The organism is Clostridioides sp. LIBA-7602, assembly GCF_056688945.1.
Genome location: NZ_CP196991.1, coordinates 1,672,471 through 1,903,156, shown reverse-complemented (window position 1 = coordinate 1,903,156; position 230,686 = coordinate 1,672,471). Strand labels below are relative to the sequence as shown.

Below are 230,686 nucleotides of genomic sequence, written 5' to 3'. Positions count from 1 at the left end.
TTGTCATAACCTCTCATCTTCTTTAACAACTTTAGTGTCTCTCTCCTAATTTTATCTGGATTAGAGCGTCCAAGAAGTTTTATTGGGTCTAAGTTACCAATCAATACTATATCTCTAGGAATCATTGGAGCAATTTCTTCATAGTCTAAAATTTGGTCTAAACTCACTGCATCTATATTACAATTTAACATATTGTCTAATAATTCTCTAGTATCTCCACATATATGCATACCTTTCCAACAATCAAGCTCATCATAGATTTTATTTAAATTTTTTACTATATACTCATCAAATCTATCTTTGCTTAAGGTCACTGATGTTGGTTCTGCTATTGAAATATATTTGGCTCCTGCTTTATTTGCAGCCACAGCATATCTTCTTACCAATTCAGTTGTAAATTCCAATAACTCTTCCACAAATTTTTTATCAGTTATTATACATCTCAAAAGTTGTGTAGCTCCAGCTAATTGACCTGCAAGTGTAAACGGACCTTGTATAGCCTCATATAATGGTTTTTTTATACTTTTTGATATAAGTGACAAACTTTCTATATTAAGTGGCATACGTCCACTCGTATAAGGGTCTGGAACTTCTAGCTTTCTTAATTTTTCCCTATCAGTTATAGTATGTGTTAATACACTTGGAAAATCATAATCTGGTCTTAGTGTCTCTAGACCTAAAGTCTCACAAAATGTAATACCATCACAGAATGAATATATAAAATCTGATTCAAAATACTTGTCCATAGTCTTTGCTAATTCTAGTTGTATATCTACACTATCATATACTTCATAGGCCTTTTTATTTATTAGAAATAATCCATTTGTCCCCATATCAGGAAGAAAAAAACCTCTATCTTCACTGTTTATATATTGAAGTAAAGTCATGTCTGAAAACATCTTAAACTTCACCTCCTATAAGTTTGTTTATTAATTTGACTGCTTTTGGAGCATTTGAGCTATATCCATCTGCTCCGATTTCTTCTGCAAACTCCATACTTACAGGACCTCCACCAATTATTACTTTAGGTTTTTTATCCATCTTAATCCTATTAAGCTCATTTATGACTGACTTCATGTTCTCCATGGTAGTTGTCATCATTGAAGATAAACCTATTATATCCACATTGTTTTTTATAGCTTCCTCTATTATATCTTCACTTTTTCTATTTACACCTAAATCAATAACCTTGTATCCAGTAGCTTCTACCATTACTTTTACAATGTTTTTTCCTATCTCATGGGTATCTCCTTCTACTACAGACATCAGAATTACTCCCTTTGATTTTTTCTTTACTTTTCCAGTTCCTTTCAAAAGATTAATTCCTTTATTTAATGCATCTGTACATACTATAACTTCTGAAAGATAGTATTCTTTGTTCTCAAATTTATCTAAAGCTCCTATCATACCTTTATTTAAGCCATATTCATAAATATCTTCTACATTAATGTTTTTATCTATTGCAATTTTAACTAGATTTTCTATATTGTCTACACCCATATTTAATATACATTCTGCTATATCATCAAGTATGTCCATATAATAATTTCATCCCTTCTAATATCTCACAAAATTTCTTTTTTTAACACTTTTTTAACATACACTAATTTATGTTATTTAATAAGAACTCTCTTTAGACATAATCCATTTTCATTGAATACAGTCGAAAAGCACACAATTATTGATAATTTAAATTTGCAGTCCATGGAAAATCTAAAGGAAATACCTTTGTTGCAAATTCATGTATATTTTTTAAATGTTTAAACTCATTGTATTGCTCTTCGTTTTTTTCAAAAAACAGTTTATTAAGTTTATCCAAACTTTCTATTACAAGTTCTTCTTCTTTATATTTAATGATATATTTATTTTCAAGTTGTTTAAATTCCATATATTTTAATATCTCAGAATCTACATATTGATTGAAATAACTTCTTAGGTTATCACACAATTTTACAAAATTTATTATTTTCATCGTTCCTTGTTGATAATCTAAAGTTTTTATTTCACTACCTTGTAATTGGTCTTTAAGATTTCTCACGTGTACTTTATAATCTAAGTATTCTAAACCAAATTTATTTGTAACATATTTCAATACATTTTCAACGTTTACAGAGTTTAAACCTATCTCAGCCACTTCTCCTACAATAGAATTTTCTTTTTTTATTGTTCTTATTATTAAATATCCTATAACATTATTATTTTCTTTTATAAATACTTTCTTGTAATCAATTGGTCCCCAAGCAATAGTTGCCGCATGTAATAATTTTTTGAACTCATCTTTTGTTCTTATGAATCTAGTGCTATTTTGATTATATAGTGCAACCATTTTATTTAAATCATCATCTTTTTCAAAATTAGTTTCATCAAATTCGACTATTTCATATGGTATTTTCACATTCTCAGGTTTTATTGTATATTTATAGAAACTTTTTACCAAACTACAATTTCTTCTACTGTATAAAGTTCTTGTTCCTGAAATGATTACAACATCTACACCATCATAAAACATTTTTTCTTCTACTTTATCCAATATCTTAGATGAATATCCCTTTTTTTCATAATCTGGATGGGTACACACTCCACCAATGGCTGCAACCTTCAGATTATTTCCTTGAATAGATACATATTGAATTAGATAGTTTACATCTGAAACTATTTTATTATCTTCTGATATTACAATCATATTTTCTACATTGTTTTTATTTAACAGGATAGGAAATTCCTCCATCATAGTTGGCTTATGATTTCTTGATACCCTAAATACATAGTTTATTAATTCTATTACTTTATCGAATTCTTCTAGTTTTGCACTTCTTGGTCTTAATTCCATCTATACTCCTCCAAATATTATTTAAAATACTTAAACTCTATTATCTATAATAAAACATTTATTACTACATTTCTAATTATATCTTTTTTCTTTGCAATTTTTAATTGTTTTTTTAGCAAATTTTTATAAAATATACATCTAATTCCCAGTTACACCTATAAAATGACCAGTTATGCAAAATATGTTGAAATATTTTATATATATTTATATGATTAATGTCTATAGGTCAATTGAAATAATCACTTTTTCGAGAAGGTTATAATTTTTTTATTACCTTCTTTTTTTATTATAAATTATAAATCAATAAATAGAAAATACTCTAAGTTGCTTTTAAATAATGACTTTATGGTTCAATTGTACTAAAATAGTATATGTAGGTTACAAATAATCTAATAAATATTAAAGCTTGGAGGTAATAGATATGGCAGATTGTAATTCATGTCCATCAAAGGGAAATTGTAATAGTCAATCAAATTGTTCTATTGAAAATAACCCTAACAATAAATTTGGAAAAATAATTGGTGTTATGAGTGGGAAAGGTGGGGTTGGAAAATCAACTGTAACTGCTTTACTTGCTAATAAACTAAACAAAATGGGATATAAGGTTGGTATATTAGATTCAGATATAACTGGACCAAGTATTCCTAGACTTATGGGTGTAAAAAATGTAAAAGCTTATTCTGATGGCTCTTATATTTATCCTGTAGAAAACTCAAATAACATAAAAGTAATGTCTATAAACCTTATGATAGATGATGAAAATGAACCTGTTGTATGGAGAGGACCTTTACTTGGAGGTGTTGTAAAACAATTTTATACTGATGTTCTTTGGGAGGAGTTAGACTATTTATTAATAGATATGCCTCCTGGTACTGGAGATGTTGCATTAACAGTTATGCAATCTATACCTATAAGTGGAATAGTTATGGTTTCAGTACCTCAAGACTTAGTGTCTATGATTGTATCAAAAGCTGTTAATATGGCTAAAAAAATGAACATAAATGTTCTTGGAGTTATTGAAAACATGAGTTATATCCAGTGCCCTGATTGTTCTAAAAAAATAAAATTATTTGATGGAGAATCTACTGAAACATTTTTAAATGATTTGGATTTAGAACTTTTAGGAGAACTTCCTATGACTAAAGAAATTATAGATATCACTCATAATGGAGTTACAGAAATTAGCAATGATTTAGACTCAATATTAACTAATGTTGTTGAAAAAATTAAATAAATAAAAACTTTATAGTTTTTATATTTACGATAAAAGAGGCTTGTCTTTATTTTTAAACAGTACAAATAAAGATATACCTCTTTTATATTTATCTATGTTTTAAGTACACAAAATACTCTTCTACTATATCTCCATTTTTTACTTTCACTAAGTATTCATTATAATGAGCGTTATATGGTTGTGTCATTTTACATTCTATTACATTTTCTATGTCTTCTAATTCTAAAAGTTCTACATCCTTTAAAAATTTTCTCTCTATGAGTTCCTTTAATCTTTCCATAACATATCCCCACTTCCCCTATAATTAAGATAAATTCTATATACTTTTAATTACAAAATTTACCTATTTATTATATTATATCCAATATCTTGGGGTTTCTAACACAACTCATAAGTTATTTTAATAAAACATGTATTCATTTTTAATAACTATATCCACAATAAACAATTTTGCATATTTTCTATGTATTTAGAGCTATATATTTAGTATTTTTTCGATTATATAAAGAATTCCCCTTAGACCTACAAATGGAGTATATGGATATATATTTACACTTTTTAGATTTGGATTACTTATTTGTATATCCAGTTTTGAATTGTGTTTCATATCTATACTAGCACCATCTGCAAGTAATACTAATAAGTCACTCTCCTTTAAATATTTACTTCTATCCAGTTCATCGTTTCCAATATAGACAGATTTATCATTACAATCTGCATTATGTAAGATGTTAACTCTATCAACTTCAAGACCTAATTCCTCTAACAAGTCTCTGAAACCCAAAGCAGTATCATAATCTCCAAATACAGCACATTTTTTACTTTCTTCATAAAAATAAAACTTTCTTTTTATATTAAATAAATATTTCTTTATACTAGAAACTTCATCTTCATAAGCATTTTTATCTAAATCCCATTTAGTTACTTTTTGTATTTCATTTATAAACTCTTCAGTATTTTTTATTCCATAAGGTTTCTTATATACATATGGTATATTGTACTTATCTTTCATAAAATCAGCTGCTTTTATACCTTCTTTTCTAAGAACTATATTTAAGCTTGATTTGGACGCATTTTCTATCTCATCTATTGATGTATATGATGTAAAAGTTGCATTTACTTCTTTTTTAAAAAACGTCTTCATCATCCTTTTAATTTCTTCACAATCTGATAAAAAATTAAATTGGTCTATAGTACATCCAATTATATTAAAACTATCAAATTTTTCATTACTATCTTTAACAACTTCTTTTGCTAATATATATAGAAGCTCTTCTACGCCTTGGTTATAATCATCTCTTAAACCACCTGTTGTAATTGGAATTAATTTACAACTTACAGACTCATTTAAAATGTTACATATCCCGATTATATCTGTACCTATAATTGAAGATACCGATGAAGCCATTACAAAAATATACTTGGGTCTGATATTATTATCTATTTCAATTATAGCTTTCTCTAATCTATCATAGTTTCCAAAAGTAACATCACTTTCACTCATATGAGTTGAATAGATTTTAGCCTTATCTTCGCCATTGAGACTTCCAATTGCTTCTACAGCATAATGAGTTGTGCCTGATGGTCCAAATTCTATGACACAAGCTTCATTTATTGATGATACTGTAAATATTATTCCCATTCTATCAGAAGGATTTGGAAAATATTTATATATTTCCATATTAAATCACTTCCTTTCTTGCCGATTTTTTTACATCGAATAGTTTTATTAAAGTTTCCATTATTCCTATAGGAAGCTCAAAACCTATTTTTTGTGCATGTTCATCTAATGTTATTTGTATAAGCCCTTTCTCTTTTAATAACATCGGGTTTTCATGCCCTATATAAATATCTGCATTTATAGTTTCATATAAATTTCTAAGTGGCGCTATATTTGCAATTCTACTTACATATGGATTATATCCTTTTTTTATTATGTTATCTTTAAATAAACTATCTTGTTCATAAAGCTCTCTCACTTGAATAAATTCTGGAACCAATCCTAACTCAGTTAAAAAATCAACTGTTTCAAATGCCATCATTGGTGTATTTCCATAAATTAATTTTTTACCCTCTAATAAAAACCTACATTCACTCAATAATGAATTGTATGTCTGTCTTTGCTTTGATAACTCATCTTGTACATCTATATCTAAAACTTTACAAAGTTTATTATAGTTTTCTATTATAATTGATTCTTTCATGTTTTTATCAAAATATATGTATTCTATCCCAAACTTATTTTTCATATCTTCTGCTAAATCCAAAGCTATCATGTCTGTCACTATGTTTAATTTAGCACTAGATGCACTTTTAATGTCTTTTATAGTACACTTAGATGGGATTACACAATTTATTTTTACATTTTCTTTTACAAGCAATTTTACAAGTTCTGTATCTTCTACATTCTCTTGTCTATGACCTAAAATATTAACTCCTTCTTTATTTTTATAACGCTCCATAACTGATGATAAACTTTTTAAAGCTCTAGTCATACCAAGTATATGGGAATTACAAGTATAATGCTCTGTATTAACCGTTAAGACAGGTATTCCAATCATATCTTCTAATTCACTAGACAAAACATTATAATCTTCGCCTATTAATTCTGGTACACATGTAGTTACTATCATTATTGCATCAAATTTTTCAGTTTCTGAAATATACTTTACAGCCTCTACTACTTTTTTTTCTGCTCCAAAAACTATATCTTTATCTTTTAATACTACTGAATAAACACTATCTCTGCCAAATTGTCTATGATATGCAAAATTTTTACTATAGTAAGTACATTCATTAGTTCCTACTATTACAAGGGCCATATTCTTTATATATGATGCAGTCAATACAACTCCAAACAATGGACAATGTGTTCCTGGGAATACAGCATATGATAAAGACTTTATATCTTTATCACAATCTATATCTTTTAATCTATTTAATACATCTAAAGTATACATATTTTTTCCTTTCTAATCTTACTACCCATGTAATTTTAAGATTATAAAACTACATGGACAGTAACTTTTTTTCTTTAATTATCAATTATTAAACTTTCATATACTGCTAGTTCTTCTACATAGCATTATTGGATGAATCCTAGGCTTTTTACTAATTGGGTCTACATCTATATCACATTTCACTTTATAGACATCTTTTATTATTTTTTCACTTATTACCTTGTTAGGATGACCATCTGCTACTATAGAACCTTTATTCATAATAATAAGTCTATCACTATATTTACTTGCTTGATTTATATCATGTAAAACCATAATTATAGTCATTTTAAATTTTTTATTTATATCTTTTACAAGTTCCATAAGTTCTAATTGATGAGATATATCTAAATATGTTGTTGGTTCATCTAATAAAAGTATATCTGGCTTTTGACAAAGAGCCATCGCTAACCATACCCTTTGCCTTTCACCTCCAGATAGATTACTCACCAATTTATCTTTATATGTTTCAAGACCTGTATTTCTCATCGCCCAAGTCACTATCTCATCATCGTTCTTATTTTTACCTTCAAAAAAACCTTTATGTGGTATTCTCCCATAGTATATTAAGTCTTTTACCTTTATATCTTTTAAAGAGACATTATGTTGAGCTAATAATGCAACTTGTCTTGAAATTTCTTTATTACTCATGACTTTCATATTTTTTTTACCAATATATATGTCACCTTGTTTGATTTTCAATATTCTAGACAATGATTTAAGAAGTGTAGACTTTCCTGAACCATTTGGTCCTAATATAGAGACTACTTCGCTTTTTTTTATGCTTACACTCAGGTTGTCTATGACAATTTTATCTTCATATCCTATTGTAATATCTTTTATATTAAACATTAATAACTGCCTCTCTTTCTTAATAAGTATAAGAAGAATGGACCTCCTATTATGGACATAATAACACCCACTGGAATCTCTATTGAGCCTCCTATTGTTCTTGCTAATGTGTCTGCAATTAATAAAACTATACTTCCTAAGATTATACTAAATGGGATTGTATATTTATGGTCACTACCAAGTAACATACGTGTTATATGTGGCACTATTAGACCTACAAAACTAATAACACCTACTATAGAAGTGGAAACTCCAGCTAGAAATATTGCTACTAATGATATTACAAATCTACTTCTATTTACATTAAAACCTAGATTTGTAGCTGCATCATCTCCTAATTGTAGTACATTTGCACTTCTGATAAGGAAAACCGCCCCTATAAGACCTGCAATAGAATGCCATATCAACATATTTACATCTAACCATGTTTTTGTTGCCAAACTCCCATTTAACCATAACATTGCACTTTGGATTCTTTCGCTATACATAGTTGATAAATATGATATTACACCACCTAATATAGTGTTTACTGCTACACCAGCTAGTATAATTCTCTCTGGTCTAAGACCATTTTTATATGCCATTAAATATACCACTGCACAAGATATAAGACCTCCTATAAAAGCAACTATTGGTAACATACTTGTGTATTGTGGAAATAGAAGCAGTATTATAATAGCAGCTACACTTGCTCCTGTTGATATACCTGTTATTCCAGGGTCTGCTAATGGGTTTTTCATAACAGCTTGTAACAACAGACCAGAAACAGCTAAATTCGCTCCAACTAATGCTGCTAATATATTTCTAGGTAATCTCATCTTATATACAATTGTAGTAACCATTGGATTATTTTCATTTATCAGTGCATCAAATATCTCTTTAAGACTTAAGTTTACACTGCCTATAGTAGAAAAAAGAATTAGCAAAACAATTACAGTTATCATGCCTGTAATTATTAATAAAATTTTTTTATTATCCATATTATTCACCTAAAATTTATTTATCTCCATACAAGATATCTCCTAATTTATTTATTGAATCTTTAACATATATATTTGCAGATACATTAAATATACTTGAATCTAAATCTACAACTTTCCCATTTTTTACTGCGTCTAATGTTGCCCATGCAGGATTTTTTTCAAAAGAGTCATCAAATGCTTTCTTAGTCTCTTCAATATTTCCATGTGCAAATCTAAGTATATAATCTGGATTTTCTTTTAAAATTTGTTCTAAACTAAACTGTATATAACCTGACTCTACATTATCTGTTAAATTATCAGCTATATTTTCAGCACCTACTGTTTTTATTAAATCTCCAAGATATGAGCTTTTTGTAGCTAACATAAAATTATTTCCACCACCAAATAATATTGCTACCTTTGGTTTTTTTGCTTGTTTTTTTGATTTTTCTACTACAGATTGTTCTACTCCTTCTAATTCATCAATAAGTTTTTTTGCTTCACTCTGTTTATTTATTTTTTCTCCTAAACTTTCTATACTTTTAAGAAATTTTGTATATGTACCAGTCTCAAAATAAAAGGTATCTAAGTTATATTCCTTCATGCTTTTTTCAACATTTTCTTTAAACATACTATCAACTACAAATACATCTGGTTTTAGAGATGCTACAATTTCTAAATCTGGATTCATAGCCTGTCCTACTTCTGGCAAATTTTTATATTTTTCAGGTAAATCAGATTTGGTTGTTGGTATTCCTACCAATGTAGCATCCAATTTATCTAGGACTTGTGTCGCTGCCACTGTAGCTGAAGCTACATTTACATTATTATTTGTCTCCTTAGATTCACTATCTGATGGTTTTGAGCACCCTGTTAATATTAATGAGCTAAGTAAAAATACTGAGCATAACTTTTTTAATTTCATAAAATTCCCTCCACAATAAACTTTATTTTAAACATATATTTTTTAATTATTTTGCATAATTTTATTTGCAAGATTTATATATACTTCTGACATTTCATTGTATTTATCTTCTTCTATAACAGTTCGTCCATTATTTTCAGACTGCTGTACAATTTTATTTCTTGGTATGTAATGAAAAACTTCACTTTTTATTTCATCTGCCAATTTTTCAACTAATTTCCTTTCATTTTCAACGTTCTTGGCATTTAATATAAGACCTTTTAAAGAGGCATATCCTCTGTTTTTAAATTGTTCTACAGCTAAAGATATATTACTTGCAGCGTACATTGACATCATTTCTCCAGAAGTTACTATGTACACTTCCTTTGCAAATCCATTTCTTATTGGCATTGAGAAACCTCCACAAACAACATCTCCTAGAACATCATAAATTACTACATCCGGATTATATATTTCAAATGCTTTTAATTCTTCTAATTTTTCAAAAGCTGCTATTATACCTCTTCCTGCACATCCTACACCTGGAGTCGGCCCTCCAGCCTCAATGCATAATACTCCTCCATATCCTTCAAACACTATGTCTTCAAGCTTTAGCTCTTCCTTTTTTTCTTTCATTACATCAAGTACTGTTGGTATAAATTTTCCTTTCATCAAATTTTTTGTTGAATCAGATTTTGGGTCACATCCTATTTGCATTACCTTATATCCTAAATGAGAAAGTGATGCTGATAAATTGGAAGTTGTTGTTGATTTTCCAATTCCTCCTTTCCCATAAATAGCTATTTTTTTCATTGACTTTCTACCTCTCTTACATCATAATATTATTTAACGAAATTAATTATCATTCGCAATAACTATTTTAATTGATATATGTTTTTAATTCTTAACTATATTTGTTTTTTTATAAAAATATTTGTATAAATTTAAAAGAGGTGATTTTTTGAAAGATTTTAAAGATGATATGGAACTTATCATTAACGATTTTTTTGACTGCTGTAATATTCCAACAAAAGCAGTTAGTAAGGATTTAAAAGACATTTGCAGTATTGGATATAACTCTACTTTAGAAATATATTTTTCAAGTTTAAATATATTTAAGAACATAAATAGTACAGATTTTATATCTAATAAAAATCTTTCCTATATAATGCTAAGTTTTTGTGATGACATACATATTTTAGTTATGCCCATACATAAGTTTGATGTCTCTAGTGGTTATTTTATTGTAGGTCCTTTTAAGTCTTGTATCAATGATGATATAGAGTTTGTAGACATTCCATTTAAACCTTTATCATGTTTAGATTATATATCCAATCTTTTATCAGAAATATGTCATGATAAAATGAAACATAAACCAGCTCTTAGCTTTTATGTAAAGAAAACTATAGATTATATTCATAAAAACTACTCAGAAGATATAACAGTAACCGATATATGTAATGACCTACAACTTAATAAAAGTTATTTTTGCTCTCTATTTAAAAAAGAAAGCGGATATACTTTTACTAATTTCCTCAATAAAGTTAGAGTTGAAAAAAGTAAAAAATACCTACTAAAAAAAGATTTATCTATTTTGGATGTTGCTGTACTCGTTGGATTCAATAGTCAAAACTACTATAGCATGGTTTTTAAAAAGTTTAATAATCTTACACCAATTGAATATAAGAATATTTATAATTAAAAAATATCATTCTAAAAAGGATGATATTTTTTACATGCTTTTTACAAATAGAGTTAATTCTTTGTTAAATCAACTATACATAAAATGACCTAAATATTAGTCCAAGTCTTTAAATTGCTATATATAGCAAATTTTCTTAAATTAACAACAACTTAAATATTTAACATTCTCTTAACGTATACTTAACAAAACATTAATATTTTTATTGACAAAATTTGTTATTCTATATTAAGGAAACAATAAATTTTAGTTAATAAAGTTTATAATTCAGATAAAAAATTTATTAATTTCTTAAGGGAGGAAATATCGTGAATATAGCAATTAGTCTTATCGGTGGGCTTGGACTTTTTCTTTATGGAATGAGTTTAATGGGAGAAGGTCTACAAAAATCGGCAGGAGACAAATTAAAGAAAATTATTGAACTCTTAACAAGTAATGTTGTTATGGGTGTACTGGTAGGTACAGTTGTTACAGGTATTATACAAAGTTCAAGTGCTACTACTGTTATGGTTGTAGGATTTGTAAATGCAGGAATAATGAATCTAAGTCAAGCTATTGGTGTAATAATGGGAGCAAATATCGGTACGACAGTTACTGCCCAATTAGTTTCATTTAATCTTGAAGGAATAGCACCAATTGCTCTTGGTGTAGGTATTGTATTCTATTTATTTACATCAAATCAAAAAACAAAACATTTATCTGAAATACTTATTGGCTTTGGTATATTGTTTACAGGAATGGAATTTATGAAAGATGCAGTGGCTCCACTTGCTGAGTACAAAGCATTTACTGATGTACTTTTATATTTTAGTAAAAACCCTGTATTGGGTATATTAGCAGGATTTGCTATAACTGGTATTATACAAAGTTCAAGTGCATCTATGGGTATGTTAATAGCCTTAGCTTCTCAAGGTATACTACCTCTATCAGCTGCTTTACCTATCCTTTATGGAGATAATATCGGTACTTGTGTTACTTCACTTTTATCAAGTGTTGGTGCAAGCAGAAATGCTAGACGTGCAGCTGTAATGCATCTAAGTTTTAATGTAATTGGTACAATCATATTTATGCTTGTTTTAAATAAACCTATATCAGCTATAGTTATTCATTTTGACCCAACTGATACGGCTAGACAAATAGCAAATGCACATACTTTATTTAACCTTACAAATGTTATAATATTATTACCATTTTCTAAATACATAGTTAAATTAGCAAGTAAACTTATACCTATTAGAGAAACTGAATCAGAAGTAGTAAATAATACTAAGTACTTAGATGAAAGAATGTTTAGTACTCCATCTATAGCACTTGGTAATACTGTACAAGAAGTTGTAAGAATGGGACATAAAGCTACAAATTCTTTAGAACATGCAATTGCAGGATTCTTAAATAAGAGTAGTGATGATATTAATAAAACTTTTGAATCAGAAAAAGTTGTCAATAAATTACAGAAAGATATACTGAATTATCTACTAAAACTTTCTAAAGAACCTCTTAGAGACGATGAACGTTTTAGAACAGATTTACTTTTTAACACTGTAAATGACATTGAAAGAGTATCTGACCACGCAGAAAATATAGCTGAATTAGCTATGAGTGTTAAAGAAATGAATGTTAATTTCTCTGATAGTGCAATAAAAGAAATCTATGAAATATACAATAAGACTATGACTAACTTTAAAGATGCTTTAATAGTTTTAGATGTTAAAGATTTTGAGTTAGCAAATAAAGTTTTAGAAGTCGAAAATGAAGTAAATTACTTAGAAAAAACTTTTAGAAATTCACACATGATTAGATTAAATAATGGAAATTGTACAATTGATGCTGGTGTGCTTTATCTTGATTTACTTACTAATTTAGAAAGAATTTCTGACCACTCAACAAATATCGTAAAACAAGTATTAAAACTTAAACAAAAAATATAGTGATTACTTTTATATGTAATCATGATCAATAAAAAATAAGAAGCTATAAATGATACTTATATTATTTATAGCTTCTTATTTTTTATACAAGATTAAAATTCTTATATTATCCTTTTGTTATAAAACAATTATTATCTAGATTATTTATAAGTATTTTGCTAAAAATTTAATATCCTAATTTAATAAGTTTATTTTATTTTTTAATATTATTACATTATCTAAATGTGTTATTATATATTTGGATATTTTCATATTTAATAGGAGGGGTTCTACAATGATAAATTATATGGTAGAAATTATATATAGCGAAAAAATAGACGAGGTAGAAAAGATATTGAAAAGTGAAGATATACAATATGAATTTACTTCTCGTGATGGTTTTATATTTTTTGGTTTTTATGAGATGACAGATACATACAGGTTTGAAACTTTATGTTCAGATGAAAAAATTCAATTTAAAAGAATATAATAAATTAAAAAAAGTACATATTTCTAGGCTATATGAAAAAACAGGGCGTCTTTGCCAGTAATTGGCTACCACGTCCCGTTTTTTTGTTATTCTTTCTTTACTATACTAATATAAGTCTTATGCCAAAAATAAGTATCATATCAATGTAAAAAATCATTTTTTTAAAGTAATGCTGTTATCTTCATCATACAGTCATCTGTACCCTTTAACCCTATCATTGGAATTGATAAATTCTCTTTTACAAGTTTTTCATAAAGTTCTGATATAAACAAACCCTTCCCATTGATTTCTTCATCATTGTCTGAAGTAGTATCAACTCCACAATTTGGAGAACGATTAGCACCTATAATACCTACTATTTTAAAACCATATTTGTTATATTCTAAGATTTGTTGCATCACATAATCAACTAATAATTGTAACTTTTTATATTTATCATCTTTTTGCATTTCTTTCCTAATCCTCGTATTTTCTTTTACTACATCTTCATTAGCACCATTTTTATTTCCCCTATCAATTCCCAAACAACAAAGTTCTGGACATGGTAATTGAACAATACCTACTTCTGCATTAATAAATAATTCAATTACATCCTTAAATGTTGCAGGATATATAGCAGTCCCATCTGAAATGGCATTTTGATTTAATAAGCAATGCGCTATAAAAACTACTTTCTTGCTTCTTCCATCTGTAAACATGTTTTCCTCCTCCACTTTTTCTCGTTCTGACCCTTTGGCTATAAAAAATACTCTCAATATTCTACCTAATAACACTGTATTCCTTAACTTGTTTTTTAACTTGGATTTATTTGATGACTTTACAAAGTAATATACTATTTATATTATACTATACAACATATATTTACATCTATTTCCAAAATTGTAATATTTTCATAATCTAAACATTTAAACTTTACATATAAAAAATACACATCTATAAATTATAAATGTGTATTATATGCTAACAATAAGCTAAACTTTCTTACTGATTCTCAATTAGTTATATTTTTTCAAAATAAAATTCATATAAATTAGTTCTATTGTATAATTGAAACCTTAATAATATCTCCATTTTTTCTCTCCAAATGAACTACTTCTCCAGTTAAGTCATAGTCAAATGCTTTGACTAATATTTCAGTAACCTTTTTACCATCAACTACATCATCTTTCCCATTAAATAAATCCAAAGCATTATTCTCAATCATTCTCTTTGCAAAATTCACAGGTAATTTTATATGTATTTTATCGCCTGTATGTGATAAAACTCTTATTCTCAAAAACTTTTCTAAATTATTTCTTGGTGTTTGTTTTGATGCCATGCTATTAAACCACTCTCCTTTATTTTTTATTTAATAATAAATTTTATTCTTAAAAATATCTTTATATGTATTTATTATGAAAGTAACACTATTATTTTCTGATTCTAATTTATATCTGTTCTTCTTTAATATCTATATTTGTTGAGTATCTATAATTTATAGTAATTGTATATTTTGAAATTTTATTTTACAATTATTGTATCCGAATTTAACAAGAGTACCTTATTGAAATATTTTAGTTAAATCAGAATTTGTTTATTATATATATCAAAATAAATTAGCATATTTGTTTTTGATATATTAGGAGGAAATACTTATGAATGAAATAATCAACAATATTTTAAATACTTGCAAACAGTATACATATATTTTGCCAAATAAATTGTTAAGACCATATATAGCACACTATACAATATCTATTCCAGATATAAATATTAAAGAAAATCTTACATTAATACCTGATGCTAGTGGATGTATGATATTTAAATTTGATAAGAAATGTATGGAGAGTGAATTTTGGGGAGCTACAACAAAAACTATTGTTGTAAAAAATGATATAGAAAGTGTACTCTTCAGGGTATTTGTTGAGTTTCGTCCAGGTGGAATGTATTATTTGACAGGTCTTTCTCAAAGAGAATCCACAGATTTAAAAATTAAACTTGAAGATTTTAATACATTATTTAGCTCAGAGATTAATTCTATTTTTGAAAAAACAAGTACTATAAAAGAATTAATAGAAGAATTAGATATGCTATTTTTATCATATTTATTCAAATCAGATATAGTAGATATGACTATCCCAATACTTGAAAATGCAAGAAAACAGGACTCTATTATGTCAGTTAAAAATATTTCTCAAATAAGTTGTTATAGTGAACGTCATTTAAACAGAATTTTTAATAATTCTCTTGGTATGAGTGTTAAATCATATCTAAGACTACTTCGTATAAATATTGTATTACAAGAAGTGCAAAATAATAGAATACCATTTACAACTTTAGCACAAGAGATTGGTTATTACGACCAATCCCATTTTATAAATGATTTTAAATCTATCTGTGGAGTTAATCCAACAACCTATATAAAAAATTTGTCCGATTTTTACAATGAAAAGTATAAATTTTGATGTACAATCATATAAAATTTATATTTAAGGAGTGAGTCAGAATGATAGAATCAAGATGTGGAATTTTGTGTTATGAATGTGAGTATAAAGAAAAGGTCAATTGCAAAGGATGTACATGCATTGACAAGCCTTTTTGGGGTGAAGAATGTCCTGTAAAATCATGTTGTGAAAATAAAAATCTTACACATTGTGGTCAATGTGATACATTTCCATGTGAGATGCTTAATCAATTTGCATATGACAAAGAACAAGGTGATGATGGAAAAAGAATTGCTCAGTGTAAAGAATGGGCTATTGCTAGCCTTATGAGTTAATATATATCATTTCTATATTATAAAGTAGCTCTTTTTAAACTGTTGTTGGTAATCTGCAACAGTTTTTATAATTGAATTTAAAGGTTATTAAGTTAATTTAATAGAATAGTAATTTATTGATAAAATCTAATTTATAAAATTAAAAGTATAAAATTTTAATATCTGTCTATTTTAAATATAGATTATATAATGGAATTAAAATAGACTTAAATTTTATTTTATGTTAAAATCTTTACAGTAATAAATAATTTTATTTTAAGGAGATAATTTTATGAATAATTACTTAAAATTTGCTACATATCAACTTATAGGCTTTACATCTTCTATACCTAGACTCATTAAAATTAAAAAAAATCCTGATAAATTTAGCTTAAAAGAAAAATTTGAATTTATGCAAAAACAAGCTAGAAAATCTTTAGATATAGTAAATATAGACCTTAACATAATTGGAAAAGATACACTACCAAAAGAACCACTTCTATTTGTTGTAAATCATTCTAGTATGCTCGATAGCTTCATATTAGCAGCAAGTGTAGAAAGACCAATTGGATGTGTAATTGCAGACGAACCAGTTTGGAGAAATATACCTATATTTAAAGAATGGGCAAAATTACTAAGATGTGTATATGTAAACAGAAAAAACAATCGAGAAGGAATAAAAAGTATTACTGAAGCCTCTCAAAATATACTTAAAGGTCAAAGTATGGCAATATTTCCAGAAGGAGATTTAACATGGATTAAAGAACCAAATTCACTAGTATCGGATTTTAGAAGTGGAGCTTTAAAAATAGCATATAAAGCAAAATGCCCTATTGTTCCACTAGTAATAAAAAATTCAAAAGATACTTATGAAGGGTATCAACCTATTGGTAAAATTAATTCTCTTCCAGTTGAAGTCGAATTTTTAGAGCCAATTTATGACCATATTAAAAACCCTAGACTAAAGTCTTCTATATTAGGTGAAAATATAAAAAATAACATGATAAATGCAATAGAAAATTTTAGAAAATCAAATAAAACCTTTAAAGAATTTTAATATTAAAATTTATTGACTAAAAAAAATTTTAATGTTAAAATTCTTTTTAAGAGGTGATTAACATGGCAAAAAACACAAAGCAAACAACGGTTCATATTGATGAAACATTACTCAAAGAAGTTAAAAGGATAGGAATTAATGAGAATAAGAGTATATCCCAGATAATAAATGAATCAATAATAAATTATGTATTAGTATATAGAGAAAATGAAGATAAAGAAAAAAATGAACATGATAAAAATTTAAATGAAACAATAAATGCGTTCAAAAAAGAAGAAGAAAAAAGAATACAAGCAAAAAGTGCTGCTAGAGCTATAGCAGAAGCAAAAAAACGAGTTCTTTACTAAAAAACAAAAATCGGTACAAATTAAGCACCGATTTTTTTATATTTAAAATAATTTTAAAAATAATTAAATTCTTCTTTAAATTAAATCACCAACAACTTTTACTTTTATAAGAAGTGCATTTCCAGGAAGGTATGCAAGTGGAACATCTTCTATGTTTAATACTTCTATAGTATCTTTTTTAGCACCAGCCTTTAGAGCTTTATTTACTGCCTCTTGTTTTGCATCTTCTATAGCATCTTCTCTAGACATTTTATCTAAACTATATACTTTTTCTACATCTCCACTTATTTGTCCTAATGCTGCACCAATAGCATTTGCAGCAGTATAATGAGGAGGTCTTATAACATTACTTATGCCTTTTAATTTTTCAGGAACAATTATACTCCCTCCACCTGTTAAAACTAACTCAACATCACCTTGGCTAGTTTTCATTTGGTCTACAGCATCCTCTAGTTTTAAAATTACCTTTTTATATACCTCATCACAATACTCTTTATCTAAATGTTCAACATTAGTTTTTCTATCTTCAAATGCCATATCTAACTTTGTCACAACATCTGATAAAGTTAAAGTATCTCCACCAAATATTATTGCATCTTCAGTTATTTTATATCCAACACTTTCAGGACCTATCTTTATATTATCTTTTTCACCTTTTACACATGTCCCACCAGCAAGACCAATAGTTAAAACATCTGGCATTCTAAAGTTTGTATGTACTCCTCCAATTGTAACAGGAATTGATGATTCTCTAGGGAATCCATTGTATAGTACACCTAGGTCACTTGTAGTACCTCCAACATCAAGTACTATTGCATTTTTTACTTCTGACAAGAAAGAAGCTCCTCTGATAGAATTTGTTATTCCACATCCAATTGTAAAAATTGGATATTTCATTGTATACTCTAAATTCATTAATGTTCCATCATTTTGACTAAAATAAATTTGTGCATCTATACCTAAATCTTTAAGTGCTTTTTCAAATCCTAAAGATACTGCTTTACCTACTTGAGATAATGCAGAATTTAAAATGGCTCCATTTTCTCTTTCTAGTATACCTATATTACCTATTTCATTTGATAAAGATATAGGAATATCACCTAAAATTTCTCTAACCCACTTTGCAACTTCCTCTTCTTGTTGTTTATTTACTGGAGCAAATACTCCACTTATTGCAACACTTTCCACTCTGTCTTTTATTTTATTACAAAATTCTACAACTTCTTCTTTGCAAAGTTCATTTATCTTTCTACCATCAAATTCATATCCACCAGATACCAGTATTGAATCTAGTTCTATTTTTTCTCTTAAATCTTCTGGCCAATCTATAAAAGGGAGAATAGCAGTGGTTGCTGGCTTTCCTATTCTTATCATTGCTACATTATTTAATCTTTTTCTTTCTACAATAGCATTTGTACAATGAGTTGTACCAAGCATAGCATACTTTATTAAAGAATGGTCAATTTCACTTTCATCTATAACTTTTTTTAAGGCATTATAAACACCAGTTTCAACATCTTTTGTAGTTGCTACTTTAACTGAATGAATTACTTTTAATTCCCCATCCAGTATACAAGCATCTGTATTTGTTCCTCCAACGTCAATTCCTACACGATACATCAAAATTTCCTCCTAAAATTTTATTTTCCTTGTAATTCTTCTACTGTTTTATATTCCACATCATATCCAAAGTATCCAGGTCCAACTGTCTCAATTCCTTTTTCTGTTCTCCATTTTTCATTACAAGGAAAAGCTACTACCATAACACGAGAACCGTATTTTATTCTTTCTGTAGTTATTGGAAATCCAGTTTCTAAATCTAACACTGCTATTAAATCTGGCGTAATACAAAGTGGTGTATCACCTTTTTTTGCAATTAAATTCTCATTTTGAAATAATATAGAATACTCTCCATCATATTCATTAATTCCGGCAAAAAAGGCGTGTCCTCTAGTAAATCCACCTTTCAATTCTCTCTTAATATCAATTACCTTTCCTTCAAACAATTTATATCCTTTTAATTCTTTTAATATATTCTCAACAGCACCTTTTGAATCAGATTTATTTTCAAGCAAAAATCCACCTATAGTTTCAGCTATTGTAAGTGTATTACCTATAGCAGCTTTTTTAACTTGAGCTCCACTTAAATTATAGTCACTAATAGAAGAACTTCCTCCCATTTCCACAGTTAGAGTTCTAGCTAGTCTTTCTGACCAAATTCCATCCACAGGATAAAGAATAGCAGAATTTCCTTTTTCATCAGACATTACAGCAGGTGATGCCTCATACCCTTCAAGATAAAAAGTTACCATTTGAGCTTCAGGAAAAGCTCTCCCCATAGAATCAGCATCCAAAATAGGTAGTCCTTTTTTTGCAGCAACTGCTATTGGCATAAGTGAGTTTATTCCACCTATTTCTATAGGAATTATAACATCTACTTTTCTGTTTATTAACTTCTCCATTATTTCTAAAGGTGTAGTTAATTCCACCTCAGAAAGTAATTTTTCTATTGTAATTACAGGAGAACCCATACCAGATACTGGAACTACTAGAGCATCATCATCAAGTTCATCTAAACTTATTACTTTTACAGGACCATATTTTTTAATTGCCTGTTTTGCAACCAATTTACCTACATATGGGTCACCTCCACCTCCAGTTCCAAGTACTGCTGCACCAACTGCTATTTTATCTACACTTTCTTCTGTTAAAAATCTCATGTTACTTTCTCCTCATATTTCAAATTTATTTTATACTTTATAAACAAATTTCATTATACTGCTTTATCTGTATTTTGCTTATTTTTTGCTGAACAAAGCACTTTTCCAATAATAGATTGTACTACAAACCCTGCTATAAATCCATCTAAAGGAGCTATAGTAGTAAGAGTTATAAATCCACATGTTGAAAGGTAAGTTATCAGTATCCCAATTACCCAAGATGCTATTGAACGTTTAACTATTGGTTTATATAGTACACCCTTATCAAAACCTTTAAGCTCTTGTTTTACTATGTAATATTCTGCTGTATATACACCACCAACAGGTGCAATTACAATTCCAAGTAAATTTAAAAATCCTATAAAACCTTCATATATTCCAAATACAGCTAATAATGTTGCTACAATACCAAGAACTATAGTTAATACTTTCTCAGGTGCTTTTTTAAGTACAAGTGCTATACTTAGTGATGCTGAATAAACATTACTTGTGTTTGTAGTCCATTGAGCTAAGGTAAGAACAATTATACCTGGTATAGCAATTCCCAATGTAATAAAAATTCTCATAATATCTGAAGTTCCCATACATTTTACTAGTATTATTGAAACTACTATCATAAAGGCATTTCCAAATTGTATTCCCAAGAAACTTGAAAGTGCACAATCTCTTCTACTTTTAGCCCAACGACTTATATCAGGAGATACTATTGCACCAACTATTATTATACTCATTGATAGAGAAACTCCTCCTGCAAATGTCATAGTAGATTTCATATTATCATCAACTGGAATTCCATTTGCTCTAAAAGCCAAAAATATAGTTAACATCATAAGAATTAATAAGAAAGGTACTGAATACACACTTAATTTTTCCATTGCCTTATATCCATAAATAGCTGTACTCATCATCAAGAGACCGCCTATGAGGCTTAGAATTTGCATACTAACATCTAGATTAAATATATCTTCTATTATTATTTGTGCATTTTGGGCAAAGAAACCTACTTGAACTCCAAACCACCCTAATAAAGAAACCCCTATAACTAGAGAAAATATTTTTGCTCCAGCTTCTCCAAACACATACTTTGTTATCATAGATGTAGATAGGCTTGTAGATGAACCAACCAAAGAGCATGTAGTATACAAAATTGCAGAAAAAAATGAACCAACAATTACTGATAATATTGCTTGTTTCATTGGCATACTCTGTGCCAATTCAGCCCCTAAAATAACAGATGATAAATCCACACCTATTGCTACTAAAACTGAAAACATGGCCACCCAACCACGTTTTTGATTCTCTGGAACCTGTTCCAGAGCATAGTTAATTTTTTCTTCTTCCATTTTCATCCCTCCATTTAAATCGTAAAGTCACTGAGTCTAGTATATTTTACAATTTTCTAATTTATAAATTTATTAACTATCATATATTTATATTTTTCATTTAATATATAGTTTTAAATTTTCTGAAATAATTTTATAATAAAAAACGCCTCTTGGAAAAATCCAAGAGACGAATATAAATCCGTGTTACCACTCTTATTAGTAAAAATTAATTTTACTCACTCATTTTCTTAAGGCGAATTAAACCACTATTATAACAGAATTATAACAGTATCCTCCAAAGTCCTTTTCACATAAATTCCAATATTAGTTCTCAGCCAAATCTAATTCTCTGTAAAATTCCTTTATGCTACTTTCTTCTTCTACGAATCTATAATATTTATTTATAGTTAATTTATGATTTATATCATAATATATATGCAATATTTTGTCAACTCAAAAAGTAAATTACTTGTATTTTTTAGTTTTATATGTAAATTTTTATATTATTACTATATTTATATAATGTATTTTTTAAAATTTCATCAAAATTTATATTATTTATACTTTATTATCTATAAATTTACAATATAAGCAATACAGCACAAAATAATTAATTTTTAGATAGATTATAATTCTAAGAGTATAGATAAAAAATATATCCCAAAAATTAAAAAATAAAAAGCTATGATTTTACATTCATAGCTTAATACAACTACTATTTTAATTTAGAAATAAAATATAACGACTAATTTTTATAAAAATTAGTCGTTATATTTTAAAATACATACTTACATATTAATAATGTTTTAATTTAAATATCTATTATACATATAACTATATTTTAATAGTAATTTTATTGAATTACATCTATTGAATCATTCACATTTATAATTCCTTCTTTTAGAACCTGTACAAAAATTCCTTCTCGTGGCATTACACAGTCTCCAGTTAATTTCTTAATTTCACACCCATTATGACATTTTTTGCCAATTTGGGTTACTTCAACTTCACAATTACCAATTCTAAGTTTTGTACCAACTGGTAATGAAAATACTTCTATCCCTTCTGTAGTTATATTCTCAGCAAAATCTCCATATTTTAATTGGTCAAAACCTTTCATTTTCATTTTATCTATACTTTCTTTTCCAAGTAAGCTTATCTGACGATGCCAGTTCCCAGCATGTGCATCTCCAACTATCCCATGATTTATTTTTAATTCTGCACATTGTACAGGAACCTTAATTACACCCTTTTTCTCACTTATATTTATTGACACTACCTTAGCCATATTTCCTCCAAATTTTCACCCATATAATATTAATTACTCAAATTTAAAGTCTCCTGATTTTCCACCAGACTTCTCCACAAGATGTATATTACTTATAACCATTTTTTTATCAACTGCTTTACACATATCATAAATTGTAAGTGCTGCTAAAGAACATGCACTTAAGGCTTCCATTTCTACTCCAGTCTTTCCAAGAGATTTACAAGTTGCATATATCTTAATAGCAGACATAGAATCATCTATATCAAATTCCAAATCACATCCAACTAATTTAATCTGATGACACATTGGTATATTTGAAGATGTATTTTTAGCTCCCATTATACCTGCAACTTGAGCCACAGACAACACATCTCCTTTTTTTATCTGGCCATTTTTTACTTTTTCTAAAGCTTCCTTACTAAGAGTAATGGTAGCTGTTGCCACGGCGATTCTTTTAGTATCATTTTTTTCACTTATATCCACCATCTTGGCATATCCCTTTTCATTTATGTGTGTTAACATTACTTATCCTCCAATTTCATACATACGTCTATTTGTATCACTACATTTATTTTCTATTAAATGATGCTTTTCTGGTTTCTGTTTTATTATATCTTTCATAGATTCTCTAAATAACAACGGTTTATGTAAAAATGGCTTTATATCTATTTCTTCTTTTGAATGTAGACACAATTTTATTGCACCACTAGAAGTAAGTCTAATGCGATTACATGTGTTGCAAAATGAACAACTTAATGGAGTTATAATTCCTATTCTTCCTTTAGCTCCTTTAAACATATAATATTCTGCTGTACTTTTCTCTTCATTTTTAACTTTATATAATCCATATATTTTTTCAACCATTTCTTTTACATTAAAATAACCCTTTTTATAAACTCTATTAGCTTCACCTAATGGCATAAGCTCTATAAATCTTACATCAATTGGTGATTTAACAGTTAAAAACATAAAATCTTTAAGTTCATCATCATTAAATCCACTTATAGCAACACAATTTAATTTTACTTTTATGCCTAAATTTAAACAAGATTCAATCGATTTTAAGACATCTTTTAAATTTCCGCCTCTTGTTACAGATTTATACTTATATTCCTTCAAAGAATCTAAACTTATATTAACTTTATTTAAACCACATTTTTCAAGCTCAAATATTCTATCAGAAAGCCCAATAGCATTAGTTGTCATTCCTATATTATTTATTCCACATTCTTCTTTTGTAAACTTTATAAGCTCATTCAATTTAGGATATAAAAGAGGCTCTCCTCCAGTAAACCTAACCTTGGTTATTCCTTGTTCTGACATAGCCTTTATAATAAATTTATAATCTTCAAAACTTAGATTTTCATTTATATAATTTTTATCAAATTTTACATCTGGTGGCATACAATAGACACACCTTAAATTACACTTATCTGTAAGTGAAATACGAAGGTAGTCTATTTTTCTCCCATACTTATCAATCATACTCTATCTACCTCTTTGTCTATTTTTTATCTATCTAAATTATATACTATTTATTTTTAGTGGCACATTCTGTAGCTTCTCCTCTTAAGATTTCTATACCATGGTCTAGAACATCAATTATAAAACTTAGATTTTCAACTGCACCTTTAGGACTCCCAGGTAAATTTATTATTATAGAATTATTTCTTATTCCACTTACACCCCTACTTAGTATAGCTTTTTTAGTAATTTCTGTAGATTTCATTCTCATATATTCGCTCAAACCTGGTATCTCTTTTTCTAATACCTCTTTAGTAGCTTCTGGAGTTATGTCTCTTTTTGAAAAACCAGTACCTCCATTAGTAAGAATTAAATCTATTTTATTACTATCACAAAGTTTTATAATATTTTCTTTTAACATTTCCTTGTCATCTTTTATCAATACATATTCAATGACTTTATAATCTCCTGTATTTTCAACAAACTCAGTTAATTTTTTCCCTGTTATATCTTCTCTTTTTCCTTCGTATCCTTTATCACTAAGTGTTATAATTGCAACATTAAACATATAATTTCACCCCTTTATACATTGATTAAATCCTTATAAATAAAAACTCAGTTAATAAAACTTACTCTATTTTATTTCCATTTTTCTCAGCAATATAACAATTATATCTACTTTTTTTATCATATAACCTATTAGTACATACATTTTTTATTATTCCAACGTTCGCAAAATAAAAGATATTGATTTATAACTATTCAAAATATAAAACTAGTATATATATAATCTATATAGCAAATGTACAATTACGTTCAATTTCTATAACTATTATAACATTATCCATATTTTTCTCTACTAATAAAAGTTTTTAAGTCTATACCATATATTATATAATATAATTTTATTTATTTATATAATATCATCCCATTTTATTATCATAACAATTAAAATTCTTTCTTATATCAGTTTTTTCAAATAAAAAAAGGCATCCATAAAATTTTTAAAAGATGCCTCTTTTTTAACTATTTATATTTTATTTTTCAAATGCATTATTACCATCTTCTAAAATAACTGCTGTTCCATAAGCAAGCATTTCTGCTGCACCTTGCATAACTGAAGCTGAAGATAGTCTAAATGCTATTATTGCATTTGCACCTTTAGCTTCTGCATCTTCAACCATTCTACCTATAGCAATTTGTCTTGCTTCAGTAAGCATTTCATTATATCCTGTAAGTTCTCCTCCAACAAGATTTTTAAAGCTTGCTCCTATATCTTTTCCAACATGTTTTGCTCTTATTGTACTTCCTCTAACTAGTCCTAGAACTTCTGATATTTTTTTGCCTTCAACTTTTTCTGTAGTCACTATTAACATAATATATCAACTCCTTTATATCCTATTTAATATATTATATCATGTAACTTATAACTTTTTTAACAAATATTGTAACTTAATGTTTCATTAGTTAATCTATACTATAAAATAATGTGTTTGGCTAACTAGTTATATCTTTTATTATTTAGTTAACTCATCATATAAATTTAAATTATATTCTACATTCAATTTTAAATCTTTAATCTTTTTAATCATCATTTCACTAAAGCTTCCTTTTTCAAACCAAATGTTTTGTATATCTAAAAGTTCTACTTCTTCTAAAATTACATCCATCTTAGGTTGTTTGTCAATAATAGCCACAACATCAATATTGTGTGGCACATCTTTTAAACACTCATATACATCTATACCTTCAATAGGTTTTTTTTCTTCATCTATAGCAACAACTTTGTACATATTCTTTTTAAGTTCATCTAGTATTTTATATGCTTTACTTCCTTCATCGCTATTATTTAATATTACTGCCCAAGAATCGCATTTAAGTAAATTCATAAACTCTCCTCCATATAAATCCTACTCTATTTTATAACTATAGCTAATTAAACTCCAGTTAATTTTTTATACTCATTAACAGTATTTACATTTAAAAATAAATCTTCATCATCAAAGTATATATAGCTTTTATCTATTTTGTCTATAAGGCTTCTGAGCTTTAAATCATTTCCCTCTATACATAAAGATACCTTATTTATTATACTCTTTTTATACCCAGAACACAATGGTTGTAACTTTCCATTTGTCACTGAAATCACACTTTTATCATCCATTTCATTAGCTATTCTTTCAACTATTTCATTATTTAGATATGGCATATCACAAGCAACTATAACTATATCATACTTTGCATATTCAAGAGCAGTATATATTCCCCCAATTGGGCCAATATTTTTTATTATATCACTATAAACTTTAATATTATATTTAGAATATAATTCTTCATTATTAGATATTATTATTACTTCATCAAAATTTTTAAATACTTCTATTGCAATTTCAATAAAAGGCTTTTCATGTAATTCTAGAAAAGCTTTATTTCTTCCCATTCTAGAATTTTTTCCCCCTGCCAAAATTACACCTGTTTTCTCTATACAAATCGCCTCCTTTAAAATACTTTTAATAAATTTATACATATTTGAAAAATGGCGCATTAGCGCCATTTCAACATTGATTGATTACTCAAAAATTTGAATAATTTTTTCTCTAAATGCGTTCATAAGCTTTTCTTTTTCTTCTAAATATTCACCATAGCATTCATATTCTCTACATATACAATTTATAATTTCACTTGATGTGAAATTTATTTTTTCAAGATTATAATTATACAAAATTTCAACACTATCAATCTCACTTATGCTATTGAATATACATTCATACATATCTTCAATTATAAATTGACTATTTTCTTCAAATTGACATAAAAGTTGTTCTCTATTTTCTTCTAGTAGTACATTTTCTTTTATAAACTCTACAAAATTTTCAAAGTCTTCTGTATTGTTACATGGCTCTATTTCAAACAATATTCTAAAAAATAGATTCCATGGGAATTCCGTATTTAATCTACTTCTAAAGTGATTTCCTAGGTCTTTACAAAATTTATCATCAAATGTTGGTTCTCTTTCAAACTCTATTTGCTCATTAAAATCTATATCCTTATTTACAATTTCATTTAATCTCGCAAACTCATCAAGCATAAAATTACCTAAAACTTCATCACTTATATCTTGTTTATTAAAAGAATAACTTAATATAGTCTCGCATGGCTTTTTAAAATCTACAACGAAACCTATACTTTTGTTCATCTTTTCAGAAAAAGCATCGTATACTAATTTTGCAAATAATTTTTCAATTTCCTTTTTACTTACTTTCATATTAAAAGACTTTCCTGAATGAAAGTTTTTGTAAATACTTAAAAGCTGATTATCAATCATAGTAAGATTATTCTTTATAGAGTCCATCATATCCTTTATAAATTTGTCAGCAAGTAAATATGTGTTATTTTTATAAATTATTTTATGTTCAATTTCACTCCAAAACACATTTACAAGAGATTTAATTTGAAGCTCAAATTTTACTTCTCTATCTAAATATGCAAAAACTCCATCTATTTTATATATTTCGAATCCATTTTTTTGTTTATTCGGTTGTCTCTCAGATAACTTTAATTTAATATTCTTATTTTCTTTATTATAGTAGTTTATTTTATCATCTGTTTTGTTAAAATATCTCCTTAAAAGTCTATATATCTTATTTTCATCCTCAATAAATCTGCACTCAATTCTTAAACCTATTAAGTCAGAGACATTGTGAATAAGGTTACTTGCTTCTCCATATTTTTTTAAATATCTATTTCTAATTATCTTTTCCCTTAAACTTGATTCTGATTTTATTCTAGAGGTTACATTTATATATTCTTGATTCTTTTCATCCAAGATATTTTCAAAATACTCTTCTATTTCATCTGATATAGTTTCTAACGTTGGAGACATTGTCCTCAACATATCAATAGACTCTTCAATAAAATCAAATTCTTTTAATCCCATAAATTTTTACACTCCTATATTTAATAACTGTTAGCTATTTCAGTTCTTTATATTTGATTACACTCTTATTTTAACATTTTTTACTACTATAAGTAAGTATTCTCCAAAAACCTTCATATATATTTCAAATTAGAATTAATTTATTTAGTTTTTTGACTTTTAATTTAATTTTATTTAGCTAATTTGACATAGAAAACAAGAGTAAGTAGATTAAATGTATACAATTTAAGAGATTTGAGGAGAAAATATAGATTTGTTAGGATATTTTGTCATTTATTATATAAAAAATAAATTGCCACTAAGTAATTTAGTGGCAATTTATTGAAAATCATATTTTTGGTTTTTTATATAATTTCTAAACATATTAAATTAAACTATCTTTAATTAAAATCCTATATATATACCTATTGTTAAGAAAACTAGAGATACAGCTGTTAAAATCAACAATATAGGCATTATAAATCTAACCCATTTTGAAAAAGGAATATGAGCTACTGCAAGTGCTCCCATCAATACCCCTGAAGTTGGAGTTATAAAGTTTGTAAGACCTACCCCAAATTGATAAGCGGTTACTATTACCTGAGCTGATATATTAACTAAATCACCAAGAGGAGCAAGTACAGGTACTGTAAGTGAAGCAAGACCTGAAGATGATGGAATTAAAAATGCCAATGCAGCTTCCAAGAAGAAAGATAAATATACAAATATAACTTTTGGAAGTCCGCCTAAAAAAGCTGCTGCGGAATTTAATATAGTATCTATTATAAATCCATTTTGAGCAATTATTACGATTCCACGAGCTAAGGCTATGGCAAGAGCAGCTGATGCTAAATCTTTTGCTCCATCTATAAAACTTTCTGAAATTTCAATTTGAGATAATCTACCAACCAAACCAGAAAGTACACCTATAGCAGCAAAACACATTGATATCTCTGGAATGTACCATCCTTGACTTAAAACACCCCAAATCATTATCGCCATACCTATTCCAAATATAGCAAGAACAGATACTTCTTTAAAAGTAAATTCTTTTATTTCTGTTGAAGTTTGATTAAGTATTGACTTGTTATTTTTATCTATTTCATACACTATTGAACTTTCAGGATTTTCTTTAACTTTCTTAGCATAATACATAACAAATGCTATACTTATTAATATATAAGCTATAAAAATAACTACTCTATATGCTACTCCTGAACCCGGTGCAAGTTGTGCTAGTGCCTGTGCAATACCAACCGAGAATGGGTTTATTGTTGAAGCTGCGGCTCCTGCTGCTGCTCCTATAAATACAATTGCTATGGCGGTTAGAGAATCATATCCTAAGGACGTCATAAGCGGAACAAATATCATATAAAATGGTAATGTTTCTTCTGCCATCCCAAACGTAGTACCTCCAAGTCCAAATAAAATCATTGATATTGGAATTATAAGAAGTTCTTTTCCTTTAAACTTAGATATAACTGATGCTATTCCTGCTTCTATAGCTCCAGTTCTATTTACAATACCAAAAGCACCTCCAACTATTAAGACAAATCCTACAACCTCTGCTGAATCAATAAAACCTTCTATTGGTGCTTTAAAAACATCTGCAAATCCTTGAGGATTACTTTCTACACTTTGATAAGTCCCTGGTACAACTACCATTCTACCTTCTACATCTTCTCTACTAAATTCACCACTTGGTACTATCCAAGTCAATATTGCCATTAAGACTATTAGTAAAAATATTATTGTAAAAGTGTGTGGTATAATAAATCGTTTCTTTTTACTGTCAGTCATTATAATGTCCTCCATACTTTACTAAATTTTAAATATTTTTAGGATATTGTTTAATCTCTCTGACTAAAGTTTTCCCTTTTTACAATTTTTTATTAGCAAAGATATAAAATAAAAAAGCTATCTTTTAAATTTTAAAAGATAGCTTTTTTATTTTTCTTTAAATTAACGATTCAATATACTATTTTAGTAATTCAATTTTTTCATTATAATTTGAGATTGTTTTTTTAATATCTTTAGATTTCATTATAGTTGACATTACAGCAAAATCATCACAGTATTTTAATGTTTCTTTGACATTAGATGGTAAAATTCCTCCTAGTGCAACTATCTTAATATCAGTAATCTTCTTAGCTTCCTTTAAAAACTCAATTCCCTTTGGATGTAGTTCTTCTTTACATTTAGTTTCATATATATGCGATAAAGTTATGTAATCTATTTTTATATTTTTATTTCTTATCAATTTTTCTAAATATTCTACTTCATCTATTTTATGTAAAGATAATCCTAGTATTTTATTTTTATTAAAACTGTAATTATTTTCAATTAAGTCCAAGAATACTTTAAAAGGAAGATGAATCCCTTGGCAATCTGTTTTTTCAAAAAATTCAATATTACTATTTATTATAAAGTTAACCTTAAGTTTATTAATACTTTCTTTCTGATTTGTACTAATCTTCAAGTTTTCATTTAATATTTGTTCTTTCAAATCTACATAATTGATTTTGGTTTTTATTTTCATATATAGTTTATTTAATTCTTCATATTCTAAGTCTTTTTCTCTTATTATAATGTTTTTTATACCACTCAATATAGATTCTTTAATAACATCTAAGTATCTTTCTTCACTATATACTAATTTTCTGTTTGTTATTAAATACATCTAAAATCTTTCCCAATCTTTAAATACATGTTGATATCCAATTGAGTTTAACATCTTCTCTACATCTGCAACAGTGCTTTCATCATTTATTTTAAATTGGGCAGTATCATGTTCATCTTGAGAATGTCCTCCTACATCAGTAGAGACACCTGCACTCAATTTAGTTACTCCTAGAGGTATTATATGACTTCTCATTTCTAAATTTTCTCTAGTTGATATATTTATTGCTGCATGAGGGTCAAATAATCTCATACATACCATAGCTTGAACTAAATCAGTATCACTTATATCTACTAATTCTTCAAAACATCCTTTAAAAGGTCTCATTCTTGGTGTTGAATATGAAAGCTCAATATGAGGATATTTTGTTTTTAAATATTTCCCATGCAATATTGTAAAAAAGGTTTCTTTTCTAAAATCATTTAGCCCTAAAAGTGCACCTATTGATAAAGTCCTCATCCCTGCTTTTGCCCCTCTTTCAGGAGCATCTAATCTGAATTTATAATTTGATTTTGGCCCTTTTATGTGAACTTTCTTGTATATTTCCTCATCATAAGTTTCTTGATATACTGTTAAACCTTCAACACCTTTATCTACAATATACTTATATTCTTCTACTTCCATTGGATAGACTTCTATACCTATAGATGGAAATTTCTCTCTTAATATTTCTATAGCTTCACCTATATACTCTACACTTGAATGAAAACTACTTTCTCCAGTCAAAACAAGCAAATGTTTAAAACCCTCTTTTGAAATTACATTTCCCTCTTGTCTAATTTCATCCATTGTTAATTTTTTTCTTTTTATTCCACTTTTTATATTATAGCTACAGTAAACACATTGATTGACACAATAATTTGCTATATACATTGGCGTATATAAACATACTGTTTTTCCAAAATATTGAACGCTTAATTTATGTGCTTTCTGTGCCATGGCTTCTAAATGTTTTACAGCAGTTTTAGAAAGCAAATTTAATATATCAAAATCTTCAAGCTTGTCCTTTGATAAACTTCTTAAAACATCATTATCTGTAACATTATTTAAATATCCATCAAAATCAAAATCTCTATATTTTTCTATTACATCATAAAAACTCATCACCAATCACCACTTTCTATAAATTGCCTAAAAAACCTGTTAAAGGAGAAGATGCGTTTGCAAATTCTGATACACTTCCTGTTTTTGCGAGATATGCTTCTCTTCCACCTTCTACAGCCAGTTTGAATGCCCTAGCCATCTGCACAGGATTTCCTGCTGAAGCTATTGCAGTGTTAACGAGTACAGCATCAGCTCCCATTTCCATAGCTTCCATAGCTTGAGATGGTTTCCCAATACCCGCATCGACTATTATTGGTATGTCTAATTCATCTATCATTATTCTTATCATTTCTTTCATTTGAAGACCTCTATTTGAACCAATTGGAGCTCCAAGAGGCATAACTGCTGCTGCATTTGCTTCTATAAGTCTTCTTCCAGCATAAAGGTCTGGTGTCATATATGGAAGAACTATAAAACCTTCGTCAGCAAGTATTTTTGTAGCTTTTATAGTTTCTTCATTATCAGGAAGTAAATATCTAGTATCCGATATTACTTCTATTTTTATAAAATCTCCACATCCCATTTTTCTAGATATTCTAGCTATTCTTACTGCTTCCTCTGCATTAGTAGCTCCTGATGTATTTGGAAGTATTGTCATTTCTTTTGGAATATATGTCAATATATTTTCTTGTTTGTTATCTAAATCTACTCTTCTAAGTGCCATCGTTATTATTTCACTTCCACTTTCTTTTATTACCTCAGGCAATATATTATTTGAACCATATTTACCTGTTCCAACCAATAATCTGCTACTGAATTCATGTCCACCAAGTACCAATTTATCCATATTATTTCCCTCCATGTGCAATTTTTTTAATATTCAATCTTTTTTATGTTTATTTTTAGTATTTACATATCTATAAGTATTTGTGTTGCCAAGTTTGCCATGTGGTTTGCACAGATAGCGACTCTTGGAGCCATAAGACCTTCACCAATTTTAGCTTCGTTTACAAAATCCCCACATATATAAAACTTGTCTTTTATCTTCTTAGTAGTTATTATATTTGAATCATAGTATCCTGCCATACCTGATGATGCTATTAGATATTTATCTTTTAAATTGATTAATACATAGTTACAAACCTGTGCCTTACATGAAGCATCATCAAATGCTTCAATTATCAAATCCGAATCTTTAATAGCATCCATATTATGTTTGTTTAAAAAAATATCTCGTTTACTTAATTTAATAAAAGGATTTATTTTTTTTATATTTTCTATCATAGCATCAGTTTTTAGTTTTCCAATATCATCAATAAAATACTGCTGTCTATTTAAATTAGACGGTTCTACAACATCATAGTCTATAAGTAAAAGTTCCCCCACTCCAATTCTTGCTAAAGAGATAGCTATATTGGAACCAAGTCCCCCTAACCCCAATATAGCAACCTTCCCTTTTTTTAACTTATTATGTGTATTAGGAGTATGTCTAGCAATCAACAAGCTTTCCAACTCATCAAATGATGGCTTGACTCCCTTTTGTATAAGTGTTAATTTATCGTTCTCACAAAGGGGAATATCTGTTTTAATTGGATATCCATTTAACACTAATACGTCACATTTATGATTGTAACTATCTCTAACTTTGTAGGCAGTTGTATTTTCTTCAACATCTGTTAATAATTCATTTACAAATATTTTTATTTTAACCACCTCCAATAAAGCTAATAAGTTCTATAATATCTTCATCTTTTAATACATATGTACTGTAGTTAGATTCTTCAATTATTTCTAGATTTACCTCGACTACAACTCTATCATTTTTTAAATTATATTTATTTAATAAATCTACTATAGTTAATTTTTCTTTAAATTCAATGTCCTTCCCATTAACCTTCACTAAATCACCTCCTCTTTTTAAATTTATTTTATTCTAGTCATAAATTATATTAAATTAAGCTCCTCATTGTTTAATATTTTCTTAACCGTTCTCATTGAACACATTTTTCCACACATAGTACAGCTATCTTCATGAGTAGGAGTTGATTCATCTCTATATCTCTTGGCTTTTTCAGGATCTATTGCAAGTCTAAACATCTCACACCAGTCTAAATCAGCTCTAGCCTTACTCATCTTATTATCCCATTCACGAGCACCTTTAACATTTTTAGCTATATCTCCTGCATGAGCAGCTATTTTTGCAGCTATTATGCCTTCTTTCATGTCATCTAAATTAGGTAATCTCAAGTGTTCTGCTGGAGTTACATAACATAAAAAGTCTACTCCTTTAGCACATGCTAAAGCTCCTCCTATTGCACTTGTTATATGGTCATAACCTGGTGCTATATCTGTAACTAATGGTCCAAGAACATAAAAAGGTGCTCCATGACACAATCTCTTTTCTAATACTACATTTGCTTCTATCTCATCAATAGCCATGTGACCAGGTCCTTCTATCATTACTTGTACATTTCTTTCCCATGCTCTCTTAGTAAGTTCACCTAATACTACAAGTTCTTGAATTTGAACACCATCAGTAGAATCTTTTATACAACCAGGTCTACAAGCATCTCCTAAACTCAATGTAACATCGTATTCCTCGCATATATCCAATATTTTATCAAAATTAGTGTAAATAGGATTTTCCTTATTATTCAATTCCATCCATGCAAATAACAGAGAACCACCACGAGATACTATATGAGTTAATCTTTCATGATTTTTTATCTTTTGGCAAACATTTCTTGTAAGACCTGCATGTATAGTAATAAAGTCAACTCCATCAATCGCATGCTGTTTTATTACATTTAAAAACTCTTCTTCTGTTATATCTTTTAATTCTTTCTCTAAATATCCCACTGCATCGTACATAGGTACTGAACCTATCATTGCAGGTGACATTTCAACCACTTTTTCTCTAAATTCTCTAGTTTTACCATAGTTACTCAAATCCATTATAGCTTCAGCTTTCATGTCTATTGCTACTCTAACTTTTTCAAGTTCTTTTTCTATATCCTTACAATCTCTTGAAATTCCTAGATTTACATTTATTTTTGTTCTTAAATTTTTACCTACACCTTCTGCACTTAAAGATTTATGATTTTTATTAGCAGGTATAACAACTTGTCCATTTGCTATTAATTCTCTTAATTCATTCACATCTACTTGCTCTTTTTGAGAAACGATTTCCATTTCTTTAGTTATTATGCCTTTTCTAGCAGCATCCATTTGTGTTGTATAATTCATATTACAATCCTCCAAGATTAAAGTTATAGTTTTTGAAAATAAAAAAAGTGCTTTTCCTTGTTTGGAAAGCACTCTTATAATCATATATACACTTAGACAAATTTTCCCTAAAATTAAATAATTTGTCTATTTATGTAACAAAATTATATTAAAAGCTTCCCTTCGCAAGCATTATCTTGATCAGGTTATTAGGGTTTGTAAGTTACGGCTTTATCTCTCAGCTAGCCAATTCTAGCGCCCCTAGCTCTAATTTTTCATTATTTTTACAAATTCAGTATAACACAGCAAAAATATTAGTTCAACACAATAATACAAATTTTATTTTTGAATATGTTAAAAATTACTCTGACATAATATCATTTTTTAAATTTTTAAGATAAGAATCAAGCATCACAGCTCTTATTTTTTCATACTTTATTGAATCTGGAAGTTTTCTTTTTATATTATTTAAATTATCATATCCCACTTTTTCACAAACTTCTAAAATCATTTTCTTTTCATCTTCATCATAGAAATTTTCTAATTCTAATTCAAATGTTATACTATTTCCATCCTTTACATAATCATGTACATATCCAATGATGGTTGATAATGAAACCTCTATTTCTTGACTAATACTTTGTATATCCTTTCCTTGATTTAATAAATCTAATGCTATTTCATTATTTTTTCTACTTTCTCCATCTAGTATTAGCTTCCTTTTACCCTTTTTATCCCAAATAACATTAATATCATTTTCTTTTACATATTGTTTGACTTCATCTAAAATACTAGCTCCATACTTTTCAATTTTTACCCCACCTATACCTGAAATATCTTTCAGTTGCTCTTCATCAAGCGGATATCTTCCACTTATTTCTTTCAAAGCCTTATTGGATAAAACCATATATGGAGGTAATTTTTCTTTTGTTGCATATTCTTCTCTAATGCTTAATAGTTTTTCATATAGAGCATTATCTGAATTAACCTCAAAGAATTCACTATTAACACTCTCTAAATCGACATTTTTTTCTTTATATTGTTTAGTTATATTATTTTTTTCGACATATTCTTTAATTGCTGTTTCAAAGTCTCTACCATATTTTTGATACTTAATTTCCCCTACTCCAGATATATCTAACATTTCTTCTTTATTAACTGGATAACTACTAGACATAGCCCTAAGTGTCCCATCTCCAAATACCATATATGGAGCTATTCTTTCTTCACTTGCAATTGAGTGTCTAAGCTCTCTTAATACACTATATAACTCATCTTCTACCTCTAATGATTTTGTAATCACAATTTCTTTAAATTCTACTTTCACTTGACCTTTTAAAACTTTCATAGACATATCATTCAATCTTATTGTTGGAAAACTTCCTCTATTTCCATTACCTAAAGTCTCAACCAAATCCAAGAAACCATGAGAAACCAATGTATTTATAAAGTTCTTTAAATCTTCACTTGAATAATCTCTCATAATATTATATGTAGATAAGGTGTTTAGTCCAAGTTGTAAAATCTTTTTATTTTTAGAACCTCTAAGTACATCTACAATAGTAGTAACGCCATAACTTCTTTTCATTCTAGCTACACATGAAATGACTTTTTGAGCATCTATAGTCTTATCTACTATTTCACCTTCTACTAAACAGTTACTACAATTATTACAATCTTCTATATAGTTTTCTCCAAAGTAATTCAATATTGTCCTTCTATAACATGAATTACTGTAAACCAAGTCAATCATATATTGAAGCTTCTTATGTTGAAACAATTTTCTTTCAGGATTCTCAACTCCAATATCGATTAAATATTTTTGTATATGTACATCTCCTGGAGAAAATAAAAGCACACATTCACTTTTTTCTCCATCTCTACCAGCTCTACCTATTTCTTGATAATAGTTTTCTATACTTTGGGGCATGTTGTAGTGTATAACCCATCTTATATTAGGTTTGTCAATACCCATTCCAAATGCGTTCGTTGCTATCATTATATCTACATCATCGTTTATAAAGTCTTCTTGATTTTTACTTCTTTCATTTTTAGATAAACCTGCATGATATTTTGACACAGATATATTTCTCTTAGATAATCCATTATGTATATTTTCAACTTCCTTTCTAGTTGCAACGTATATAATTCCAGACTCATTCTTATGATTTTTAATATAATCTAAAATATATTTATTTTTACTAGATGATTTTACTATATTTATTGATAAGTTATCTCTATCAAAACCTGTTATATAACAGTCTGGATTTTCTAAGCACAATAAATTTATTATATCAGCTCGTACCTCTTCTGAAGCTGTTGCTGTAAATGCTGTAATTATAGGTCTTTTAGGCAAATTCTTTATAAAATCGGAAATCCTTCTATAGCTCAACCTAAAATCATGTCCCCATTGAGATACACAATGCGCTTCATCTATTGCGATTTGACTTATGTTGTTATTATTTATTAGTTCAAGAAATTCCTGTGCATCTAATCTCTCTGGAGCTATATAGAGTATTTTATAATTATTTTTTCTAATGTTATTTAATATTTCATTGAATTCTTTGTTACTTAATGAACTATTTATAAAAGCTGCGTTAATTCCCATAGCCTTTAAAGCATCCACTTGGTCTTTCATAAGAGATATGAGTGGAGAAATTACTATTGTCATTCCATCTAATATCAACGCTGGAAGTTGATAACAGATGGATTTACCACCTCCAGTTGGCATTATAGCTAGTACATCTTTTTCGCTCAAAATAGAATTTATTATAGCTTCCTGACCTTTTCTAAAACTTGTATATCCATAGTATTTTGATAATATTTCTAAAGGTTTTTTATTCATATATTTCTCTCCTAATTTAAATTAATTAGACTTCTTTCCTGATTATGTTCAAATTTTTATTTTTATATTCACAATCGCATTATTCCAAAGTTTATAGACATTCTATATTATATATTAACATATTTTTTGAAAAAAATAGTTTGCAAAGTAAAATAATTTATGATACATTCTAAATATAAATTTAATACTTAATCTTCGGGGTAGGGTGAAATTCCCAATCGGCGGTACAGCCCGCGAGCCAAGGTAAAATTTGGTTGATTTGGTTAAATTCCAAAGCCGACAGTAAAGTCTGGATGGAAGAAGATATGTTTAATGAGTTTTTTTGTAGAGCAATTTTGTTGTACTCTTATTAAACATTTATTGTAGATTATTCTAAACCCTGAGTTAATTCTCAGGGTTTTTTGTTTAAAAATTATCTAATTAAACAGGAGGTGTACATATTTTGAATTTTGTAAATCAAAAAGAAAAAGACATTTATTATATGAAAAAAGCTATTGAATTGGCTAAAAAAGGAGAAGGTTTTACAAATCCAAACCCACTAGTTGGATGTGTAATTGTTAAAGATAGTGAGATAATAGGCAAAGGATATCATGAGAAATTTGGCTCTAATCATGCTGAAGTAAATGCTATAAACGATACTAAACAAAGCCTAAAAGACTCTACTCTTTATGTAAATTTAGAACCATGTTCTCATTATGGAAAAACACCTCCTTGTGTTGATAAAATTATTCAAAATAAGATTAAAAGAGTTGTCATATCTACACTAGACCCAAACCCGCTTGTTTGTGGTAATGGAGTAAAAAAATTAAAAGATAACAACATTGATGTTACTGTAGGAATATTAGAAGAAGAAGCAAGAGAATTAAATGAAATATTTTTTTATTACATAAAAAATAAAAGACCTCTTTGTATTGTAAAATCAGCAGTAAGTCTAGATGGTAAAATTGCTACAAAATCACTAGAATCAAAATGGATATCTAATGAGTCATCAAGGTACCTAACTCATAAATACAGAAATAAGTATCATAGTATAATGGTTGGCATAAACACAGTTTTAAATGATAATCCCTTACTAACTTGTAGACTTAATCAAGATGAAATATCTCACCCTACAAGAATAGTAATAGATACAAACCTAAAATTGCCAATTAATAGTAATTTGGTTGAGGATAAAACTAGTAAAACTATAGTTTTCACATGTTGTAAAGACAGTAAAAAATTATCAATATTAAGAGAAAATAATGTTGAAGTCATAATTTCTCCTCAGAAAAATAACTTAGTAGATTTGGAATTTGTAATGTATAAATTAGGAGAATTAAACATTGATTCTGTCCTAGTTGAGGGAGGCTCTACACTTAATGATAGTCTATTTAGAAATAAATTAGTTGATAAAGTCAAATTATTTTTATCCCCTAAAATTATAGGTGGTAAAGACGCACCTACATTCGTTTCTGGAGAAGGAGTAAATCATCTATCAGATTCAACACAATTAGTAATCAATAATGTAACTTTAATAGATGGAGATATTTTGATAGAATCTGATGTTTTAAATTAAATTTTATGAATATATGTATAAAGGAGGTCATAATGTTTACTGGCATAGTAGAAGAAGTTGGAATACTTAAAAGAATTACTTCCAATGGCAAAAGCGGACAAGTAACCATACTATCAAACAAAATATTAGATGGTACAAACCTTGGAGATAGTATTGCTGTAAATGGGGTTTGTCTAACTGTTTCAAACCTAGGAAAAAATGAGTTTACAGCAGATGTTATGATGGAGACAATTCGTTCTACAAATTTAGGTTCCTTAAATACAAATGACAAAGTAAACCTTGAAAGAGCTATGACCCTTTCCTCGAGATTTGGAGGTCATATAGTAACAGGCCACGTTGATTGTAAAGGTACTATTTGTAAGTTTGAAAAAGATGAAAATGCAGTTTTAGTAAGCATACGACCAGTTAAAAAACTTTTATCATCAATGATACTTAAAGGTTCTGTTGCCATTGATGGTGTAAGCTTAACTATATCATATTTAGATGATGAAATATTTAAAGTTTCTATTATACCTCATACTAAATTGAACACTACTCTCTTAACAAAAAATATTGGAGACTTTGTTAATTTAGAAAGTGATGTAATTGGAAAGTATGTTAATAGTTTTATGGTTAATAACTACAAGGAATTAAATTCCAATAGTATTAACTATAAATCAAATATAGATAAAGATTTTTTATTTAAAAATGGTTTTTAAAAATAATAAAGGAGTGAATTACATGTTTAATACTATTGAAGAAGCTATTAAGGATATAAAAAATGGGAAAATGGTAATCGTTGTTGATGATGAAGGTAGAGAAAATGAAGGAGATTTACTAATGGCAGCTGAGATGGCTACCCCTGAATCAATAAATTTTATGGCTACATATGGTAGAGGTTTAATTTGTCTACCTGCTACTGAAAAAAAATTTAAAAGTTTAAATATACCTCTTATGGTTAGAGAAAATACAGACACATTTCAAACAGCCTTTACTGTTACTATAGATGGTGCAGATACTCTAACTGGTATATCTGCATATGAGAGAGCTGAAACTGTAAAATTATTCTGTGATGAGAATTCTACAAGTAAAGATTTCAAAACTCCTGGTCACATTTTTCCTTTAATTGCAAAAACTGGTGGAGTTCTTGTCAGAGATGGGCATACAGAAGCTTCTCTAGACCTAGCTAGACTTGCAGGTTTTAAAGAAATTGGTCTTATTTGTGAAATAATGAAAGATGATGGTACAATGGCAAGAGTTGATGATTTAATGATTTTCAAAGAAAAACACAATTTGAAAATTATAACTATAAAAGACCTTATAGAATATCGTAAATTAAATGAAACTACTATAGAAAAGGTGTCTAGTGCTTTCCTTCCAACAAAATACGGTAATTTTGAAATCATAGGATATAAAGATACTTATTCAGACGAAGAACATATTGCACTTACTTATGGAGATATAAAGGAAGAAAATACTCTAGTTAGACTTCATTCCGAATGTTTAACAGGTGATGTGTTCCACTCTTTAAAATGTGATTGTGGATTGCAATTAGAATCTTCTATGAAGAAAATTGTAGAAAATGGAAATGGTGTTTTAATTTATATGAAACAAGAAGGTAGAGGTATTGGTCTTTTAAATAAAATTAAAGCTTATAAACTCCAAGAAGAAGGTTATGATACTGTGGAAGCAAATCTAATGCTTGGATTTGAAGAAGATATGAGAGATTTCTATATGGCTGCTCAAATATTAAAAAATTTAAATATAAAAAGCATAAGTCTTTTAAGTAATAATCCTGATAAAATAAATCAGTTAGAGAAATATGGAATAAAAATAGAAAATAGAGTCCCTATTAATGAAGAAATTAATGACTTTAACAAGTTATATCTAAAAACTAAAAAAGATAAAATGGGACATCTGTTGGATATTATATAGATAGTTATATAAAGATATTTTTCTACTAAGTAATTATTTGCAATTAATATTAAAAATATTTATAAATATAAATCTATAACATAAATAAAATTGGAGGAAATAAAAAATGATATATGAAGGAAAACTTATTGGAAAAGACTTAAAAATAGGAATAATAAATTCTCGTTTTAATGAATTTATAACATCAAAACTTTTATCAGGTGCTGAAGATTGCCTTTTGAGACACGATGTTTCTCCAGAAAATATAGAAATAGCTTGGGTACCTGGAGCTTTTGAAATTCCTCTTGTTGCTCAAAAAATGTCTAAAAGTGGTAAGTATGATGCTATAATTTGTTTAGGATGTGTTATAAGAGGAGCTACATCTCATTATGATTATGTATGTAGCGAAGTCTCTAAAGGGATAGCAAAAGTATCTTTAGATAATGAATTACCTGTTATATTTGGAATCGTAACTACAGAAAATATTGAACAGGCTATTGAAAGAGCAGGTACAAAAGCTGGAAATAAAGGTTATGATTGCGCTATGAGTGCATTGGAAATGGTAAATTTATTTAAATCTCTAGATTAAATAGTGTCATTAATTAAATGTTAAACCTGTATAAATAATATAAAATACTGAATACCAAAAGGACAAAATATCTTTGTTCTTTTGGTACTCAATAATTTCAAATATAATATATATCCAAGCTCTTACCTATTAAAGTATATAAAGCCGTATAATTTTAGATACTAACAATTCTATCTTTATGTGTTTTTTCAATATATAATTTTTTAAAATTATTTACAATACCATCTACCTGAACAATCTTACCAATATCTTCATAATTATTAGAAATTCCTATACTATTCACATATATTTTTAAATCAGAATATACACAATCATTATGTAAATTTTTAATAATATAAGATATATTCTTAACATCAAACTCATTGTAAGCAAAAAAATCTATTGATTCAGCTCCTCCACTTTTTACATACGAAATAGCAACTACTCTACTTGTAAATGATATTGAAATATAATCTTCCACACAATTACTTAAAAGGATATTTTGTTTAGAAAAAATTATTTTTCTACATCCTAACTGAATAAAAAATTCTTGTAATACTTTTATGTCTATACCTAATGCATCATCTGGAATTAATATGTACAAGGCTGATTTCTTAATAGAAACTTTTGTTTGTATATCTCTAATAAACTTTTCAGTTTCTCCTTCAAATAGATAATGATAAAAAGGCACATTTGGAATAGGTTGTATTGAAAATGATACACTCTCTTTTAAGCCATTATCTTTATTATAAAATACAAAACAATCACGGCATACTACAACAATATATTCCTTCTTACTGAACAATTTGCATCCCCCCTCAAAACCTCTAAAATATAAATTAATAATCAAGGTTACTTTAAAAATCTTAAAATAATTATAAATACGACTCTAAATATAAAATATCACAAAGATATATATATTACTATTAAAGCTATTGTTTTTATTTATAACACATATTAATAGTATACTAATTATCTATTTTATTATTTTTTTAATTTACCATACAATATAATTAAGAGTAAGCAACAATAAAATACTATGATTTAATAAGTACTTATTAAATATTTATGAGGAGAATAAATTATGAAAACATATTCAATAGAAGATTTAACACTAGATAAACGTAACCTTATAAAAAAATATTCTCTTACTTTAAATGAGAATTTAATTTGGGAGTTTAAACATGATAAATACCATACTATAAAATACTTCACACACAAGTTTGCAGTTAAAGAATCTGTACTGGCACTTTTGTTCAACATACACAAATTGTGCTATGCTAAAATAAAATACTTTGAGTCAAATTTTTCAAAATATGAACCTTATAAATACAGTTATCAAGATGGATTTGTTAAATGTGAAATATATGATATGAGTTTTATGTTGCATAAATATAGTAATATAATGATAGATTTAAGAAATTTACAAGAAATCAAAACTATAGAAGAGTTTAGAATGTTTTGTAATTACTTAGAAAGCTTTGAAGATGGTTTACAAGATTTAATTATATAGTAATTTTAGAAAAAATAAATTTCAGGATAAACTTTATAATAAATAAACTATTTTTAAAAGAAACTTTTAATAACACCTGAGTTATATAATAAAAAAATATTACTGGAATTAAAAATTCCAGTAATATAAACTAATTAAATATTATATTCATATAAATTATATAAACTCTAAACTCTCAAAATAGTTTCACAATTTTTTATCCTAAATGTTCCTCTGGCAATTCACTATGCCACTCTGATACATTTTCTAATCCTTCTATTTCATCTGCAATAAATACAGGGTCTTTTATTCCAGATTTTTTTTGTCTTGTATAGTCTTTTAAAGCAATGAATGCATACTTTCCTAAAAGCGATATTGCGATTAAGTTTATTATAGCCATCAATGCCATAAATAAGTCTGCTAGGTTCCAAACTACATCTACTTGAGTAAGAGAACCAAATAAAACCATACCTACAACGAAAACTCTAAATATATTAAGTTTAGTCTTACTTCCACTCATAAATTCCATATTTGACTCACCATAATAATAATTACCTACTATAGAACTAAATGCAAATAAGAATATACAAACTGCTATAAATATGTTCCCTATTGGCCCTATATGATGAGTTAAAGCTTCCTGAGCCAACTCAATTCCAGTTGCTCCACTACTAGCGTAATCTGAATACAATAATACCATGAATGCTGTACAACTACATATGATTATAGTATCAGTAAAAACACCTAAAGATTGAATTAGACCTTGTTTTACGGGATGAGTTACATGTGCTGTTGCAGCAGCATTAGGAGCACTACCCATACCTGCTTCATTAGAGAATAAACCTCTCTTCACTCCAGTCATTACAACTCCCATAAATGTACCAATTGCCATTCCTTTAAAATCAAACGCACTTTCTACTATTAGTGTTATAATTCTTGGTATCTCTGTTATATTCATTCCAACTATAGCTAAAGCAACCAATATATACAATCCTGCAAATACAGGAACTATTATCTCAGAAACTTTTGCAACTCTATGTACTCCACCAAAAATAACTATTGCAGTTAAAATCCCAAGACCTATTCCCATAGCCATTTTACTTACTCCAAATGCATTATTAAATGCAAGTGAAACAGTATTTGCTTGAACTGCGTTGAATACAAAACCATAACATATAGTTATAAGTATTGAAAATAAAACACCCATCCATTTCTTATTTAGACCTTGCTCCATATAATATGCTGGTCCACCTCTAAAAGCTTGACCATTTTTAACTTTGTAAATCTGAGCTAATGTACTCTCGACAAAACTTGAAGCAGAACCAATTAATGCTATAAGCCACATCCAAAATACAGCACCAGGACCACCTGCTACTACCGCAATTGCTATTCCAGCTATATTTCCAGTCCCAACTCTTGAAGATGTACTTATGCAAAAGGCTTGGAATGAAGATATTTTTCCTTCCTTTTTTGCATTTTTATTTGCTGTACCATCACCCAGAAGTCTAAACATTTCTATAAAATATCTGAATTGTACAAAATTTGTTTTAATAGTAAAGTAAATACCAATTACAACCAACATTATAATTAAGATATACGACCATAAGTAATTGTTCACAAATACTACTGCATTATTAATGCCTGTTAAAATACCATTTAAAAAATCCATTATATTAATTACCCCCTATTTAATTTTGTTTTCTTAATAAATCTTAAAATCAAAAAAATGAATAATTCCTTGTTAAAAATTCATTAATTTAATTATAATATTTATAAAATCAAATTACAAGGTTTGAAATGAATAATTTTTTTAATATATTGCAGTTTTATATTCAAAATCAAGTTTTTTTTATTACTTTTATAATATAGATATATTTAATATTTTATAATTACTATTAGATACAATAAATTCTATTTTTAAAGGTATATTTTTTTGTTTGTCGTTTAATATTATTAGTAGTGAGATTATTTTAAAATTTATTTAAATAGCAAAAATTTTCTTTAAATTCTGTCACTTTTCCAAAAACTTTGTTAAATAATATACTTTTAGACATCCATTGAAAAAACAATAAAAAAGTAATACTATATATAGTACTAGCATTAGACACAAAATAATACAAATGGAGGTACTTATATTATGGAATTTCAACAAATAATAGCTATATGTATATTTTTAATAGTTATGGCAGCTATTATTACAGAAAAAGTAAACCGCTCTGTAGCAGCTGTCGGTGGTGCACTATTAATGATAATATTCAATATACTTACACTTGATGAGGGATTGAGCCATATAGATTTCAACACTATTGGTGTATTAGTTGGTATGATGCTGTTTGTCGCTGTCGTCAAAAATTCAGGACTATTTGAATACATAGCTATCTGGACTGCAAAGAAAGCTAAAGGTGACCCGTGGAAGATAATGATTTGTTTTGCTATTATAACAGCTATTTTATCTGCTGTATTAGATAATGTTACCACTGTCTTACTTATTGGTCCAATGACTATAGTTATTACACAAATATTGGGACTTAATCCAGTTCCATTTTTAATAACACAAATTTTAGCTTCCAATATAGGAGGAACATCTACTCTTATAGGAGACCCTCCAAATATTATGATTGGTAGTGCCGCTAATCTTAGTTTTATGGATTTTGTAATAAATCTAGGTCCTGCTGTTATAGTAATACTTGCTATAACTATAGTATGCTTCAAATTTATTTATGGCAAAGAACTTACTGTAGATGAAAAAGCTAAGAATGCGATATTAAAACTCGATGAAAAAAAATCTGTCAAAGATAAACCCTTACTTATAAAAAGTCTTATATTAATAGCATTTATACTTTTTGGTTTTATGTTTCACAGTACAATCCACATAGACTCTTCTGTCGTTGCACTAGCAGGAGCATCTATAATGCTTCTTATAGGAAAACAAGATGTAGATGAAATTATGGCAGGTATTGAATGGTCTACAATTTTATTCTTTATGGGATTATTTGTAGTAGTTGGTGGATTAGTAGAAGTTGGCATAATAAACAAATTAGCTCAAGCGTTGATTGGACTTACAGAAGGACATCTTGTATTTACAATGTTATTAATATTATGGTTGTCAGCAATAGTTTCTTCTTTCTTAGATAATATTCCATTTGTTGCAACATTAATTCCACTTATTTTGACTATGCAAGCTGAAGGTATTGATGTCATGCCATTATGGTGGGCGACTTCACTTGGAGCTTGTCTTGGAGGAAATGGTACACTAATAGGAGCATCTGCTAATGTTGTATTAGCAGGTATAGGTAATAAACATGGGCATCCTATATCTTTTAAAGAGTATTTCAAGATAGGTTTTCCACTTATGATTATATCTATTATTATATCTACTGTTTATTTAATTATAAAATTTTAAAAAATATAGTATAATAATACTAAAGGGGATGTGTATATATGAATATTAATACTGTTCAAGGAGATTCAATTGAAGTTCTTTTAAGGCAACTTGGAGCAACAAAAATATCAAAAGTAAGTAGTACATTGTATTTTATCAAGTTTGATTTAGGAGACAATTGGGAAATATCTTATACTTATAATATTAATGCTAAAGATCAATATTTTTTACAAAGAATTGAACCATATCCTATTGGTAGAGGTCTGTTTAATGATGAATATGAAATAGTATCATTTATATCAAAGGATTTAAACAAATTTTTAAATGCTAAGAATAGTAGTAACTTTAAAACCTTTGTTGAAGTTACTAGAAAAGTTAATTCTATCATTGATAATGTAGAGGAACTATTTTTAAACTACAATGTAGATGGTGATGATTTAAAAACACTCAATAAAGAACTTAATGACATACTAAATGATATTAACTATATAGAACAACATACAAAAAAAATCTAAGTTAGTATACCTATAAATTTTAGACTCTACTAAAAATCATAAAAGCTTAAATTTGAGTATTGAAAATACAAAACTTTATTTATTAAAAAAATAAAATAGCTGATGAAGCCTGTGGCTTCATCAGCTATTTTGTTTTTAATGATGTCCACATCCATCATGTGAACAAGTATGATTTGATGGAAATTCTACTAATTTTCCATTTTTAAGTAAATCTAAATTAGCACTTATAGTATCGGCTTCTGCTCTATAAACTTTGATTCCCATGCCATTTAATTTAACTATAGCACCTTGTCCTATTCCCCCAACTACTACTGCATCTACAGCTGTACCTGATAATGCTTTTAGTGGTTGACACTTTCCATGCTCATGGTCTAAATCTCCATTATCTAAAGATTTAACTTCTCCACTTTCTAAATCACACACAACAAAAATTGGAGCAGAACCAAAATGACCATATGGTTTACTATCCAATCCTTTATTCTCTTCTACTGGTATACATACTTTCATTACTATTTCTCCCTTCTCTTACAACATTTTTTAATGGACTTACATTCTTTACTGCATCCTAAATGTATTGTATTTACATCAAATACATCTATAAAGCTTTCACTAGAATTGCTTAACATAGATTTTATAAAATCTACACATATATTAAATGATTCTTTATTAATATGATATAAAACATAGTACCCTTCTTTATATCCTGTTATTATACCAACATCTTTTAATATTTTTATATGTTGCGAAACAGCAGAATCTGAAATTCCTAGATATTTAGAAATTCCTTTTTGACATATATTTCTCTTAGATACTAATATAAGTATGTTAAGTCTAGTTTCATCACTCAATGCTTTAAATATTTTAACCAAGTTTTCCATAAGTACCTCTTTTTTGATTAAGTAATTACTTAATTAAATTATAGTACTCTTAATTAGTTTTTTCAACCATTATTTTAAAATTTTGGAATATATTATAAATAATTTAAATATTTTCTATTACAACTTTGAAAATTTTTATACTGAAGATACTTAAAAATATATTTTAAAATAATTTAAATAAGAATCATTTATAAATAAAAAACTGTCTTAAAATAACAAAATTATTTTAAGACAGTTTTTATAAATATGTTTAAAAAGTTACTCAATATAAATATTAAATTCTCTTTAATTTATCTAAATAGTAAACAGCGTTTAAAGCTGCTATTTGACCTTGCCCAGCTGCTTTTATATAAGAATATGGTTTTCCAACACAATCTCCAGCAGCAAAGCATCCATCTATACTAGTATTCATATTATTGTCAACTTTAATATGGATACCATCAATTTCTATTCCAGGAATCAATGCACTTGGAGCTGTACTATCTTTTATAACAAATACTCCATCAACTTCAATGTGGTTTTCTTTAAAAGATATTTTGTTTACAAGTTTATCTCCATCTATCTGTACTGGTCTATCGTGTATAACTTCAATAGAGTCATCTAAGTTATCTGAACCTCTCATAAGATTCTCTTTTTTGTACATAGGTATAAAATAAGTTTTTGAAGTTAATTCACTTAAAAAATTTGCTTCTTCCTTAGATTCTTCATTATATCCTATAACTGCCACCTTTTTATTTCTATAAAGTGGTGCATCACATGTAGCACAATACCCTACTCCTCTTCCTAAAAACTCTTCTTCACCTTTAATTGGTCTAGTGTATTCCACACCAGTGGCAAGAATTACAGTAGTAGCTTCATACATATCATTTCCAGACATTATTGCAAAGTATTCTCCCATAGCATAAATATTATTTATTCTTTTATTTTCAATTGAAATATCCATACTATCTATATGTGATTTAAACTTGTCTTTTAATTCATCTCCACTTATATCATAAAAACCTAAATAATTATCTATCGAAGGAGCTTTAACAAGCTTATTACTTAAATTATCACTACCAAACATGATAATTGTTTTATTTCTTATTTTCGCATTTATAGCAGCAGACAATCCAGCAGGACCACTGCCTATTATAGCTATATCATATCTCATAATATTCACCCATTTTTTATAAATATGATTTTACTTTCATTTCAATTTTGTTCTTTGGCATAAATCCAATTAGTGTTTCTACTGGTTCTCCATCTTTGAATATAATCATAGTTGGTACTGTAGATACACTAAATTGTTGAGCTATTTCTAAACTCTCATCTATATCAACTTTTACAAATCTAGCTTCATTTTTCATTTCTTCACCTAATTCTGCAAATACAGGCCCTAACATGTTACAAGGTCCACACCAAGTTGCAAAGAAATCCACTACAACTACTCCTTTACTACCTTCAACACTACTTCTAAATTCAGATGTATTTATAACTTTAGCCATTTTTAAATCCTCCTATAAACTTTAATTATCCCTATACAATTATACTATGAATTTCATAAATATAATTTTACTTTTATAGGGTCTTTTTATATTTTATTTTATACTAATTAGTATACCCATTCTTTATTTCTAAAAACAGGTTTTTATATTTTTATTATTTTAACTTTTGTGGTATTGATAATTCAAATGTAGTTCCAAAACCTATCTCTGAAGTTACATTTATGTCAATAGACAAATTTAAACTAATCATACGAGCTATTGAAAGACCTATTCCAGAGCCTTCCAAATTTTTATTTCTTACATTTTCACTTCTAAAAAATCTATCAAATATAAGAGGTATTTCTTCTTTTTTTATACCTATACCAGTATCACTTATAAGTAAAGTTACCTCATCTTCTATATCTTCCTTTAATTCTAAGACTATATCATCACCCTGTTTTGTGTATTTAAAAGCATTATCAATAAAAATTAATATAAGCTGTCTCAATTTAGTTTTATCTGTTATTATAATCTTATTCTTAAGTTTAGAATTAAATATAAATCTTTTTTCCTGAAACTCAGCAATATCAATATAATCTTCTGATATTTCCTCCAGTAATCTTTCCAAATCTACTTCCTCTAAGTTGACTTTAACAATGGAATCTTCTTTAGTAAGAGACAATAAATCAGTTATCATTTTTTTAAGTCTTCTAGTCTCTTTCATTGCCGTAGCTATTGTTTCAACTTCGTCATTTACTGTACTTTCTGGGGATTTTAACATACTTTCTAACTTTGATGAAACTATTGTTATTGGTGTTCTTAATTCATGGGAAGCATCTTGTATAAACTTAGCTTGGTTTCTCCACGCAGTTTCTATTGGAATTAAAGCTTTTCTAGTAAGATACACCGCAACAAAGTAAGTAATTATTACAGAAATCAGTATTCCAATTATAAGAACAGATGTAAGTTGCTTTAGAGAATTCATCTCAGAGTCGATATTTCTAATTATTTGTATTTGATATCTACCTACATCTACATTTAATTCTCTAAAGGTATATCCATTTTCTGTATATTTAAAAAATGAATTTTTCTTATCTAATCTTCTATCTGGAAGTAACTCATCAAAATATTCATTCTGAGTATAGTAACTTATTCTACCATCTTCATATACATAGACCATATCTTTTGGGTCTTTAAGTCTTATGGGATTCAAAAATGAAGTTCTTTTAAATTGAGAAACTATATATTCAAGCTCATCATTTATTTCACTATCAATTCCACTATATGTCAATCCTCTAAAATATGAGTATATAAATATAGAAAATATTATTAAAAAGCTACCTACTACAACAATATACATTTTTATTAGGTGATTTTTAGTACTAGTAAATACATTCTTATTTATCATCGAATATATATCCTACCTTACGTTTAGTTTTAATATATTTGTCATATCCATATTTACTGAGTTTTTTCCTTAGGTTACTTACATATACTTCAACTATTTCAATGGTTGCATCTGAATCAATTCCCCATATTCTATCATAAATCTGTTCTTTTAGTAAAATTGAACCCTTATTTAATACAAAATATTCAAGCAAGTTAAACTGTTTATTTTGTAACTTTACTTCTTCTTTTTCAATATACACTCTTTTTTCTAATGTATCCAAATATAAAGATTTAAATTCTATTCCATTTCTTTCTTTTATCTTTCCATTAGTTCTTAATATAGCATACACTCTTGCTACTAATTCTTCCATATAAAAAGGTTTTGTCAAATAATCATTAGCTCCTATGGTAAATGCTTCTACTTTGTCATCTAATGCTTCTTTGGCTGTCAATATAAGCACAGGTGTATCTATATTATTGACCCTCATCTTCTTTAAAATGTCAATTCCATTTATGTTAGGAAGCATTAAATCTAAAATAACTAAATCATATATATTTTGATTAACCAAGTATAAGGCTTCTTCTCCATCTTCACATTTTTCAGTTTCAAAATGCTTACTGAGTTCTTCTACTACACTTTCTAAAAGTACCTTATTATCTTCAACTATCAAAACCTTCATAAATATCCCCTACCTTTATTTGTCTATCTTAACTTTATGAGATTTTAAATCAATATCTACATTGGCTTTTTCTTTTATATCATCATATGTGTATCCTACTATTTCAACACTTTTTGCTTTTGTTGAGCACAATATATCTATATCTGTTTCTTCTGAAGCTTTTAAAATTTTATATGATGGTACACGATTTACCACTAAATATTCTCCATTTTCATTAACTTCTGCTGTCTTAAGGATAATATTTCCTAAATCTTTTGATGATGAATTTTTTACTTTTATTTGATATGTAATTCCCTCTTTTGATTCATTTACTTTTTTAAGTTCTGATGTAGATAATACCTCATACTGACTACTATTTTCTAGCTTAATATTATTTTTTCTTATATCAATAGTATTTTCTTTTAAATTAACATATACAATCTTACCCTCTGCTTCATACTCATATGCATAAACTTCTACACCCTTTGTAAAAGTTTTATGCCCACACTCTACATAAGCAACTTTACCAGGCATTAAAGTCATGTCTAGCACAGCCTTACTATCTGAGGAAATAATTTTTTTATTCTCATCATACTCATTATATATTAATTCAATATTTGATATATTAAATGTTGAATTATTTTCTATCTTTGTTGATGTGTCTACTTTATCTCCTTCATCTACATTTGTAATTTCTGATTTCCCTATATTCAATGCTTTTGCATTTTCCTTGTCTATTTTTACCTCATTCTTATCTTCAACTTGGATATCAGCTGAATCATCCTTGTCTTCAGCTTGAATATCGGCTGAGTCAGGTTGTTCATCTTTTTCACATGCTGTCAGTGTAAAAATAAATATTGTTAATGTAATCATTAAAAAAATTGATTTTTTTACTATTTTATTCATATTAAGCACCTCATATAGTAATATTTTATAGTAGATTTTTATATTTTTTCATAAATTCTTTCAATGCTTGTGTAAGTATTTGGTGTTTTTCAAAATTGGAATTACTACAAAGCCTTTCAAAATCATTCCATGTTTCTTTATCTATACGTATTCTTGTTGTTTTTAATTCATCTATGGATTCATTATCTATATGTACATCTTTTTTATTATATATTTTTTTTGGCTTTATATTGTAATCTTTTACTTCTAGATACCAATCATATACTTCACAGAGCTTATCTAAGTCTTCTTGAGTTATATTTATTTTTCTATCTTTTTTAGGCTTAACATTTTTTTTTGATTTTGTATTTTTTAAATCTGTATCATTAAACTTAATTTGTTCAATGTCTTTACTTAAAACCTTTTCATTAGAAGTCTTTTTTTTGGTGCTTACTTTTTTTCTATTACTTATATTTTTTTCTATTTTTTCTTCTTTTAAGTTTATCTTATCCAGATTTTCATTATAATTTAATTCGTCTTTTAATATGTATTTACCTTTTTCTGATTTATATCCTTTTTTATTTAAAAAAGTTCTTAAAGTACTTTGACTAATTTTTAGACTTTGAGCTATCTCTGTAAACTTAATTCCTTTACTTTGTAGTTCTAAAAATTTGTCAATTCTTTCCTCGTTGTTATTCATTAATACTCCTCCGTCAATATCTTCTTGTCTTTCTCTTCATACCTCTTATTATATTTTTCTTTTCTAAATCTACTCTATTGGATTCAATTATTTTTTGCAACGTTTTATTGTAAGTAAAATCATCTAAATTATTATTTTTTATATAGAAAAATGTTTCTTTTTCATATTTAATAAAACAAATTGATAGCAACCATGCCATACCCATTTTAACATAATATTCTTCACTTTGTATATTGTTACAGTATTCAAAGATTTCTTTAATATGTTTATCATCAACATAATATATTAAAAACATAACTAATGCAAATCTAATTTCCCATGGATTTTTTGAATAAACATATTTTTTAAGTATATCATACATGCTTTCTTTATATTTTTTCGTATATTTTAAACCACTACAGAATCCATCACAAACTGACCAATTATTAATTTTAGGTACAAACCTTTCTATATAGTATAGAGATTCTTCAAAGTTGTTATTTATATTGCCAATTACCATACCTTGCAATACAGTTTCTTCATAATATGTATCCTCTGCTATATCTAAAAATTCCTTCCAATTCCCTTTACTTATTTCTTTCGATAGTTCTCTTAAAATAGGAATCCTAATACCTATTATATTTTCTGTATTTGGTATGAGCTTTCTATTAAAGTCTCTATATTTTGTATCTTGTATAGATTTCATATATTCTAGGAGTTTCTTATAATCTAATTTATTCCATTTTTCCCTACTAAATATCATTTATTTACTCCTTAATTCCTTTTTTCTTATTGTAACATAAAAATCTATAAAAAAAAGCTTCCAACTATCAGAAGCTTTTCCAAAAACATACTAAATTTTCAAATTTAAAATTTAAACTAAACTAATACTTATTGCAATATAACATAGCTTTAAAAACTTTACTAATCTCCTACACCGAAATCTGTATTGTTATATAAAACCTCTATATTTGGATTTTTATCTAAATATTTATATTTATTAGTGAACCACTTAACCAATGCTTCATCTCTTTTAATTCTAGAAGAATTATTTATAAAAACATTCACAGTTGCTTTTTCAAAATCATTTAGTATAATTTCTATATCCCTATCTATCATCTCTTTTGTTTGCCCTTCAATCCCTACCATAATGCAAGGTGAATCAAAATAGTCTTTTACATCTTGTGGTGTCTTAAATTTTGCATTTTTATTTAAAACATTATTTCTAAAATCATTGTCAAAGGTCTCAACACCTATTTTAAATACTACAGGAATTTCAAAATAGTCTCTCATCTCTTTAATCCTATTTTTATAAGACCAATGACTTTCTAAAAATAATTTTTTTATTTTCTTCTCTTTTATAATACATTTTATTTTTTCTAAGGTATCTTTAGGTAATTCAAAACAACTACCAGAATTTATGACTTCAAGAACTCCATATTTTCCAGTTACATTTTTCAAAACCTCTATATTTAACCTATTCATTTCTTCTTCTAAATTAGAATTATCATCTATATAATCACAAAAAGAACATTTTCCCCAGATACAAGGAAATCCTTTAAGTAAAACAATTTCTCTTTGATTCTTATTTGTTATTTCACTATATCTATCCATTTTTTACTATCTTCCTCCAGTTAATGATACTTTTAAAGTCTTTGGAACTGCATTTAATCCTAAGTTCACTAAAATAACTGCTACAAATTTATCTGTATAGTCAGTGAATACTTGAGTTATAAATACACTAAGTACATCTCCTAGTCCTAATACTTTCAAAATTTGTACTATGTAGGAAGAGCCTGATGATGTCATGCCTCCAAATAGAAAAGCTGAAATTATTGAACTTATTATAGATGTTGGAATAGCAAATAACAACACTCCTAATGGAGTTTTTAATCCCTTTAAAAAATTCTTTTTAAATGCTATTCCAGCAAGTAAACCTGTTGATATTTGAACTGGTGCAAAGTAGAGAGAATACACATCAAAGGTGATTCCACTTATTAAACTTCCAAATACACCTGTGATAACAGCATATTTAGGACCTAAAAGTGAGGCTATCATTATAGTTCCTATTGAATCTAAGTATATAGGTAACCTTAACCCCATAGCTATAAAAGCTCCTATTATATTTATAGAGATGCCAAAAGCTATAAGTGTAATAGTTTTTACACAGATTTTTCTTTTCACACTATATCACTCCTTCCACAGAGTCTATAATGTCTTCATAACCTTTAAAAAGTCTCTTTAAAAACATATACATAAACTTCTTTTCATCAACTTCATTTAGAACAATTGCATTAGGATACTTTTTATAGAAATTAAAAAAATCTACTATAGATTGGCCCATAGCTATTCCATCTTCTACAACTTCTACATATGATTCAAACCCTTTACATATGCTTCTATCTATAAAGTATGCTACTGCTAGAGGGTCGTTTATCACACAACCAATTATTCCTTCTTGTTCCCAATGGAAATCAATATAAAATCTAGTTATTTCAGTTATATACTTTGCCATTTTTTCATCAAGTCTATTTATAAACTCAATAATATTGGGAGTAAGTACAATTTTTCTAGTTACATCTAAACCTACCATGTGAATTTTTTTAGATAAATTCTTGTAAACATAATCTGCTCCATGTGGGTCTACCCAATAGTTAAACTCAGCTACTGGAGAACAATTTCCATGAATTCTAAATGCTCCTCCCATAGATACAAACTCATCAAGATTTTCAAAGACTTTTTTATCTTTCATAAGTGCCTTAGCTATATTTGTAAGTGGTGCAAGTGCTATTATTGATACTTTTTCATGATTATGTAAAGTATTTATTATAAAATCTACTGCTCCATCTTTTACTTTAGCTTCTGCCACTCTTTGATAAAAGTTTTCTCCAATACCATCTTCTCCATGTGTATCTTGAGCTGTTACAAGTTTTCTTTTTAGTGGTGCTTCCTCTCCTTTATATACTGGTATATTTAGTGAAGAGCACATTTGAAGTGTTTTTAGTGCATTTTCTGCACCTATGTTTGCTGGAACATTTCCACAACATGTGGTAATTCCAAGTACTTCTAGCTCTGGTGAGTTTAAAGCCAGAAGGATGGCCAAAGAATCATCAATTCCTGGGTCACAATCAATTATTACTTTTCTCTTTTCCATACTTTTATCCTCCTTGATTTGTGGTCGAGGAGAACTACACATCTTTTTTCCACTTTCAAAAAGGTGTGTCTAAGGGTATTAATTATATACTGCCACTATATAATTCCTTAGTTTTTTATACTTGGAGTTCTCGAACAAGTACAGATGTTAAATTTATGATTTTAGACTATTTATTATACCCTATCAAAAAATTCCCATCTGATTTAATAACTACAAAAGGTCTTTTGTAGTATAAAAGAATTTATTATATTTTAATGTGTCTTGTTAAAGTTTATTTACAATTATAAATCAGCTTTAACAAAATGTGGCACCTTTAAACCGATTATTATTATACAACAATAGTTGAAATATTACAATTAATAACTTCAATATTTCAGCTATAAAAATTTATTAAATTATATTATTAATAGTTTATTGACAATATTAAATATAAAGAATATAATTACATTGTAAATTAAATTAACACCGTTAAGTTATGAGGTGATTATATGAGTATTAAAGAAAGACGAAAAAATGAAAAAGCAGAAATGAAGAAAAAAATTATGGATGCTAGCATAGAAATTATCAATCAATATGGATATGAAAATTTATCAATAAGAAAAATTGCTTCAAAAATAGATTATTCTCCAACTACAATTTACCTTTACTATAAAGACAAGGCAGAGATTATCAGTGATATGACAAAAAAACTTTATAACACTATAGAAAGTAATGCTATTGACATTATACATAATTGCTCATCTCTCCCAATAGATAAACAAATCATAGAAATTATGACTAGTTTTATAAAAACTCTTTCTAGTGAACCAGAAATGTCAAAAGCTATAATGCATAGTAGAATGAACATTATATTCGCATCTGAAAATACAAATAGTGAACCTACTAATAATGGTATAAAAATACTCGATGAACTTCTTTCCCTTGGAATTAATCAAGGTGTATTCAAACAAAACGTAGATAAAACCTCATGGATGCTTATAAGTGCTTTATTAGGATTTGTTTTATGTATTGTTGAAAATCAATTGTATTCTTTAGATAATTTCACTCAAATTATAGAGAATTTCTTAGATATTTTAGTAGGAGGACTTTACAATGAAAAGCCACAATGAAACTAATAAGAAGAAAATTTTAAAAAGAGTTTTTAAAATATCTATAATACTATTTCTTATTTTTATATGCATTATTATTTTAATTGTAACTAACTTAAAACCAGAAAAATTAGTAGTAAAAAATATAAATCCAGCTAGTGTGAAAAATGGTACTTATATAGGAAATGCAGATAATAAATTGGTAAAAGCTACTGTATCTGTTAAAGTTAATAATGGCAAAATTGAAAATATTAAGATACTAGAACACGACACTCTTTTAGGTAAGCCTGCTGAAAAAATCATAAAGAGCGTAGTTGAGCAACAATCTTTAGAAGTGGACGCTATAACTTCTGCAACTTATAGCAGTGATACTATACGAAAGGCTATAGAAAATGCTTTACGAAAGGGAGAATAAATATGAATACTATTATTGTATATTCAAGTAAATATGGTTGCACAAAAGACTGTGCAAATATACTAAAAAATAAACTATCAGATAGTGTTACTATTGTTGATATTAATGATAATAATACTAAAATTGAATTATCAAAATTTGATACAATTATTATTGGAAGCTCTATATATGTTGGCTCAGTTTCAAAAAAGATTCGTGTATTGTGTAATGATAATATAGAATTATTAAATAAAAAACGAGTTGGTATATTTCTTTGTTGTGGTTTTTCTGAACAAGCAGATAAATATTTAAAATCAAACTTTCCATCATCTTTATTGGAAAATGCAAATGCAATTGGAATTTTTGGTAGTGAAGCTCGATTAGAAAAAATGAAATTTTTAGATAAACTTGTTATGAAATCTGTTGCAAAAGGTAATTACGACAGTTTTAAAATATCACAAGACAAAATAGATGATTTTGTAATAAATCTTAATAACTAAAATTATTTATTTCAAATCCCCTTACAGAATATAAATTTATCTCCAATATAGTATTGTAAATATATTCTGAAATTTATAAATATTGATAAAGTAGCTATATAGCTATAAAATATTATATAATAAATAAAATTTTCTTATATTTATTTAGATTTAGGTCTTATATAAGAAATTTCTACTACATTTACTATATTGGAGATGATATTTATGAAATATGTTGAAATCAGAATGGCTAATGAAACGGATGCAGAAGAAATATTAGAAATATATACTCCATATATTACTGATACAGCAATTACCTTTGAATATAGCATTCCAGGCATTGATGATTTTAAAAGTAGAATAAAAAGACTTTGCTCAAAATATCCTTACCTAGTCTGTTTAATTGATAAAAAAATTGTTGGATATGCTTACGCTCATGAACATAATGAAAGAACTGCTTATCAATGGAATGTTGAATTATCAATTTATGTTGATAAAAAATTTATCAGTCATAAGATAGGAATTGCTCTTTATAATTCAATCATAGATATATTGAAGTTGCAAAATATTCAAAATTTATATGTTAGTATTACATCACCAAATATAAAAAGTGAAAAACTTCATCAAAAATTTGGTTTCAAACTATGTGGAGTTTATCACAATACAGGATATAAATTTGATTGTTGGCATGATGTTATGTTGTTTGAAAAACACATAGGTAATCACTCTACAAATCCTAATTCTATAAAAACAATTAAACAAATCAATTCAAAGGAAATAGATACTATTTTGAATAAAAATATTAATATAATAACACTTTAAATTTGATGTAGTTAAATCTATAAATATGAACAAAAGAAAAAATAGGGAATATGTTTTAAAATATTTATTTTGATATTTTAAGGCATCTTCCCTATTTTTTTCTTAAATTTTATAATAATACTCTTATTAAAGCAAATACTATAAAAAGAGTTTATCTTTATTTGTTAAGTGAATTTAAATTAAAAATATAGAAAAATGGAAGGAGAATAATATATGATAAAATTGATTGGTATATTGATAGTCGTAATTGGTTTTATACTTAAAATGGATACGTTATTTACTGTATTATTAGCAGGCATAGCAACAGGGATTGTTGCAGGATTAGATTTTAATCAAATATTTACAATCTTAGGAGACTCTTTTGTTTCAAATAGAGGTGTATCATTATTCATACTAACATTGCCAGTAATTGGTGTATTAGAAAGATATGGATTGAAACAAAGAGCTGTTTCTCTAATAGAAAAATTAAAGAAACTTACAACAGGAAAAGTGCTTACTATATACATGGTAGCTAGACAAATAGCTGGTGCTCTATCTATAAGAATGAGTGGACATCCTCAGTTCGTGAGACCACTTGTTAATCCTATGGCACAAGCTGCTGGTTTGAGTAAGAGTGATGAACTAAAAGAATCTGATGAAGAAGCTATAAAAGCATTGTCTGCTGCATCAGAAAACTACGGAAACTTTTATGGTCAAAATCTATTTGCAGGTAGTAGTGGAGTATTGCTTATAGCCTCTACTCTGACTCAATTCGGATACAATGTAACTGGGCTTAACATTGTAAAGGCCAATATTATCATGGCAGTAATAGCACTTGTAGTTGCTACAATTCAATTTACTTTATATGATAAAAAATTAAATAAGAGTCACAAGAGATAGATTTATTTAGGAGGAATAAAAATGCAAAATTTTATAAATATATCATTAGAAGTTTTTTACGCATTAATGGGGTTTTTAATGATTGTAATAGCATATAAGTCTTTTACTACAATAGATAACAATAAGAAATATGGTACATCATTATTTTGGATACTGATATCATTACCCTTCATATTTGGTAGACTGATTCCAGCTAATATAATCGGAATAATACTAATATTATCTAGCTTATTGACACTTTCCAAACAAGTTGTATTTGCAAAATATGAAGAACCAAATGAGAATTTTGGGAAAGAACAAGCAGATAAACTTAAAAACAAAATATTTATACCATCATTAATATTAGCATTTGCTGCAGTAGTTGTAGCTATGAGCCTTACTAATTTTGACAATTCTTCGCAGTTCGCAATAGGTGTGGGTTCAATAATTGCATTAATATCAGCTTTTATAATAACTAAAGCAAAACCTACTACCTCAGTTCAAGATGGCTCAAGATTACTTCAACAAATGGGACCTGCTAGTATGTTACCACAACTTTTGGTTGCATTAGGAGCTTTATTTACTCAAGCTGGAGTTGGTGAGGTTATATCAAATATGATATCCGGTGTAGTCCCTGCTGATAACAGATTATTTGGTGTTATAGCTTATGTATTAGGTATGGTTATATTTACTATGATAATGGGAAATGCATTTGCTGCGTTTTCAGTCATAACGGCAGGAATTGGAATTCCTTTCGTATTGTCTCAAGGTGGAAATCCTGCTATAATTGGAGCACTAGCATTAACAGCAGGATATTGTGGAACTTTACTTACTCCAATGGCTGCTAATTTTAATATAGTTCCAGCCGCTTTACTTGAATGTAAAAACGACTACATTGTTATAAAATACCAAGCACCAGTTGCTTTAGTATTAATTATAGCTCACATATTAGTAATGTATTTTTTAGGATTTTAATAGAATTAGGAGGTAAAATAATGAAAATTTTGTTAACAGGATTCGACCCATTTGGTGGAGAACCAATAAATCCAGCTCAAGAAGCAGTTGAAAGGGTCAATGATAATATAAATGGTGCAGAAATTATAAAAATAACTATACCAACAGTTATGACAAAATCTGTTGAAGCTATAGATAAAGCTATCCAACAGCACAATCCAGATATAGTAATATCAGTTGGACAAGCTGGAGGTAGATTTGATATTACACCTGAGAGGGTTGCTATAAATGTAGATGACTTTAGAATAAAAGATAATGAAGGTAACCAAGTAATAGATACTGTTATAAAAGAAGATGGTCAACCTGCATATTTTTCAAAATTACCTGTAAAAGCTATGGTAAAACATATGAATGAAAATAAAATTCCAGCAAGTGTTTCAAACACTGCAGGTACATTTGTTTGTAACCATGTAATGTATGGAATTCTTTACATGATAGACAAAAAATATCCTAATATAAAAGGTGGCTTTATACACATACCATACATGACTTCACAGATAATAGATAAAAAGAATACACCATTTATGTCTCTAGAGGAAATAGTGAAAGGTTTAGAATTAGCTGTGGAAGCTTGTACTATCTATAAAAATGATATAGAGGAAATTGGTGGTGAAATTTCATAATGACTCTTTGAGTATTTTTATAAATTTCAAATAGGAGTTATTCAAATAAAGACTGTGAGTAAATTTGTTTAGATATTTACTTACAGTCTTTTTATAATACATACAAATATAAAATTAAATTCTATTCTTCTCTCCCCACTCACACATTGCATCTAAAATTGGAATCAAAGATTTTCCTCTTTCTGATAGACTATATTCTACCTTGGGAGGTATTTGAGGATATTCAGTACGAATAATCAAGTTGTCTGCCTCCAATTCTTTCAATGATAAACTCAATGTTTTATAGGAAATTGTATTTATATAACGCTTTAATGCGTTATATCTGACAACCTTAAATTCTACAAGACAATAAAGAATTATCATTTTATATTTGCCGTTAATCAATGAAAGTGTATAACTAAATCCTGTTTCATTTAAATCTTTATTTGAGATACAATCCATACCCATATGTTACACTCTCCTTCTAGTTAGTATTGAACAAAAATGTGCGTACTTGTTTTTAAGACAATTTATAATAAAATTATAGTGTAAGAATAATTGAAAGTCAATTTGATAATAGGAGGTGTACTATATAGACAAAAAATTGCTATTTTAGGTGGATGTCTAAGATTACATGTTATTATACTAATCGTGATATTCATAGAAATCCCACTTTACAAAAATCTATCTATCTAAAAAATCTATTAAATAAAGTTTATTGGAGGAAATTTATAATGAAAGTTTTATTGATAAATGGTAGCCCAAACCAATATGGATGTACTTACACAGCATTAACTGAGATTACTAAAGTATTAAATACACACGATATTGAAACAGAAATACTGTATTTAGGTAAAAAAGCAATCCCAGGATGTATTGCTTGCTCATCTTGTTTTGAAACTGGAAAATGTATTTGTGATGATAAGGTTAATGAATTAGTTGAAGAACTTGATAATATTGATGGTATTATTATTGGTTCTCCTGTTTATTTTTCTAGTGCAAGTGGTCAATTAACTTCGTTTCTTGACCGTCTATTTTTCATAGCTGGAAGTCGCATGGCTACAAAATTAGGTGCTTCAATTGTATCCTGTAGACGTGGTGGTGCAACTGCAACATTTGACCAACTTAACAAATATTTTTCAATCAGCAATATGCCTATTGTATCATCACAGTATTGGAATCAGGTACATGGTTTTACACCAGAAGATGTTATTAAGGATGAAGAAGGCTTACAAACCATGCGAACTTTAGGCGAAAATATGGCATGGCTTCTTAAATGTATTTCAGCTGGTAAGAAATCTGGAATTAAAGAACCACAATATGAAGAGAAAGTTATGACTAATTTTATAGAATAGATAATGAAAATATAATGGAATTTATTAATAATGAAAGTACTAATCTATAAATAAAAATATATATTACAAAAAATAATAAAACAGAGTTATTAGATGTATATATCAAATCTCTGTTTTATTATTTTTTATTAAAAAGTTTCAAGTTTCAGTAATATTATACTTATATCCAATGTTATTTTTAAGCAGAAGTGTTTTACTACACACATTTTATATTTTAAAATTATATTAAATATATCCCTAAAATATACAACACATATATATGGACTGGATAATATAAATAAAATAAATATTTCATACTCTTACCTTTTTCTCTATTGTAAAGCAACATGAAAGGTAGAGAAGCAACCATCATCCATTGATAATTTTGTAAAGTAGAATTTTTTAAACTAAAATCTCCATTTGCCATTGTTATAAATATAAAGATACACATTAAAATATAGCAAATACTTAGATTAAGCTTCTTCTCTCTACACAAATAAAAAATAATTCCAAGTGTAATAAGAATTGGTCCACCTTCTACTAAAAATGGTACTGGTACTAAAGTCATAAATAAAGCTAGAACCTCATTAAATGATTTGAAAAGTATAGTTATTGTAAATATTCCTAATATTATAGGGGCTATTATCATTGCTAACCCTACAATAAGATATTTTACTTCTCTTTCTTTTCTAAATTTCTTTATAAATTCTATTGCTTGTAAATAAATTGCTATCAAAAATATTGTTGAAAAAATATTATTTATAATTATTACCCCTTCTGGATGTGGAAATACACTATTAATTATTTGATTTCCTATTGCCATAATAACAGACCAAATATACAACCTAGTTATGTACTTTTTCCTGTTACTAGTGTGATAAAATCCTTCCACTGCCATAAACGTAAATAAAGGTGCTGATATTCTACCTATCCAATGAAACCAAATAGGTATTTGCATTGTTTCTGGCATAAATGCTGCTATATGGTCAAATGTCATAAATATTAATGCCAATATCTTAATAGTAAATCCATTTATTCCTTTTTTTAAAAAATCCATATTATTCTCCCCTAATTTTGATTTATTTCTATAATAATTTCTGTCCCTACTCCAATTTTACTATTTACATAGATATTTCCTTTATGAATCTCTATTATCTCTTTAGAAATAGCCATCCCAAGCCCTGAACCTTTATGCAATTCGCCTGTATTGGTACCTCTATAATATTTCTCAAAAATATGTTTTAAATCATTTTCGCTTATCCCAACTCCACTATCTTTTATTATAATTTCTATATTATCTTTTTTTACAATTTTTATCTCTATCAAAACATCCTCACTATTATGAACTATTGAATTAAATATAAGATTGGTTATGGCTCTTCTTAACAAGATTTGGTCTGCATATACTTCTATTGAATCTTCACAACATTCAAATTCAATATTTCTGTTTTTATATCTGTTATCATTTAAAATATCTACTATTATATTTCTAACCAAACCAACTAAATTTATTTTTTTCTTATTCAAAACTATATTATTATTTTTTAGTCTAGTAGATAAATTTAGGTCATCAACCAAATCTTTTATATATTTAGACTTATTGTATATAATTTCCGTATACTCTCGTAACTCATCTTCTACAAACTCATAATCTTTGTCATTGATTATTTCTGCATATCCTTGTATAGATGATAAAGGCGTTTTTATATCATGTGTTATATTTGCTAACCATTCTTCTCTTAATTCTTCATTTTCTTTTCTCTTTGATTCATTTATTCTCAAAGTATCAGCCAGCATATTGATATTTGCAAAAACTTCTTCATATATACCTCTATCTTTAAGATATAAACTATAATTTCCATTGGCCATAGTCTCAACACTCCATAACACACTTGATATTGGTTTTGTAAGCTTTCTACTAAATAAGTAGCCAACACCCAATGCGACCATTCCATCAATCACAAGTGTTATAATAATGATTTTATTTAAAGTTTCTTTAATACTATCTTTAGAATAAGTTAAAATTGTTCTTGATGTGTCTCTACTAGGCATTCCAATTATTATATTTAAATGTTTTTTGTTTAGAGTTTTTTCTAAAACAAAATTAATGTAATTTGTTTCTCTATACTTGTAATTATTAACCATCTGAAATAGTGTATATTTTTTAGGAGTATCCTTTGGAACATTTATTCCATATACTTCTTCGCCTGAATCATTTAAAACTTGTATCCAAGAATCTGATTTTTCTAGTTTATCAATTCCACTCTTTGCTAGCCTAAGCTCTCCATCTTTTTCATACAAATCTTTTTCAAAAGAACGTGCAAATTTTTCAGGATTATTTTTAGAATCCACAGCTTTAAAAAAACTATTAGTTGAAACAACATACAGTATAGAAATAATATTTATAATAACTACTGATATAACTACAAATACGATTGCGAGCATAAAGTTTCTAGTAATCTTCCATCTCATATTCTAATCTTCCTTTACTGCCAATTTATATCCAAGACCTTTTACTGTCAAAATATATTCTGGTTTTGAGGGATTATCCTCCAATTTCTCTCTAATTTTTCTTATATGGACCATTATAGTGTTATCAAAACCGACATAATCTTCTCCCCACACCTTATCCCATAACCTCTCTTTACTTATAATCTGATTTTGATTGTGTGCAAATAAAGATAATATTTTTAATTCCTTTGCAGATAATCCTATGGACTGCCCATCTTTTATAAGTTCTGCTCTACTTTCATTTAATTTATATGGTCCAAATGATATAATTTTTTCTTTATCATTGTCTAAATTCATACTTCCATTTTGGCTCTCATTAAAATAACTTAATCTTCTTAAGTGAGCTTTGACCCTAAAAGCTACTTCCTTAGGACTAAACGGTTTTGTAACATAATCATCTCCTCCAATTGCAAGCCCAAGTAATTTATCTAATTCTTCCGTTTTAGCTGATAAAAATATTATTGGAGAAGTAGAGATTTTTCTTATTTCTTTACAAATATCGTAACCTTCACCATCAGGTAGCATAATATCTAGTATAATTAAATCAGGGTTAATATTTTTAAATATTTCTAACCCTTCTCTTCTAGTTTTTGCTGTATATATATTATTAAAACCTTCTTTTTTTAATACAGTTTCTAAAAGTTTTAATATTTCTACCTCGTCATCTATTACTAAAATACTATTTTCCATAAATAACCTCCTATGATAATTTACTTATATATTAGCATATATTTTCTCTAAAATTTGTTTATATTATTTTAAACTAAACTAATATACAAATAAAGTCACTATTATTTTTAGTTAAAACCTTTCACTTGATGTAAAATTTTTATATGTTATTTTAGTTAATAGTATCATTAATATAATTGAGATTACTATGGATAAACCAATCAATGTGCTTGGTACATTATATCTAACAATTTGTTGGCTCATCATAATCCAGTTTGGAGTTACTGACATAAATTTTATGGCTTTAGCTGGAATAAAACCTACGCTAAAATATGGTATTGCCATTATTAATCCACCTAGTATAAATGGTATTATAGATGATTTAAATATAGAGGAAAGTGTTAAACCTATTTGTGCAAATATAAAAGAAGCAAAAACAGTAGTTACTATAACAATCAGATACATTTGTATTACTGTAATATTAAAATTACTATTTCCAAAATACCATAAGTTTTTAATTGGCTCATCTAAATGTTTAAAGTCAAAAAAACTAAATCCTCTCATTCCTACTAATAATACAAAAGAAATATTAATCATAGATAAAATTAAACCACTAGCCATTATTTTTGATAATACTACTGATTTCTTACCATTTTTAGTTGTATTTATTAAACTAGTCAGGTTAGAATCATATTCTTTTGTATAATTTCCAGAAGTTATTATAAACATTACCAAACCTATTAAAGGTATAGACCCTTCTATTTTATAAAATATATCTGCATACGTATCTAAAACATCAAATTTTCTAATAAGAACAAACCCAAAAAGTAGTAGAAATATCCAAATCATCCAGATACTCTTTGATTTTAGTATTTTTATCATTTCAGATTTAACTAAATATATCATTTATACTATATCTCCTTTACATTTTCTAAATCAAAATAAAACATATATACATCTTCAAATCTTGCTTGAACTTGTTGTGTATTAGTTTCAGTTGGAATATCATCTGAAACTATTCTAAGTACTATTGAATTAACATCACTTTGAATACTTATAACCTTATACTTAGACTGAATCTTATCAATTTCAGCCTCATTTTTGACTTGAATATTATATACTTTGTTTTCCATGTGCTTTAATATTTCTTTGTGTGTTCCTTTCATTAGAAGTTTGCCATTTTTAATCATTAGGGTTTCTTTTGCAACTGATTCTATATCTGAAATTATATGAGTAGAAAGAATTATTATCTTATCCCTAGATATTTTGGCTATTAGATTTCTAAATCTAGCTCTTTCTTGTGGGTCAAGACCTGCTGTTGGTTCATCAAGTACTATTATTTTTGGGTTATTTAATAAGACTTGCGCTATACCAACTCTTCTCTTCATACCGCCAGAAAATTTTCCTATAGCCTTATTTCTTACATCATAGAGTCCTACTAATTCTAATAACTCATCTATATTCCTATTTAAATCTTTTCCCTTTAAACCTTTTAATGCCCCTATATACTGTAAAAATTGTTTTGCTGTAAAGTTTTTATAAATTCCAAACTCTTGTGGCAAGTATCCTAAAATATTTCTATAATCATCATCCATCTTAAATATATCCTTACCATTATAGAGAATTTGACCATTGTTAGGTTTTATCAATGTTGTTATTTGTTTCATTAAAGTAGATTTTCCTGCTCCATTGGGTCCTAAAAGACCATAAACTCCATTTTCTAGAGTTATTGTAATATTATCATTTACTACTTTTTTACCGTATATCTTTGAAAGATTTTTTATTTCTAACTTATTCATCTTAACTCTCCTTTATTTACTTATATAATCTGACTTTATTACTAAGAAACATAATGACATAGCACCTACGAATATTGCTATCAAAAACCCTATTGATAGATTAACAATATCTATATGCATTTTAAATATCATAATCTCTCCTAAATAATTTCCTATTATTTTATTAAATCCAAATATCAAATCATAATAATTTACAGTAGAAATAACTAAAAGTAATTTTTTAGGTAATACATGAATTACTGACATTATCTTAGTTATAGCTATAATAAATATAAAAAAACTTATTGATGATATTGAAGATTTACTTATAAATGAACCTAATATGGCTATCATGGCCCATCCTTCAAACATTAAAAGCTCGATACCTATATTTGATATTACGTAATTTATTATACTTGGATTGGATTTCAAAGTAGCTATGTTATCTACTATCCTAAAAGCTTCCAAATCTCCGTTAATTGGTATACCTTGTTGAATACAAGTTATAATGAATACTCCAATTAAATAAACAGAATAAATTATTAATGGAATTAATAAAGCAACAACTATTTTTGATTTTAATGATTTTTTCTTCTCTTTTGATGAGAGTATAATATCTCTTACTGAACAAACCACCTCATCTATATAAATATTTGATATAATTATAGCGATAATAATTAATATACCTATGTTTATAAGTGTATTTGTAGCTCTATAATTAAACACTTTCCAAAAATTAATGTCTTTATATTCATTCACTCTTAGATTATAAAGCTTGTTATTTGACATTGATTTAATTCTTTTAGAAAATTCATCTGTATCTGTTTGATTTGAAAGCTGTTTTAAAATATTAATCTTATTTTGAAATTTATAATTGCCTATATCACTACTACTTCTTATATCTTCTATACGCCCTCTTTCTTTATCTATATAGTAATTTTCTGTTTCTAAAACAGGCTTAATAAAGATATTGATTGATAGTATTAGCATTAGTATTCCTATAGATATAAACATGCTTTTAGATTTAATCAGTTTTTTTATTTCCCAATTTATCAATATACTAATCCTCCTAAATTATTTTGATTACACATATATATTAAAACTTAAATCTTATATCAATATAGTCTTAACCTTAAATAAAGCTTAAATTATTTGATTTATCAAAAACTCCTCAGAAATATACTTTTAAATTGGCTATTTTAGAAAGTAGTTTATAATACGTTTATTTTTTATTGTAATCTTTTAGTTTATCTTTTTTATAATAGACTTGCTATACTTTTATTAGTAGAATTAAATTTAAAATAAGTTGGTGATTATATGAGAAGTATAGATACTTATACAAAATTGAAAATAAGCTTTTTAGTATCCATAAGCATGTTTATGATTGCTGCTGCATTTATTATTTTTAGGGGAAACTATACATTTTCGATTATTTTTACTCTTTTTGGTATTTTTATTGATTGGAAATTTTATCGCTGTCCAAACTGTAATCATTGTTTAGATTCAAGAATGGAACTTTTAAAGAGTGGTACTTATTGTCCTTATTGTGGAAAGATTATTAAATAGCAATTATTTTACTTTGTTTATTTAATATTAATTAATAGCATTTATTCTATGTACATTTCTTGTTAGATTATAAAGTTTTTTAATATGTTAAAAAGATATAAAGAATTGTAACGCACAATTCTCTATATCTTTTGGTGTTTATAAATACTTTATATAACTTTTTTATCACATATATCTTAAAATTTTTGCTAATAGTAAAATAATTTTTCTATTTTTTTATTTATAATATTTTATCTAACGCCTTTTTACATTTACTCATTTAAACAAAAACTAGTCAGTTTAACCAAACAATTTTTAATTTAAATAATAACATATATACTCATTTATCATTAGATTTTCTTTTTTAAAAAACAAGTATAAATTTATAATAATTTTCATTTTCAAACAAGCATGTTGAATAATAAAGCAACTTCTAGTATTATATATTTGTAGAATAAAACTAAATTGGTAAAACTAGGAATATTTAGTTTTATAGAGTTATAGGAACTAGTACTAAAAAATTTTATAAGTTTTGTTATTTGATTACTAAAATACAATTTTTATTTTTACTAAATTTTTTAGGGGGATGAATAATATGTTTATTGGAGAAATAGACAAATGTACACATATATTAACTGCTTATATAAGTAGTTCATATGATTATTGTAATTTTTTAGATACACAGTTAGATGATTTTATATCAGAATATGGAGAAACTGTAGTTGAAACATGCTTACATCAAGTTTTATTGTTAGTAAGTCGATATAATTAAAATTAAGTTTTTCTAGGAAAACCTTTTTGGATTTATCTACCTTAATAAAGATATAATTTTTTCGTACTTTATAAGTAACTATAACTTCTATTAAAGTAAAGATGTATTGGGAGTACATCTTTACTTTTTTATTAAATAAGTTAAAAGCATACACTATAAAAATGAATCATCCAATACAAATTGCACATTCCTTATATCTAACTTAATGTATAAGCATTATTCTATACATATACTCTGTAATATCATCAAATATAGTTCTAAATTTTTACTATTTTATACATTCTCTATAAATCCTATAAATCACATTTATAAAGCCCCCTAGTATGTTTAAACCATCTATAAAATAACATCAATATTTAGAATATTCAATATCAACTGCGTAACTGGTCAATAAAAACGTATAACTAGACAAAATTCTTATCTTTTCTTTATGTTTATTTATTGTTTTTACGAATTCATCTATTTATAATTAATCTAAGACAATTTATTTGTTTTATTTTATTAAACTAGTATGGTGTTAAAAATAATTTACTACCTAATTTTTCATATAATAATACTGTTCTTTATTTCTTATCTTCCTTTTAAACTATTGAAATAGTCTTCTAACTCATTCACTTTCTTTTAAAAAATATTAAAAAGGAGGTAATAACTAACTCTAGTTGTTACCTTCTAATTTATCTATTAAATAAAAACTTCTAATTTGATTTTTTAAAATTCTCTCATATAATTATTTCATGCAAACAATTCCTAAACAATATAAGTATATTTTGTTATATTCTTATCTAAATTTCTATATTGAATATGAACCCTGAAGTACAAATATTTGTTTACCTAAGTCTGGCTCTAAAGTAAAACTTCCATATTTTTTAAATGCTAGTTTCTTTCCTGTTGTTATAGTCTTCATGCCCATTTAATCCCCTCTTATAATAAAAACACTATCCTAAATGTTAGTACTTTACTTAAAAGTAAGTACTTGTTTAAATATAAAATAGAACATATACTTATATAAACAAATCTATAAGGAGATGACTTTTATGAAAAAGTGTAAAATAGAAGTGATAAAAACTACATTCCATCAAGATTTAGCAGATAAATATGGTTGTAAAGGTATTGGAAAATGTCCTATGCATAAAGTAGGAGAAGTATTTTTTGGAGATTTTGCTAAACCCGAGAAATTATGTGATGAAGCATGGAAGGCGATGTATCAGTATGTATTTGCTTTATCTCATGGTAGTGAATTATTTTACTATGGAGATTGGATAGATAAGGAAGGTATTGCTATATGTTCTTGTAATGATGGTATTCGTCCTGTTATTTTCAAAATTGAGAGAACAGATGAAGAATCTGAAATGTAATATAAACTTGTTATATAAAACTTATAATTTATAACTATTACATCAATATTATAGTATTAGTCTATTATTTTGTATGATTATTATTGTAAGATAAAATACACTTATACTAATAATTGATTATAACATCTAATAAAAAATAGATGTTCTACTCCTAATAATATCTATTTTTTATTAGATAAAACAGGCATAAAAAAAGTAAATAATCATGAAGGTCTATATAAACTCACATTAATTTATTAACTTAATTATTTTATAAGCCTTTTATCTAGCTAAATTTATATACTTTCATATTGCCACAGTATAAATCTGATTTAGAAGTTAATGTCTTTCAAAAACTAATTTACATCTACAGGATGCCTTTTTTTAATTAGTTATATAAAAATCTTTTTAGTAATTTTTTTTACTTAATCTTTACAGTAGTTTTTATCATTCTTATCTTTCTCATAAGTTCTAATTATTTCACCAAAATTTGAACATAAATATAAATAGATAAGTATATTGTATAGTAATACCTTTATTCATAACTTTATGTAACCATCCTCAGACTAAGTCAATAGTTGCAATATATACCTCTCTGTAACTTAAATTCATTTTCCAATATTTTTACTATTACACTTATAATATTATATATTTATAAAATAAAAAGCATCTCCTTTATAATTTCAAAAAATTATATTGAGATACTTTTTATAATTTAAATCTATATATTTAATTTAAGAATCAATCGTTCTAATATTATTATAATTCTTCATATAAATCAGTACTTAAATATTTTAGACCACTATCATTAAGAGTTAAAACTATACTTTTCCCTTTTTCTGTACTTTTTAATAGCTTAATTGCTGCACATACATTTGCACCAGAAGAAAAACCTGCAAATACGCCTTCTAATTTAGCTAATTTTCTTGCTACATCAGTTGCTTCATCATCTGTAACTTGAATATATCCATCAATAAGTTTTTTGTCTACTAGAGGTAAATCCATAGAGTAACCTCCACCTTGTATTTTATGCCCTTGGTCAGTTATTTCTTTCCCTGAATAAATTGCTGCCGTTGCAGGTTCAACTACATAGCATTTAATAGAAGGGTTGTGTTTTTTAAGTGTTTTTGAACAACCAGCAAAAGTACTACCACTTCCAAGAAAATCTACAAATACATCGATATTCCCATCTAATTGCTCCCACATTTCTTCTGCTGTATAACATTCATGTGCATGGTTACAAGCTTCTAGATTGAATTGGTCTGCTCTAAATGCATTTCTTTCTTTTGCTATTTTTTGAGCCTCAATTTCTACAAGTGCTAAATCTTCACCAGATACTTGTCCATGAACTGAATTTGGCATTTGGTCTACAAGAACTACTTCTGCCCCTAAAGCTTTCATCATTCTTGCTCTTTCCATAGAATTTCCTTTTGACATACATGCTATAAATTTATAACCTTTACATGCACAAGCTATTGCTAATCCTGTTCCTGTATTACCACTTGTTAATTCCACAACTGCTTGACCTGGAGCTAATAACCCTGCATTTTCTGCTTCTGTAATCATCTGTAACGCTACACGGTCTTTTTTACTGAATCCTGGATTTAAATATTCCATCTTTGCATAAATTTTGCCTTCAACTCCAAATTCCTTTGTTATTTTAGACAAACATAACATATGAGTATTGCCTATAGCCTCTGTAACATTGTTAAGTACACGCATTACAATTCCCCCTTAATTTCTCAACTATCATCCGTTGAAAAGCAATCCTTTATGCAGTATAATTTATATTACGGATGTGTAGTATATTTAACGTTAGTTATATTATACCTTTGTAAATTATAAATAGCGTTAAATAAATTATACATTCGTAAATTATATTTGTCAATAATTTACATTTTAAGGAGTTAATATGAGTATTAATACTATTATTGCTAAAAATTTAAATAGATTACGTAATGAACGTAACCTAAGTCTAGGTCAACTTGCAGAATTATCTGGTGTAAGTAAAGTCATGCTATCACAAATTGAAAAAGGTGACTCTAATCCAACAGTAAATACAATTTGGAAAATTGCAAGTGGACTAAACGTTCCATACACTGCAATACTTGACCAACCTCAAAATGAAACTTTCATTGTTTCAAAAGCTGATATAGATGTACAAGTTTCAGAAAATAAAGATTATCGTCTTTATTGTTATTATCCCAATACACCAGTTAGAAACTTCGAGTTATTTCAAATGGAATTAGAAGAAGGTCATAGTTACACATCTGTTGGTCATTCTGAAAAATCACAAGAATACATTATGATTTTAGAGGGGCAATTAAAATTAGAAGTAAATGACTGTATTTATAAACTTAAAGAGAATGACTCTATTTGTTTTTCAGCTGAATCAGTACATACATACCATAATAAAGGGGAAAAAACACTGAAAACAGTAATAATAAATTATTACCCAGTTTAGAGAAGTTGTTTAAGAATCGGATAATGATTCCTTATACAAAAAGATAATTCCTGTTAAATAGGACTTATCTTTTTTCTTTAACATTACAAATTTATTATATATCTTTACACTTTTATTAATTATGTTATAATAATCTTATATAAAAGTTTTATATTTTTGACAAATGGAGTATGAAGTACTCCTTTTTTCTTTTATGTTACTATGATAAACATCTAGTTAACATTAATATGTTATCATGTAAAATAAATACAAAATGTCTCTTATATGTACATTTTATTGTTGTAATAATGATTTTATGTATATATTTCTCACAATTGGAGTGCTTTTGCACTCTTTTTTAATACTTATTATTATTGCTTATATACTGTTTGCTTATCTTTTTAAAATATACCTTTACTAGCAAAATATATAGATTCTTCAAGATTCAATTTTTATATTATTATTATAGTTATCAAAAATACTAAATATAGCTAATGCACTTTTATTTTTTAATTCTTTTATATATTCTAGATGGATTTTTAGCATATTTTTAATAAAATTATAATTTTTTTCTTTTAATATAAATTTAATTGTAATAACTATAAAACATATATCTCTATAAATGTTTATTTTCAACGTTTTACACTTATATTTTTTTCCTAAGTTAATTGTCAGTAAAATATTTTATCCACATATTTTATATGAATTCCCTACATCTTATACATATAATTATCTCTCGTATTTTAGTATGATAATTTTGGTTCATTTTATTGTTACAACTTTTACTATAGTTTTATGTATTTCTTTTTAAATAATAAAAAAACTACTTATTTTATTAATAACATAGATAAGTAATGTTTATAAAATATTTTATTATACACCACTCAATATTTTATTTTTATGCAAAATTTATTTTTTACATTGTCAACAGTTATAAAATGTTATATATTTTTAACAAGAAGTTAAAAATATATAACATTTTATAATATAGGAGGAATTATTAATGAAAAATTTTAAAGAACTAAATAAGCTTGGATTTTTAGGATTCTTAGGTTTTCTAGGTCTAATCGGTATATTATATACTGGTGAAATACATACTATTAGCTTCTGTGCATTTTTTGTTTTTTTTAGATACTTTAATATAATGCCAGATGAATTATTTAAAGAAAATTTAAGAAAAGCAGCAACTCCAGCATTCTTCTTAACACTTACATCATTATCAGCATCTATGATTATATCTATTGTTTCACACAAAAGTTCTAATATAGAAAATGGACTAGGAATTAGTTTTTCTGTAGCAATGATTAGTTTTATAGGAATTTTTGCATACTTACAGCATATAGAAGGAAAAGGATTAGAATAATGATAATTCGTTCAAAAACTAAGGAATACAGAGCAAGGTATAATATGAATCAAGAAGAACTTGCATCATCAGTAGGAGTAAGAAGAGAAACTATTGGTAACTTAGAAAATGGAAAATATAATCCTTCATTAAAACTAGCATTTGATATTGCTAATGTATTTAATGTAAGTATAGAAGAAATTTTTGAATATATAAAGGATTAACAACTTAAAGCAAGAGAATTGTAATAATAAAAATATAGTTCTCTTGTTTTATTTTACAAAAAAACATATTTCTAGTTTTATTATTTTATTTGTAATATTTTAGATACTTTTTATACTTATGTTACTGATATACTTAGATTAAGAAAAATAAATATCATATGAGTTGGTGATTACTTATGAAAAATCTAAATGCTTTATTATGGTATATATTAGGTATATTTCTCTCATGTTTTATACTATCATTGCTATTTGGAAAATTGCTATACCTAGTTTCTTATATACCTACACTCTAAAAGGTAGCAACTGAACAATAGTTGTTACCCTTTAATCTATCTATTAGATAAAAATTTCTAATATGGCTTTTAAACATTGTCTCATATAATTATTTCATACAAGCAATCCCTAGACAGTCTAAATATCTCTTGCTATACTCTGAACTAAATTTATATACTGAGTATGAGCCCTGAAGGGCAAATATTTGTTTACCAGATTCTGGTTCCAGAGTAAAGTTTCCATATTTCTTAAATGCTCTTTCTTCTCCTGCTGTTATAGTTTTTCCTTTTTTAGTTAAAAAAGTTATTTTACCTATTGTTCTAGCTGGTATAGATAAACCAGTAAACCATCCTATAGAACCACTTATTTTAATTATGTAATCATCTGTATCTAAATCCATAGATACTATGCTACCTCCAAAAGGTTCTCCATGTAGTTGAGTTTTGTATTTTCCATCATACACAAACTGTATAGCATCAACTATAAAAGCTCCTCTAAGTATAATCTTTGTTAATTTATTTCTATTTTTAGCAAATTGGTTGTCATCAAAAGTCTTGAATTCACAATATTCACTACACATTTCATCTAATTTCAATCTATTTTCTTCTAAGAAATTATTTACATAATCTATATGTTTCTTGGCTACTAGATTAAAATAATAATAGTTTGTTTTTTGCTTATTAGAAGATTTTTCAAATTCATTTTTCCATTTGTTTTTATCAAATTTATCTAAAGAACTATATCCTAAAGCTTTTATTGCTTTTTTCCATGCATCTGACTGGTCATCTTTTCTAGTTGTTATTACTTTTTTAACTTCTGTTTTCTGATTTTCTGTTAAACTCTCATATTGATTTAGGCTAAAATCAGTACCATTCTTAATACACTTTAGTGCATATACCATTTGACAAAATGCTTTAAAGAAATTATCTTGATTATTTTTTTGTATCTTCACTTTATCATCAGTACAACTCCAATTTGGAACATATCTGTAATTAAGATATCCATAGTCTGGTATATGACCCATTCTTCCATGTCCAAGATATGCAATTCCTTCATATCCACCAACTCCAGGAGTACCAGAAACATTAATAGCATGCCAGCTACCATTACGATATTCTTCTGCTTTAGTCCATTTAGTTTCTTCTATGTATTTACTTTCTTCTGCTATAAATTCTTTAACATCATTAATATACCATTCAGGTCTTCCAATAAAATACATGTGTGCCCATGTATCTGCAAGTACATGCATTCTCATTCCAATAAATTGTAATTTATATTCTTCAGTACTATGAAAATAGATAAGGTCATTTATAATAGCAGACACAGTCTCACTATTTGGTAAACACATTAATCTAAATCTTCTTTCATCTCCATCTTTAAACTTCCAGTTTGTTGTAAATCCTGTGCTTTCTTTAACTCCATTATAGTTATATTGGTTGTTTAAATTTCCAGGTAAAAAATGAAATGGTATCCATACTTTTCTTATTTCATTCAAACTATCAAGATTCCATTTATAACCCCATGAAGTAAAGTCTGCATAATATTTTTCAAATTCTAAAGTTGTCTGTACTGTAGGGAGTGTAAAATTTACATCTTCAAGAATCATACTCTTAGTTGATTCATCCACATATTGAGCAGAATAAGCTATTGTATTTGCTTCAGAATCATTATAGCCAGCTATTTTAGCTGCAAGATATGTACCATAATAGTGAAAATCTAAATTCATAAAATCACCTCTTAATTTTATTAAAAAAAATTAAATATATATATTTATATATGTTTATCTTTATCTTTAATAATAAATAAATTTTTCAAAATATTCAATATTTTCAGTCTAACTGGTCATCAAAAGTGTATAAATGGTCAAAACCCATGTTTTTTTCTAGAAATATGTGTTTTTATAATTTTAATAATCACACTTATAATTAAAAGTGCATAAAATTATTTTAATATAAATTCTTCTTCTCCGCATATATATTTAAATAAATATTTATAACTTACAATTTTTCTTTTATAAACTCTCTAGTTCTATCCATTGTTGACCATACATCATCAGAATAAATCTCTGTGAATTTTTCTCCTGTAGTCTTACCCAACTCTTTCATCTTATTGCAAGCTATCCCACCAATTACATACAAATTTTGTGTTCCATATGGTTTATAGTCTTCTATATTTATAACTAGATAATTTTCTTTTGCTCTCTTATAATATAATCCTAAAATATCTGCTGATACCTTATCATCTCCACTATATACTATTGTATGTTTAAACATCTGCTTATCCTCTGAATTATCATTTATATTTTTATTTAATATTCCTTCTGCTATTAACTTTGCAATCGTATTTTTATTTTTAATATAATAATCTGTATCTGCTTTGCTATCTACAAAACATACTTCGATTAATATTGCAGGGGCTTTGGTATGACTAAACCAATAAAGACCTCTTACATCAGATTTTGCACCTCTATTTTTAAACACTATTGACAATTTTGAATTAACTTTCTCAGCATATATTTTACCATTATTAGTTTTATATATCGTTTCTGTACCCATTGGATCTAGAGTTGTGTTATTTGCATTAAAATGAATTTGTACTGCTAAATCTACGTCTTGTTTGTTCGCTATTTGACATTGTTCAGATAGATAATTATTCGATTTATCTATCTTCCCAGTATATACAGTTGCTCCACCTTGTTTCAACCATTTAACAATTAAATCAGTTAGTATTCTGTTTTCTGTTCCTTCATCTATGTAACCAACTGCTCCTGTTCCTTTACCTGTTAGTGTATGCCCTGGTACTATTGCTATTTTCATTGTTTTTTCCTCCTTTAACCATTTGTAAGTTTGATTTATACCTATTGATATACCCCAATAAATTACACATTGTAAAACTCAGTAGCATTTAATTCTAACATTACACTGAAAAACGTATCAAGTATTAATAACACTGCTGGAATATACTTGTTATCTAACTGTTTATACTTCTTACAACCAATTCGTAAAACATAAGGAGCAGCAACTAAAATTAGTAAATGCTCGGCTATGAAGCTTACTAAATTATACATTTCTTGACATCTTAATTAAAATGTTCCTCTCTGTATTGCAAATATAAAGAATCATACAAGAGTTATAATCATTTTACCAATCAGCAACTTTAACATACTTGTAAATGTGTTTAAATTCTCACACAATACTTTTAATTTATCTATTTCATCATTATTTTTATTTATTGTTATCTCATATCGTTTCAAGTTTTCTTTGAAAAATTCTTAATTCATGAAAACCACCTTATTTTGTATTAAAATAAGACTTAGAGATTATCTAAACCTTATAAAAAAATTTATAGTATTAATTTTTATTCATTATAATATTGATTTTTATACTCTAATAGCTATCCACTCAACATTACTTATAGTTTGAGAATAATCACTGGTTAATTTATATGTAAATCTACTATCATTAAGTGGAACTTGAAATATGCCACCTGTTTTACTTTGATAAATTTTTCCAGAAATAGTATCAATCTAACTAGAATAAATATATGCATAATATTTCTTATTAATATAACAAATAATAAAAAAATTAGGTGTGAAGTTTAAAGAAACATTTAAACTCGCATAACCACCAAAAGAATTACAATTACTTTTTGCAAATTTTGCACGTTTAGAAATTTCCGTATTTAACTGATTTATAGAATTATTAGCGTAAGTTAATTGATTTGTTAAATTCTCAGTGCTGGTATCTCCACTCTCAAAAGATTGTTTTATCTTTTCTGGCAATTCCACTAATGTATTGTTTAGACTTGATTCAATATTTTTTAATACTAATATATTTATGATAGATGTTTTACTATTTATCAAGCCATATTTAATTTTGCTTGAATTTACATACCAATTAGCTAATATAAAACCTTTATTAATTCAAGAAAATTCAGTTTATTTTGAATCTTTTCATGCCACTTAGTTAATATAAAACCTTAGAAAATATTATGATGAAAATATAGAGATTTCAACCTTTACATACCACTTAGTTAATATAAAACACTCTTGTATTCTCTTTTCTTCATCTGTAATAAATATCTTTACATACCACTTAGTTAATATAAAACGAAAAAGGGGAAATTGATACAAGCAAAATTGGTTTGGCTTTACATACCACTTAGTTAATATAAAACCTTTTCTCCAAATTCTGTTATAAGCATATATTTTACCTTTACATACCACTTAGTTAATATAAAACATGGTCGTCGAGGATATTCCACAGGAGTTAAACCCGACTTTACATACCACTTAGTTAATATAAAACGCTATAATAAAAAACAGATGGGGAGGAGCTTCTTTGCTTTACATACCACTTAGTTAATATAAAACTTGCTAATGATTCAACAGCAATGAGACATATTATAGACTTTACATACCACTTAGTTAATATAAAACATAGACACAACAACATTACTTGCACAGCTAAATACTCTTTACATACCACTTAGTTAATATAAAACATTTTGATAAGTTAAAAACTGACGCAATACAGATTTCTTTACATACCACTTAGTTAATATAAAACTTGTTTAGGTCAAGTCTGATTTGACGTATTAAAGTACTTTACATACCACTTAGTTAATATAAAACACTTGACTCAATTATAGAAACTGTTAACTTTATAAACTTTACATACCACTTAGTTAATATAAAACTCAGTAGCTCGTCCAACAGCTCTGTAACTATCCATCCTTTACATACCACTTAGTTAATATAAAACAACTTGAAACTCAAACTAATGTGTACAAACATAACTTCTTTACATACCACTTAGTTAATATAAAACTATCTTTTCATTCGTTATAGAGTTATATGACAGAATGCTTTACATACCACTTAGTTAATATAAAACCCCAAAATAAATTGAGCATTTTCAATACTTCAATCCACATAATTCTTTTAAAATTGCAGTGACCGACCAATAGTGTTTTTTGACACTTCACAAAAACCTCTATAGTGCAGTAATTTCAATGACTACAAGCAAAACATCGAAAAAATCGAACACTGCAAAACTTTTATATTTTTATTATATCATAAATAGATTATTTTTTAATAAACTATGAAAAAATTTTGCACTTGTTATAAAATATAATTAAATAATCCTTTTAACTTAAAAGATGGCGTTCTTATGTATATTGAATCAGACTTCATAAGAAAAAAGATACTAAAAAACATTTAATTAAAATCGACTATAAGCAACAATAAATTTGTTACTCAAAACAATATCGCTGTAATTGATAGATACATCAAATACTTAGGAGATATAAAAATAACTATGAATAGATATTCTCACATTTTAGATGAAATAGATAAAGAAACATCTGAGAATATAAACAATGTTCTCTTCAAATAATGTTCAGTTTTGTGTCAGTCAAATATCAGTTAACGTCATATTTTTCTTAAATATCAGCCAAATGTCAGTGATATGTATCTTAAGATATACTACTAAACAACTGTCTTTCACTACTATTTAATATTATATAATAGTATTTATACCTCAGATTTGATATAATACATATGGTAAAATTTTAATTTATAAAACCAAAAATAACCTACATATATTAAAATTAACAAATTTGAAACTAAGGAGACTTATATGTTAAAGGCAATAAAAGGAAATATAATTTTCACAAAAACTTCAGACACTTTCACAGTACTTGAAAATAGTTACATTATACTGGATAAAGGCAAGGTAAAAGGAATATTTAAAGAAATACCTAAAGAATATAATAATCTAGAAATTGTAGATTACACTGATAAACTCATAATACCTGGCATGAATGACCTTCATTGTCATGCATCTCAATTTAAAAATCTAGGAATGGCTATGGATAAAGAACTTCTACCATGGCTTGAAACTTATACATTTCCAGAAGAATCAAACTATGCAGATATAGAATATGCCACAAAAATGTATAAAAAATTTGTAAAAGAAGTTTGGAAATCTGGAACTACAAGAATAACTGTATTTGCTACAGTGCATAAGGAAGCTTCTATGAAACTTATGGATATATTTAAAGAGGTTGGACTTGGAGCATATGTTGGTAAAGTAAATATGAACATGAATTGCCCTGACACCTTACTAGAAAATACTTATGATTCTATTGCTGATACAGAAGAAATTATAAACAAATACAATGATACAGATTCTATTGTAAAACCAATAATAACTCCTAGATTTATACCAAGCTGTACAAGTGAACTTTTAAAAGGTTTAGGAGATTTATGTTTAAAGCATAATATTCCTATACAGTCACACTTATCTGAAAATCATGATGAAATTGAATGGGTTAAAAGTTTAGAGCCTAAATCTAAATTTTATGGAGATGCCTACAATAGATATAATTTATTTGGTCAAACTCCTACACTAATGGCTCACTGTATTCATTGCTCTCAGGAAGAAATAGATTTAATGAGAGAAAATGATGTTATGGCAGTTCACTGCCCAGCTTCTAACTTTAATGTTGGTAGTGGAGCTATGCCTATTAGAAAATTACTTGATAATAATATTAAATTAGCTCTTGGTTCAGATATAAGTGGTGGGCATACCTTGTCAATATTTAAAGCTATAGTATCTGCAATACAGTTATCTAAATTATATTGGGTAAATTCTGGTAAGAAGTGTAATTTCTTATCTTTATCTGAAGCTTTTTATATTGCAACTAAAAGTGGAGGAAGTTTTTTTGGAAAAGTTGGTAGCTTTGAAGAAGATTACGATTTTGATGCATTAATTATTGATGATTCAGATTTAAATCATGCCGATTATTCTATACTTGAAAGACTTGAAAGATTTATCTATGTTGGCGATGATAGAAATATCATTCATAGATATGTATGTGGACAATTAATTGAAGAACCTAATATAGAATTATAACAAAAATTTTAATTATATGAAATTTGTTCATATAAACTGTTTGATTTACATAACTACTATGAATAAAAGAGTATCTTTTAAACCTAAAACTATAGGTTAAAATATACTCTTTTTTAGCTTATTTATAAATTTTAGTGAGTGTAACATCTCTTCACTAATATAATTTTCTTTGCTATAATCTACTCTTCACATTTAAGATTATCTATATTCATCTAGATATTGAGCAAGATTACTTATACTCTTATAGAATTAATAACTCTTTTTATAAGTAATCTTAAGCTTTACTTTTGTTGTATGCTTTACATACACTAAGTATTAAGATTGAACCTATAACCCCAAGAACTATTCTACTTATTAAAAACTCCACTGGCACATCAAATGCAAGATTCGCCATCCTATTTGAAACTTTATTTTCTATTACAGAATTTACAAGATTCTTGCCAGATATAATAGATAATGCATTGGAATTTGTTAAAAGAAATATTATTGGAATAAAAATATATAGTAAGTTTCCATTTATATTTCCAATAAACATACCTACACATGATACAAATAATACTGACGGTATTAAAATAAGTAGTATTGGTTTTACAAGAGTTTCAAAATCATTAAATTGAAATAATCTATTGTAAAAAATAAAACTTATTGCAATTACAACTGTAACTGTTAAAAGATATGCAACTGCTATTGTAAGACTTTTTAAGCAAAAATAGAAATATTAGATTCATTTCTTATCATTTCACAAACTACAAAACCATCTATCTTTGGCATAAGTATATCTACTAAAATTAAATCAAAGTAATTTTTTTTGAACTTTTCAATACCATCAAGCCCATCTTTTGCTGTTATAATGTTGTATCCTGTATTTTCTAAAAATGTTTTTATTATATTTTGAATATCTATATCGTCTTCTATAACTAATATCCTTTTTGACAAACTTATCCCCCATTTCTATATCTATAAATTTTAGATTGCATATTTAGATTATATCTTATCTTTATGTTTTTAATGTGTGGTGCAAAGTTAATACCTTAAGCACTTCTCATATTATATATTTGGAAAAATATAGGGTCAATAGCATAATCTAATGTAAATTTCTCCATAAATATTTATATTTTTCCTCATTTTTTAGTTTTATTAATTTTTTTAAGAAATACTAAATTTTATTTGTAAATATGTAGCATTTTTTGCAGTATTTTTATATAATATATATGTACAAATAATTTTGGAGGTTTTATCTAATGAGTGAGTTTAGAAATGTTACTGCAGTAAAGAAGGCAAACGTTTATTTTGATGGTAAAGTAAGTAGTAGAGTAATAATATTCCCTAATGGAGAAAGAAAAACTTTAGGATTAATGTTACCTGGAGAATATACTTTTTCTACTAGAGAAGAAGAAATAATGGAGATGCTTGCTGGAAGTATGGATGTAAAGTTACCTGGAAGTAATGAGTTTATAACTTATAAAGAAGGGCAAAAATTTAACGTTCCTAGCGATTCAAGTTTCGATTTAAAGGTTAACGAAGTTGTTGACTACTGTTGCTCATATATAGTCGATTAATAAACATACATATTCTTACATAAAATTAAACACATCTGAAAAGAGCAGTTTATTGAAAAACTGCTCTTTTTTATATAATCTTAAAATTAATTTAAATCTGGAACTATTGTATCTAATATCTCATCTAATACAAACAGCATTACTTTTATCATAATTGGCATTAATACTGCTAATGCCATAGTTATAAGAATTAATTCTTTACTTAATGCTACAAATGAGAATAATCCACCTAAAAATAGAATTCCAATAACAAATGCAATAGTCATACTTACAATTAAAAATAATCTTTCTTTATTAAATGGTAAACATTGTTGTCTTAATATTAAAAGACCACATACACCAGTTAATATCGCACACATCGTAGAAAATACACTTGAGCTATAACCTAAGTATTCAACTATATTGTAAACAATAATTACATTTACTGTCACACATAGTGCTCCTGGCAAAGCATTTTTTAATATATTAAGTAGAAAACTTCCTGAAATTCTACTTTTATTTGCTTCAAGAGCCAAGAAGAATGATGGTATACCAACTGTTACAGCTCCAATCAGTGATAATTGTATAGGTACGAATGGATACTGTCTACTAAAGAAAAATAATGTTAATAGTGACAAGAAGAATGAAAAAATTGTCTTTACTAAAAATAAAGAAGATGCTCTTTGAATATTATTAATCACCTTTCTTCCTTCCATAACAACTTTTGGCATTGATGCAAAATTTGAATCCAACAATACTAAATTAGAAACATTTTTAGTAACATCACTTCCAGACGCCATAGCTATACTACAATCAGCTTCTTTAAGCGCTAACACATCATTTACACCATCTCCAGTCATAGCTACTGTATGATTTTGTTTTTTTAATGCCAAAATCATTTGTTTCTTCTGTTGAGGGCTTACCCTTCCAAAAACACTATATTTATCAACTGCCTCATATATATCTTCATCACTTTTAAGTGTTGTTGCATCAATAAAATTACTGGCCGTTTTAAGACCTGCTTTTCTAGCCACTTCACTTACTGTTACTGGATTATCTCCAGATATAATTTTTATATCTACGCCTTCATTATAAAAAAATTCTAAAGTTTCCTTAGCCTCATCTCTAATTTTGTCCAAAATTAAAATAAAAGCTAGTGGCTTTATATCTTCAGGTATATGATTTTCTTCCATATAAGAATTACTATGAGCTAAAACTATTACCCTATTGCCTTTTTTAGAATATTTTTCAACCTCTGTTTTAAGTTCTTTATGTTTATCCTTAAAAATAAACTCAAATGCCCCTAGTAAATATGTACCTTTATCTTCAAAGGCTACTCCACTGTATTTTCTTTCTGACGAAAATGGTATTAAACTTTTAACTTTATAAGTATCTAAAATATTGTATTTATCTCTTATTGCATTTATTGTTGCATTATCATCCTTAAGGGAATTGCATATATTCCCCATTATATCATCAATATCTATTTCGTCTAACATTACTACATCATCAACTTGCATTTTACCTTCTGTAATTGTACCTGTTTTATCAAGACACAATGTGTCAACTCTAGCAAGAGTCTCTACACAGTATAATTCTTGCACTAAAGTTTTATGACTTGCAAGCTTTATAGTTCCTACAGCTAGAGCAATACTTGTAAGCAATGTCAATCCCTCTGGTATCATTCCATTTACAGCTGCCACAGTACCTACTACAGATGTCGTTATAGAATCTCCATTTCCAAAATGTTGCTTTACAAATAATATAATCCCTAGAGGAATAATTATTATACCTACAACTTTTAATATTGTATTTAATGAATTTCTAAGCTGAGAATTATGTTTTCTAGAAATCTTGGCATCATTGGCTATCTTATTTGCATAGTTATCTTTTCCTATATTTTCAACTCTCACAAAAGCCTCTCCAGAAACTACAAAGCTACCAGAATATAAGAAATCACCTTCATTTTTTATAATAATATCAGATTCGCCTGTAATTAAAGATTCATTTACCTCTAATTTTCCATCTAAAACTTTTGAATCTGCACAAATTTGATTCCCTGTTTTTAAAATCATAATATCATCTAATACTAATTCTTGTACATCAATCTCTTTTTTCTCTTCTTCCCTTATAACAGATACCTTATTTGAAACTATGACAGATAGATTGTCCAACAATCTTTTGGCTCTTATTTCTTGAATTACTCCTATAATAGTATTAATTACAGCAATAAATATAAATAAAGTATTTTTAAAAGAACCAACTGATACCAATAGACAAACTAAAACAATATTTATGAGATTAAAAAGTGTAAACACATTATCTTTAAAAATTTGTTTATATGTTTTAGTTTTTCCATTATCAAATACATTAATTAAATTATCATCTATTCTACTTTGAAGTTGTACGCTACTTAATCCCATGTTTATATCGCAATTATACCTTTTTAAATTAACACTATCCATATTCTACTCCTTTCAACTTAACCCTTTTTTATACTTAAATCTACAAATATATTATAAAATTCTCAATTTTTATATTTTATTATTCTATAGTTTATATAATAAAATATAAATCTAAAGATTTTAATAATATAATTCTTAAGATTTCCTAAATTTTTATAAATTTCGATATATTTTAGTTAAGCTTCTCTTAAACCAAAAGAGTAAAAGTTGTATCAAAATAAATTTCTATAATTTTTATGAATATTGGTATAATAATCATCATGTTAATATTCTTATATAAGCACTAATATAATTTAAAACTTCAGTAGTAAATATTATATATACAAAAAAGCTATCTAAACTATATTAAGTTAGATAGCTTTTTGTTATAAATACAAATTCCTTTATATTTATAATCTCTATTTTTAATTATTTATCTTTGCGACCATGTAAGTATAGGTTTCTTTACTGCCCTTGCATCATCCACTCTCTTAACTAGGGTATTATGTGGAGCAGTTTTCAATAGTTCTGGTTCTTCTTTTGCCTCCTTAGCAACATTTTTCATAGCTTCTATAAAACTATCTAATGTCTCTATGCTCTCACTTTCTGTAGGCTCTATCATAAGTGCCTCATTTATGATAAGAGGAAAATACATTGTTGGAGGATGATATCCATAATCCAGTAATCTCTTTGCTATATCTATAGTTTTTATATTTGACTCTCCTCTTGGTAACCCACCTAATACAAACTCATGTTTACATAAGGTATCTATTGGTAATATATAGTCATCTTTTATACTCTCTTTGATATAATTTGCATTTAAAACTGCCATTTCACTAGCCTCTTTAAGCCCATCTCTTCCCATAGTTAATATATATGTGTAAGCTCTTACAAGCACTCCAAAATTGCCATAGAAGTTTTTAATTTTTCCAATAGATTTTTCTCTATCATAATCTAATACATATTTATCTTCTTGTTTTTCAATCACTGGTATTGGTAAAAAAGGTACCAATTCTTTTTTAACTCCAACAGGACCAGCTCCTGGACCTCCTCCTCCATGAGGAGTAGAAAAGGTCTTATGAAGATTAAGATGGACTACATCAAATCCCATATCTCCAGGTCTTGTTATTCCCATAATGGCATTCATATTTGCACCATCATAGTACAAGAGTCCTCCTGCTTCATGTACAAGACTTGCTATTTCTTTTATATTTTTTTCAAACAATCCAAGAGTACTTGGATTAGTAAGCATAAGAGCTGCTACTTCATCACTTAAAGCTTCTTTTAACGCATCTATGTCTATAGCTCCATTTTTATCAGATGTTATCTGAATCACATCAAAGTTTGCCATAGCTGCACTTGCTGGGTTTGTTCCATGTGCAGAATCAGGAATTATTACTTTAGTTCTCTTATGGTCTCCTCTATTTTCATGATATGCTTTTATAATCATAAGACCTGTAAATTCACCATGTGAACCTGCGGAAGGTTGTAGTGTAACTTCATCCATACCTGTAATTTCTGCAAGTCGATTTGATAAGTCATACATTAAAGAGAGAGAACCTTGTGCTGTGTATGAAGATTGGTATGGATGCATTCCAGTAAAGTTTGGAAGTGCTGCCATATCTTCATTTATTTTAGGATTATATTTCATAGTACAAGAACCTAAAGGATAAAAACCTGTATCAACTCCAAAATTTTTATTTGATAATAGGGTATAATGTCTAACTAATTCTAATTCGCCAACTTCTGGCAAATTCAATTCACTTTGTCTAACCATACTTTGGTCAATCATATCTTCTACTTTTATATCATCTATATCTAACTTTGGAAGCGAATATGCTTTTCTACCTTTTTTAGATATATCTATCAACAAACTATTATATTCTTTCATTATAATCCCTCCATTATTCCAACTAACTTATCTATTTCTTCTTTGCTTCTTTTCTCAGTTACACAAAGTAAAGTTGAATTTTTTAATTCTGGGTAATTGTGCTCTAAGTTATAACCACCTAATATATTTTCTTCTAAAAGCTTATTATTTATAGTCTCTATATTAAGATTTCCTTGTACAGTAAATTCTTTGAAAAATTTACCTTTAAATATTGGCTTATATTTTCCTGTTTGTATAAGCTTATTATAAGCATAATGTGCTTTTTTCATAGATTGCATACCAACCTCTTTAAATCCTTCTTTCCCCATAGTAGCCATGTATATTGAAGCTACAAGAGCATTTAAAGCTTGATTTGAACATATATTAGAAGTTGCTTTTTCTCTTCTCACATGCTGTTCTCTAGTTTGTAAAGTTAACACATATGCAGTTTTTCCTTCTGTATCCAAGCTTTGCCCAACTATCCTTCCTGGCATTTTTCTCGTATACTTAGATTTACTAGCCAAAAATCCTACATAAGGTCCTCCAAAGTTAAGAGGATTTCCTAGTGATTGAGCTTCTCCAATAACAATATCTGCTCCTATCTCACCTGGCGTCTTTAAAACACCTAATGATATTGGGTCAACACTCATAACTAACATAGCTTTATTTTCATGAGTTATCTTTTCTATTTCCTCCATTTCTTCAATAATACCAAAGAAGTTAGGAGTCTGTATAAGAACACATGCTGTATCTTTATCCACTGAAGCCCTTAATTTTTCTATATCTGTAGTTCCATATTCATTACAAAAATCAATTTCTACTATTTCACAATCTTTGTATTGTAGATAAGTTTTAAGTACTGATAAAGTTTCAGGATGTGTAGTTTTTGATACTACTATTTTACTTTTTCTAGTCTGATTCATAGCCATTATGCATGCTTCTATTGCAGCAGTTGCTCCATCATACATTGATGCATTTGCAATTTCCATTCCAGTAATTTCTGCAATCATAGATTGGAACTCAAACACTACTTGTAAAGTCCCTTGACTTATTTCAGCTTGATATGGAGTATATGCTGTATAAAATTCAGACCTTGAAGTTATATGTTTTATAATTGATGGTATATAATGGTCATATGCACCAGCTCCAAGAAAACAAGTTAAGTCTTCTAAACTTAAATTTTCTTCTGATAGCCTTTTTACTATTTTACTTACTTCTAATTCAGATTTCCCACTTTCCAAGTTTAAATCTCTTTTTAACTTTATTTCATCTGGTATATCTGAAAATAATTCATCAACTGAATTTAATCCTACTACCTTTAACATTTTTGATTTATCTTCACTTGTGGCAGGTATATATGAAAATTTATTTTCTTCATTTAATACAGTATTATCTTTTTTATATTGCTTTTTATAAAAAGGTTTCTTAACTATCATGGCAGGAACAACTTTTTTTCTGATTGCTATACCTATTTCATTTCCTACTTTTGCATACTCAGAATCTATAATTCCCATACCTAAAATCTTTCCTGTTGTTGGAGAAGCACATCCTGTTGTTACAAAGCCTACTATTTTGTCACCAATCTTTATATCGTATCCATTTCTAGGCATCCCTTTGCCTTGCATTTCAAATCCAACTAATTTTCTTTTAGCTCCATTTTCTTTTTCTTCTGATAAGATTGTTTTTCCAATAAAATCTTCCTTGCTTGTTTTTACAAAAATTGATAGGCCTCCTTCAATTGGAGATATATGTTCGCCTATTTCATGACCATATAGAGGTAGAGCTGCTTCAAATCTCAAAGTATCTCTACAACCTAAACCAGCAGGACATATATCTTCTCCTCCAGCTTTTAAAACTTCATTCCAAATTATTTCTGTATGTTCATTTTTACAATATATCTCAAATCCATCTTCTCCAGTATATCCTGTTCTTGAAACTAAACAAGTTAAACCACATATTTTTGTTGATGGAATTGACTTATAAAATTTTATTGATTTTAAATCTATGTCTGTGATTTTTTGAAGAATTTCTTCTGCTTTAGGCCCTTGAACTGCTAGTTGACTAACTTCATTAGAAACATTTTTTATATCTACATTGTAACCTTTACTTTGTTTTATTATCCATGCCACATCTTTATCTATATTCCCTGCATTTATTACTAATAAATAATCTTCTTCACCAAATTTATATATTAATAAATCATCAACTACTCCTCCGTTTTCATAACACATAGGTGTATATATAATGTCATTTACCTTTAATGTGCTTATATCATTTGTAACTAAATTTTGTATAAATTTTTCTGAATCTACACCTTTTATTTGTACCTCTCCCATATGAGATACATCAAAGATACCTGCACTTTTTCTAACCATTTCATGCTCTTTATTTATTCCTTCATATTCTAAAGGCATTTCCCAGCCAGCAAACTCAACAAGTTTTGCTCCAAGCTCTTTGTGTATATTATACAAAGGCACTCTTTTCAATTCATTCATATATAACCCTCCCTATAAAATTAGACCCACTATATTTAAGCAATTTCGATATTATGTCCTATACTTTTTCATAAAAAAAAGATATATTAGCATAGAAAATAATCCTAGCCTATATATCCCTGTTTGTATACCTGAAAGATTTAATAATTTAATATTATTTTGCTTCTTCGGTGACTTATAGTATATTAACTTAAGTCTCTCCAGAGTCCCATCAACTAGCGATATCTTTGCCTGAAAGTTTCTCTAAGAATTGGCATTTCTTAAATTTCTTCTTCGGCGCCTTTTTATATAAAGGTCTCTCTCGCTAATCTCATTTGGAAATATTTATTTTCATTTTTATTGTATGAATATTTCAATTAAATGTCAACACATTATATTTATTTTTTTTTATGTATTAATTTTTTTGTTAAGTTTTTATTATCAATTATATTACTTTTATATTATTAACTTTTATACATATATGTTATATATTAATGTAAAATAATATATTTATTTAATTTATTATTAATATGTCATACAAAACACTAAAAGTAAAGTTATATTGTAATTTACTATATTATGTTAAAGATATATTCATACACACAATAGAATCGTTTGCAATTTTATCTTTGTGAAAAATAAGATTTTGAAATAGAGCATTTTTAAATAAAATTAAACTTATTAAACAGATATATTTTTTATAAGTTTATAAAAAACAGATTATATTGTGACTTTAAATTGTTTCTTAGAAATACGTTATTATAGATTTTATATTCTTAACAAATGTCTTAAAATTTATATGTAAACACATTTTCAGACAACAAAAAAAGCACTTAATGTGCTTTTGTATATTTATTAGAAAATATCTTTAGAAATATATTCATATTGTATTTTGGTTTATTTCTCAAAAAATAAAAACGGGATAGCCCACTCCGAAAGCCAGCAACCCCAGTTTTTTTCAGCACAACTAAGCACTGTAGAGTGCGGATGAAGGGAGTCGAACCCCCACGCCAATGGCGCTAGATCCTAAGTCTAGTGCGTCTGCCAATTCCGCCACATCCGCTTATCACTCTTTTATTTTACTATATTTCCCTATTATTTTCAATAACTTTTTAAAATTATCTAAAAACTAACAAAACAATGATAATAAAAGGCTAAATTTATTTATATCCTTATTCTGCAAGTTCTATCTCTGCTTCATCAACTTTCTTACCAATTATTTGAATACCAACAAATACAGCAGCTATAGCTACTGGTAATACTATATATATTGGCAATCCTAATCCAGCTGGTATATATCCAAATACAATAGTGATTACTGCTGTAAATATAGCATATGGCATTTGAGTATTAACATGGTCTATATGATTACAACCAGCTCCCATCGAAGAAAGTATTGTTGTATCTGAAATCGGAGAACAGTGGTCTCCAAATATTGCACCTGTTAAGACTGCACTTGTACTCACTATTACATAAGACATATCAGGATTTAATGAGTAAGCTAGTGGTATTGCTAGTGGCATAAGTATACCCATTGTTCCATAAGCTGTTCCAGTAGCAAAAGATATTATTGCTCCTAAACCAAATATTAAACTTGGCAATAAGAATGGAGGTAGTGAACCCGATAATAAGTGTATCAAAAATTTAGCTGTACCTAATTCTTTTATTACTGAACTTAATGACCATGCAAGTATTAATATTACACCAGTTATTACTAAACTTTTCATTCCATCTATCCAAACATCAATTGCTTCTGACACTGTAAAAATCTTCTTAACTACAGCCATTATAATAGCAACTAAACTTGCAACAAGTGCAGATTGGAATAATGCTCTAGATGCATCAGATGCACTAAATGCTTCTTTTATTGCTCCAAAAGAATATGGTGAATTTGTAAATAGTTGTATTAGAGCTTTATCTTCACCACCCATTATAGACGTATATCCACTATAATAGAATGATGCCAAAGCAACTATTATTAATGTTCCTATTGGGATTATAGCATTCCACACACTCAATTTCACTCCATTTTTTGGTGCTAAATCATCTAATTCTTCTACACCTTCATCAAGGTCTGTACCAACTTTTCTACTTCTAGATTTTATCTCAGCCTTTCTCATTGGCCCAAATTCTTTTAATAATAATGCTGATATTACAATAAACGCTAATATTAATATATTATAAAATCTAAATGGTATTGTATTTAAAAATATACCAAATGCATCAACATCCACACTTATACTTTCAAAAGCATCATGTATTAAACCAACTTCAAGACCTATCCATGTAGATATTATGGCTAATCCAGCAACTGGTGCTGCTGTAGCATCTATTATAAAGGCTAATTTTTCTCTTGATATTTTCATTTTATCTGCAACAGGTCTCATCATAGGACCTACTATTAATGAATTAGCATAATCATCAAAGAATACTAAAAGACCCAAAAACCATGTTATAAGTTGTGTACCTTTTGCTGATTTCGCTCTTTTGGCAAGTGCTTCAGCTATCGCCTTAGCTCCTCCCATTTTAGCAACAAGATTTATTACTCCTCCAATTGCTAGAACTTGTAGTATTATTCCTGCATTCCATGGGTCTGATAACGATACCAAAGCTCTGTCCACTAAATCTAAAAATGATTGTATAAGTGTGGCAAACACATTTATACCACTAGCTTTAATTATAAAACTACCAGAAAGAATTCCTATAAGTAAGGAAATTATTACGTTTTTAGTTATAAATGCAAGTATTATAGCAACTAATGGTGGTATTAAAGTTAAAATTCCAAATTTTTCTGCATTAGCTAGTGCAATAGTGTCTATATCTTCCTCCGCAAAAACCATTACTGTTGACATTATGAACATAATTGTCGTCAGAAAAATAATATTAATTTTTTTATTTCTCATATAAATCTCCCTCTCTTTTTAGTTTTGTGAATTGTACAGGGTATTTGATAAAACTAAAAAAGCCTTAAGTGCTAAACACTCAAGGCTTAAAAATTACAATACATCAACAATATTAAAATAAGTATAATATAATTCCTTAAATGATAGCTCACCACAAATAAACCTGTGACAGTTGTACATATTTTCTATGTACCCCCAGCAATATAATCTTAAAGCATCGATTATAAAACTTCGGCAATATCTCCTTTCCTAATAAATCTCTGTGCTTAACTCATTATTAGTACTGATAGATTATTGCGCCTCTACCCTTCTATTCACTTTTATTAAGTATATTTTGAGTATATATTATTTATTTAAACTTTGCAAGGTGGTTTTTAAAAATCCTTTTTATTTTTTACATGAAATTCCATTTTATTCTGATTTTGTTTAATGGACACTTCTATTAACACACGATTATCTTCTTGTTTAAAACTTCTAATTTAAAGGACTTTTCAAGTTATTGTCGAATTATAAAATTAATTGTACTAAGACCAACAAAAAAATTTTATCAATTATATGGAGGAATTACTTTAATGTTATTAATTTACAATGAAAAGACAAACCCTTACTTCAATTTAGCAATGGAAGAGTATCTTCTTAAAAATCTTGACGAAGACTTATTTATTTTATGGAGGAATGAACCTTCTATAATTGTTGGAAAAAATCAAAATACACTTTCTGAAATAAATTTAGAATATATAAAAGAAAATTCTATACCTGTCGTTAGGAGACAATCTGGTGGTGGAGCTGTATTTCACGATTTAGGAAATATAAATTTTACATTCATAGCTTGCAATAATAATAGCTTTAGTGATTTCAGAAGATTCACTCAACCAATAATAGACTTGCTTAAAACATTAGATGTCAACGCTGAATTTTCTGGAAGAAATGACCTTCTTATAGATGGTAAGAAATTTTCTGGAAATGCCCAGTACAACTACAAAAACAAGGTAATGCACCATGGTACGTTGTTATTTTCATCTGAGATAAACGACCTTTCAAAAGCTTTAAAAGTAAAGCCTATAAAATTTGAAGGAAAGGGAATAAAATCTGTAAAATCTCGTGTAACTAATATAAGTGAACATCTAAAATCTAAAATGGATATACTGGAATTTAAAGATGCAATCATGGATTATTTATCTAAAACTAATATTGATAATACTAATTATTGTTTAAGTAAGTATGACATAGAACAAATAGAAAAACTTACTAAATTAAAATATGAAACTTGGGATTGGAACTTTGGTAATTCACCAAAATATACTCTTTCAAATGAGTTAAAATATTCTGGTGGAAATGTTGAGTTTAATCTAAATGTTGATAAAGGCATAATAACAACTATAAAATTTTTTGGAGATTTTTTTGGAAAACGTGATGTTTCATTTGTGGAAGACAAACTTGTTGGCACAAAGCATGAAGAAAATGCTTTAAGAAATGTTTTAAATTCAATTGAAATAAATGATTATTTCTTAGGTGCTGATACTGATATTTTAGTTTCTGGAATCTTAGGTGTTAAATAGAAATACTAAAGATTTTAAAATATTTATAAAATTGTGTTTACATATATAAAAAATCATGATAATATTTATAACATAATTAAAAATTGATACTTCTTATCCAGAGTGGTGAAGGGACTGGCCCTATGAAACCCAGCAACCAGTATATTTTTATATACATTGGTGCTAAATCCTGCAGTATTATACTGAAAGATGAGTCTAAATTAGCTTTTAAAGCCTGAGTTTAAACTCAGGCTTATTTTATTTTGCAGTGTGATAAAAGAGGGTATTTTATTTTTAACTAATCAATCATATTCAGGAGGGAATTTATATGAAATTCAAAAAATTATTAAGTTTATTATTATGTCTAGTTTTCACTTTATCTATAGTTGGATGCTCTAAAGCTAACGATGACAAAAAAATTGTTGTTGGTGCTACTTTAGTACCAGGTGGAGAATTATTAGAAGAATTAAAGCCACTTATCGAAGAAAAAGGTTATACCTTAGAAATTAAGAATTTTGATGATTACATACTTCCAAACGAAGCTTTAAATAATGGAGAAATTGATGCAAATCTATTCCAACATGAACCTTATCTAAAAGAGGCTGTCAAAGCTAAAGGATATAAAATAATGGCTGGAAAAAAACTATATGTATGCCCAGCAATACTTTACTCTTACAAGATAAAATCTATTGATGAATTTAAAAAAGGAGATACAATTGCAATAAGCAACAATCCATCTTCTTGTTCTAAAGACCTTAGATATCTTGAAAGTATTGGGCTTTTAACTTTACCTAAAGATGATGGACTAGTTAGTCCTAAAGATATAATCGAAAATCCAAAAGGCATACAATTTAAAGAATTGGATATTGCTCAGATTCCATCTTCTCTTCCAGACGTAACTGCTGCATTTATAGATACTACATACGCAGTACCTGCTGGTCTTGATGCTAAGAAAAATGGACTTTATACAGCTCCTATAAATGATGAGTATGCAAATCTTTTGGCATTTAGAACTGAAGATAAAGATAGTGAAAAAATTAAAGTTCTACAAGATGTTCTTACATCAGATAAAGCAAGAAGTATAATTGAAGAGAAATACAAAGGAATTGTAATTCCTGTTTTCTAGTATATTTAGTATAATTTTAATATTATTATTCTAATCTTGTTGAATATTGACTTGTTAAGTGCTACCATTTAAGTAAATCTATGTTTATGGAGGAAGATTACTATGGCTATAGAATTAAAAAAGGGACAAAAAATAAACCTTACAAAAAAAGAAAATAGTGATTTAGGTGAAATCTTAGTTAATTTAAATTGGAATCAAAAAATACAAAAAAAAGGTTTTTTTGGCTCTCTAAAAAGCAGTAATATAGATTTAGATTTAGGTTGCCTGTTTGAAATGAAAAATGGTGTAAAAGGTGCTGTACAAGCATTAGGTAATTCTTTTGGTAGTTTAGAGAATCCCCCTTTTGCTCAATTAGATGGAGATGACAGAACAGGTAGCAATACACAAGGAGAAAATATAAGAATAAATGGTAATAAAATAAAAGAAATAAAGAGAATACTTATTTATGCTTTTATCTATGAAGGTGTAGCTAATTGGTCTGAGGCTGATGGAATTGTAACAATCAAACAAAAACAAGATTCAGATTTAGTTGTTAAACTTGATGAACATAAAAATGGCTATAACATGTGTTCAATAGCATTGATAGAAAATGTAAATGATGAGACATTCAGTGTTGAAAAAGTCATTAAATACTTTAAAGGCCATAAAGAAATGGACAATGAGTTTCATTGGGGCTTAAAATGGGTTGCAGGAAGAAAATAAGTACATTATCAAGAGACTATGAGTAAATTCACTCACAGTCTCTTTTTTTTATAATTATTTACTTTCTAACTATTATGAACAAATTCTTTATCCAATATTTCTTCAAATTCTAACATGGGCATTGGTCTATAAAATACAAATCCCTGTACTAAATCACATCCAACATCTTTTAGAAATTCAACTTGTTCCTTACATTCAATACCTTCTGCAACTGTTGTAATATTCAATTCTTTTAGCATATGTATAATATTTTTTATTACTGTTTTTTCTTTATCTTTGTCTAAGCTAGCATTAAAAAACATAGAATCAAGTTTTAAAACATCAAATGGTAAATCTTTTAAGACACCCAAAGATGAATACCCTTTTCCAAAATCATCTAAAGAGCAAGTAAATCCATTTTTATGTAAGTCATGTATAATTTCCAAAAAGTGTTCTTGATTCTCAAAAGCAACACTCTCAGTAAATTCAATTTCTATAGTGTTTTGAGGTATATTATATTTCTTTTTTATCTCTGAATAAGTTTCCACAAAGTTGGTATTATAAAACTGTATTCTAGAAACATTAACTGATATTTGAACAAATGGTTTATTTTCATCTAATCTCTTTCTAATCCATCTACAAACTTCTTCAAAAACATACTTGTCTACCAAACCAATAAAAAAATCCTTTTCCAGTATTGGAATAAATATTGCAGGAGATATGATACCTTTATCTGGAGTCAACCAACGTACTAAAGCTTCTGCACAATCTATCTTTTGATTATGTAAATTAACTTTGGGTTGAAAATAAACTATAAATTCTTTATTTTCAATGGCTTCATGTATTCTACTTTTGATTGTATTTTCTTCAATCATTTTTTTACGAATATTTTCATTGTAAAAAGCATAATTAGTACCTGGTTTATTTTTAACAGTTTTTTGTGCAAAGTTTGCTCTATTTATTAAATCATCTATGTTTAGTTTTTCAATTACATCTTCAATACAACAAATTCCACTGACAATCGTAATGTTATATTTGTTTTTAATTTCGTTCGTAATATTAATCAGTTTCTCATCTACAACTCGTTGTCGTATCACTAAGTCTGCCTTATCCACATAGCACCTTAAAGCAATAAATCTATCTGCAATTTCCCTTGCAAATATCTCATATTTTCCAATATCATTCATCATAAGATTAGCATATCGTTTTAATATCATATCACCATAATCATATCCAAATATGTCATTAATGTATTTAAAATTTTCAAAATCAATATAGAATACAGCAAATTTCTTGTCTTTATACTTATAAATATTTTGATTTGCATCTAGCTTAAACTTTTCTATAGTATTTGCTCCTGTGAGCTCATCTTTATACGCAATGTTTTTTAAATCTACATTTAATTTTTCCAAACTAATCAATTTTCTATTGTATTGTATAATCAATATAATCCATGCTAACATACCTATAATAGATATAATGATTATTAAAGTCATTAGATAATCACTTTTCTCTTTAGAAAAATTTTCTATTTCAAACACTGTATTATTTGCAAGATAAAAAAAGTCTTCACTTGTGTCTAATAAATGATTGTTTTCTTCATTCATTCTTACTTTTTCTATTTCACTATTTAAATCTTTCCACTTTTTTTCTAGTAAAAATAAATAATCGTTATATGTTTTGCAATCGGTAACTACCAAACCGTACTTTCCATCCCCTGTAATTAATTCATGTAAAATTCCATCTATATAGTCGATTAACTCATCATTTGGTTGATTGTCCATCTCTAATTTGCTTAAACGTTGACTCGCTCCACGGACGATACCAACATAATTAATTAGTTTTCCATAGTCCGCAATATTACGAATCAATTTAATCGAAATGGAGCTTATAGAAATTAATAAAATAAATAAGACTAAGATAGTTACCCTCAAAACTCTCTTCATAAAATACCCCTATCCTCTATGTAGTTTTTCATGTATTAGATATTCTTTATAATCAACTCAACAAAGTTGTGTATAATCATTTTTTCAAATAAGAAGCATGAAATTCCAATAAAAATTTCTATACAATTAAGATATAGAAATGCTTATTTTACATAGTTTATTTTTAGTATTATATCTATTTACAAAAACGTTTTTATAGAAATCACTCTTTTTTTAGATACAGTTTATATTACTTTTAGTTATAAAACTCTGCTTAAAATTATATAATTGCGACAACCTATATATCTATATAATTCAATTATATTTAAAAATTATTCTTTTTGTCTAGTATAACTTTGTATTTTATTATATTTTGAATATATTTATATTATTATAATTCACATTATTATTTAAACTATAAAAAATCAGCCACTTTAAGTGGCTGATTAAATAGCAATAAATAAAACATGTTCATCGTAAATAATAGACTTATTTATTAACTGCTTGTGACGCATCATCTATCATTTTATTTAAAGAAGTTAGACCTCCATCATTTACATACCATGTTGGCGAATCTAAATATATTATGTTATCATTTTTATATGCATCCATAGATTTTATTACATCATTGTTTAAAACAGCTTTTGCTGTTGAGCCTGCTTTTACATCACTACCTGTAGCTATTCCTCTATCTATAACAAACATAACTTTTGGATTTTGTTTTGCTATATACTCAAAAGTAATGTTTTGACCATGACTTGATTCTTTTATATTTTTATCTTTATTTTCAAATCCAAAACTCTTGTATAATACACTAAATCTTGATTCTTCACCAAATACACTTAAATTACCTTCATTCACCATTAGCGTTAAAGCATTTAAGTTTTTTTCTGTTACTTTTTTATTTAGAGCCTCTATCTTTTTTTCAATTTTACTAAATTCTTGATTAGCTTTTTCTTCTACTCCAAATATTTTTCCTATTTTATCTATATTATTTTTAACAGAATCCAAATACTTCTTATCATCTTTACTTGTACTTATTGTTGGTGCTATTTTTGATAATTGCTCATAAAAATCTTCTTGTCTTCCATTTATTATAATTAAATCTGGATTTGCTGACTTTATACCTTCTAAATCTGGCTCTTTCAACCCTCCTAAATCTGCATACTTTTCATCCTTATATTTTTCTAAAGATGTTGGTAAGCTTGACTTTGGAAGCCCTACTAAATTCTCCCCTACACCTAATGCATCCATTGTATCTAGAGCTGAATAATCAAATACTACCACTTTCTTAGGGTTTAACTTTACATCTGTTTCTCCCAAGCTATGAGTTATCTTTATAGTATCATTTGAATTTTCTAATGTCTTAGGCTCATTTTTTTTACCTCCACCTAATGCAAATACTGTCACTAATCCTACTATGGCTACTGCGGCTACTATCGCTACTTTTTTATTCATGATGATATCTCCCTCTTTCTTGTTAATCTCTATTTTAATTTGAATTTATTATAAGGTTTATTTATTTTTATATATCATAATTTAGAAATAAATACAGATTCGATTTCCATTTATATGTTTAATATTAAAGCTCATTTCGTAAATATCTTCTAAAACTTTTTCATTGACTATCTCGTCTGTACGACCTACTTTCTCAATTTTTCCATTTTTTAATGCAACTATATTATCTGAATAACATGATGCAAAGTTTATATCGTGCATTACTAATACTATAGTCTTATCTAGGTCATCACAAAGACCTCTAAGCACTTTCATCATTTGAACTGAATGATTCATATCTAAATTATTAAGTGGTTCATCAAGCAATATGTACTCTGTATCTTGAGCTATTACCATTGCTATATAAGCTCTTTGTCTTTGTCCTCCACTCAATTCATCTAGATACTTATGTTGTATATCAGTCAATTTCATATATTCTATCGCTTCATCAATATACTTTTCATCCTCTTTAGTTAGGTTTCCTTCACTGTATGGAAACCTTCCAAATCCAACCAGTTCCCTTATTGTGAGTCTTAAAGTTATATTATTAGATTGTTTAAGAATAGCTATTTTTTTGGCTAATTCTTTGTTGCTGTAACTAGTTAAGCTCTTTCCTTCTATTATTACCTCTCCACTATCACCTCCTATAAGCCTTGTTACTATTGATAATACAGTACTTTTCCCAGCTCCATTTGGCCCTATAAAAGATGTTATTTTTCCCTTTTCTATATTAAAAGAGACATCCTCTACAACATTTTTATTCTTATATTTTTTAAATATATTTCTTATCTCTATCACCTATTTGCCCCCTTTAACAATAACTGAATAAAGTAAATTCCTCCTATAAAATTTATTACTACACTTAAAGTAGTATCAAATTTAAATACATGCTGTATAAAAAATTGACCAATTATTAATGTAATCATTCCTATCAACATGGAACCAAAAATTAAATATGTATGCTTATACGTTTTAAAAATTTCTCTAGTTATATTGGCAAGCAAAAGTCCTAAAAATGTCATTGGACCAATAAGTGCTGTTGATATTGAAACTAAAATTGCTATTAGTATTATCATCTTTTTAACTACTTTATCAAAATCTACACCTAAATTAATTGCCTGCTCTCTACCTAAAGATAATACATCCAAATACTTTATTTCGTCATATATAAAAGGTATTATGGCAATAATTATTATAAATGCTATTAAAAGTACATTAGTATTTATATTATTTAAACTTGCCATTATGCTAGTTTGTAAAGCTAGAAATTCATTTGGGTCTATCATTACTTGGATAAATGTTGTTGCACTTTTAAATAATGTTCCAAATATCATCCCTACTAGGACTAAAAAGAAAATATTATGTTTATTTTTCTCAAACAATGTCTTATATAATAACATTGAAGCTCCAATCATCATAGTAACATTAATAATAAAATTATAATTCTCATTAATAATTAAACTACTAGTTGAGCCAAATATGAATACTATTATAGTTTGAATCATTACATACAATGAATCCAATCCCAGTACACTTGGTGTCAATATTTGATTATTTGTAATTGTTTGAAACACTACAGTGGTAAATGCTATACATCCTCCACCTAATATCATAGCAAGTATCTTTGGTATCCTCTGTGATAGTGCATAATCTACATTATTCATGTCTATACCATAAATTATAAAAAGTGCTATTGATATTAATAATAATGTGCTAATAAAATAAATTTTTTGATTAAGACTAAGCTTCATTTATATTCCTCCTTAGTATTAAATAAAGGAATAGCATACTTCCTATAACTCCAACTGTAAGTCCTATAGATATTTCATATGGATAAATAACTATTCTTCCAAAAATATCACATATAAGCACAAATATAGCTCCAAATAAACCAGTATACCATATGTTCGCTCTTATATTATCTCCCATATATAAGGACACAATATTTGGAACTATTAGACCTATAAAAGGTATATTACCAGCTGTAACTACTACACATACTGTGACAAGTGCCACTATTACCAAACCTATATTAACAACTTTTTTATAGCTCAGACCTAAATTTGTTGCAAAATCCATACCCATACCAACAACAGTAAATTTGTTTGCATAAATATATGCTAATATTATAAGAGGTATTGTAATATATAATACTTCATAATTGCCTTTAAGTATCATAGAAAAATCGCCTTGCATCCAAGAACTTACATTTTGACTCAAATCATATTTATATGCAATAAAATCAGTCATAGAGCCTATTATATTTCCAAACATTATACCTACTAATGGCACGAATATTATATTTTTAAATTGCAACTTTCTTATTATTCTCATAAACATAAAAGTCCCTATAAGAGAAAATATAAATGCTATTATGGTCTTTGTAAAAATAGATGCAGTTGGTATTAAAAGCATACAGATTACTATACCAAATTGAGCTGCATCTATTGTAGCTCCTGTTGTAGGTGATACAAATTTATTTTTACTTATCTGTTGCATTATAAGACCCGCTATACTCATCCCTACACCTGCAATCAATATACTTATCAATCTTGGTATTCTACTCATGATAAATATCATAAGTTTATGCTGATTTTTTGCAAATATATGCATTATATTTATATCTTCGGCTCCTATAAATAAAGAAAAATAAGACAAAATTATTATTCCTATGACTAAATACCTTTTTTTCATTCTCCCTCCTCAAAAACTATTCTTCATTTAAAATGATAATTATTATCATTTTTTACTTTTATAGTTTATCAATAATAATTATCATTGTCAATATGTATATATATTTGTTTTTTACATAAAAAATGTTACTAGAATTGAAACTCCTAGTAACATTAAAATTTAATTTAATAAAATAAATTATAAATGCTAATTTAAATATGTAAGTATTCCCATTAAATATAATAAATATTTTGTAAATTTAAGTTATTTATTATATTATTTTAATATATTTCTAAAGAGTCTATAAAAATTACCACTAGAAATTAAATCTATATCTCTTTTTTTATAACCTCTATTTTCAAGTTCTATTATTATGTTATGTGCTGTATGTGTACTTTCAAGACCATCTACACTTGGGATACTGGCATTTTCAGTAAAAGAACCTATAGTCTCTACTCCTAAGTAATCACTAAAATCAAAACCAAAAGATACATGCTCTATACCTATGAGATTTACCATGTAATCTATATGGTCAACTAAGTGTATCAAATCTTGCTTCTTTGGATTACTATTAGTAAACCCTCTAAAACTATTTATTCCTACTAATCCACCTATCTTTGAAATTTCTTTTAATTGATTATCGGTAAGATTTCTTTTAGCATCACATAAGTTTCTTGCATTAGAATGAGAGGCTATTACTGGTTTACTTACAATAGACATCAAATCCCAAAATGACTTCTCATTTAAATGTGATACATCTACTATCATTCCCAATTCTTCCATCTTATTTACTGCTTTTTTCCCTATCTGAGTTAAACCTCTGTTTTTATCTCCTAAACAACCTGTAGCAAGTTCATTTTGCTCATTCCAAGTTAATGATGCATGTCTTGCACCGACATCCTTATAAAAATAATCTATCAAATCTATATTTTTTCCAATATGACTTAATCCTTCAATTCCAATTAAAATATTTATTTTATTTTCACTTATACCTTTGTTTATATCAGAATATCTTTTTACTATATTTACAATATCTTTCATATCTTCAATTTCATCTTTTATAGAGCTTATAATTTGTTTAACTCTTTTTTCAGGTTCTTTATCATATGGAGGGTCTATCCATATTACAAAAATAGCTCCTTCTATATTTGCTTTTTTAAAATTATCAAGATGAATTCTTCTAAATACATCTTTCTCCCCGTTGAGTCTTCTTATTGTTACATCTGCCCAAGTATCTGAATGTCCATCGAAAATCATAACAACCTCCAGTTAAATAAAAGTCTTTCTTAAAATAAACTTTTTAGTTCATATAGAATTATATTAAAATATTTCCTACTAAAAGGCCAAAATAATTGCCAACTATATATCCAAATGTTCCAACTATAAGTATTGGTCCTACTAGTTTAGACCATCCTTTTGATATTGCCATAGCTGCTGCTGTTGTAGGCCCACCAATGTTTGCATTAGATGCAAGAATAGCTTCTTCTAAAGTAAACTTAAATATTTTGGCAACTATAAATGTAACTAACATGTTTATCAGTACCATTATTCCACAATATAAAAGCAATAATGGTGATTTTTGGATTATTAATGTTATAGAAGCAGGAACACCTACTACCACAAAGAATATATAGATTAAAAATGTACCTATCTCTTGTGCTCCTTTTATATCACTAAAGAATTTAGGCATAAATGTAGCAAATAACATAGTCAAAGTAGTTATTATTAAATATTGATTACCAAATAGAGTATTTAACATTGCTAAAAAAGGATTTGATGTTGGTATTATAGCTTTAAACCAAGTTGATAATTCTACAGATACTGCAACGATTATAAAGGCACTACCAATAGCTATTGCTATATCTTTTAAAGATATTTCTTTTCTTCCCCAATAATTTGCTGCTATTGTTTCTCCTTCAGTTACATCCATACTTTCCATCTCATCTACATGTGGATGTTTAAAATGTTTTCTAAAAAATCCAATTGATGGGATAGCTATTAAAACAAAGAAATATAATGCCATTAAAAGATTGTCTGCTACAACTGTTGCTGATACCAATTCTCCAGGTGCATTAAATGCTCCTGACATGGCTGCGAAGTTTACATTTCCACCTATATAGGAACCTGTCATCATAGCTGCAACAACATTTAAATCTGGTACTGCATTTTTTAATAGTAAAAATCCAACCATAGCCCCAATCACAGTTCCGACAGAGCCTACAAGAAATATTACGAGTAATCTTCCACTTTCTTTCCATATCTTTTTAATGTTACATTGATATAACAGTAAAGCTATAGCTAAAGGAACAACATATCCCCATACTTGGTCATACACAACAGACTCTACTGGTATGATATTTAGATTTGATAGTAACATAGCTCCTACAAGAGCTATTATTGCTCCTGATATTTTCGATGCCCAATTGTACTTTTGTTCCAAATAAATACTAAATGCTGCCCATCCAGTTATAACTGCCCATAATACCCAAATATTATCAGGACTTACAAAACTCTTCATCTTAACTACCTCCATTTCATTAAATTAAAATATCTATATTAATATTCAATATATTGAATATTAATACTATTATAATTCATCTTTTCAGAAAATTCAATAAAACAGGGAAAATACATGTATAATAAAACTTTTTTTATTTTACTACTCTTTACAAATTATATGTTATAATCATGTCTGAGGGGGTTTGTATCTAATGAATATAGATGTCGGAAGCAAAATTAGAGCTCTTAGAAAATCTAAAAATATCAGTATATCTACTTTAGCAAAAAACTCAGATTTAAGTACGGGTTTAATAAGTCAAATTGAGCGAAATATGGTTGTTCCGTCAATTGTAGCAATGTGGAAAATATCAAAAGCTCTTGATATAAATATAGGTTATTTCTTTGATGAGATTGAAAAAGAAGACTCTAATATAATAGTAAAGAAAAACAATAGAAAAAAAATAGTAACTAATGATTCTACAAAATTTTATGAACTTCTTGTTCCTAATTTATCTGGCAAGAAAATAGAATTTTTACTTGTTACACTAGATGGTCATACAAAAAAAAGTAGTGAATTTGTAACGCATGAAGGCGAGGAATGTGGATATATAATAAAGGGAAAAATGAAGATAATACTTGGAAATAAGGAATATGTATTGGAAGAAGGAGATAGTTTTTATTTTAACAGTACCATTCCACATGTATATGAAAATTATGACGATGATATATGTATATCAGTCTGGGCAATGACTCCACCTTCATTTTAATATATTAAATTCTCACTTAAATATAAATTAATAAAAATCTGAAATAAATTAGTATGATAAATTTTATTCTAATTTATTTCAGATTTTTCTGGTTTATTAATTATATATATTTGTCATTATATATTAAGTAGACAACTTTCATCTAAAATATTAGATAGTATCTCTTCAGTTCCACTCATTCCATTAAAAGTACTTGATATAAATGAGTTTTCTGTTTCATTTTTATTTATATCACCATGCTTTAATACATATGCTTTATTTGAAATATTGAGCATACCATAGTCCATAACAGAGTCTCCAATTGCATAAAAAGACTCTATTCGTAATTCTTTAGTTAAGTATTTTATAGCATTTTCTTTTGAGATTTCTTTTGGTATAAAGTAGATTTTTCTACCACTCACATAGAACTTCCAATTTTTTGATTCCAATATATTTAGATATTCTTTGATTGAATCCAAATTAAATTTTGCAAAATCCACAACTATATAAAAAAATGTATTTTCTGCAACTTTAAAGTTAGTTATTCCTTCTATATCTAAATAATCTTTAAATTTTTCAATCATACTTTCAATAGGTTCATAATTAGATTTTAATTTATCTATTTCTTCACTCCACGATTTTAATATTTTATTATCTTTAAGTATAATTGCTCCATTTGAAGTTATACTAAAAGGAAAATGAATCCCATATTTATTAAATTCTATACGCCTAAATTGCTCCACTGTTCTAGTAGTTGTCGGTATAAACATACCATAATATTGTATTTGCTTTATTAGATTTATAGTATCTAAAGATATATAAGATATTTCTTTTTCTCTATAAATCTCTATATTAGTATATTCCTTATCAGTATCTAAAAATTTATCAGAGTAAATAATACTCCTGTCTAAATCTGAAAAAACAATCATTCAGTATTCTCCTGTCTAATATATTTTTTAAATATCTTTCATATTTTTTATTATTCCACAACATTTATAAGCCTTTAAGTTCATTTGTTCAACTTCAACATTTTTCTCTTTAGCTAATATAAGTATGTGGTCTAAAGATTTGTCATTTAAGTCTTTAACTAAAATCTTATATGGAACTCTTCTAAGTAAAACTCTTGTTGTTTCTCCAACACCTGGTTTGATAAAGTTAATGTCTGTTATACTGTACTTTTCCTTTATATTTAAAACATCAAAATATCCATCTTTTGTTATATTATCACTTTGCCATTTATCAACTTCATCAGATATGTTCTTAAATTGATTTTTAAAACATGCTTCTATAGTCTCTATATAATTTATAGATTCGTCTTTGTCTTTTAAATGTTTATAGAATTTAGCTCCGTGAAAATCATCTTTACCAATTAAATCTTCTCTTAATACAGTTCTGCTTATTAATCCAGAAACTGTTGAATTTAAACATGCACTTGGTATTAAGAAGTCTTCTCTAATTCCATAAAGTCCTGAATATCCAGCAGGGTCAGCTAATACAGCAAGAGTTGAGTCAAAAGGCTTTTTAAATTTAGCATTAAGCTCATCACATGCTTTTTCAAGTTCTTTTGATATAGTTCCCTTTCCAGTCCACCCATCTAAGAATTGAATTTCTGAGTTTGGATGATTCTTTACTATATATTCAATTGCATTCATATCTATTCCTTTATCTCTTATTATAGAGATTGTATAGTGAGGTAAATTTAGATTATACTTATTTTTTAGATATCTCTTTGCCAAAATACCAATAGGTGTACCTGCTCTAGCAAGTGAAACTAATACTACATCAGTCCCATTTTTTTTAATTATCTTTTCACACATAACACCTATGGAAAACGCAAGCTTATCTTTATTTTGTTCTAGTTTATCATGATATAAATTAAGATAATCTTCACTAACTTCATACTCTATTGGTATCATTTCTGAATAATGTCTACCATTTTGTATTTTTAATTCTCTCTCTTTATTTCCTTCTTCTTCAATTAAATTTGATATATCTTTTAATAAAAAGATAACATCATCCTTAGAATATGTGCTAAAATCTTCCATATGGCTCAACTCCTATCTTAAAACTGTGATATACTTTAATTCTCTTAAAGCATTTAGCTACAACATACTATAGTCAATTCTTTTATACTTGTACTTTTAATTATATCAATAAATTCCAGATAAGAATTTTCACTTTTATTTAACTCTACAAATAAATAACATTTAGAAAAATTATGCTTATCTATATTATAAATATAATTTTGAACATCTATATTATAAAAGCTCTTTAACTTAAACTTACTTCTAATAGGATAATTATTTTTTTCGATATCAATAATTGGACTTCTTGTTGTTGAATGATAGTATACATCACATTGATTCTCTTTTTCCTTCGCAAACAACATAGGTATATACATAAATTCTTCAGTACCCAAAAATAGAATCTTTTCATTTTCATTTTTTAAAGATTCTTTATTGTCCATAGTTATTTTTTTACTTTCTCTCTTTACAATTTCTTTTAATCTAGATTGTTCTCTTCTATTAATTCCAAATCTACCAGTATACTTAACATATTTCTTACTTCCAATATAATCTTCTAAATCAACATCAATATGATTCACTACTAAATTTACTTTATCATTTGAAATAGTATGTGATTCATCAATAGTATAATTATCATTGTAATTTGAAATAACATCTTCATTTATGTCAAATTTAAAGTTTCCTTTAAATAAATATACAAATTCTATCTTACAGTCTAGCTCTTTTTCCAAATTAGCAACTTTTCTTAAGTTATCATCACTCACCCAATTAAGTATTGAACATATAGTGTATTTCTTTTTAGGATAAATACTTTGAACCTTCTTAATTATATTCATACACGTATTAGCTGTGGTAATCTCATCATCGACTAATATTACTTCATCTCCAGCTTTAAAGTTACTAAGCATACCAAAGTATAGATTTTGGTCTGTTGCGTGAGAATGTTCTTCTAAAAATTCTAGATTCTCTAACTCATCAAATTGTTCTCTAGTAGTATGAATAAATTCATATTCTCCACATAAGTAATCAAAAACACTATGCCCAATAGCTGTACCAGTCTCAGCAAAAGCTATAACAGTTCCATTTGATGTTACTTTATTTTTTTCATTATAAATTGTGGCTATTAATTTTCCCAAATTGTCCATCTCACTTGGTTTACATGCTAGATGCTTACCAAGTTTTTTTGATATAAATAAAAAACGTCTTTTACTATTATTTCTTATTCCTATATCTAAAAAATCATTTAATTCTAAATTTAATGGATTGTCAATAATGTCAATTTCACAATTAAAATTTAAGCAATTCTTCATAGTCTACTCCTTTATTTAATACACCATATATTTTAGATAGAATCAATGTTTTTTTAGCCCATAAAAAATGTGGATTTGTTTCATTCATTCTCTCTCCTAATACACCCTTACTTACGCCATATTTACTATCTGTACTATTCGATATATCCAAGGCATCAGTAAAATCCTCATATGATATGGCAGATAGTGCTTGTACAATTTGAATTTGCATTGGATGAATTACTGTCTTTCCAATTAACCCATGAAATTTATCCAACAATATTTCTTCTACATACTTACTTCTTATCTCTTCATTCGTCATATCAAAAAACTCTGACACGCCTCCACTTATAGGTATATCTAGCTCTGGTCTTTGAAGATATGTGATTATATCTAGTATAAATGATGAACAAATCAAGTTGTTATATATAGAAAAGTTTTTGTCTCTTCTTATACCATACATACCCAATACGTCAGTTATACCTATTCTAATGCTAAGTATTCTTGACTTATATCTTAAAATAGTATTGTACAAACTATTAAAACTCAGTTCTTTACTTTCCTTATATATAAATTCTCTTGTCTCTATTATTGGAATAACATACATATCTTGAAGATTCATATAATTCAAGGCTTCTATGCAATTCTCTATTAACTCGGAATTTGCTTTAGGAATTAATATCCCTGTTATAGTATAACTATTTTTAACTATAATATCTTTAATCCTCAACAACTGCTCCACATCTTTTATTCTTACAAAAATTAATGGTATTCCATCTTTATTGATTATACTTTCATCACTAATATTTTTCAAAATTAATCTAAGATTTTCTATAGCCTCTAACTCTCCGTTTACTCCAACAGCATCTTCTAAGCAGATAGCTAATGGTCTAACTCCCTTGACATCTCCTATAATACTCTTATAAATCATATTATATTGAGTAGCTGGAACGTATAAAAAAGCACCTAGTGCATATTTCAACACATCTTTTTCAGTCTTAGCATTAAAATCTTCTGGCTCTTTCAAAAAAATTCTCTCCAAATCATCTTTGCAGATATAATCGAAATATTTCAATGTATGGCCTCCTCATATACATAGAAAGGGCCAACTTTATACAAATTAGCCCCTAATATACTACTTATTATAAATTATAGCTGTATTTAATTCTTCTAATCTCTTTGTATTATCCTTAATCAAAACTCTATTATTTTCTTCTATTCTCATAGTTTCATCTATACCACTCTTAATAGTAGTATACATTTTTTCTAATGTCTCTATTTGAACAGAGCTCGTTCCAGCCATTCTAGCTATTTGTGCACTTTGACTACTTACATTTTGAGCATTTCTAAGTAATAATTCATTAGTTTTATCATCAAGTGCTTTTAGAGATTTTGCTTGCAGTTCTTGTTTTTTAAGTAATATAGCTTGAGATAAACATTGTTTGAATACTGGTAAAGTTACAACGAATGCACTGTTTATTTTTCTAATTAAACCATAATTATTATGTTGCATACCTCTAAGCATAGGTATTGTCTGTATAGCTATATTTTCTGCTATTCTTAAATCATAGATTCTTTGATTTAACATATCATAAACTTTTAATAGCTCTTGATAATTAACAACATCCATTTGGTCTCCACTAGTTTCTGATTTTTGTTTAAAGAAAGGTAGTATTTCATTATCCATTTCTTCTAGTGCCATTTCTCCAGCAACAATATATTTTTGAAGTTCATTATAAAACTCAAAGTTCTCATTTAACATAGAGCCTATTTGCTTATTAGAAAGTGCTATATCTCTCTCATATTGCTCAAGCTCAATTTGGATTTTTTCAACTTCTCCTCCCAATGTTTCATACTTTTGAAACATCATTTCAATGGCATTATTAGCTTTTTTGAAAAGTTTTTGAACAAAATTTGGTTCCTTAGTTTCTTGAAAATCATCTAAATCAAACTTGTCCATTATTTTAGTTAAATGAACCAACATTTTAGAATTTTCTTCATTTCTATTTAATTTTATTGTGTTTAGAAGACTATCAGAAACCCTTGCTACTCCTTCAGATGCTTTTCTCCCAAATTGCAAAATTGTATCTGGATTTTCTACTTCTATAAGAGATGTCAATGCTTCAACTTCCTTAGACTTTCTCAGTTCATTTTTTTTATTATTTGTATATTCCATTATATCAAAATTTTCTTCTTGAACAACTGTAGGTAAATTGTCAGTAACCTCTACAGAATTCTTCTCTTTTGAAAAACTATTTATATTTATCCCCATCTAAAATCTTCTCCTCTTTCCAAAAATTTTTTTAAGTAAAGGTATATCATCTTCAAGTAAATTTAATCTAAGGTCATATACCATTTTATCTAATCTGTGTACATCAATCAATTGGTTATTTATAACATTCTCTATATTATTTTCCCCTCCTGGACATAAAATAATAATATCAAATCCAATTTTACTTAGTAAAAGCATAAGGAAAACTATTTCTTTATCAAATACTATACTCTTGTACATGTATATAATCAATTTTGGATTTATAAGAGAATAATCAAAATTATTCATCATATGAACAAGCTTCTTATCCATATGAAGTACTGTAAATAAACCTTTTATCTTGTCCTCTCCACTTAGACCAGTCAAAAACATATTTCCTTCTAATAGCTCTTCAACTTTTTCTAAAATCATAATTTGCTGATTTAATGTCAGTGTTGAAATGGAATAATCTTTATTATTTAATACAGAATTTTTATCTATAACACCTTTTGAATTCAGTAAAAAAGACAAACTAAAAGCTTCTCTTGTAAATTCTTTTGAAAATCTATCTATATCTCCATTAAATTCAATAAATGTTGAACTTTCCGAATCTCTTAATAAATCTAAAAACTTAATATATTCACTTTTATCATTATATATTCCATTAATCTTAGAAAGAAAATTTGGAGCTTCTACTGTGGTATCATTAAACTTAAATCCTGGTCTCAATTTTAATGGCTGATTCCAGTATATTGATATTTCATCAACAGTTGAACTTAAAAGTAAATTTTTTATTTTTCTATCTTGAAGTTGCCAGGGTTTTATAAATCCTGCATCATTTAATAATTCTTCACTTATACGTTTTGATGCTTCAGCCCCGACAGTAAAAGCTTTTTTTACAGAACCTTTGTCTATTTTTTCTCCTGAGATAACCCTTTCTTCAAAAGCAACTTTTTCTTCTATTATATTGGCTTCTTCAAACTCTATCTTGTATTTTTCTAGGTTTAAAACATTTATATTACTCTTTGAATTTGGGTTAAGATATAAAATATCAAAGCCTGCCAAGTACAATATTAAGAGTAAATAAACTTCATGTTTTTTTATATCTCCATAAAATATTACTTTTGGAGCCTCATTTTTATTTATATCTAAAGCACCGATATAGATTTTTATCCATGCCATTATTTTCACTATAAAATTTTGTTTAACTCTATCGTTTGTAAACTCTTTTTCTTCCTCTTTTAATACCCTATCTATAGCTTGCTTCAGCTTATAATCAATCTCATCGAACCCTAAAATATTTATATCTATGTCTTCCATGCTGTTTCTATATTTTTTAAGTCCATTTTTAAAATAATTTATAATATCAAAGTCACTAGGATTTGCTATAGCATCAGTAAATAAAGCAATATCTTTTTTGCTATCAATATTTTGTTTTGCCTTAAATATCTCAAGATTGTACAAAATCTCATCTTCTAAACCAATATATGAAATAAAATAACTTAAATATCCTTTTGAAGGAGTGTAATTTCCTCTATCTGATTGGCTGGAGAATATTTTTTCAAATACCTTTGAGTCACCCATAATTATCCTCCCAATTTAAATGTTTATTTAGAACTGACTCAAAATACACATTTTGAGTCAGTCCATTATCTTCTAAAAATTTATTTTAAGCAGTCTTCTTTGGTTTTACTAGTCTTATTATACATTTTACAACTTCATTGACTACAACCACACTTGCTGCTACACATAAAACTTTTACCCATGTCATAACATCCATAGCTACAGAGTTAAAGAAATCTTGGAATAGCTGAGTAAATATTACTTGTGCAATTCCTGTTAAAACTATTATTTGTAGTGCTAATTTGTTATGTGTAAAGTTTGGAAAAATACTATCTGCATTAAATTCTCTACAGTTAAATGCATTAAATAATGCACTAAATGCAAACAATGCAAACATTACAGTTCCTTTATGAGCTTCATCAACCCCTAAGAAGTTAAATGTAGATTGTAGCATTAGTATTGTTGTTATATAGATTGCATTTAATACTATTGTATACACCATTGATTTAGAAATTATATTGGCTTTTCTATCAACAGGCTTTCTATTTAATACATGGTTTCTAACAGGCTCTAGACCTAATGCTAGTGCTGGTGGACCATCCATAATTATGTTTACCCATAATAATTGTATTGTAGTAAATGGCATCTCTTGTCCCATAACCTGAGATATTATAGCCACTAAAAAGGCAATTACGTTTACTGTTAATTGGAATTGAACGAATCTTTGGAAGTTATCATAAATTCCTCTACCCCATTTAATACCTTTTACAATAGTACTAAAACTATCATCAGTTAAAATTATGTCTGCTGCATTTTTAGATACCTCTGTACCAGAGATACCCATTGCTATACCAACATCTGCCTTTGAAAGTGCTGGAGCATCATTTATACCATCACCTGTTACCGCAACAACATCTCCACTCTTCTGTAGAGCTGTAACTATTCTCATTTTACTATCCGGCTTACTTCTTGCAACGATTGAGATAGTTTGTATTTCTTGTTTTAACTCTTCATCATCTAAAGTATCTATATATGAGGCTTCAACTGCTCTCATATTTCCTTTTAATAAACCTAATTCTTCACCTATAGCTCTTGCTGTATTTATATTATCTCCTGTAAGCATTTTTACAGAAACACCAGCTTTTTTTGCCGTATTTACAGACTCTATAACATCTTTTCTAAGTGGGTCTCTTATACCCACAAAACCACTGAATACTAAATTACTTTCCATTGCACTCACATTCATAGCATCACTTTCAGCAGTTACTGCTGCTTCTTCTTCAGCTTGTGAGATTTCTTTATATGCAAACCCTAAAGTTCTCATTGATTTTATTTGTAATTTTTTTATTTCTTCTAAAATCTCATGTTTTATATTTTCAGTTATTGGAACTATGTCTTTTCCTCTTTGGATATGTGAACATAGCTCAAGTAAAACTTCTGGTGCTCCTTTTGATAATAGTACATGATGATTATCTTGACCCATAATAGAAGTCATTCTTTTTGAGTCAGAAGTAAAAGGATTTTGAGCTACTATATTACAATCTTTTCTAAATTGTCTATAATCTACGTTTTTGTAGTATAAAAGTAATGCACATTCAGTAGCACTTCCCAAATACTTAACTTCACCATCATTATGCTCTATATCAGCTGTAGAGTTTATCATACAGTTTTCTTCAAAATAACTATTTATTTCTTCTTCTGAACTTTCAATATATCTTCCATCAATATATGCAACTTCTACAGTCATTCTATTTTCAGTTAGTGTACCAGTTTTATCTGAACATATTACAGAAACAGAACCTATAGTTTCACAAGCTTCTTTTTTAGTAACTAAGGCATTTATTTTAGCCATTTTTTGCATTGTTATTGCAAGTGTCATATTTATCATAGTTGGAAGACCTTCTGGTACTGCTGCAACTATCAACGCAACACATACTGTAAATGCTGTTTTTACAGGGTCTATTGATTCTAAAAATGGTAATATTCCAGACATATCTACATTTAATACATTCTTACTTACCATTTGGAAAACCATAAATATAAATAATAATCCTGCTACTGCACTAGAAACTTTAGCTATCAATCCACCTAAATTTCCAAGCTTTATTTGAAGTGGAGTTTGCTCATCTGTATCTGACAGATTTTGAGCTATTTTACCCATTTCACTACTATCTCCAATTGAAGTTACAACTAGAGTTCCTCTACCATAAGCGACAAGTGTACCACCAAATACCATATTTATTTGTTTTGCAGGTATTGGCTCTTGTACTACTAATGCACCTTTAGATTCTATTTCTTCCATAGAAACTATTACATCACTCTTTTTAGATACATCATCAGATTCTCCAGTTAACATATCTTCTCTAACTTTAAGATTTATAGTTTCTATAAGTCTACCATCAGCAGGTACCATGTCACCAGTTTCAACATATACTATATCTCCTGGTACCAATTCACTTTTAGAAATTTGATGTACTTCTCCATCTCTCAATACTTTAACTTCTATATTTTCAGTCAACTTAGAAAGAGCATCTGCTGCTTTCTTAGAACGACCCTCTGTAATCATACCTATTGCTATACCTATTGCTATAGCTCCTACAATCCCTATTGCATCATGAGTTTCTCCAATTACTGCACTTACTACTGCTGCAATAATCAAAATAACTATCATTGGTTCACTTAAACTATCTTTTAAATCATCCCAAAAGCTTCCTTCTTCTTTTGGTGTAAACTCATTTAAACCATACTTTTCTCTTCTCGCTTTGACTTCCGATTCTGATAAACCTTTTTCAGGGTTAACAGATAAGTCTTCTGTTACCTCTTCTTTATCTACATTATAATATTTGATATCATTATTAAATTCCATATGCACACTCAATCCTGTCTAAATTTTGCATTACTTCCTTAAGGCCCGCATCCTTTGTTCCTTCACCTATTGCTTTAAATTGCCAACTTCCATCTTTTCTATATATAGCTCCTACTATAAGAGTAGTTTTTTCAGAATAATTATTAGATAGATTATATTTAGCTATCTCTTTCTTATTACTTTGGTCTTCAACTCTTATATAGGCATTTTCTATCATACCAAAGTGTTGTTTTCTATCCACACAATTATATATGTTTACTACAAATAATAATTTGTGAATATTTGCTGGAACTTTATCCAAATTAACTAGGATTTGTTCATCATCACCTGTACCCTCACCAGTTAAGTTGTCTCCTGTATGTAACACTGACTTACAGGCACTTTTTAGATTTCCAAAATAAATCAAATCTTTTATTCCACTCAATTTTCCTTCTTGATTAAGCATAAATACAGACGCATCACAATCTATATCAGCTTGTCCTCCACCAAATAGAGATTTAAAAAATCCTCCACCTGTTTGTTGCACAGGGTCCCATCCTAATCCTACGAGTATATTACTCAGTCCAGGGTTCGATTTTTTTAAATCTATTTTATCACCCTTTGATAAATTAATCGACATACTAAACCTCCACAAAATTTTATATAATATAACCTATACATTATTTGTATAGGTTATTTATATTTAATATATTATATTACTCAAATTAAACATTTAATCCATAGTTTCTACAAAGTGCTTCTAAACCACCTTCGAATCCTGCTCCAACTGCATTAAACTTCCATTCTCCATTATACTTATATATCTCACATACTGTAATTGCAGTTTCTATACTAAATTCTTCACCTAAGTCATATCTTAATATTTCTTCGTCATTTTCAGAATTTAAAACTCTTATATATGAGTTACTTACTTGTCCAAAATTTTGTCTTCTTTCAGCGGCTTCATATATTGTAACTGTTACAGCTATCTTTTGAATATGCTTTGGCATTACATCTAAATTTACTAATATCTCCTCATCATCTCCATCGCCTTCACCAGTTCTATTGTCACCTAAGTGTTCTACTGCTCCAGAGATATGTTTTAAGTTATTATAGAATATAAAATCTTCATCTTTTTCAACCCTTTGAGATTCTCCTACCATGAAAACACTTACATCTAAGTCATAATCATATCCACTATCAAATGAATTTGTATCCCAACCTAGTCCAAGTTTTATATTTTTAAGACCTGGATTTCCTTTAGTTAAATCAATTTTTTGTCCTTTTTTTAATACTATAGCCATGGAAAATACCCCCTCTAGTTTATTATTATATTGAAATTATAAGTTTATTCCAAAGTTTCCACATAGTGCAGCAAGACCACCTTCAAAACCAGAGCCTAGTGCATTAAACTTCCATTCTCCATTGTGCTTATATATTTCGGATACTACTATAGCTGTTTCTATACTAAAATCTTCTCCTAGTTCATACTTTATTAGTTCTTCATTCGTATCTTTATCTACTATTCTTATATAAGAATTACTTACTTGTCCAAAATTCTGTCTTCTTTCTGTTGCATCATGAATTGTAACTGTAAAAGAAATCTTGCTTATTTCTGCAGGAATCTTAGATAAATCAACAACTATTTGTTCATCATCTCCATCACCTTCACCAGTTCTGTTATCTCCTAGATGTTCAACTGCTCCAGATGTATGTTTTAAATTATTGTAAAATACAAAATCTCCATCATTAGTAACGCTTCCACTTGCTCCTGTTAAAAATGCTGCTGTATCTAAATCAAAGTCAAATCCACCATCATACTTGTTAGTATCCCATCCTAAACCTACTAAAATATTTTTAAGGCCTGGATTTCCTTTAGTTAAATCAACCTTTTGGCCTTTTGATAATGTTATACCCATAATTTATCGCTCCCTTGTTAATTTTAGCTAAACAAATCTTGCTAATTATTTATCTTTTTCTTTAATCATATTATATCATTTTTTATTCATTTGTGAAGAAAACTTACTTGATATTTTTAAAATATAATTAAAAAAATGTTTATATTTCTTACTTTTTACATAGATTTTACATACTTTATTAAATATGTAAAATCTATGTTTAATATGTAATTATATATCATTTGTATAAACAAGTACATATTTTATTTTGAAACTACAAAATTCTTGTACTATATTGTTTTAAGTTGTTTTATAATAGATTATATCATCTTATTTTATAGGAGAAAAAATATGCTTTGTACTATTAAACCATTAAAGATTTTAGTAAAAAAGTCAAATGAACCTCTAATTGAATTTATGTCTAATATGCCATATACAAACAAGAGTTCTTCATACATTAAAGAAGTTTACTTTACAAGATATATAGGTGTTGATGATTCAATTGATAAATACATAGAAAAAATTAAAAACATAGACAATTATTTTTTTAATAATCCAACAATTCCTTACATTAGATTAAGCAACTTAAACATAAGTTTTGACAAATTACAAATAGATAACATGCTTAAAATTTTTAAAATTTATGATAAAGCTAAATTTAACAGTTGGAACTTATATAATATTGACTTTCCATGTAAGATAGAAAATGATACTCTGGATTGGACTAAAAAGATTGCATTTAAAAATACACTGGATTTATTTGCTACAAGTATGCCAAATTCAACACCTTCTATTGTTAAAAACTTTGCTGTTAAACTTTTGTGTTGGATAGAATACTTTCTACCTAAGTTATTTTATAATAAAATAAAAACTAATATTTCTCCAAAAATAGTGTACTTTGGAAATATAAAGAGACAAGAACTTTTTTTCTTATATTTTTTATCACAACTTGGATGTGATATTTTATATTTAAATCCATGTAAAGATATTATTGATTTATATCCTGAAATTTCAAATTTTTCTACTCTATTTGAACTTTCTAAAAAGAATCAAAATATATTAGAATTACCCTTTGAAAAATATGTTTCAAATATAAGCTATAAAGAAGATACCAATAAGACTTACACCTCTACAGATAGGCCTAACTCTGAAAGCACATTTATTGACACAAATCATATATCTAAAAAGCCTATACAAAATAAAGAAATAGAACTTTCTTATGAAGAACTTGCAAGGTTATCATCTTCTGTTGTTATGATTGTTGTGTGTAATAATGAGGACAAGCCATTCAAGAGTGGTTCTGGAGTAGTAATAAATAATGAAGGTTATATACTTACAAATCTTCATGTAGTTAATGATGGTTACTCATTTTTAGTTAGATTTGAAAATGATGACAATGTCTATACATCTTACCAAATTATAAAGTATCACACAGACTATGACTTGGCTGTAATAAAGGTTGATAGAAAATGTAAGCCAATACCTATTAAAGTTAGTAAAAGACCCGTAAGAGGTCAAAAAATAGTTGCAATTGGTAGCCCTTTAGGTCTTTTTAATACAGTTTCGGATGGAATTATCTCAGCTTTTCGTGATTTTGAAACAGTTCAAATGATACAGTTTACAGCTCCAATCTCTAGTGGTAGTTCAGGTGGAGCACTTTTAGATATGTTTGGAAATTTACTAGGGTTGATTTCTGCTGGTTATGATGATGGCCAAAACTTAAATTTAGCAGTAGAAAGCGACCTTGTCAAAATGTTTGCCAATAATTTTATTGAGATAATAAAATAAATATATTCAAATAAACTCTTAATAAAATAGCTAGAACTAAATTTCCCATGATAACATGTATAAAAAATTTAATTCTAGCTATTTTTAAAATGTAACGCAAACAAAATATAATACAAGATTAGTATTTAATATTCTTGTCTTCTATAAATAATTGATACCACAAACAAAAGATAAATATAGTCCATATTTTTCTTGAATTATCTCTATGACCTTTAAAATGCGTATCTAAAAGGTTTATTGCATATTTTTTATCTATAAAATCATCTACATTTGAATTAGAAATAGTTTCTTTTACAATTTCTCCTAAGGAATCTTTTAACCAAACTCTTATTGGTGTTGGAAATCCTAATTTTTTTCTTTGAATAACATGTTCTGGAACTATATCTCTAAATGCCTCTCTAAGCAAAACTTTTGTATTATTCTTGGTTGTCTTTTGCTCCATTCTCAAGTTTTTTGCTACATCAAAGACATCTTTATATAGAAACGGTACTCTAAGTTCAAGTTGCTCACATGCAGAAAGTTTACTCATTTTTTGAAGTATATCGCCCTGAAGCCATGTATTTATATCTATATGTTGCATCTTACTTATATAATCATAATTATTTTTTTGTGCATCTCTATACAAATTATATAATAAATATTCATATATATTCTTCTCTTTGTACTTAGAAAAAAATCTTTTTACTTCACTATTTTCAAAAACCTTTGCATTTCCTATATATCTTTTTTCTAGCGGTGTTGTAGATCTATAAAAATAGTTTTTTCCTTTCATGTTTGGCATAAGTTCTGAAACTCTTCCTAATACACTTTTAATATAAGTAGGTGAATTTACAATGGATTTCATATTATTGTATTCCTTATATATATTATATCCTCCAAATAATTCATCTGCACCTTCTCCAGACAATGCCACTTTAACATGTTTACCTGCTTCTTTGATTAAGAAATAAAGACCAACTTCTGAAGGGTCTGCTACAGGGTCGTCCAAAGAATAAATTATTTTTGGCAATGCTTTTATATATTCATCTTGTGTTATATTAATCTGGATATTTTCTATGCCTAACTTATCAGCTGTTTTTTTTGCTATTTCCAGCTCACTATATCCCTTAACATTAAACCCTACAGAAAAAGATTTTATATTTGGATTAATTTGTGAGGCTAAAGTAGTTATAATGGATGAATCTATACCACCAGACAAAAATGTTCCCATTGGTGTATTCTCTGGCATATGACTTTTTACTGAATCGATTATTATATTTCTTACTTCTTCTTCATTTACATCCCTATTTCCTAGATGATTTTTATTATAAAAAAATTTTGTACTACTTCTAAATTCAAGTTTGTTATATCTTTTTAATGATAATATGCCATTTTCCACTCTAAAATAATGACCTGCTGGTATCAACCTTATTCCTTGTATCATCGTATCTTCAGGAAGTACATATTGGAATGAAAAATAACTTTGCAAACTTCTTTCATTTATATTTAAATTTTTTATATATTCAAGCATAAATTTATACTCTGAGGCAAAAAGTATTGCTTTTTCATTATTTATATAATAAAGTGGTTTTATTCCAAATAAATCTCTTGCTCCAAATATACTTTCACTTGCTCTATCATATATTATAAAGCTAAACATACCTTTTATCTTATGTACACAATTCTTACCAAATTCTATATAAGATGTCAATAAGATTTCAATATCATCATTTGTAGTAAAAGTATATCCTTTTTCGACCAATTCTGCTTTTATTTCGTGACAATTATAGATATTTCCATTGAAGATAATAACTTTTCCATCCTTTTCAAATGGTTTATTTCCATAAATAACATCTATTACATTGAATCTATCAAAATTAAAAGTTTTTTCATCATTTTTAAATTCTTTTCTACTATCAAGGTCTACATTATTCATATTATTTATAGACTCTTTTTTTTTAAATTTAATATCTTCTCTTTTAGATATATCTCCTTTATAATAAATTGAAATATTGCCATCCATATTATCAAAATTCCTTCCTATCTTTTAATCTTATTCTATATCTCATAGTTTTGTCTTTAGATTTAAAACTTATTCAATTTAAAAGAAAATTACTATCAAATTTTTATAAATTATTTGTTAATCCTTCATATTTTTTTTATTTCTAGAAATACTATATTAGGAGGTGATTTTTATGAAGAAAAAAATGTTAATACCAGTTATTATGTCTTTATTTATAATTTCACAGTGTATAACTTCATTTGCTTTTACACCTGAAAACAATAAGTTTAAGGTTAAACCATTACCTTATGCATACGATGCACTTGAACCTTATATAGATAAAGAAACTATGAAGTTGCATCATGATAAACACTATCAAGCTTATGTTGATAAATTAAATGCTGCTCTTGAAAAATATCCTGAGCTTTACAAGTATTCTTTGTGTGAATTATTGCAAAATTTAGATTCTTTGCCTAAAGATATCGCTACAACAGTAAGAAATAATGCAGGAGGTGCTTATAATCATAAATTCTTTTTTGATATAATGACGCCTGAAAAAACTATACCTTCTGAATCTTTAAAAGAAGCAATTGATAGAGACTTCGGCTCTTTTGAAAAATTTAAGGAAGAATTCAAAAAAGCTTCTTTAGATGTTTTTGGTTCTGGTTGGGCTTGGCTTGTAGCCACTAAAGATGGTAATTTATCTATTATAACTACTCCAAATCAAGATAGCCCTATAAGTAAAAATTTAACACCTATAATAGGACTTGATGTTTGGGAACATGCTTACTATTTAAAATATCAAAATAGAAGAAATGAGTACATTGACAACTGGTTTAATGTAGTCAATTGGAATGGTGCTTTAGAAAACTATAAAAATTTAAAATCTCAAGATTAATTAAATATTAAAATCCTTTTGAAAAAAACTTATGTTTGCTATATAATATAAAAGAAGATAGTCTAAATTTACCAATATTATGTTTATAGTGACGATTCAGGAGGATTTTTATATGATAAAAGAAACACATGAAAGGGGAGGATATATATTTGCACTTTTGATACTCCCCTTTATAAACAATATATATTTAGTCAAATACGATATTACATATAAAATAGTATTAATTATAGTTTACATTTATTTTGCATATTTAGGTTCTTTGTTTCCAGATATAGATATGCGAGGCTCTCACATAAGTAAAAAATTTATATTGATATACAAATTATTTGGAAGCAGGTTTAGACATAGAGGATTTACCCATAGCTTAATTGCTTTATTGCTTCTTTATAGTTTTTTTAAATCTCTAACAATATTTACTCACAACAATATAGTTTTCTCATGTTTGTCTAGTGGATTTATAATAGGATATCTATCTCACCTGTGCCTTGACCTTATTACTAAAGAAGGTATTGAATTGTTTTATCCCATTACCATAAACATTTCTTTACTACCTATAAAAACTAACTCAAAAACAGAAAAATTCATATCTAAGCTCTTGAATTTCATAGTTATTTTTTTGATTGGATATCAATTTTATATTTTGCTATAGTTATATTTATAATTGATAGGTAAAATTATTTAAGAGTAAGTTCAAATAAGTTTTACATATTTTTACTTTGTATGGTAAATACATACTAATTTTGTTACTGTAGCAAAGAATTTTTCCAAAATAAGTTTAATTACATGTAAAAGAGCAGTTAATCTATTGCAATCAACTGCTCTTTTCTTTCTTATTTTATCTATTAAGTATAATTTAATCATACATCTAATCAAAGTAACTCACCTTATATTATTATAATGCTAGTGACTATTTTTCCATAAAAGTTATTTCTCAATATTTTTTTACAAACTTATGTTAGCTCACATTTATGTTTAATAGTTTTTACAAATATGTTGTACCTTATAAAATCAAAAATAAAAAGTATCTTAAAATAATAATTTAGAAGTTAATCATTTTTTGATACTTTTTATTTTTTAGCAAACTAAATCTTTCTGTTATCTCTATCATTGTGGTGTTTTTTATGATGAAAATCATAATTATGATTTTCAAGGTTTTTATTAACTCTATTTCCAATCTTCCATGATAAAAACACCAATAATATAAATGATGCTATCTTTAAAGGACTTGTTATAAATCCTTCTATATCACTTGCCACATAGCTTATTACTATAAACATCACAAATTTGCCTGCCAGCATCGCTGGCACAAAATCTTTTATATCTTTTTTACCAAAAGCTGATGCAATAGTAACTAAACACCCAGGCATAAACGGGCAGGCATATGCTATAAATAATAACTTAAATCCCTGTTTGTCCATCCAACTTATTGCTCTTTCAGTTTTACTATTTCTTAACTTATTAAAAAGCCTACTGTCATTAAATCTGCTTATTAATAAAAATAATGAGGTTGTCCCAAGTCCTGAGCCAATCCACGATAACAAACATCCAAGCAATAATCCTTGTATTGCAGCATTTGCTGTAACTATAGCAACAAGCGGTAGAGCTGGTATAAAGCTTTCTATAAATGCACTTAACAAACCAATTATTGTGGCTAATGCCCAATAGTTTTGAGTCAAATCAAGTAATTCTTGTATATACTGCATATTGCTTTTCCCCTTTTTTAACTTTAACTATTATTATCTACTCCATATTGTTATTATATACCAATCTCAAAAAAGGAATCTAATATTAAAAAGTAAACAATCTATATAAATTTACAGTTAAGGTATAATTAGTTTATTATATATTATAACAAAAAAGTCTTAAAATATGAATTGTCATATTTTAAGACTTTTCCATTCTGATATATTTAAACTATAGTATATCCGCCTTCATAATATCTTCAAAATCACCTTTTTCAGATATTAATCTTATCAATTTAACAGTACAACTTAAATCATTTATAAGTATAGCTCCTACTAATGAGCCTTCTTTCATAAATAATTTTTTGTAGATTCTTTTTCCTTCATCTTTTGATGAAATTTCTTTATCAAAATTTTGTATATTACCTATACTAAATACTTTTACATTCATGGCATCCAATGAAACTGGATATACATCACTTTCAAATGTTAAATTATCTCCACTTGCATTTGCACCTGCTATTTTTCCCATTTCCACTGAAGATGGCCATATAGCTAAGCTAGTATTTTCTACTTGTGCAACATCTCCACAAGCATATATATCTTTAACAGTTGTCTGTAATGTCTTATCTACAACAATACCTCTATCAGTTTTTACTGATGTATCTTGAACCATTTGTGTATTTGCTCTTACACCAATTGAAAATACTACCATATCACATTCAACACTATCCCCATCTTTGAATATGACTTTTTGAGCTTTTCCATTACCATCAATACCATCGACTGCTACACCTAATCTTACATCTATTCCTGTATCTCTTACACATTGCTCTAATATTTTACTACCTTCTTTATCAAGTTGTTTTGATAATATGCCATCCATTGCTTCAACAACAACTACTTCCAATCCTTTTAATCTAAATTCCCATGCAGCTTCAAGTCCTAATAAACCACCACCGATTACTACAACTTTCTTAGACTTTTCTAAGGCTTCCTTTACACTATATAAATCTTTTATATTTCTAAGAGTAAACACATTTTCTAAATCATGACCCTTAATTGGTGGTATAAAGTTTCTACTTCCTGTAGCTATTACAAGCTTATCAAATTTAATAGCACCATCATTTACTATAATAGTTTTATTTACTTCATCTAACTTATCTACATTTGTTCCTAATATTACTACTATGTTATTTTCGTCGTACCAAGCTTTGTCTTCCATATAGAAATCTGAACCCAACTCTTCATTTATTCCATCAGAAAGTGCAGGTCTATAGTAAGTTAACTCATCTTCATTGGAAATCATAGTTATTTTGCAAGTTTTATTTCTTTTTCTTATAGCATCTGCTGCATAAAAACCAGCAGCCCCATTTCCTACTATCACAAAGTATTCATCAGTGTCTTTTCTAAAAGTAACTTCATCTTCTTCAACTTCTATAAATTGGTCTTCTTTAGCTCCACATACAGGACATACACTAGGAGCACTATCCCCTTCAAAAACCTCATTACAAATTACACATTTAAACTTCTTAGTCTTCTTTTTACTTCCAAAAGTAGAATTTAATTTATCTAAGAATTTACCTGTATAAGAATATAATTTATCCAACTCTTCATTTGATGGTTTAAAGTTAACAGCAAATGGTTTTACCGCTGTCATTCTAAGTTGATGTATTCTCTCCATGACATTTTCTATACCTTCTCCACTCCATCCATATGAACCAAATACTGAAGCAACTTTTCCACCATGAATGACTGGATTTAAAGATACTAAGATATCCCATATAGGCTTTAATGCATCTCCTAATATTGTTGGTGTACCAAATAATACACCTTGTGATACTGCTATTTTTGCTAAAATATCTTCTTGTTTATTCTCTATTACATCAAATAAATTTACTTTATAATTGCTATTTTGTTCAATATATGATTTTATAGCTTCTGCCATTATCTTTGTATATCCATGTGCAGAAACATAACAAATTGTAACTTCTTTTTCTAATTTTATTTGTTCATTTACACTCCAGTTATAATAAAGGTCTATAATTTTTCTAGGATTTTCAGTTAATACAGGTCCATGACCTGGACACACAGTGTCTATATCTAAGTCTTTTATCTTTTCTATAGCAGTTACCATAGATGGTTTAAATGGTCCCATTATACAATCATAATAGTATCTCAAAGCATCTAAGTAATCCTTTTCTTCGTCTTCATCAAGTGTATTTATTATCTTATCATTACTATAATGACTTCCAAATGAATCACATGTTACAAGAGTTTTATCCTCTTTTATATATGTGTATATAGTATCTGGCCAATGAAGCATAGGCACAGAGAAGAATTCTAAAGTTTTATCTCCAATTGATAATGTATCTCCATCTGCAACTGCAATATACTCAAAGTCTTTGTTTACGATTTCCTTAAGATATTTAATTGCCGTTTCTGATGCTACTACTTTTGCATTTTTAGCTAAATCCAAAAGTTTTTCAACACTTCCTGCATGGTCTGGTTCAGTATGACTTACAACAATATAGTCTATTTTTTCAAAATCTATATTTAAATCATTTAATCTTTCAACATAATTGTCAAAATGTTTATCTTTAACTGTCTCAAATAAAACTGTTTTTTCTGTCCCTTTTAATACATATGAATTATAAGTAGTTCCATAAGGTGTATACATAATTATGTCAAATACTCTTAAGTCAGGGTCAAGCGAACCTACCCAATATAAATTTTCTTTTATTTTTAATGATTTCAATGACATACCGTACTCCTCCTAAAATAGTTATTTAATCTTTTTATACCCTGATTGTTATATTTTAAACAAAATTTATTCAAAAAAGAAATTACTTTAAAAATAAAATAGAGATTCTAATCTTCTTTTTCTACCTCCAATATAGTTCCCTTTTTAGAATCTACCTTTATGTCATATTCATTTTTATCTTTATCTATTCTTATTTTATAAAAAGTAACATCTAAATCTTTATCTAAACTCCATTCTTTCACCATTCCATTTTGCTCTTTTAGTGCAATTTCCATAGCTTTTTGAGGTGTTATTATGTCATTTAAATCTAATTTTTCTTTTCTAGCTACTCCATTTAAATCATCTGAATCCAGTTTTTCTGTTTTATCCTGTAATACATCTTTTGTATTAGCGTCTATTTTCATTTTATACTCATTATTATCATCTACACCTTCAACAGTATAGACAAATTTATTTAAGTCTCTTTCAAGGCTTAAATCTACTATATCAGCATCTTTATACTTATCTTTAAATATGTTTATTGCATCTGTGTAGGGTACTTTAAAATCTTGTTCATTTAAATTTTCATTATTTTTTTCATCTTTTAAAGCACTATTTGACGTATTTGCCTCTTTATTTGTATTATTTTGTGCCTGTCCTGAATCTGTAGTTGGATTTCCACTACATGCAGTCAATAAACCTGCAACTAGTATACTCACTACTAATAAATATGTTTTTTTATACATAAAAACCCTCCTTAAATAATTAATTTATTCTATATTATGCCCTCTAAATCCTTTATTTACCCTTTTATATTAAATTTACTTCCTACTTTACTAGTTTTAAAACTATAAAATTTATATCTACTAAAATAAATTTACTGAAACAAAATATGTTGTTTGTATAAATAAAAAAAGCATTCCCCAGTATAAGAATGCTTAATTGTAATTATAAAATTATTCATTAATTCTATTAATACTTTTAATTATTGCTTTATTATCTTTTACAGAAGGAAGAGTTTTGAAAATATTTGTAATTATTTTCAAAAATACTTTCTTAAATGTTATTCCAAATATCTTTATAAGCATGTCCACTATAAACATCTATGAAATACCATCCATAAGTCTGTTTTGGTTGTGGCTTTGAATCTATTCTTACAGCATATACTTTTATATCATTAATATCATCAATATAAGCAATATTTACACTTAATAGATTGACACTAACCTTATTTTTTCTAGCACATTCTGCTAATGCTAATTCTTTTGCTTTTTCTTCTGTAATCATTTTTCTATTTTCATAATCAGCTGGATTACAAACTTCCATAACACCACTAGTATTGTATGTATATATTTTGCTCATATCGTTTTTCTCTACACAGTATCTAATATCACTTTCAGAATTTTCTACTACATAACCAAATACGTAGAAATTTTTTCCTGAATATTCAAAGTTAGTATCTGATAAAAATATTAAGTCTTCATCTTCTGGATAATTTTCATTATAATAAAGTTTATCAACACCTAGGAACTTTTTCACTATATTAGCAGCATCCTCTACTGTATATTGTCTTCCAGTATCTGAATTTCCTATATTTTTTGTTACATTTAAACACTGCTGTAACACAATATCACTTAGATTTCCTATTACTGTTAATTTAGTTGCACTTTTTAATACAGCCTTATTGCTATTATCATCAACTAGAACTATTGGAGTATTTTGGGCTATTGTAGAGCCAATAAGTGCATATGCTAAATCTGTTCCGCTAGCTACATAAAACTCCTTTGCTCCACTATAGAACTTATTTATTATTTTCCTATTAGTATCATATCTATCTACTCCACCTAATCTAGTTGAATTAGTATCTTTTACTAAACTATCACTCATTGATGAAGTTCCACCTATTACATAACTTTCTATTCCAGTAGTATTAAATGGTATACTTTTACCATCAGTTAATACTATAGGTGATTTATCTCTAACAGCTACAGATGCAATACTCATAGCATCAGCTTCACCTTTAAAAGCATTGGTTAATATAACTTTACTAACTTTATTAATAGCACCTATTTCTTTAGCTACATTATAACTTGTCTTAATTCTATCGCTACCTTGAAGCCTCTTAACTTCTATATTCTTATCTTTTAAAACTTTTTCAGTCTTTTTGTCAATAGAGCTTTCTCCACCTATTATGTACACTTTATTGGCTTTTTCCACTCTTTTTAGAGTTGCACTTGGTATATTATTCTTTTTAGTTAAAAGAATTGGTGAATTTGTAGCTCCTGCAAGCCCACTCGCACTTAGACCATCAGCCATAGTACTATCTGTATTTACAAGTATTACAGTAGTATAATTTTGTTTATCTGCAATAAGCCCAGCAGTTTCATATTTATCTTCCCCTTGAAATTTATCAATTTTATCAAGTGCATTTGCAGATACAGGAGAGCCAGCAATAAACATTGACATAGCCAATCCTAGTAATAATAACTTCCTTGATTTCATAATATCCCCCCTTATAATATCTTTATAATTAAATTATATAACAGCAATATATTATATGTTGTCGAAAACAAAGATTATTTCTAGCCATTTAATGACATTGAATCATTTAAAAATAAAATATCATTTTAATTTAAAGTAAAAATTCCTATATGTAATATGAAATGCAGTTAGGTAATTATTTTAAATAAAAAAATGCTATTCTTATGGGTATTAAATTATCCTTTATAAGAAAAACAAATGAAAAATTATATACTACTTTATTGAATAGATACTCTATACATATATATCTTGTAAGCAATATGAAAATACTTAATTTATAATAAGTAAAAAATTCTAAATAAGCACCCAAAGATTGAATCTAAAGGGTGCTTTGACATTATAGTATTAAATTCTATTTAATTCTTTTAGTGTTAAATCCATTTTAGGATAAGGAATTGTAATTCCTTCTTCATCAAATCTAACTTTAACAGCTTCTAATAAATCAAGATAAATCGCCCAGTAATCTTCTGTATTACACCAAACTCTAACTGCAAATTTAATGGCATTATCTCCATGTTCCACTATTCCTATAAATGGTTCTGGTTCATTTATTATTAATTTATGCTTATTCACAATCTCTTTCAATACTTTTCTTACATGTAATATATCATCTTCATATCCTACACTAAATATTAAATCAACTCGTCTAGTATTCTTTGCTGAATAGTTTATTAGACTGTCATTTGATACAGAACCATTAGGTATAAGTATCTGTTTATTATCTGGAGTAACCAATTGTGTATAAAAAAGACCTATTTGCTCGACCGTTCCTCCATGACCTGCTGCTTCTATGTAATCTCCTACTTTAAAAGGTCTAATCAAAAGTATGATAAATCCTCCAGCAAAATTTGATAAACTACCTTGTAATGCTAAACCAATTGCTACCCCTGCTGATGCTATCACAGCAGCAAAACTAGATAAACTCATTCCCCAATATTCTAAAACAATGATTATGACAGCAACTTTAAGTACACTCAAAAGAAGAGATTTCAAAAACCTTCTTAAAGTTAAATCAAGGTCTCTTTTACCAAGTAATAACATGACATGGTTTACAAATTTCTTTATTATTTTGAATCCAATGGATAGTATAAGTATACCTATTATAAGTTTTACTCCACTTGTAGTTGCCCATTCTAAAAGGCTTTCCATTATACCTCCCATATCTATTTTATTAATATCTAGATTATTTAAATCCAACTTGCTTATATCATCTATTTTTGTCTTATCCATAAAAAACTCCTTACCTTATATTTTTAGAACCAATATTATAGTTTAAAGTTCTTATTTTCTATTTAATATAATACAATATCATTTCGACATAGTAAACAAGATTTATATTCCAATTATACCTCCAGTATAAATATAAACCCTTTGTCATCCACAAAGTATTGTACTAAATCAAACTACTAATAAAATGTTATTTAGCATTAAAATTATCGTTTTTTACGCCTATATGAGATGCTGTTATAGTTATAATACTGAGTACTATAAATATCATAAATCCTCTTTTGTATCCATCAACTACATTATATGAATTTGCTTGCAAAGATACAGCTATAATTAAATTAATGATTCCACTACCTATAAATTCAAAAGTATTGATAACACTAGTTGCCAATCCAGAATAAATTTCTTTATTTTTATACTTAGCATCATTAAAAACTTGTAGATGAGACATAACTATACATCCCATAATAAAAAATGCTACTGGCAAAACCATTATTGGTGGTTTTACTTTGTATACAACTACAATTACAATCCATATAAACAAATCTATTATTGCTCCATATTTTATTATATTAAATTTACTGGATTTTATTTTGGCAAATACAAAATCCATAATTATTGAACCAAATATAAATCCATATGTAAAAAATGATACTATAAATGCAGAAAAACTCTTACTAACTCCATAAACATCCATTATGTATTTTACTCCCCATAGACTTGTAAATGCACTTGTCAGACCTACAAAGGAGAACATTATCATTGAATTATACCATGTTGATTTATTCTTTATAACAGACTTAATTCCATCAACAATACTAATCTTCTCTGATTCTTCATGAGATTCGATATCTATATTGAATCCATATTCTTTTGGTGTATCTCTAACAATAATATACATAAAACATCCTATTACAACACCAATTATGCCTATCAATAAAAATGAATTTCTCCACCCAACAAATTCAGATAGAAACACAAGTGGAAAAGTAGCAAGAACTCCCCCTAAATTCCCTACAAATGAAAATTTAGCTGTTGCAGAAGCAAATTCTGATTTATTAAACCATCTACCCTGAATTTTCAAAATACAAAGCAATATTACTGATGTCCCTGCACCTACAGCTATACGAGAAATATATGCTAACTCTATACTTTGAATCAATCCAAATAAAATAGAACCTAAACTTGCCATTATTATTCCAAGACTACTAATTTTTCTTGCTCCATATTTATCGATTAAGATTCCTGCTGGTATTTGCATAAATGCATATGCATAGAGGCAAAAAGATGCTATATTTGAAATTTGTATAGAATTAAAACCTAACTCATTTGATAAGTTGTCTGAAACAACAGCAGTTGACATCCTTAAAAATAAGACTAAAATGAATGAAAATGTAATTATGCCCCAAACACTCCATTTAGCCTTTGTATAACTTTTCATATTTTCTCCCTCAAATCTACATAGCTTTAAATTTTCTTGATATACTCTATGAAATTCATGCTTTCTAAGCGATTCTATCAAGTATACATCTATTTATTACAAATTTTAACATATAGTCTCATTATACTACATATATACATATTTAACTAGAAATAAAGTTTCATTCCCGTTATATATATAAATTAACTCCTTAAATAGAAAAAGCCATCTTTGAACATTACTCAAAAGATGGCTCTCTATAAAAATATCTATTCTAAATTTAATTTTTTATCTAATATATATTTTGTAGCGAAAAATAATATTACTACAACTGCAATACTACCAAGTATTGCGAGTGCAAAATGAGGACTTTGATAAAAATGGTATATCATATTTGTATCTTTATGTGGCAAAATTCTTTCTATAGCATTTCCAACACTTGATATTACTATATTTATAGCTATAAAAGAAACAAATGCTACTAAATTTCTATGTTTATTAAATTTTGGCAATTGTCCCATTGAAATTGATGTATATAATAACAAAATAAATGATGAATACGAAATAAGCATTGTTACTGAAAATAATACAACATCTAAAAAGTATTCAGAACCCCTAGTAAAAACAGTATTGAAAAAATCTAAAAATTCAGGTAAGTGTATTCCAGAAGCACTAAAAAGCATAAGCATTCCAAATGTAAGCATTGAAACTATAAAACTAAGTACAGCATATATAAGTGCTGTTATACATTTAGATAATATAAGTGAACTGGTACTAACAGGAAGAGTAAACATTAAATATCCCTCATCACCTAAAAGATTTTTTCTAAATCTTTGAATTGTAACTACAATAGTTAAAACACCTAATGCCATGAAAAGACTCATCAATATCAATATTCCTATTCCTTGTATTTGAAATATATCTGTATTTATAAATATTCCATTGAATACAGCTACTACCAATATAGCTATATATAATGGTATGAAGGTTCTTCCACTTGCTTTTAACTCATATTTTAATAATTTACCTAACATTTGAATTCCTCCCTAAATAATGCATCTATAGATTTTCCTTTTTCTTCTCTTATTGTTTCAACATCTCCCTGTAATACTATTTCTCCTTTAGATATGAATATTACTTCATCACATATATTCTCTATTTCACTTATTAAGTGAGTAGCAATCAATAAAGTACTATCTTCAGAATAATTTTTTAATATAGTCTTAAGTATATATGACCTTGCAGCTGGGTCGACACCTCCAATAGGTTCATCCAGTATATATATACTTGCTTTTCTTGACATAACTAAGATAAGTTGAACTTTTTCTTTAGTTCCTTTAGACATTGTTTTTAACTTTTCATTTACATCAATATCTAAACTTTTAATCATTTCATTTGCTCTTCTAACATCGAAATCACTATAAAAATCATAGAAAAATTTTAGTAAATCCGATACCTTCATCCAGTCATTTAAATATGTTCTTTCTGGCAAATACGATACTATTTTCTTAGTTTCTATGGATGGTTTCATTCCATTTACTACAATTTCGCCATTATCAGGCTGTAATAATCCATTCATTAACTTAATCATTGTACTTTTACCACTTCCATTAGGACCTAACAAACCAACTATTTTTCCCTTTGGTATATTCAGTTGAATATTTTTCAAAACATTCTTAGTTCCATAACTTTTATTTACACTTTTAAATTCAACTATTCCATCTTGAGAAATATTATTTATATTTTTATCCATTTTATAATTCCCCTTTCAGATTTTCTGTAATAAGTTTTAGCATTTCATCTTTATCATACCCAAGCTTTTCTAAAGTATCTTTTAATGTATTTATCTCAACATTAGCTATTTCCTCTTTCATAGCTTTTATTTTTTCCTTATCATCGGTTACAAATCTTCCTTTAGTTCTCTGACTGTAAACTAAACCTTGTCTTTCAAGTTCTGTTAGAGCTTTTTGCATTGTGTTTGGATTTACTCCAGCATCTTCTGCGAGTGCTCTTACCGTTTCTAGTTTAGAGCCTATCACAATCTCACCTGAAATTATTTTCAATTTTAAATGTTCTACTAATTGTATATATATAGGTTTGTTATTATCAAGTTCCCATTCCATATTCATACCTCCTTATTATATTATTGTACTAATATCTTAATACAATAATATAATAATACAATTTATATGTCAACTAATTTTTAATAAAATCATGAAAATATTTATGTATATTGTAGTTCTATATATGAATTTATAAAGACAGCTAAAATATCTTTTTAATAAAATGAGTCTGTGTATATATAAAAAAGCTGACAAAAAAATGAACTCTATATTAGAGTTCATTTTTAACATAATTTATTAAATTTTTTATAATATAAATTAATTACTATTTTATTGAGCTATACATAATCAGCTTTTCAAATTCTTCAATTGGCATTGGCTTTCCAAATAAATATCCCTGTGCCATATCACACTTTACTTCTTTTAAAAGTTCAAACTGTTCTTCTGTTTCAACCCCTTCTGATACTACTTTCATTCCCAATTCTTTCGCCATTTCTATAACTTTAGTAACAATTATCTTACTTCTATTACTATTATAGGTTTCCATAATAAATTTTTGGTCAAGCTTTAAAATATCCATAGGAATTTCTTTTAGCATATTTAATGATGAATATCCTGAACCAAAATCATCCATAGATATTAAAAATCCTATTTCTTTTAAATTATTCATTATATCAATTAAAATATCAAAATTATCAAATATAATACTCTCTGTAAGTTCAAGTTCTATATACTTTGCTGGTATTCCATATTTATCAATTATATTTTTATATGTTTCTATAAAATTATTACAATATAGATGTATTCTTGAAACATTAACTGAAATGGTAACTGGATTTATACCTGCATTAATCCATTTTCTAAGTTGTATACAGATTTCTTCAAGTACATATAAATCTAAGTTTATTACAAAACCGTTTTTTTCAAAAAATGGTATAAATTCATTTGGAGGTATTAACCCTTTATCAGGGCTTTTCCATCGAACAAGTGCTTCTGAACCTTGTATTTCTCCTGTATCAAGCTCTATCTTAGGTTGCAAGTGTACAATGAATTCTTTATTTTCTAAACTTGAGAACATTGTATTTTCCATCTCTTTTTCTTTTATTTCTTGGTCATGAATCTTATTATCATAAAATGCATAAGAACTTTTATGCCCTCCCTTTGCCATTTTATGAGGTATATTAGCCCTGTCTATTATTGAGTTAATGTCTTTGTCTTCTGGAAGTATAAAGTAGATTCCACAACTTAAAACTAGTTTATACTTTTCCTCTTGGTTATTATTAAACAAATCTAATTCTTCAAATATATTATTTAATCTATTTGTTATATCTTTTTCTTCTACATACTTCATGATTATAGTAAAATTATCGGCAGATATTCTTGCAAATATCTCATCTTCAAATATATTATTTTTAATAATCTTAGTTAAGTTACGTAAAATTTCATTTCCAACTTCATATCCAAACAAGTCATTTATATATTTAAATTTATCAATATCTATATATAGTAGAGCATATTTCTCTTGAGTATTTTTGCATAATACTTTATTAGCATCAATGACAAACTTATCCAGAGTACTTGCTCCTGTAAGACTATCTGTATAGGCTATCTTTTGTAGCTTAATTTTAACATTTAATTTATCATATATTATATAGAAAATAAGTATTATGCATATTATAGTCATAGTACATATTATCTGTAATGAATATTTACTAATAAATTGATTATTAAACATAATAGATTCGAAGTTATTTAGGGAGTTATTTTTATAAAGTTCATTTAAAGAATAAACTGGTATTGTATGTGTAATTTGTAAAATTATACATATAAATAAAAAAAACATTAATTTTTTTTGTAAATTCCTCATAAAAATTTCCTCCCATTAAAACACCTCTATTTTATTATAAACTGTTAATAAATAAGCATATCTCAAAAGTTTCCATTTCTTGTAAAATGGATAGTTTTGAAAAGAAAATAGTAAAATTATAATATAAAAATAAAATTTTTCGGATAATTTGAAGAAAAATAAGTACCTTTTATCAATAATCATATGCCAAAATAATCCAATTTATTTTCTATTATACCGATATGAAATGTATAAATCAATAGTTAAGACAACTAATATACTACATTCTATAATTATAGTAGCTGAAAATTTCACCAAATTTAAAATAAATATAAACTATCCATTTTACAAGAAATGACTACTTTTTCCTAAAAACCAGTATTTGCAACATATTCATACTTTATTTTTTCTATTTTTTCTTATATTTTTTTTCGACAAACCAATTTTAAAATTTTATAACTAACTAAATAAAAAATATCTAATTTAAATTTTTTACTATCTTACTTCATAATTGATTTTTTAAATATAAACTTCTAAAATTAAAATGCTTTATTGTTTCATTTATATAATGAGAATATTATATAAATGAAACAATAAAGCATTCATATAATTAAAAGATAAAGTAAATATACGAAATAGCACTAAAGTATTTTATATATAAGATATATTTATATACTTTAGTGCTAATCAATATTTTAATATATATATTAAATCTACATTTAACTTTTTAAAGATTTTCTATATAAAATTCTTACTCCCAATATAACTAATATAAAACTTATTAAAAGAATTAAAATAAACTTAAGTGTATTTAAATTAGCAAAATCTACTTCCATAAATTTATACAGATTAGCTATATTTCCAGTTGTATAATGACTTACTATGATTGCTATACTATTATTAAAAAAATGTAATAACATTGATACAAATATAGAACCAGATTTATATACACTATATGCAAATATAATACCCAATATAGATGTCGGAATTATTCTTATAAAATCCATATGCATAATACCAAATAATACACCACTGCATATTATAGCAAACTTAACAGACTTGTTTTTATCTTTTGATTTACTAAATGAAGAAAATATAAATCCTCTAAAAAACATTTCTTCACATATCGCTGGTAATAAAGCTATTATCAGTAAATTTAATAAAAACTTATCTTTCATAAAAAGTGCTTCATTTAAACTTTCAGTAACCTCCATGTTTTGAGGAAACAAGAATAAAAGTAGTTGTGTTATAATCATAATAAGTATATATCCACCAATCCAAAGAACAATACTTCCAAATACGTGTTTTAATTTAGGAACTTTCAAGCTAAATACTTCTTTAAAGTCAGCTTTAATATAGTATGCAAATATTAATGGTAATAAAATTATCATAAATTGTGTCATTACTATACCACCTATACCAAATTTAAGCTGTACTAAAGAACCAACATAAATTAAAAGAACTAATCCTACTGCATATAAAATAATACCATCACTTATAGTTGGTATAGACCCTTTTTTTATATTACTTCTTTTCTCTAAGAAAGAAAAACTCTTACTATTGCCAAAAAGTATTTCCTCAGAATTGAACATCTTAGACAGTAATATGATTGCCAATATTACAAAAGCTATATTTGATACTAAAACCAGAGCTATTAAATTTAAATCACTTTTAAAAGATAATACACTTTTTATAAGTAGAGATATATTTACCACAGGTATTACAGATGTTACTCTATCCAACACTATATTTGGTATCATAGATACATATGATGGTATCATAATAACTAACATTAGAGGCGTTATGTAATTTTGAGCATCTTTAAAACTTTTTGCCAGTGAACATACACACATACTTATTGCTGCAACTACCATTGAAAACAGACATATACAAATTAAAGTAGTTATAATTGGTAAGATTAAATCTCCATAGTTGAAATTTCCAAAGCCAAATTGACTGCTAAGACCTCCACTAACCAAAATAAATGCCATAGTCAATCCCATAGATACAATATTTAAAATTGCTGTTACTATTGCACTAAGAGAAACTGCCATATATTTTCCCATAACCAATTCTAAATTTGATATTGGAAGTGTAAATAGAGTTTCTAAGGTACCTCTTTCCTTTTCTCCAGCCATAACGTCTATTGCTGGATATATTGAGCCAAGCAAAACTCCTATTATCAATATGAATGGTAATATTTGTCCTAAAAAATAGCCTGCCACTTCTTCTGTCTTTGCAACATCAACAGTACTATATGTCAATGGCTCCAATGTAGATTGTACGTCTAAACCTTTCTCAGATAACTTTTTTTCCACAGTAAGTCTTTTGTATTTATCTAAAACAGTTTCAATCCTCTTTACTGCATTAGAAGAATTTTCTTGTGAAGAATTCATATATATTTTATAACTAGTAGATGCTTGTTTTTCTTCTATCTTTATATAAGCATCTATTTTATTTTCTTCTAAAGATTTTTTATAATTATCAACATCAAGTATCTTTATCTTGCCTTTATCATTTGCAGTATCTTTACTTTCAGTATCTCTATCCAAATTATTATCTTCAATCATCGATACTAATACTTTATTTGGTTTACTATCAAAAGCTATATTAATATCCTTGCTATTCATGCTATTTGCAGACATATTCATTACCTGAATCATCAATATCATAAGTAGAGGATACAAAAGAAGTGGTAAAACAATCATCATAAATAATGTCTTTTTATCTCTCAATATATCTAACATTTCTTTCTTAAATATGTATTTTACAATCTTACTTCTCATCTAAACTTCCTCCGTTCTAGCAAGTTTTATAAATACATCTCTCAAATTATTTACTCCAGATTCCTCTTTTAAACTCTCTGGTGTTCCCGATGCAATTATTTTTCCATTGTGAATCATAAAAATCTTGTCACATAAAGTTTCTGCTTCTTCCATATAATGAGTTGAATAAAGAACAGTTTTACCTCTTAATTTTTCATTCTTCATAAAATCTATTATTGATGCACTACTTAAAACGTCAAGCCCTAGTGTTGGTTCATCAAAGATGTACACCTTTGGAGAATGTATTAAACAGCGAGCTATAGATGTTCTTTGAGTCTGACCAGTTGATAGATTTTCAATTCGATTATCTATAAATTCACTCATATCCATTATCTTTACAACATTTTCAATTGATTCTTCTATATCTTCTTTTGACATTTCATATAAACTTCCAAAAGTCGTTAGAAGTTCTCTAGGAGAAAGTCTCCCATATAATTTTGTATTTCCAGATAAATATCCTATTTCTTTTTTTGCTGAATTCCTATCTATTGAATAATCATATCCAGAAACACTTATATTCCCTGATGTTGGTGTTAATATACCTCCTAACATTCTAAGTAATGTAGTTTTTCCTGCACCATTAGGACCTAATATTCCAACAATATCTCCTTCTTCAGCTTTAAAAGAAACATTGTTCACAGCAAAGAATTCTTCCTTTCTAGTTTTTATTTTCTTTAACTTTTTTATTGAATTTTTATTATTATCATCTTTTACAACTCTTGTAAAAGACTTACATAATTTATCAACCTCAATCATTTATCAAATTACTCCTTTCTTGTTTATAGGTATATTTATATAAATATATCATATAAACCTTTTTTATATACAGTTTTTTATTTTAAAATAGATTATTTATAAAAGGTTTAGGCATCCATTTGACAAATTACCTTTTTTTATTCTTTTATAATATCTTTTGTAACATTTTTTTACATATTAAATATAATATTACTATATAGATAAACTTAATTATCTATACATTTAAATCAAAATATAAAAGGAGTTAATTTAATGGAAAATAATAAATGTAGAGAAAACTTTAGATTTTCTCAAGACTATGAAGAAGGCTATCTAAACACAAATGATAGATATTATGACAACTATCAAGTAGAAGACAGATATTATGACAATTATCAAGCAGATGATAGATACTATAATTACCCAAACAAATGCAAAGAACCTAAAATAATCGAACATTGCTGTTGCAAAAAAAGTATGAAAGATGCATTAGAACTTTTAAGATATGACGCTATAAGACCTTTTGTTAATTTTAATCAATTTGCTTTTATTTCAGATTTCTTTATAGTTGGTGCTTATTTAGTAGGTATAGACTACTCACTACCTCCAAAGGATAATCTATCTGGTCTTAATGCTACTTTTAAAAGATTTTCAGCTTGTAACTGTGATTTAATAGATATCTCTGGTCAAATATATTATCCTAAACCTATTCCATTGACACTTGGTGGATTAGTTACTTCTATTGGTACTATTCCAGGTATATCTGAGTTGGTTGACCTTATAGAGGCAGCAGTACCTGCTAATATAAACCTTGGAGCTATAGTAAATTCAATACTTGATGATATAATTGATTATATAGTTGCTACAATCAATCCACTAACAACTGTAGAATTAGCATCATTATGTTCTCTTAAAGCTGTTGCTTTTAATGTTTCACCTGGAGATTATAATGACTTTGTAGCAGCTTTAGGATATTATCTTGATAAAAAACAATATAAAGACTGCAATTGCAACTGCGATTGTGATGATTGCTGTTGTAATAAAGGTATACTTGATAACCTTTATACTTCAAAAATAAATAATCAAGTTACTGTAGTAGCTGGTAGTTTAGTTCTAACTGGTGTTGAAGTTTTAGGTAAGAAAAACGATGTTCTAGTGCTTGGAAACTCTAATGACTCAAGAATATACTTTGTATGTGTAGATTCTATAGATTATATTGCATAAAACACTTTAAAGAACTATATTTAAATGTAAAATAGCGTATATTCTTTAAAAAATAAAATATTTGATTATCACTAATAAAAAAGAGTGTCTATTTAAAAATAACTTTAGACCCTCTTTTTTATTTTTATTGATTTCTATCTAACTTTTTTACCAAGCTTAAATACTGCTAATACATCTGCTAGTACATCTATATCATCTATAGGATTTCCATTTACAACTATAACATCTGCTTTCTTTCCTTTTTCTAAAGTTCCATAATTCTTATCAATTCTTAAAAGCTCAGATGCAGTTTTTGTAGCAGCCACTATTACATCCATATTATCCATACCATAGTCTGACATTAATTTCATTTCATAATATGTCTTACCGTGTTCGTTGTAAGAAGTTCCTGCATCAGAACCAACTGCAATTTTAATTCCTTTTTTATATGCTTTTAAGAACGATTCTTTATGCGGAATAGCAACAATTTCACATTTTCTAAGAGTAGCCTCAGTTATTCCACTTTCTTTTCCTGCATTTAGAATAAAATATGGAGCAGCTACGGTTGGAACTAAATATGTTCCTCTCTCAAGCATCAAATCAATTATTTCATCATCTAAATAAACACCATGTTCTATAGAAGTTATACCTGCAAGTACTGCATTTTTTATACCAGTTCTTCCTTGTGCATGTGTAGCAGTTATTTTACCTGCTTTTATAGCCTCCTCTACAGCAACCTTCATTTCTTCTAAAGTCAACTGTGGTGAACCGGGTTCAACTCCATCAGTCGTTACACCTCCAGTTGCCATTATCTTTACACAGTCTACTCCATTCTTTAAAACTGTTCTAGCTGATTTTCTACATTCATCTACTCCATCACTTTCAATGCCAAAATAGTATCCATGTCCTCCTGTCATACATATAACTGGACCTGAAGTAACTATACCAGGACCATCTATAGACCCTTTGTCTACAAGATTTTTAAGTTGTACATCAACATATTTTGGACAACCTAGACTTCTAATGTATGTTACTCCTGAATCTAAATAAGCATCAAGTTGTTTTATTGTATTCACTACAAGCTCTACATCTGATACATTCTCATAATAAACCTTTGGATTTCCAACTGGCTCCATTGTCAAGTGAACATGACAATTCATAATTCCTGGCATAACAGTTTTATCTAAGTAATCATACACATCATATCCATTTAAATCTTCTCTTATATCTTCAATTCCAACTATAGTATCTCCCTCAATAATTACACCCTTATTTTTCATAATACTATTTCCTGTTCCATCAATTAAATTTCCTGCTTTAATATATTTTTTGTTCATCTTAAAGTACTCCCCCTTTTAAGTATAATGTATTATTTATTTATTATTTTTAATATTCTAATAATTAATTTTACCACTATACTCATTCTATTTCAAATCTTAGTGAATTAAATACAAGTTAAAAAATGATATAACACAGAAAATATTAAAAAATATTTTTATATTAAATTTAAAAATAAGACAAAATAATCAAAATATATTTTTGATTATCTCATCTTATTTATATTTAATCTATAGTAAATATATAGCAACCTAAAGTGATACAATTAATACTACCATCTAATTAGCAACAAAAAATAACTTATCATGTAAACTCACATCTCCATTTATTAACTCAGCTTCATATAATATCTTTCTAAGTTTCATATCAAATACTTGAAATTTTATTGGTTTAGTTCCAATTACATCAAAAACCCCTCTACTTCCTTTTTTTTCTCCTGATAGATTCTCTTTTATACTTGAAATAGAATATATCTTATCATCTAATAACTTAACTTTCCTAATTCCAGATGATGTATCACTATAGTCTACTTTAAAATCAAGTATCTCATAATCTTCTAGTTTAATATTATTTGCATTAATATCATAAACAAGATTGATTATAGAATTACTACTATCTGTAGCTATAAGATTTAGCTTACTATTTTTAACAACGTAATCTAACTTAGTTTTGCTTAATAATCCCATCTCTTTTTGATTGGCATTTTTTTCTTGATTTAGATTATCCATAAATTTATTACTCATATTAAAAGTGTTATCTTCTATATCATATACGATAAAATTGGAATAATTATCATATCCTTCAATATCTCCATTTGTACTCTTATTGTTTACTATTTCTAAATAGATTTTGCTTCCTATAGAAAATTTGATTTCATGGATATTTTGCTGATATCCATTATGTAAGTCTAAGTTAAATCTATTTAACAATTTATAAGACTTATCTTTTATATCTATCTTTAATATGCAGATATTATTAACTTTAGAGCCCGAAAGATTAGTTTCACTAACTACCATATATAAGTTACCTTTATATATTTTATTAAACACAGTTTGCCAACTATTTTCTTTAAAATCAGATTTCTTTAAACTAATATCAAAATTTTCTTCTACACCACTTTTTAAATTTTTATTTGTAATCTTTATGCAATCATTTAAATTAACCCTCTCTTGCTCCAAACTAGACTTAACAGAAGAGTATGCTTCTCCTATATTTAAATCATCTTTATATAAAAATTCAAATCCTTTATCATTGATAAAATCACTGTATTTCTTATCAATATTTAGATAATCATTTCTAATTTTTAATTTAGGATTTGTATCATTTTTTATTCCATTCTTACTTACAATTACCTCTTCATAAGAAAATTTATTTATGTTAGGCGTATATACTAAGCTTGCTTTCCCTATATCTTTTATATTACCCTTTAAAGTATTTATAGATAGTTTGTCCTTATTAAAATAACTCAATATTGAAGTCATGACAATCATTAATAAGCACATTATTATAAAACATATTGTATATTTTCCTATATTTTTTTCTTTCATAATACACCTCCTAAAAGTCAATCTTCTGCTTCAAAAGTTTATTAGATATAAAACTACATACAAATATGTTTATACTTGAATATAAGGAAATAAATATATTACTGTATTCATAAGGTATAATAAATACTACAGAAATTATAAATATTAAAATTTCCAAAACTAAAAACATGAAACTTATTAAAGTGCTTAGTTTATAAGTAGACTTATTTATAAGAATTGATGTAAACACTACAGATACACATCCTATCAGTAAAAATATATACTCTACAAGCAGTATTTCAAAACTATATGGAAGTAATATTTTCAAATTATATATTGTTTCTTGTATAAATCCATAACTTACAATATCCCCCAGCATATAATTAGGCAACAACTTACTCATAATAAACAAAGTTATTGTAAATATTATTGTGTAACTATATACTAGAAATAATATATTTAATAATTTAGATATATAGATATTGATTCTATTTTTAGGTAACATTATAAGTGTATATATAGATTTACTCTTTCCATCAAAATCTCTGTACCAAATAAAAAAAGCATAGCAAATACATGCGATTATACCAAATATAAACCATAAATCTGTAGAACTCATTATATTTCTGAAACTTGAAAAACCTATGATATTTGCTGTTTCTATTGTATCTCCTATTTTTGTTAACTGTTCTTTTTTAACTGCATTTTCTATTATGTAATTATAGTCATTTAAGTTGTTTACTATATTTAAAATCACAAAAGAACAGCAAAAAATTATTATAAATACATAGTTTTTTATATTTCTTTTTAATTCAAATTCGAATAATTTCATTAAATCTTTCATTAATTCACCTACTTTATTTCAAATTCTAGCATACTATTTGAACTGTTAAATTGTAATTCCCCTTCGTATACCACTTCCTTAGACTTTTTATTTATTATATATAACATATATTTATTATCCCAAGATAATATAGAGCTTTGCTTTGATGTATATACAATGATTTTGTTTGAATCAATTTCAACACTTCCAATTTCTCTTTTATCTCTACCTTCTAAAACATATTTATCTTTACTTAAATTTTTATCTAACATATTATAGGTAAGTAAATTTAACTCTATATTTGAATTATCATCATAAGCATTTGACATTACCATGTATAATTTATTATCTTCTAACTTTGCTTTTTCTAAAGTCATTTTACTATCTGTTTTTAATTCCATTATTTTTTCTTTATTTTCTTCAAGATTATACTCAAGTAAATTAAATTTAGAATCACTATTATCACCTGTACTTGCCTTTGATACATTTACTAAAATATACATCTTATCTTCATATTTGCTAGCATAACTTACGCCAATAGTTTCTATGTTTTTGTATTTTTTAGAAAAATAATTACTTAAATTTATACTTTTTATTATCTGTATTTTTTTATTTTCTGGATTGATTTTTATTATATCTATAGTGCTTGAATATTCTTTATTATTTTTTGATGAATCACTTTCAGCATAAAGGACAGACACATATAAGTCTTTTTTATATCTTTTTGATGATAGTATCTTTGCATAATAATCATCAGTATTTTTATCTACTTTATATTTTGTTCTTGTAAAATTATTCATATCTAGTTTTTCATATTCAATGCCCTTATCACTCCCTTCAGATGCAAATACACCTTTGTCCAAATCTTCTTTTTTCTCATCTATAACAAAATTTATCTCTTTTGAATCATCATTCGTTTCAAAACCAACATGAGCAATTAAATCAGAACCACTAGATACATCAATTAAATTATTCGTATTCTCACTATCTTTTTGTAGTTTTACTAATTCAGTCTTTTTAATTTTATTGTTTCCATTTATTGTATAATGTGAATTTATATATCCATTAAAATCATATCCAAAATTTATGTTTATATAGTCTAATTCATCTGGGTCACCTTTTATAGTTTTTATCTTCAAATTGTCTTCATTATTTAACAAACCTATACTAAAATATATTGCTAAAGTCAAAAATATAATAAGTATAGATATTTTAGATTTTAATTTCATACCACCCCTCCTAAAGAGATACTTTCTTTTTAATTAGAAAATAAGATATTCCATTTAGAATAGACATTATAATTAAAAAACTTAGTAAACCAGTTACTAAAGTATTAAATTGTATTCCAATGAACTGATAATATTTTCTAAATAAATTGATTATATTTATATATACTGTTGAAAAATATAAGCCTATTAAAACTACAAAAGCGATTAAAATTATATGAAGCCTATTTATATAAGAAAATATAAATAATATACAACAATTTACAAAAGAAATAGCTATAAGTAGTAAAAAAACATATATCTCCATAAAAGATATAAAATCAACAGGTATACTTCTTAAATTAAAATAATATAAATCTTGTGCGAAAGACATGTTGATTATCGGCATATTTCTAAAAATAAAATTAAATATATATTTACATATAAATAATATTGCTATCTGACTTATCAAAAAACCATATATCATTGTTATCAAAGCAATTGACTTAGTTATACAAATCTTAAACTTATTCTGTGGTAACATCATAAGTGTATAAATGCTTTGATTTTTTGAAAAGAACTCTTTTTTCCACATAAAAACATAGTATATAAAGATTCCCAACATACCAAAGAACAATATATTTTGGATAAATCCAAGGTTACTAAGTATACCTATTCCATAAAATATACCTCCAAAATCTTCTATTGCTAAGTTCATAATAAATCTAGAGTTTTTAAATTTATTCATTTCAAATAAATTTAAACCAAGTGTAATTAATGAAAAAAATGATATATAAGCTATATAAAACCTATTGCTTCTTCTCAAATCTACATTTATTAGATATAGAAGTTTATTCATTCTTATATACCTCCCTCATTTTATCTAATATAGATTTCCCTTCTCTTTCTCTTAATTCTTCTGCATTAAATGAAGTTATAATCTTCCCTTCATCAAGAATTATGACTTCATCGACTAAGCTTTCTATCTCTACTATTTCATGAGTAGTTATGATAATAGCTTGATTTTCCTCCATATATTGTGCTATTACCCCTATAAACTCTTCCCTCTTAAACAAATCAATTCCTGTAAATGGTTCATCAAGTAGTATATACTCTGGGTCTTGGCAAAATCCAAGTATTAATTTTACTCTTGCAATATTTCCTTTTGATAAATTATCAATTATTTCATCTTCATCTAATCTGAATATGTTCATCATTTCTTTTGATTTTTCTTTATTCCATTTTGGATAAAATATTTCCATAAATTCAAAGGTTTCTTTTATTGTTGTATTACTAAAATGAGACTCTACATCTGGGACAAATGCTAGTTTATTATATATCTTTTCATTTATTTTTGCTCCATCTATAAGAATCTCTCCACTATCAATGCTTATAAGCCCTGCTATTGCTTTTAACATGGTTGATTTACCAACTCCATTTATTCCAAGTAACGCAGTTATTTTACCTTTTTCTATATTAAAGCTTACACTCTTTAAAGCATCTATTTTTCTTATTTTAATCCCTTGCATCCTTTTATATGTTTTACTGACATTCTTTATTTCTATCATATTTAATATCCTCCATATTTAATACACTTGTACAATAAACTTTCTAAATTGAGTTTTATATTTGTTAAAAGGCTAATATTCATCTTCTATTATCTTTAAAACTTCTTCTTTCGTAACATTTATTGCTTTCATATTTTCTATAAAAACAGATAAAGACTCATTTATAAGCTCTAATTTTAAGTTTTTTAATATATTCTCATCAACTGTTACACTACTTTGATAGTTTTTAAAAGTATTTATTATATTCATATCACCCATCTCCTTGTATGCTCTTTGAACAGTATTTAAATTTACTTTTAGATTAAGTGCCATTTCTCTCCTTGAGGGTATTGTCTCTCCTGGTTTCAACTCTCCTGTTACTATTTGTCTTTTTATATGCTTTACTATTTGCAAATAAATGGGAGTTGTATTATCTAGTTCAAAATTCATGATTCCTCCTATTCTAGTGTATTAATACGTTAGTACACTTACTTTAAAAAAATACACATTCAGTTCAGACCTTCTTTAATATTCTATTAAGTGTATTATACGATTAATACACTTAATTTGTAAATACTTTTTTATTATTTAACCCTAACTTTAATTTATTAAAGAGTTAAATGTAAAGCTTAAATAATAACTTTACAAAATGGAGCATCAAATGAGAGGATATATATTTTATGTTATGTTAGACTTGAAAACAAGTAAATGAGATAAGATTATATATTATCAACCAGTCAAAAATCTTATCTGTATTAACTCTTAAAAATCTAGTAAAAATATTAACACATATTAGGAGGTAAACAAATGAGTTATAAAATTGAAATCAAAAATATTGAACCAGTCGCAGCAGCTACTATGCGTTATAACGGACCTATTACTGAAGCAACAAAGTACTTTCCAAATGTATTTAAATCTATAAAGGGAAAATCTAATGGGGCTCCATTCTTCTGTTACTATAATGTTAACCAAAAAACTGGTTTTGGAGAAATGGAATTATGTGTTCCAACTTCTGAAACTCCAAATCGCATTGGTGTAACCATAAAAGAATTTCCTAAAACAAAAGCTTTGTTTTTCACTCACATAGGCTCATATAGTACTTTACCTAAAACGTACGAAATGATATTTAAATACATTCATGAAAATAATATAGAAATACAAACTCCTTGGAGAGAAGTATTCATTAAAGGGCCAGGTATGCTGATAAAAGGAAATCCAGATAAATATATTACAGAAATCATATTTCCACTTAAAGAGGAGGAATAACATATGATAGCAATTAAAATAGATAATTTAGTAAAAGAGTATAAAAATGGTGTGAAAGCTTTAAATGGTCTAAGTTTTAATGTAAATGCTGGAGAGATTTTTTCTTTACTTGGTCCTAATGGAGCTGGTAAATCTTCTCTTATCAACATTTTGACCACCTTTTATAAACCTACATCTGGAAATGTAACAGTCTTTGGAAAAGATTTAGTAGATAATCCTTCTTGGATACGTACTCAGATTGCTTGTGTAGCACAACAAGTCTCTATTGATGAACACCTGTCTCTTATGGAAAATATGGTATTTCAAAGCAAGATGTATAAAGTAGAACCACAAATTGCAAAACAAAGAATAGAGTCTTTAATTGATAAATTTGAGTTATCTAACTACTTAAAATATCCCACTTCATCATATTCTGGTGGAGTGAAGCGTAGATTAGACATAGCTATGAATATGGTATCATCTCCTAAAATTCTATTTCTGGATGAACCAACTGTTGGTATGGATGTAGATTCAAGAAAATCTATGTGGGATATGTTATTAAAAATTAGAGATGAGTATGGCACAACTATATTTCTAACTACTCATTATCTTGAAGAAGCTGAACAATTGAGTGATAACATTTGTATTATGAAAAATGGAAAAGATTTGGCACATGGAACGCCATCCAGTTTACGTGGCTATATCAGACAAAATATACTTCGTATAGCTTTTCATGATATCAAAGATATAAAAAAATATAAAGATGAAATTAAAAATATTGGATTAGCCAAGTTTATGAGTATAAGAGAGAATTCAATTTTTATAAGTGTACAGGATAGTAGAGTTGCTTTTACTTTAATAAATAAGTGGCTTTTAGAACATGACATAAAATTTGATGCAATAGAAATTGTAGAGCCAAGTCTTGAAGATGTTTTTTTAGCATTAACAAGTTCTAAAAAAGGCTTAAAGGAGGAATGGGAATGTTAAATATCTTATGGCGTAGTATGAAATGGCGTTTTAAAAATCCAATCTCGTTTATAGTTACTATATTACAACCTTTTCTTTGGCTTGTACTTTATAGCTCTATTGCAAATCAAACTATGAGTAATATGAATATTAGTAATTATACCGCTTTTATACTACCAGGTATTATTATTCTAGTTATATTTTCCTCATGTAGTAGTGGTGGTATCATCAACTTCATAATGAAGAATAGTGGAAGTTTCTATAGGGTTTTAATTGCACCTATTAGTAGATATTCAATTGTTTTTGGTCAATTACTAGAAGCTATCTTAGTTTCCTTCTTAGAAGTAACTATTTTATGTGTAGTAAGTATATTCTTCTCAGTAAGGATAGAATCTGGCATTGGAGGAATTATGCTTATGATAATACTAATATTTATGACTGCATTTTTTTTATCAAGTCTAGCTTATTCTATAAGTCTATTATTGCCAAATGAAATAATTTATGAAACAATTATGACTGCAATTGTACTTCCTATTTTCTTTTTAAGTTCAGCTCTTTTCCCTATAGAAAATTTATCTGGAGGATTAAAAATAGCTGTTATGCTCAATCCATTTACCCATGTTATTAATGCTTTACGTAGCTTAATATTTGGCGAGGCTATTCTTATTGGAGATATATTACCTGTTATCCTGTTATTTTTAATATTATGTTGTGCAAGTTTTTCACTTGCTATGTGGAGACTAAAAAAGGAAATGGTAAGTTAAATTATAAAATTATAATAAAAAGTGAACTCTATATAATAGAGTTCACTATAGATGATTTATTTTAATATTTCTAAGACTGAATTTAATACAGCATGACCATTACAAGTACCATAGTTTACCATATCTATTATAGATACTGGAGCTCTATCTCCAACTATAGATTTTACATCATCAAACATAAATCTAAGCTGTGGTCCAAGAAGTAAAATATCAAAATTATCAAGTTCCGATTTTATATCGCCTTCTCCGACTGCCCATATTTTACAATCTATATTTCTTTTTTTTGCATCTTTCTCCATTTTATTTACCAATAAAGTAGAAGACATACCTCCAACACACACTAACAATATCCTAATCATTAATAACTCCTTTTTAATCAAATCTACATATCCCTTGATTAAAAAGTATATGTAGAAAAGTTTGTCATTTATAACTTTTTAAATTCACTCTTAAATTATATCAAATTTTTCCATTTTTTTCACTACTAGAACTAATTTTATATTTTTAATGTCCACTTTTCCACTTCTTTAGATATATTTTCGGATTTTAATATAGCAGATATTATAGCATACCCATCGCTATTTAAGCTCTTAAGTTTATCTATATTATCCAATTTTATGCCTCCAATTAATACAAATGGTATATCTACTTTTTCTTTAATTACTTTGACAGTTTCAAATGAAGCAGATTTTGCATCTAATTTAGTAGATGTTGTAAATAGAGACCCTATACCTAAATAATCTGCACCATCATTTTTTGCACAGATAGCTTCTTCTAAAGTTCTTGCTGACACTCCTAGTATCTTATCATTTCCTATAAGCTTTCTAACTTCTCTCGCATCAATATCACTTTGACCTACATGTACTCCATCTGCATCGCAGATAAGTGCTATATCAACTCTATCATTAACTATAAACTTAATACCATATCTTCTAGTTATTTCTCTAAGCTTCATAGCCTTTTTTAAAAACGCTCTTCCAGAAGCATTTTTTTCTCTAAGTTGTACAGTTGTGATTCCAGAAGTTATTGCATCTTCAATACACTTATAGAAATCTCTACCTTCAAGCATTTCAGAGTCAGTTACTAAATATAATTTTAAGTCTTTTTTTAAGTTTTCTTTATCTATCATTTTAAGTCTCCTCTTAAACCTTTATTCATTTAAAAATTCAATATTAGAATTTTTACTTAAAGTATCTATATCCATTTTATAAATAGTATTCATAAGATTTTCTTTAAATGTTCCTATTGGTGGATTGTTTAGATTTGCCAGCTCTCCACTTAAAGACATTGTAAGAACACCCATTGTAGCTGCTTTTAATGTATTCTCAGTGATAGCCATGAAACTTGCAATTAAACTTGCAGTCATACATCCAGTTCCTGTAACTCCTTTTAATTTATCAGTTCCATTATTTATTTTATATGTATTTTTACTATCAGTTATTATATCTGTTTTTCCAGTTGCTACTACTATACATTCAAGTTTTTCAGAAACTTTTTTTATTATATCAGTAGAATCTTCTTCATAGTCAAATGAATCTACACCTTTTCCCCTTACATCAAAACCACCTATAAACTTTATTTCTGCCATATTACCTTTAACTACATTAAATTTGACTTCATTTAAAAGTTTGTTTGTTAGTTCTGCTCTAGCTTTACTTGCAAATACTCCCACTGGGTCTAATATAACAGGTTTATTATACTTATTTGCTGCTTTTCCTGCTAATAAAAATAAATCTAACATATTTGAATTCATCGTTCCTATATTTATTACTACAGAATTTGCTATACTTACCATTTCTTCTACTTCCTCATATGAGAAGCTCATAAGAGGACTTGCTCCTATAGCTAAAGTTACATTGGCACAGTCATTTATAGTTACATTATTAGTATAATGAATTACCAATGGATTTGATTCTTTTACATCTTTAATTAAATTATACATAGCCTACCTCCAACAATTTTTTATTATTCAAATTTATAAAAATGATGCACTGGTCCTACTCCATGACCTATATCAAAACTATTTTTTATTGCTTCTGTTATATAGAGTTTACTTAAATTTACTGCTTCTGTTATTTCATAACCTAATGCCAAATAGGATGTTATTGCAGAAGATAATGTACATCCTGTTCCATGTGTATTTTTTTTATCAATTCTTTCACTTTTATAAACTTTAAACATATTTTTACCAACTAAAATATCTACTGCTTCTCCATCTAAATGCCCCCCTTTCATAAGGACAAATTTAGGACCAAGTTGTAGTATTTCTTTTCCTACTCTATTCATATCATCTATATTATTTATTTTTATTCCTGTGATTTCTTCTGCCTCTGGGATGTTTGGTGTAATTATGTATGCAAGTGGCATCAAGTATTTAATTAGATTTTCTTTTGCTTCTGGCTTTAATAAATAATATCCACTTTTAGATATCATTACAGGGTCTACTACCAAATATTTTGGATTGTATTTCTTTATATTTTCAACTATTTCAAGTATAATCTCAGGACTTGAAACCATTCCTATTTTTACAGCTTTTGGAGGTATATCTTCAAATACTGCCTCTATCTGTTTTTTTATTATTTCCTTACTTAAATCTTCTACTGCAAAAACTCCTTGAGTATTTTGTGCTGTTATAGCTGTTATTACACTCATACCATAAGTACCAATTGCACTAAAAGTCTTCAAATCAGCTTGAATTCCAGCTCCTCCAGATGAATCTGACCCAGCGATTGTAAGTGTTGGTATTTTATAATTACTCATTTATTCCCTCCTAAAGTTTAATTTAAATAACTTAATTAAAAAAGCTATACCTACAATAGGTATAGCTTAGAAATCGCATATATCATAAATAATATACACTTAAGTTTTATACTAAGCTTTCCTACGCTGGTATTATCCAGATCAGGTGTAAGGGTCGGTATTCCTCTCAGCTCTTGGCTCCCCTAGCTATTTTAATTTATTATATTTATAACTTCATTATATTACAATAGTATTTATTGTCAAGTTTTACATCATATACACTTATTATAATGTTAATGCTAATATTTATGTTAATTGTTCTATTTCTTTTCCAACAATATAAGCATCTTTATTATCAATTAAATCTATAAGTGTCTCTGGTTTTTTTATTATAGATAATTTTTTGTTTCTAGTTAATTTCTTTATATAACATTCCAATTTCATTGCATTACTTTTTGTATTGGTTACAAAATAAACTTCTAGTTTTTTAAATCCCTTTGCCCTTGTATATTTTGAATTAATTCCCAACTTATGTTCATTCATTCTTCTAACTATATTACTAGTATATCCAGTATATAGAGAACCATCTTTACATCTTATAATATATGTAAAATACATCTCAAATCACATCCTTATTAAATATATAAATATTATATTATAGAATTGATAAAAATGGCATGTATTTTGCATATGTAACCTTCTTAGTGTTAGTTCTAATGTAGATGTATAAAATCCATTCTATATAAGTATAACGCTAAAATTTGACACAATAATAACGTTTTTATTTTTATAATAAAAAATTCACAAATTATAAAAAATAAAATTTTCAAAAAAATTATAATTTTCAAAAAAATAAATTGACACGTATAAAAAAATTGTGATACCCTAATAAAAAGGGGGCAATGATTATGGAAAACAATTTAATTATAGCTAAAAGCAATAATACTAAATTATCTCAAAAGGAATTACTTAAAGTTAATCTACAGATAGGTGTAGATTTTACACTTTTGTCAAAATCACTTAAAGCCTTTTACAAAAAAGAAAAAGATTTTTATTGCATTGCTCTTGCGCCATGCAATGTATCTAATGAAAAAGCAAACAGAAAAATAAGTATCTCTGATATGATAAAAGAAATTAACACTTTAATCGAAAGTATAACTGATAAAAATGAACTTTTAAGTGAAGAACTCTTCATCAAAAATTTATCAGAATTTTATGATGAGTCTTTAGATGACATTTATATAGAATTAAAACAAGCATATTTATACATTAAAAAGAATACAGATGGTCTTAGCATAGAAGACTCGATTGAATATGTATTTGATGTCGATATAAGCAATGAGACAAAAATAAAAGAAAATCCATTAATTAACTTTAATTCGCTTTCTTTAGTGGTTTGGAGTGGTGAGACAAAAAATATTTTACAACAAATGAATATTTTAGACTTAGAAAATATCCACTCTTATCCTATAGAAAACAATACAAATATAACTATCTATGAAAATGATACTCTTCAATCTGAATTTGATGAAAAAGATGAAGAGATAAAAGAAAACAATATAGATATAATTGAGCAAATGCTTATACTTCCTGATGACTTAGACTATGACAAAGATGAAGTTGAAAATATGAAAAATAGACTTGCAAATATAAATACTAAGTATTTACAAACACTTAAAGAAAAGGATATAAAAATAAAATTAATAAATTCAAACTTAACTGATGAGTCAGAATTTAAGGATTTAAAACATCAGTTACCACCATGTTGGGTAAGATCAGGCAAAACTTGGAAAGATGTACCTGGTATATATAGAAACAACTCTATCGTAGTTAAAATAGGATATAGTAATCCTAGCTATGCAAATGTACATTCAGCTAAAAATTTAGAATTACATGAAACTGCACATGCTATAGACAAAAATGTTTTAAGTAAAAAATCAAGTTCAGAAGAATTTATGGAAATATTTGCTCAAGAAAGATATAAACTTTACGACCCTAAGCAAATTGCACATGCCTACATTAGTAAGTTTATAGAAGAATTTTTTGCGGAGTCATTTGTACACTACTATCTTGATGAAGTTTCAAGAAATACCTTAAAAGAAAATTGTCCTTTAACATATGATTTTCTTGAACAACTTGAATTAAACTATTAAATACCCTAACTTTCAATAACATATTTAACTATACCCTCTTCATAAATAATAATAAGATGACAATTTATATTTTTGATAAAGTACTATCATTAAAAGATTTCTTATTATTTATGTTATAATGTTCATAATGGCTATGTTTTAAAATAGTTTATGTAAACCATAATTTAAATAAATAATAGAAGAAGGATGAAGAGCTATGAAGTTGAATAGAAATGATAGTTGTTGGTGTGGAAGTACTAAAAAATATAAAAAATGCCATATGGATATGGATAATAAAATAGATTCATTTGCAAAGTTAGGTCATATTGTGCCAACTCATGATATTATTAAAAATCCAACACAAATTGAAGAAATAAAAAAGAGTGCAGTAATAAATACAAAAATTTTAGATTATATTTCAGATAAAATTGAAATTGGAATGTCCACAGAGGATATAAATAAACTAGTACATGACTTTACACTACAAAATGGAGCCATTCCTGCTCCTTTGGATTATAATGGATTTCCTAAAAGTGTATGTACATCCATAAACAACGAAGTTTGTCATGGTATTCCTAGTAAAGATATTATCTTAAAAGATGGAGATATTATCAATGTAGATGTTTCTACTATTTTTAATGGATACTACTCAGATGCTTCAAGAATGTTTATGATAGGAAATGTTAAAGAAAATGCAAGAAAATTAGTTCAGGTTACTAAAGAATGTGTTCAAAAAGGTCTTGATGCTACTAAACCATGGGGATTCTTGGGTGATATAGGAGATGCTATTAATTCCTATGCTCAAAAAAATGGGTACTCTGTTGTAAGAGAAATTGGTGGTCATGGGGTTGGATTAAGTTTCCATGAAGACCCATTTGTAAGTTATGTATCTAAAAAAGGAACTGAGATGTTATTAGTTCCTGGAATGATATTTACAATAGAACCAATGGTAAATGAAGGTACTCATGAAATTTTTGTTGATAAAGAAAATAATTGGACTATCTATACAGAGGATGGTAAATTGTCTGCTCAATGGGAATGTATGGTTTTAGTTACAGAAACAGGATTTGAAATCTTAACTGAATAAAAGACAAATGCCTATAAAAATTGAAAATTCAATTTTTATAGGCATTTATTTTATTAATGCACATCTATTGCATCAACTGGACAGCTTTCTCTAGCTTCTTTTGCTGATTCTTCAGCATCACTTGGTATTTCATCAACTATAACATGTGATTTACCATCATCATTCATATCAAATACTTCTGGACATATTGATGGACATAATCCACAACCTATACAAGTATCTTGATTAACATCTGCTTTCATAATAAAATCCTCCTAAACGCTACAAATTTAAAATCTTGTTTGTCAAAGATTTATGAACCAAAACTTTAACATTTAGTTCTTTTTTATTATGTCCCCAAATTTGAAAAAAATACCTTTTAAAATAATTTTCATAAATTTTCTTTTATAATCATACCAATTCTATATATAATACACATTATCTAATTCATCATACTCATAGGATGCTTCTTTTTTATTCTTTTTTACAGGTTCTAAATTTCTTATTTTTACTATTTTTGCTGGTATACCAACAACTGTTGCTCCATTAGGCACATCCTTAACGACAACTGAATTTGCACCAATTTTTGAATTGGAACCAATATTTAAAGGTCCTAATATCTTTGTTCCAGCTCCAATCAATACATCATCACCAACAGTTGGATGTCTCTTTCCTGTGTCCTTTCCTGTGGCTCCTAAAGTAGCTCCTTGGTATATTGTTACTCTATTACCTACTTCTGCTGTTTCTCCGATTACAACACCCATTCCATGGTCTATTAATATACCTTCTCCCATTTTAGCTCCAGGATGTATTTCTATACCAGTCATAAATCTGGATATCTGAGATATTAGTCTTGCTGTAAAAAGCATCTTTTTCTTGTAAAGAGCATGAGCCATCCTATGCATTATCATTGCATGTACTGATGGATAAAGCAAAAATACTTCTATCTTAGACCTAGCTGCTGGATCATTTTTCATTATATATTCAATATCTTTATTTATTTTCTTAAACAAAGTATTCACTCCCTAAAATAAATTTTTTAAAATAGTCCCATGGACATATACTTATCTACTCCATCTGGAGCTACTGTTACTATCTTTTTATCTGGATATTTTTTCGCCATTTCCATAGCTCCAAATATATTTGCTCCAGAAGATATACCCACTAAAATACCCTCTTTTGCTGCAAGTAATTTAACTGTTTCAAATGCATCTTCATCATCTACTAATATTACTTCATCAACTACACTAGAATCATAATTTTCAGGAACAAAGTTGGCACCTATTCCTTGTATTTTGTGAGGTCCAGTTTTGTTTTCTGATATAGCTGGAGATTTTTTTGGTTCAAGTGCGATTACTTTTATATTTGGATTTTGTTCTTTTAAATACCTTGCAGTTCCTATTAAAGTACCACCTGTTCCAACTCCACATACAAATATATCTAAATCTTTAACATCATTCATAATTTCAACTGCTGTTGTTTTATAATGTGCGTTTGGATTATCTTTATTTTCAAATTGTTTTAAACTTTTATAGTTTGGATTTTCTCTTAAAAGTTCATTTGCTTTTTCTATGGAACCTGCCATTCCAGCTTTTCCATCTGTAAGCACCAAATTTGCTCCATATGCCTTCATTAAGTCTCTTCTCTCAATGCTCATAGTCTCAGGCATTACTATTATTACTTCATATCCTTTTAATTTTCCTATCATAGATAATGCAATACCAGTATTTCCACTAGTAGCTTCGACTAAGACATCTCCTTTTTTTAATTCGCCTCTTTTCTCTAATCCTTCTAACATTTCATAAACTGCTCTATCTTTTATACTTCCTGCTGGATTTACTTTTTCTAATTTTACATATATGTTAAAACACCCGTTAGTACATCCTAAATTGTTCAACCTTACTACAGGTGTGTTTCCTATCAACTCTAATGCGTTATTATATAACATACTACTTCCTCCTATATGTCTAAATCTATTATCAAATTGATAACGATAAATATATTATAGTATTATCATTTTGATAATGCAACCTTTTTTTGGATTTTATACTTTCAATCGTTTTATTCCAAATATTAGTAATGTTCAAACAAAAAAAGTGAAAATCATTATCGATTTCCACCTTTTAAATATAAAGCTTTAGACTAAGTCATACATAATACTTTGCTACAAAAGTCTACAAAATACTATACAAGACCTAATATTTTTGCTACCTCTATATTAACCTTTAACACATTTACCCTATCTTCACCTAAAACTCCAAACAGTTTTTTAGAAGTATTATCATCTACAATTTTTTGTAATTTACTTTCTGATATCCCTGATGCTTTTGCTACAGCAGGTATCTGAACCTTTGCAGAAGCTGGACTTACATTAGGGTCAAGACCTGAACCTGACGCTGTAAGTAAGTCTGTTGGTATATCTCCTTTTTTGACAGTTGGATTATCCTTTAAAAACTTTTCTATATCTTTTTGTACTCTATCACGAAGTTCTGGATTTGTAGCTCCATAATTAAAAGAGCCTGATGAAACGCCTCCATAAGATGCATTTCCATCTTTATCTGGTTTTAAATCTTCTTTTGTATAAGTATTATAGTTTATTGATGATACTCTTCCTTTAAAGAATCTAGCATCTGTAAAGTTTTGACCAATAAGTTCTGAACCTACTTTTACACCATTTACTTCTATCATACTTCCATTAGCTTTATCTCTAAATGCAACTTGACTTACGCCTGTCAGAGCAAGTGGATATACAAGTCCACAAACAACTAACAATACAAGACTTACAAGCAGTGCCGGTTTTAATGTTTTCATTTTTATATCCTCCATTTATTAACCTAAATTAAGAACCATTACTAAAGGTGTAATTAATAAATCAATTAATTTTATTCCTAAAAATGGAACTATAACTCCTCCAAGACCAAAGATAATCATATTTCTCATTAACATAGCTTGTGATTTCATAGGTCTATATTTTACGCCTTTCATTGCAAGAGGTATTAAACATGGGATGATTATAGCATTAAATATTAAAGCTGATAATATTGCACTAAATGATGTAGAAAGTTTCATTATATTTAATATCTCCATCTGAGGTATTGCAAGAGTAAATATAGCTGGTATAATTGCAAAATATTTTGCAACATCATTTGCTATACTAAAAGTTGTCAAAGCTCCACGAGTTATTAAAAGTTGTTTTCCTATTTCAACAACTTCTAATATCTTAGTTGGGTCTGAATCTAAATCTACCATATTTGCTGCTTCTTTTGCAGATGTTGTACCACTATTCATAGCAAGACCTACATCTGCCTGAGCAAGTGCAGGAGCATCATTTGTTCCATCACCTGTCATAGCTACTATTTTACCTTCTAATTGTTCTTTCTTTATAGCATCTATTTTATCTTCTGGCTTACATTCTGCAATAAATCCATCTACTCCAGCTTCTCTTGCAATTGTAGCTGCTGTTAGAGGATTATCCCCCGTACACATGATTGTTTTTATTCCTATCTCACGAAGTCTAGCAAATCTTTCTACAAGCCCTGATTTTACTGTATCCTTTAAGTAGATAATTCCATATATCTCATTATCTACACATACTACTAAAGGTGTACCTCCTAATTTAGCTACTCGGTTTACATTTTCTTCTAAATCTTCTGGCACTATTCCACCAGATTCTTTTACTCGTTTTATTATGCTATCATAAGCACCTTTTCTTATAGCGCTACCATTAGCTAAATTAATCCCACTCATTCTAGTTTGTGCAGAAAATTCTACGAATTCAGCTTGCTCTGCTTCTTTTGTTTTACCTGTTGAACCTAATTTCATTCCTAAATCAACTATAGACTTTCCTTCTGGTGTATCATCTTTTAATGAACACATAACAGAATAGTTTATTAAGTCTTTTGAGTCTGCATTTCCAACTGCTATAAATTCTGATGCAAGTCTATTTCCATAGGTAATAGTACCTGTCTTATCCAAAATCATAGTATCAACATCACCACAAGCTTCTACTGCTTTACCTGACATTGCAATAACATTGAATCTCGTTACTCTATCCATACCTGCAATACCAATAGCTGACAATAATCCACCTATAGTAGTTGGTATTAAGCACACCAAAAGTGCTATCATAGTAGAAATTGGAATCTTAACCCCTGCATAATTTGCCATTGGATAAAGAGAGATTAATACAACCATAAATATAAGAGTTAATCCCACTAACAATGTATTTAAAGCAATCTCATTTGGCGTTTTTTGTCTTGAAGCACCTTCTACAAGAGCTATCATTTTATCTAAGAATGATTCCCCTGGTTTTGTTGTTATTTTTATTTTTAACCAGTCACTTACAACTGTAGTACCCCCTGTAACAGAAGCGAAATCTCCACCAGATTCTCTCATCACAGGTGCGGATTCTCCAGTTATTGCTGATTCATCCACAGAAGCTATTCCTTCTATAACTTCTCCATCATTTGGAATAACTTCCCCTGCATTTACTAAAACAATATCGCCAAGTTTTAGTTCGCTTGCACTTATCATTTTTTCATTTCCTAGCTTATCCAAAACCCTTGCTACTGTGTCTTTTCTAGTTTTCTTCAATGTATCTGCTTGTGCTTTTCCTCTACCTTCAGCTACAGCTTCAGCAAAATTTGCAAAAAGCACTGTTATAAATAATATTATTGTCACAATCCCATTATAGGCTCTTAAATTATTGCCTTCATCACCAAACAAGCTAGGTATTATTGTAAGTATCAATGTTACTATAAAGCCAATCTCTACAACAAACATAACTGGATTTTTCATCATATATTTAGGATTTAACTTTTTAAAAGCTTCTATAATGGAAGTTTTGAAAATATCTTTTGTAATAAACTTTGTTTTTTTAGTTTCCATAAAACTTTACTCCCTCCCAATTTTTTAGTGCCATAACACTAGATGCTCTGAAATAGGTCCAAGCGCTAAGGCTGGGAAAAATGTTAAAGCACCAACAATTAAAACAACCAGTACTAAAATTATTGTAAATGTGAAATTATCTGTTCTAAGTGTTCCTATACTTTCATTTACAGCTTTCTTAGATGCCAATAAACTTGATATAGCAAGTAGTATTATAATAGATACATATCTTCCAAAGAACATAACTATACCTGTTGTTATATTCCAAAACATAGTATTATCTCCTAGACCTTCAAATCCTGAACCATTATTGGCCGCTGAAGATGAAAATTCATATAATACTTGTGATAATCCATGGAATCCAGGATTTGAAATTCCTTCAAGCCCTGCTGGTACTGCAACTGAAAGACCAGAGAACATAAGTATCAAAAGTGGGTGTAGTATAATAAGTAAAGCAATAAGCTTCATTTCTTTTCCTTCGATTTTCTTAGTTAAAAATTCTGGTGTTCTTCCTACCATTAATCCACATAAAAACACTGCTATTATGGCGTACATCAACATATTCATAAGACCTACACCTTTACCACCAAATACAACATTTAACATCATATTCAAAAGTGGTACTAGACCTCCTAAAGGAGTTAAGGTATCATGCATATTATTAACTGTACCTGTTGTAAATGAAGTTGTTACTGTTGTAAATAATGCAGATTGTGCTATACCAAATCTAACTTCCTTACCTTCCATACTTCCCATACTTTGACTAAGCCCCAATTGTGATAAAATAGGATTCCCTGAACTCTCTGCTTTAAAACAAACCATTAGACCTATTAAAAATATGATTGACATTGCCCCAAATACAACCCAACCTTGTTTTTTATTCTTTATCATATGCCCAAATGCAACAACACAAGCTCCTGGTAATATCATCATAGACAACATTTCTACTATATTTGATATTATAGTTGGGTTTTCAAATGGGTGTGATGAATTTGAACCAAAGAATCCTCCACCATTTGTTCCTAAATGTTTTATTGATTCAAGAGCTGCTACAGGACCTCTAGCTATATCTTGAAGTTTTCCTTCTATAGTAGTCACTGTTTCTGTTCCTGCAAAAGTTTGTGGTACTCCTTGTGTAACTAATATAATCCCAACAATTAAAGCTCCTGGCAAAAGTACTCTTGTTGTTATTCTAATTAAATCTACATAAAAATTTCCCATTGTTTTCTTTTTACCAACCAAACCTCTTACAAATGCCATCGCAGCTGAATATCCTGTTGCTGCTGATGTAAACATCATGTATATTATCACTGTCATCTGACTAAAATATGAAAGCCCTGATTCACCTGAATAATGTTGAAGGTTTGTATTTGTCATAAAACTTATGATTGTATTGAATGATAAACCTTGTTCCATGCCTTTAATTCCACTTGGATTAAAGATATGCATACTTTGAGTTCTAAGTATGATATATCCTATAAATACCATAGCTGCATTTGTAAATACTAAAGCTAAGGCATACTGTTTCCAATTCATTTCTTTTTTCTTATCTATACTACATACCTTATATATACAATTGTCTACTTTATCAAATAGTCTATCTCCAAATGTTTTTTGATTAGTGGCTATATGATATAAATACTTGCCCATAGGTATTACTAAAATCATAAAAATTGCCAACACTATTACTATCTGCACCATAAAAATTGTTCCCCCCAATTCAACTTACTTATTAGCCTTATACTATTTAAAATTTTTCAGGATTAATAAGCGCATACACCAAATATATTACTAACATTATAATTACAACTGCCAGAAACCACATAGGTAATCCCTCCATACATTATTTTTTTTCAGTTTGTTTCCCACACCAGTCAGCAAGCAACTTCATGGAAATAAATCCTATGAGTAACAATGCTATCATAACTATATCCAACATTTTAACTCCTCCATTTAATTTAATTTCTTTTACAACTTTTAGTTTTGTATTGCTACTTCATTTATCTTATCATTTTAGGTATAAAGATAGGATTAAGAAACATCTATTACTGATTAGTATTTCATAAATATAAAATTGAGTTTTTAAAACATACATCTAGCAACCGTATTCCTAGAGATTCCAATACAATTCATTATGTTGAATTTATAAAAATCTAGATAAGAAAATGTCTACTATAAATATTTAGACGCAAAAAAAGATGGCAAATTTGCCATCTTTAATAAAATCTAATGTTATTTAATTTATATTAACATTCTGGAACTATGTCATTACTTATATCCATATCTAAACTTTTACCATGATAATAAATAAAATCAATTACTTTACCACTAATTGTAACAGCAATCAAAGAATAAAATATATCAAACGCTGATAGATAAAATAATGATAACAACAATACAATAACATCTGTTGCTAAATAAACTTGCCCTATGTTCAAAGATGTAGTCTTAGAAATTACTAATGCTAAAGCATCGTCTCCTCCTGATGCACAACCTGCTTTTACTACTATACCTACACCAGTTCCAACAGTTACACCTGCCAAAACAGTTGATAAAAGCATATTTTGTGATTGTGGTACCAGAGGTCCTATAGCTTCAAATAAGTCATATAACACTGAAAAAGTTATAGAAGCTACTATTGAATATATTAGGAACTTTTTACCGAAAAATTTATATCCTACTAAAAGTAGTAAGCCATCTATTACAACATTTGCTATTGCTGGCTGTATATTGAATAAATTTTTTAACAGTAGTAAAATACCTAACACTCCACCTTCTGTTATGTTGTTTAAATAATAAAAATTGTAAACTCCAAATGCTAATATTGCTGAACCTAAAAATATAAGTCCAATCCTTTCTAAAAATAACCGCCTGGCCATACATATCCCTTCCTTTTTCTTAATTTATATATATTATATACAAAAGAATTGGCTTTGTATACAGCACTTTTCAAATCTTTAATTATACAAAATTTCTATATTTTTTTCAACATTTTTTTTATGTTTTTTTATGTTTTTTTAGCGTTCCATCTACACTTAAGTATTTCCAACACCTTAGACGTTTTCCTTTTTTACAAAAGTTTATATTAATTTGACTTATAATTTAGTATAGTTAAGTCTTTGTTTATATTAATTTTTTATTTGTTTAGAAATACTATTCAATAATTTATCACTAAGTTAGATTTAAAAAAAGAGTTACTTTAGAAACTATATAAAGTAACTCTAGCTATTTTATTTATTTTCTGTAATACTTTACCATTCACCCTTAAATTCCGAAATATTGTCCTTGTTAACTTCAACTTGTTTAATTTGTGTAACAGGTTCTACTTTTTCACCTTTAAGGAAATTAGATGCCTTTTCTACAACTAATGCTCCTTCTTCCACAGCAGACATATAAGTTGTACCATCTATTAATCCATCAGTTATAGCTTTTAATCCATCTTTACTTCCACCCAAACCTATAACTTTGACTTTATCTTTAAGACCAGCATCTTTTAAAGCTTGTCCTGCTCCTGTGGCAGAGTTATCATCTTGGCATATTATAACATTAAAATCAGTTTTCTTTTGAATTAAATCTTCTGTTACCTTTAATGCTTGTTCTTTCTCCCAATTTGAAGTTTGGTTATAAACTATTTGTATATTACTATCTTTTAATTCTTTCTCAAGACCTTTTTTTCTTAATACTTGTGGAGTAGTTCCTGGAACACCTTCTATTAATACAGCCTTTCCACCAGCTTCTCCTAATAAGTTTTTAGCAATTTTACCTGTTAATGCTCCTGTCTCTTCCTCATTTTGTCCTATATATGTAACTAAACCTTTAAATTCTCCAGTTGGATTACTTCCTATAGAATTTGTAAATGCTATTATAGGAACATCTGAATCATTAGCAGCTTTAACTATTCTCTCACTTACAGCAGAATCAACTCCGCATAATGCAATCATATCTACGCCTTTAGCCATAAAATCTTCAGCTTGTGACAACTGTTTACTAGCATCCCATTGAGCATCTGCATATTCTACATTTACGCCTAATTCTTTAGATTTTGCATCTATCCCTTGTTTAGTTGCTACAAAGTAACCTGTTGAACCTGGTAGTAATACTGCTACTTTCTTTTCTCCACTCTTTTCTTTGCCACCACCATCAGAACATCCAACTAGACTGAATATCATAATAAGTGATAGTAACAACGCTAAATGTTTCATTAATTTTTTCATAAAAAAATTCCCCCTCTTATTTTTTATCTTGAAGCAAGTTTTTTCTTGCTATAAGAATCAAATCCAACCGCTGCTAAGATTATTAATCCTTTAAATATGTACTGGAAGTATACATCTATTCCAAGAAGATTAAAACTGTTGTTTATAACACTCATAAGTAATACACCTATAACTGTTTTAAGTACAGACCCAGAGCCTCCTGCCACGGATGTACCTCCTATTACAACAGATGCAATTGCATCCATATCGTATCCTTCACCTGCAATCGCAGTGGCAGTTCCAAGTCTTCCAGTTAGCACAATACCAGCTATCCCTGCAAGTATAGCATTGATAATAAATACTTTTATTTTATGAGAATCTACATTTATACCATTAAGTTTACTTGCTTCTTGATTACCTCCTACAGAATAAACATATCTACCGAACTTAGTTTTATTAAGTACAATAAATGAAGCAAATACTACTATAAAGAAAATTACTACTGGTATTGGTATATTAAACAAATATCCATTCCCAATGTAATCAAGTATTGGTATATTTTCAGTAATTGGATATCCTCCTGTAAGCATCAATAACAATCCTCTTACAATAGTGACCATAGCCATAGTAGCTATTAGTGATGGTACATTTATCTTTGCAACCACTATCCCATTGATTAATCCTATTACTGCACAAATTGCTATACCTAAAATCATAGATACAAACAAATTAGTTCCACCAGTTGCAAATTTCATTGTTATAGCACCTGCAAGAGCTGCTACTGCTCCAACTGATATATCAAAGTTTCCAGATATTATAACAAAAGTCATACCTGCTGAAATTATTCCGATTATAGAAGATTGTCGTAAAAGATTAAGTATATTTTGTTTACCTAAAAATGATGGAGTTGCAATACTTATAGCTATACATAAAGCCAAAAAACCTAGTAATACTCCATAATCTCTTAAATTTAATTTCTCAAAAGCTTTTTTCATCTCAGTCCTCCATTTTCATTTTTTATACATTAAATATACTGTTCATTATGTCTTGAACCTTTATATTCTCATTTTTTAAATCATCTACAATAGAACCTTCTCTAGTTACTAAAATTCTATCACTTACTCTTATTACTTCTTCTAAATCAGAAGATATAAATATTACTCCTATTCCTTTACTTGAAAATTCTTTTATTGTATTAAAAATATCTTCTTTTGCAGCAATATCTATTCCTTTTGTCGGCTCATCATATATTATTAAATCTAAATCTTTCTCTAACCATTTAGAAACTACTACTTTTTGTTGATTTCCACCACTAAGCTCTTTTACCTCTTGCTTTACATCACTAACTTTTATTCCTAGTTCTTTAACACCCTTTTTAGAAAATTCAATTTCCTTATTTCTGTCTATAAACAAAAATTTCTTGAATTTATCAATTTGTACTGATGCTGAATTAGTATATATAGCTTGCTCTAAAATTAGCCCTAGATTTTTTCTGTCCTCAGGAATCAACCCTATTTTATTTTTTATAGCAATTTTAGGAGAAGTTATATCTACTTTTTTACCATTTATAAATATATCTCCACTATCTTTATTATCTATCCCAAATATCAAATTTATAATTTCAGTTCTTCTTGAACCTACAAGACCTGCTAGACCTACAACTTCTCCTCTATAAACTTTAAATGAAACATTTTTTATTTTATTGGACCAACTTATATTCTTAACTTCTAGTACTGGAGGTTCTTCATAGTTTGCAAATGTATAATCCTTTTTCTCAATGAGTTTATGATTATCATTTCCTGTCATAAGTTGAGTTATTTTTAATTTAGTTAAGTCTTTTACATCATAAGTTCCAATCATAGTTCCATTTTTCATTATACTTGCACTATCACATACCTTAAAAACTTCTTCTAATATATGAGAAATGTAAATTATTGTTTTGCCTTTAGCTTTCAATCTATTTATTATTTTAAATAGTCCATCTTTTTCATTGTTAGTAAGTGATGTTGTCGGTTCATCCATTATGATAATTTCAGAATTACATGAAACAGCTTTCATTATCTCAACCATTTGTTGATTTGCCACACTCAAATTAGACACTACTATATATGGGTCTATATTAAAATCAAAATCTTCACAAATCTTAATATATTCTTCTAGCATATCTTTCTTATTTAAAAACACGATTCCCTTTAAAGTTTCTCTACCAAGAAAAACATTTTCAAGTACTGTAAGTGTTGGTATCAGACTTAACTCTTGATAAATTATGCTAATACCATTTTCTTTAGAATGATGTGGGTTTTTAAATATTATTTCATTGCCATTTAAAATCACTTTACCTTTAGTTTGAGAATGAACACCTCCTAAAATTTTAATAAGTGTAGACTTACCTGCTCCATTGGCTCCCAAAAGTGCTCTTACTTCTCCTTTTTTTAAGTCAAAATCTATACCCTTTAAAACATCTACCTTCCCAAAGCTTTTATATATTTGTTGCATTTCCAGTATTTTACTCACTATATCACCTCACTAATTCCTAAACCATTTTATAACTTCATCGATATTTTCTTTTGGTGCCGATAATAAATCCCAAGATAGAACATACCCTTTTACTGCTGTCTTATTTATATTTGAAATATTTTCACTTATGTATTTAGGTGTAACAGGAGCTATAATTTCTTTTTTATTTATTTCAATGCCTACATATATATCTGTAGCAAGATTTTTCGTCATAAAATCGATTTCCTCCAGTACAAAGTTTATAGGATATACGTCTCCTCGATACTCTTTGATTCCTAAAATTTCTAAGAAACTTTCTTTTGCAAGTTCTTTATTTCCATGTATAGATTCATCAACCAATCTTTCAAATTCAAATGGCAAACCTGCTGGAGCTTTTGTAACTCTATACATCATTGGTTTTATAAAATCTGCTATGTCTTGTAATCTTTCTAAATCTTGACCTGCAAAGTAAGAAATAAAAGGAGAAAAAGTATCTATACCTATTTTCAATCCTTTGTTTTTGAAATAATTGCTTATATCTGCTAACGCATTGCATATATTTTTACTTTTTATTTCGAAAAAATCTTCCCATATTTTATTTTTAAATTTGTATTTTCCATTAGTGTATTCTGTTATACCAAATGGGGTATTTTCACTGCCTATAACTTCACTAGACATATTCTTCATTTCCATAATTAATGACTTTTTATCAATATTGCTTGCTTTATAAATAGGTAAACAATCTTTGCAAAAACAATTAAAAACACCATTTAATTTGTTTGAAAAAGAACCATACCTTATCTTATCTAAGAAAATTCCATCAAAATCAATTTCACTAAAATAAGTATTATAAACTTTCTTTATATTTTCTATATTTTCCTTATTATTTGGACAATAAAATTCAAAATTTTCATCTTCTTGTAAAACGTATCCTTTAACTTCTTTTCCAGTATAATCAACTAATAAATTACTTTTTTCAAGTAATCCGATTTCTGAAAAACATGGTAACCAAAGATATAATTCAATGTTATATTTTTTTAATAGTTTTTTAGTTTCTATATATAGCTCTTTATCTACACTCCAACCCATAATGACCTTTTCTATTTCAATACAGTCCAATAATTCTAATAATTTATGTTTTATATCATTAAATTTTATTTCTTTGTTTTTAAATCCGCCTGTAAAGATTTGTACTATTACTTTTTTTCTATCCATGTTTGACCCTCCTATTAGCTAATGCCATAGCAAGCCTTATCCCTCCATATACTGGCTGATTTTCTTGGAGTATAAATTTCAATTTTTTATCTGTATTTTCTCTTTTTAAATTATTCATTAACATTTGAGCATATACAGTTCTGTTTAATGTACCACCAGATAAAACTATATTTATCTCACTTTTATTATTTTTCATTGAATTAGATATTTTATTTAATATTACTTGAGCTAATTTAGACAATTCATCTGATGACTCTTCCAATATTTTAATAGCTAATTTATCACCTTGTTCAGCACAGTCAATCACTAATGAAGCTAAATTTGCTATTTCAACATTGTTGTTTATCTCAGTAATTGCATATGTAAGTTGTTCAAAGCTATCTGTTCTAAAGAAATCTAAAACGCAATTAAACAAATCACTATATTCATGACACCCATCACAATAAAGTAAAACTTTCTTTAGTAGTTTTCTCCCTATATCATATCCAGAGCCCAAATCACTAAAATTATATCCCCATCCACCAACTCTATATATTTCTCCATCTTCTCTAATTCCCAGTATTATTGAACCTGTCCCAGCTACAATTACCAGACCAGGAGCATTAGTTTGTGCATAAAAAGCTAAAACTGCATCATTTACTAGATATATTTTTTCTTTATCTAGCCCTATTTTTAATATTTCATCCATTATAATATTATAATCATTAGGAGAATCACATCCAGATATACCAAATACAGTGTACTCAATATCAGCATAATCAATATGTAAATCTTTTAATATTTTATCAAATCCATCATTAATATTTTCATATGTTTTTTGAATTCCAACTGACTTATAATTAGTTGAACCTGTAGTATGTTCCTTTAATATGTTCCCATCTAAATCACTTACACAAAATTTTGTTTTTGTTCCTCCTCCATCTATTGAAATCAAATATTTCACATTAATATCCTCCTTTTTTATTAGATAAGGAATATTGATAGTCAGTTTCTTTTAAACACATACTAATTACTCCATCTATACTTCCTTCTTTCAACGATTCCACTTTTATTAGCCTAGGGAAATTTTCTTCTCCAACACTCTTACTTACATCTTTTTTTATAAATTCCATGTCAGCTTTAGTTAATATATTGCACTGTATAATCATAGCTTCTGGATTTAAAACACAAACAAGGGTCCTTACAAAATTTGATATTATAGATAAAATTTCTTTTTTAAATTTATTATCTTTGCTCTCTAAGTATCTTTTTCTTAAGCTTAAAATATAATCTTCAATAGTTAAATTACTGCTATTATACTTGCCAAATTCTATATTTAAATAACCTAATTCTCCAGCAAAATTTGTATTACCTAGATATAATTCACCGTTTATAACTATACCAGAACCAATACCATCTTCTAAATACATAAGTGCCATATTTTTATATTCATCTTTATACTGTTTTTGATAAATTCCTATAGTAGTAATATTTGTATCATTTTCTATAAATACTTTAGTATTGTATTTACTCTTTATTAAATCTTCTAAATTTATTCCTTCCCAGCTTTTTATAGTTGGTATATTTTTAACTACACCATTTTTTACAACTCCTGGAACACCAATCCCAATAGCCCTTATATTGTTTCCTCTTACATTTTGAATTAGAGTATCTATAACAAAAAAAGTATCTTTGTTAACGTTTTCATATGTATCCATTCTTATATTGAATTCTTCTTTATAAGTTATATCACCTAATAAATTTGCAACTACCCCTATACAGCTATTTCTATAATAATATAAAGCTATTATGTGTTCTAAGTTTGCATTTATTTCAAATAATTGAGCTCTTCTCCCTCCAGTAGACTCACTTAATCCACTTACTTTAACTTCCTTCTTCAAAGCTAACTGTTCCACAATTTTATTAACTGTAGCTAAACTCAACTCAGTAATACTCGAAATTTCTGGTTTTGTTATAGGTCCTTCATTTTTTATAATATTTTTTATTAAGTCTTCATTGACTTTTTTTATCGTCTGTGGTTTTCCAACTATATTTTTCATAAACAACACCTTACTTTATAAACTTTATTTATTAAGTTTAGTATAATATGTGTAAGTTAAATTTGTCAACAAATTTTCAATAAGAAAGTCGTTTCAAGATAAATTAAAATTATCATAAAACGACTTTTCTAGTATAACTTCATACATATATTATATTTTTATAAAATTTATAATGGGTGTAAAGCTACTATTAAAACTCTTCTAACCTTTGATAACAAACTTGATGTGTTTTCATATGTTATAAAATATTTTAAAGTTGTTTATATAGTTGTTTATATAAAAGAAATAAATCTAAAATAGATTGTTTCTAAATCTATTTTTTAAATCTAACTTCAGCTGCCTTTGCATGTGCATATAATCCTTCTTCTTTTGCTAGTTTTTCAGCGATAGGTGCCAATGATTCTATAGCTTTTTCATTTAATATCTGCTTTGTACAAGTTTTTATAAATGTACCAACCCAAACGCCACCAGTATATCTTGATGCTTTAAGTGTTGGCAATGTATGATTTGTACCTGAAACATAATCACCAAATACTTCAGCAGAAAGATTTCCAATAAATAGCGAACCATAGTTAGTTAATTTATCACAAATTTCATTATATTCCTTTACTGCAACTTCTAAATGTTCTGGAGCATAAAAATTACTTATTTTAATGGCTTCTTCCATATCATCAACCAGTATTATCTCTCCATTATTTTCCCATGAATTATATGCTATATCCTTTGTTGGCAAATCTTTTAACATAATTTTTATATTTTTTTCAACTTCTTGCGCTCTTTCTAAACTATTTGTTAATAATATCCCCCTTGCATTTAAATCATGCTCACATTGTGCTAATAAATCAGCTGCAATATAAACTGGATTTGAAGTTTCATCAGCTATTATAAGAACTTCACTTGGGCCAGCCACAAAATCAATCCCTACTTGGCCATAACATTGTCTTTTAGCTTCAGTTACAAATTTATTCCCTGGTCCCACAATTATGTCAACTGGATTAATCTTTTCTGTACCATATGTAAACGCTGCTATAGCTTGAACTCCTCCAGTTGCATATATTTCGTCAGCTCCTGCTATATCCATAGCTACCAATGTTTTAGGATTTATATCCTCAGTATTTTTCATAGTTGGTGAACATGCTACTATTCTTTTTACACCCGCAACTTTTGCAGGTATTATAAGCATAAGTGCTGTTGAAAATAATGGATATTGTCCACCTGGAACATATGCAAGGCATGACTCTATTGGAATATTGGTTTGACCCAAGATTACTCCTGGATAAATTTCTTTTTCAAAAGAATTTTCAAAACTTAGTTTTTGAGCTTTAGCAAATTCTCTTATATTTTCAGCAGCAATCTTTAAATTATTTATAAATTCATTATCTACATGTTTATAAGCTTCTTTTATCTCTTCTTTAGTAATTCTAAATTCATCTCTTGTATTTCTGTCAAACTTCTCATTGTATCTTTTAAGTGCAACATCTTTATCTCTTCTTATATCTTCTATTATAGAACTTACTTGCTCTCTTAAAACCTTTTCATCTACCTTTTCTTTTGTGCTTGATGTTTTAATGCTTTTCATTTTTTTCCTCCTAATTTTACAATATTATTATCATTTAAAATACATCAATAAATAAAAACTCCCACCCTCTATTAAAAGCTAGAGGATAGGAGTCTAATCATATTGTACTCACCTCACTAACTGAGCACTATTTGTCTAATAACTATACTTATAATTCTTCTAATCATTAATTTTTTTCTGAATTTTCTCTTTATTATACATAATATGATATATTTTAACTATTGATTTGTCAATGAAATTCTTTTATTTTCTACAGCAGTTACAATTAGGTTTATGGCATTTATGGCAACAATGGTTATTATTATTTCCACCATTATTTCCATTTCTTCTAGCTTCACATTCCATACCTTTATCAAATAATCTAGCAGCTTCTGCTAAATATTCTATTCCTCTATAATTGAACTCTGAATATTCATCCCAGTATTTTTCTGCTTCTTTCCATAATTTTCTAGCTTCACATTCGTATGCTAATGCTTCTTTTTTTCTTTCTGCAGATTCACAGAATGCCTCTCTAGCTTCTCTTTCTCTTACTTCAGCTTCTCTTCTAAATCTTTCACAGTTTCTAGGTCTATTTCCTTCTTGATTTGAACATTCACAGTTTGAACCTCTTCTTTCTCTATCTTCATCGTATGCTTCTCTTTCATATTCTTCTCCATCATTTTGGAACCATTTAGCTGTAGCTTCTCCTCTTTCATACCAATCTTCTGTATAACCACCATTTGCATATTTTTTATTTTCCATATAACATATCTCTCCTTTTAATTTTAATTTTTTATGAGATATTTTGTTTTATCTCATACTATATAGTATTAAAATCATCAAAATATGTTACATATAAACTTATATTTTTCCTTTTTTAACTTATTTTCAACATTTTATTCATTTTTTCGCAATATCCCTTGTCTTTTATTAGACATAAGCTGTTATTTATTTCATACTCAGAATCAGCATAAACCATAATAGCAAGCTCATCATCGTCATTTAAAACATCATAATTTACTAAGCAATTCTCAACTATATTCAATATTTCATCTTTATTACATTTTTTAAATCTAAGAAGTGCTCCACACTTTTCTCTAACTATCTTATTAACCTGTATTTTATCTTTAGTAAAAGAATCTATACTTGAAACTCTATTATCTATTATATCAATAACATCTGAATAAACTGCACTTCCTGTTGCTAGACTTCCAGCTCCCTTACCTACAAAAGAAACTTCTCCTACTGAATCACCATTTACTATAACAGCATTGAACTCATTGTCTATTCTAGCAAGTATGTTGTCTTTTTCTACTAGGACAGGTCTAACAAAAGCACTTACTTTATGATTTTCATACTTACTTTGACCAATTAACTTTATCTTACAATTTAATTTTTTTGCATATTCAATATCCTTTTCATCTATATCTGTAATTCCCTCTAAATATACATCTTTCCAATACACTCTATTATCATAAGCTAAAGTTGATAATATTGATAGTTTTCTAGCAGCATCATATCCTAATACATCTGACTCTGGATTTGCTTCAGCAAAGCCTAATTCTTGAGCCTGTTTTAATGCCATATCATAAGATAAATTCTCATCATACATTTTAGACAATATGAAGTTAGTAGTTCCGTTTAAAATAGCATTTATACTATCTATATTATTTCCTTCTAATGATTCTATTATTGGCTTTAATACTGGTATACCTCCAGCAACTGAAGCTTCAAATTTAATACTTACCTTATTTTCACTTGCTAATTTTGCAAGTTCATCTCCACATTCAGCTAACAAGTCTTTATTTGCTGTAACAACATGAATTTTATTATTTAAAGCCTTTTTAATATAAGATAATGTTGGCTCTAAACCACCCATAACTTCTACAAGAATATCTATATCTTTTTCAAATATATCATCTATATTATTAGTTATTATATTAGAATATTTTTTCCCTTTATGTTTTTCTAGATTGTTAACTAAAATTCCAACTATTTCTATATTTCTTTTTTCTTTATTATTATCTATTATATCTATAAGTCCACTTCCTACAGTTCCATATCCTAGTACTCCAATTTTTACTTTATTCTCCATTTCATTATCCTCCTAAAATTTATAATTTTCCGATTTTTTTTTATTTTCAATCTTTTATTGCAATAAAAATAGACTCATCCCTAGATAAAGGGACGAGTCTATACTCGCGGTTCCACCCAATTTGATTTCATCATTTATTGATAAAATCCACTTTACACTTTAACGCAGTTAACGGTTAATCTTACTAATACCTTTTAAGGTAACTTCAGACCACAGCTCCTAGGTAGTTTTCAATTTTTCAAACTTAGAAAGTCTTTCAGCCTTTGAACTTTCTTCTCTGATAGTCGAACTAAATCTACTCTTCCTATTCATCGCTTTTTTATTTTTTATAATTATTATAATTACTATTTATATTTTTAAATAACAAAAAACTCTCATCCTTATAACATAAGGACGAGAGTATTATTCCCGCGGTTCCACCTAATTTAGTTTTCATTTATTATGAAAACTCTCTTTATACTTTAACGCAGTTAACGACTATTCTTACTAAAATCTATTAATATAGATAACTTCGGAAAGTAGCTCCTAGGTAGTTTTCAATCTCTCTAATTTAAAAAGTCTTTCAGCCGATGGACTCTTCTCTCTGGCAATCGAATTAGATTTACTCTTCCTATTCATCGCTTTTTTATTTATTATGTTGTAACTTATTTTAAACCCTTCTAAATCAATTGTCAATAGTTTTTTAAAATTTTATTTTTTACCCTTAAATTATAAATCCGAAAATTCTATTTCTAATTTTTTACTTAGCTCGTCGCTAACTTCTCTTTTATAATTGCATTTTTCAGTATTATTTTCTCTTCTAACTGGCAGTGAAACGACAAATTCACTTCCAACTCCAAGTTGACTTTTTAAACATATACTGCCATCATGTAATTCAACTAAAGATTTCACTAATGAAAGACCAATACCACTTCCTTTAACTCTGTAAGAAAGTTCATTGTCAATCTGTTCAAACCTATTAAATATTTTATCTATTTTTTCTTTTGGTATACCTATCCCACTATCGGATATTTTCATTTTAAACACATCATCTTTCACATATAGAAATATGTTTATTTCTCCATTTTCTTTATTGTACTTAATTCCATTAGATAGTAAGTTTAGTATTATTCTTTCCAATTTTTCTGAATCAAATAACATTGAAAATTCTTCTATTTCTGTGTCAAATGTAAGTTGTATGTTATTTTGACTTGCAAAATCAGCTACAGACATACATATATCCTCTATAAATGAAATTATATCTGATTCTTCTGGTTTAAAGTCTAAATATCCTGACTGCATTTTTGTAAAGTCTATAAAATTATTTACCAATCTTAATATTCTGTTTCCATTCTGTTTTATCATACCTAGATTTCTTTTTAAAGTATCATTTGATTCTATTAAATCCGCTTCTTTTTTTTCTATCACTTGTAATGAAGATGAGATTAAACTTATGGGGGTTCTAAGTTCATGAGATAAATTTGCAAAGAACTCCATTCTAGATTTATCCATTTCTTCTTCTAGCTTTTTTCTTCTGCTTATATCTTTTGCTGTTCCAATTATTCCAATGACACTTCCATAACTATCAAAAAAAGGTCTTTTTGTAATCTCAATACACTTGTTTTCATTATCCATACTTACATTTGATTCAAATGTAACCACTTTTTTATTTTCAACTACATCCTTATCACTTTTGAGTATCTTCTCTACTAAAGATTCTTCTGTTGATATTTTATAACTATTCTTTCCTAATAATTCTTCTTTATTCATACAAGCCAAATTTAAAAAGCCTGAATTAAATCCAATATAGTTTCCATACACGTCTTTATAAAACATGTTCTCTGGAATTGAATGTTCAATCATTTTCATTAAGTTTTTTGAGTTATAATTTTTCTTGCTATTTTCGCTATATATTATATTACCTATTATTCCTATAGTTCCTAAAAGTTTATTTTCATCATATAAAAAATATTTTTCAACCATAAAGAACGTTTCTTTGTATTCAAATAAATTTTGTAAAAATCTTTTTTTACTGGATACTCCTTCTATATAATCATTTCTAAATAATTTTCCAGTTTTTTCTCCCCATACTTCTACATCATTCTTTCCAAATATATCTTTTGTAGTTTTAATATTATTATTTAATATTGGAACTAAATTTTCACTACAATCTATATATATGCCTTCTTCATCTTTAATATAGGCTATTTTTTCCTTTTTATTAAAAGAATCGATTATTTGTCTATAATCAAATACAATTTTACCAAAATACAAAATTATGTATGATTCCCCTATTATTTGTTTTTTTATGTTTATCCAATTTTTAAATGTTGGTATATATCTTTTTATACAGTCTACATCGTCTGAGAATAACTCATTGAAATATTTTTTGTTTTTAAACACAGGTAATAAATCCAATATATTTTCATTACAAATTCCTTCTTTTAGGTTTAATTCTTTACCCATACCTTTACTTATATATTCTACTCGATATTCTATATTTTCTTGTTCCTTTATGATTCTACAATATAAAAAAGGCACAGGTATATTTTTTATAAAATTTACATATTTATTATGGGTATCCATATTCTAACCACTACCTCTCAATGTTATTTACAATAGTACTCTTTAAGTAATTATATGACAATTTTCTATTAATTATAACATATTTTATAAGATATTCTTGTAAATAAATTTAATTTTATGTAATTTTTTATTTGTTTATAATTATTTGTGTCGCTTTTTTCTCATCAGTTATTATATGTGTTATGTAACCAGTTTTTAATGCACCTGTTATAGCACCTACACTAGTGTCTGAACATATAGCTATAACTTTCTTTGCCTTTTTTAATTTTTCAAGAGGTATTTGTATTACATAGTCATTGTCACTTTTAATTATTTCCCCATCCTTATTAAAGTAATAGGATAGGAAAGAACCTACTGCTTTCTCTTTTGTAAGTTTTTTCCCAAATCTAATTGCAGTAGCTTGGTCTGGTACCTGTGGGTAATTATCTATAGATAAAATTACTGTATCTATATTATCCCATTTTTTCTCTATACTTTGATAATTTTCAGTTTTCAAATATATATCTCTTTCTTCACTGCTGGTTGGAAATGCAGGGGCATATAAAAATACAGGACTAAATCCTGTACTATTTGAAAATACAGATATTAATTCATTAGGATGATACCCTTTGTTTGGTATATTGGCCATCCCAACCAATGGATATACTTCTCCTTTAAAGGTACAGTTATCATCACTCTTTTGCATTTCTTCCATTATATTACCTATAGTATAACCCCACCCTATACCTACATTACTGACCTTATTTAATTCTTCCTTTATATACTTTATTCCATGACTTAGTATAGTCTGTTGAGTTATATATTCAGTTTTAGCTTCAGGAACTATTAACCCTCCTTTAATACTAAATATATCTTTTATTTGATTCATCAATAAATCGTTGCTAGAAAATAATTCTCTAATTTCTATTTTTACTATTCCAATCTCTTTCGCCCTATTTAACATCTTACTTATCAATGGTCTTGATACACCCAAGATTTTTGCAATTTCTGCTTGAGTTTTATTTTCTTCATAATACATTTTTGATACTTCTACCAATTTCAACATTTCATTATCAATAGTCATATTTTCATCCTTTCAAAGCTGATTATAAATTAAAATTATATCATTAAATAAAATTTGTCAAGTTGTATTAATAATAAAAAAAGCCTAGAAAAATTCTAGGCTTTTTAGCTTAAATATCAACATTCTTCCATTAATTCAATTATAAAACCACCATTAATTATAAATGCACATTTCAAGTTATCTCCTACCTTAAAAGGTTCTACAATTACTTCGTTCTCACTCAAGTATTTGTCCATATTTTTTACTTTATATGCAACATGAGGATTCTTTTGCATTATTTCTGGAAGAGGACTTCCTTTGACAAATCTCAAATATTCATATTTAAACTCTGTATATTTTGGGTCTGTTATATAAACCTTTAATTCTTCATTAAACTCTTCATGTTCTTGTTGTTTTTCTGTTATAACACCTATATGTACAAATTCCATAAATTTACCTCCAATATATTGAAATTTATGTATTATATTGCTCTTTATATATTTATTTTAGTATATGTTACTTATACTCTCTCTTTAATTCTTCAAATAACTTATATGCTTGCTCTGGTGTATTATTCTCATGAACAACAGCTTTTATTGCTTTTATCATTGCCTTTGGACTTTCTGATTGGAATACATTTCTTCCCATATCAACACCTGCTGCACCTTCGTTTATAGCTCTATAGGCCATCTCTAATGCTTCTTTTTCTGGAACTTTTTTTCCTCCTGCTATAACTATAGGAACTGGACAAGCAGCTGTTATTTTCTCAAAATCCTCACAATAATAACTCTTTACTATGCTTGCTCCAAATTCAGCTAACATTCTAGTAGCTAACAGAAAGTATTTTGCAGTTCTTTCCATTTCTTTACCTACTGCAACAACTCCTAAAACAGGTATAGAATATCTATTTCCCATATCTATTGTTTTAACTAAATTTTCTATGGCTTTACATTCACCTTCAGCTCCCATAAAAGTCTGTATAGCTAGACAAGATGCATTCATTCTTATAGCATCTTCTATATCAACTCCTATAACTTCTCTACTCATATCTTCTCTAAGTACTGAACTTCCTGCTGAACATCTAAGTGCTATAGCTTTATCTTGAATTGGACTTATACATGTTCTCAAAGCACCTCTTGTAGCCATAAGACAGTCTGCATCTTCTATAAGGTCAGGTATTGAAAGGTCTAATCTCTCTAACCCTTGAGTAGGCCCCATGATATACCCATGGTCAAAGGCTAACATAAGTGATTTTCCTGTTTTAGGATTGAATATTTTTGACAATCTATTTTTCATTCCCCAATCCACATTGTCCATTCCTTTTAAATAAAAATTTTGTTCTGGAGGTTTTATACCTACTCCATAATCTTTTGGTAGTATCATTCCATCTTTATCTGCCATTTTTTATCTCCCTTTAATTCAATCTAATTTTTTTTAAAGTAAGGTGTATTACATGGTGAGTTAAAATATCTCAATAATTCCTCATTCATTCTAGCTATAAATAGTTGGAATCCAGCTGTTTCTTGTGTAGTTAAAAGCTCTCCAACATGATTCGAAAGTACTTCTATATTTTTTTCTTGTAGTATTTTATGACATTTTCTATACACTATTAGCATTTCCATCAAAGTAGTGGCTCCTGAGCCATTAACTATTAACATTACTTTTTCTCCATCTTTAATGTCTAAATCTTTAATCAAAGCTTGTGTCATTATTTCAGCAGTTTCATCAGCAGACTTCATTTCCATACGTCCACCTCCACCTTCTCCATGTTGCCCCATTCCTATTTCCATCTCATTTTCTCCAAGCTCAGAAATAACCATTCCTGTAGATGGATGAGTAGCTCCTTTACATGCCACAGCTATAGTAGCCATATTATCAGCAAAGCTTTGTGCTATTTCTGCAACTTCATCTAAAGATTTGCCTTCTTTAGCAGCTCCTGCAGCTATTTTATATAAAGGTATACAACCAACTAAACCTCTTCTATCATCACTATTTTCTCTTGGTGCATTTGCTATATCTTCTTGAGTAATAACCCTTTTAACATTTAGCCCTTCTTTTTTAACTTGTTTCATGACAAGGTTTCCTGTTAACATATCTCCTGCGTGATTGAGAACTACAAATAGTACACCCTTTCCTCTGTCTGCCATTTTTATAGCTTCTAAACAAGAGTTAGGCCCTGGAGCTGCAAATACATCTCCAACCACAGCTATATCGACCATTCCATCTCCAACAAATCCACTAAGTGCTGGTTCATGACCTGCTCCGCCTAGAGTGACTATTGTTACTCTTTCTGCTTCTTCTAGTTTTTTATTTATTACTAAATTAGAATCTGTAACTCTCAGTAAGTCTGAATTTGCAAGTTCTAAACCTTCTAAAACTTCTCTAGTTAAATCTTCTGGCTGGTTAATAAATTTTTTCATTGGCATGATAAATTCCCCCTATTAAATTTGTTATATTAATTATTTAATTTGTTAATATCATTTATAATGCGTTATATAAACCTTTAAACATTAATGATATAGAAACAGCACCTGGGTCCATATGTCCTAGACTTCTCTCTCCTATACTTTTTGCTCGTCCAAATTTTGCTATGTAAGTTTTAGTATTCTCAGCACCTTCTACTGCTTTTTCATAACCCACTCTAAAGATATCTATTATGTCATTACTCTGTATATTATAAATAGCATCTATGGCTGGATATAATGCATCTACCAAAGTTTTTTGACCTATTTTAGCAGTAGAGATAAGAGATAAATTTTCTCTTGCTTCATTAAACATATCTTTTATTTCTTCTATTTTAAGTTCCTCTTTATAATCTATTCCTTCAGCCATTCCTTCAAATATAGTCCCCCATAAAGGCCCTGCTGAACCACCATTTACATTCATACATAAAGTACTTAAATCTTCATTGACTGATTTTATGCTATCATTTTCATTTTCTTCTAATGCTCTTTTTTTCATGCAATCTGCTATTCTATCTATAGTAACACCATGGTCTCCATCTCCAACTATACTATCTAGTTCACATAAATATATCTTATTTTCTTTTAATACTTCTGCTGCACTTATCAACATTTTTTTCCATGTAGTCGTTGATAACATTGAATCATCTCCTTATCAATATCTTAACTCAATATTATCATATGTAATAACAAATGTAAATTATTTTTAGAAAACGTTTTTACAAAATTTACATTTGTTATATTAAACATTATTCCTGGTTTTAATATTTTACTTTAAAGTTTCATTTCTTATCTTTCTAAAATACAGTCTTGAATTTACTTCATATCCTATAACGATAGACCAACTACTAAAATACATCCATGTCATAAGTACAATTATTTCAGCTATACTTCCATATATTACCTCATAGTTAGCATAATAATTTGTATAATAAGAGTATAAAAATGATACTAAAAACCATGCAAATGTAGCAAAAATGGCACCTGGTGCAGATTCTTTCATAGTCAATTTTTTATTTGGTGTATACTTATACAGAACTGTAAATATAATTATTATTGTTAATATACCTACAGAGTATCTTAAAATATCCCATATCCTTATAAATATCTCATCTAATCCTATAAAATTAAAAATAAAATAACCTATTTTCTCTCCATAAACCAGAAATATCATAGATAAAAAAATCAATACTAGAAGCATGATTGTAAATAAAAATGATATAGATAAAATTTTAAAAAAAGACCTAGTTTCTTTAACTTTATAAGCTCTATTCATCCCTTTAATAAGAGCTTTTACTGCTCTTGAAGATGTCCACATAGTAAGTACAAAACTGACAGCTAAAAAATTTAAACTTCTATTATCTATCGCAGAAACTATAATTGAAGATAATACATCAAAGGCACCTTCTGGCATCATACTTCTAAAAAGAGCTATATATTTATTTAAATGAAGAACTGGTATGTATGCTATAGAACTTATAGTAAATATTAAAAAAGGAAATATGGACAGCATTAAGAAAAAAGATACTTCTGCTGATTTCGAACTCAACTCACTATAATTAGATTTTGCAACTATATATTCAATCAATTTTTTATCTATCCCAAACATAAATATCCCCTTTTCTCTCAAATTAATTTCATTATACAATATTAATTATACTCAGATTCATGCCATAATATAATTATTTAAGTAAAAATAACATAAATAAAAGCTGAAAATAACAATTATACTAACATTTCCATATTCTAATCAATGAAAGTAAATTATAATTTTCAGCCAAATAAGTATTATCATAAAACTATCTTATAAAATAGTTAAATGTGTTTTATTTTAATTTTTCAACCATAATATCTATATATTCTTTTAAACCACTAAGTTTTTCATCTGCTTCAACATCACTAGCTCCTTTTACAGCTATGTAGAATTTAAGTTTTGGTTCTGTTCCAGATGGTCGTATTGCTACCCAAGATTCATCTTCCAAAAAGTATTTTAAAACATCAGACTTAGGAAGATTATCTATACCTTTTTTATAATCTTTTTTGTCTACTACTTTAATGTTATTTATATAATCAATTTGATTTTCTCTAAAATAAGATATTATTTCTTTTATCTTTTCTACACCTTCTATCCCCTTTAAAGTCAAAGATATAGTCTGCTCTTTAAAAAATCCATATTTCTTATACAGCTCTATTAGACCTTCATATAAACTCATACCTTTTGAATAGTAAAATGCTGCCATTTCAGATATCAATAGCGAAGAAACTACACCATCTTTATCTCTTGCATGAGTACCAACTAAATAGCCATAACTTTCTTCATATCCAAATACATAATTTCTGTCTTTATTTTGTTCAAATAATTTTATTTTTTCTCCAATAAACTTAAAACCTGTAAGAACATTTAACACATCAACATTATTTGCTTTGGCTATATCTGCTCCAAACTCTGATGTAACTATAGTTTTTATCATTGTAGGATTTTCTTTTAATTTATTATTTTCTTTTAAACCTTCTATTATATAATGTGTTAACATACCACCAATTTGATTACCTGTAAGCAGAGCATACTCGCCTGTAGTAGTTTTTACAGCTACACCTACTCTATCACAATCTGGGTCAGTAGCTATTACAAGGTCTGCACCTTTTTCTTTTGCAAGTAATATTCCTCTATTTAAAGCTTTTTTCTCTTCTGGATTTGGATAATCAAGTCCTGCAAAATTTGGGTCTGGATTTTCTTCTTCTGGAACTACAATTATATTTTCAAATCCAACCTCCTTTAACGCTCTTCTTATTGGTATATTACCTGTTCCACAAAGAGGTGTATAAACTATTTTAAAAGTTTTACCTACATTTTTAACTAAATCTGTTCTTATAATTTGACTCTTTACTGCTTCTATAAATTCAGTATCCTGTGATTCATCCAATAAAACAACTAAATTTTTATTAGCTTCACTTAAAGTTGGTATTATACTGTAATCATGTATACTATTTACTTTCTCAGTTATTGCATTTGCTATATCTGGCATAACTTGTGCCCCATCTTCCCAGTATACCTTATATCCATTATATTCAGGAGGATTATGACTGGCTGTTATAACTATACCAGCTATTGCATTTAGATTTCTAACTGCAAAAGATAATTCTGGAGTGGTTCTTAAACTATCAAATATATATGCTTTTATACCACATGCTGCCAAAGTATTTGCAGACTCTATACAGAATTCTCTAGACTTGTGTCTATTGTCATGAGCTATCACTACTCCTCTATTTTTTTCTTCAGCTGTCGTATTTTCTAATATATAGTTAGCCAATCCAAAAGTAGCTCTTCTAACTGTGTATTTGTTTATTCTATTTGTACCTGCTTCAATTATTCCCCTAAGACCAGCAGTCCCAAATTCCAAATCCTTATAAAATCTATCTTCTATTTCTTTTTCATTATCTTTTATCTTATCCAATTCTAGTTTTGTATCTTCATCAAAATATGAACTTTTTACCCACTCTTCATAAGTTTTCCTATAATCCATAATAAAATCCTCCCTATCTTATGTATTTATTATAATTGCATAAATAAATATTTTTTATATAATTATAACTCGTCTATATACTTATTAACTGAATTAATAAAAATGTCTGCCATTATTCTATGCCCTTCCTTAGTTGGATGTAACCCATCAAAATACAATTTTTTATATCCTTCTCGTTCCATACTTTCATTATATTTTGAATAAAAATCTACAAAATCAGTATTAAATGTTACACTAAACTTTTTTACCCAATAATTATATAACTCTAATTTTTTGGATACTATATTAAAATCAGTAAAACAACTCCAATCCTCTCTAACATTTGGGATATCTGTTTTTAATGGTATTCCTATTATAGGTATAATATTTTTTGAATATGCTTGATGCACCATAGCCATTATATTAGAATTAATAACTTCATTTCCTGCTCCAACAATCAAATCATTGGTACCACCCATTATAAAAACTATATCGGGAGAATTTTTTACAACATCTTCATTAAACCTAACTAACATACCACTTGTTGTATCACCATTTATACCCTTATTTATTATTTCTAATCGAGTCTCTTTATTAACTATGTTTGTCCATGAATTACTTCGTGATACTCCAAACCCATATGTTAAACTATCTCCTAAGCAGACTATTTTCATCCTATCCCCCCTTAGATATGTTTTTATGTTTCAAGAATAATCTAACAGTTTAGTTAATTCATATTTTATACTTTTTTATCTTTCAAGTAAAGTTATTCTATTCACTAATTTAATGTAGATATATATCTATACTCTTTCTTCCCCAATTTGACGCACTTCCTTCACTATTCATAAAAATATCTATTCTATTGCCTTTAATTGCACCTCCACAATCTTCTGCCACAAAAGTCATACCCAACTTAGGTATATATACTTTTGTTCCATATGGTATTATACTCGGGTCGACTGCAATAACACCCCATCTTGGAGTTGTTCCAGTTGATGTTATTGTATCTCCTGAATATGCAGTAGCAACCACTTTCATATGCTTTCCACCTCTTATATTCGCTCCTCTTGATGCAATTAATACTTTTTCTTTAGTTCCATATTTTATAATTTTCGTAGTTGGCTCCTTAGATATTAATTCCTTTGATAGGACTTTTTTGACTAACTTTCCATCATGGTAAGTTAATTTATAGACTAGTTTTTTTTCTCCTTCTTTTCCTTCTTGATAGACCTTAGATTTTCCTTTTAACAAATTACTATCATTTACATGTTTTGTGTCAAATGGAATCTTTTCAATTTCTTCTTTTTGATTGTTAGTTACTTTGACAACTTTTATTTTCATATCATCTTTTAATTCTGTATCTAAACTTGGATTAATTTTATCTTCAGAATTATACTTAATTCCCTGTTCATCCAAGAGTTCTTCAACTGTTTTTTTAAATGAAGAGACTTTTTGCTCTTGACCTTTAACTGTTAAACGTATATCTTCTTTATTTAATATAGAATAGATACTTATCAAACCCATTAAAATTGATACACTTAATAAAGATGATATTATTATCCTCTTTTCTTTTTTCTCCATAATAATCTCCCTCCATATTCAAACTTCAAATTAGTATTATTCATTACAGCTTTAATCTTATATTATATATGTATATTACAGCTTTCCAAATTTATGTAACTTTTTTGTAACTTCTAAAATCATTAAAGTCATTTTTACATAATATACAAGCGATAACATATACTGTTTTTAAGCCATCATGGCTTAATATAATAATTTGAAATCACATGCAAACAGTTATATTTCATCCTATAAGAAATGTACACAGAGGAAACAAAACTTAGAAATGATGCACAAATGAAAACACATTGTATGCCCATATTGACTGTGATAAAATGAACTCATACACAAATTAGTAGTTTTTATGGTTAGGAGGAACAAAATGAAATTTGAACGTTTAAAAACTAGTGAAGATAGATTATATCATAAGGCTATGGAATTATATAAAATTAGTTTCCCATTTCATGAACAAAGAAAATCTTCTTTACAGGCAGAAATTATGGAAAATGAAGAATATCAATTCAATTTAATTTATGATAAAGAACAGTTTGTTGGTATAATGTTGTGCTGGGAAACAAAAAACTTTATTTATGTAGAACATTTCTGTATTTTTCCAGAAATGCGTAATAATAGGTATGGACAAAGAGCATTGGAACTTCTAAACAAGAGAGGGAAAACTGTTATTTTAGAAATTGACCCTCCTATTGATGAAGTTTCAATCCAGCGAAAGACGTTCTATGAAAGAGTAAAATATAAGACAAATGATTATGAACATATTCATCCACCATACCAAGATAAATTTAGTGGTCATCATCTAGTTGTAATGTCTTATCCAGAAATTCTATCTAAAATGGAATATAATAAGTTTAATCAATACTTAAGAAATCATGTAATGAATTTCTAGATACTATTCTCATTTATTGAACTACATAAAATTTCATAACACTTATATAAAGCAGTTAATTCATTGTGGTTAGTTGCTTTTTTAGTATATTTTAAGATATCAACAAGTATTCTCACTTCATAGTCATCACAATCATTGAAAATTTCTTCAACTTCTCCCTCAAATAAAATTTTAGAAGCCAATACATTATCACATAACAATGTATCTACTGTGACAGAAAGAAAATTAGTAATATTAATTAATGCTACAAAATTAAAAGATTCTTTCTCTTTGAAAAAAAATTATTCCATAAATTAGAATGTCTTATGAAATCTTTTTCTATTTTCTCATAATAAAGGAGATGATTTCAAATTTTATTTTGAAACATCCCCTTTTAATTTAAGTAATCTTTAAGTATTAAATTTTTATTTATTTTTTAACGATTTCTCTAATTCCAAAGTTTTTTCAATTATAGACTTAAAAATTGGCTCTTCTCTAAGTTCATTATAGCTATCATCACTAAATACTATTAACAAATTCGTATATATATTAAAAGTATATGAATTTTTAGATTTTACTTTATCAAAAAAACTCATCTGACTTACATCCAAACTTTCATGTATAGGATATTTTTCTAATATCTCTTTTAGATTATATAAAGCTTTTTTTGCTTCTTCTTTCATATTAAAAAATAAAAAAGTTAAAGATAATTCCATATAATCCATATATATACTAAAAAATGCACCTTTATCTTCATTAAGCATTTTTTTCATTTCCAAAGAGAAGTTTGCATACCCTAGCAACTTATTTTTTATATATTTCATTTCTTTTTCTGTTGCTTTTTTATTGGAATCTCTATCCTCCAATTTTTTCTTTAATTCCTTATATTGGTATTTATATACATTGATTATTCCTTTACAATCCATACTTACATTGAATACATTAGTGAACAATTTATTTTGAAGCAATATTTCTGCTTCTTCTAGCCTATTTTGATTTAAATATATCATAGCTAAATTGACACTTGTATCTCCTATTGGTTTATGTATCATATTTAAGTATAACTCTGCTTTTTCATAATCTTCTAACATATAGTATGCATTTGATAAAATAATGAGTGCTGTTTCTTTTATTTGAATCTCATCTGTATTTCTTACTATATCTTCAAGAATATTTGTTGTTTCTTTTACTTTGTTGTTCAACTCATTCTTACCAAATTTATATGAATACATCTGGTACAGTGAACATATCTTTAACTTTAATAAATAGCTTTTAGGATATTTCTCTATGTACATATTAGAAAGTTTTTTCACAGATTCTAAGTCTTCTTTACATTCTTCTTTTGGTTCTTCTGTCGATAAATCAATTTCAATCCCAGCAAAAATTGCTTCTAATTCTTGATAAATCTTCATTACTTCTTCTTCACTTAAATCAATCTTATAATTCATAAGCTTATCAATAGATACGTTAAAAAAATCTGCTAATAATGGTAATAATTCTATATCTGGATAAGAATTTCCACTCTCCCATTTGGATACTGCTGGTGTTGACACCCCTATAAACTTTGCCAATTGTTCTTGAGTCAGATTTCTTTCTTTTCTAAGAGTTTGTATGACTTTACCTATTTTAATTTGCATATATACCTCCCTAGTATATCTGTTGTAATTTAAGTATATATAAAAAATATTTATTAGTAAATCGAGGCAAAGTTAACAAAGTGTTCATAATTTAACCATTGGTTATATTTTAACATAAAACTTTCTTTTAATAACTTAAAATAGAAAACCTATTAATTAGGTTGACTTAAGTGTAACTTAATTAATAGGTTCACATTAAATAGTCTTTTTAAATACTTAGATTATCTATTTACTATAACTTATTATATTTATAAAAACAAATTTAAAGTTAATATTTCATTATATATTTCTTTACTATAATATTTCTATTTTATTATTCAACCAAAAAATTATATCTTCAAAGACTTCTTCCTTATTTATCTCATTCAATAATTCATGTCTTCCATCTTTATAAAGTTTACACGAGACATCTTTTAGTCCTAATTTTATATACCTATCCCTCAATCTTAATACACCCTTTCCATTTTTTCCAATGGGGTCTTTATCACCAGAGATTATGTAAATAGGTATATCAAGAGGTATCTTCTTTAAGTTTTCTTTATTCTCAATTTCTTTTAATCCTTGAACCAAATCATAAAAAAAACCACAACTACACACTACTCCACAAAATGGGTCATTTATATATTTCTCAACTTGTTCTCTATCTCTACTTAACCAATCAAATTTAGTGTTTTTATTTCTTTTTATAATTTCTCCACCAAATATCAAATCATTTATTTTATTACTTCTAGAACTTCTCCCATGTTTTTTAATCTCATGATTGATTATCATATGAGCAAAATTTAAGATAATCCCTTGTTTTCCATTTGAACCGCATAGTATAAGTCCAGATAAATTATCACTGTAATCCATTATATATCTTTGACTTGCAAATGAACCCATGCTATGTCCAAATAGATAAATTGGTAAATTCTCATTTTCTTTTTTTATAATATTTGTTAAAGTGTGCATATCTTCTACGAGACATCTAAATCCTTCTTTTTCAGCTAAATGCCCAACATTTTCTATTGTCTTTGCAGTCTTTCCATGACCTCTATGGTCGTTAATGTATACTATATATCCATTTTTAGTAAGTTCCTTAGCAAAAGGCTCATATCTTTGTGCAGTTTCAGCCATTCCATGTGAAATTTGCACAACTGCTTTTGGATTTTTTATATTTTCATCTTCCCATTTATATGTATATATATCTAAATCTTCCTCTCCTTTGAAAGTAAAGTTTGTACACTTCATAATTATCCCTCCAGATTGATTTTATTCAATGTATTAACTTATATATTATATTACAAATATTTTCAAGTCAAAATCTTTCTAGAGACATCTAAGATTTATTAATTGCTAATACAAATTACTATATAAAACTATATAATAATCTAATTGCTTAATATTAATGTAAAAAAATGACCCTTAGATATACTTTGACACCATATTGACATTAGAATCAATTCATGATATTCTGTTTTAATTATAATAATATCTAAAAATATAAAGGAGATATTTCATGGATTATTCAAATGAATTAAAAGAGCTCTTTTTAATGAACCAAACATATGCGACTCTTTTTACCCTTACAAACAAAATACAAATAGAAGGAGATAAATATTTTGGCATACTTACTTCAAGACAGTATATGACTATTTTATCTATTCTCCATTTACCAGAAGAAGAAACAACATTAAATAATATTGCAAGAAAAATGGGTACAAGTAAACAGAATATAAACAGACTAGTTGCTAATCTTGAAAAAAATGGATATGTTGAAATAGTTCCAAGTCCTCATGATAAGAGAGCAATTAATGTTAAAATTACAGACTTAGGTAAAGAAGTCATGATAACATGTAGTAAAATTGGAATAAATTTTATGGCTGATGTATTTCATGAATTTACCAAAAATGAATTGGAAACCCTGTGGAATTTACTAAAAAAAATGTATCGTTTTAATGGTGAAGAACAAGATGGGTTTGAAGAAGATGCTAATTTTATGGAAGACGAAGAACTAGATAAAATTAAATCTGAACTACTCGAAGACTTTTCAAGAAGAAGAAATAAGATAAACAAAACTTACTAATATTATAATATTTATAAAGTATATAAATTTAAAATTAATTTTTAAGAAATAAAAATTTTAATTTATCAATACTACTAAAAAATGACTAAAGTGAATTTATTAGCTATAAAAAAACTCTGTATTAAGTATAAATACAGAGTTTTTTTCTTATAGTTATTGTACTCTCAAAATCATATCACTTAGTTTTTGTAAATCATTAAATGGTTGGCTGCAGCTATTGTTTTGACACACATAATAAGTAGTCTTATCATTCTTTAATTTATAATCCTTTAAAAAATCTATCTTAGTATTTTCTTCATTGTATTTCTTCACTAGAAAAGTTGCATTTGGTATAAAATTTTTACTTATTAATTCTTTAAATTCAATCAAATCAGAGTCTTCTTTTAAAATACATATAATTTCTTTGGTAGGATAAAGTTCATACATCAATGAAAGCATATAGAAACTATGCCCAGTTGGAGAATTTTTTACATTATCTACATATATTTTTAATTGTTTATACGATATTTCTTCAAGTTTATTATCACCAGTAATTTTTGCAAGTCTTATAAGATTATATAGTTGAACAGAATTTCCTGATGGAATAGCGCCATCATACAAATCTTTTGGTCTTGCTATTAAATTTTCACTATCTTTACCATATATATAGAATCCACTTTTTTCATAATCCCAAAAAAGGTCAATACAACTTTCATTTAAATTCAATGCCTTTTCTAAATATCTCATATCAAATGTTGAGTCATAAAGCTCTATATATGCCCATATTAAAAAAGCATAATCATCTAAATAAGCTAAATAATCAGAACTTCCTTCTCTATATCTAGCTAACAATCTACCTGACTCATTTACAAGGTTGTCATTTATAAAATCAAGGCATTTATTTGAATACTCTAAGTACACATCATTTTTTAGAGTATTATAAGCCTTTGCCAAAGCTACTATCATTAATGCATTCCATGAAGTAAGTATCTTATCATCTTTATGCAAAGATGTTCTTTCTTTTCTATATTCAAATACCTTTTTGCTAAGATTAGCTATTTTTTCATTATATCTATCGTATTCTTTGTTTTTTATAAGATTTGGGATATTTTTACCCTCAAAATTTCCACCATTAGTTATATCAAAATAATCATTAAAAAACTTTCCATCTTCTTCACCCAGTACATCAATTATTTCAAGAGGATTAAATGTATAAAATTTTCCTTCTTCACCTTCACTATCGGCATCCTGTGCTGAATAAAAACCACCTTCTTTATCTTGCATCTCTTTAATTACATAATCTATAGTCTTTATAGCAATTTCTTTATATAATTCTTTTTTTGTTATTTTATATGCATCTAAATACGCTATTGTAAGCATGGCATTGTCATATAGCATTTTCTCAAAATGAGGTGCTAACCATTTTTTATCAGTTGAATATCTTGAAAAACCAAATCCAATATGGTCAAACAAACCTCCTCTATACATTCCGTCTAAAGTTTTTTCCACTATTTTTAATACATCTTCATCTTTTTCTATAATATAGTATTTCATCAAAAACATAAGGTTTTGAGGACTTGGAAATTTAGGTGCATTTCCAAAACCACCATACTTTTCATCATAGATAGCCTTAAATATCCTAATAGATGAATTTAACATATCTTTTGATAACTCGCCCTCCGTATTTTTTACCCCAAAATCATCTTTAAGAGCTTCTATTATTTCATCTCCAGATTTTATAAGTATATCTTTACTTGTATTCCATTTGTCAGATACACTTTCTAATAAATCTATGACGCCTGGTCTATTATATCTTGAATATTTTGGAAAATATGTTCCTGCAAAAAAAGGTTTTTTATCTGGTGTCATTATTATTGTCATTGGCCATCCACCACTACCTGTCATAGCTTGGCAAACTGTCATATACACACTATCTATATCTGGTCTTTCTTCTTTATCTACTTTTATTGCTATAAAATTTTTATTCATTATTTCAGCAACTTCTTCATCTTCAAAAGATTCTTTTTCCATAACATGACACCAATGACATGTTGAATACCCTACACTTAAAAATATTGGTTTATCTTCTTCCCTTGCTTTTCTAAAGGCTTCTTCATTCCAGCTATACCAATTTATAGGATTATATGCATGTTGTAAAAGATATGGAGACTTTTCATTTATTAGATTATTAGGTTTTCTATTATTTTCCACAGTACCACCTCATTTATTATTTTATTATATGTTTTGCAATAAAAAAATAGATATACACTTATTATAAATGTATACCCATCTTAACTACATATATTTAATTCTTTATCTACTTAATTCTTCTAGGCAAATAATTTTTTATATATTTACTAAAACAAAACAACATAAAAAATATCAAATTATTTCTTTAAAGGTTTTTCAAAAGAAGGAGGATTAATATCTATCTTAGTATCATGATTTGGTCCTGGAGTTGATAAATCAAAATACAACTTAGAATCTTCTGTAACTCCGAAATCTCTGTTTGAACCCGTATCTTTAACTTTATTTAAAGCATCTCTAAATAAAGCATTATGTGCTTCTTCTCTGTTAAGTAAAAAATCTATTGTTTCTTTTACATATTTATCATCAATCTGTCTATATAAGTGTTCATAAACCACCTTTGCTCTTTGTTCAGAAGCTATATTTGAAAGTAAGTCAGCTACTAAATCACCTGTAACTGTAACATAATCAGCAGTCCATGGAGCTCCTGATGAGTTTATTAATACTGGTGATAAGCCAGTTAATACATGAGTTTCTATTTCACCTGTATCAACTGCATTATAATCAACATCATGACCATTCAATAAATTTATAGTTTGAGCAACCATTTCCATATGACTAAGCTCTTCTGCTGCTATATCAAGAAATAAATCTTTTATTTGAGGGTCTTTTATTCTAAAACTTTGAGCTAAATATTGCATTGCTGCCTTCAATTCTCCATTTCCTCCTCCTAATTGTTCTTGCATTAAAACAGCATATTGAGGATTTGGTCTTTCTACTTTTACTTCTTTTAATAACGCTTTATCGTGTTTAAACATATGAATACCTCCGTAAATTATTATTTAAAATTATTATTTACTTAAGTTACAATATTATTCTAAGTTCTATAATTAATATTTAATAAATACTTAATTATACATTTAGTAATTTATTTACAAAGATAAAAAAATCTATACTTAAATAAAAAACTGAATATCCATAAAGTTTCAATAAAAAACTTTATCAATATTCAGCATAGGTCTTAATTACATATTAAATTTTCTAAAGCATCATTAGGAGCTACAATAGGATAAACATCATAATCCTTGTCTATATCACATTGCAAAAACACAGGTTTATCAAAATCCATTACAGCTAAAGCTTTTTCTAATCCTTCCATATCAGATACCTTATATCCATCAATATTATAGGCATTTACAAGTTTAACATAATCTACATTTTCATTGATGTCAGTTTGAGAGTATCTTTGATTAGAAAACAATTTCTGCCATTGTCTTACCATTCCTAATGTCCTATTATTAAGCAATAAAATAAGTATAGGTACATTATAGTTTGCAACTGTAGCTAATTCATTACAATTCATTCTAAAACTTCCATCACCAGTAACTAAAACTACATTTTTATCTACATTACCAACTTTAGTTCCAATAGCTGCACCCAAACCAAAGCCCATAGTCCCTAATCCCGCTGATGTTATAAAGCTTTTATTACCTTTAAAATCCCAGTATTTCGCAGCCCACATTTGATGCTGACCAACATCAGTTACCACTACAGTAGGGTTCTCTAGTTTCTCATACTTCTCATTTATTTTTCTAAGTATGTTTTGTGGATGAAATTCTCCTTTTTGTACACCCTCACTCTTTCTAAAAGTCTTTATCTCTTCTTTCCAATGGCTATTGTTCTTACTATCCACCTTTTCTAATAATAGACTAAGAACCAATTTCACATCTCCAACTAAAGATACATTTGATTTTATATTTTTACTTATTTCAGATGGGTCTATATCTATGTGTATTACCTTTGCATTTTTAGCAAATTCAGAACTTTTACTTATTACTCTATCACTAAATCTTGCACCTATAGCTATAACCAAATCTGAGTTAGAAAGAGCTAGATTGCTTTCTCTACTCCCATGCATTCCAACCATGCCAAGAGATAGCTCTTTTTTTCTATCTATATTACCAAGACCCATGAGTGTATTTAATACAGGTGTATCTATTTTGGATGCAAATTTTTCAAGAATCTCTTCACTATCCGATGACTTAACACCTCCACCAGCATATATTATAGGTCTTTTAGATTCTTTTATTATATCTATTGTATCGTTTAAAAGTTTAGCATTTATTTCATCCTCTAAGTCAAAATCGTTCTTATAATCCATATAATCATCTATTTGACATAAATCATAATCCTCATCACTAAAATCCATTTCTGCCAAAAATAAATCCTTTGGTACATCTACAAGTACAGGTCCCTTTCTTCCTGAATTTGCAACCTTAAAAGCTTCTTTTATTGTAGAAATCAATTCTTTAGTACTTCTAACTAAATAATTATGCTTTGTCATGGATAAAGTTGCTCCAGTTATATCAATTTCTTGAAAAGAATCTTTTCCCAATAAACTTGTTGGAACTTGCCCTGAAATTACAACCATAGGAGAAGAATCCATAAAGGCTGTTGCTATTCCAGTTATAGCATTTGTTGCCCCTGGACCAGATGTTGTAAAACAGACCCCCACTGTATTAGTACTTCTTGCATAACCATCTGCTGCATGAACTAAACCTTGTTCATGAGATGTCCTTATATGCTTGAAATCATCTTGATAATCATATAGAGCATCATAAAGAGGTATTACTGCTCCACCAGGATATCCAAATACTGTGTCGACTCCCTCTTTCTTTAAGCATTCTAAAATTACTTTTGCCCCGTTCATACGCACTACCATGCACCACTCTTTCCCTCAAACTAATCCATTTAATATATTTATTTTAAGAATGACATCATACTTCTTAGATTTCTTCCAACCTCCGCTATTTCTGTAGCATATTCTGCTTCTCTAGTTTTAAGGAAGTTTTCACGTCCTTCTTCATTTTCTTTAATCCATGCTTTCGCAAATTTTCCATTTTGTATATCTTCTAAAACTTCTTGCATACCTTGTTTTGCTGCATCAGTTATTACCCTTTTACCAGATACATAGTCTCCATATTCTGCTGTATCACTTATACTATATCTCATTCTTTCAAATCCACCTTCATATATAAGGTCAACTATTAGTTTCATTTCATGTAGACATTCAAAATATGCCACTTCTTTTTGATACCCTGCATCTACAAGTGTTTTATATCCTAATTTTATAAGTTCACTTATTCCACCACAAAGTACTGATTGCTCTCCAAATAAATCTGTTTCTGTTTCTTCTTTAAAAGTAGTTTCTAAAACTCCTGCTCTTGTTGCTCCTATTCCTTTTGCATATGCTAAAACTGTCTCTGTAGCTTTTTTAGTGTAGTCTTGATATACTGCAAATAGTGCAGGAACTCCACTTCCCTTTGTAAATACATTTCTAACTAGGTGACCAGGTCCTTTAGGAGCTACCATTACAACATCAACAAATTCTGGTGGTTGTACTTGGTTATAATGTATATTGAATCCATGTGCAAAAGCCAATGTTTGACCTTCTTTTAAGTTATCCTTTACACTTTCTTCATAAACTTTCTTTTGTTTCTCATCAGGCATTAATAACATTGTCAAATCACTTTCTCTTGTTGCTTCTGCTACACTCTTAACTTCAAAACCATCTTCTTTTGCTTTTTGTGCTGATTTACTTCCATCATAAAGTCCTACCACTACATCTACACCATTATCTCTAAGATTCTGTGCATGTGCATGCCCTTGACTCCCATAACCTAAAACTGCAACCTTTTTATTTTTTAAAACCTCTAAATTCACATCATTTTCATAATACATCTTTGCCATTTTTATTTCCTCCCAATACTTTCTCTCATTTTTATGATATTTATTTTTATTAGAAATTTATACTCATTATCATTGATTTTAGGCTACTTAACAGATTCCATTTCTTAATTCTCATGATTTCAAAATCATTTTTTAGAATTTTCAGTCTTTATCAATTATAGTAAATTCATAAATTCAATGATGTTTGTATTTTTATTCTAAGATTTTTCTCATTTAATATTTATCTTTAGTTTTTTACTTTAACATAAATACGTTTATCTTTAGTTTTTATTTTTATAAAATACATTTAATTAATGTCTTACTTTCTCGACAGTTATTTCTCTTATATCATGTAACTTCTTCATATGATTTAAAACACAATCTAAAGATGTTTTTTCTTCATTTACTATTAGTTTTATGCCTGAGTTATTCATATTATCTACAGTCATACTTATTGATTGTATATCAACTTCTCTCCTTCTAAGAGTCATAGCCACTCTTAAAAAAGAATCTATCCCTTGGTTTAATTTAGCATATACAGTATTTTCCATAAAAATTCCTCCTTATTTTTATTATTTTTTATTAATTTTATATGGATTGAACTTTTTATATCACTTAAAATAAAAAAACTTTCATCTTTATAAGCAATATAAATATTACTTATAAGGACGAAAGTTATATTCCGCGGTACCACCTTATTTGTAGATATAAAAATACATCTACCCCTCTTTTTTCAGGTCGGGTAATTGATTACCTTAACCTTAGCCATGTAACGTTGGCAGACGTTTGTACTTACTAAAAATATTCAGTACAAAAGCTCCAGAGTGATCATTATACTACTGTTAACGCCAATTCTCAGCAACATTGGTTCTCTGTGGATAACACCATTAGTATCATTGTCTCTGTCATCGCTTTTAATTTTTTTAATTTTATATTTTCCATCTGTTTTGTTGTTAATATAGATTATATTCTCTATCTTTTATAATGTCAATGACTTTTTTTAAAATTTTCAGATTATTTATTTTTTTCACAATAATATGTTTTCTATATTCTAAATATAAGTTTTGAAACAACCGTTTTCATATTATTATTTTATATCCATTTATTTTTAGCCAATTTTCTTTTTCTTTATAATCTGGCATAATAGATTTTACCAAATCATAAAATTTTTTAGAATGATTCATATGTATTAAATGGCTAAACTCATGTATTATTATATAATCAATTACATCTACTCTTGCCATAGATATTTTTGAATTTATATAAATATTTTTTTGAGATGTGCAACTCCCCCATCTCTTTTTTTGCTCTTTTATCTTGACACTTGCTGGAATCAATCGCTTTATTATTTCACAATTTGACTTAAGAAAATCTATTCTCTCTAAAACTATTCTTTGACTTTCTGTTTTATACCAATGCTTTAAAGACGTTTTTATAAAGTCTTTACTAGTATCATTGGTATGAATAATTATTTGAGATTCATCAATATTTATTTTATAGTTACTTTTTTTGACAGAATTCTCCAATGTTTCTTTTATAACTAAAGAATACTCTTTACCTAGATAAAGAAATTTTTCACCAGCTATAAACATTCTTTGTTGGTATGACTCTTCTCTGCCTTTATATTTTTCAGATTTTTTAAGTATCCAGTCCCCTTTTTCAATTATTATATCTCTTATTATTTTTTTAGATATGCTTGGAGGACTTGTTACAATTATTTTACCAAATGAGTCTATTTTTATAGAGATATTTTTTCTATTTTTATACAGTAAAAACACCTTTATTTCATTCCCTCTAAAAGTTACATTTAAAATGTCAGCTTCTTCTGTTACTGTATTCATCAGCTTCTTTTTTCCTTATTTGCTCTACAATTTATAAGCTCAGCAGCTATACATACAGCTATTTCAGCTGGTGTCTGAGCATCCAATTTTATACCTATTGGTGCATGAACTTTTTCCAATTCTTCCTTTTTAAAACCTTTTTTCATAAGCTTTTCATATGTTAAACCAATCTTGGTTCTACTTCCAATCATACCAATATACCCAGAATTTCTTTTAAGAGCCCATTCTAAAGCACTTGAATCATATAAGTGGCCTCTTGTTAAAATAATTATATAACTATTTTCATCAATTGAAAAATCTGGTATATTTTCAAAAGAATCTAAAACTACTACTTCTGAATCTGGAAATCTTTCAGAGTTGGCAAATTCTTCTCTATCATCTATTACTACTGTTCTAAATTCTAAAAGGGATAATATTACAGCCACATCTCTTGAGATATGACCTGCCCCAAATATATATGCTTTACTTGTATTCTCTTTTAAACTTCTATTAAATCTTTCTATATTACTCTCTAATTCACTGTCAATAAAATCTATTTGTATCTCTCCATTGCCACCACATATCATTCCAAGTTTTGCTACATCAGATTTATTTAAAGTAAATTTATACAACATTGATTCTCTAGTTTTTATGACATTGATTGCATGATTTATACATGTCGCTTCTACACTGCCTCCACCTACTGAACCAAATATTTTACCATCATTTTTTACAATCATCATGGCCCCAGTTTCACGTGGTGTTGAACCTGAGTGAGAAGTTATAGTAGCAAATGCAAAATCCTCCTTATTCTCTATTAATTGTATAGCTTGTTCGTATATATTCATATAATTCTCCTTACCAGTCTATCTAAAAATCTTCTATATATCTATCTTAGGTTTTTTATCACTTTATTTGGTATTACAAATTCTACTGCTCCCATATAACCTGGTGCTACTTCATACTCATCAAAACTAATCACAAGATTTCCATTTTTATTAATATAAAAATCTTGATACTTATTTATAGATTCAAAATCTTTTACTGGTGAATCTTTTTCTTGGTCTATAAAATAAGATTTTGTGTTATCTTTTTTAATCTGAGTTCTCATCTGCTCCTTTATATTATCACTTATAGCTCTTATATATCTACTATCTTTAAAAAATATTGGTAAATTTAATAGTATTTCTCTATTTTTATCAATAGTATAATGTTTTTTCGTTACAGTTGAAGAAGCTTCTATCTCTTCCTTTATCATTTCTATAGATAAAAAATCCTTAGAATTATTTTTAACATTATAGCTTACATTTAGGTATTTATGACCTTTATTATTTTCTTTTTTCATTTCATTTTGAAATTCACTGTAAAGTTTTTTTCCATCTTGTAAAAACTCATTATTTAATTTATTCTCTAAATCTTTATCTTTTAAACCTTCTATTTTAGGAATACTAACCTTTATTTCGTAATTACCTTGTTTAAAATTGAGATTTTTCGCATTTACAACCTTTATTGTATTATTTGGATTTTCATTAGAGGAACTTTCTGCAAATATAGGTTTTATATTTACTAATGATACCACTAAACATATTGAAACTATAGCAATTTTAAATATAGATTTTTTAAGCTCTTTACATGTATTCATGTTGACCTCCTTAATATACTTATACAAACTACTATTCAATTTACAAATCTTTTATTACTTTATATGGTATTACAAATTCTACTGCTCCCATATAACCAGGTGCTACTTCATATTGATCAAAACAAATTACGAGATCTTCATTTTTATTAAAATAAAAATCCTGATACTTGTTGATTGTTTTAAAATCTTCAACAGGCAAATCTTTTTCTTGGTCTATAAAATATGACTTTGTATTATCCTTTTTAATCTGCTCTCTCATCTGTTCTTTTATATTATTGCTAATAACCTTTATATATTTGTCATCCTTAAAAAGCATAGGCAAGGTCAAAACTATTTGTCTTTTTTTATCAACATTATAATGTATCTTACTCACATATGACGATGCTTCTATTTCATTTTTTGTCATTTCTATTGATAGAAAATCTTTAGAATTATTTTTAACACTATAACTCAAACTTAAAGACTTATATCCTTTATTCTTTGATAATTCTATCTTTTCCATTCTCTGCTGAAATTCATTATAAAGTCTTTTTCCATCTTCCATAAAACTATTATTTAATCGCTTTTCTAAATTTTTGTCTTTTAAACCTTGTACCTTAGGAATATCAATCTCAGCCTCATAATTTTCACTCTTTAAGCTATAATTTTTTATAGTTATTACTTCTACTATTCCTCCAATTATAGGTATCTTAGAAAAATTGTCTGCAAATACAGGACTTATATTTACTAATACTGTAAACATACACGCAAAAGCTATTGCAACTTTAAATCTTAATCTATTTACTTTCTTATTTTTTTCATAATATATATTTTCTATTTTCTCATGATTTATTATAGTATCTAGTTTCTTTGGTATTGGAATTTTATGATACTCCTCTTTTAACTTATCTAACCTTTCTTTGCTCGTCATTCTTTTTATCCCTACTCTTCAATTTTTAATTTTAGTTTTTTTAAAGCAGTATATAGCCTAGTTTTAACAGTATTCACATTTTCATCCAATATTATTGCTACTTCTTCAATCTTTAAATCTTCAAAAAATCTCAATATTATAATAGATTTATACTCAATAGGTAATTCTTCTAAAGCTCTTTTTAAATCTAAATCAGTATATTTATCACATTCTCCAGTTTCATCTATATGGTCAATATCTGTCATGTTATTATATTTACGGTTTTTCCTAATAAAATCTATACTAGTTCTGACTAAAATTTTATAAAACCATGTCTTTATATAATTTACTTCTTTAATATTTTCCACTGAATATAGAGCCTTATACATGGCTTCTTGAACCACATCTAAGGCATCTTCTTCATTCTTTGTATAACTATATGCAATTCTATAAAAAGAGTCTTTATTATCGATAATGTATTTCTCAACCTTCGTTCTCTTTAAACTCTTAAACATTCCTGTAAAATCTCCCTCCGATTACAGGCTAGGATTGAGTTTTTAGAAAATCTATCTGTCTATTTTTGCATCTTCATTCAATTTCTTTATATGCTCAATATACTTTTCATTTAAAATAGATTCTCTTATTAAACTCTGACACTCATTAAAACTTTTTTGTCTTTCTCTTTTATCAGTAACTTTGACTATATGATATCCATAACTAGTCTCAAATACATTTGAAACTTCATTTTTCTTTAATTTGAATACTTCTTTTGTAAACTCAGCATTTTTGTCTTCTTTTGTGAAATAACCTAGCTGTCCTCCATTTTTTCCAGTTGCTTTGTCATCTGAATATTTTTTAGCCAATTCTTCAAAACTTTCTCCATTTTTGATTTTAGTTAATATATTATCTGCCTCTTTCTTTAAAGCTTCTTTCTTATCTTTACTTACTTCCTTTTTATTTTTGTCTAAAGTTGATATAAGTATCTGAGAAGCACTTACTTCTTCTACATTAAAATCTTTTTTATGTTTTGTATAATAAGATTCCATATCAACATCACTTACATTTATCCTATCTTCAAAGGCCTTCTTATTTTTATCTATGGCTAAATCTTTAGATATTTCTTGTTTTAAATATTCTTTATCAACACCTGCTTTGTCCATTTTTTCTTTGTAACTTGTATTCAAATTCATATTATCTTCTAGTTCTTGATATTTTGAGTCTACTTCGCTTTTAGTTGGAGTTAATCCTTTATCCTTAGCCTCTTGATATAAAAGTTCATTATCCACCATAAACGATATTATAACATTTTCTAATTTATTTCTACCTTTTTTATCCAAAGTTTTTTCTAATTCATCTAAAGATTGACCATTTATATAATTATTAGTAGCAGATAAAACTGCTCTTGTTTTTTTATACTGCTCTTTTGTGATTTCCACATCATTTACTTTTGCCAAACTTTTATTGCAACCAACCATCATTAAAGATAGTATTCCGACCATTCCTATATAAAGTTTTTTATTCAATATATCTACACCTCACTCATTTTTATTATCAATTTCTAAAAATATCAATCAATATTCTTATATTTTAATTACTCTAAATTACGTAACCAATAATTTTTTGGTATTTGATTTTGGTCTACTGCTGCAAATTCATATCCTTCATCTGATAAGAATTTTAAAATAGAATCTAAAGCTTCTGCACTCTGTTTTTTCTCATGCATTAAAACTACAAGTTGGTCTTTATCTTCACCTTTTCTATTCTTAATATGATTTTTTACATTTTGTACGATTTGAGCAGAATTAGATTTCCAGTCTTCTGTATCTAAATCCCAGTCCCAAATTTTGTATCCAGCATCAACTAAAGCTTGATAAGAAGCTTGTGGTGTATATGGTTTACTTCCATAAGGTATTCTTATTACTTTTGAATGTTTGCCAGTTATTTTGTAAAAAGTTTGGTCATTTGTATCAAATTCCTCTTTTGCTGATGTATTGGTAACATAAAGCTTATGAATATCATGTGACACACTGTGAAAACCTCCTGTGTTCCCACTTTTAATTATATTTTTAACTTGTTGTGGATATTCCTTCATATTGCCATCTATCATAAAAAAAGTTGCTTTAACATTATATTTATTTAGGGTTTTTATCATCTGGTCAGTAAATTTAGATGGACCATCATCTATAGTTATGTATGCTACTTTTCCAGAACTTTTACTTGGTCCTTTGCTAATTTCTGTTGCTGTATTAGATACTATATCTGTAATAGTAGAATTTGACAATTTTGTATTTCTACTAATTTCGTCTTCTTTAATATTTAAAGAGCTAACTCGTATACCAACTACTATAAAAGCTAGACATACTACAATAGCACTTAAAAGTACATACAATTTCTTTCTATTTATTTTTTTCTTTTTATTTCTCATCGTTCGACCTCCAATATTGCTATATTTTTACATTTATATTTTTGTAGTATTTTACACACAAAATTTACACTACATATATATAGACGTTGAACTTCGACAAAAAGTTTTACTTAATTTTTAAAATTTGTTATTTTGATGATTATTATGCTGTATAATTTATGTATAATTGCATAGAATGTTGAAAATTGAGTATTATATAGTGTTTTTTACAATTAATTCTAGTTAAAATGTCATTTATAATTTTTAAAATTTATAATTTTTTTTTTATAAATTAGAAATATCGAACACAAAATAACTACTAAAACAATGCTATCGCACATTTTTAGTGCATACAATATATATTTATGTTTACTATTTTTTGTTATTAGGTAAAAATTTCTAATCTTATTCATAAATCATTACATTAATTAGGTAATTTTTTCTGATTCATACAATATTATATTATTTATAATAGAAAAGTTTAATTTGCAAAAAATTAAAAATAAAATCCCAATCTATTAGCTAATAGATTGGGATTTTATTTTTTACATAATTATAAAATATTTATAAACTACCTAGACTCTCTTTTTGTCCCTTTAGTCATATAGGCATACACTGGTAAGCCTATAGCTGTTATTATAAGACCTCCTATAGATATCATAGTAGTTTTCATACCTGCAAAGCATAATTGATTAACTACAACAAATATACCACTTGCTATAGCTATTATAGGAACAATTGGATATAATGGTACTTTATACTCTCTTGGCATATCTGGATGAGTTTTTCTAAGTTTCATTACTCCTATAAATGTTAATACATAGAATATCCAAGTCGCAAATACTGCTAAGTCAGTTAATAAGTTAAATTGACCTGATAAAGCATATATAGATGCAATAACAGATACTAATGCTATAGCATTTGCTGGAACTTGAGCAGAATTTAATTTAGAAAAAGTATTATATTTTGGTAAAGTCTTATCTGTAGCTAGAGTATATGCAACTCTTGAACCAGTTAATAAGAATCCATTTAATGCTCCAAATACTGAAATTAATATACCTACAGATATTATTTTTCCACCCATTGAACCAAATATAACTTCAGCAACTGCTGATGCAGGAGAAGCATAGTTTGCTAATTCATTAGCTGGTAATACCCAAAGATATGCTAAGTTTATTATAAAGTAAACAGCCATAACAACTGATAATCCACCTATTATAGCTTTTGGAAGGTCTTTTCCAGGATTCTTCATTTCTCCAGCTAAAGTACCAACATTCATCCATCCATCAAATGCAAATAATATAGCAATTAAAACCTGACCTAACACACTACCTAGACTTAATCCTTCACCAACCATAGGTGTAAGTATTGGATTATCTCCACCACCTTTAATAAATCCAACAATCATTATCAAAATAAGTGGTATTAATTTACATATTGTAGAAACAGTCTGTATAGCTCCTCCAGTTTTTGAACCCAACATATTTAATCCTGCAACTATTACTATAATTCCAATAGCTATTGGAAGTAATAGTGATGGGCTACCAATTAAAGCTGAGGCTTGTTCTCCAAATATAACACCTAAGGCTGCCATCATTCCAGGATAGAATAGTACAATTTGCATCCATCCAGTTAAAAATCCTAATTTTTCTCCATAAATTTCTTTTATATATACCATCATTCCACCAGTTTTTGGTATCGCTACTGATACCTCTGCAGCTGTAAGACCAGCTGTTATAGTTATAATTCCAGCTATTAACCATGCTAATATACCAAGACCTGGAGCTCCTCCAGTCAATGTATAAACTGCTTGCGGTTTAAAGAATACACCAGCTCCTATAACAGAACCAACAACAGTAGATAATGCTGCTGACACGCCAAGAGTCTTTTTTAGTTCATTACTTCCCATTTTTTTCCTCCTACTTTAATCTTATTTAATTTTAATTTCATAGTTATATAAGCATATATTATGCCAATATTATAGAAAAATAGTTTTTATTATTTATTAAAATAAAATAATCTCTACTCAGCTTTTGTAATATTTTACTTTTATGATAGCTTAAAGTTTAAAAAAATTATAAATCCAAATCTAATAATATTTTTTTAAGTAAATGCATTTTTTATATTGTATAATATACATTGTATATTTATAGCAACTAAAAAGGATTATAACTATTAAGTTGAAATCGTTTTAAATTTTTTGCAATAAAATTTCACTATTTTTCAAAAACATTTTATTTGTCTTTTTATAATTTCTTATTTTAAATGTCTTTTATATAATAGTATGACTTTTGCTTGTTTTATAGTCTATTTTATAATAATAAATAATTTGACAATTTATTATAACTCAACTTAAACCAGAAATCAAAACTAATATTTTATTTTTTAATAAAAAAATAAAATATTAGTTTTGAAAACGTTTTTCAAGCATTGAAATCTAACTCTATTTTTTTATAAAATCACTATTTTTATTACTATTTTTTAATTTAAAAATTATTTTCATATTATTTTACTTAAATATAATTAGATAATCTTATTTTTTATAAAATAAATAATGTATTTTAATTATTTTATTAATAAATTATGTATATAATAAATTAAATCGAGATATTTACATATTACTCCACAAATTAAAAATAGGGAATAAAAAAATATACCACTTTTTATAAAAAGCGATATATTTTCTTATTCCCTATCAATCTATCTTATTTTATTTCCTTCTGTTGAGTAACTCCTTTTTTATCTCATCAATCTTAACGTCTTTTTCTATCATCAATACCAATGTATGATATACTAAATCGCTAATTTCATAGATAAGTTCATTTTTATCAGTATTCTTTGATGCTATAATTACTTCACTACTTTCTTCACCAACTTTTTTAAGTATTTTATCTATACCTTTTTCAAAAAGATAATTAGTATAAGAACCTTCAACAGGATTATTTTTTCTTTCATTTATTAAATCATATAATTCTTTCAATATACTTTTTTCTACTTCAAATTCCATTTTATTAGTATCATCAAATAAATCTCTATAAAAACAAGAATAATTTCCTGTATGACAAGCTACACCAGTTTGCTCAACTAAAAGTAATATAGTATCTACATCACAGTCATAAGACATCTTAACAACTTTCTGAGTATTCCCAGATGTCTCTCCTTTAATCCAAAGCTCTTGTCTACTTCTGCTAAAATAACAAGCTACTTTATCTTTTAAAGTTCTCTTTATAGCATCCTTATTCATATATGCCAACATTAGCACATCTTTACTCACTACATCTTGAACAACAACAGGAATTAAACCTTTATCATCAAAATTTACACTTTTTATAAATTCTTCTATTTCCCCACTATATATATTACCACATTTATTTTCCATATTTTCAATCTCCTCTTAGATATTTAACTTACAATCTTACTTCTACACCCATGTTTTTTAAATATTTCTTCAAATCATTTATTTTTATCTCTCCAAAATGAAAAACAGATGCTGCTAAAATTCCATCTACATTAGATTCTTTGACAGCCTCATAAAAATCCTCCATTTTACCAGCACCCCCTGATGCTATAACAGGTACATTCACTAAAGAAGTTATTTTTGACAACAACTCTATGTCATATCCATTTTTCATTCCATCTTCGTCCATACTATTTACAACTATTTCCCCTGCTCCAAGTTCTACAGCTTTAACAGCCCACTCAATTGCATCCAAGTCAGTCTTTTCTCTACCACCTTTTACATATACACTCCATGAACCTTCTTTATTTTTCTTTGCATCTATTGATAAAACAACACATTGTGCTCCAAATTTTAAGGATGCTTCCCTTATTAATTCAGGATTTTTGACTGCTGATGAATTTATAGAAACTTTATCAGCACCTTTTCTTAAAATATCAGTAAAATCTTCTAACTTATTTACTCCTCCACCAACACAGAATGGTATATTTATATTTTCTGCAACTTTTGTTACAAATTCCAAGGATGTCTTTCTATCTTCATTTGATGCAGTTATATCATAGAATACAAGTTCATCTGCACCACAATCACTATAAAATTTCCCAAGTACTTCTGGGCTGTCAACATCTACTATATCTTTGAATTTTTTACCTTTTACAACCCTTCCATTTCTTACATCTAGACATGGTATTATTCTTCTAGTAAGCATAATTGTTGTGCCTCCTTAAAGTCTATCTTTTTATCATAAAGTGCTTTACCTATTATCGCACCATATAAGTTCATATCTTTTAATCTTCTGACATCATCTATAGAAGTTACTCCTCCTGAAGCAATAACATTTAGTGATGTTTCATTTGAGATTTTTTCATATATATCAAAATTTGGACCTTGTAACATACCATCTTTTGATATATCTGTATAAACAATAGTTTGTACACCTATTTTTTCAAGTTGTTTGCACAATGTTAGCGAATCCACATTACTTACAACTTCCCAACCTCTGACTGCTACCTTTCCATCTTTAGCATCTATAGAAACTACAATTTTATCTTTATATTCATCGACTAATTCTTCGACCAAATTTAAATTTTCAATAGCTATACTGCCTAGTATCACTCTAGTAACACCAGCTTTTATTAAACTTTGGACTTTTTCCTTATCTCTAACTCCACCACCAACTTGAATTGGTATATCTATATTGTTAGCTATATTCTCAATTGTTTTCGTATTTACACCAAATTCACTTCTAGCTCCGTTTAAATCTACTATATGTATATATTCTGCTCCTTCATCTTTCCATTTGTGAGCTACCTCTAATGGATTATCATAATATACGTTTACTTTATCAAAATCTCCTTGAGTAAGTCTCACACATTTGTTGTCCTTTATATCTATTGCTGGAAATATTATCATTTTATCATCTCCCCATATGCTTTTAATATATTTAAACCTACTTCTCCACTTTTCTCTGGATGAAATTGTATACCATATACATTACCCTTTCTAACTATAGCAGGAATTTTCTTTTCATACTCTGAAAATGCAACAAGCTCCTCATTTGATGAATTTGCATAATATGAGTGAACAAAGTATACATAGTCATCTTCCTTAATATATTTAAGTATATCATCGTCTTTCTTATTAAATTTTAGATTATTCCATCCCATATGTGGCACTTTTAAACTTATGTCTAATTTATCAATGCTTCCTTTTATAAGTCCTAATCCTTCGTATTCTCCATACTCATAACTTTTTTCATAAAGTAATTGCATCCCTAAACATATACCTATCAGAAATTTTCCTTTTGAAGCATGTTCTCTTAATATTGGTATCAATCCTAGTTCGTCTAAAGCATTTATAGAATCTCTAAAGGCCCCAACGCCTGGAAGTATAAGTGAATTTGCCTGCTTGATTTCATTTACATCACTAGAAATTTTAGTTTCTATTCCAGCTTTTTTAAAACCTCTAGATACAGAATCTATATTTCCAAGACCATAATCTACTATTATATTCATTCTACAAAACCCCCTTTGAAGATGCTATATCACTGGAAATTATTTCACTACCTTCTTTTAAAGCTCTTGCAAATGCTTTAAATACACTTTCTATCTTATGATGGTCATTTTCTCCATATAAAAGATTAATATGTAATGTTACTCTGGATTCATTTACAAAAGCCCTAAAAAATTCTTTAAAACATTGAGTACTCATATTACCAATCATTTGAGTATCAAATTTAGCATTAAATACAAGATATGGTCTATTGCTTATATCTATTGCTACCATTGATAGAGATTCATCCATAGGTATATAGATATTAGAATATCTCCTTATTCCTTTTTTATCACCTAAAGCATTTTTAAATGCTTCACCTATGACTATACCTATGTCTTCAACGCTATGATGGTCATCTACATATATATCACCTTTACAAAGCACCTTTAAATCAAACTTGCCATGAAATGCCATCAATGTAAGCATATGGTCTAAAAATCCTATTCCAGTATCTATTTCAGCTTTACCAGAACCATCGATATTTAGTTCTACTGAAATCTGTGTTTCAAGAGTATTTCTTTCTATCCTCCAAATTCTCATACCTATTTCTCCTTTTTCAAAATATCTCTTATAGCTTCCATAAATATAGCATTTTCTTCTTTATCACCAATTGTAACTCTATAATAGTTTTTTAACTTTCCACTAAATTCTCTTATTAGCACCCCTCTATCAATAAGTTTTTGTGATAGATTTTCAAATTCAGAATAAAATAATATAAAGTTTGCTTGTGATTTATATGCCTTAATTCCTATATCAATCATTTCTTTATATAAAACTTCTCTTTCTTTTTTTACTTCATCTATATAAGTTTTTACTACATCTTTATTTCTAAGAGCTCTTGTTGCAATGAAATCTGATAATGAATTTAAATTATATGGAGGTCTTACCTTTTCAACAGAATCTATTAAACTACTATTAGATAACATATATCCTGTTCTTATTCCAGCCAATCCAAATGCCTTTGATAAGGTTCTAAGAACTATTAGGTTTTCATACTTAAAAACATCACTCAACATACTTTCTTCTCCAAAATCCATATATGCTTCGTCTAGAACTACTAAACTATCAGTTGAATTTAAAAGTTTTATTATATCTTCCCTCTTTAGTATTGTTCCAGTTGGATTATTTGGATTACATACAATTACTATTTTAGGATTATTTTCTTTTACTTTTTCAATTACATTATCTATATTTATAACTAAATTTTCGTCACTTTCAACGCCTATAAACTTAGAGCCATTTATTTGACTATATATAGAATACATGCTAAAACTTGGAGAAAAACTTAATATCACTTCATCTTTATCTACAAAAGTGTGTATTATCAAATCAATTATTTCACTTGAACCATTTCCTACTAAAAGATTTTTCTTACTTACTCCAAAAATGTTTATATAATCTATTATAGACTCTTTCAATTCACTATAAGAATCTTCAGGATATAAATTTAAATCTATATCACTATCAGAAATTTCTTTAATAAGATGCTTAAACAACTTCTTACTTCCTTCATTTGCATCAAGTTTTACTTTGCAATTCACATGATTTGGTTCATATCCCTTTAATTCTCTTATACTTTCTTTTTCTCTCAATTTAAACTCCTCCTTCTTAATTGTATTTTAGTTATCCAGTTCTTCAAATAAACGAATTATATTTTGAATTTGTTCGTATTTAAATCTATAACTAGCTCTATTTGATATAATTCTAGCACTTATATCACATATATCTTCCAATATTTCAAGACCATTTGCTTTAAGTGTATTACCTGTCTCAACTATATCTACAATTACATCTGATAATCCTACTATTGGAGCTAATTCTACAGAACCATTTAATTTTATTATTTCAATTTTTTGACCTTTCTCCTTAAAATATTTTTTAGCTATATTTGGATACTTTGTAGCTACTTTTAGATATTCATCTTCTCTATATATACTGTCGCCTTTTAATCCTGCTACAGCAAATTTACACTTACCAAAACCTAAGTCATATATTTCATATACATCTGTTTCATTCTCTAAAATAGTATCTTTCCCTGCTATACCAAGGTCTGCTACTCCTTTTTCAACATATGTAACTACATCTGATGGCTTGACATGTATATATATTATTTTATTTTCTTCATCTTTAAAGATTAACTTTCTTGTATCTGTGTCTATACTATCCCCTAGACCCATTTTTTTAAATTTTTTAAACGATTCTCCTTCTATTCTTCCTTTTGCTAGTGCTATAGTCAAATAATCCAAAATAACCCCTCCTTTTAGCTCCTATTTATATACATACTTCATTAACTCATCAACACTTAATGTAAACCCAATAGCTGGAATTTCTTTTCCATATTCTTTAGTTAAAGAATCATATCTTCCCCCACTCAAAATCTCTTTATACGAGTTTGGATAATAACCTCTAAACATAACACCTTCATAATAATCAAGCATTGTAATCATTGATAAATCAAATCTAGCCTTATCTAAAAAATTACACTCTTCAATTAAGTCATTTATTTGCTTTAATTCTTCAAGTGCTTGTTTCATTTTATCATTACAATAGAAATTTTTTGATTTTTCAATAACATTATATAAATTCCCTTGCAAACTTAAAATATTTGATAATAACTCTTTTATTTCATTTTTAAGTTTTAACTCTTCAATATATGCTTTTAATTCATGATTGTTTTTCGTATACAATAAATTTTTAATTTGATTCTCACAATTCTTATTTAGGTTTAATTCTTCTAACAATCCATTAATATACTTACTACTCCCAACTTCTAATATAAACTTATTATTGTATTTCTCAAGTATCTTAAGAGCTAATTTTACTACTTCTCTATCTGCCTCTACAGAAGATTCTCCTAGACATTCACATCCTATCTGTCTTATCTCTTTTATTCCAACTGTATTTTTATTTTTATATATTGATGAATTATAAAAAAGTTTAAGTTTTAAACCATCTTCCCATCTTGGCACAAGACTTTTGATTATACTTGTAGTTATATCAGCTCTAAGCACCATTACTTTTCCATTTACAACCTTTACCATAGATTCTTCTGGTATTTTATTGTTAATACTTGTAAACTCATCGTATTCTTCAAATAATTGTGGCTCTATTTGAAAATACTCTTCGTCTAAAAAAAGTTTATCTATTTCTCTTTTTAATTTATATCTTTTTTTAGAATAAATGACTTCATCTTCAATCCTTAAAAACTTCATATTATCACCCTTTTCATTAAAATTACTCTTCCCTTTGTAAATTTAAAACAATAAAAAGCCATATAGGCTTTATACCTATATGGCTATAATTTTCTCTTAAAATTACTTCCCATCATAGATACAAGACCAATTACACTAAAAACAGGGCTTGTGTCTATGAATTAATTTCATATTACAATCCCTTTAATCTATGATGATGGTGATGATTTAATTTTGTATTTAATTTTACTATATTTAATCTCACCATGATAATTTCCTCCCAAGTAATTTTTATTAATATTCTAAATTTACAGTTTTTTGTTACTATTAATGATAATATATTTTTCAAAAATTGGCAATAGTTATTTGTAAAATTGAATAAAATATTTTATATAGGCTTTTTATTTGTACAATTATAAATTTAATCCTTGCCTAATTTGGAAATTTTATGTATATAAAATGAAATTTCGGGAAAAATTGTAATAATTTAAAAAAACTTATTAAAATATAGTATAATAAGTATATCTTAATGTAAAGGGATGATTTTATGTATAAATATGATGACTATGTGAATTTAACAAATGATTTAGATTTACCTGTAGAAATTAGAAATAAATGTGTTAGAATTGTTAGTGTTTCAGAGAATTTAGAGGACATAATTATAGTACATAAATTCAAACTATATGTCGTAAATGAAAAGTACATTAAAGGAATTATGGAATAGACATTTTGAATGTACTATTTTTATCAAAATCTATTATAAATAAAATTTAATATTTATAATAAGGAACTGTCTTATTTGTAGAAAATATAATCTATATAAGACAGTTCCATTTTATTCATTGTAGAAATTTAGTATCAACTAATTAAACTTTTTAAAATTATAAAACATACAATAAAACAGCTAAAAAGTGAAATAAAGAACCTACCATAATAAAAATATGAAAGATTTCATGAAACCCAAATTCAGGACTTATATTAGGCTTTTTAATAATATAAATAATCGCACCTATAGAGTAAGATACACCTTCCATAATCAATAACTTAAGACAATCCTTAGGTATTGAATTGAATGCATTTATATCAAAAACAATTGCCCAACCCATAAGTAAGTATATACTTGTAGACAACCATCTAGGTGCATCCATCCAAAAGATTTTTATTATTATGCCAATAAAAGCCACTATCCATATTGCTGTAACAAATATTATGCCTTCTTTTTTTCCCATAAAATTTAGACATATCGGTGTATAAGAACCAGCAATCAATACATAAATCATTGCATGGTCTACTTTTCTAAAAAATAATTCTTGTTCTGGTGTTCCCTTTAAAAAATGATAATATGAGCTTGCACTATATAAGGCAATTAACGACAATCCAAATATTGATACAGATACTATCATCAAAAGAGAGGTTTCTTGTAATGATACAGATTGAAAAACTAAAATTATAGTTGCTAAAAGAGATAAGCAAGCCCCTATAAAATGAGTTAAACTACTTATTGGGTCTCTACCCTTCAAAAAAAATTGATACATTTCGTCCTCCTACAATTATGTATTTTAAAAATCACAGTTATCAATATAGTTTTAATTACTATATTATAGATTTAATTATACCACTTTATGTTTTTTTTACAAGAGTTAATATTGTTTTATTTTCTAATTTGCTGTATTATATATATTATGGAGGTAACATATGATGAATAATGAACTTAATACTATAATACTAGAAACAGTAAATAATGCTGATATAACTTCAAATGATATTCCCTCTATCGATTTATACATGGACCAAATAATTTCTTTAATTGACAACAAACTTTCTGCCAATAAGAGATTTGAGAGTGACAAAATTCTTACCAAAACTATGATAAATAATTACAGTAAAGAGGGATTAATCAAACCTATTAAGGGAAAAAAGTATACTAAAGAACAAATTTTACAAATGATAATCATTTATTCTATGAAAAATACACTTACAATACAAGAAATTAAAAGAATCTTACATGGTGTGTACGAAAAAGATGACTTCAATGAAGAAGACTTAGTTACTTGTTATGAAAAATTCATGTCTATAAAAGAAAATCAAAGAAAGAATATGCCAAACTTTATAGATTCTAATTTTGAAAATATCAGTATAAATCCAGAAAATAAAGAAGACTTGTTGATAGCCTTATTGAGCCTTACTTCAATGGCTGACCAATTAAAAAGTATTTCAGAAAAATTAGTAGATACCTACTTCCCAGAGATTTCTAAAAAATAACTTCAATAAAGTAAGACTGAAAATAAATATTAAAATACAATATTAATTAAATCAACTTCCATTGTATACAATATAATTTTCAGTCTAAATATTAATACTTTCTATTTTTAATTCTTTCTAATAATTTCCATGTTAAGGTTCTACAAATTTAATTTTATTCTATTTAAATTTTGACAATGTGAACAATTTAAATTAACTTGGATTTGTTTGTACCCTATGAAAACGGCTTGTTTTAATATACCAGTGCCATCATCTATCATAACTACATTGTCTTTTATCTCTACACAGAAATTATTTTCTTGATTACACCAATAACAATCATACTTTTCATTACTTTTTTCTTCTCGCATGATTCTCGCCTCCTTCAATATAAGTTTCTACATTAAAAGAGGTTTTTCCTTTATATTTTTAATAAAATATTATAACTAAAATTTCATAGAATCTATTATTCCTTCTATTTTTTCAGATGCTTTCTCTATTGCACTTTGTCTTTCATCTTCACTAGTTCCAGTTCCATCTACTAATAATTCATCAAATTTCTTAATTCCTATAAATTTCATGATACTTTCCACATAATTTAACCCTTTGTTCATAACTGGTTTTAATACCCATGGTATGTGTCCACCTGAAGATTGTATATATACCATACTTCTATCAATATCATTTAAAATCCCTTGTGGTTTATCATTACCTTCAAATGATATAGTTTTTCCATCTTGAATTATACAGTCTATATATTCTTTAAGTGGTGCTGGAAAAGATAAGCTCCACATAGGTGCTGCTATTACGTATACACTTGCACTCACAAATTGGTCACAAAGGCTCCTAATCTTCGTAAGCTCTTTTCTGTCCTTATCATCCAACTTCTTAGCATCTTCTTCATTAACTATGCAATTTCTCTTTTCAAAGTACTGATATTCAAGTCTTGGTATATGCTCTTTATAAAGGTCTATCTCTTCAACCTCAAAATCCTTGTTTTCTTCCATAAATTTATTTATAAATTTTCTTGCTACAGTTTTACTTGAAGATAAGTCTTCAGGTTTTGAATTTACATTTATATATAATAATTTTTTCTTCATAAAATCACTCCTAATATTATTTTTATATTATTATTTCACAAATATAACCATTCTATTCTGTTGACGAATCATAAAATAAATAGAGATGCAAATCTTAAATAATCTTAAAAGTAAAAAACAATAAAATACAATGTATATTAGTTACAGAAAATATTAAAGATATAATAAAAAATAGAGACTTTCACATAAGTAATTATTACAATATTTTTTATAATAAAATGTACTAAGATTAAATAATACTTAAATTTTATAATTTAAACAAAAATGGTATAGTGTTAAAACACTATACCATTACAATTATTTAAATATTTTTTAATATTTTTTCTTCCATTTTGCGCTTCTACCTCTTGCAACAACCTCTATCTTATCTTGTTTTCTTAGATTGTTAAAAACTCTATTTATTGTAGGTTCTGGAATATCAGGACATAAATCTCTTATATCTTCTTTTGTAAAATATCCAAGAGTAGAATTTATTATTTTTTCTATTCTACTAGTTTTTGTTTGTCTCTTCTTATCAGATATATTTAAACTATCATCCAACTTCTCATATGCGGTCAATATTGTCTCTAAAAAGTACTCAATCCAAGCATTCATATCTGCTTTTTCATTACCTATAGACGCTTTCAGATAATTTAAATTACTGTAATACTCATATGAACTGTCATCAAATATTTTTCCTAAACTTATATATCTTCCAACTTCATATCCATTTTTATTTAGCAACAATAGGATAAGCACTCTCGCCATTTTTATATTACCTTCTTTGAATGGATGTATCAATATGAAATCTAACACAAATGCAGAAATTAATATTAATATATCAATTTCATCTTCCTCTATCAATGTATTATAAGCTTCACATATTTCTTCTATAGCTTTTTCGACCTTATTGATGCTTGAATCAATACTTATGAATTCACCACATTTTAAATTGTGCTCAATAAAATCATTATCTGATTTGTAGCTTCCTCCTCTAGTAGATGAAAATTTATATAAGTATCCATGAAGCTCAAGAATTGTTTGTGAACTTATTGGAATACTTTCATAAGCACTATTAATAGTTTTTACTACATCTCTGTATTCAACAATACTCAATTCTTCTCTACTTCTAGGTGTAACTTCATTACTTATTAATTTTTCTAAATTAAAATTACTACTATCTCTTTGATTTCCAATGTATGTAGATTCAGAACAATCTACTAAAGATTTTTTTTCTAATCTTTCTAAAATGTCTTTTGGTTGTTTTTTGTAAAGCAGTTGTCTTCCCTTATACTCATTTATCTTAGACAACATTCTTGCTACATTCATGTTTACATACATATTTTTTAATTTGCTTTTCTTTGTAAATTCCATAAAATCACTCCATAATTAGAATTTCTCTTATCCTTGACAGCGGTTTTATTTTATCATATAATTGTGTTTTTTGCAATTTCTTGCTCAATTATCTGAATTTATATTTTTTATTCTGTTGTTATCTCATTTAATTTTTCACTTTCATTCAACCTTTCACTCTTCGGAGTATATCTTTTTAACTCTTTAAATACAACTATACCTGTAATTACTGTAGCTATAAAGTCAGATACTGGTTGAGCTGTCCATACACCCTGCAAACCTAAGAATGTAGGAAGAATTAGTACTGCTGGTATCAATAAAATTACTTGTCTTAAGAGACTTAACAACATTGCCATTTTGGCTTTTCCTATAGATTGTATAAAGTTTGTTCCTGTAACTGATAAGCCTACAATTGGCAACATAAGTAAGTATATTCTTAATCCATTAACAGATATATTCATAAGTTCAGGGTCTTTATTAAATATTCCTATAATCGCTTCTGGGAAAAGTACAATTACCACCATACCCATGCATAAAATTATAGTAGCCACTACTAATGAACCTAAATATGCTTTTTTAACTCTATCATATTTTTCAGCTCCATAATTGAAACCTATAATAGGTTGCGCTCCTTGATTTATTCCAAAGATAGGCATTAAAAATACCATTGCGATAGATGAAATTGTAGCCATAGCCCCTATAGCCAAATCTCCACCATGATTTTTAAGTGCAATATTTGATATGACCTGAACCAAACTTGCTGCAAGTTGCATTGCAAATGGAGACATACCTATTGCAAATACTGCTTTTATTAGTTTTTTATCTAATTTTAAATTAGATTTACTGAATCGTAAGTTTGATTTTCCACTTATATAATATCCTATAGTTAAAACAGCTGTAAGAGCTTGAGAAGTTATTGTAGCAATTGCAGCCCCTTGTATTCCCAAATTAAATCCAAATATTAATATCCAATCTAAAACTATATTAGTTAAACATCCTACTATCATTATTCCTGCTGAAATTTTAGGACTACCATCAGCTCTTATTGAGTGGTTTAAAGAAAAGGAAAGAAGATTTACTACTGTACCTAATAATATGATATTTATATATGATTTTGCATATATAAGAGTATTTTCACTTGCTCCAAATAATGTAAGTATCTTATTTGCAAATAATATTCCAAGTATCATTATAATAATTCCTGTTATTACAGATAATGTCATTGCATTTCCTATAAGCTTTCTTGCCTCTTCTACTTTACCTTGCCCAAGTTTTATTGATATTGTAGTAGTGGTTCCTATACCTATCAACATACCAAATGCAAGTATTATTGTCATTATCGGCATTGTAACACCAAGACCTGTTATTGCAAGTGGCCCAACTCCTGGTATATTTCCAATAAAGATTCTATCTACTACATTATATAAACTATTTACCAACATACCTATTATTGCTGGTATAGAGTATTTAAGTAGTAATTTACTAATTCGTTCTGTTCCTAATAATTGTTGATTTTCCATCAAGTCTCCTCCTTCTTCTAATATTCAATTTTCCACATATTACAAGGGAGGTGCAAATGCCCTCCCTTAATATTAACTACTTTTTAAATATTAATTTTATATATCTATTATATACCACTTTAATCAAAAAACCAAACTTTTCTAATATAAAATTTTTTTAACAAATAAAAATAAAGTGTATATATAGATGAGAGCACTAGTAATATACCCAGATTTTCTAGGTTAAAACTACTGTTTAATATATTATTTAAAAAGAATAGAGAAAGCATGGTATTTGCAATTGCTATGAAATATGGTATAAAAAATAATGTCCCTATCTCTATACTAACAATTTTATTCATATTTTTAAAAGATAGACCTATTTTTGATAGATTTTTATATTTAACTTTATCCGATGGCTCATCTGTATATAATCTGAAATATAAAAAACTGAAAACTCCCATAAACAATATCACACCTATAAAAATACCCATAAACTGTAGAATTTTACTTTGTTGTAACTCTACTAAATACATATCTGGTAAAGTTAAAAAATATGATTTATTATACTCTCTATCCAAATTAAAATATTTTTCTTTTAGGTTTTCAGTTATATTCGCACTAGTCTGCCAGTTATTATAATCAAATCCATGAAAACTCATTTTTGAAAATTCATTTTTTATATCATTGTATAAACTATCATTTATAATTATAACTTTATTAAACATTCCAGTAGGAAAGATTATATTATTTGATGATTTTTTTATTTTTATATTTACATGTTTTATATTATAATTTTTTATTTGTTTTAAAAAATTTATATCTTCTTTTGAATTACTACCAGGAATTAATATACCTTCATCCTTTTTTAGATTAACTTTGTCTAATTTTAATTGTTTTGACAATTCATTATAACTTCTTACACTTAATAGTGCTTCTCTATTGTGTTTAAGTATAGGAAAACTCACCTCTTTATAATCATATCCTTTAATTGTATTTCTAATTTGTTGTACTTCTTCATATTCTTTTTCATTATTATCTTCGGAGAAATATGAGTAAACCATTGGGAAGTTATTTTTAGAAGATTTTCCTTGAGAACTTACAAGTGTTGAAGTTGTTGTAAACGCTACTAAGGTAGTTGATAAAAGTATTGTCATTAAAAATAATAATCGTGTATTATCTTTTAATTTATACATTAGGTTACTTATAAGCAACATATTCACTTTATTTTTATAAATTTTTTCTTTATTTTTTAAATATTTTAATATTAAAATCATAAATTGAGAAAAAAATAGAAATGTACCTAAAGTAATTAGTAGTGTTATTGTGTACATACCTCCATTTATTTTTAACTTATTACCAAATAGAATCATTGTATACCCTATTATAAGACATGCTATACAAATTATGCCAAGCAACTTTGAAGTTTTTATATCTTTTTTAGGTTTTTTTGTGCCTACTAAAAGCTCTAAAACATTATTCTTATTCAATAATTTTAAGCTCAATGGCCCTGTTATTAAAAATAAAATTGTAAAACATATAACTGTAGTCAATATTGCCTTTATTGGAAAATAAATTTCTGCCAAGTTTATATAAAACAACTTGCTTAAATACAGCAAAAACAATTTAGAAATCGACAATCCAAGCAATATTCCTAATATGATTGCTAAAGAACCTATTATTAAGTTTTCAATTAATATCAATCTTTTTAGTTGTCTATTACTCATTCCAGTTATCATCAATATTCCAAAATCTTTTAATCTATATTTTAAGAAATTTCCTAGAGAATACAATATAAAAAGCAAACTAAATACTAGTATTATTAATTCTGAAACCATAAGAGCCATAAATGCAGTAGAGCCATTTTGAATTCCTGATTCTGTTATTATTGGATGAAACATAGATACAGAAAAGACAAAAAATATCATTATAGAAAAAACTGAACTGAAAAAATATGCTAAATATGCCCTAAAATTTCTAACTATATTATTATAAGCAAATCTTCTAAAATCCACTATCTTGCACCTCCTAGTTTAGACAATACAGATAGTATTTCATCATAGAAAGAATTACTACTTCCAGATTTTTTTATTTCCGTATATATACATCCATCCTTTATAAAAATTACTCTATCTGAATAACTTGCACTATATGCTTCATGAGTTACCATAAGTGTAGTTACATTTTGTTCTTTGTTTATCTTATTAAATAATCTTAGAACATCATTGGTAGATTTTGAGTCAAGGTTTCCAGTTGGTTCATCTGCAAATAGTAGTGAAGGTCTATTTATAATTGCTCTAGCAATAGCACATCTTTGAGCTTGACCTCCTGAAATTTCATAGGTTCTTCTATCTAAAAGTTTATCAATACTTAAAAATTCAGCTATATTTCTAGTTTGTCTATTCATATCTTTAATACTTGTGCCATCTAATGTAAGTGGTAACATGATATTTTCACCAACAGTTAAAGTATCAATTAAATTGAAATCCTGAAATACAAAACCAAGTTGTTTCCTTCTAAATTCAGCAAGTTTTTCTCCTTCCAATTTACTTATATCATATCCATCTAATATAACTTTACCTTCACTCTGTTTATCAACTGTAGAGATTATATTTAAAAGGGTGGATTTACCACTTCCAGATGGACCCATAACAGCTACAAACTCTCCTTTTTCTATATTTATACTAACTTTATCTAAAGCTTTAAATGAAACCTTTCCACAATATGTTTTTGATATATTTTCAATACTTAATATGTTCATTTTATATTCTCCATAATTTTTTTATTTTTACTACAATACTATATTATCGTGAACATACTACTTTAACCATAAAAATACCCTAACAATTAACTTACATATTTGTAAGACAATTAAATTAGGGCATTAAACAATCTAATTATTATTGATTAGTATTAAATTTAAAGTTCAAACGGTTTTCAAATTCATCTAACACCATAGGTTTAGCAAATAAGTATCCTTGAACTTTATCACAACCTATTTCTTTCAAAAACTCTACTTGTTCATAAGTTTCTACACCTTCACAGATTACTTTAATATCAATAGCTTTTGCCATTTCTACTATCTTAGAAATAATAATCTTTCCTCGCTTTGTATCTGTTGTCTCAATTAAAAAACCTCTATCTAATTTTAAAACATCAAAAGGAAGGTCTTTTAATAAATTTAAAGATGAATACCCTGAACCGAAGTCATCCATTGATATAATAAATCCTATTTCTTTAAGTTTTTTCATTATGTTAATCAATATGTCTAAATTATCAAATACAACACTTTCTGTTAGTTCAAGTTCAATAAACTCAGGAGATATCTCATACTTATTTATCAAATCAGTGATATTTTCTATGAAATTATCTCTGTACAAATGAACTCTAGACATATTCACTGAGATTGGTACAGGAGTATATCCTTCACTTATCCATTTGTTCAGTGTCTTACAAACTTCTTCAAAGACAAACATATCAATATTTACAATAAAACCATTTTTTTCAAATAAAGGTATAAAATCTATAGGTGAAATAAATCCCATTTCTGGACTATCCCATCTTATCAGAGCTTCTGCACCCTCAATTTCATTTCCATCATTTAGACTGTATTTAGGCTGATAATACACTATAAACTCACCTTTTTCTAAAGCCTTATTCATATTATCTTCCAATCGTTTTTCTTTATACAATCGATTTCTTGTCTCTTCATTAAAAAATGAATATGAGTGTTCGTATTTTTCTTTTTTAGTTTTTGCTGCAATATTTGCTCTATCAATTAATAAATCAATCTGTTGAACATCATCTTTTCCAGTAATTTTATATATTCCACTTGACATAACAATTTTATATTTAGATGAATTAGCAGTATCTAAGTTACAAATTTCATTATTTATTTTAGACAGTCTATTTAAAAGTTCATCTTCAGTACTACAAAAAACCAATAACATAAAATGGTCATTATCCATCCTAGCGCAAATTTCATATTTATTCATATTATTATTTAAAACATGTGCAATATGCATTAATATCTTATTTCCCTCAGCATAACCAAACATCTCGTTTATATATTTAAATTTATTGACATCCAATTGTACCAAGTAGAAGTCATCTCGATAGTAATTCTTTAGAATATACATAGAATCTTTTCTAAACTTTTCCTTATTTTTTATTCCACTTAAAGAATCATAATAAGCCAACTTTTTAAGCTGTTCTATTAACTTGGCATTGCTTAATTTCCACAATATCATAAATATTAATATATAGAAATACAATTTGATTATAAAATTAATTATTAGGCTTCTAAAGTTTTTAAATATATCACATTTTGATATTAAAGTCCAATTAGTGCCTTTAATACTTGTATATCTTAAATTATATAATTTCCAGTTATTCCAATATAAAAAGTTATTTTGGTGCTTTTCATTTATATTTTTTGAAATTTCGTTTTTAGTGCTTCCTGTGATATTTCCTTCTAAATCAAAAAGATTACTTTTATTATCAACATAGTTTTTATTTGGATGAGAAATAACAGTATAATCTTTGTCTATCATCAGAAATTTAATAGAATCATCAAAGTTACTTCTACTTACTATCTTATTTACATCTTGAAAATAAAAAGAAGCAAAAATGGTTCCAATCACCTCATTATTTTTTATAATAGGTACATATATAATAAATACTTTATCACCTGTAACATTACTAACTTCAATGTCTGAAACTACTACTTGCTTTGTTTTAAGTGCTTTCTTAAAACTAACTTTATCTTTTATTGAACCAATTTTCTCCCTATATGTACTTGAAGTGTTTCCTTTTGTATCTGTTATACCAATCATAAAAAGATTATATTCTTTTTGATATGGTCTTAATAATTTTCCTTTTTCTATTAGAGATGTTTCACTATTAGAGAATCTGTCATCTTGACTAAGAGCTTTTAATAAAGAAGTATTTGTTTTTAAATAGTCTTCAAGCTCTCTCTTAGATACCTCAATCATATTTCTAGAAGTAACTTCCATAGAATTACTTGCATATATAATTATGCTTGTGAAATCAATCAAGACTAACAGCATTAGTAAAATTAATATATGCTTAAAAATTAGCCCATCAAATACTTTTTCTTTTTTTCTCATATTAAAACACCATTGATTATATGATTTGGTTTTTTGTTATCTAGTGTTAGATTTAACAAATTTGATTTTGTTGACCACACATTATTACCTCCTTATAAAACCTTTATTGTATACTATTTTATCATAATTATGTCTAATTATGGTAAAATAGTGTCAAATATTATAATAACAAGGGTTACATAAATACAAAAACAAAAAAATACCAAGCTAGAAATTATATTCTAGCTTGGTATTTTTAATTTACAAATTAAGCATTAACTTTTGCTTTTAAATATTCATCTATTGAAGCTGCTGCTGTTTTACCAGCTCCCATTGCAGATATTACTGTTGCTGCTCCAGTAACAGCATCTCCACCTGCAAATACTCCTTCTTTAGAAGTTTGACCATTTTCATCTGTTATCAAACATCTTCTTTTATTTATATCAAGACTCTTTGTTGTAGAAGATATTAATGGATTTGGACTTGTACCAAGTGACATTATAACTGTGTCTACATCAAGTACAAATTCAGAACCTTCTATTTCTATAGGTCTTCTTCTTCCAGAATCATCTGGCTCTCCTAATTCCATTCTTATACAAACCATACCTTTAACATATCCATTTTCATCTACTAAAATTTCTTTAGGGTTTGTCAATGTATTAAATATAATACCTTCTTCTTTTGCATGGTGTACTTCTTCAGCTCTTGCTGGAAGCTCTTTTTCACTTCTTCTATAAACTATATATGATTCTGAACCTAATCTTAATGCAGTTCTAGCAGCGTCCATAGCAACATTTCCACCACCAACTACAGCAACTTTTTTACCAGAACTAATAGGTGTGTCATAGTCATCTCTGTAAGCTTTCATTAAGTTTACTCTAGTTAAAAACTCATTTGCAGAAAATACTCCATTTGCATTTTCTCCTGGTATATTCATAAACATTGGAAGACCAGCTCCTGAACCTATGAATATAGCTTCAAATCCTTCATCTTCTATAAGCTCATCTACTGTTATTGTTTTACCAACAATTACGTTAGTTTCTATTTTTACGCCTAATTTTCTTATATTATCTATTTCAGGTTGAACAACAGCTTGTTTTGGAAGTCTAAATTCAGGTATACCATAAGTTAAAACTCCGCCTGGCTCATGCATTGCTTCAAAGATTGTTACATCATAACCTTTTTTAGCTAAATCGCCAGCACAAGCTAAACCTGCTGGACCACTTCCTATTACTGCTACTTTTTGATTTTTCTTAGGCTCTGTATCAGATAGATTTATATCATTTTCTTTTGACCAATCTGCTACAAATCTTTCTAGCTTACCTATTGATACTGCATCTGATTTTATTCCAAGTATACATACACCTTCACATTGACTTTCTTGTGGGCATACTCTACCACAAACAGCTGGTAATGAACTACTCTTAGCTATTACTTTAGCAGCACCTTCTATATCATCTTCTTTAACTTTTGTTATAAATCCTGGAATATCTATTCCTACTGGACATCCACCTACACATTTTGGTTTTTTACAAGCCAAACATCTATTAGCTTCTGCCATAGCTTCTTCTTTATTGTATCCTAAACACACTTCTTCAAAATTTGTCGCTCTTACAGCAGGTTCTTGTTCTCTAACTGGTACTTTTACTTTTTTAGCATCCATTATTTGTTACCTCCACATCCACAATTACTATGATGATGACTATCGCCTTCTTCAAGTTTTAGCATAGCTCTTCCTTCTTGAGTCTTGTACATAGATTGTCTTCTCATTGCTTGGTCAAAGTCAACTAAATGTCCATCAAATTCTGGTCCATCTACACATGCAAACTTAGTTTCATCTCCAACACTAACTCTACAACCACCACACATACCTGTTCCATCAATCATTATTGTATTTAAACTTACTATAGTAGGTATATTTAGCTTTTTAGTTAATTGGCACATAAATTTCATCATTATCATTGGTCCAATTACTATTGCTTGGTCATATTTTTTGCCTTGATTATCAACTAAATCTTGTAATAAATCTGTAACTCTTCCATTAAATCCATATGTACCATCATCTGTTGATACGTATACGTTTTTAGCTACTTCTCTCATATCATCTTCTAATATGATTAATTCTTTAGTTCTTGCACCAATTATTACATCTACATCTAAGCCATTTTCTTTAAACCATTTAACTTGTGGATACACTGGTGCAGAACCAACTCCACCAGCTACAAATAATATTTTTTTATTTTTTAATTCTTCTATATCTTCATGTATAAATTCACTTGCTTGTCCTAATGGCCCTACAAAATCCATTACAAAATCGTTTTCTTCAAACATTGCTAACTTTTTAGTTGAAGCACCAACTGTTTGGAATACAATAGTTACTGTTCCTTTTTCTCTATCATAGTCAGCTATTGTAAGAGGAATTCTTTCTCCCTTTTCGTCATTTTTAATTATTATAAATTGACCAGGTTGAGAAGATTTTGCAACTCTAGGCGCCTCTATTTCCATCAAATAAATACTATCTGTTAATTGTCTCTTACTAACTATTTTATTACTCATCTCGCTATTCTCCATTCTAACAAATATATTTTTCCCACTCTAAATTTAATTAAAAACATAAACACACAAAACTATAACTTCATTATAATATAATATTAGTTCTTTATTAATTGTTTTGTATTGGACACCCCCTCTATAAAATAATTATAATTGCCCAAATTACAAATAGTTGATATTAACAAATTTCTTTTAACTGCCAATAAACACTAGATCTTATATCATATGTCTAATTTGTTATAGATTTAACCTAATACACACTTAAAGTATACTATATTATGCCAAATTTGTAACAAAAATTTTATAAATACATAATAAAATTTTTTTATTCAATTATTTATTTAATAAATTAACTTAGATTTTCATAATAACACCAATTTCTTTAAAAACTAAACGTGTATAAGGCTTTAATCTATTGCAATACCAGCTTTCATATTATCTAAAATATACCCTTATTTTATTATATATCTAAAATTTTCAATATTCATTAATTATTTGAATTTTTATATAAAATTTTTACAATTTCTAAAGATTTATTTACTTATGTAATAAATTATAATAATATTAATTTATAAAGTTAATAATTAATATGAATGAAAATAAAAATAATATAAGAATAGGAGGTACATTCTTTGAAAAACATTATTTCTGCAAAAGAACTCATATCAAAACTGGAACAAAATGATAATCTAGTCATTATAGATTGTAGATTTGACCTTATTAATAGAACTTATGGTATTGATTCTTATAAAAAAGGGCACATAAAAGGTAGTTTTATCTTAGATATAGACAAGGATTTATCGTCTCCTACAAAAGAACATGGTGGTAAAAACCCTTTACAAGACCCTTTCATATTAAAGGAAAAATTAGAAAAAATGGGTGTTGATAATGACACTACAATTGTAACTTATGATGATGGAGATTTAAATGGAGCTTGTAGACTATTTTTCCAATTAAAACACTTAGGTCTTAAGAATGTCTATGTGTTAGATGGCGGAATAACATCTTTCGTAAAGGAAGGTGGAGAACTAGAAGAAAAAGTAAATATTCCAAATTGTACAGGTAAGGAAATTAATCCAAATATAAATGATGATTTGGTTGTACCAATGGAATATGTTAAATCCAAATTATATAAAAAAGATACTATCATTATAGATTGTCGTGCTAATGAAAGATACCAAGGTTTAGTTGAACCTGCTTACTCAAAAGCTGGTCATATACCTAGTGCTAAAAATTATTTTTGCAAGGATTTAATAAAAAGTAGTTTTGAAGATGGCTCACTTAAAGACATGGAATTTTTAAAAGATTTCTTTAAAGATTTAAATACTTATGATGAAGTAATTTTATCTTGTGGCTCAGGAATATCTGCTTGTGTCAATAGCCTTGCTCTTAGAGAACTTGACATACCTCATAAGATTTATGTTGGTAGCTTTAGTGACTGGATTAGCTATGATGACAATGAAATTAAGACTGGTCAAGAATAAAGCTAATAATATATAAAAATCCGTAGATAATATCTTAAATATTTTAAAGGCGTTAGTCATTTTAGACTTTCGCCTTTAATTGTTATTTCATATACGTTTTTGAATTCATTATAACATACATTCACTTAATAATATTAATATACTGCAACATGACCATCACATCTTGATTCTGTTGCACAAATATAACTTTCTTGCTCTGTTTTGAATATTATTTGACCTCTTCCCATATCAACACTATCATTAATTACTTTTATTTCATGCCCTTTTTCAGTTAATGAATCTACTATGTGTTTTGGCATATCTGATTCAACTTCAATTCTCTTGCCTTCTATCCACTGCCATCTTGGAGCATCTAGTGCTTCTTGAGGATTTAAACCAAAGTCTATCATATTTGTTAGTACTTGAATATGTCCCTGTGGTTGCATAAAAGCACCCATTACACCAAATGGTCCTATTGCTTTATCTTCTTTGCCTAAAAATCCAGGTATTATAGTATGATAAGGTTTTTTAAATGGTTTTACTACATTATGGTGCTTAGGGTCTAAGTTGAAATTATTCCCTCTACTATGTAATGCAATCCCAGTGTTTGGTATCACAATTCCAGAACCAAAATTTATATAGTTACTCTGTATATATGAAACCATATTTCCATCCTTGTCAGCAGTACAAAGATATACTGTACCACCACAATATGGCTCTCCTGCACTTGGATACAGAGCATTTTTATTATCAATTAATGAACTTCTTTTTTTTGCGTACTCTTGGTTTAATAATTCTTGAATTTTTACCTTCATGTGTTCTATATCAGTTACATAAGTTTTAGAATCTGCAAAAGCTAATTTTAAACTCTCTATAATTTTATGTATATCTTCCACATTATCTATATTTCCTTCTATCTCTAGTTCTTTTAATATATTAAGTGCCATTAAAACTGTTATTCCATGTCCATTTGGCGGAATTTCAAATATTTTATATCCCTTATATTCCGTACTTATAGGCTCTACCCATGTTGGATAAAAACGTTCTAAATCACTTTTTCTTATAGCTCCATCGAATTTTCTAGAATACTCATCTATTTTATCAGCAAGTCTTCCTCTATAAAAGCTTTCAGATTGAGTATTTGCTATCTCTTCCAATGTATTTGCCTGTTCTTCACATATAAATATATCTCCAGCTTCTGGAGCTTTGCCATCTTTAGAAAATGTATCAAACCACGGTTTGAATTCTTCTCCAACAAGTTCTTTTTTGTATAGTTCATATGATTTTTTCCACACTTTAGCCACATTAGGTGACACTACATAACCTTCTCTGGCATAGTTTATTGCTGGAGATAAACATTCTATTAAACTAAGTTTGCCATACTTTTTATTTAATTCTGCCCAAGCTGCAGGTATTCCAGGTACAGTTACTGCTCCAAACCCATACTTTGGCATTTCCTCCGTATTATCATAATTATTTAATTCCATTTTTTCTGGAGCAAAACCACTCGAGTTCAAACCATACAATCGTTTTTCTTCATCTATCCAAACAAGTGCATATGCATCTCCCCCAATCCCATTGCTTGTTGGTTCCACTACTGCCAATGTAGCAGCTGTTGCAACTGCTGCATCTACAGCATTTCCACCTTTCTTTAGTATTTCAAGTCCAGCTTGAGATGCCAGTGGTGTTGATGTTGCAACTGCACCGTTTTTGGCATACACGACATTTCTTATTGATGAATATTTATGTTGATAAGCGTTAAACTTCATAAACTTCAACTCCTTGTCATTTTTTATTTGATAGTTTTCCTAAATTTATTATATAACATCGAGTAATACAACTGATACAAAATATAAACTTTTTCCAAAGCTTAATTCCTTCATTTCAATACGTCCTAATATAAATTATAAGATTTTCTATCTTACCTTAAAAGGATTTAATTTATTAAAAAAAGTTATTTAATTCTTTTAATAAAAATTAAATTATTCTATTATCATATTTTGAGCATATTTTAAGGTTAAGAAATAATATATAAAGTATCCTATATAATAAATTACTAGAGTCATGATAATCGGAGTAATTAATGACCTAGGTATAAACTTTTGTGCAATTGACATTGCAAATAGATTATGAACTGTACCTACAACTAACGGCAATAAAAATACAACTTTTAATTGTTTTGATATTATTGTCTCAATATCTTTGTTATTCGCTCCAAGTTTTATTAACATAATGTATCTTTCTTTATCATCATATATATTTG

General features: G+C 27.4%; 217 protein-coding genes, 1 tRNA gene, 1 pseudogene, 1 CRISPR repeat array, 8 riboswitches and 4 other annotated features (2 of these 232 running past the window's edge). Of the genes and pseudogenes, 49 read left to right on the top strand and 170 right to left on the bottom strand.

What is annotated here, in order from left to right; translation table 11 throughout:
• The 3 genes from ACTG45_RS09090 to ACTG45_RS09080 all read right to left on the bottom strand — a co-directional run.
• Positions 1-899 carry the 5' portion of a uroporphyrinogen decarboxylase family protein gene (locus tag ACTG45_RS09090; RefSeq protein WP_479918663.1) on the bottom strand. 124 nt of this gene lie to the left of the window's left edge, so the window shows 899 of its 1,023 coding nt (coding positions 1-899); it begins with the start codon at positions 897-899; the stop codon falls past the left edge of the window.
• Position 900: 1 nt separating this feature from the next.
• The gene (locus ACTG45_RS09085; RefSeq protein ID WP_021384517.1) at positions 901-1,539 is read right to left on the bottom strand and encodes a cobalamin B12-binding domain-containing protein; all 639 of its coding nucleotides are present in this window, start codon (positions 1,537-1,539) and stop codon (positions 901-903) included.
• 139 nt (positions 1,540-1,678) lie between these two features.
• A complete protein-coding gene (locus ACTG45_RS09080) occupies positions 1,679-2,830 on the bottom strand; it encodes a GNAT family N-acetyltransferase (RefSeq protein WP_479920193.1) in 1,152 nt (383 codons plus the stop codon).
• Positions 2,831-3,251: 421 nt separating this feature from the next.
• On the opposite strand from ACTG45_RS09080, the gene ACTG45_RS09075 reads away from it, so the two are divergent.
• Positions 3,252-4,064, top strand: coding sequence for an Mrp/NBP35 family ATP-binding protein (locus ACTG45_RS09075; protein ID WP_021384552.1), 813 nt, complete (start codon positions 3,252-3,254; stop codon positions 4,062-4,064).
• A gap of 88 nt (positions 4,065-4,152) precedes the next feature.
• On the opposite strand, the gene ACTG45_RS09070 is transcribed toward ACTG45_RS09075, so the two are convergent.
• The 7 genes from ACTG45_RS09070 to ACTG45_RS09040 all read right to left on the bottom strand — a co-directional run bounded on the left by ACTG45_RS09070 (position 4,153) and on the right by ACTG45_RS09040 (position 10,594).
• Entirely contained in the window at positions 4,153-4,344 is a 192-nt protein-coding gene (locus ACTG45_RS09070; RefSeq protein ID WP_021384545.1) for a hypothetical protein, read from the bottom strand.
• Positions 4,345-4,539: 195 nt separating this feature from the next.
• Positions 4,540-5,745 carry a nitrogenase component 1 gene (locus tag ACTG45_RS09065; RefSeq protein WP_479920192.1) on the bottom strand — a complete coding sequence of 402 codons (1,206 nt, stop codon included), beginning with the start codon at positions 5,743-5,745 and terminating at the stop codon, positions 4,540-4,542.
• Position 5,746: 1 nt separating this feature from the next.
• Positions 5,747-7,024, bottom strand: coding sequence for a nitrogenase component 1 (locus tag ACTG45_RS09060; protein ID WP_479920191.1), 1,278 nt, complete (start codon positions 7,022-7,024; stop codon positions 5,747-5,749).
• A gap of 96 nt (positions 7,025-7,120) precedes the next feature.
• Positions 7,121-7,915 (bottom strand): ABC transporter ATP-binding protein, encoded by a 795-nt coding sequence (locus ACTG45_RS09055; protein WP_479920190.1) that lies wholly within the window; start codon positions 7,913-7,915, stop codon positions 7,121-7,123.
• Positions 7,915-8,895: a FecCD family ABC transporter permease gene (locus ACTG45_RS09050; RefSeq protein WP_479920189.1), complete on the bottom strand. Its 981-nt coding sequence runs from the start codon at positions 8,893-8,895 to the stop codon at positions 7,915-7,917. Before ACTG45_RS09050 ends, ACTG45_RS09055 begins: the two co-directional genes overlap by 1 nt.
• A 16-nt stretch (positions 8,896-8,911) precedes the next feature.
• Positions 8,912-9,802, bottom strand: coding sequence for an ABC transporter substrate-binding protein (locus ACTG45_RS09045; RefSeq protein WP_479920188.1), 891 nt, complete (start codon positions 9,800-9,802; stop codon positions 8,912-8,914).
• 42 nt (positions 9,803-9,844) lie between these two features.
• Positions 9,845-10,594 carry a nucleotide-binding protein gene (locus tag ACTG45_RS09040; protein ID WP_021384542.1) on the bottom strand — a complete coding sequence of 250 codons (750 nt, stop codon included), beginning with the start codon at positions 10,592-10,594 and terminating at the stop codon, positions 9,845-9,847.
• A 148-nt stretch (positions 10,595-10,742) separates the two neighbouring features.
• On the opposite strand from ACTG45_RS09040, the gene ACTG45_RS09035 reads away from it, so the two are divergent.
• From ACTG45_RS09035 to ACTG45_RS09025, 3 genes are all read left to right on the top strand, one after another.
• On the top strand, positions 10,743-11,483 hold the full coding sequence (locus ACTG45_RS09035) for a helix-turn-helix transcriptional regulator (protein ID WP_479918659.1): 741 nt from the start codon (positions 10,743-10,745) through the stop codon (positions 11,481-11,483).
• A gap of 308 nt (positions 11,484-11,791) precedes the next feature.
• A complete protein-coding gene (locus ACTG45_RS09030) occupies positions 11,792-13,411 on the top strand; it encodes a Na/Pi cotransporter family protein (RefSeq protein WP_479920187.1) in 1,620 nt (539 codons plus the stop codon).
• A gap of 274 nt (positions 13,412-13,685) precedes the next feature.
• Entirely contained in the window at positions 13,686-13,880 is a 195-nt protein-coding gene (locus ACTG45_RS09025) for a hypothetical protein (protein ID WP_021384531.1), read from the top strand.
• A 161-nt stretch (positions 13,881-14,041) separates the two neighbouring features.
• Here ACTG45_RS09025 and ACTG45_RS09020 read toward each other — a convergent pair whose 3' ends face one another.
• Positions 14,042-14,578 carry a CD3072 family TudS-related putative desulfidase gene (locus ACTG45_RS09020; RefSeq protein ID WP_021384564.1) on the bottom strand — a complete coding sequence of 179 codons (537 nt, stop codon included), beginning with the start codon at positions 14,576-14,578 and terminating at the stop codon, positions 14,042-14,044.
• 338 nt (positions 14,579-14,916) lie between these two features.
• Positions 14,917-15,198, bottom strand: a complete 282-nt coding sequence (locus ACTG45_RS09015) for a hypothetical protein (protein WP_021384558.1) — start codon at positions 15,196-15,198, stop codon at positions 14,917-14,919.
• A gap of 316 nt (positions 15,199-15,514) precedes the next feature.
• On the opposite strand from ACTG45_RS09015, the gene ACTG45_RS09010 reads away from it, so the two are divergent.
• The 4 genes from ACTG45_RS09010 (at position 15,515) to ACTG45_RS08995 (ending at position 18,021) form a co-directional block, all read left to right on the top strand.
• The gene (locus ACTG45_RS09010; RefSeq protein WP_021384526.1) at positions 15,515-16,324 is read left to right on the top strand and encodes a response regulator transcription factor; all 810 of its coding nucleotides are present in this window, start codon (positions 15,515-15,517) and stop codon (positions 16,322-16,324) included.
• Between the two features lie 41 nt (positions 16,325-16,365).
• Positions 16,366-16,638: a DUF3795 domain-containing protein gene (locus tag ACTG45_RS09005; protein WP_021384536.1), complete on the top strand. Its 273-nt coding sequence runs from the start codon at positions 16,366-16,368 to the stop codon at positions 16,636-16,638.
• Positions 16,639-16,909: 271 nt separating this feature from the next.
• Positions 16,910-17,674 (top strand): lysophospholipid acyltransferase family protein, encoded by a 765-nt coding sequence (locus ACTG45_RS09000; protein ID WP_021384534.1) that lies wholly within the window; start codon positions 16,910-16,912, stop codon positions 17,672-17,674.
• A gap of 62 nt (positions 17,675-17,736) precedes the next feature.
• On the top strand, positions 17,737-18,021 hold the full coding sequence (locus ACTG45_RS08995; RefSeq protein WP_021384547.1) for a hypothetical protein: 285 nt from the start codon (positions 17,737-17,739) through the stop codon (positions 18,019-18,021).
• 75 nt (positions 18,022-18,096) lie between these two features.
• Here the strand turns inward: ACTG45_RS08995 and ACTG45_RS08990 are convergent, their stop codons facing one another.
• The 19 genes from ACTG45_RS08990 to recQ all read right to left on the bottom strand — a co-directional run bounded on the left by ACTG45_RS08990 (position 18,097) and on the right by recQ (position 38,510).
• Complete coding sequence (locus tag ACTG45_RS08990; protein WP_021384530.1) at positions 18,097-19,641, bottom strand: hydantoinase/oxoprolinase N-terminal domain-containing protein; 1,545 nt, start codon at positions 19,639-19,641, stop codon at positions 18,097-18,099.
• A 20-nt stretch (positions 19,642-19,661) separates the two neighbouring features.
• The gene (locus ACTG45_RS08985; RefSeq protein WP_021384507.1) at positions 19,662-20,741 is read right to left on the bottom strand and encodes a DUF917 domain-containing protein; all 1,080 of its coding nucleotides are present in this window, start codon (positions 20,739-20,741) and stop codon (positions 19,662-19,664) included.
• Between the two features lie 53 nt (positions 20,742-20,794).
• Entirely contained in the window at positions 20,795-22,084 is a 1,290-nt protein-coding gene (locus tag ACTG45_RS08980; RefSeq protein ID WP_021384516.1) for a cytosine permease, read from the bottom strand.
• A 162-nt stretch (positions 22,085-22,246) separates the two neighbouring features.
• Positions 22,247-22,458, bottom strand: a binding site (T-box leader).
• Between the two features lie 461 nt (positions 22,459-22,919).
• Positions 22,920-23,354 (bottom strand): MOSC domain-containing protein, encoded by a 435-nt coding sequence (locus ACTG45_RS08975; protein WP_021384498.1) that lies wholly within the window; start codon positions 23,352-23,354, stop codon positions 22,920-22,922.
• A gap of 33 nt (positions 23,355-23,387) precedes the next feature.
• Positions 23,388-23,858 carry a cyclic pyranopterin monophosphate synthase MoaC gene (moaC, locus tag ACTG45_RS08970; RefSeq protein WP_021384488.1) on the bottom strand — a complete coding sequence of 157 codons (471 nt, stop codon included), beginning with the start codon at positions 23,856-23,858 and terminating at the stop codon, positions 23,388-23,390.
• Positions 23,859-23,861: 3 nt separating this feature from the next.
• The gene (gene moaA, locus ACTG45_RS08965) at positions 23,862-24,821 is read right to left on the bottom strand and encodes a GTP 3',8-cyclase MoaA (protein WP_021384487.1); all 960 of its coding nucleotides are present in this window, start codon (positions 24,819-24,821) and stop codon (positions 23,862-23,864) included.
• 46 nt (positions 24,822-24,867) lie between these two features.
• Positions 24,868-25,368: a MogA/MoaB family molybdenum cofactor biosynthesis protein gene (locus tag ACTG45_RS08960; protein ID WP_021384481.1), complete on the bottom strand. Its 501-nt coding sequence runs from the start codon at positions 25,366-25,368 to the stop codon at positions 24,868-24,870.
• A gap of 469 nt (positions 25,369-25,837) precedes the next feature.
• The gene (locus ACTG45_RS08955) at positions 25,838-26,176 is read right to left on the bottom strand and encodes a heavy metal-binding domain-containing protein (protein WP_021384482.1); all 339 of its coding nucleotides are present in this window, start codon (positions 26,174-26,176) and stop codon (positions 25,838-25,840) included.
• A gap of 141 nt (positions 26,177-26,317) precedes the next feature.
• Positions 26,318-26,689, bottom strand: coding sequence for a CoA-binding protein (locus tag ACTG45_RS08950; RefSeq protein WP_021384501.1), 372 nt, complete (start codon positions 26,687-26,689; stop codon positions 26,318-26,320).
• A 47-nt stretch (positions 26,690-26,736) separates the two neighbouring features.
• On the bottom strand, positions 26,737-27,327 hold the full coding sequence (locus tag ACTG45_RS08945) for a molybdenum cofactor guanylyltransferase (RefSeq protein ID WP_021384499.1): 591 nt from the start codon (positions 27,325-27,327) through the stop codon (positions 26,737-26,739).
• 42 nt (positions 27,328-27,369) lie between these two features.
• Positions 27,370-28,737: a GTP pyrophosphokinase gene (locus tag ACTG45_RS08940; RefSeq protein ID WP_021384483.1), complete on the bottom strand. Its 1,368-nt coding sequence runs from the start codon at positions 28,735-28,737 to the stop codon at positions 27,370-27,372.
• A 384-nt stretch (positions 28,738-29,121) separates the two neighbouring features.
• Positions 29,122-30,516 (bottom strand): YfcC family protein, encoded by a 1,395-nt coding sequence (locus ACTG45_RS08935; protein WP_021384495.1) that lies wholly within the window; start codon positions 30,514-30,516, stop codon positions 29,122-29,124.
• Between the two features lie 178 nt (positions 30,517-30,694).
• A complete protein-coding gene (locus ACTG45_RS08930) occupies positions 30,695-31,396 on the bottom strand; it encodes a thiamine phosphate synthase (protein ID WP_021384491.1) in 702 nt (233 codons plus the stop codon).
• Complete coding sequence (thiH, locus tag ACTG45_RS08925; RefSeq protein ID WP_021384500.1) at positions 31,397-32,500, bottom strand: 2-iminoacetate synthase ThiH; 1,104 nt, start codon at positions 32,498-32,500, stop codon at positions 31,397-31,399.
• 16 nt (positions 32,501-32,516) lie between these two features.
• Positions 32,517-33,287, bottom strand: coding sequence for a thiazole synthase (locus ACTG45_RS08920; RefSeq protein ID WP_021384485.1), 771 nt, complete (start codon positions 33,285-33,287; stop codon positions 32,517-32,519).
• A gap of 62 nt (positions 33,288-33,349) precedes the next feature.
• A complete protein-coding gene (thiF, locus tag ACTG45_RS08915) occupies positions 33,350-34,153 on the bottom strand; it encodes a sulfur carrier protein ThiS adenylyltransferase ThiF (RefSeq protein WP_021384493.1) in 804 nt (267 codons plus the stop codon).
• Positions 34,146-34,340, bottom strand: a complete 195-nt coding sequence (thiS, locus tag ACTG45_RS08910; protein ID WP_021384492.1) for a sulfur carrier protein ThiS — start codon at positions 34,338-34,340, stop codon at positions 34,146-34,148. The genes thiF and thiS overlap by 8 nt, the downstream gene beginning before the upstream one ends.
• Before the next feature lie 44 nt (positions 34,341-34,384).
• Positions 34,385-35,686, bottom strand: coding sequence for a phosphomethylpyrimidine synthase ThiC (gene thiC, locus ACTG45_RS08905; protein WP_021384490.1), 1,302 nt, complete (start codon positions 35,684-35,686; stop codon positions 34,385-34,387).
• Between the two features lie 140 nt (positions 35,687-35,826).
• Positions 35,827-35,938: riboswitch (TPP riboswitch) on the bottom strand.
• An 88-nt stretch (positions 35,939-36,026) separates the two neighbouring features.
• Entirely contained in the window at positions 36,027-38,510 is a 2,484-nt protein-coding gene (gene recQ, locus ACTG45_RS08900; RefSeq protein WP_021384497.1) for a DNA helicase RecQ, read from the bottom strand.
• Positions 38,511-38,697: 187 nt separating this feature from the next.
• Positions 38,698-38,819: riboswitch (FMN riboswitch) on the top strand.
• 133 nt (positions 38,820-38,952) lie between these two features.
• Between recQ and ribD the strand changes: the two genes are divergently transcribed.
• From ribD to ribH, 4 genes are all read left to right on the top strand, one after another.
• A complete protein-coding gene (gene ribD / locus ACTG45_RS08895; RefSeq protein ID WP_021384494.1) occupies positions 38,953-40,065 on the top strand; it encodes a bifunctional diaminohydroxyphosphoribosylaminopyrimidine deaminase/5-amino-6-(5-phosphoribosylamino)uracil reductase RibD in 1,113 nt (370 codons plus the stop codon).
• 32 nt (positions 40,066-40,097) lie between these two features.
• A complete protein-coding gene (locus ACTG45_RS08890) occupies positions 40,098-40,763 on the top strand; it encodes a riboflavin synthase (RefSeq protein ID WP_479920186.1) in 666 nt (221 codons plus the stop codon).
• 22 nt (positions 40,764-40,785) lie between these two features.
• Positions 40,786-41,979, top strand: coding sequence for a bifunctional 3,4-dihydroxy-2-butanone-4-phosphate synthase/GTP cyclohydrolase II (locus tag ACTG45_RS08885; protein ID WP_479920185.1), 1,194 nt, complete (start codon positions 40,786-40,788; stop codon positions 41,977-41,979).
• 106 nt (positions 41,980-42,085) lie between these two features.
• On the top strand, positions 42,086-42,547 hold the full coding sequence (ribH, locus tag ACTG45_RS08880) for a 6,7-dimethyl-8-ribityllumazine synthase (protein WP_021384489.1): 462 nt from the start codon (positions 42,086-42,088) through the stop codon (positions 42,545-42,547).
• A gap of 154 nt (positions 42,548-42,701) precedes the next feature.
• Here the strand turns inward: ribH and ACTG45_RS08875 are convergent, their stop codons facing one another.
• Positions 42,702-43,331 (bottom strand): hypothetical protein, encoded by a 630-nt coding sequence (locus ACTG45_RS08875; RefSeq protein WP_021384480.1) that lies wholly within the window; start codon positions 43,329-43,331, stop codon positions 42,702-42,704.
• 279 nt (positions 43,332-43,610) lie between these two features.
• Between ACTG45_RS08875 and ACTG45_RS08870 the strand changes: the two genes are divergently transcribed.
• Positions 43,611-44,039 (top strand): hypothetical protein, encoded by a 429-nt coding sequence (locus tag ACTG45_RS08870; protein WP_021384496.1) that lies wholly within the window; start codon positions 43,611-43,613, stop codon positions 44,037-44,039.
• A gap of 196 nt (positions 44,040-44,235) precedes the next feature.
• Here ACTG45_RS08870 and ACTG45_RS08865 read toward each other — a convergent pair whose 3' ends face one another.
• A complete protein-coding gene (locus ACTG45_RS08865) occupies positions 44,236-45,687 on the bottom strand; it encodes an alanine/glycine:cation symporter family protein (protein ID WP_021384479.1) in 1,452 nt (483 codons plus the stop codon).
• A gap of 468 nt (positions 45,688-46,155) precedes the next feature.
• Here ACTG45_RS08865 and ACTG45_RS08860 point away from each other — a divergent pair, with 468 nt between their 5' ends.
• Entirely contained in the window at positions 46,156-47,421 is a 1,266-nt protein-coding gene (locus ACTG45_RS08860; RefSeq protein WP_021384458.1) for an ArsB/NhaD family transporter, read from the top strand.
• Positions 47,422-47,459: 38 nt separating this feature from the next.
• Positions 47,460-47,915 carry a hypothetical protein gene (locus ACTG45_RS08855; protein WP_021384474.1) on the top strand — a complete coding sequence of 152 codons (456 nt, stop codon included), beginning with the start codon at positions 47,460-47,462 and terminating at the stop codon, positions 47,913-47,915.
• A 135-nt stretch (positions 47,916-48,050) separates the two neighbouring features.
• Here the strand turns inward: ACTG45_RS08855 and ACTG45_RS08850 are convergent, their stop codons facing one another.
• The 12 genes from ACTG45_RS08850 to ACTG45_RS08795 all read right to left on the bottom strand — a co-directional run bounded on the left by ACTG45_RS08850 (position 48,051) and on the right by ACTG45_RS08795 (position 57,025).
• A complete protein-coding gene (locus tag ACTG45_RS08850) occupies positions 48,051-48,422 on the bottom strand; it encodes a NifB/NifX family molybdenum-iron cluster-binding protein (protein ID WP_021384449.1) in 372 nt (123 codons plus the stop codon).
• Between the two features lie 2 nt (positions 48,423-48,424).
• Positions 48,425-48,793, bottom strand: coding sequence for an ArsR/SmtB family transcription factor (locus ACTG45_RS08845; protein WP_021384477.1), 369 nt, complete (start codon positions 48,791-48,793; stop codon positions 48,425-48,427).
• A 274-nt stretch (positions 48,794-49,067) separates the two neighbouring features.
• Entirely contained in the window at positions 49,068-49,946 is an 879-nt protein-coding gene (locus ACTG45_RS08840; RefSeq protein ID WP_021384469.1) for an NAD(P)/FAD-dependent oxidoreductase, read from the bottom strand.
• 16 nt (positions 49,947-49,962) lie between these two features.
• Complete coding sequence (gene trxA, locus ACTG45_RS08835) at positions 49,963-50,280, bottom strand: thioredoxin (protein WP_021384467.1); 318 nt, start codon at positions 50,278-50,280, stop codon at positions 49,963-49,965.
• A gap of 154 nt (positions 50,281-50,434) precedes the next feature.
• Positions 50,435-51,667, bottom strand: coding sequence for a sensor histidine kinase (locus ACTG45_RS08830; protein WP_021384453.1), 1,233 nt, complete (start codon positions 51,665-51,667; stop codon positions 50,435-50,437).
• Entirely contained in the window at positions 51,657-52,328 is a 672-nt protein-coding gene (locus tag ACTG45_RS08825) for a response regulator transcription factor (RefSeq protein ID WP_021384463.1), read from the bottom strand. The genes ACTG45_RS08830 and ACTG45_RS08825 overlap by 11 nt, the downstream gene beginning before the upstream one ends.
• Positions 52,329-52,343: 15 nt before the next feature.
• Positions 52,344-53,213, bottom strand: a complete 870-nt coding sequence (locus tag ACTG45_RS08820) for a hypothetical protein (protein ID WP_021384455.1) — start codon at positions 53,211-53,213, stop codon at positions 52,344-52,346.
• Positions 53,214-53,238: 25 nt separating this feature from the next.
• A complete protein-coding gene (locus ACTG45_RS08815; RefSeq protein ID WP_021384450.1) occupies positions 53,239-53,892 on the bottom strand; it encodes a DNA-binding protein in 654 nt (217 codons plus the stop codon).
• Between the two features lie 13 nt (positions 53,893-53,905).
• Positions 53,906-54,634, bottom strand: coding sequence for a DNA alkylation repair protein (locus ACTG45_RS08810; protein WP_479920184.1), 729 nt, complete (start codon positions 54,632-54,634; stop codon positions 53,906-53,908).
• Positions 54,635-54,795: 161 nt separating this feature from the next.
• Positions 54,796-55,485, bottom strand: a complete 690-nt coding sequence (locus tag ACTG45_RS08805; RefSeq protein ID WP_021384461.1) for a radical SAM protein — start codon at positions 55,483-55,485, stop codon at positions 54,796-54,798.
• A 6-nt stretch (positions 55,486-55,491) separates the two neighbouring features.
• Complete coding sequence (locus ACTG45_RS08800; RefSeq protein ID WP_021384441.1) at positions 55,492-56,055, bottom strand: hypothetical protein; 564 nt, start codon at positions 56,053-56,055, stop codon at positions 55,492-55,494.
• 1 nt (position 56,056) lies between these two features.
• On the bottom strand, positions 56,057-57,025 hold the full coding sequence (locus tag ACTG45_RS08795; protein ID WP_021384472.1) for a nucleoside hydrolase: 969 nt from the start codon (positions 57,023-57,025) through the stop codon (positions 56,057-56,059).
• Positions 57,026-57,126: 101 nt separating this feature from the next.
• Positions 57,127-57,170, bottom strand: a riboswitch (PreQ1 riboswitch).
• Between the two features lie 343 nt (positions 57,171-57,513).
• Here ACTG45_RS08795 and ACTG45_RS08790 point away from each other — a divergent pair.
• The 7 genes from ACTG45_RS08790 to pcp all read left to right on the top strand — a co-directional run bounded on the left by ACTG45_RS08790 (position 57,514) and on the right by pcp (position 62,303).
• Positions 57,514-58,134 carry a TetR/AcrR family transcriptional regulator gene (locus tag ACTG45_RS08790; RefSeq protein WP_021384457.1) on the top strand — a complete coding sequence of 207 codons (621 nt, stop codon included), beginning with the start codon at positions 57,514-57,516 and terminating at the stop codon, positions 58,132-58,134.
• Entirely contained in the window at positions 58,118-58,528 is a 411-nt protein-coding gene (locus ACTG45_RS08785) for an FMN-binding protein (protein ID WP_021384440.1), read from the top strand. Before ACTG45_RS08790 ends, ACTG45_RS08785 begins: the two co-directional genes overlap by 17 nt.
• A 2-nt stretch (positions 58,529-58,530) precedes the next feature.
• Complete coding sequence (locus ACTG45_RS08780; protein ID WP_021384436.1) at positions 58,531-59,007, top strand: flavodoxin domain-containing protein; 477 nt, start codon at positions 58,531-58,533, stop codon at positions 59,005-59,007.
• A gap of 204 nt (positions 59,008-59,211) precedes the next feature.
• On the top strand, positions 59,212-59,808 hold the full coding sequence (locus ACTG45_RS08775) for a GNAT family N-acetyltransferase (RefSeq protein WP_021384452.1): 597 nt from the start codon (positions 59,212-59,214) through the stop codon (positions 59,806-59,808).
• Between the two features lie 213 nt (positions 59,809-60,021).
• Positions 60,022-60,687 carry a DUF969 domain-containing protein gene (locus ACTG45_RS08770; protein WP_021384476.1) on the top strand — a complete coding sequence of 222 codons (666 nt, stop codon included), beginning with the start codon at positions 60,022-60,024 and terminating at the stop codon, positions 60,685-60,687.
• A 21-nt stretch (positions 60,688-60,708) separates the two neighbouring features.
• Positions 60,709-61,641 carry a DUF979 domain-containing protein gene (locus ACTG45_RS08765; protein ID WP_021384437.1) on the top strand — a complete coding sequence of 311 codons (933 nt, stop codon included), beginning with the start codon at positions 60,709-60,711 and terminating at the stop codon, positions 61,639-61,641.
• A gap of 20 nt (positions 61,642-61,661) precedes the next feature.
• A complete protein-coding gene (gene pcp / locus ACTG45_RS08760; protein ID WP_021384434.1) occupies positions 61,662-62,303 on the top strand; it encodes a pyroglutamyl-peptidase I in 642 nt (213 codons plus the stop codon).
• A 114-nt stretch (positions 62,304-62,417) separates the two neighbouring features.
• Here the strand turns inward: pcp and ACTG45_RS08755 are convergent, their stop codons facing one another.
• Positions 62,418-62,750 (bottom strand): winged helix-turn-helix transcriptional regulator, encoded by a 333-nt coding sequence (locus tag ACTG45_RS08755; RefSeq protein WP_021384459.1) that lies wholly within the window; start codon positions 62,748-62,750, stop codon positions 62,418-62,420.
• Between the two features lie 266 nt (positions 62,751-63,016).
• On the opposite strand from ACTG45_RS08755, the gene ACTG45_RS08750 reads away from it, so the two are divergent.
• The gene (locus ACTG45_RS08750; protein WP_021384478.1) at positions 63,017-63,637 is read left to right on the top strand and encodes a flavodoxin family protein; all 621 of its coding nucleotides are present in this window, start codon (positions 63,017-63,019) and stop codon (positions 63,635-63,637) included.
• A gap of 220 nt (positions 63,638-63,857) precedes the next feature.
• On the opposite strand, the gene ACTG45_RS08745 is transcribed toward ACTG45_RS08750, so the two are convergent.
• From ACTG45_RS08745 to ACTG45_RS08720, 6 genes are all read right to left on the bottom strand, one after another.
• The gene (locus ACTG45_RS08745) at positions 63,858-64,673 is read right to left on the bottom strand and encodes a TraX family protein (protein WP_021384456.1); all 816 of its coding nucleotides are present in this window, start codon (positions 64,671-64,673) and stop codon (positions 63,858-63,860) included.
• A gap of 11 nt (positions 64,674-64,684) precedes the next feature.
• A complete protein-coding gene (locus tag ACTG45_RS08740; protein ID WP_021384464.1) occupies positions 64,685-66,088 on the bottom strand; it encodes a sensor histidine kinase in 1,404 nt (467 codons plus the stop codon).
• Positions 66,089-66,091: 3 nt separating this feature from the next.
• On the bottom strand, positions 66,092-66,817 hold the full coding sequence (locus ACTG45_RS08735; protein WP_021384466.1) for a response regulator transcription factor: 726 nt from the start codon (positions 66,815-66,817) through the stop codon (positions 66,092-66,094).
• 111 nt (positions 66,818-66,928) lie between these two features.
• The gene (locus ACTG45_RS08730; RefSeq protein WP_479920183.1) at positions 66,929-67,702 is read right to left on the bottom strand and encodes an ABC transporter permease; all 774 of its coding nucleotides are present in this window, start codon (positions 67,700-67,702) and stop codon (positions 66,929-66,931) included.
• Positions 67,703-67,707: 5 nt separating this feature from the next.
• Positions 67,708-68,595 carry an ABC transporter ATP-binding protein gene (locus ACTG45_RS08725; protein WP_021384439.1) on the bottom strand — a complete coding sequence of 296 codons (888 nt, stop codon included), beginning with the start codon at positions 68,593-68,595 and terminating at the stop codon, positions 67,708-67,710.
• A 12-nt stretch (positions 68,596-68,607) separates the two neighbouring features.
• The gene (locus tag ACTG45_RS08720) at positions 68,608-69,630 is read right to left on the bottom strand and encodes an ABC-2 transporter family protein (protein ID WP_021384468.1); all 1,023 of its coding nucleotides are present in this window, start codon (positions 69,628-69,630) and stop codon (positions 68,608-68,610) included.
• A 261-nt stretch (positions 69,631-69,891) separates the two neighbouring features.
• Between ACTG45_RS08720 and ACTG45_RS08715 the strand changes: the two genes are divergently transcribed.
• The 3 genes from ACTG45_RS08715 to ACTG45_RS08705 all read left to right on the top strand — a co-directional run bounded on the left by ACTG45_RS08715 (position 69,892) and on the right by ACTG45_RS08705 (position 72,246).
• Entirely contained in the window at positions 69,892-70,140 is a 249-nt protein-coding gene (locus ACTG45_RS08715) for a hypothetical protein (protein ID WP_021384454.1), read from the top strand.
• 574 nt (positions 70,141-70,714) lie between these two features.
• Positions 70,715-70,891 (top strand): hypothetical protein, encoded by a 177-nt coding sequence (locus ACTG45_RS08710; protein WP_009889562.1) that lies wholly within the window; start codon positions 70,715-70,717, stop codon positions 70,889-70,891.
• 1,034 nt (positions 70,892-71,925) lie between these two features.
• Complete coding sequence (locus ACTG45_RS08705; protein WP_479920182.1) at positions 71,926-72,246, top strand: TIGR04076 family protein; 321 nt, start codon at positions 71,926-71,928, stop codon at positions 72,244-72,246.
• 738 nt (positions 72,247-72,984) lie between these two features.
• On the opposite strand, the gene ACTG45_RS08700 is transcribed toward ACTG45_RS08705, so the two are convergent.
• Positions 72,985-73,947 carry a PLP-dependent cysteine synthase family protein gene (locus ACTG45_RS08700; RefSeq protein ID WP_479920181.1) on the bottom strand — a complete coding sequence of 321 codons (963 nt, stop codon included), beginning with the start codon at positions 73,945-73,947 and terminating at the stop codon, positions 72,985-72,987.
• Between the two features lie 190 nt (positions 73,948-74,137).
• On the opposite strand from ACTG45_RS08700, the gene ACTG45_RS08695 reads away from it, so the two are divergent.
• The 3 genes from ACTG45_RS08695 to ACTG45_RS08685 all read left to right on the top strand — a co-directional run bounded on the left by ACTG45_RS08695 (position 74,138) and on the right by ACTG45_RS08685 (position 76,234).
• Complete coding sequence (locus tag ACTG45_RS08695) at positions 74,138-74,689, top strand: helix-turn-helix domain-containing protein (protein WP_021384451.1); 552 nt, start codon at positions 74,138-74,140, stop codon at positions 74,687-74,689.
• Between the two features lie 982 nt (positions 74,690-75,671).
• Positions 75,672-76,031, top strand: coding sequence for a DUF3796 domain-containing protein (locus tag ACTG45_RS08690; RefSeq protein ID WP_021384471.1), 360 nt, complete (start codon positions 75,672-75,674; stop codon positions 76,029-76,031).
• The gene (locus ACTG45_RS08685) at positions 76,031-76,234 is read left to right on the top strand and encodes a helix-turn-helix transcriptional regulator (protein ID WP_479920180.1); all 204 of its coding nucleotides are present in this window, start codon (positions 76,031-76,033) and stop codon (positions 76,232-76,234) included. The genes ACTG45_RS08690 and ACTG45_RS08685 overlap by 1 nt, the downstream gene beginning before the upstream one ends.
• Positions 76,235-76,616: 382 nt before the next feature.
• Here ACTG45_RS08685 and ACTG45_RS08680 read toward each other — a convergent pair whose 3' ends face one another.
• From ACTG45_RS08680 to ACTG45_RS08665, 4 genes and pseudogenes are all read right to left on the bottom strand, one after another.
• Complete coding sequence (locus ACTG45_RS08680) at positions 76,617-78,233, bottom strand: DUF6765 family protein (RefSeq protein WP_479920179.1); 1,617 nt, start codon at positions 78,231-78,233, stop codon at positions 76,617-76,619.
• A 271-nt stretch (positions 78,234-78,504) separates the two neighbouring features.
• The gene (locus tag ACTG45_RS08675) at positions 78,505-79,323 is read right to left on the bottom strand and encodes an N-acetylmuramoyl-L-alanine amidase (RefSeq protein ID WP_479920178.1); all 819 of its coding nucleotides are present in this window, start codon (positions 79,321-79,323) and stop codon (positions 78,505-78,507) included.
• A gap of 62 nt (positions 79,324-79,385) precedes the next feature.
• Positions 79,386-79,574: a hypothetical protein gene (locus ACTG45_RS08670; protein WP_479920177.1), complete on the bottom strand. Its 189-nt coding sequence runs from the start codon at positions 79,572-79,574 to the stop codon at positions 79,386-79,388.
• Positions 79,575-80,183: 609 nt separating this feature from the next.
• Positions 80,184-80,366 (bottom strand): annotated as a pseudogene (locus ACTG45_RS08665) (hypothetical protein); the annotation flags it as partial.
• 24 nt (positions 80,367-80,390) lie between these two features.
• Positions 80,391-81,402: a CRISPR direct-repeat array (repeat unit 29 nt; unit sequence CTTTACATACCACTTAGTTAATATAAAAC).
• 744 nt (positions 81,403-82,146) lie between these two features.
• Here ACTG45_RS08665 and ACTG45_RS08660 point away from each other — a divergent pair.
• Entirely contained in the window at positions 82,147-83,424 is a 1,278-nt protein-coding gene (locus ACTG45_RS08660; protein WP_479920176.1) for an amidohydrolase family protein, read from the top strand.
• A gap of 274 nt (positions 83,425-83,698) precedes the next feature.
• On the opposite strand, the gene ACTG45_RS08655 is transcribed toward ACTG45_RS08660, so the two are convergent.
• Positions 83,699-83,959 (bottom strand): hypothetical protein, encoded by a 261-nt coding sequence (locus ACTG45_RS08655; RefSeq protein WP_479920175.1) that lies wholly within the window; start codon positions 83,957-83,959, stop codon positions 83,699-83,701.
• Positions 83,960-84,123: 164 nt separating this feature from the next.
• Positions 84,124-84,360, bottom strand: a complete 237-nt coding sequence (locus tag ACTG45_RS08650) for a response regulator (protein WP_479920174.1) — start codon at positions 84,358-84,360, stop codon at positions 84,124-84,126.
• A 305-nt stretch (positions 84,361-84,665) separates the two neighbouring features.
• Between ACTG45_RS08650 and ppnP the strand changes: the two genes are divergently transcribed.
• Positions 84,666-84,983, top strand: coding sequence for a pyrimidine/purine nucleoside phosphorylase (ppnP, locus tag ACTG45_RS08645; protein ID WP_021384444.1), 318 nt, complete (start codon positions 84,666-84,668; stop codon positions 84,981-84,983).
• An 86-nt stretch (positions 84,984-85,069) separates the two neighbouring features.
• Here ppnP and ACTG45_RS08640 read toward each other — a convergent pair whose 3' ends face one another.
• The 5 genes from ACTG45_RS08640 to ACTG45_RS08620 all read right to left on the bottom strand — a co-directional run bounded on the left by ACTG45_RS08640 (position 85,070) and on the right by ACTG45_RS08620 (position 94,653).
• Positions 85,070-87,427, bottom strand: coding sequence for an HAD-IC family P-type ATPase (locus ACTG45_RS08640; protein ID WP_479918629.1), 2,358 nt, complete (start codon positions 87,425-87,427; stop codon positions 85,070-85,072).
• A 412-nt stretch (positions 87,428-87,839) separates the two neighbouring features.
• A complete protein-coding gene (gene gcvPB / locus ACTG45_RS08635; RefSeq protein WP_479918628.1) occupies positions 87,840-89,297 on the bottom strand; it encodes an aminomethyl-transferring glycine dehydrogenase subunit GcvPB in 1,458 nt (485 codons plus the stop codon).
• Positions 89,297-91,771 (bottom strand): aminomethyl-transferring glycine dehydrogenase subunit GcvPA, encoded by a 2,475-nt coding sequence (gene gcvPA / locus ACTG45_RS08630; protein ID WP_479920173.1) that lies wholly within the window; start codon positions 91,769-91,771, stop codon positions 89,297-89,299. The genes gcvPB and gcvPA overlap by 1 nt, the downstream gene beginning before the upstream one ends.
• A gap of 117 nt (positions 91,772-91,888) precedes the next feature.
• Positions 91,889-91,977: riboswitch (glycine riboswitch) on the bottom strand.
• Between the two features lie 3 nt (positions 91,978-91,980).
• Positions 91,981-92,085: riboswitch (glycine riboswitch) on the bottom strand.
• Positions 92,086-92,732: 647 nt separating this feature from the next.
• Positions 92,733-92,813: transfer RNA gene (locus ACTG45_RS08625), tRNA-Leu, on the bottom strand.
• Between the two features lie 109 nt (positions 92,814-92,922).
• Complete coding sequence (locus ACTG45_RS08620) at positions 92,923-94,653, bottom strand: Na+/H+ antiporter NhaC family protein (protein WP_479920172.1); 1,731 nt, start codon at positions 94,651-94,653, stop codon at positions 92,923-92,925.
• Positions 94,654-94,789: 136 nt separating this feature from the next.
• A riboswitch (Lysine riboswitch) is annotated at positions 94,790-94,966 on the bottom strand.
• 259 nt (positions 94,967-95,225) lie between these two features.
• On the opposite strand from ACTG45_RS08620, the gene lplA reads away from it, so the two are divergent.
• The 3 genes from lplA to ACTG45_RS08605 all read left to right on the top strand — a co-directional run bounded on the left by lplA (position 95,226) and on the right by ACTG45_RS08605 (position 98,019).
• Entirely contained in the window at positions 95,226-96,212 is a 987-nt protein-coding gene (gene lplA, locus ACTG45_RS08615; RefSeq protein ID WP_021384423.1) for a lipoate--protein ligase, read from the top strand.
• A gap of 90 nt (positions 96,213-96,302) precedes the next feature.
• Positions 96,303-96,408: riboswitch (SAM riboswitch) on the top strand.
• Between the two features lie 111 nt (positions 96,409-96,519).
• On the top strand, positions 96,520-97,317 hold the full coding sequence (locus tag ACTG45_RS08610; RefSeq protein ID WP_021384416.1) for a MetQ/NlpA family ABC transporter substrate-binding protein: 798 nt from the start codon (positions 96,520-96,522) through the stop codon (positions 97,315-97,317).
• 102 nt (positions 97,318-97,419) lie between these two features.
• Positions 97,420-98,019, top strand: coding sequence for a TerD family protein (locus tag ACTG45_RS08605; RefSeq protein WP_479918625.1), 600 nt, complete (start codon positions 97,420-97,422; stop codon positions 98,017-98,019).
• A 65-nt stretch (positions 98,020-98,084) separates the two neighbouring features.
• On the opposite strand, the gene ACTG45_RS08600 is transcribed toward ACTG45_RS08605, so the two are convergent.
• The 7 genes from ACTG45_RS08600 to ACTG45_RS08570 all read right to left on the bottom strand — a co-directional run bounded on the left by ACTG45_RS08600 (position 98,085) and on the right by ACTG45_RS08570 (position 106,611).
• Complete coding sequence (locus ACTG45_RS08600; protein WP_479920171.1) at positions 98,085-99,944, bottom strand: putative bifunctional diguanylate cyclase/phosphodiesterase; 1,860 nt, start codon at positions 99,942-99,944, stop codon at positions 98,085-98,087.
• Between the two features lie 468 nt (positions 99,945-100,412).
• Entirely contained in the window at positions 100,413-101,381 is a 969-nt protein-coding gene (locus ACTG45_RS08595; protein ID WP_479920170.1) for a siderophore ABC transporter substrate-binding protein, read from the bottom strand.
• Positions 101,382-101,462: 81 nt separating this feature from the next.
• Positions 101,463-102,218 (bottom strand): iron ABC transporter ATP-binding protein, encoded by a 756-nt coding sequence (locus tag ACTG45_RS08590; RefSeq protein WP_021384418.1) that lies wholly within the window; start codon positions 102,216-102,218, stop codon positions 101,463-101,465.
• Positions 102,215-103,171 carry an iron chelate uptake ABC transporter family permease subunit gene (locus ACTG45_RS08585; RefSeq protein ID WP_021384417.1) on the bottom strand — a complete coding sequence of 319 codons (957 nt, stop codon included), beginning with the start codon at positions 103,169-103,171 and terminating at the stop codon, positions 102,215-102,217. The genes ACTG45_RS08590 and ACTG45_RS08585 overlap by 4 nt, the downstream gene beginning before the upstream one ends.
• The gene (locus ACTG45_RS08580) at positions 103,161-104,114 is read right to left on the bottom strand and encodes an ABC transporter permease (protein WP_479920169.1); all 954 of its coding nucleotides are present in this window, start codon (positions 104,112-104,114) and stop codon (positions 103,161-103,163) included. The genes ACTG45_RS08585 and ACTG45_RS08580 overlap by 11 nt, the downstream gene beginning before the upstream one ends.
• Positions 104,115-104,369: 255 nt before the next feature.
• Positions 104,370-105,350, bottom strand: a complete 981-nt coding sequence (locus tag ACTG45_RS08575) for a dipeptidase (RefSeq protein WP_479920168.1) — start codon at positions 105,348-105,350, stop codon at positions 104,370-104,372.
• A gap of 58 nt (positions 105,351-105,408) precedes the next feature.
• Positions 105,409-106,611 (bottom strand): DUF819 family protein, encoded by a 1,203-nt coding sequence (locus ACTG45_RS08570; protein WP_021384389.1) that lies wholly within the window; start codon positions 106,609-106,611, stop codon positions 105,409-105,411.
• 193 nt (positions 106,612-106,804) lie between these two features.
• On the opposite strand from ACTG45_RS08570, the gene ACTG45_RS08565 reads away from it, so the two are divergent.
• A complete protein-coding gene (locus tag ACTG45_RS08565) occupies positions 106,805-107,359 on the top strand; it encodes a cupin domain-containing protein (protein WP_021384394.1) in 555 nt (184 codons plus the stop codon).
• Between the two features lie 116 nt (positions 107,360-107,475).
• On the opposite strand, the gene ACTG45_RS08560 is transcribed toward ACTG45_RS08565, so the two are convergent.
• The 10 genes from ACTG45_RS08560 to ACTG45_RS08515 form a co-directional block, all read right to left on the bottom strand.
• Positions 107,476-108,267 (bottom strand): HAD family hydrolase, encoded by a 792-nt coding sequence (locus ACTG45_RS08560; RefSeq protein ID WP_021384398.1) that lies wholly within the window; start codon positions 108,265-108,267, stop codon positions 107,476-107,478.
• 27 nt (positions 108,268-108,294) lie between these two features.
• Positions 108,295-109,383, bottom strand: a complete 1,089-nt coding sequence (locus tag ACTG45_RS08555; RefSeq protein ID WP_479920167.1) for a cysteine protease StiP family protein — start codon at positions 109,381-109,383, stop codon at positions 108,295-108,297.
• Between the two features lie 53 nt (positions 109,384-109,436).
• On the bottom strand, positions 109,437-110,675 hold the full coding sequence (locus ACTG45_RS08550; RefSeq protein WP_479920166.1) for a phosphoribosyltransferase family protein: 1,239 nt from the start codon (positions 110,673-110,675) through the stop codon (positions 109,437-109,439).
• Positions 110,653-111,729 carry an HpcH/HpaI aldolase/citrate lyase family protein gene (locus ACTG45_RS08545; protein WP_479920165.1) on the bottom strand — a complete coding sequence of 359 codons (1,077 nt, stop codon included), beginning with the start codon at positions 111,727-111,729 and terminating at the stop codon, positions 110,653-110,655. Before ACTG45_RS08545 ends, ACTG45_RS08550 begins: the two co-directional genes overlap by 23 nt.
• Positions 111,730-111,789: 60 nt before the next feature.
• Positions 111,790-112,926, bottom strand: a complete 1,137-nt coding sequence (locus ACTG45_RS08540; protein WP_479918618.1) for a toxic anion resistance protein — start codon at positions 112,924-112,926, stop codon at positions 111,790-111,792.
• Positions 112,927-114,489 carry a YceG family protein gene (locus tag ACTG45_RS08535; protein WP_479918617.1) on the bottom strand — a complete coding sequence of 521 codons (1,563 nt, stop codon included), beginning with the start codon at positions 114,487-114,489 and terminating at the stop codon, positions 112,927-112,929.
• 85 nt (positions 114,490-114,574) lie between these two features.
• Positions 114,575-117,334: a calcium-translocating P-type ATPase, PMCA-type gene (locus tag ACTG45_RS08530; RefSeq protein WP_479920164.1), complete on the bottom strand. Its 2,760-nt coding sequence runs from the start codon at positions 117,332-117,334 to the stop codon at positions 114,575-114,577.
• Positions 117,324-117,953, bottom strand: coding sequence for a TerD family protein (locus ACTG45_RS08525; protein WP_021384403.1), 630 nt, complete (start codon positions 117,951-117,953; stop codon positions 117,324-117,326). Before ACTG45_RS08525 ends, ACTG45_RS08530 begins: the two co-directional genes overlap by 11 nt.
• A gap of 85 nt (positions 117,954-118,038) precedes the next feature.
• Positions 118,039-118,617: a TerD family protein gene (locus ACTG45_RS08520; protein WP_021384408.1), complete on the bottom strand. Its 579-nt coding sequence runs from the start codon at positions 118,615-118,617 to the stop codon at positions 118,039-118,041.
• A gap of 36 nt (positions 118,618-118,653) precedes the next feature.
• Positions 118,654-119,232, bottom strand: a complete 579-nt coding sequence (locus tag ACTG45_RS08515) for a TerD family protein (protein WP_021384392.1) — start codon at positions 119,230-119,232, stop codon at positions 118,654-118,656.
• Between the two features lie 330 nt (positions 119,233-119,562).
• On the opposite strand from ACTG45_RS08515, the gene ACTG45_RS08510 reads away from it, so the two are divergent.
• Complete coding sequence (locus ACTG45_RS08510) at positions 119,563-120,999, top strand: trypsin-like peptidase domain-containing protein (RefSeq protein WP_021384400.1); 1,437 nt, start codon at positions 119,563-119,565, stop codon at positions 120,997-120,999.
• A gap of 118 nt (positions 121,000-121,117) precedes the next feature.
• Here the strand turns inward: ACTG45_RS08510 and asnB are convergent, their stop codons facing one another.
• Positions 121,118-123,001, bottom strand: a complete 1,884-nt coding sequence (gene asnB, locus ACTG45_RS08505; protein WP_479920163.1) for an asparagine synthase (glutamine-hydrolyzing) — start codon at positions 122,999-123,001, stop codon at positions 121,118-121,120.
• 172 nt (positions 123,002-123,173) lie between these two features.
• On the opposite strand from asnB, the gene ACTG45_RS08500 reads away from it, so the two are divergent.
• Positions 123,174-123,878, top strand: coding sequence for a superoxide dismutase (locus tag ACTG45_RS08500; RefSeq protein WP_021384410.1), 705 nt, complete (start codon positions 123,174-123,176; stop codon positions 123,876-123,878).
• Between the two features lie 112 nt (positions 123,879-123,990).
• Positions 123,991-124,527: a metal-dependent hydrolase gene (locus ACTG45_RS08495; protein WP_021384404.1), complete on the top strand. Its 537-nt coding sequence runs from the start codon at positions 123,991-123,993 to the stop codon at positions 124,525-124,527.
• 62 nt (positions 124,528-124,589) lie between these two features.
• On the opposite strand, the gene ACTG45_RS08490 is transcribed toward ACTG45_RS08495, so the two are convergent.
• The 13 genes from ACTG45_RS08490 to ACTG45_RS08430 form a co-directional block, all read right to left on the bottom strand.
• A complete protein-coding gene (locus ACTG45_RS08490; protein ID WP_479920162.1) occupies positions 124,590-124,751 on the bottom strand; it encodes a hypothetical protein in 162 nt (53 codons plus the stop codon).
• Positions 124,752-124,960: 209 nt separating this feature from the next.
• The gene (locus ACTG45_RS08485) at positions 124,961-125,581 is read right to left on the bottom strand and encodes a TVP38/TMEM64 family protein (protein WP_479918612.1); all 621 of its coding nucleotides are present in this window, start codon (positions 125,579-125,581) and stop codon (positions 124,961-124,963) included.
• A gap of 211 nt (positions 125,582-125,792) precedes the next feature.
• Positions 125,793-128,324 (bottom strand): FAD-dependent oxidoreductase, encoded by a 2,532-nt coding sequence (locus tag ACTG45_RS08480; RefSeq protein WP_479920161.1) that lies wholly within the window; start codon positions 128,322-128,324, stop codon positions 125,793-125,795.
• A gap of 107 nt (positions 128,325-128,431) precedes the next feature.
• Entirely contained in the window at positions 128,432-129,049 is a 618-nt protein-coding gene (locus ACTG45_RS08475) for a PepSY domain-containing protein (protein ID WP_021384388.1), read from the bottom strand.
• Positions 129,050-129,359: 310 nt separating this feature from the next.
• Positions 129,360-130,805 carry a cell wall-binding repeat-containing protein gene (locus tag ACTG45_RS08470; protein ID WP_479918610.1) on the bottom strand — a complete coding sequence of 482 codons (1,446 nt, stop codon included), beginning with the start codon at positions 130,803-130,805 and terminating at the stop codon, positions 129,360-129,362.
• Between the two features lie 384 nt (positions 130,806-131,189).
• Complete coding sequence (locus ACTG45_RS08465) at positions 131,190-132,074, bottom strand: mechanosensitive ion channel family protein (protein WP_021384393.1); 885 nt, start codon at positions 132,072-132,074, stop codon at positions 131,190-131,192.
• Between the two features lie 187 nt (positions 132,075-132,261).
• A complete protein-coding gene (locus ACTG45_RS08460; protein ID WP_021384413.1) occupies positions 132,262-133,512 on the bottom strand; it encodes an MFS transporter in 1,251 nt (416 codons plus the stop codon).
• A 248-nt stretch (positions 133,513-133,760) separates the two neighbouring features.
• Positions 133,761-134,525: an ABC-2 transporter family protein gene (locus ACTG45_RS08455; protein ID WP_021384415.1), complete on the bottom strand. Its 765-nt coding sequence runs from the start codon at positions 134,523-134,525 to the stop codon at positions 133,761-133,763.
• On the bottom strand, positions 134,519-135,244 hold the full coding sequence (locus tag ACTG45_RS08450) for an ABC transporter ATP-binding protein (protein WP_021384406.1): 726 nt from the start codon (positions 135,242-135,244) through the stop codon (positions 134,519-134,521). The genes ACTG45_RS08455 and ACTG45_RS08450 overlap by 7 nt, the downstream gene beginning before the upstream one ends.
• 1 nt (position 135,245) lies before the next feature.
• Positions 135,246-135,614 carry a GntR family transcriptional regulator gene (locus tag ACTG45_RS08445; RefSeq protein ID WP_021384387.1) on the bottom strand — a complete coding sequence of 123 codons (369 nt, stop codon included), beginning with the start codon at positions 135,612-135,614 and terminating at the stop codon, positions 135,246-135,248.
• A gap of 265 nt (positions 135,615-135,879) precedes the next feature.
• Positions 135,880-137,421 (bottom strand): putative bifunctional diguanylate cyclase/phosphodiesterase, encoded by a 1,542-nt coding sequence (locus ACTG45_RS08440; protein ID WP_479918608.1) that lies wholly within the window; start codon positions 137,419-137,421, stop codon positions 135,880-135,882.
• Positions 137,422-138,119: 698 nt separating this feature from the next.
• Positions 138,120-140,186 carry an ABC transporter permease subunit/CPBP intramembrane protease gene (locus ACTG45_RS08435; protein ID WP_479920160.1) on the bottom strand — a complete coding sequence of 689 codons (2,067 nt, stop codon included), beginning with the start codon at positions 140,184-140,186 and terminating at the stop codon, positions 138,120-138,122.
• A complete protein-coding gene (locus ACTG45_RS08430) occupies positions 140,187-140,981 on the bottom strand; it encodes an ABC transporter ATP-binding protein (protein WP_021384386.1) in 795 nt (264 codons plus the stop codon). It abuts the gene before it with no gap.
• A 252-nt stretch (positions 140,982-141,233) separates the two neighbouring features.
• On the opposite strand from ACTG45_RS08430, the gene ACTG45_RS08425 reads away from it, so the two are divergent.
• The gene (locus ACTG45_RS08425) at positions 141,234-142,184 is read left to right on the top strand and encodes a CotA family spore coat protein (protein WP_021384383.1); all 951 of its coding nucleotides are present in this window, start codon (positions 141,234-141,236) and stop codon (positions 142,182-142,184) included.
• 134 nt (positions 142,185-142,318) lie between these two features.
• Here ACTG45_RS08425 and ACTG45_RS08420 read toward each other — a convergent pair whose 3' ends face one another.
• From ACTG45_RS08420 to ACTG45_RS08390, 7 genes are all read right to left on the bottom strand, one after another.
• A complete protein-coding gene (locus tag ACTG45_RS08420; protein WP_479920159.1) occupies positions 142,319-143,500 on the bottom strand; it encodes a metal-dependent hydrolase family protein in 1,182 nt (393 codons plus the stop codon).
• 279 nt (positions 143,501-143,779) lie between these two features.
• A complete protein-coding gene (locus tag ACTG45_RS08415) occupies positions 143,780-145,048 on the bottom strand; it encodes a hypothetical protein (RefSeq protein WP_479920158.1) in 1,269 nt (422 codons plus the stop codon).
• Positions 145,049-145,058: 10 nt separating this feature from the next.
• Positions 145,059-145,871, bottom strand: a complete 813-nt coding sequence (locus ACTG45_RS08410; RefSeq protein WP_021384365.1) for an ABC-2 transporter family protein — start codon at positions 145,869-145,871, stop codon at positions 145,059-145,061.
• An 8-nt stretch (positions 145,872-145,879) separates the two neighbouring features.
• Positions 145,880-147,079: a hypothetical protein gene (locus ACTG45_RS08405; protein ID WP_479920157.1), complete on the bottom strand. Its 1,200-nt coding sequence runs from the start codon at positions 147,077-147,079 to the stop codon at positions 145,880-145,882.
• A gap of 10 nt (positions 147,080-147,089) precedes the next feature.
• Positions 147,090-147,914, bottom strand: coding sequence for a hypothetical protein (locus ACTG45_RS08400; RefSeq protein ID WP_021384356.1), 825 nt, complete (start codon positions 147,912-147,914; stop codon positions 147,090-147,092).
• Positions 147,907-148,623 (bottom strand): ABC transporter ATP-binding protein, encoded by a 717-nt coding sequence (locus ACTG45_RS08395; protein ID WP_021384335.1) that lies wholly within the window; start codon positions 148,621-148,623, stop codon positions 147,907-147,909. The genes ACTG45_RS08400 and ACTG45_RS08395 overlap by 8 nt, the downstream gene beginning before the upstream one ends.
• A gap of 72 nt (positions 148,624-148,695) precedes the next feature.
• A complete protein-coding gene (locus ACTG45_RS08390) occupies positions 148,696-149,052 on the bottom strand; it encodes a GntR family transcriptional regulator (protein WP_021384333.1) in 357 nt (118 codons plus the stop codon).
• Positions 149,053-149,409: 357 nt separating this feature from the next.
• Between ACTG45_RS08390 and ACTG45_RS08385 the strand changes: the two genes are divergently transcribed.
• The 3 genes from ACTG45_RS08385 to ACTG45_RS08375 are packed head-to-tail and all read left to right on the top strand — an operon-like array spanning position 149,410 to position 151,577.
• Positions 149,410-149,868, top strand: coding sequence for a GyrI-like domain-containing protein (locus ACTG45_RS08385; RefSeq protein WP_479920156.1), 459 nt, complete (start codon positions 149,410-149,412; stop codon positions 149,866-149,868).
• A 3-nt stretch (positions 149,869-149,871) separates the two neighbouring features.
• A complete protein-coding gene (locus tag ACTG45_RS08380) occupies positions 149,872-150,834 on the top strand; it encodes an ABC transporter ATP-binding protein (protein ID WP_479920155.1) in 963 nt (320 codons plus the stop codon).
• Positions 150,828-151,577, top strand: a complete 750-nt coding sequence (locus ACTG45_RS08375) for an ABC transporter permease (RefSeq protein ID WP_479918602.1) — start codon at positions 150,828-150,830, stop codon at positions 151,575-151,577. The genes ACTG45_RS08380 and ACTG45_RS08375 overlap by 7 nt, the downstream gene beginning before the upstream one ends.
• A 56-nt stretch (positions 151,578-151,633) precedes the next feature.
• Here ACTG45_RS08375 and ACTG45_RS08370 read toward each other — a convergent pair whose 3' ends face one another.
• The 5 genes from ACTG45_RS08370 to ACTG45_RS08350 form a co-directional block, all read right to left on the bottom strand.
• The gene (locus ACTG45_RS08370; RefSeq protein ID WP_003420211.1) at positions 151,634-151,936 is read right to left on the bottom strand and encodes a PTS sugar transporter subunit IIB; all 303 of its coding nucleotides are present in this window, start codon (positions 151,934-151,936) and stop codon (positions 151,634-151,636) included.
• A gap of 137 nt (positions 151,937-152,073) precedes the next feature.
• Positions 152,074-152,706 carry a thiamine phosphate synthase gene (gene thiE / locus ACTG45_RS08365; protein WP_479920154.1) on the bottom strand — a complete coding sequence of 211 codons (633 nt, stop codon included), beginning with the start codon at positions 152,704-152,706 and terminating at the stop codon, positions 152,074-152,076.
• A 21-nt stretch (positions 152,707-152,727) separates the two neighbouring features.
• Positions 152,728-153,519, bottom strand: a complete 792-nt coding sequence (gene thiM / locus ACTG45_RS08360) for a hydroxyethylthiazole kinase (RefSeq protein WP_021384341.1) — start codon at positions 153,517-153,519, stop codon at positions 152,728-152,730.
• A 23-nt stretch (positions 153,520-153,542) separates the two neighbouring features.
• Entirely contained in the window at positions 153,543-154,337 is a 795-nt protein-coding gene (thiD, locus tag ACTG45_RS08355; protein ID WP_021384361.1) for a bifunctional hydroxymethylpyrimidine kinase/phosphomethylpyrimidine kinase, read from the bottom strand.
• A gap of 101 nt (positions 154,338-154,438) precedes the next feature.
• A riboswitch (TPP riboswitch) is annotated at positions 154,439-154,531 on the bottom strand.
• Between the two features lie 91 nt (positions 154,532-154,622).
• A complete protein-coding gene (locus ACTG45_RS08350) occupies positions 154,623-154,934 on the bottom strand; it encodes a GIY-YIG nuclease family protein (protein WP_021384350.1) in 312 nt (103 codons plus the stop codon).
• A gap of 290 nt (positions 154,935-155,224) precedes the next feature.
• On the opposite strand from ACTG45_RS08350, the gene ACTG45_RS08345 reads away from it, so the two are divergent.
• A complete protein-coding gene (locus tag ACTG45_RS08345) occupies positions 155,225-156,469 on the top strand; it encodes an anthrax toxin lethal factor-related metalloendopeptidase (protein ID WP_479920153.1) in 1,245 nt (414 codons plus the stop codon).
• 196 nt (positions 156,470-156,665) lie between these two features.
• Positions 156,666-157,535, top strand: coding sequence for a methionyl aminopeptidase (locus tag ACTG45_RS08340; RefSeq protein WP_021384352.1), 870 nt, complete (start codon positions 156,666-156,668; stop codon positions 157,533-157,535).
• A 53-nt stretch (positions 157,536-157,588) separates the two neighbouring features.
• On the opposite strand, the gene ACTG45_RS08335 is transcribed toward ACTG45_RS08340, so the two are convergent.
• The 27 genes from ACTG45_RS08335 to ACTG45_RS08205 form a co-directional block, all read right to left on the bottom strand.
• Positions 157,589-157,777: a ferredoxin gene (locus ACTG45_RS08335; protein ID WP_021384372.1), complete on the bottom strand. Its 189-nt coding sequence runs from the start codon at positions 157,775-157,777 to the stop codon at positions 157,589-157,591.
• A 159-nt stretch (positions 157,778-157,936) separates the two neighbouring features.
• Entirely contained in the window at positions 157,937-158,527 is a 591-nt protein-coding gene (epsC, locus tag ACTG45_RS08330) for a serine O-acetyltransferase EpsC (RefSeq protein ID WP_021384336.1), read from the bottom strand.
• A 26-nt stretch (positions 158,528-158,553) separates the two neighbouring features.
• A complete protein-coding gene (gene cysK, locus ACTG45_RS08325) occupies positions 158,554-159,462 on the bottom strand; it encodes a cysteine synthase A (protein WP_479918595.1) in 909 nt (302 codons plus the stop codon).
• Positions 159,463-159,698: 236 nt separating this feature from the next.
• Positions 159,699-160,325 (bottom strand): K(+)-transporting ATPase subunit C, encoded by a 627-nt coding sequence (locus ACTG45_RS08320; RefSeq protein WP_021384367.1) that lies wholly within the window; start codon positions 160,323-160,325, stop codon positions 159,699-159,701.
• A gap of 18 nt (positions 160,326-160,343) precedes the next feature.
• Positions 160,344-162,401, bottom strand: a complete 2,058-nt coding sequence (gene kdpB, locus ACTG45_RS08315) for a potassium-transporting ATPase subunit KdpB (protein ID WP_021384347.1) — start codon at positions 162,399-162,401, stop codon at positions 160,344-160,346.
• A 24-nt stretch (positions 162,402-162,425) separates the two neighbouring features.
• On the bottom strand, positions 162,426-164,102 hold the full coding sequence (gene kdpA, locus ACTG45_RS08310) for a potassium-transporting ATPase subunit KdpA (protein WP_479918593.1): 1,677 nt from the start codon (positions 164,100-164,102) through the stop codon (positions 162,426-162,428).
• Positions 164,103-164,148: 46 nt separating this feature from the next.
• Entirely contained in the window at positions 164,149-164,226 is a 78-nt protein-coding gene (kdpF, locus tag ACTG45_RS08305) for a K(+)-transporting ATPase subunit F (RefSeq protein WP_154106831.1), read from the bottom strand.
• A 421-nt stretch (positions 164,227-164,647) separates the two neighbouring features.
• Positions 164,648-165,280 carry a YitT family protein gene (locus ACTG45_RS08300; protein ID WP_021384339.1) on the bottom strand — a complete coding sequence of 211 codons (633 nt, stop codon included), beginning with the start codon at positions 165,278-165,280 and terminating at the stop codon, positions 164,648-164,650.
• A 372-nt stretch (positions 165,281-165,652) separates the two neighbouring features.
• A complete protein-coding gene (locus ACTG45_RS08295) occupies positions 165,653-166,615 on the bottom strand; it encodes a sugar ABC transporter substrate-binding protein (protein WP_021384378.1) in 963 nt (320 codons plus the stop codon).
• A 23-nt stretch (positions 166,616-166,638) separates the two neighbouring features.
• Positions 166,639-167,589 carry an ABC transporter permease gene (locus tag ACTG45_RS08290; RefSeq protein WP_021384369.1) on the bottom strand — a complete coding sequence of 317 codons (951 nt, stop codon included), beginning with the start codon at positions 167,587-167,589 and terminating at the stop codon, positions 166,639-166,641.
• Positions 167,590-167,611: 22 nt separating this feature from the next.
• Positions 167,612-169,108 (bottom strand): sugar ABC transporter ATP-binding protein, encoded by a 1,497-nt coding sequence (locus tag ACTG45_RS08285; protein WP_021384342.1) that lies wholly within the window; start codon positions 169,106-169,108, stop codon positions 167,612-167,614.
• A gap of 12 nt (positions 169,109-169,120) precedes the next feature.
• Complete coding sequence (locus ACTG45_RS08280; RefSeq protein WP_479920152.1) at positions 169,121-170,305, bottom strand: hypothetical protein; 1,185 nt, start codon at positions 170,303-170,305, stop codon at positions 169,121-169,123.
• Complete coding sequence (locus tag ACTG45_RS08275) at positions 170,298-171,248, bottom strand: N-acetylglucosamine kinase (RefSeq protein ID WP_021384357.1); 951 nt, start codon at positions 171,246-171,248, stop codon at positions 170,298-170,300. Before ACTG45_RS08275 ends, ACTG45_RS08280 begins: the two co-directional genes overlap by 8 nt.
• A 1-nt stretch (position 171,249) precedes the next feature.
• Positions 171,250-172,344 (bottom strand): ROK family protein, encoded by a 1,095-nt coding sequence (locus ACTG45_RS08270; protein ID WP_479920151.1) that lies wholly within the window; start codon positions 172,342-172,344, stop codon positions 171,250-171,252.
• Between the two features lie 313 nt (positions 172,345-172,657).
• Positions 172,658-173,923: a histidinol dehydrogenase gene (gene hisD / locus ACTG45_RS08265; protein ID WP_479920150.1), complete on the bottom strand. Its 1,266-nt coding sequence runs from the start codon at positions 173,921-173,923 to the stop codon at positions 172,658-172,660.
• Positions 173,924-174,166: 243 nt separating this feature from the next.
• The gene (cdeM, locus tag ACTG45_RS08260) at positions 174,167-174,664 is read right to left on the bottom strand and encodes an exosporium morphogenetic protein CdeM (RefSeq protein ID WP_021384340.1); all 498 of its coding nucleotides are present in this window, start codon (positions 174,662-174,664) and stop codon (positions 174,167-174,169) included.
• Positions 174,665-174,779: 115 nt separating this feature from the next.
• Positions 174,780-175,997 (bottom strand): homoserine dehydrogenase, encoded by a 1,218-nt coding sequence (locus ACTG45_RS08255; protein ID WP_021384371.1) that lies wholly within the window; start codon positions 175,995-175,997, stop codon positions 174,780-174,782.
• 85 nt (positions 175,998-176,082) lie between these two features.
• Positions 176,083-176,318 (bottom strand) — a binding site (T-box leader).
• Positions 176,319-176,383: 65 nt separating this feature from the next.
• Positions 176,384-176,624: a binding site (T-box leader), on the bottom strand.
• Between the two features lie 81 nt (positions 176,625-176,705).
• Positions 176,706-178,562 (bottom strand): PAS domain-containing sensor histidine kinase, encoded by a 1,857-nt coding sequence (locus ACTG45_RS08250; RefSeq protein WP_021384326.1) that lies wholly within the window; start codon positions 178,560-178,562, stop codon positions 176,706-176,708.
• Positions 178,563-178,689: 127 nt separating this feature from the next.
• A complete protein-coding gene (locus tag ACTG45_RS08245) occupies positions 178,690-179,625 on the bottom strand; it encodes a sugar-binding transcriptional regulator (RefSeq protein WP_021384370.1) in 936 nt (311 codons plus the stop codon).
• A gap of 116 nt (positions 179,626-179,741) precedes the next feature.
• Positions 179,742-180,053 carry a hypothetical protein gene (locus ACTG45_RS08240; protein ID WP_479920149.1) on the bottom strand — a complete coding sequence of 104 codons (312 nt, stop codon included), beginning with the start codon at positions 180,051-180,053 and terminating at the stop codon, positions 179,742-179,744.
• A gap of 67 nt (positions 180,054-180,120) precedes the next feature.
• Complete coding sequence (gene lsrF / locus ACTG45_RS08235; RefSeq protein ID WP_479920148.1) at positions 180,121-181,005, bottom strand: 3-hydroxy-5-phosphonooxypentane-2,4-dione thiolase; 885 nt, start codon at positions 181,003-181,005, stop codon at positions 180,121-180,123.
• A 23-nt stretch (positions 181,006-181,028) separates the two neighbouring features.
• On the bottom strand, positions 181,029-182,030 hold the full coding sequence (locus tag ACTG45_RS08230; RefSeq protein WP_479920147.1) for a dihydroxyacetone kinase subunit DhaK: 1,002 nt from the start codon (positions 182,028-182,030) through the stop codon (positions 181,029-181,031).
• A 55-nt stretch (positions 182,031-182,085) separates the two neighbouring features.
• A complete protein-coding gene (gene dhaL / locus ACTG45_RS08225; protein WP_021384337.1) occupies positions 182,086-182,706 on the bottom strand; it encodes a dihydroxyacetone kinase subunit DhaL in 621 nt (206 codons plus the stop codon).
• 129 nt (positions 182,707-182,835) lie between these two features.
• Entirely contained in the window at positions 182,836-183,675 is an 840-nt protein-coding gene (locus ACTG45_RS08220; protein ID WP_021384329.1) for a YihY/virulence factor BrkB family protein, read from the bottom strand.
• A gap of 217 nt (positions 183,676-183,892) precedes the next feature.
• Positions 183,893-185,590, bottom strand: coding sequence for a phospho-sugar mutase (locus ACTG45_RS08215; RefSeq protein WP_479920146.1), 1,698 nt, complete (start codon positions 185,588-185,590; stop codon positions 183,893-183,895).
• A gap of 62 nt (positions 185,591-185,652) precedes the next feature.
• Positions 185,653-186,243 (bottom strand): SGNH/GDSL hydrolase family protein, encoded by a 591-nt coding sequence (locus ACTG45_RS08210; RefSeq protein ID WP_479920145.1) that lies wholly within the window; start codon positions 186,241-186,243, stop codon positions 185,653-185,655.
• Between the two features lie 109 nt (positions 186,244-186,352).
• Positions 186,353-187,150 carry a G5 domain-containing protein gene (locus ACTG45_RS08205; RefSeq protein WP_479920144.1) on the bottom strand — a complete coding sequence of 266 codons (798 nt, stop codon included), beginning with the start codon at positions 187,148-187,150 and terminating at the stop codon, positions 186,353-186,355.
• Positions 187,151-187,511: 361 nt separating this feature from the next.
• Here ACTG45_RS08205 and ACTG45_RS08200 point away from each other — a divergent pair, with 361 nt between their 5' ends.
• On the top strand, positions 187,512-188,033 hold the full coding sequence (locus tag ACTG45_RS08200; protein ID WP_479918580.1) for a GNAT family N-acetyltransferase: 522 nt from the start codon (positions 187,512-187,514) through the stop codon (positions 188,031-188,033).
• Here ACTG45_RS08200 and ACTG45_RS08195 read toward each other — a convergent pair.
• From ACTG45_RS08195 to ACTG45_RS08185, 3 genes are all read right to left on the bottom strand, one after another.
• Entirely contained in the window at positions 188,030-188,215 is a 186-nt protein-coding gene (locus ACTG45_RS08195) for a hypothetical protein (RefSeq protein WP_479920143.1), read from the bottom strand. The genes ACTG45_RS08200 and ACTG45_RS08195 overlap by 4 nt on opposite strands.
• 222 nt (positions 188,216-188,437) lie before the next feature.
• The gene (locus tag ACTG45_RS08190) at positions 188,438-189,649 is read right to left on the bottom strand and encodes a helix-turn-helix domain-containing protein (RefSeq protein ID WP_479920142.1); all 1,212 of its coding nucleotides are present in this window, start codon (positions 189,647-189,649) and stop codon (positions 188,438-188,440) included.
• A gap of 294 nt (positions 189,650-189,943) precedes the next feature.
• Complete coding sequence (locus ACTG45_RS08185) at positions 189,944-190,879, bottom strand: alpha/beta hydrolase (RefSeq protein WP_021384364.1); 936 nt, start codon at positions 190,877-190,879, stop codon at positions 189,944-189,946.
• A gap of 304 nt (positions 190,880-191,183) precedes the next feature.
• Between ACTG45_RS08185 and ACTG45_RS08180 the strand changes: the two genes are divergently transcribed.
• A complete protein-coding gene (locus tag ACTG45_RS08180) occupies positions 191,184-191,714 on the top strand; it encodes a MarR family winged helix-turn-helix transcriptional regulator (RefSeq protein ID WP_479920141.1) in 531 nt (176 codons plus the stop codon).
• A gap of 153 nt (positions 191,715-191,867) precedes the next feature.
• Here ACTG45_RS08180 and ACTG45_RS08175 read toward each other — a convergent pair whose 3' ends face one another.
• The 21 genes from ACTG45_RS08175 to ACTG45_RS08075 form a co-directional block, all read right to left on the bottom strand.
• Complete coding sequence (locus ACTG45_RS08175; protein ID WP_479920140.1) at positions 191,868-193,904, bottom strand: thioredoxin domain-containing protein; 2,037 nt, start codon at positions 193,902-193,904, stop codon at positions 191,868-191,870.
• Between the two features lie 176 nt (positions 193,905-194,080).
• Entirely contained in the window at positions 194,081-194,758 is a 678-nt protein-coding gene (locus tag ACTG45_RS08170; RefSeq protein WP_021384353.1) for a manganese catalase family protein, read from the bottom strand.
• Positions 194,759-194,961: 203 nt separating this feature from the next.
• The gene (gene ilvB, locus ACTG45_RS08165; protein WP_479920290.1) at positions 194,962-196,650 is read right to left on the bottom strand and encodes a biosynthetic-type acetolactate synthase large subunit; all 1,689 of its coding nucleotides are present in this window, start codon (positions 196,648-196,650) and stop codon (positions 194,962-194,964) included.
• 50 nt (positions 196,651-196,700) lie between these two features.
• The gene (gene ilvC / locus ACTG45_RS08160; protein ID WP_265113935.1) at positions 196,701-197,747 is read right to left on the bottom strand and encodes a ketol-acid reductoisomerase; all 1,047 of its coding nucleotides are present in this window, start codon (positions 197,745-197,747) and stop codon (positions 196,701-196,703) included.
• 233 nt (positions 197,748-197,980) lie between these two features.
• Positions 197,981-198,220, bottom strand: a complete 240-nt coding sequence (locus ACTG45_RS08155) for an ACT domain-containing protein (RefSeq protein ID WP_021384344.1) — start codon at positions 198,218-198,220, stop codon at positions 197,981-197,983.
• Positions 198,221-198,330: 110 nt separating this feature from the next.
• Positions 198,331-198,587: a binding site (T-box leader), on the bottom strand.
• A 161-nt stretch (positions 198,588-198,748) separates the two neighbouring features.
• Entirely contained in the window at positions 198,749-199,510 is a 762-nt protein-coding gene (locus tag ACTG45_RS08150; protein ID WP_021384327.1) for a M48 family metallopeptidase, read from the bottom strand.
• A complete protein-coding gene (locus ACTG45_RS08145) occupies positions 199,510-200,337 on the bottom strand; it encodes an XdhC family protein (protein ID WP_021384325.1) in 828 nt (275 codons plus the stop codon). The genes ACTG45_RS08150 and ACTG45_RS08145 overlap by 1 nt, the downstream gene beginning before the upstream one ends.
• Before the next feature lie 41 nt (positions 200,338-200,378).
• Entirely contained in the window at positions 200,379-201,158 is a 780-nt protein-coding gene (gene rsiV / locus ACTG45_RS08140; RefSeq protein WP_479920289.1) for an anti-sigma-V factor RsiV, read from the bottom strand.
• Between the two features lie 13 nt (positions 201,159-201,171).
• Entirely contained in the window at positions 201,172-202,041 is an 870-nt protein-coding gene (gene rsiV / locus ACTG45_RS08135) for an anti-sigma-V factor RsiV (protein WP_021384360.1), read from the bottom strand.
• 11 nt (positions 202,042-202,052) lie between these two features.
• A complete protein-coding gene (locus ACTG45_RS08130) occupies positions 202,053-202,535 on the bottom strand; it encodes an RNA polymerase sigma factor (RefSeq protein WP_021384362.1) in 483 nt (160 codons plus the stop codon).
• A gap of 51 nt (positions 202,536-202,586) precedes the next feature.
• Positions 202,587-203,543: a peptidylprolyl isomerase gene (locus tag ACTG45_RS08125; protein ID WP_021384346.1), complete on the bottom strand. Its 957-nt coding sequence runs from the start codon at positions 203,541-203,543 to the stop codon at positions 202,587-202,589.
• Positions 203,544-203,611: 68 nt separating this feature from the next.
• Positions 203,612-204,445, bottom strand: coding sequence for a polysaccharide deacetylase family protein (locus ACTG45_RS08120; protein WP_479920139.1), 834 nt, complete (start codon positions 204,443-204,445; stop codon positions 203,612-203,614).
• Between the two features lie 550 nt (positions 204,446-204,995).
• Positions 204,996-206,333, bottom strand: coding sequence for an APC family permease (locus ACTG45_RS08115; protein WP_021384376.1), 1,338 nt, complete (start codon positions 206,331-206,333; stop codon positions 204,996-204,998).
• A gap of 801 nt (positions 206,334-207,134) precedes the next feature.
• On the bottom strand, positions 207,135-207,803 hold the full coding sequence (gene hisIE / locus ACTG45_RS08110) for a bifunctional phosphoribosyl-AMP cyclohydrolase/phosphoribosyl-ATP diphosphatase HisIE (protein WP_021384312.1): 669 nt from the start codon (positions 207,801-207,803) through the stop codon (positions 207,135-207,137).
• Between the two features lie 28 nt (positions 207,804-207,831).
• The gene (gene hisF / locus ACTG45_RS08105) at positions 207,832-208,590 is read right to left on the bottom strand and encodes an imidazole glycerol phosphate synthase subunit HisF (RefSeq protein WP_479920138.1); all 759 of its coding nucleotides are present in this window, start codon (positions 208,588-208,590) and stop codon (positions 207,832-207,834) included.
• A complete protein-coding gene (gene hisA, locus ACTG45_RS08100; protein WP_479918569.1) occupies positions 208,572-209,294 on the bottom strand; it encodes a 1-(5-phosphoribosyl)-5-[(5-phosphoribosylamino)methylideneamino]imidazole-4-carboxamide isomerase in 723 nt (240 codons plus the stop codon). The genes hisF and hisA overlap by 19 nt, the downstream gene beginning before the upstream one ends.
• Positions 209,291-209,896 (bottom strand): imidazole glycerol phosphate synthase subunit HisH, encoded by a 606-nt coding sequence (gene hisH / locus ACTG45_RS08095; RefSeq protein WP_021384321.1) that lies wholly within the window; start codon positions 209,894-209,896, stop codon positions 209,291-209,293. Before hisH ends, hisA begins: the two co-directional genes overlap by 4 nt.
• Position 209,897: 1 nt before the next feature.
• Positions 209,898-210,476, bottom strand: a complete 579-nt coding sequence (gene hisB / locus ACTG45_RS08090; protein ID WP_479920137.1) for an imidazoleglycerol-phosphate dehydratase HisB — start codon at positions 210,474-210,476, stop codon at positions 209,898-209,900.
• A 2-nt stretch (positions 210,477-210,478) separates the two neighbouring features.
• On the bottom strand, positions 210,479-211,528 hold the full coding sequence (gene hisC, locus ACTG45_RS08085) for a histidinol-phosphate transaminase (RefSeq protein ID WP_479920136.1): 1,050 nt from the start codon (positions 211,526-211,528) through the stop codon (positions 210,479-210,481).
• Between the two features lie 27 nt (positions 211,529-211,555).
• On the bottom strand, positions 211,556-212,182 hold the full coding sequence (gene hisG / locus ACTG45_RS08080) for an ATP phosphoribosyltransferase (protein WP_021384322.1): 627 nt from the start codon (positions 212,180-212,182) through the stop codon (positions 211,556-211,558).
• A 21-nt stretch (positions 212,183-212,203) separates the two neighbouring features.
• Positions 212,204-213,148, bottom strand: a complete 945-nt coding sequence (locus tag ACTG45_RS08075; RefSeq protein WP_479918567.1) for an ATP phosphoribosyltransferase regulatory subunit — start codon at positions 213,146-213,148, stop codon at positions 212,204-212,206.
• A gap of 526 nt (positions 213,149-213,674) precedes the next feature.
• Here ACTG45_RS08075 and ACTG45_RS08070 point away from each other — a divergent pair.
• On the top strand, positions 213,675-213,851 hold the full coding sequence (locus ACTG45_RS08070) for a hypothetical protein (RefSeq protein WP_003420092.1): 177 nt from the start codon (positions 213,675-213,677) through the stop codon (positions 213,849-213,851).
• Between the two features lie 157 nt (positions 213,852-214,008).
• Here ACTG45_RS08070 and trhA read toward each other — a convergent pair whose 3' ends face one another.
• Positions 214,009-214,662 carry a PAQR family membrane homeostasis protein TrhA gene (gene trhA / locus ACTG45_RS08065; protein ID WP_021384309.1) on the bottom strand — a complete coding sequence of 218 codons (654 nt, stop codon included), beginning with the start codon at positions 214,660-214,662 and terminating at the stop codon, positions 214,009-214,011.
• A gap of 160 nt (positions 214,663-214,822) precedes the next feature.
• On the opposite strand from trhA, the gene ACTG45_RS08060 reads away from it, so the two are divergent.
• Positions 214,823-215,389: a DUF1836 domain-containing protein gene (locus tag ACTG45_RS08060; RefSeq protein ID WP_021384316.1), complete on the top strand. Its 567-nt coding sequence runs from the start codon at positions 214,823-214,825 to the stop codon at positions 215,387-215,389.
• Between the two features lie 140 nt (positions 215,390-215,529).
• Here ACTG45_RS08060 and ACTG45_RS08055 read toward each other — a convergent pair whose 3' ends face one another.
• The 9 genes from ACTG45_RS08055 to ACTG45_RS08015 all read right to left on the bottom strand — a co-directional run bounded on the left by ACTG45_RS08055 (position 215,530) and on the right by ACTG45_RS08015 (position 226,963).
• On the bottom strand, positions 215,530-215,739 hold the full coding sequence (locus tag ACTG45_RS08055; protein WP_021384315.1) for a hypothetical protein: 210 nt from the start codon (positions 215,737-215,739) through the stop codon (positions 215,530-215,532).
• A gap of 75 nt (positions 215,740-215,814) precedes the next feature.
• A complete protein-coding gene (locus ACTG45_RS08050; RefSeq protein WP_021384311.1) occupies positions 215,815-216,468 on the bottom strand; it encodes an FMN-dependent NADH-azoreductase in 654 nt (217 codons plus the stop codon).
• Between the two features lie 312 nt (positions 216,469-216,780).
• Positions 216,781-217,821, bottom strand: a complete 1,041-nt coding sequence (locus tag ACTG45_RS08045; protein WP_021384319.1) for a Fic family protein — start codon at positions 217,819-217,821, stop codon at positions 216,781-216,783.
• 107 nt (positions 217,822-217,928) lie between these two features.
• Positions 217,929-219,320: an MATE family efflux transporter gene (locus ACTG45_RS08040; RefSeq protein ID WP_479920135.1), complete on the bottom strand. Its 1,392-nt coding sequence runs from the start codon at positions 219,318-219,320 to the stop codon at positions 217,929-217,931.
• A gap of 119 nt (positions 219,321-219,439) precedes the next feature.
• Positions 219,440-221,314 carry an FtsX-like permease family protein gene (locus tag ACTG45_RS08035; RefSeq protein ID WP_479920134.1) on the bottom strand — a complete coding sequence of 625 codons (1,875 nt, stop codon included), beginning with the start codon at positions 221,312-221,314 and terminating at the stop codon, positions 219,440-219,442.
• Positions 221,314-222,060 carry an ABC transporter ATP-binding protein gene (locus tag ACTG45_RS08030; protein WP_479920133.1) on the bottom strand — a complete coding sequence of 249 codons (747 nt, stop codon included), beginning with the start codon at positions 222,058-222,060 and terminating at the stop codon, positions 221,314-221,316. The genes ACTG45_RS08035 and ACTG45_RS08030 overlap by 1 nt, the downstream gene beginning before the upstream one ends.
• A 139-nt stretch (positions 222,061-222,199) precedes the next feature.
• Positions 222,200-224,428, bottom strand: a complete 2,229-nt coding sequence (locus tag ACTG45_RS08025; RefSeq protein WP_479920132.1) for a bifunctional diguanylate cyclase/phosphodiesterase — start codon at positions 224,426-224,428, stop codon at positions 222,200-222,202.
• 247 nt (positions 224,429-224,675) lie between these two features.
• Positions 224,676-226,070, bottom strand: coding sequence for an NADPH-dependent glutamate synthase (gene gltA, locus ACTG45_RS08020; RefSeq protein ID WP_021384308.1), 1,395 nt, complete (start codon positions 226,068-226,070; stop codon positions 224,676-224,678).
• Positions 226,070-226,963 carry a sulfide/dihydroorotate dehydrogenase-like FAD/NAD-binding protein gene (locus ACTG45_RS08015; protein WP_021384304.1) on the bottom strand — a complete coding sequence of 298 codons (894 nt, stop codon included), beginning with the start codon at positions 226,961-226,963 and terminating at the stop codon, positions 226,070-226,072. Before ACTG45_RS08015 ends, gltA begins: the two co-directional genes overlap by 1 nt.
• Before the next feature lie 629 nt (positions 226,964-227,592).
• On the opposite strand from ACTG45_RS08015, the gene ACTG45_RS08010 reads away from it, so the two are divergent.
• Entirely contained in the window at positions 227,593-228,444 is an 852-nt protein-coding gene (locus ACTG45_RS08010; protein ID WP_021384299.1) for a sulfurtransferase, read from the top strand.
• A gap of 134 nt (positions 228,445-228,578) precedes the next feature.
• Here the strand turns inward: ACTG45_RS08010 and ggt are convergent, their stop codons facing one another.
• Together ggt and ACTG45_RS08000 are read right to left on the bottom strand one after the other, a co-directional pair.
• Positions 228,579-230,192, bottom strand: a complete 1,614-nt coding sequence (gene ggt, locus ACTG45_RS08005) for a gamma-glutamyltransferase (RefSeq protein ID WP_479920131.1) — start codon at positions 230,190-230,192, stop codon at positions 228,579-228,581.
• 213 nt (positions 230,193-230,405) lie between these two features.
• Positions 230,406-230,686, bottom strand: partial view of an FtsX-like permease family protein gene (locus ACTG45_RS08000; protein ID WP_021384297.1) — the end only. The gene runs 1,657 nt beyond the window's last position; the window shows 281 of its 1,938 coding nt (coding positions 1,658-1,938); its start codon lies off the right edge, out of view; the stop codon is at positions 230,406-230,408.

Coding starts and splice junctions, on each gene's coding strand:
- ACTG45_RS09085 (WP_021384517.1), bottom strand. CDS start 1,539: ATGGACATACTTGATGATATAGCAGAATGTATATTAAATATGGGTGTA.
- ACTG45_RS09080 (WP_479920193.1), bottom strand. CDS start 2,830: ATGGAATTAAGACCAAGAAGTGCAAAACTAGAAGAATTCGATAAAGTA.
- ACTG45_RS09075 (WP_021384552.1), top strand. CDS start 3,252: ATGGCAGATTGTAATTCATGTCCATCAAAGGGAAATTGTAATAGTCAA.
- ACTG45_RS09070 (WP_021384545.1), bottom strand. CDS start 4,344: ATGGAAAGATTAAAGGAACTCATAGAGAGAAAATTTTTAAAGGATGTA.
- ACTG45_RS09065 (WP_479920192.1), bottom strand. CDS start 5,745: ATGGAAATATATAAATATTTTCCAAATCCTTCTGATAGAATGGGAATA.
- ACTG45_RS09060 (WP_479920191.1), bottom strand. CDS start 7,024: ATGTATACTTTAGATGTATTAAATAGATTAAAAGATATAGATTGTGAT.
- ACTG45_RS09055 (WP_479920190.1), bottom strand. CDS start 7,915: ATGTTTAATATAAAAGATATTACAATAGGATATGAAGATAAAATTGTC.
- ACTG45_RS09050 (WP_479920189.1), bottom strand. CDS start 8,895: ATGGATAATAAAAAAATTTTATTAATAATTACAGGCATGATAACTGTA.
- ACTG45_RS09045 (WP_479920188.1), bottom strand. CDS start 9,802: ATGAAATTAAAAAAGTTATGCTCAGTATTTTTACTTAGCTCATTAATA.
- ACTG45_RS09040 (WP_021384542.1), bottom strand. CDS start 10,594: ATGAAAAAAATAGCTATTTATGGGAAAGGAGGAATTGGAAAATCAACA.
- ACTG45_RS09025 (WP_021384531.1), top strand. CDS start 13,686: ATGATAAATTATATGGTAGAAATTATATATAGCGAAAAAATAGACGAG.
- ACTG45_RS09020 (WP_021384564.1), bottom strand. CDS start 14,578: ATGTTTACAGATGGAAGAAGCAAGAAAGTAGTTTTTATAGCGCATTGC.
- ACTG45_RS09015 (WP_021384558.1), bottom strand. CDS start 15,198: ATGGCATCAAAACAAACACCAAGAAATAATTTAGAAAAGTTTTTGAGA.
- ACTG45_RS09010 (WP_021384526.1), top strand. CDS start 15,515: ATGAATGAAATAATCAACAATATTTTAAATACTTGCAAACAGTATACA.
- ACTG45_RS09005 (WP_021384536.1), top strand. CDS start 16,366: ATGATAGAATCAAGATGTGGAATTTTGTGTTATGAATGTGAGTATAAA.
- ACTG45_RS09000 (WP_021384534.1), top strand. CDS start 16,910: ATGAATAATTACTTAAAATTTGCTACATATCAACTTATAGGCTTTACA.
- ACTG45_RS08995 (WP_021384547.1), top strand. CDS start 17,737: ATGGCAAAAAACACAAAGCAAACAACGGTTCATATTGATGAAACATTA.
- ACTG45_RS08990 (WP_021384530.1), bottom strand. CDS start 19,641: ATGTATCGTGTAGGAATTGACGTTGGAGGAACAAATACAGATGCTTGT.
- ACTG45_RS08985 (WP_021384507.1), bottom strand. CDS start 20,741: ATGAGATTTTTAACAGAAGAAAGTGTAGATAAAATAGCAGTTGGTGCA.
- ACTG45_RS08980 (WP_021384516.1), bottom strand. CDS start 22,084: ATGGAAGAAGAAAAAATTAACTATGCTCTGGAACAGGTTCCAGAGAAT.
- ACTG45_RS08975 (WP_021384498.1), bottom strand. CDS start 23,354: ATGGCTAAGGTAGTGTCAATAAATATAAGTGAGAAAAAGGGTGTAATT.
- moaC (WP_021384488.1), bottom strand. CDS start 23,858: ATGTTAACACACATAAATGAAAAGGGATATGCCAAGATGGTGGATATA.
- moaA (WP_021384487.1), bottom strand. CDS start 24,821: ATGATTGATAAGTATGGGAGAAAAATAGACTACCTTCGTATTTCACTT.
- ACTG45_RS08960 (WP_021384481.1), bottom strand. CDS start 25,368: ATGTTTAATGTTGCAATTATAACACTTAGTGATAAAGGATACGAAGGA.
- ACTG45_RS08955 (WP_021384482.1), bottom strand. CDS start 26,176: ATGTTAATAGTGACTACAGAAAAAGTTGAAGGCAAAAAAATATCAGAA.
- ACTG45_RS08950 (WP_021384501.1), bottom strand. CDS start 26,689: ATGAATTTACTTAAATGCGATTCTTGGGCAGTAATATTAAATAATAGC.
- ACTG45_RS08945 (WP_021384499.1), bottom strand. CDS start 27,327: ATGTATAAATTTATTAAAAGTATTTTAAAGGAGGCGATTTGTATAGAG.
- ACTG45_RS08940 (WP_021384483.1), bottom strand. CDS start 28,737: ATGGGATTAAAAGAATTTGATTTTATTGAAGAGTCTATTGATATGTTG.
- ACTG45_RS08935 (WP_021384495.1), bottom strand. CDS start 30,516: ATGACTGACAGTAAAAAGAAACGATTTATTATACCACACACTTTTACA.
- ACTG45_RS08930 (WP_021384491.1), bottom strand. CDS start 31,396: ATGTATTTAATAACAAACAGAAAATTAGTATATAGTGAAGAAAGATAC.
- thiH (WP_021384500.1), bottom strand. CDS start 32,500: ATGAGTTTTTATGATGTAATAGAAAAATATAGAGATTTTGATTTTGAT.
- ACTG45_RS08920 (WP_021384485.1), bottom strand. CDS start 33,287: ATGGATAAATTGGTACTTGGTGGACATGAATTCAGTAGCAGATTATTG.
- thiC (WP_021384490.1), bottom strand. CDS start 35,686: ATGAATTATACAACACAAATGGATGCTGCTAGAAAAGGCATAATAACT.
- recQ (WP_021384497.1), bottom strand. CDS start 38,510: ATGAATAAAAAACCTTTAGAAATATTATCAAAATACTATGGATATACA.
- ACTG45_RS08890 (WP_479920186.1), top strand. CDS start 40,098: ATGTTTACTGGCATAGTAGAAGAAGTTGGAATACTTAAAAGAATTACT.
- ACTG45_RS08885 (WP_479920185.1), top strand. CDS start 40,786: ATGTTTAATACTATTGAAGAAGCTATTAAGGATATAAAAAATGGGAAA.
- ribH (WP_021384489.1), top strand. CDS start 42,086: ATGATATATGAAGGAAAACTTATTGGAAAAGACTTAAAAATAGGAATA.
- ACTG45_RS08870 (WP_021384496.1), top strand. CDS start 43,611: ATGAAAACATATTCAATAGAAGATTTAACACTAGATAAACGTAACCTT.
- ACTG45_RS08865 (WP_021384479.1), bottom strand. CDS start 45,687: ATGGATTTTTTAAATGGTATTTTAACAGGCATTAATAATGCAGTAGTA.
- ACTG45_RS08860 (WP_021384458.1), top strand. CDS start 46,156: ATGGAATTTCAACAAATAATAGCTATATGTATATTTTTAATAGTTATG.
- ACTG45_RS08855 (WP_021384474.1), top strand. CDS start 47,460: ATGAATATTAATACTGTTCAAGGAGATTCAATTGAAGTTCTTTTAAGG.
- ACTG45_RS08850 (WP_021384449.1), bottom strand. CDS start 48,422: ATGAAAGTATGTATACCAGTAGAAGAGAATAAAGGATTGGATAGTAAA.
- ACTG45_RS08845 (WP_021384477.1), bottom strand. CDS start 48,793: ATGGAAAACTTGGTTAAAATATTTAAAGCATTGAGTGATGAAACTAGA.
- ACTG45_RS08840 (WP_021384469.1), bottom strand. CDS start 49,946: ATGAGATATGATATAGCTATAATAGGCAGTGGTCCTGCTGGATTGTCT.
- trxA (WP_021384467.1), bottom strand. CDS start 50,280: ATGGCTAAAGTTATAAATACATCTGAATTTAGAAGTAGTGTTGAAGGT.
- ACTG45_RS08830 (WP_021384453.1), bottom strand. CDS start 51,667: ATGATAAATAAGAATGTATTTACTAGTACTAAAAATCACCTAATAAAA.
- ACTG45_RS08825 (WP_021384463.1), bottom strand. CDS start 52,328: ATGAAGGTTTTGATAGTTGAAGATAATAAGGTACTTTTAGAAAGTGTA.
- ACTG45_RS08820 (WP_021384455.1), bottom strand. CDS start 53,213: ATGAATAAAATAGTAAAAAAATCAATTTTTTTAATGATTACATTAACA.
- ACTG45_RS08815 (WP_021384450.1), bottom strand. CDS start 53,892: ATGAATAACAACGAGGAAAGAATTGACAAATTTTTAGAACTACAAAGT.
- ACTG45_RS08810 (WP_479920184.1), bottom strand. CDS start 54,634: ATGATATTTAGTAGGGAAAAATGGAATAAATTAGATTATAAGAAACTC.
- ACTG45_RS08805 (WP_021384461.1), bottom strand. CDS start 55,485: ATGGATAGATATAGTGAAATAACAAATAAGAATCAAAGAGAAATTGTT.
- ACTG45_RS08795 (WP_021384472.1), bottom strand. CDS start 57,025: ATGGAAAAGAGAAAAGTAATAATTGATTGTGACCCAGGAATTGATGAT.
- ACTG45_RS08790 (WP_021384457.1), top strand. CDS start 57,514: ATGAGTATTAAAGAAAGACGAAAAAATGAAAAAGCAGAAATGAAGAAA.
- ACTG45_RS08785 (WP_021384440.1), top strand. CDS start 58,118: ATGAAAAGCCACAATGAAACTAATAAGAAGAAAATTTTAAAAAGAGTT.
- ACTG45_RS08780 (WP_021384436.1), top strand. CDS start 58,531: ATGAATACTATTATTGTATATTCAAGTAAATATGGTTGCACAAAAGAC.
- ACTG45_RS08775 (WP_021384452.1), top strand. CDS start 59,212: ATGAAATATGTTGAAATCAGAATGGCTAATGAAACGGATGCAGAAGAA.
- ACTG45_RS08770 (WP_021384476.1), top strand. CDS start 60,022: ATGATAAAATTGATTGGTATATTGATAGTCGTAATTGGTTTTATACTT.
- ACTG45_RS08765 (WP_021384437.1), top strand. CDS start 60,709: ATGCAAAATTTTATAAATATATCATTAGAAGTTTTTTACGCATTAATG.
- pcp (WP_021384434.1), top strand. CDS start 61,662: ATGAAAATTTTGTTAACAGGATTCGACCCATTTGGTGGAGAACCAATA.
- ACTG45_RS08755 (WP_021384459.1), bottom strand. CDS start 62,750: ATGGGTATGGATTGTATCTCAAATAAAGATTTAAATGAAACAGGATTT.
- ACTG45_RS08750 (WP_021384478.1), top strand. CDS start 63,017: ATGAAAGTTTTATTGATAAATGGTAGCCCAAACCAATATGGATGTACT.
- ACTG45_RS08745 (WP_021384456.1), bottom strand. CDS start 64,673: ATGGATTTTTTAAAAAAAGGAATAAATGGATTTACTATTAAGATATTG.
- ACTG45_RS08740 (WP_021384464.1), bottom strand. CDS start 66,088: ATGAGATGGAAGATTACTAGAAACTTTATGCTCGCAATCGTATTTGTA.
- ACTG45_RS08735 (WP_021384466.1), bottom strand. CDS start 66,817: ATGGAAAATAGTATTTTAGTAATAGATGACGAGGTAGAAATATTAAAA.
- ACTG45_RS08730 (WP_479920183.1), bottom strand. CDS start 67,702: ATGATATATTTAGTTAAATCTGAAATGATAAAAATACTAAAATCAAAG.
- ACTG45_RS08725 (WP_021384439.1), bottom strand. CDS start 68,595: ATGAATAAGTTAGAAATAAAAAATCTTTCAAAGATATACGGTAAAAAA.
- ACTG45_RS08715 (WP_021384454.1), top strand. CDS start 69,892: ATGAGAAGTATAGATACTTATACAAAATTGAAAATAAGCTTTTTAGTA.
- ACTG45_RS08710 (WP_009889562.1), top strand. CDS start 70,715: ATGTTTATTGGAGAAATAGACAAATGTACACATATATTAACTGCTTAT.
- ACTG45_RS08705 (WP_479920182.1), top strand. CDS start 71,926: ATGAAAAAGTGTAAAATAGAAGTGATAAAAACTACATTCCATCAAGAT.
- ACTG45_RS08700 (WP_479920181.1), bottom strand. CDS start 73,947: ATGCGTGTACTTAACAATGTTACAGAGGCTATAGGCAATACTCATATG.
- ACTG45_RS08695 (WP_021384451.1), top strand. CDS start 74,138: ATGAGTATTAATACTATTATTGCTAAAAATTTAAATAGATTACGTAAT.
- ACTG45_RS08690 (WP_021384471.1), top strand. CDS start 75,672: ATGAAAAATTTTAAAGAACTAAATAAGCTTGGATTTTTAGGATTCTTA.
- ACTG45_RS08685 (WP_479920180.1), top strand. CDS start 76,031: ATGATAATTCGTTCAAAAACTAAGGAATACAGAGCAAGGTATAATATG.
- ACTG45_RS08680 (WP_479920179.1), bottom strand. CDS start 78,233: ATGAATTTAGATTTTCACTATTATGGTACATATCTTGCAGCTAAAATA.
- ACTG45_RS08675 (WP_479920178.1), bottom strand. CDS start 79,323: ATGAAAATAGCAATAGTACCAGGGCATACACTAACAGGTAAAGGAACA.
- ACTG45_RS08670 (WP_479920177.1), bottom strand. CDS start 79,574: ATGTATAATTTAGTAAGCTTCATAGCCGAGCATTTACTAATTTTAGTT.
- ACTG45_RS08660 (WP_479920176.1), top strand. CDS start 82,147: ATGTTAAAGGCAATAAAAGGAAATATAATTTTCACAAAAACTTCAGAC.
- ACTG45_RS08655 (WP_479920175.1), bottom strand. CDS start 83,959: ATGTTTATTGGAAATATAAATGGAAACTTACTATATATTTTTATTCCA.
- ppnP (WP_021384444.1), top strand. CDS start 84,666: ATGAGTGAGTTTAGAAATGTTACTGCAGTAAAGAAGGCAAACGTTTAT.
- ACTG45_RS08640 (WP_479918629.1), bottom strand. CDS start 87,427: ATGGATAGTGTTAATTTAAAAAGGTATAATTGCGATATAAACATGGGA.
- gcvPB (WP_479918628.1), bottom strand. CDS start 89,297: ATGAAAGAATATAATAGTTTGTTGATAGATATATCTAAAAAAGGTAGA.
- gcvPA (WP_479920173.1), bottom strand. CDS start 91,771: ATGAATGAATTGAAAAGAGTGCCTTTGTATAATATACACAAAGAGCTT.
- ACTG45_RS08620 (WP_479920172.1), bottom strand. CDS start 94,653: ATGAGAAATAAAAAAATTAATATTATTTTTCTGACGACAATTATGTTC.
- lplA (WP_021384423.1), top strand. CDS start 95,226: ATGTTATTAATTTACAATGAAAAGACAAACCCTTACTTCAATTTAGCA.
- ACTG45_RS08610 (WP_021384416.1), top strand. CDS start 96,520: ATGAAATTCAAAAAATTATTAAGTTTATTATTATGTCTAGTTTTCACT.
- ACTG45_RS08605 (WP_479918625.1), top strand. CDS start 97,420: ATGGCTATAGAATTAAAAAAGGGACAAAAAATAAACCTTACAAAAAAA.
- ACTG45_RS08600 (WP_479920171.1), bottom strand. CDS start 99,944: ATGAAGAGAGTTTTGAGGGTAACTATCTTAGTCTTATTTATTTTATTA.
- ACTG45_RS08595 (WP_479920170.1), bottom strand. CDS start 101,381: ATGAATAAAAAAGTAGCGATAGTAGCCGCAGTAGCCATAGTAGGATTA.
- ACTG45_RS08585 (WP_021384417.1), bottom strand. CDS start 103,171: ATGAAGCTTAGTCTTAATCAAAAAATTTATTTTATTAGCACATTATTA.
- ACTG45_RS08580 (WP_479920169.1), bottom strand. CDS start 104,114: ATGAAAAAAAGGTATTTAGTCATAGGAATAATAATTTTGTCTTATTTT.
- ACTG45_RS08575 (WP_479920168.1), bottom strand. CDS start 105,350: ATGATTTTCGATGGACATTCAGATACTTGGGCAGATGTAACAATAAGA.
- ACTG45_RS08570 (WP_021384389.1), bottom strand. CDS start 106,611: ATGAAGAGTTTTGTAAGTCCTGATAATATTTGGGTATTATGGGCAGTT.
- ACTG45_RS08565 (WP_021384394.1), top strand. CDS start 106,805: ATGAATATAGATGTCGGAAGCAAAATTAGAGCTCTTAGAAAATCTAAA.
- ACTG45_RS08560 (WP_021384398.1), bottom strand. CDS start 108,267: ATGATTGTTTTTTCAGATTTAGACAGGAGTATTATTTACTCTGATAAA.
- ACTG45_RS08555 (WP_479920167.1), bottom strand. CDS start 109,383: ATGGAAGATTTTAGCACATATTCTAAGGATGATGTTATCTTTTTATTA.
- ACTG45_RS08550 (WP_479920166.1), bottom strand. CDS start 110,675: ATGAAGAATTGCTTAAATTTTAATTGTGAAATTGACATTATTGACAAT.
- ACTG45_RS08540 (WP_479918618.1), bottom strand. CDS start 112,926: ATGGGGATAAATATAAATAGTTTTTCAAAAGAGAAGAATTCTGTAGAG.
- ACTG45_RS08535 (WP_479918617.1), bottom strand. CDS start 114,489: ATGGGTGACTCAAAGGTATTTGAAAAAATATTCTCCAGCCAATCAGAT.
- ACTG45_RS08530 (WP_479920164.1), bottom strand. CDS start 117,334: ATGGAATTTAATAATGATATCAAATATTATAATGTAGATAAAGAAGAG.
- ACTG45_RS08525 (WP_021384403.1), bottom strand. CDS start 117,953: ATGTCGATTAATTTATCAAAGGGTGATAAAATAGATTTAAAAAAATCG.
- ACTG45_RS08520 (WP_021384408.1), bottom strand. CDS start 118,617: ATGGCTATAGTATTAAAAAAAGGACAAAAAATTGATTTAACTAAAGGA.
- ACTG45_RS08515 (WP_021384392.1), bottom strand. CDS start 119,232: ATGGGTATAACATTATCAAAAGGCCAAAAGGTTGATTTAACTAAAGGA.
- ACTG45_RS08510 (WP_021384400.1), top strand. CDS start 119,563: ATGCTTTGTACTATTAAACCATTAAAGATTTTAGTAAAAAAGTCAAAT.
- asnB (WP_479920163.1), bottom strand. CDS start 123,001: ATGGATGGCAATATTTCAATTTATTATAAAGGAGATATATCTAAAAGA.
- ACTG45_RS08500 (WP_021384410.1), top strand. CDS start 123,174: ATGAAGAAAAAAATGTTAATACCAGTTATTATGTCTTTATTTATAATT.
- ACTG45_RS08495 (WP_021384404.1), top strand. CDS start 123,991: ATGATAAAAGAAACACATGAAAGGGGAGGATATATATTTGCACTTTTG.
- ACTG45_RS08485 (WP_479918612.1), bottom strand. CDS start 125,581: ATGCAGTATATACAAGAATTACTTGATTTGACTCAAAACTATTGGGCA.
- ACTG45_RS08480 (WP_479920161.1), bottom strand. CDS start 128,324: ATGTCATTGAAATCATTAAAAATAAAAGAAAATTTATATTGGGTAGGT.
- ACTG45_RS08475 (WP_021384388.1), bottom strand. CDS start 129,049: ATGTATAAAAAAACATATTTATTAGTAGTGAGTATACTAGTTGCAGGT.
- ACTG45_RS08470 (WP_479918610.1), bottom strand. CDS start 130,805: ATGAAATCAAGGAAGTTATTATTACTAGGATTGGCTATGTCAATGTTT.
- ACTG45_RS08465 (WP_021384393.1), bottom strand. CDS start 132,074: ATGGATAAGACAAAAATAGATGATATAAGCAAGTTGGATTTAAATAAT.
- ACTG45_RS08460 (WP_021384413.1), bottom strand. CDS start 133,512: ATGAAAAGTTATACAAAGGCTAAATGGAGTGTTTGGGGCATAATTACA.
- ACTG45_RS08455 (WP_021384415.1), bottom strand. CDS start 134,525: ATGTTAGGTAAATTATTAAAATATGAGTTAAAAGCAAGTGGAAGAACC.
- ACTG45_RS08450 (WP_021384406.1), bottom strand. CDS start 135,244: ATGGATAAAAATATAAATAATATTTCTCAAGATGGAATAGTTGAATTT.
- ACTG45_RS08445 (WP_021384387.1), bottom strand. CDS start 135,614: ATGGAATGGGAACTTGATAATAACAAACCTATATATATACAATTAGTA.
- ACTG45_RS08440 (WP_479918608.1), bottom strand. CDS start 137,421: ATGAGGAATTTACAAAAAAAATTAATGTTTTTTTTATTTATATGTATA.
- ACTG45_RS08435 (WP_479920160.1), bottom strand. CDS start 140,186: ATGAGAAGTAAGATTGTAAAATACATATTTAAGAAAGAAATGTTAGAT.
- ACTG45_RS08430 (WP_021384386.1), bottom strand. CDS start 140,981: ATGATTGAGGTTGATAAATTATGTAAGTCTTTTACAAGAGTTGTAAAA.
- ACTG45_RS08425 (WP_021384383.1), top strand. CDS start 141,234: ATGGAAAATAATAAATGTAGAGAAAACTTTAGATTTTCTCAAGACTAT.
- ACTG45_RS08420 (WP_479920159.1), bottom strand. CDS start 143,500: ATGAACAAAAAATATATTAAAGCAGGAAATTTAATTGATGGAACAGGA.
- ACTG45_RS08415 (WP_479920158.1), bottom strand. CDS start 145,048: ATGAAAGAAAAAAATATAGGAAAATATACAATATGTTTTATAATAATG.
- ACTG45_RS08410 (WP_021384365.1), bottom strand. CDS start 145,871: ATGAAAGATTTAATGAAATTATTCGAATTTGAATTAAAAAGAAATATA.
- ACTG45_RS08405 (WP_479920157.1), bottom strand. CDS start 147,079: ATGAAATTAAAATCTAAAATATCTATACTTATTATATTTTTGACTTTA.
- ACTG45_RS08400 (WP_021384356.1), bottom strand. CDS start 147,914: ATGAATAAACTTCTATATCTAATAAATGTAGATTTGAGAAGAAGCAAT.
- ACTG45_RS08395 (WP_021384335.1), bottom strand. CDS start 148,623: ATGATAGAAATAAAGAATGTCAGTAAAACATATAAAAGGATGCAAGGG.
- ACTG45_RS08390 (WP_021384333.1), bottom strand. CDS start 149,052: ATGAATTTTGAACTAGATAATACAACTCCCATTTATTTGCAAATAGTA.
- ACTG45_RS08385 (WP_479920156.1), top strand. CDS start 149,410: ATGAGTTATAAAATTGAAATCAAAAATATTGAACCAGTCGCAGCAGCT.
- ACTG45_RS08380 (WP_479920155.1), top strand. CDS start 149,872: ATGATAGCAATTAAAATAGATAATTTAGTAAAAGAGTATAAAAATGGT.
- ACTG45_RS08375 (WP_479918602.1), top strand. CDS start 150,828: ATGTTAAATATCTTATGGCGTAGTATGAAATGGCGTTTTAAAAATCCA.
- ACTG45_RS08370 (WP_003420211.1), bottom strand. CDS start 151,936: ATGATTAGGATATTGTTAGTGTGTGTTGGAGGTATGTCTTCTACTTTA.
- thiE (WP_479920154.1), bottom strand. CDS start 152,706: ATGATAGATAAAGAAAACTTAAAAAAAGACTTAAAATTATATTTAGTA.
- thiM (WP_021384341.1), bottom strand. CDS start 153,519: ATGTATAATTTAATTAAAGATGTAAAAGAATCAAATCCATTGGTAATT.
- thiD (WP_021384361.1), bottom strand. CDS start 154,337: ATGAGTAATTATAAAATACCAACACTTACAATCGCTGGGTCAGATTCA.
- ACTG45_RS08350 (WP_021384350.1), bottom strand. CDS start 154,934: ATGTATTTTACATATATTATAAGATGTAAAGATGGTTCTCTATATACT.
- ACTG45_RS08345 (WP_479920153.1), top strand. CDS start 155,225: ATGGAAAACAATTTAATTATAGCTAAAAGCAATAATACTAAATTATCT.
- ACTG45_RS08340 (WP_021384352.1), top strand. CDS start 156,666: ATGAAGTTGAATAGAAATGATAGTTGTTGGTGTGGAAGTACTAAAAAA.
- ACTG45_RS08335 (WP_021384372.1), bottom strand. CDS start 157,777: ATGAAAGCAGATGTTAATCAAGATACTTGTATAGGTTGTGGATTATGT.
- cysK (WP_479918595.1), bottom strand. CDS start 159,462: ATGTTATATAATAACGCATTAGAGTTGATAGGAAACACACCTGTAGTA.
- ACTG45_RS08320 (WP_021384367.1), bottom strand. CDS start 160,325: ATGAAAACATTAAAACCGGCACTGCTTGTAAGTCTTGTATTGTTAGTT.
- kdpB (WP_021384347.1), bottom strand. CDS start 162,401: ATGGAAACTAAAAAAACAAAGTTTATTACAAAAGATATTTTCAAAACT.
- kdpA (WP_479918593.1), bottom strand. CDS start 164,102: ATGGTGCAGATAGTAATAGTGTTGGCAATTTTTATGATTTTAGTAATA.
- kdpF (WP_154106831.1), bottom strand. CDS start 164,226: ATGTGGTTTCTGGCAGTTGTAATTATAATGTTAGTAATATATTTGGTG.
- ACTG45_RS08300 (WP_021384339.1), bottom strand. CDS start 165,280: ATGGCCAGGCGGTTATTTTTAGAAAGGATTGGACTTATATTTTTAGGT.
- ACTG45_RS08295 (WP_021384378.1), bottom strand. CDS start 166,615: ATGAAAAAATTAATGAAACATTTAGCGTTGTTACTATCACTTATTATG.
- ACTG45_RS08290 (WP_021384369.1), bottom strand. CDS start 167,589: ATGAAAAAAGCTTTTGAGAAATTAAATTTAAGAGATTATGGAGTATTA.
- ACTG45_RS08280 (WP_479920152.1), bottom strand. CDS start 170,305: ATGGATAGAAAAAAAGTAATAGTACAAATCTTTACAGGCGGATTTAAA.
- ACTG45_RS08270 (WP_479920151.1), bottom strand. CDS start 172,344: ATGAAAAATATAGTTGGAAAACCACAGACGATAAAAAAAGTCAATGAA.
- hisD (WP_479920150.1), bottom strand. CDS start 173,923: ATGAAAAGCATTAAAACATCAAGCACAAAAGAAAAGGTAGATGAAAAG.
- cdeM (WP_021384340.1), bottom strand. CDS start 174,664: ATGGAAAATAAAAAATATGCAAATGGTGGTTATACAGAAGATTGGTAT.
- ACTG45_RS08255 (WP_021384371.1), bottom strand. CDS start 175,997: ATGGAGAATAAAGTAAAAATTGGAGTACTAGGATATGGAACTGTAGGA.
- ACTG45_RS08250 (WP_021384326.1), bottom strand. CDS start 178,562: ATGGATACCCATAATAAATATGTAAATTTTATAAAAAATATACCTGTG.
- ACTG45_RS08245 (WP_021384370.1), bottom strand. CDS start 179,625: ATGACTATTGATAATGAAATGTTGAAATTGGTAGAAGTATCAAAAATG.
- ACTG45_RS08240 (WP_479920149.1), bottom strand. CDS start 180,053: ATGGAATTTGTACATATAGGTGTTATAACAGAAAAACAACAAGAACAT.
- lsrF (WP_479920148.1), bottom strand. CDS start 181,005: ATGGCAGATAAAGATGGAATGATACTACCAAAAGATTATGGAGTAGGT.
- ACTG45_RS08230 (WP_479920147.1), bottom strand. CDS start 182,030: ATGCCAATGAAAAAATTTATTAACCAGCCAGAAGATTTAACTAGAGAA.
- dhaL (WP_021384337.1), bottom strand. CDS start 182,706: ATGTTATCAACGACTACATGGAAAAAAATGTTGATAAGTGCAGCAGAA.
- ACTG45_RS08220 (WP_021384329.1), bottom strand. CDS start 183,675: ATGTTTGGGATAGATAAAAAATTGATTGAATATATAGTTGCAAAATCT.
- ACTG45_RS08215 (WP_479920146.1), bottom strand. CDS start 185,590: ATGGATTATAGGAAAACTTATGAAGAGTGGGTAAAAAGTTCATATTTT.
- ACTG45_RS08210 (WP_479920145.1), bottom strand. CDS start 186,243: ATGAAAATAGTCTGCTTAGGAGATAGTTTAACATATGGGTTTGGAGTA.
- ACTG45_RS08205 (WP_479920144.1), bottom strand. CDS start 187,150: ATGGAGAAAAAAGAAAAGAGGATAATAATATCATCTTTATTAAGTGTA.
- ACTG45_RS08200 (WP_479918580.1), top strand. CDS start 187,512: ATGAAATTTGAACGTTTAAAAACTAGTGAAGATAGATTATATCATAAG.
- ACTG45_RS08190 (WP_479920142.1), bottom strand. CDS start 189,649: ATGCAAATTAAAATAGGTAAAGTCATACAAACTCTTAGAAAAGAAAGA.
- ACTG45_RS08185 (WP_021384364.1), bottom strand. CDS start 190,879: ATGAAGTGTACAAACTTTACTTTCAAAGGAGAGGAAGATTTAGATATA.
- ACTG45_RS08180 (WP_479920141.1), top strand. CDS start 191,184: ATGAACCAAACATATGCGACTCTTTTTACCCTTACAAACAAAATACAA.
- ACTG45_RS08170 (WP_021384353.1), bottom strand. CDS start 194,758: ATGTTTAAACACGATAAAGCGTTATTAAAAGAAGTAAAAGTAGAAAGA.
- ilvB (WP_479920290.1), bottom strand. CDS start 196,650: ATGAACGGGGCAAAAGTAATTTTAGAATGCTTAAAGAAAGAGGGAGTC.
- ACTG45_RS08155 (WP_021384344.1), bottom strand. CDS start 198,220: ATGGAAAATACTGTATATGCTAAATTAAACCAAGGGATAGATTCTTTT.
- ACTG45_RS08150 (WP_021384327.1), bottom strand. CDS start 199,510: ATGAATACAGTAACAGAAGAAGCTGACATTTTAAATGTAACTTTTAGA.
- ACTG45_RS08145 (WP_021384325.1), bottom strand. CDS start 200,337: ATGAATATATACGAACAAGCTATACAATTAATAGAGAATAAGGAGGAT.
- rsiV (WP_021384360.1), bottom strand. CDS start 202,041: ATGACGAGCAAAGAAAGGTTAGATAAGTTAAAAGAGGAGTATCATAAA.
- ACTG45_RS08130 (WP_021384362.1), bottom strand. CDS start 202,535: ATGTTTAAGAGTTTAAAGAGAACGAAGGTTGAGAAATACATTATCGAT.
- ACTG45_RS08120 (WP_479920139.1), bottom strand. CDS start 204,445: ATGAGAAATAAAAAGAAAAAAATAAATAGAAAGAAATTGTATGTACTT.
- ACTG45_RS08115 (WP_021384376.1), bottom strand. CDS start 206,333: ATGGGAAGTAATGAACTAAAAAAGACTCTTGGCGTGTCAGCAGCATTA.
- hisIE (WP_021384312.1), bottom strand. CDS start 207,803: ATGGAAAATAAATGTGGTAATATATATAGTGGGGAAATAGAAGAATTT.
- hisF (WP_479920138.1), bottom strand. CDS start 208,590: ATGCTTACTAGAAGAATAATACCATGTCTAGATGTAAGAAATGGAAGG.
- hisA (WP_479918569.1), bottom strand. CDS start 209,294: ATGATAATATTTCCAGCAATAGATATAAAGGACAACAAATGTGTGAGA.
- hisH (WP_021384321.1), bottom strand. CDS start 209,896: ATGAATATAATAGTAGATTATGGTCTTGGAAATATAGATTCTGTATCT.
- hisB (WP_479920137.1), bottom strand. CDS start 210,476: ATGAGAATTTGGAGGATAGAAAGAAATACTCTTGAAACACAGATTTCA.
- ACTG45_RS08075 (WP_479918567.1), bottom strand. CDS start 213,148: ATGAAGTTTTTAAGGATTGAAGATGAAGTCATTTATTCTAAAAAAAGA.
- ACTG45_RS08070 (WP_003420092.1), top strand. CDS start 213,675: ATGTATAAATATGATGACTATGTGAATTTAACAAATGATTTAGATTTA.
- trhA (WP_021384309.1), bottom strand. CDS start 214,662: ATGTATCAATTTTTTTTGAAGGGTAGAGACCCAATAAGTAGTTTAACT.
- ACTG45_RS08060 (WP_021384316.1), top strand. CDS start 214,823: ATGATGAATAATGAACTTAATACTATAATACTAGAAACAGTAAATAAT.
- ACTG45_RS08055 (WP_021384315.1), bottom strand. CDS start 215,739: ATGCGAGAAGAAAAAAGTAATGAAAAGTATGATTGTTATTGGTGTAAT.
- ACTG45_RS08050 (WP_021384311.1), bottom strand. CDS start 216,468: ATGAAGAAAAAATTATTATATATAAATGTAAATTCAAAACCTGAAGAC.
- ACTG45_RS08045 (WP_021384319.1), bottom strand. CDS start 217,821: ATGGAATTTACAAAGAAAAGCAAATTAAAAAATATGTATGTAAACATG.
- ACTG45_RS08040 (WP_479920135.1), bottom strand. CDS start 219,320: ATGGAAAATCAACAATTATTAGGAACAGAACGAATTAGTAAATTACTA.
- ACTG45_RS08030 (WP_479920133.1), bottom strand. CDS start 222,060: ATGAACATATTAAGTATTGAAAATATATCAAAAACATATTGTGGAAAG.
- ACTG45_RS08025 (WP_479920132.1), bottom strand. CDS start 224,428: ATGAGAAAAAAAGAAAAAGTATTTGATGGGCTAATTTTTAAGCATATA.
- gltA (WP_021384308.1), bottom strand. CDS start 226,070: ATGGATGCTAAAAAAGTAAAAGTACCAGTTAGAGAACAAGAACCTGCT.
- ACTG45_RS08015 (WP_021384304.1), bottom strand. CDS start 226,963: ATGAGTAATAAAATAGTTAGTAAGAGACAATTAACAGATAGTATTTAT.
- ggt (WP_479920131.1), bottom strand. CDS start 230,192: ATGAAGTTTAACGCTTATCAACATAAATATTCATCAATAAGAAATGTC.